The organism is Photobacterium carnosum (genome assembly GCF_021236965.1).
GTDB classification, from domain to species: Bacteria; Pseudomonadota; Gammaproteobacteria; order Enterobacterales; family Vibrionaceae; genus Photobacterium; species Photobacterium carnosum.
In genome coordinates, this window is record NZ_WMDN01000004.1 from 1 (window position 1) to 230,686 (window position 230,686).

Here is a 230,686-nt window from a genome sequence, read left to right on the forward strand (position 1 = left end):
GATGCTTGATGTGGTTGATCGATTAATCGTTATGGAACATGGTCATATCGTTGCTGACGGCCCTAAAGAACAAGTATTACAAACATTACGTAACGGTAATATTAATCAATCTCCAACAAATAAATAAAATAGTACACGTAACTATTTTAATTAATAATAGTTGTAATATATGGCCAGTTTGTCCACCATAACAAACTGGTTACTTAAACTATTTAGGATTCTCGTGGAAAAAGTTGCGATTTTTGTCGATGTCCAAAACATCTATTATACTGTTAAAGAAAAGTATCATTGTAACTTCGATTACAATGCTTTTTGGGCAGAAGTATCACAAGGGCGAGAAATTGTTGCCGCTTATGCTTATGCCATTCATAAGGGTGATGAAAAACAACGACAGTTTCAAAATATACTGCGTGGCATTGGCTTTGAGGTAAAATTAAAGCCGTTCATTCAACGTAGTGATGGTTCAGCAAAAGGTGACTGGGATGTGGGCATTACTATTGATGTACTAGAACACGCTGCCGATGCCGATCGTATTATTTTATTATCAGGTGATGGTGATTTTGATTTACTGGTCGAGAAAGTACAAACCAAATATAATACTGTTGTTGAAGTCTATGGCGTTCCAGGTTTAACAGCGACCTCTTTAATTAATACTGCACAACATTATCGAGAAATTGAAAACACCTTACTCCTTGGACGTTAGGATTATTCAAAAAAAAGGCCAACATTATATGTTGGCCTTTTTTTTATCAGAATTATTTCACATGCGGAGCATGAACAAGATCTGAATGGCTATAAATGTTCATTAATTCACTTACGGCTTGACGCACCATTTTGACAGGGACAATAATGAAATAAATAGAAGCTAAGATCACCATTGTAGGATCTGCATAAACAGCCAAATGTGCATATTGAGTCATCATCAATACTTTTGCGACTACAAAACCCATTAATACAGCAGCACTGATAACAGTATCCATTACCCACTGTTTTGCTTCGGCGTCAGCTAATGCTGATGAAATATTTTCACTTTTGACTTTGATATAACGGTATGTGCCATAACAACCCACAACACTAATCATACCAAAGGCTAAAGCCACACCCGCATTGATATCTCGACCACCAGCTAAAATAGCTTCAATAGCTGAATAAAATGACCATATACACATTAAAGCAATCACTGAGCCTTTAATCGTAATAACAGCAGGAGCTATCATCGCGACTTGCGAACTATCTTTGTTTATTTCAGGTTTATGAAGATAATGCGCAGCACCCAGAGACAACATGGTTAACGCCAAGCTTACTAAAGAATATGCACCATCAAAAATAATCACTAAAGAACCAACCAGTGACCCAAGTACAATCCCTAAAATAGCAAAAGTAAACGATGACACAGAAGACAACAGGAGTAAACCGCGCTCTTGTTGCATTGAACTAGACATATAGGCCTCAATCGACAGATTTTTCGTCGTTTTTTTGTTAAGTTATGAAACTAATGAGATGATACAATCACTTCTATTAATACTATAATCACTGAGCGTCAATTTTATCGTCGCTGAAAAGTGCAATTACACACCCACATACCGCCATATTTAACCCACCGGTGTCGTCAATGAAAATAGTTCAAATTGAAATGTTTCTATCAACAATAAAAACAGGCTCAATTGCCGAAGCTGCTCGTCGTCATGGGAAAAGTCGTACAACTGTTAGTGCATCGTTAAGTGCACTAGAAGACACCTTAGGCGTTGAGCTTCTAAACCGCAGTGGTAATCGCATTACACCAACAGTGATTGGTGAAGCAACAGTCAATGATTTTGAACGCATCATCTTAATTGCACGAGATATTCACACTCGCTGTGAGCAATATAATATTGGTGTTGAGGCAAGTATTCGCATTGCTCGCGATGATTCATTACCAGAATCATTATGGCGTCAATTATTACGTCAGATCCGCATTCAATTCCCACAAACAAGTGTCTCGATTTATAGTGCTCCAACACAAGAACTAGAAGAAATGGTGGCAAAGAATCTTGTCGATGTCGCTTATGGTTTATTACCTAATGCTCATATTTTCTCACGATTACAGCAAACAGACTTAGGACAAATGCGTATGATGTCTGTTGCTCATAAAAATCACCCGCTGAGTCAACTGAGAAAAGTAAATGATGCCGATCTTGAACGCTATACTGAGATTGCTGTCGCTTACTTTGATGAAGAAAGCTTACGTATCGTGACACCTAAAGCCGGGAAATATATCGCTTTATCTTTTTATGAACACTTACGCGATGCCGTACTTGATCAAACAGGCTGGTCATCATTACCCGCGATACTTATTAAACAGCACTTACGAGAAGGGACACTTAAGGTTATTAAATATAATCGAGCCATGAATTGGCAATCATATGGTGAGGTTGTTGAAAATGAAGCTCGACGCGGTACCGTTGTAAAATGGCTATCTGAACAATTAGAAACCTATTTATTCGATGAAAGCGATTAATTCTCAATATTCACATTTACAACATCATAATTAATTACACAAATATAGCATCAACATAAATTTATAAAATAATCGCATTTTAAGAGCATTATCTAAAATAATGATAAATATACCTGACAAATAGCCATCTATTGCTAGACTTATTCTCACCTATAAATAAATATTCATATAATATCGTATATCCATGAGAATAAATTATTCTTTAGCAAAATAATTTATAGTAAATTTTCAATTACAAGCTAGATTGCACAGCGTTTTTAATTCACTATGTGCGTCACAAATTAAGATCGTCTAATGCTAGCTTCAATAATGGTACATACAACTATTACGAAAACGATCTGACATAATATGTAATAACATAACAGTATTATTAGTAACGAGCTTGATATGAACAGTGAGCCGTTACAAGAGTAAAAAAGAAAGTTATATCAATTAATTGTTTATATTTTCTAACGTACCCTTAATCGTAATTTAAAAGGAAATAAGCTTTATGATGAGAAAATTAGTTGCTGAATTTATCGGCACCGGTTGGTTAGTTTTAGGCGGTTGTGGTAGTGCTGTATTAGCGGCGGCATACCCTGATTTAGGTATCGGATTTTTAGGTGTTGCTCTGGCATTTGGTTTAACTGTGGTAACCATGGCATACGCAATTGGTCATATCTCAGGTTGTCACTTAAACCCAGCCGTTACTGTTGGTCTATGGACTGGCGGTCGTTTCCCGACAGGTGACGTTATTCCTTACATTGCAGCACAAGTACTTGGTGGTATTGCTGGTGCTGGTGTGCTTTATATCATTGCAAGCGGTCAGGCTGGTTTTGATCTTGCAAATGGCTTTGCTTCTAACGGTTACGGTGCCCATTCTCCTGGTCATTACTCTTTGTTGTCTGCATTCGTTACCGAAGTTGTAATGTCATTCATGTTCTTATTCGTAATTTTAGGTGCAACACATAAGCTTGCTTCTCCACAAATGGCAGGTCTTGCGATTGGTCTAGCACTAACACTGATTCACTTAATCAGTATTCCTGTAACTAATACATCAGTTAACCCTGCTCGTAGTACTGGTCCTGCATTATTCGTTGGCGACTGGGCAACATCACAATTATGGATGTTCTGGGTTGCACCTCTGATTGGTGCTGCTATTGCTGGTGTTGTATACCGCTGGTTATGCCCTGACAATGAATACCGTTCAGTAAGCTAAGTTTACTAAGCCAATATTGAATATAAAAAAGCGAGCTTAATCATTAAGTTCGCTTTTTTTATGGCTTATAATTTATACGGTACTCATCAGCTTCACATTTAGAGACCAACCAACTGTAACAACGCCTGTACTGGATGTTTAAATTGAATATGTTCCAATCGTTTAACTTGGCTACGACATGAATAGCCAGTTGCCATACAGCGAGTGGAGTCATACTGATCAATCTTCTCTTTCCAGCTTAAATTAAACACGCTCTTTGACGCTTCTAATTTATCGCTTTCATGACCGAATGTACCCGCCATTCCACAGCAACCAACAGGCACAGATTCCATAACACCGCCAAAATGCGTAAAAATGGCTCCCCATTGCTTTTCAGCATTAGGTAATTTGGTTTTTTCCGTACAATGGGCAAACAGATACCATGGCTTATCATTTTGCAATGGTCTTTGCGGTAATTGATGTAATAATGGTAATAGCCATTCATGAGCAGTTAAAACCATAAATTTACCTCGGCGTTGTTGTAACACTTCAGTATATTCATCGCGATAACACAATACTAAAGCAGGATCGACACCCACCATCGGTATATTCAATACTGCTAATTGATTTAAAAAATCAGCCGTTGATGTTGCTGTTTTCGCAAATGCTTTTAAGAATCCTTTTACATGTTGTGCTTTTCCATTAGGTTTAAATGGCAGCAAAATCGGCTTTTTACCTAGTTTCTCAATTAAATGGATAAAATCACGTACAACTTGCGCATCATAAAAACTAGTGAAAGGGTCTTGAACCACTAAAACGTAATTCTCCCGCTCGTGATCTGATAGTGCTTGTAACCATAACATGTCAAAACATAACGCATGATGGCCATCCAAACTTTCAGATAACGTTGGTACCGACAGTAATGGCATATCAACATAACCAATAGTCTTTAAGGTTAACTTTTTCGACCATTGTGGTCTGATTACACTGTTTACGATGACTGGTGCTTTCACCATTAACGGTAAAATATTTTCAACATACGCCACCAAATAATCTTTTACTGGGCGTTGATAACGGCTGTAATAAATATTCATAAATCGTGAACGAAAACTGGGTACATCAACCTTAATCGGACATTGACTAGCACATGCTTTACACGCTAAGCAACCATTCATCGCGTCCATGACCTCATGTGAAAAATCATAGCGATGACGATTAGAACCATAAGTATTTTTTAAGCGATCTATGATCTGTTTGATTGTTGGAGATGTGGTTAATAATTGCTGTTCTAACTCATCAGCATTGATCCCCTGCTCTGCTAATTGTCTTAGCCATTCACGTACTAACCCTGCTCGTCCTTTAGGTGAATGACGTCGATCAGCTGAAATCTTCATTGAGGGGCACATAGGCGAGCTGGTGTCATAGTTAAAACACAAACCATTACCGTTACATTCTATGGCTTGTTTAAAGCTGTCTCTCGTGGTTACAGCAATTTGTCGATCATAAAAACCCCGCTTTACACTATCAACTTTAACTAATTCACTATCATTACCAAGTGGTGTACAAATTTTACCAGGGTTCATACGGTTATGGGGATCAAACGCCGCTTTAATTCGACGTAGCTCTGTGAATAATTCTTCACCAAAAAAAGCAGGACCATATTCAGAACGAAATCCCTTACCATGTTCGCCCCACATTAAACCGCCATATTTAGCGACTAATGTAACCACTTGATCAGACACTTCTTTCATTAACAATTCTTGGTGGGGATCGCACATATCCAACGCAGGACGCACATGTAAGACACCCGCATCAACATGTCCAAACATGCCATACTGAAGAGATTTTTCATCCAATAACTGTCTGAATTCAGCGATAAAATCTGCTAAATGTTCAGGTGGTACACAGGTATCTTCAGCAAATGCTATTGGCTTTTTCGCCCCTTTAACAGCCCCTAATAACCCCACTGCTTTTTTACGCATGGTATACATTTTTTGGATACTGGCTAAATCATCACAAACTTGATAACCAATAATACCCGCTTGTTGATCTGCTATTAATTGGTCAAGTTGTTGGCACAATGCTGCAACGTGTTGTTGGTTCTCTGTGAGATCATTACTGGCATACTCCACCATGTTAATACCTAACATGATTTTTCCCTGTACATCAATTAATAGATCTTCAACCGTATTCCAAACAATGTCTTCTTTGGCTAGATTTAATACTTTTGAATCAATGGTTTCAACCGATAATGCATGGGCAGCCACCATCATCGGTGCATTGCGTAATGCAGAATCAAAACTATCGTATTTAATATTGACTAACGTGCGAGACTTTGGAATTGGCGTAATATTTAACTTAGCTTCTGCGATAAAGGCTAAAGATCCTTCAGATCCACATAATAAGCGTGCAATATCAAACTGTTGAAGTTGTTCATCATAAACATGTTTCAAATCATAACCAGTAAGAAACCGATTAAGTTTTGGGAATTTATCAACTATTTGTTGGCGTTTATTCCGACAAATTTGAGCGGTTGTTTTGATGGCATTATTAACAAACGCAGTATCATCCAATGCCATAATTTGATCGTTATTTAGCGGTTCAGTATTAAGTACCGAACCATCAACGCATACCGCAGTCAGTGCTAAAACATGATCAGATGTTTTGCCGTATTTTAATGAACCCTGACCAGAAGCATCGGTGTTAATCATGCCTCCAATCGTGGCGCGATTACTGGTTGAAAGATCAGGCGAGAAAAAATAGCCATAGGGACGTAAAGCATCATTCAGTTGATCTTTAATGACACCACTTTGAACACGTACCCAACCTTCAGCAATATTAATCTCTAAGATTTGATTTAAATAGCGGGAAAGATCAACCACAATTCCAGATGTTAAGGATTGACCGTTTGTTCCCGTACCACCACCACGAGGAGAAAATATAACGCTCTGATAATCATCATGACAACCTATTTTCCCAATAAGAATAAGATCATCAATATTACGAGGTAATACCACCGCTTGGGGTAACTGTTGGTAGATACTATTATCAGTTGCAACCGCTAATCGACTAGCATAACTCTGTTCAATATCACCTTGAAATCCAGCTTCAGATAGTGCGGTTAAATATGATAGTACGACATGATCAATACTACTTTGATAGGTTAATGCAGGTAACATATTTTTTACTCTCCCTTTTCCAGTGATTACGCAATCATGCGCAGCCATTTCCAATAGCACTGGATTTACTATTTATTATTAATCACTTTAACAATACGTTGAAAGTGTATATTTTCACTTTACTCTACCTAGAAACTAAACAAAACAAAACAAAACAAAACAAAACAAAACAAAACAAAACAATTTATAAGTTCATCACCTATAATACCAGCCAGTAAAGCTATTATATTAATAACAGTAACAAAGCCTCAATTTATGGTAAAAATGTTGTTTATATTGCAAGTAAATAAAATAAAGCCCTTAAAAAGAGCTTTATTTTTAATAGAACAAAAATACAAAGATGACTAAATACCGCCCATCAGGGTATATTTCATTTCAGTATATTCTTCTAGGCCTTGATGAGCACCTTCTCGACCTAATCCTGATTCTTTAACGCCACCAAATGGTGCAAGTTCAGTTGAAATAAGGCCTTCATTCACGCCTACCATGCCATATTCAAGTGCTTCACTCACATTAAATGCGCGCGATAATGATTGCGTATAAATATAAGCGGCCAAGCCTGAATCAGTATTATTAGCACGATCAATAACGTCTTGATCATCATTAAAACTAAAAATAGCGGCTAATGGGCCAAAGGTTTCTTCAGTCGCAACTAACATGTCATCTCGAACATCACGAATAATCGTTGGCTGAACAAAACAGTCACTCGAAAGTTGTTGGCTACCTAACACTAAGTGAGCACCTTTTAACATCGCATCATGAATATGACGTTCAACTTTTTCAACCGCAGCTCGATTAATTAAAGGCCCGATAGTCACACCGTCATCTAATCCATTACCGACGTTCAGTAATACCACTTGTTGACATAATCGATCAATGAATTGTTCATAAATACTACTATGTACATAAATGCGATTAGCACAGACACATGTTTGGCCTGCATTACGAAATTTAGCAATCATCACACCGTCAATGGCACGATCAATATCAGCGTCATCAAAAATAATAAAGGGTGCATTACCGCCTAATTCTAATGATACTTTTTTTACACTGGCAGCCGCTTGCGCCATTAACAATTTACCAATCGCTGTAGAGCCTGTGAAAGAAATCTTTTTAACTTTTTTATTACCCGTAAGTTCAGCGCCAATTTTAACCGCATCACCCGTTACAACACTGAATAAGCCATCAGGAATGCCGGCTTCTTGCGCTAATGCCGCCAATGCCAATGCGGTAAAGGGAGTATCAGGTGCGGGTTTTAATACCACAGCACAACCCGCAGCGAATGCAGGACCACATTTACGGGTGATCATTGCCGCAGGGAAATTCCATGGCGTAATAGCCGCCACAACACCAACAGGTTGGCGTGAAACTAAAATTCTTGCGTCAACTTTATGGCTTGGAATTATTTCCCCATTCATCCGCTTAGCTTCTTCGGCATACCATTCAACAAAGCTTGCAGCATAGACTATTTCGCCTTTAGCTTCATTAAGTGGCTTACCTTGCTCTAAGGTCAAAATAGTGGCTAACTCAACCGTATTATCAATAATCAATTCATACCATTTACGCAATACGGCCGCTTTATATTTTGCGGTTGTTTTTGACCACTTCCGATACGCTTTATCTGCACTGTCTATCGCAATTCGTGTCTCTTCAGCCCCCATCAAAGGTACATTTCCAATGACTTCAGCTGTTGCAGGATTAGTCACAACGGTGTGTTTTCCTGAATATGCGTTGACCCACTCACCATTTATAAACGCTTGTTGTTTAAACAAACCACCTAAAGATAATGTCATTACGATACCTTGCTTTATTTTATCGATGAATTAGTAACAAAAAAAGTGCTCATTAACACTCTTCATTAAAATAAATAACCAATTGATTACGTTATTATATTACAACCTTACTAATATAACAGCTTAGGTAGGCATTCAGAGACACCCAGAGCTTAGAAATAAAATCACAAAAATAGCATTATTCATCAGCAAATAATTATTATCACGACTACGCTTTAGCTAATATAGATATTAAAAATAAACGTCGTGTTACTGCCATTTAAAGTGGATATAAATATCTTATGCCAAAAAATAGACAGCTTACTCATATTCGTCATGGTATAAAAAAAGGCATTACTACTTCTTTCATCCATGAGAAACATTTTCCAACCACGAATCCATTTGTTTTATGGGAACACTTTACATCGAAAACACCCACTAACCACGGTCTTAACTTTCATGGCCATTCAGGTGTAGAAGCGATTAGCTATCCTCTTACAGGGACTATTTCACATTATGACTCAACACCACAACATCATATAATTAACAGTGGTGATGTTCATATAATGACAAGCGGTCAAGGAATCATTCATAAATCTACCACGTTGCCACAGCAATCAATAAGTGAATCGTTCCAATTATGGATGGCTCTACCGGCTACAAATAATAATGAAATGTGTCAACCTAAGAGCCAACTATTCAATAAGGATAACTTTCCATTAGTTGAAACAAATAATTCAACTACCAAAGTATTAGTGGGTCATTATCATCAATATTCTAGCCCCGTAAAAAGTCATTGTGAGCTAATTTTACTTGATATTATTATGGCCTCTTATAGCACCTGGTATTTTGCACCACCTAAACAACACCTATCAGGTTTTATTTACTTAAAGTCAGGTGTCGCTTATAGTGCTAATAATAAATTAACACCATTTCAAATGGGATTGTTTGAATCATCTTCATCACCAATAATAATCACGACAACGAATCAAAGCTCACGATTTTTCATTGCTGTTGCTATTCCATTAAAGCAACCATTAATAACAAATCAACATTCAGTCCACTCGTGTAAAAATAATATCAATAAAAGCCAAACGACAATAAATAAACTATTATCTAATGTTAACCAATTAAATTGTTAATATTAACTTTACTATAAACTTCTAAATATAAAACAAATTATCAATTAAATCCCATTTAAAATAATATTATATCGATATCAATTTATAACTTTAAGAATAGAATACTATTTATCTAATTAAAATGCCGTATATAGGTATACGACATTAATAATCAATTGATAATTATGGACGGGTTGCTACTTGGAATGTACCATTTGATTGGAACCAAATAGTTTGCTTTTGCTTACGACCAAGTAATAATGGACCATCATCAAAAAACAAAAAATTCTTCCAATTACGTTTAAATACACCCCATTTAGTTTCAATAATATTATATTTTTCATAACAGAAAAAAATAGTAGTATTATCTTCCCACTTTACATCAGCCAGTAGCTCTGCTGGTAACTCAGGTTCATCACTGTCCCAAGCTTTCTGCCAATCTATTGAGTCTGACCAAATTTTTTTATCAAAAGCCCAGTCGCCTTTCTCAAAATGATCAGCATCAGAACTTTGGTTACTCACATGTTCACACCACAATTGCGCTGAACGAGCTTGAGTAAATGGTTTTATTTGTACTAAATCAGCTTCCGATACAGGCATTGATGCATGAGTAAAAATCCACTTACGTACGTAACTATCAAATTCGATATAATTCATTTGTCAGCCTAAAAAGATAAAGACGACGCAATGTACATCAGTGTTGATATTTGTTCCAGTCTCTCACCAATAATTTTTATATTTCAGGGTTTATTGATATAAAAAGGCACAACAAAAAATTGCACCCAATCACACTGTTTAGTTTACTTATTTTGATCCCACAAATTACTGACCCAACCACCAATATGATCATCATAATGATTATCTGAAAAAGTAGGCGATGTTTTTATAGGTCGATCATGATGATATTCAAGCAGCTCAGATATATGCCTCACCATCGGATCATCGGTAGACTGCATTTGCCGTTTTTGGGCAACTTCCTTAATAATCTGTAATCGATATGACGAGCTCATTTTTTTCATTGCTAACTCCTCTAAGTGAAATACACAAATAACAACCAAATAAAAATAGGCCTCTCCACGGATTACGTCAAATCACTAATTTTAAATTGTTATATATTCACATTACACTCTGAAATAAATTTTACCTATAAAACAATAAGTTAAATTAATTTACGTGTATGTGTAAAATATAGCCTTCTTGTGAAGTATTTAACCAATTGATTATAATAAACTTTAAAAAAATATTTTTTCTGCTATTTTTTATAGTATTCATACTGCAATCTCAATATTGCACCATAATTAGCAACGTTAGTTTTATGCCGTATCTGTTAGACGATTAAACCGCTATAATTAATACCGTTATTTGTAATTATTCTAGGAGTGTTTGTGCGTTTATTACCTGTTATTACTTTTTCTCTAGTCAGTTTTTTCAGTACTGCTATTAATGCTAACGCAGATACATTAGTACCGTCTTCTCTCGTAAACAATATTTCTACTCAACTAAATAAAGCATCTACAAAAATAAAGACGATTCCCACCGAGTTATTACCAAGTAAAAATAACCAATGCAATAAAACTTTGAACTACAAGATTTTTTTTGAAGGACATGATATTGGTAATTATCAGCGTAATATAGTTTGGAATGGTACTCAGGCAAATATTTATACTAACAGTACCGTTAATGTATTAATCACTAAAGCAAAATTAAACCAGCATTCAACACTTCATTGGTCACCACAACGTCAAAGTTTCGTGACAGATTCTTTTGAGCGTAATATAAAAGGCTTAATGACAGGTAAAGTCTCTGCCACTTTTACTGATAATGGTGCAAAATCAACAGTAATTGAAGATGGTAAATCACGTCAATTCAGTGAAACCTTATTACCTATACTTGATGGTGATGCAATCGCGGCACAAATGCGATTAGATATAATGCAAGGTAAGAAAAATTTTGATTTTATTTTGCAAAATAGTGATGACATTAGTCATTATTATTTTAAAGTTATCGGAGAAGAAACAATTGCTACCAATTTTGGTGATCTAAAAGCAATTCGCATTGATCAAATAAAGAAAAGTGATCGCCAACTTTCATTATGGTTTGCACCTTCAATTGACTATCAACTAGTACGTGCAACCTACAAACGTAAATTACTCGATTTAAAAACGGTATTAATCAGTAAAAAAATTAACTGCCCGACTAACTCAGTATTCATTAAATAACCATCATCGCAATCAACTGAACAGCCATTATATAGATGGCTGTTTAATTATAGATTACTTCGCTACTGCTTTACTGCCAATAATCTTATATGCAGGCGTACCTCTGACTAACATTTCACGAGCAAATACAGTCTGGCATTCAGGGCAAATACATGCTTGTAGAGTAAAGTCTTTACTTATCCTCTCCTTAAAGCACTTCACTAATGCACCCTTTCCACCTTTACGATATTTAAATAGTACTGTTTTACAACGGCGACACAACACATCAACCGTTGTAACTGGGCCTTTTTTATTAGGTTTAGCCATTAAAATCTTTCTTCTTATGATAAGAGATACAATCAGATTCTTACTTATTTAACTAACGTCGATATAGATACAATACCGTTATTTCTCACCTAGTGTAGTATTAAATAGCTAATAAAGTGAATATCACACACAAAAGGATACCAATGAAAATAATTTTAATTCTTATAAGTACTGTATTTTTATTATCAGCATGCACACCAACAGTTGGGAGTGAAAAATGGTGCCAACAACTAAAAGAAAAAGCCAAAGGAGAATGGAGTGCGAATGAAGCGGTTGAATTTACTCAAAATTGTATTATTCGATTAAGTGATGACAAAAAATAAGGCTAAGCCTTCATTTTACATAATCTTAAATGAACTATTAATAAAGATAATAAACAGCAGACGAAAAAAAAGCTCATCTAATGATGAGCTTTTTTAATCGATGGTGCCCCGGGCCGGACTTGAACCGGCACAGCGCGAACGCCGAGGGATTTTAAATCCCTTGTGTCTACCAATTCCACCACCAGGGCACGCAAATCAATGCGATGGGTAAGACACCATCTTTAGATATCGCTATTTAGCCATATCTTTTAATTCTGTTATAACAACTTCCTTTACTTATATAAAAGAAGAGATGGTGCCCCGGGCCGGACTTGAACCGGCACAGCGCGAACGCCGAGGGATTTTAAATCCCTTGTGTCTACCAATTCCACCACCAGGGAACGCAATTTAATGCGATGGGTAAGACACCATCTATAAATATCGCTATTTAGCCATATTTTTTAATTTGGAGCGACACACGAGGTTCGAACTCGTGACCTCAACCTTGGCAAGGTTGCGCTCTACCAGCTGAGCTAGTGTCGCAAGAGGAAGTATGGAGGCGCGTCCCGGAGTCGAACCGAGGTACGCGGATTTGCAATCCGATGCATAGCCACTCTGCCAACGCGCCATATTTCCTAACCGATAAGACGTTGTTGTCTCGCGGTATGGGGTGCATTCTACGGATTACTGAGAATGAGTCAACTGCATTTTGTAACTTTTTGATTGTTTGGTTATTTTATGTGCAAAACAATCAATTACGATCATATGATAGTCAATTACACCCTACTCTACATCATGTCACGCATTGAATCAGAAGGAATAATTGCATCTAAAGATGTTGTCACTCTATGACTCAGTGTTTGCGCTAAGACTAATGATTGTGAAATCGTTTGTTGATTAATTCGAGCAGCAAGATAACCAGCAACAAAGGCATTATCCACTATCTGATCACCATACTGCACTGCCAATTTGATAGTTGCTACTCGTAATAAAGCATCAGAACGAATAACCAAACTACACACGGTACATTCTGTACTGCTAGCTTGCTTAAAAACAACCTCACGACATCCCCATTGAATATAACGCTGGGTTAAATAGCGTGCGCTTCCCCAAATTCTCATTTCATCATTCAAATCAATAAAGGCGATATCAACATAAGGAAATATTTTTCCATACCAATATTGAGCTTGCCTCGTTGACCAAAGATCAGCGCGAAAACTGTTATCTAAATAAACCTTTCCTCCTTTTTCCTTATGTATCTCAAGTAAACTCAATAACACTGTTTTATCATCATCTGTTAATGCCGCAATACTGCTACCACTAATATAAATTGCATCATAGTCATTATTAGTCACAGCATGATGTAATAAGGCTGGACCATAAGAGAAATAATACCGCATTGCATTATCTTTATTCCAATAATGATAATGACGTTGACCATAGTTATCAGTTTCGATAAAGCATAAATTAGGAAATTTAGTTGCTAAACATTTTACTAAACTGGTATCAATATTTTCTCGTTGCCAACATTGCAGCATTTGCATTGATATTTTTTCAATACCAATACATGTTGCATAGCTAACATGTATTGCACGCGAACCACCTAGCCGTGCTAGATATAAAGCACGATTAACAACATTACCTCCATATGTTTGATGTCGAGGTGAATGGTTAAGCTCAACTAATGCTTCTCCAAAAAAAACAATCTTCATATCTTTCCTCGCTAGAGATAACGATAAACAATAATACACCGCTTAAAATTGACTCATTAAAGCCTAATACATTCTGTTTTATCATTATCTTTACAATACTCTAGATTTGACTTTTTTTTAGATGATAATAGGGTTTATCCAGTAATAATAAAATACCTCTGGCTCTTGAGCGTTTAACACTATTTCCTGCTATTCATTGAAGTGTATATTCCTGTTCTAATTAGATTCACATCAATATTATTATTATCAGTTATCTCTGTAATCATTAAACTAACAATATATGATTTCCATACAGGCATAGGTTACAATTCTAATAGTGATAGACCATTTTTTAACAACATAAGATCTATTGCTCTTTAATTATTATCTGCGGAGCCTTGCTCCTATTTTTTATTGATGTGGACTGAGATATGGAAGCAGAACAAACAGAAATTCTTAATTTTATTAGCCAATACTCACCGTTCGATTTACTGCCAGAAGAACAACTGAACGAATTAGCTATCGAAATTGAAGTGGCCTATCACCGTGCAGACAGCATGATTTTAAACCTAGGTGATAGCATTAATGATTTATTTCTTATTCGTAGTGGGGCTGTTGAGGTTTATCGTCGCAAAGGAGAACTATATAACCGTTTAGATGAAGGTGATATTTTTGGGCAAATGGGATTATTAATGAATAATCGAGTCAGAATGCCCGCAAAAGCCTTAGAAGACACCCTACTCTATTGCATACCAGGTAACCTATTTACCAAACTCTGTGATGACTATGATAGTTTTGCTGACTTTGTTGAAGTTGATGATGGTTCTCGTCTACGCCACGCTGTCTCTCGTCAAAATGATGAAAATGATTTAACCACTTCTAAAGTGCGTACATTACTAACTCGCGATGCAGTAATCCTTGATCAAAATGCAACCATTCAAGTTGCCGCTCAAACGATGGCTGATGAAGGTATTTCAGCGCTACTTATCTGCGATGAAAACATCACTGACGATGATGATGATAATGACTTAATTGTCGGTATTATCACTGATCGAGATCTATGTACACGAGTATTAGCGCTTGGCGTATCAACCGCAGAATCAGTCTCGACGGTGATGTCAGCCGAGCCGATCACACTCGATCATAATGCCTATGTGTTTGAAGCAATGCTTACCATGCTGCGCTCTAATATTCATCACTTACCCGTCATGCGAAATAAACATCCCGTTGGCATTATTAGTGTTTCTGATATTGTGCGCTATGAATCTCAAAACAGTTTATTACTCGTCAGTAGTATCTACCAGCAACAATCCGTAGAAGAATTAGCGGCATTATCAACACAAGTTAAAGACTGTTTTGTGCGCATGGTTAATGAAGATGCTAATTCACATATGATTGGTAGTGCGATGGCTGAAATTGGTCGAAGCTTTAAACAACGCCTGCTTGAACTCGCAGAAGAAAAATATGGCCTACCGCCGGTACCATATTGTTTTCTTGCGCTCGGCTCAATGGCTCGTGATGAACAACTAATCGTCACCGACCAAGATAATGCGATCATTCTTGATAATCATTTCAATTATGACAAGCATAACGCCTACTTTGAAAAACTGGCTAAATTTGTCTGTGATGGATTAGCTGAATGCGGCTATACCTATTGTACGGGCGATATTATGGCAACCAATCCAGAATGGCGCAAAACCCGTCAACAATGGGAAAATTGTTTTGCCGATTGGATTGATAATCCTAAACCCATTGCATTACTTAACAGTTCAATATTCTTTGATCTTGGTGGTGTATGGGGTAAAACTAAATGGGCTAAACAACTTAATGGCTTTATCGTCCGCCGAGCACGAAATAGCCCTCGCTTCTTAGCGTGTCTAGCCCGTAATGCTTTAAACCGCACTCCTCCATTAGGATTTTTCAAAGATTTTGTAATGGAAAAAGATGGTCGACATAATAACTCAATCAATCTTAAACGCCGTGGTACAGCGCCGTTAGCCGATTTAATTCGCGTACATTCCCTTGCTGTTGGTTCACGATCACAAAACTCTCTTGAACGCCTTGATGATATTATCGATAGCGGCATTCTACCTCCGGGTCGAGCACAAGACTTACGTGACGCGATGGAATACATCTCTTTAGTCCGTATTCGTCACCAAGCATTAGATATTGAAGCAGAAATCGAGCCTGATAACAGTATTGAACCTGAAAATATGTCTGATTTTGAACGTCGAAATCTCAAAGATGCATTCCAAATATTAAGTAAAGCGCAAAACTTTGTAAAATTTCGTTATCAATCAGCAAGATAATAAAAAGAGCAGTTAATGTTTCATTACGGATCAAAACAATCTGCTTCTGCACACTTTACGCGTAACATGCCAGTTCCTGACTGGCATTTACGGTTTAAAATATTGGCGCAAGAAGCACAAGATAGCCGCATAAAATCTTATTATCAGACGGGTATTATCGCTGAAGACACACCATTAAGTGAAGTGCCGTTTGTGGCACTCGATTTTGAAACGACAGGACTCAATTCAGAAACTGATGATATTGTTAGTATTGGATTAGTACCCTTTGATATTCATCGTATTTATTGTCGAGAATCACAACATTGGGTAGTAAAACCTAAGGTAAAATTAGAAGAAGATTCTGTCGTTATTCACGGCATTACGCACTCTGACGTGCAACAAGCACCTGATTTACGTCGTATTCTTGAAGCGGTATTAGATGCACTAGCGGGAAAAGTTGTCGTTGTACATTACAAAAATATTGAGCGACAATTTATGGATCGCGCCTTAAAAATTCGCTTAGGAGAAGGAATTCAATTCCCCGTCGTTGATACATTAGCCATTGAAGCAACCATTCAACAGCAACTAGTTAACGGCCTGTGGAATAGATTAAAAGGTAAACGTCCAGATTCAGTACGACTGGGAAAATGCCGTTCTCGTTATGGTCTACCAGCCTACCAACCGCACCATGCATTAACTGATTCTTTAGCAACAGCAGAATTACTTCAAGCACAAATCGCCTATCACTTTAGTCCTGAAACACCCATTGGCTACCTTTGGGAATAAAACGATTGTTACAGAAAACGACTCCCATAAAAAAGCAGCCACTCAGATCTTATTCTGGCGGCTGCTTTTTATGACGTTAGCGTTATTTTAAGTACTTAACTACTGGGTTATTTATCACGCTCGGTTCTAAAGCCCATTAATAAACTGACGCACATTAATAATAAAATAAACGTAAACGGTAACGCTGTAGAAATTGTACCCGCTTGTAATGCTTCAATGGCTTGCGTACCACCAACCCATAACAATGCAATCGCAATAACACCTTCAACGGCAGCCCAGAAAATACGCTGCGCAACAGGGTTATCAACTTTACCTCCAGCTGTAATACTATCGATAACCAATGAGCCCGAATCTGATGATGTAACAAAGAACACCAAAATAAGAATCACCGAAATAAACGATAAAATAGTACCAAAGGGTAACGCATCATACATTTGGAACATTGCTAACGGCACTTGGGTGATACCTTTCGTGCCTAATGTACCAATATGATCCATTATTTGATGAATAGCCTGTCCACCAAAGACTGACATCCAAACAATCGTTACTGCTGTTGGAATAAGTAATACTGCAATTAAGAACTCACGAACAGTACGACCTTTTGAGATACGCGCAATAAATGAACCTACAAATGGTGACCATGAAATCCACCATGCCCAATACACAACAGTCCAAGCATGCATCCATTTTTCATCAGCACGATCATATGGATTACTTAACGGAATAAAGTTTTCAATATATCCCATTACTGTCTTTGGAATAGTATCAATAGAAACAGAAAAACCGACAAGAGCTACAAAAATCAATAAGACAACGGCAACTATCATATTAATATTACTCAGTAACTTAACACCAGAATCGATGCCTTTTGCTACAGAATAAATAGCGACACAAGTCACAACAATGATAATACCAATCTGTAATCCTAAGCCGCCATGAGTACCAAATACATGGTTAATACCACTCGCTGCTTGTTGTGCACCTAAGCCTAATGAGGTCGCTAAACCAAACAATGTTGCTAAAACAGCTAGAATATCAATAATATGTCCAGCCCAACCCCATGTCCGATCACCAAGAATGGGATAAAATACAGAGCGAATAGAAAGGGGTAATCCTTTATTATAAGCAAAATATGCCATTGATAATGCAACAACACCATAGATAGCCCAAGGGTGTAAACCCCAGTGGTACATCGTTGCACCCATCGCGACTTGAAAAGCTTCTGGTGTTCCTGGTGTGACATTTAATGGTGTAGAACCACCCCAACCAGTGAAATAAGCGGCAGGTTCAGCTACACTCCAAAACATTAAGCCAATGCCCATACCCGCAGCAAATAGCATTGAAAGCCATGATAATGTTGTGTGCTCAGCTTCTGCATCTTTACCACCTAGACGAATGCGTCCATACGGTGAAACAATCAAGGCTAAACAAAAGAAAACAAAGAAATTACCGGCCCAAATAAATAAAGAAGCAAATTGATTAACAATCGCACTCTTTACACTATCTAAAGCGGCTTTTGCTGTTGCTGGATCAGTAACTAAAATTGCAATTAAAAAAATGACTATCAATCCAGCACTCACACCAAAAACGGCGTTATGCACATCGAACCCCCACTTTTGGACGTTATCTTGCCCAATAGTGTAATCCGTATTATTTATACTATATTTATCGTGTTTACTCATTTATTACATCCTGTTAGATATCGCCTCAACTATAATATTTAGTCATGTAAATAAAAATTAAAGCGCCATTATATAACCATTAGTAGATAAGAACTGTCAATAGAGCAATAAAGCAACCAAATGAATTGATTTGATTAATTTTAAGCCCAAAGCAGACGTTGCTATTAATTGCTTTTTATCACAATAACTATTTTTTATTTGTACTCTAACTATCTATTGCTACAACTTTAGTTCATTTGAAATTTTTAACTACTTTTTATATGTAACAATACCAAATTACATTTATTTTTATTATTTTTAATCAATAGATTAGACGTAATATTCACCCTAAATAGTAGAAGCACTCATTAGTATAAATAAACAAAAAATATTGGTATTAACTTACCGCATTATAAAAATGAATAAGCCATTATCAACTCATCGCTTTTAGTATGAATAATAAAGCTTCTTGAAAAAATAATACTGTTTAAAAGTTAATTATAATTAATTAGTAAGTTTGCAAAAATTAACCAGTATCGATTATTTTTTAATCAAAAACGACAATAAAAACAAGTAATGGTAAATTATCAAGCAAACTCAAGAGAGATAGAAGTACAACCTTTTATACAACCTATTCCTGGTTGCTCACTTTGTTCTGGTGTAATCAATACCAAAGGTTGTCCACATTTCTCACAAGCAACCACTTTCCCTTGCATCACTTTTTTACTGCATGTTGATTGCTAAATGATTGTTTAGCTTGTTTATTTAATTGCGAAAAATCCAATTTCATCATTTATCTCTTAGGTATTTATAAAAAGGGGGAATTCCCCCTTCATTAGTTATATTAGATCAATTCTATAACTCAAAATCATCAAAGCTAGTATTACCAACTTGACGTTCAAGAAATGCAACTAAATCATCATGACCGCCAATATAGTGACCATCTAAAATAATCTGTGGTACTGTTCGTACATTAACATTTGCACTATGTTGAATAAAATCCACCATAACCATTTTTGTTAATTGTTGTCCGAGTACTAATGTCACATATTCAGTACCTTGCTGATCCAGCAATGCTTTTGCTTTTACACAATACGGACAATTAGGCTGAGTGATTATCACATTTTTATATTCACTTAATTGTTCAATTGTCAAACCTTGATCGCTATTCATAATCTAATGTATCTTCAGTATCAAAAATGACATTAACGATAAAACAATCTACGTTGTGAGTAAAACCCATAAACAACACAATCAAAAAAATAATCAAAAAAGCACAAATATCACTCAGTTATGACAATTTAACAACACGCTGATGCGAAACTTACAAATAGTATAAATTAGACAAACAAGTTAACACTTTTTACTTACGCACATATTGAATAATCAGTAAAAATAGATGATATTAATCAAACAATAAAATAAGTTATAGCTCGTATAACATTTTATATCACTGCCAAGCATTTTATAAATACACACCTTCATTATTTATATACGGACGTATTGATAATCATAAGAATCAAAAAGGAGAACACTGGTGGATACTTCAGCTGTCACACATCAAACATACAATAAAGGTGAACTTACGCAGCTACTGGATATTGCCCGTGATGCGATTCGAGGTCATTTTTCAGAAAAAGCAATTTCAACGTCTGCACCTAAAATAGAGCACTATAATCGTAAAATGTTGCAACCTGCAGCATGCTTTGTAACATTAGAAGTTAACGGTCAACTACAAGGTTGTATCGGTTCTACGATTGCAACTAAACCTTTAATATTAGAAATGCATAACAAAGCGATTGGTAGTGCTTATGAAGATCGCCGTTTTATGCCACTTGCAGAAGATCAACTTGATGATTTAAGTATTGAAGTCGAAGTGCTATCACCGTTGGTTATACAACCCTTTAGTACTGAAGCTGAATTATTTGAGTATTTATCTCATAGTAAGCAAGGGGTGTTGTTAACGGATCGACACGTACAAACAGTTGTATTACCAAGCGCTTGGCGTCGAGGGTTATCAACGCTTCAATTTATACAACTACTCAAACAAAAAGCTGGTTGGTCAACTAATTATTGGTCTGACTCTATGGTCATTAAAACGTTTACTACCTGCGCACTTAAAGAAAATTTCAATACTATCCGCGGTAAATATTTTTAATTAACAATCTAAAAACATCATCAATATAAAATGACTGAGATATTTAGTCATTTTATCATATTTATAACATCTAACCTCTAAAGTATGACATAATTTACAAAAATTCTACGTTACCAATAAAATACATAACAGATTTTATTATTACTTTATTGAGGTTTTATGAGTAAATTTATCTATCCATTTTTAGCTGGCATTCTATTACTGGCAACATTAAGTGGTTGTAATAGCACACCTAAAGAAACATCAAACCATTGGGTTAAACTAGCCACTAAAACTGCTAATTTTCAAACAGATACTGATACTGTCACAATCAACTCATTATTTAATTCCGCACACTATAACCATCTTAAATTAACGTGCATACAAGGCACTGTACAAATAGATGCTATTAAAATCAATTATGCTGATGGTCATGTGCAACAACTGTCAACATTAGGTTTACTAACTAAAAATAGTTCTACACGCGCAATGACACTTGATCGCGCTCAAAATAAAATAAAATCAATTGAATTGACATATAACAGTATTGGTAATGCAACATTGAATTTAGCGGGTGTGACTAAAAAAGCCAAGCTTGAAATTTGGGCAAAAAAGACCGCAGATACCAATAATTAATACAATTTAAAAGAGGGACAATCGTTATTGTTCCTCTTTTATTATAATAATTACTCGGTAAGTTTGATATCAACCCAAACTAATCGATGATCAGATCCTGCTAGTGGTTTTTCTCGCCCTTTATCATCAAGCATTAATTGTCTTAATAGGTGAGCTTTTTCAGGCCAAAATACGCCACTCTTTACAACATTTAAATTAGCCGATGGCAACACATAATCTAAACGCATTCCACCTAAATGAGTCCATTCATTATTACACCCTTTACGTCGTTGCCACGGACGATATTCACTCCCCCCTATACTTTTAGGCGTTAATGCCCCATGACTTACCTGTTGGTGAACCCGAGGGTGATTAAGTAAATCTTTAATCGGAGTTTTTAAGCCATCACCATCGGTAACATCAGCATTAAGATCGCCCAGCACAACAAAAGATTGATCGAGAGCTAGCCCACCAGCAATACCCGCATCGTCCTCTAAATACGCAGCATTATCGAGAATATCGCAAATAAGTTGAATTTCATCATGATTACGTTTTGCATTGCGACGTTCAGGACCATCAAATACAGGTGGTGTTGGATGGCAACACACGAGGTTTATCACTTTAAAACCACACTGGATAGGTATAATGAGATGATTTTTAGACGATAATCGTAATATATTTACCGCTTCAGGACTGTAAAAATCATGAGGGATCAATGTATTTGGCATCGTGTTCCACAGCAGATGTTGCCATGAACGGACATTATTATCTTGAATAGGGTATTTAGATAATAAAACAAAACCAAAATTACCGTGAAAATGACCAAATCCCATTCCATCAGCTGGCAATGAAATCATGCCATCCTGATTGAGATCAACCCCTGTCAATAAACCCGTATTAGTGGCTGGGCACAAGCGATATGGATACTCGATAGGATCTTGTCCATATTGAGAAATCGCTAAATAATTATCACAGAAAGAGGCTAACGCACCATCATCACCCCCATCCCCGAGATGATCGAACTCACACAGCAATATCACATCAGCTGCGGCATGTTGAATAATGGCTGCAAGACGTTTTAAACGCGTAATATTAGGATTTGTTGCTAATGCTAATATTTTGCCCGGTTCACTGTCTGACATCGAAATATTAAACATCGCCACACGCAGTGATTGATTACGACTAGACGTAGATTTCACTTAAATTCTCATATACATATGCTTTTATACCAAACATTGTAATCGTCATTAACTATACCGCCAATAATAAACATCAGATTTATAAATAGATAATACTACTGATTATTCATTAATGTATTCAGTGCTAGCCGAATTTGTTTGGCATCATAACTCGCACGATGTTTAACGGGTCCTTGCCGTTCAAGGGCTAATTGAAAATATTCACGGTCAAGACCATTATGTTGTTTTAGCCAACAACAGATCTCCATTAGCATAAATGAAGGTCGCATATGAGCCGCATGATATAACCGACCTAACCAAAACAAATCCCATTCACTATCACAAAATACCCGTTCATATTGCCCTAAAACTGCATTAAGATGCTGACAAACATCGACAACTTGCTTACCATCTTGCTTTAATTCATCCCGTGTAATGCCATGAATATGTGATTCAGAAAAAGTGTCCCAATACAGCCACTCATCACTGGCTGATAACGGATTAATGAGTAAGCTATGATCCACACCACTTGGTAGTGAGTAACCCACTTCTATTGGATAAGAAAATTCTGAGAGTCCTGATGCTTCAAAATCTAACGTCGCCCACATTACACACTCCCTGTTAGGAAATATTATATTAATTGTTATATTTATGACTGTCATAGACTTATTAATAACAATAAACTCAATATAGATTAAATGTAGACTGTCACATTATTATTACCAAAAAACATGATTACTGTTTTTCATTCAACAACTGAAAATTAAGTTTATTTAAATAAATCCCTTATATATCAATAAATATACACGGTAGATAGGTGTTCACTTTTGTTAGGTATATAATAGCAAAAGAATCAATATCAACGGGTCTCATAATGATTACATCACCTACACCCATACTCGGTTTCGCGGGTTTTAGTGGTTCAGGAAAGACAACACTTCTTGAACAACTTATTCCCCTACTCAAACAACACAATTTACGAATCGGACTTCTAAAGCACAGTCATCATGATATTGATCCTGATACTCCAGGAAAAGATAGCTATCGCTTACGTCATGCGGGTTGTAGCCAAACCTTATTAGCCACTAAATCTCGGCATATGTTGTTCTTTGAGTATCCACAACAAGAACGCCAAGATCCTGAATTAAATCATTGTCTAAGTCAGCTTAATCATGAACTACTCGACTTAGTCTTAATTGAAGGGTTTCGTGACCAACCATTTCCAAAAATAGAAATTCACCGTCCAAGCTACGGCAAACCATTGCTTTATCCAACCGACAATACAATTATGGCATTTGCTAGTGATCAGCCAGCACCTGAAAACTGTTCATTACCACAGCTAGATTTAAATAACCCTCAAGATATTTGTCAATTTATTATTAAATGGTTAGCATAATTACGCATATTTGATGCCATATAAATACCGCTGTTTAGTGTTCTCTAAACGGCGGTACTTTAAATAACCTTATTATTCATAAGACACCATAATTTAATTTTTTCAATCATTCCAATAACTGATTTTTTATAATTTATTGGAATCCAATTGTATTACATTTTGAAAACGTTAAAATGCACACTTGTTTTTAACTATCACTGAGGTGATTTGATTTAATTATGCTCATTAAAACAACAGCTATGGTTGTGCTATTATTGACATCTGGTTCTCTATTTGCCGCACCCTCTATATCGCCAACCACAGCAACATTTGAGCAATTAGCTCAACAGCAAGCACACAACACACCACTACAAATTATTGATTGCCGTAATAGTAATCTTTATAACGGTTGGCCTGAGCCTCAACAGCAGTATGGCGGCCATATTGCTGGTGCAGTTAACATTGATGCTAGTTGGTTAAAAACGTTAGATACTTCAGGTTTTCAAACGCTATTACGCGATAAACATCTTAAACCTACCCTACCTACTTATTTATATTGCTCGGCAGATAAAGCTCAGCAATTAACGTCGGCATTACAAGCTCAAGGTTATCAGTCGCTAACAACGATTAATCAATCCCTTAGTCATTACCATGGTCAACTTAGCGCTTTACCCAATTTTCAACAATTAGTGCCCGCATCATGGCTACATGATCTTATTGACGGCAAGCACCCTCGCTACGCACCAAAGCATGGTTATAAACTGGTTGAAGTTGAATGGGGTCCACCGACAAAATATTTACTTGATCATATTCCTGGTTCTTTATACGTTAATACCAATACCATCGAATCAAAACCATGGTGGAACAAAGTCAGTAATACAGCATTAACGAAAGTAATTGCAGATCTTGGTATTCGTTATGACACCACAGTTATACTTTATGCTCGTAACAATATGTCAGCAGCGCGTTTTGCTAACTTCTTAATGTATGCTGGCGTTAAAGACGTACGTTTATTAAATGGTGGCTGGACAGCATGGATTAATGCTGGTTACCCCACAGAAAACTTACCTAATTACAATAAAAAACCGGTCGCGTTTGGAAAGACCATCCCAGTAAACCCTCAATATATAATCGATACCACACAAGTAAAATCATTATTGAAAAAACCGGCGAGTCAACAATCTGTCGTGAGTATTCGTACTTGGCCTGAATATATCGGTAAAACTAGCGGCTATGATTACATTAAGCCAAAAGGACGCATTGAAGGTGCTAAGTGGGGTCACGCAGGCTCAGATTCTTACCACATGCAAGATTTTCTTAACCCAGATCAAACCATGAAAAGTGGTAATGAAATTGCAGCACAATGGGCAAAATGGAATATTAAACCGCGTCAAGATGTGACATTTTTCTGTGGTACAGGTTGGCGAGCATCAGAAGCATTCTTCTTCGCACATGTTCTCGGCTGGAAAAATATCAGTGTTTACGATGGTGGTTGGTACCAATGGAGTGCCAATAAAAACAATCCTACGGCTGATGGAACAATAATCCCAGCCAACGTACACTAACAACACCAATGGCAGCAAGCTATCACGATGGTCATTCACGATAGCAGCTGCCATTTTTAGATTCTGTTATGGCACACCATGACCTTTTGCGGCTACCCATACGCGATAAAACTGCTCACGTGATAATGAAAAACCAAGGGCTTCAACAGCCGATCTTACCCGTTCAATATTCCCCGAACCTATAATCGCTAACGGCTTTGATGGTAGACACCTAATCCACGCATAAATCACTTGATCAATGCTATCTGCACCAATTTCAGCTGCGATCTCAATTAAGGTTTCACGCACGCGAATATGTTGCTCAGAGCTGCCAGTAAAAATCTCGCCCCCTGCCAAACATGACCACGCCATTGGATGAATGCGCTTCATTTGTAATTGATCAAGCGTACCGTCGTGTGCCACTTCAAAATTAAGCGGATTAATTTCAACTTGATTAGTAACCAGAGGCTGATCAAGACGAGATTGCAATAAATCAAATTGCGCTGGCGCAAAATTCGACACACCAAAATGATTAACCTTTCCTTGTTGTTTTAACTCAGCAAAGGCAGAAGCAACCTCATCAGCATCCATCAATACATCTGGGCGATGAATCAATAACAGATCAATATTATCAACCTGTAAGTTTGCCAATGAATTATTTACTGAATCAACAATATGCTGCTTACTGGTATCATAATGATTAATGCGACGTTGAGGGTATTTAGCATTGCACAGATTAATATCACACTTCGTCACTACCTGCAGCTGTTGACGTAAACTTGGTTTTAACGCTAATGCTTCACCAAATAACGCCTCACATTGATAGCCACCATAAATATCAGCGTGATCAACCGTGGTGATCCCTAATTCAAGATGCTGCTCTATAAACGTTAATCGTTGTTGCGCAGTCATGCCCCATTCAGCTAAACGCCAATAGCCTTGCACTAATTCTGAAAAGTGTAATTGTTGTGCAACCATTGTGACTTGACTAACCATTGAACCATCCTTTGTCGAATAATACTAATAGCACCATCCTAAGATCCTCAAATCATTGCCGCAAACGAATTAATTAAAAACAAAGTATGCAGACTAAAAACTATGACTTAGATAGCAACTTATCAATAAACTTCTTGCCAACTAACGCTTTACACAAATAGCCGAGCGTACAGGTTGAAGCTTAATCGCATCCATTACCCGTTGAGGATTAGCACTATAAGCTGTATGCAATGACTTAACGGATAACTGATGCTTTAGGTATTCTGCGTAATCATTAAATTTATACTGCTTATATGCTGTTGGGTACTTCTTGCTACAACTGTCATACCACGCGACATAACGCTGAAAAAATAATGTTGCTTGTGCTGGCGTCATTTTACTCATGGTTAACGCCATATCTTTGGTCAATTGAAAATGCTGATAATCAATCGGAGAATTCCAAAAACCACCCCAATATTGAAAACCATTACGAGCAAATATATCTATAACGGCTTCAGCCATGCCTCGACTATTTGGTTTACCAAACCGATATTGAGCACGATTAGCATAATGAGTACCTTGAGCAGGGCTAAATTTAACATTGCCATTACCACTAAACGTCACAAATGGATTTTGAAGTGGATTAAGGTCTATCGCGGCCCCATAAGCATGTAATGATAAGCTACCTGTTCCAGCAACCGGACGATAATTAAAGGCTGACGTATTATTTGCAGTCATCGAACGGGTATCATCACCACCATACACTTCTATAGGGACGGCGTTATGAATAGGAAAACCCTGCTTAAATAAAGCATCAAAAATATTCCCCACATACGGTGCGACAGCATCCATCACCACCACTTGACCATTGGAATGTGCTTTACCTGCAAAATCACGATAATGAAACGTAACTTTTTTCAAGCGTTGACATGGCACAGGGGCTGTCGCAGACACAACCCCCGCCTTAGTCATTACTTGGCACTCGTGAGTAGATAGCACACTAATTTGAGCAGCATTAGCAGCCACTGCCATCGTGCATGCAGAAAGCAAAAATAACGAAACATACAGATTACGAGAAGTAGTTATCATCCTAATACGACCGATCTCAAAAAATAGTGATAAAAAAGACGTGCAATAGCACGCCTCAATAATTTAGCTCATCAATCAAAAGCTGATTGGTTTACGTCCTGTTGCTGTATCTGCTTTCTTCTCTGTTTTTTCTGCTTCTTTTTTAGTTACAGAACGATTTTTACTAGTTGCTGGTGCGGCTTTATTTTTCTTTGCCTTTACTGGTGGTGCTTTTTTATCTTTTTTTGGCGCTTTAACTACAGGCGCCACTTTGATTGGTTGTTGATCTCGTGGTATGACTTCTTGTACGGGTTGATCACAAATAACTACAAAATATTCACCATTAAACTCAATTACATCACCATCATAGATTTTACAACGCTTACGTAATTCAACTTCACCATTTACAGCAACATAACCATCAGAAATGGCATATTTAGCTTCGCCGCCACCACTGACTAAATTAGCAATTTTAAGCACTTTATACAGTTCAATCGGCTGGACAGAAACTTCAACTTCCAGTGCTTCTACTTCTATTTCTTCTGACATTTTGTACACTCAAATAACAAAACAGGACTTACTTGAATTCTACCTCACTAATAAACAGAAAGTGAAACAAATGACACATTCCAGCTGACTTACTATTTTTTAAGCGCAAACAAACTAAAAAATCGTTTTTGTCTATTATTATAGGCCATTCATATCAAGACTAATTCATCATTTGACTCTCAAAAAATCACTAAAATATCCTTAAATCAGCTTACAATAATAATCAACCTCGACTGGTCTTGGTTTTTATCACTGTTATTTGCTCAGATCTTCGTCAACAGTTAGAACTCCAAGAGCAAAAAGCAAGTTAATACCTATTTTTATTACATATGGCTATGTTCTGATTAGCACAACTAGTGCTATAATCCGCGACCTCACATGTGACAGTAATTGTTGATAGAGAAAAACAATGACAGATTTATCTAAATACAGAAACATTGGTATTTTCGCGCACGTTGATGCGGGTAAAACCACTACTACAGAGCGTATCCTTAAGCTAACTGGCCAAATCCACAAGATTGGTGAAGTTCATGATGGCGAGTCAACAACTGACTTCATGGAACAAGAAGCTGAGCGCGGAATAACTATCCAGTCAGCAGCAGTAAGCTGTTTCTGGAAAGATCACCGTTTTAACGTTATCGATACTCCTGGACACGTTGACTTCACAGTTGAAGTTTACCGTTCTCTTAAAGTACTTGATGGTGGCATCGGTGTATTCTGTGGTTCTGGTGGTGTTGAACCACAATCAGAAACTAACTGGCGTTATGCGAACGAATCAGAAGTTGCTCGTATTATCTTCGTTAACAAACTAGACCGTATGGGCGCAGATTTCTTCCGCGTTACAGATCAAGTTAAGAAGGTACTAGGCGCGACTCCACTAATCATGACACTTCCAATCGGTCGTGAAGATGATTTCGTTGGTGTTGTTGACGTTCTATCTCGTCAAGCATTCGTATGGGATGACACTGGTCTTCCAGAAAACTTCGAAATTCTACCTGTTCCTGAAGATATGGTTGATGACGTTGAAGCTTACCGTGAAGAAATGATCGAAACTGCTCTTGAGCAAGACGACGATCTTCTAGAAGCTTACATGGATGGTGTTGAACCTTCTATTGAAGAAATCAAGCGTTGTATCCGTGCTGGTACACGTACTTGTACTTTCTTCCCAACGTACTGTGGTTCAGCATTCAAAAACAAGGGTATGCAACTTATTCTTGATGCTGTTGTTGACTACCTACCTTGTCCAACAGAAGTAGATCCACAGCCGTTAACTGACCCAGAAACTGGTGAAGCAAATGGCGAATTTGCTATTGTATCTGTTGACGAGCCACTAAAAGCACTTGCATTCAAAATCATGGATGACCGCTTTGGCGCACTAACATTCGTTCGTATTTACTCAGGTAAGCTAAACAAGGGTGACACCATCCTTAACTCAGCTACAGGTAAAACTGAGCGTGTTGGCCGTATGGTTGAAATGCAAGCAAACGATCGTAACGAACTTACTTCAGCTCACGCTGGCGATATCATCGCTATCGTTGGTATGAAAAACGTTCAAACAGGTCACACTCTTTGTGATGTTAAGCACGAGTGTACACTTGAGCCAATGATCTTCCCAACTCCAGTAATCTCTATTGCTGTAACGCCTAAAGATAAAGGCGGTTCTGAGAAAATGGGTCTTGCAATCGGTAAAATGGTTGCAGAAGATCCATCTTTCCAAGTTGAAACTGACGAAGAAACTGGCGAAACAATCCTTAAAGGTATGGGTGAACTTCACCTAGACATTAAGGTTGATATCCTTAAGCGTACATACGGCGTAGACCTAATTGTTGGTCAACCTCAAGTTGCTTACCGTGAAACAATCACGAAAGCAGTTGAAGATAGCTACACGCATAAGAAACAATCTGGTGGTTCTGGTCAGTTCGGTAAGATCGACTACATCATGAAACCAGGTGAAGTAGGTTCAGGCTTTACGTTCAAATCATCAGTAATTGGTGGTAACGTTCCTAAAGAATTCTGGCCTGCAATCGAGAAAGGCTTCAAGGGCATGATGAACACTGGTGTTCTAGCTGGTTTCCCTGTTCTTGACGTTGAAATCGAGCTTCTTGATGGTGGCTTCCACGCAGTCGATTCATCTGCAGTAGCATTTGAAATCGCAGCGAAAGGCGCATTCCGTCAATCTATGCCGAAAGCTGGTGCGCAACTTCTTGAGCCAATCATGAACGTTGACGTATTTACTCCAGAAGATCACGTTGGTGATGTTATCGGTGACCTTAACCGTCGTCGTGGCATGATCAAAGACCAAATCGCTGGTATCACTGGTTCTCGTATTAAAGCTGACGTACCACTTTCAGAAATGTTTGGTTACATCGGTACTCTACGTACTATGACATCAGGCCGTGGTCAGTTCTCTATGGAGTTCTCACACTACGCACCTTGTCCTGCTAGCGTTTCTGAAAAAGTTATCGCTGAGCAGAAAGAACGTAACGCTAAGAAGTAATTTTTAAATTACCCTAAGTGATACATTAACCCCGAGGACTTTGTTCTCGGGGTTATTTTTTATCCAGACTTTTCATCTCATATTCTCGTATCACTCATAAAACAACAGCCTTACCGCCATATGACATCATCGTAAATCCTCTCTTTCCTCTCTAATCACGCCCCTTCTTCATTATGGCCATATCATTCATCGTTAAAACGCTTAGGTGAAATTACTACTCAAACGTAAACTAATGCTTTATCAATGGCTTTGTTTATCACTTCTCGGGCGCTATATATTAAACATAGGATTATCGAATGCCCGCCTTTACTGATTATCTACTCGATCCTCATTGTCTATTTATGACGCTCGATCTACACCCATAAAAAAAGAACGCCGAAGCGTTCTTTTTTGTTAATGCTGTTATTAACAACATTAATCATCAAGGAAAATCGTTGCTAAAGCCGTCACTGACGCATCAAACACTTGCTGTAATGGTTCAACAGATAATCCCTCAATAGAGCCCTCTTGAGCTGATTTTTCAAAGGTTAAACATAACTGATGTAATTGCATTAATCCCATCGTTCCAGCCGCACCTTTAAGGGTATGGGCTTGTTTAGCGACTTCTTTTAAATCATTATCGGTAATTGCCTGATGTAATATCACTAATGTCTTACTTGCAGAGTCACCAAATAATCCAATTAATTGTTTCACTTGTGCTGCACCCAATACTTGCAAATCACTGCCTAAAACAGATTCTTTCACTAATGGAAATAGCGCATCAGTCTCAACAAGTTGCGGTTTATCTTCACCCGCACCTTTTTCAATAACCACTCGCTTATCTCCTTTTAGAATACTGTTCATCGTATCAATTAATTGTTGCTCAACCAAAGGCTTAGGTAAGAAGCCCGCAAAACCTGCATTTAAATAGATTTCAACTTCTTCTCTAAATACATGAGCAGAAAAAGCGACCATCGGTGTCGGTTCTTGCCATGCTTGCTTCTTGGTTTTATCAATGCGGCGTAACTGATGCAATAAGGTAATACCATCGGTATCAGGTAAATTGATATCAAGTAATGCTAAATCAAACTGTTCTTTACGATAAAACGCTTCTGCTTGTGCGCCATCTTCAGCAATAACTACACTGTGACCTAGTCGTTTAAGAAACCCTTCTGCAACCATACTGTTTACGGGGTTATCTTCAACCAATAGAATATGTGCTGCAGGAACAAGTACTTGATCAACATCAGTATTCAAGATTACTTGGCCACGCTCTAATGGTAATGAATACCAGAAACAACTACCTGTACCAACAATCGAATCAACTCCGATTTCACCATCCATCGCCGCTACGATATGTTTACTAATGGCTAAACCAAGCCCTGTCCCTTCAATCGCTTTACGGCCCGCTTCTGCTTGTTGAAATGCATTAAATAATAGCCCTTGTTCATGACTATCAAGACCAATGCCAGTATCTTGAACTGAAAATAATATTTCATCCGGCATATCAGGATGCAATTGAACATTGATTGTCACTTTACCTTTATCGGTAAATTTAATCGCATTACCCACTAAATTGACTAACACTTGTCGAATACGACTTTCGTCACCAAACCAAATTGCATCAACATCAGGTTCAACAACATACTCAAAGCCAATTCGTTTCGCCATTGCTCGACCTTGAAGCATATTAAACACATCGACAACCATACGTTTTAATGCAAAATCACTCGGTCTTATATCAAGATGTCCTGCTTCAATTTTAGAATAATCCAGAATATCATTAAGAATATCTAATAATGTTTCACCACTACGATTAATAACATCTAAATAGCGCTTTTGCTGGATGCTTAACACTGTATCAGCGAGTAATGATGCGGTGCCTAATACACCATTCATCGGTGTTCTAATTTCATGACTCATGGTCGCTAAGAATGCTGATTTAGCACGGTTCGCCTTTTCAGCTTCATCACGTGCTTTATAATGGTTGTACACTTCTTCGTTTAAGCGACTATTGATACGCTCTAACTCACCGGTTCGTTTGGCAACCAACCGCTCTAAACTTGCTTTGTGTTGCTGTAATTCTTGACGAATTTTAGCTTCAGCTTGGGCTAACCGATAACGTTCATTGGCCGTATCACGCGCAACTAAAATAGCCCGCCCCATTTGTGCTAATTCATCATCACCATCAACATCTAATTGAATACATAAATCACCACGAGCTAGTGATAACAAAGCACGACTATAGCGGTTAATACGACAAATAACGCGAATATATACAATACGCCACATGATTAGAACTAAGGCCAACAAACCAATGCCTGAAATTACAATTAATGTATTACGTGCAACGGTCAACGTCTGATCAACTTGTTTAACCGCTTGTTGTGTATTAGTATTTGCCGCTGCAATAATATTATCAACCGTACTATTTAATTCCTGAAATAATACTAAATTTTGTTGATCTAATCGTTGCACATCCTGCTTGGCATAAATCAATTGCTCACTAACACTAAATAATAAATTACCGCGTTCAAGTTTAGCGGTTTGTTTCATCAATTGTTCTGAACGACTAGGATCTTCAACAGATTTAACCCGATGACTGATAATATTAACGGCATTATTGAACCGTGTTTTTAGTGCCACCAGTGATTTAATATCTATTATACGTTCAGAATCATCCAACATATTAATCACTTGTAATGATAAAAAACGCAATTCAAATAACCGTTCAGATAAATCCATGTCTACTTCGACCAGGCTATCAAGCGCGTTATAGACTGCAGGTTTATTATTTGCCGCCACTAAATCATAAATACGCGACACATTAGCAACAGCGATCGTATTAGCATTCGCCACTTGAGATTGTGACAAACTGTCAATTTGATGAGTCGCTTTCGTCATTACCGCTGTTAATTCATCTAATTGACTTTGTAAGTCTATTTGTCGACCAACAAGTAGCCCAAGCAAGGCTAAATTATCAACAATACGTTTTACATCATCTTCTAGTTTCAACATTAACGGTTGATCAAACGAATATTTCTCAAGCGCATGCAAACTACGTGTTAATGCTTCAATATGAATAGTTAATGCTCGTCCTTGTTGCATCCGTTCTGATTCAAGTTTCGATTTAGCTAAGACTTGTGCATTAAATATAATGCGTGAACTTAAATCTGATAATTTTCGCGCTTCAGCTAATGAAGGTACCGCTGAATTAATAACAGTACGCTCAGTTTTAGCGACTAAGGAAAAGCCAGCCACACCAATCATAACCGCAATAATCATTAAGCCAGCCATGGCAGAAAAGGCTAATAACAGTTTGGCTCCGATACCTTTTCGAGTAAACGTCATAAATAGTCTCTATATCAAAAATCTTGTTTAGAACAGGTAATAATCAGCATTAATATAACTTGTTCAATACTGGCTATTTAACCAAAGGCAATAAAACGGTACTATTTTGCCAGCGATATGGCTTTAGACCTAAATAATGTTGGTAATAATGCGCATTTTATTTTTTATTTTAATGATTTTCTCTGCTCAATCCGCGTTTGCGCTTGAGGTGATCTCATATCAACCCCCTTTTCAAACGGATAAAAAACCGACAAAAATTCAATATTCTTTTTTAACCTCAGTTTCTAAACCGTGGAAAGTATGTGCAGTGTACCCACATTTAAAAGATTCTTATTGGTTATCGATCAATTATGGGATGGTTGAGCAAGCAAAAAAGCTAGGTATTACATTAAAAGTGTTTGAAGCTGGCGGCTATAGCAACCTTTATAAACAACAAAGTCAACTTGTTGCTTGTCGTCATTGGGGCGCAGATGCCATCATTCTAGGCACCGTCGATGCGCATGCTTATAACGGTAAATTATCCACATTAATTGGTAATATTCCTGTGTTTTTAATGACCAATGATATCGACTTTACTGATCCTGACATTCGTCAACATGTAAAAGCAAAAGTTGGCGTCGATTGGTATGAAATGGGTAAAGCTGCAGGTACTTACCTTGCAAAACGCCACCCAAAAGGCTCAGGAAAAGTCCGTATTGCGTGGCTACCTGGCCCGCAATTACGTGGCGGTACCAAACCGGTAACCAAAGGTTTTAAAGCTGCTATTGCCAATAGTGATGTCGAAATTATAACGACGCTATGGGGTGACAACAGTAAAGAGCTCCAACGTAACCTATTGCAGCAATTATTTACTGATTATAAAGACATTGATTATATCGTTGGCGGAGCAGTAGCCGCTGAAGTCGCCATCAGTGAATTACGTACCAATCACATTACCAATATCAAAATAGTATCAACCTATTTAAGTCATGGGGTTTACCGAGGCTTACGTCGTCATAAAATATTATTTGCTCCAACTGATAAAATGGCAGAGCAAGCTCGACTTTCAGTAGATCAAACAGTTCGTTATCTTGAGAAAAAAACAGTGGCGCTTGATATTTCACCATTAATTGTTGACTTAACACCGCAATATTTACCTGCGGCAGTTATTCGTGATTCATTATCACCCGCAGAATTTAGGCCATCATTCTACGTTAATAATCATCACATCAGTCGATAGCCTTAAGATGAGGTAACCTTATAAATATGAATATCAATAATTTATGGGCTATCACAAAATTTTAGCCTAATATGGAATACACTACTGACTAGTAATAATTACTATAGACATTATCACCTAGCTTCATCAAGATTAACTTGATATCAAAAGGAATATCATGATTACCACAACACGTAAAATGGCCGCTAAAAAACACATCGCTTTAGTTGCTCATGATAATTGCAAAACGTCTTTACTTCGCTGGGTGAAAGAGCACCAAGATAAATTAGCTAATCACGAACTTTATGCAACAGGGACAACTGGACATTTACTTACAAAAAAAACAGGTTTACCTATTACTTGTTTAATCAGTGGCCCTATGGGTGGTGATCAACAATTAGGCGCATTAATTTCAGAAAGCAAAATTGACATGATGATTTTCTTTTGGGATCCGCTCAATGCTGTACCGCATGATCCTGATGTAAAGGCATTATTACGTATATCCGCAGTATGGAATATTCCGGTAGCCACTAACCGTGCTAGTGCTAACTTTATTATTACATCACCATTACTTGATAAAGAAATTGATATTGAAATTCCAGACTATGATGCTTATCTCAAACAGCGTCTAGATTAAGTTTTCATCTACTTTCATATTTCTATAAAAAGCCTTCGTTAATAGCGAAGGCTTTTTATTATCATTATTTAAACAATAAAAAACCCTGTATTAATTATTGCAAGAACAGCAAGCAATCATAATAACAGGGCTTCAATAGACCAATAATACTTATTTAGTCCGTTTAATTTTATTATTAACTGGGTATTTATCTTCAATTAATTCATTAATAAACGGTGATGTTTTATCTGGATCTGCACAGACCCACACATGTTTTTTAGCACGTGTTAACGCAACATAAAACAAACGGCGCTCTTCTGCGTCATTATAGGTTTCAGTACGCAACTGCATAATAGCGGCTAAACCCGTTTCACGATCCGGTGATGGGAAAAGACCTTTATTTACATCAACAATAAATACATAGTCAGCCTCACGCCCTTTACTTGAATGACACGTCATGTATTCCAAGTTAAGTTGCGGCCACTGATTCTTCCAGGTTTCAAATCTATCAGGTTTTTGCTTATTATTACGTCCAAGAATAAGTACTTTTGTGGCCTTATTCTCGTAATGCTTACTCAATCGAATTAACTCTTGCGGTAATAAATCTGTCGCCAATAAAGTAACCGCCTTTTTACTCTGCTTTGTAAAACTGGTGAGTTGCTTCTTAATCTGACACGGATTTTGTTGAATAAAGACATTCGCCACTTCACCAATCATACTATTAAAACGATATGTAGTTGAAAGTTGAGTAATACATGAATGACTAAAACGATTTTCGAAATCAGTAGTTAAGTTAACATCTGCACCTGCAAAGTGATAAATAGCCTGCCAATCATCGCCAACAGCAAATAACGTTGGTATTGAATGTCCTACCACTTCTTGATGACATAATGCTTCAATTAATGCTAAGCGTTGCGGTGAAATATCTTGATATTCGTCCACCATAATATAACGCCACGGCGAAATAAATTTGTTCGTTTTAACATATTCAGTAGCCACTTCAATCATACTATTGAAGTCAATCTGCTTTTTCACTTTTAGATGCTGTAAATAAGCCTGATAACATGGCCACAACAACGCTAATTCACTTTTCATCCTTGGGCGCATTGCTGGATTATCATTATTTATAATGGCGTCAGTTAGCGTTTCTTTATTCATCCCTGATTGGCCTAATAATTGAATATTACGCCACACCCAAGTTTGTAACTGTTCATTTTCCGCTTGTTGTTCTATTGAATTTTCTTTGCTAAAGCCAGGTACTCGCCACTGTGTAAGGTGACGCTGCCACTTAGTTGCTGAGGTTGAGTTATTCCATTGTTCAATCAGCATTCGCGCTAGCCACGCACTACGGGCGCGTGGATCTAAGGTAATAGAAGCAACATTGGGTTTATCAAGTTCAACATCACGAATAATTTGCGATCCCAAACTGTGGAACGTCGCTACTTTAACGCGATCACTGACTTTTTCTTTCAGTCTATCCGCCATCTCATCCGCAGCTTTACGCCCAAACGATAACATTAGAATATCTTCAGGCACCGCCGCTTGGCTCGCAATTAAGTAACCTGCACGTGCGATTAATACACTGGTTTTTCCCGTGCCCGCCCCGGCAAGAACTAAATTATAATCTTGATTAATTAAGGTCGCTAAGCGCTGTGATTCATTTAACGGTGATTTCTCAAAGCTATCAAACCATGAACCCCATTTTTGGGTTTGTTGTGTTAACCACTGTTGGTTATGTTCTTCAACCCACGCTTTATGCTCACCAAGCCAAGGTGATATTTTTTCAAAACTACGTGGTCTAAATGTTGCGGCAAGCCCTGGGGTTAAATCTGAATTAGTTAAACCATCATTAAGAAACTGATGTAATTCATAATGTTCAGAAGAACGTAAATAACCCGCTTTATTAGAAAAAAGTTCGATACGTTGCAACATTTCTGGCAACATTGCATCTAATTTGTCAACGCGGCTTTGTGCCCAATCTTGATAACTACGAATTAAAAATGCCGCGAATGATTTACATTCGTACCACGGTAAACCATGAACTGTCCAACAGTATTGTTGGTTTGAAGACGTCAGTTCAAGCGCACCCCATAATACACCGCGATGGATTTCAATCGAACCATCCCAGTCATCAAAAGAGATAACGTCAGAAGAAGTCTGACTATCTAATACCAAGCTATTACCGTCTAAAGCGATACTATAATAATCACCTTGAACGAGCCATTGTGCTAGTCGACTGGCACTTAATTGCATTGTGATTCCACCAATTGTTCCATGCTTTAATTAGGCTGTAACACTCATTACTGGCTGATAATCTTACATCAACCTCAATTGAATCATTACTTGTCACCCGTCTATCGGGATAATGTTACTTAGAGTATCAATAACTATCGTGTAGCCATAGTATTGAAGTGTCTATTTGACTAAATATTATTCTAGGTACTAAAAATTTATTTTTTTACTCGCAATAACAATATTTCTGTTATCTTTAGTTGCGATTTTATAGCGTAGATAATTCTACCGTTTTCTCCCGTCCTTATTATCAGAAGATTGTTAATATCTATGCAAACTAAAGAGTTACATATAAAACTCCGCCAATATTGGGTCAATGACCGAATTAACTATTCTATTCGAGTATTGATAGCTTTAGTCGGTGTAGTATTACCCTGTTGGTATCTCGGTGCCAACCATGCAGTAACACCATTAGTACTCGGAATTATTGCAGCAGCACTGGCTGAATCTGATGATAATTTAACTGGCCGCATTAAAGGCTTGACGATTACCCTTGTTTGTTTTTTGATTGCCTCTCTTTCTATTGAAGTCTTATTTGACTATCCCCTTTTGTTTGCAATCGGATTATTTTGTTCGACCTTCGGTTTTATTATGCTTGGTGCGATGGGTCCTCGTTATGCCAACATTGCTTTTGCTTCATTATTACTCGCGGTTTACACCATGTTGGGCGCAAATAGTAGTACTGAGCTTTGGTATCAACCAATGTTACTTTTAGCTGGTGCCTGTTGGTATGGGATCTTATCACTGCTATGGCATATTTTATGGCCAAATCAACCAGTACAACAAGGACTGGCTAATGTATTCACTGAATTTGGTTATTATCTCGATAATAAGAGCAAATTATTTGAACCGATTGTTGATCTCACGTCACACCCATTACGGATTCAAGCTGCTAAACAAAATGCTAAAGTGGTTAATGCCTTAAATGCTGTAAAAATGACCTTACTGCACCGTGCTGGTCGCGGTCAAAGTGATAAGTTTCTTAAGATTTATTTTATGGCACAAGATATTCATGAGCGTGCAAGTTCATCCCATTACCGTTACCGTGAACTAGCCGCTGCTTTTCAACGTAGTGATGTATTATTTCGCTTCCAACGTTTGTTGCATGTACAAGCAATAGCCTGTCACGGTATCTCTGAAGCATTAAAACAAGGTAAGGCTTATCATCATGGCCATGATTCAATCAATGCCTTAGATGAATTGCAACAATCGCTAAATCACCTCAAACAGCAAAATAACTCACAATGGCGTTCACTTCTCAATCAACTGGATTATTTATTCAATAATTTAGCAACAGTAGAACGTCAATTACAAAATATTAATAACCCTGATGCAGAGCATGTTACACAACAAACTGATATTGAATTAGTTGATACTGAAGCGCACAGCATAAAAGAAATGTGGAAACGTATTAGCTGTCAGCTTAATACTGACTCAATGTTATTTCGTCATGCGATTCGTTTAGGCATCGCATTAATTGTCGGTTATGGCTTTATTCAGGCGCTGGATCTGCAACGCGGGTATTGGATCTTATTAACTACCCTTTTTGTGTGCCAGCCGAACTATAGTGCAACCCGTCAAAAGTTAGTACAACGCGTTATTGGCACATTAGGTGGCTTACTTGCTGGCATACCATTACTGTATTTATTCCCTGGCCAAGAAGGCCAATTAGTACTGATGGTTATTATGGGTGTGCTGTTCTTTGCCTTTAGAGCCGTTAAATATGACTGGGCAACCGCTTTTATTACGTTATTAGTGCTGTTTTGTTTTAACCAATTAGGGGAAGGGTTTGCGGTTATTTTACCGCGTTTAGGTGATACATTACTTGGCTGCCTATTAGCCGTATTAGCCGTCAGTTTCATCTTACCCGATTGGGAATCTAAACGATTACATAAAGTGATGGCTGAAGCCACGTTGGCAAATAAAGATTACTTAGCGCAAATCATTGCTCAATATCGTATCGGTAAACGCGATAATATGAATTATCGTATTGCGCGTCGTGAAGCCCACAATAAAGACGCACAACTCAGTACCGCTATCAATAACATGTTGGCAGAGCCGGATAAATATCAAATAGATACCGATAAAAGCTTCCGTTTTTTAACATTAAATCATGCCATGTTGAGCTATATCTCGGCACTCGGTGCGCATCGTACTCAACTGCAAGATAATCAAACCCATCAATTAGTATCAGAGGCTCATCGTATTATTCATAATCATTTAGAGTGTATCTCATCGCAACTAAATGGTTCTATTATTGAAACCTCACCCTCATTAAACCTCAATTTAGAACAGCGTTTAGGACAATGGCGAGATGAAGATTGCACCTCAACGCGAATGGTATTACAACAACTCCATTTGATTCATTGCATGTTACCTGAACTTCATGCGTTGGGTGATAACCTTTCACCTCAAACACATGCGATTGCTGTCGCTAAGTAAAAGCAAACTAAAAACCATCACGCACAAAAAAGCCTGCGCTAAACGCAGGCTTTTTTATTACTCAATAGTAGAGTTTATTATCTCAATATTTATTGAGCTGCTTGAGGTGCTGCTACTTGTGCATCTTTCGCATTGTTTTGAAGATACTTAAGTAACGTACGCTCTTCATCTTTATTTAGCATGTAGTATTGTTGCATCGCTTTTAGACCCTGAACCCAACCATTTGCTGTTAAGTGTTTTGGATCTGGAATAGCGTGACATTGACTACATGTTGCATCAAGAATTTCTTTACCATAAGCCCAAATAGGCTTCATGCTCGCTAGCATATTACGCTGAGTGATCCATGCTGATACTTGTTCTTGCTGCCATGTCTGACCATCTTCAGCTTTTACTGTATTTAGAATAGTTGCTGACTTTTGTAGATCTGCATTTAGAGAGACAGTTTGAATTTGCTTCGCCATGTCTTGTACTAACATACCAGTTGTTGAGCCTTGTTGCTGCCAACCTGTAATTTGTACTTTGATCATGTCGCCACTTGTACCTAGCACTTCAACTTTTGATGCTGGGTATAATTGACCTTGTGCATCACCTGATGCTGAGTCAGTGGTATACAATTTTTTAGATGCTAACGTATAAAGCGTTTTAGTCGCAGGTGCTTCACCAGCATTAATCGTTAATTGCTTGAACGTTGCTTGGAAGTCGTTATTGATATGAGGCAACTGGTGCGCAATACCTTTATGACATTCAATACAGTTCATATTTTTTGCTGCTGCAGTTGTCATTGCCGCTGCTGCTGCAGGAGATTGCTTAGCGTGATCCATTGCAGTGTATGAGTGACAACTCTTACAGGTTGCTGAATTTGTTTCAGCCATCATACGCCATACATTTTGAGCCATACGTAAACGGTTTGCTTCAAACTTAGCTGGAGTATCAATATCTTTACTGATAAATTCACTGTAAATATCGCCTACACCGCCCAGTTTCGCTTTCATAAAGGCAATAGGATCATTTTCAGGAATGTGACAGTCACGACATTCAGCACGTACACCGTATGCGTTTTTATAGTGGATACTAGTCTTATATTCGTTGTAGTTTTCTTTCATTGAGTGACATGAAGTACAAAACTCGGTAGTCGAACTAAACTTTATCGATTCGTGGAAGGTAAACACACCTGCCAATGTGATAATCACACAGACAACTGCAATCGCTAATACTGAATAACGACTACTTGGCTTTACTAAAAAACGCCATAGTTTCTTCATGGATGGTCCAAAATGAATTAAACGTCAAAACAACGTTAAAAAAAGAGTTGCGCACAAACTAACATTTGAATGTGAACAGGGCAACGCCATTGATTCATATAAATAAATATTCTAAACATAACTAAAAATATAATTGTGTTACAATTTGTAAGAATCCTTATTTGCTTAGAGCTCTAATTATAATCAATATGTAAATAATGTTTTACTTTAAATGTAATAATGTCGACTTTATAAAATAAAAAATAAATTAAAAAAGTAAAATCAAATAGTTACACTCCACAAATACCGTCATTCGTACGGTAAATACACTTTAAAATTAGTAGTATCGAGAATAGTTATCAATCACTTTTTAGTTGCCGTGCTAAGTATTTTTCTATTTATATAGAACATTAAACATTACAGATTGTAGTGCTTTTTTGTGGTAACTTATTTTTCATTTAGCGAACTAATATATTTTATATCCGTGTAGCCTATCAAGAAATAAGTCAAATAATAGATCACTATACCGACAAATATTATAATAGTTATTATGCTATTAAAATGCCTATTCATTCGGTTTGTCTTCGGAATATAAACATGACCCTATCTCGTCGTAACTTTTTAAAAGGTTCAGTAGCAACGGCTATCGCTGCTAACGGACTCACCCTTTTTCCTGCTGGAAAAGTATTTGCTTCAGATACAATTACCATTCCATCAGCTACTCACTATGGTCCGTTTAAAGCAGTCGTTAAAGGCGGCACATTAATTGGTGTTCAACCGATTAATGATGTCGACCCGTTCCCAACAGAAATGTTAACTAAAGGTGTATTGAGTCGTACTTATAGCGATACACGTATCAAATACCCAATGGTACGTAAGTCACTATTAGAAGATCCATTGGGCGATCACAACCCGCATCTTCGTGGTAAAGAACCTTTTGTTCGCGTTGATTGGGATACAGCAATCGCATTAACAGCATTCTGTATTGCTCGTACTGTTGAAAAACACGGTAACGAAGCAGTATTTAGTTCATCATACGGTGGTTGGTCACATTGTGGTGTTAACCGCCCTCAAACACTACAAGGTCGTTTCTTCAACCTTATTGGTGGCCAAAGTATCTGTGCTGGTGACTATTCAGCTGGAGCTTCTGAAGTTATCCTTCCACACGTTATTGGTGATATGGAAGTATACTCACCACAAACTGCGTGGGAAATTGTAGAGAAAAACACTGAAGTTGTTCTTCTAATCGGTTGTGACCCATGGAAAACCAACCGTGTAGAATTCCGTGTTGCTGATCACTCTATGCAAAAACACTGGGAAGCGTTTAAGGAAAAAGGGATTAAATTTGTCTCTATAAATCCTCAACAAACCCAAACAGATAAAGCTGTTGGTAGTGAAATGATCAATATCCGTCCTAATACGGATACAGCCCTATTTACTGCAATGTCTTACCATCTGTACAAAACAGGCCAACACGATAAAGCTTACATCGATAAATACACTGTTGGTTTTGATAAGTACCTTGCTTACTTAATCGGTGATGAAGATGGTGTTGCAAAAACACCTGAATGGGCTGAAGAAATCACAGGTTTACCTGCGGCTAAAATTAAAGAGCTCGCTGAACTTTGTGTGACTAAACGTACCCAAATCGCTGCAGGTTGGGCACTACAACGTGCTGACCACGGTGAGATGATTCACTGGTCTATCATCAACTTTGCTGCAATCGCAGGTAAAATTGGTAAGCCAGGTGAAGGTGCAGGCTTTAGCTGGCACTATGGTAATGGCGGTATGCCTGCTTCTGGTAAGCGTATGCCTATCGGTTTATCACAAGGTCGTAACCCTATCACTAAGACATGTCCTGTGGTTATGGTTTCAGATATGCTGAAAAACCCAGGTAAAGCTTACACTCGTGATGGTTCAAACCTTACACTACCAAAAGCAAAACTTATCTATAACGCAGGTAATAACTTACTGTCTCACCAACAAGACACTAACGAATTAATCAAAGCGCTTAACGATAATATCGATACCATTATCTGTCACGAACCTTGGTGGTGTGCTACGGCGAAATATTCTGATATCGTTTTGCCAACAACAACCACACTTGAGCGTGACGATATTTCATCAGGCGGTACTTACAGCAACAATAAAATCTACGCGATGCGTCAGGTTATTGAGCCTGTAGGTGAAAGCTTAGATGATTACGAAATCTTCTCACGCCTTGCTTTCATGTTTAACGTACATAAAGAATTTACCGAAGGTAAAACTATGTACCAACATGTTAAAGCCTCTTATGAAGCATCTGATGCAACGGATGATTTCAAAACATTCTGGCAAAATGGTATCGCTCACGTATCAACACCTGCGGCAGCAAATAGCTTTGTACGTCATGGTGATTTCTACGCTGATCCAATTAAGAACCCACTGCATACACCAAGTGGTAAAATCGAATTATATAGCTCAACTATTGCTGGATTTAAAGCAAATAGTTGTCCACCAATGCCACAATGGATCCCACCATTTGAATGGCTAGGTAATGCGAAGAAAGGTCAAGTACACGTACTAAGCCCACACCCATGGATGCGTTTGCACTCACAAATGGCAAATGCCGATGTGAATAGCTACGAGTCTGTTGATGGTCGTCAAATCGTACTCATCAATAAAAAAGACGCTGAAGAACGTGGCGTAAAAGATGGCGATGTTGTTGAAGTTTATAATGACCGTGGTGTACTACTAGCGGGTGCTCGTATCACTGCTGAAGCAATGCCGGGTGTTATTTACATCCACGAAGGCGCATGGCTACAACTTGATAGCAAAGGCCGTTGTAACTCAGGCTCAATCAACATGCTAACAAGCAGTCAACCAACCAGTGGTTTAGCACAAGCAACCAGTGCTAACACCTGTTTGGCTTACTTCAAGAAATGTACTGATGCCGAAACGCCAAACCAAGCATACACGCCTGCTAAAGTTGTGAAATCAGACTTTAAAGTGGATATCTGGTCATTACAATTAGGTAAGCGCTTAAAAGCCGTTGCCGCAGAAAGTGGTCCTGAGCAATCACCTGGTGAGAAGTTATTCTACGGTAGCTGTACCCTTTGTCACGCAGCACCACACCCAAGTGACTTCACTTACAAGCAGTGGAAAGGTATTACAAACAGTATGTTCCCACGTGCAGGTCTAAACGAAAAAGATCGCAACCTTGTACTTGATTTCCTACAAAAGAACGCTAAAAAAAGCTAATAACTGACGGTTATTATTCTCAACGCAAATACATTAAAAGGCTCTTATGAGCCTTTTTTTTTAAGTATTAAAAACCGTAACTTCCATTAAAACTGTGATTTATTTTAAATATTTACCGTTTAATTAGGCGTTTCTATTCTGCCATTTACTATTTATCTTTTAGTTAAAACTAACCAACCTATTAACCGTACGCGACAGTGTGGCACTGATCTCAGCGACAGAAGATAAAAACAATGCGTATTTTCCCCTATTGGTTTTGTCACTACTCCACTGAAACGTAAATTAAAAATTGGTGTGGTGCGTAATATTCCAAACGGTTCTGAGAGGCTAAGATCTTAACGATCGATAAAAACGCAGCCATTTTAAACCATATTATTTACACAAGATTGATAAAATAAGCTGCGTTTTCTTTATTGAAGAAAATCGATACTAAGCTATCGATTTATGGGTGTTCTAATAGCATTACCATCGCTTGATGGGGAATATTAGCTTCCATAAATTCATCACCGTATAGCGTGAAACCTAGCTTACGGTAAAAATCGACAGCATGAGTTTGCGCGCCAAGATCAACCTTTGGATAACCTTGTTGTTTAGCATATTCCACTAAAGCTCGTACTACTTTTACACCCAATCCTTGTCCACGAGCAGCCTGCATAATCGCAATACGACCAATGTGTCCATTTGCTAAAATACGCCCGGTCCCTAATGGCTGTTCACCATCAACCACCAGCACATGCACCGCTTGTGTATCTAAACCATCAAACTCAATTTCAGGATCAATGTGTTGCTCTTGAATAAATACCTGCTCACGTACTAAACGAATACTCTCTTTATTTGCTTCATCAAAAGCAACAATGTTTACGTTTACCATGAAATATCCTATTTATCTAAATTACAGACCTTTTTTATATTGTTGGCAAATAGTGCCAACGATAGTTTGCTCTAATATTTGTCGAGCGTTGATATCACCATGGATATAGGTATCAAACAAAGAAACAACCGTTGCTTTATCAGCATTCACTGCAGTTTCCGTTTTAATATCACGTAAATCAATCATAAAGCCCGTAAACTTATTCTGAATCTCAGCCACAATATCAAGATTTAAGAAGTTCTTCGGGTTATATAATGCATTATGATCACCGCGCTGTTTATCAACCACAAATGACGCTTCAGTAAGATTAATGATCGATGCTGACTTATCACATTTACGTAAGCATTTATCATCAAAACGCTTTTTCTTACAGCCTACTGTTTGATGGAATAAGCATTGACGGCTCATTAGCAACATCATCGGGTGATAAATACTGTAATACAATTCAAACTCAGCAGGTGCTGCAATAGGTTTAATTTGTGAACGTTTGATCTCATTAGAAATAAACGCCCCAACGCAACCAAACTCTTGCTGTAAGCATTCAAGGCTCAAACTGTTACTGATATTCATTTGAGGGCCAGCCACCCACGCTAAACCTAACTGATGCGCCGCATAACCGACACCACTATTATTGGTTACAATACGTGATGGCTTAACGTGTTCAAGGAACGTCACTGCCGCTTGATAATTATCGCCAATTAAAATCGCAGGGAACCAAGGAATAAGCTGTGGATTTTCTTGGAACAGACTAACTAATTTTAACCCTTCCATTGCCATCGCTTCTGGCAATTGATAATACACTGCGGTATCTGGCTGACTCACAGCAATAATATCAGCAGGATTAGCAATCAAGACCGATAATCGTGGTGTCATCGTCGATAATGGCTGACGAACAGTTTTCGGTAATTCAAACGCTTCAACCAATGGTTGATCGCCATTTAACCCACATGCAATTTGATCGCGCATTTGCGTTAATTCTTTAAATGGCACCACCACATCTGCCGCTAATTGGCTTAAATTCATTGACGATAACAAGTATTCACCATTATTTAAGCTACGGAAGCGTTTTTCAAAACAATCGCTATCAAGTACCGTATTATCAGATTGACGCAATAACGAGGTTGATGCCACTTCAAACTGTTGTAGCGGTGTCGTTACTTGAAGAATAAGCGGCTGTCCAACCTGACCGATAATCGTGAGTTCTAATACTAATAAACTAATGTCTAGATCAGCAATTCGCTCTTCAACAGTTTGAATGATCGTAGTTTTGTCATCATATAGCTTTTGCTTAACCGCTTGAATTTCAGTCTCAGATTTAGCATCAGCAATCTGTGCAAAGTGATCGACAGAGTTATCGCGTGGATTATCGATAAACATCGCTTTATTAATATCACCCATTAAGTATGAGTTAGAGAAATCGCGATTAAAGACAGTGTATAACTCACGTGTATCCGCCAATAATGGCTTTTGATTACAATAATTGTCTAATTGACGGCTCCAATTATCCACCACGGTATAAACGTAATGTGATTTTTTGATGCGTCCTTCCACCTTCAATGAATACACCCCAGCATCCGCTAAGGCTTCTAAATTTGAAAACGCAGAATTGTCTTTCATATTTAATGGATAATCTTTACCAACCGCCGTCGTTTGATATTGATCTCGACAAGGTTGGCTACAACGACCACGGTTACCTGAGTTACCATTTTTAGCCGAACTGATATAACACAACCCAGAAAAACCAATGCAGTATGAGCCGTGAACAAACACTTCCATTAACACATTATGTTGATGTCCAAACTGTGCTAACTGTTTTATCTCTTTGATATTAAGTTCACGCGATAAATTTACACGGCTCGCATTAAGCTGCCCCATAAATAAAATTTGGCCTTCATTATGGCTATTAACTTGGGTTGAAGCATGGACATCAAGTGTTGGAAAATGTTGCTTAATTAAGTGAAATAGCCCTAAATCTTGTAAGATAACACCATCAATTTTAGTGTTAACTAATTTATTCAATAACCGAATAACAGCAGGAATTTCACTTTCAAGGATCATGATATTAAGCGTAAGAAAAATCTTACAATCACGTTGGTGTGCAACACGAACAATGCCATTTAAATCTTCAAAGGTAATATTCGTTGCACGATTACGGGCATTAAAATTATCTAATCCACAATAAATAGCATCCGCACCCGCAACGATAGCCGCTTTAATCGACTCTATATCACCGCCCGGCGCTAACAACTCAAAGTTACTTCTCATCGCGTTATTACCCATTTATAACCGTGCCTTTCAAAAAACGTATCAATTTTGTGAACGGCTATTCTACTCATGAGGGCGATTAAGTCCAATTTTGGAAAATAAATCACATCTTACTGTCGGTTTTAATCACTTTTTATTCGTAAACAATTTTTACAAATATTCCTTATTTAAATAAATATCGATACTATGCATATATTCAAATCTTTTACTGATTAATCGAAACAATAAGGATAAAAATAATAATGACAACTCAACAGCCACAACTAACCGAAACACAAAAATCAGCTATCGACGAAATGGTTATTAACCGTGTCAATGCAATGAACAATGATGCAGTACTGTGTGAAGCAATTGATGATAAAGTACACAATATGGAAGAGCATCTAAAAGCTTACTTTCATGAGCGTTTTCATTTCCATAGCAAGAAAGCATAATAAAAGTCAGTCAAAATAGACCAACAAAACCAATTATTCACTGATCACATCAACAGTATTTTTTATTGTTAGTGATCAGTCCTTCCCTAACTTAACGCCCAAATAAAACCATTAATATTAACAAATTAATAACGTAAAACGGACGATTAACATACATAATCAAGTCAAAGCAGTAAAAAACACTTTCTATTGATTGTAACTCATGGAATGGAACTATTTATTGTGTAAAATATAGACTTCTACACTATAACGTTGTTTTTACCATGATTGATTTAAATGTATTACCGCTTTACCTCACCGCTGTAATTGCTCTACTACTCATTCCTGGACCTGACATGTTACTTATTGCCAGTTCAAGCTTAACTTACGGTCGCAAAGTCGGTATTTATGCAAGTTTAGGTAATGCAACCTCTGGTATTTTATTAACCATTCTAGCGGCTCTTGGGGTATCAGCACTTATCGCAATGAACCCAATCGCATTGCATGTTTTACGTTTAGTTGGCGGCGCGTATTTATTAAAAATGGGCTGGGATTGTATGCGCAGTCACCCAGATGACGCGCCTCAAGAATTAGAACAATCCAATAAAATGGCATCAACGTTATACCGTCGTGCTGTCTTTACTAATCTACTTAATCCTAAAGCACTCATTTTCTTTGTGCTGTTCTTACCACAATTTGTTTCAACCCATGTTGCAACATCCTCTGGCGAACAGATGCTAATTCTTGGGTTATTACTAAATGTATTAGGGTTATTATTTAACTTATTTTTAGTCACAACGATTGGTATTTTTGGAAAATCGTTATTGAAGAATGAAAAATTCCGTAATAACCAACATAAATTTATGGGTTTAATCTTCTTCGTACTGGCTATTTGGCTATTAGCTTCACAATTACCAACACCACCAAGTATGTAAATTATTATTGATAACTATGTTTTCAACAAAAAAAATGCCATGAATAACGATGGCATTTTAGAAAATCTCAATATTTAGATAAAAAAAACGCTTAAAAATAGACTATTAGACAAAATAACTGAATAAGTAATATTTCCGATTAATGTGTGCATTATTAGTTTATAAATTTTGACTTGAATTTTGCACTAAAAAACCGCATATACTTACCTTAGATGTGTTGCGCACACTTACTTTTACATTTCTTTTATTTAATGCGCATCACCATATTACGCCCTGTATGTTGGGCGCATTAAGGATTACTATGATTACTCACGTTGGCATTATTGATCAGGATCCTGTCCGTCTGATCACTCCATTATTAGATGAAGCAGTACCTGCTGATAAAATGATCTTTATTGGTACAGAAAAACAACAACAACAATATGATCGACTCGCTTCTATTTTAACTTCACGTAATATTATTGTTGAATTTTTTATTATTCCCGACATTATCAATGTCACTCAAATTAGACAATGTTTGAACCAACTTGCTGAACAATTAAAACACGACAGCCGAGATGTGTGGTTTAATGCTAGCTGTGGTTTACGTCACCGTTTATTATCTGCTTATGAAGTCTTCCGCTCTTTCCATTGGCCTATCTACGTTATTGAGCCATTCAGTGATGAAATGTGCTGGTTTTTCCCTAATGACCGTGAACAACAACAAGTTCAAGATCGTATTCAAATCTCTGATTATTTAACTATTTTTGGTGCACGTTGTGAATTATCTGACAATCCAATGCCAGAATCTCTGAACGACCAATTATGGGAATTAGGCCAACGCTGGGCAAGTTCTGCATTAGAATTAGGCCCAGGTTTAGCAACACTTAATTATCTAGCAACAACCTGTCGTAAAGAACAGGTATTAAATGTTGAGTTAAGTGAAAAGCAACAGGGCTATAAAGAACTTGGCACGCTCCTAACTGATTTAGAAGAAACAGGCCTTGCAACATACCACGATGGTATTTTGACATTTAAACATGAAGAGGCGCGTCGTTTTGCTAACGGTGAATGGTTAGAAAGCCTAGTTCACAGTACGGTTCGTGCAATTCAAAACGAATTACCGACAATTCAAGATCACTCATTGGGCGTGCAGGTTTACCGTAAAATTGGTGACCGTGAAGTGCGTAATGAACTTGATGTAGCAACTATCGTTAATAATAAACTGCATATCATTGAGTGTAAGACTAAAGGTATGCGTGATGATGGCGATGATACCTTGTACAAACTAGAATCATTACGTGACTTGCTAGGTGGCCTACAAGCGCGTGCAATGCTTGTAAGTTTCCGTCCTCTACGTCATCACGATTTAGTTCGCGCACAAGATTTAGGGTTGGCAATTATTGGTCCAGATCAACTTGGTGAATTATATACTCACCTTCATGATTGGTTGAAAGGTGCAGGTGGTCAGGCACATAACCCAGCATAGTTATCTGTAAAAATAATAATGTTCATTGATCAAAAAAGGCCTTTTTCACATAAGGCCTTTTTATTGAATCAAAGATTGAGCGTCGCTTAATGCCGTTTAGCGTTACTTATCCAAGTCGATTAAAAACAACCCCTGCCGCTTGTGGTTTTTGCGTATGGTGCTGACCATCATCTAATAATAATGTCACTATCGTGTAGTTTTCTCCTACTGTTGCAATAATATCTCTTACAACAAACACATCATCTAAATAAGCAATTTTCATCTGTAATACAGGTGAAATAGGTAATGCAATGGTATCTTGACGTCCATTCGGAAATATAATTTTATAATCAATCATGTTTATAACTTCACTAAGCTCAACAAAATACTATTCTACAACAAAATAGAGCTAATGGTTAAATTCACCAATAGGTTATAGCGTATTATCACGTTGTTTTTAATTATAGCTATTTACCTTAAACGTAAAAAAGCCGACAGTAATAAAATACTATCGGCTTTTAGAATATCTAAAATAAATCAGTGCGTTATTAAAAACGACTTATTTCGTTAGCATTTGACGAGCAGCTTCAACAACAATCTTAATTGAACGAGCTTCAGTTGCTTTTAATGTTGCGTGATCAGGAATTTCTTTTTGAGTACGATTAATAATAACGCCCGCAACACAACCTGCACGTAAACCAGAACTTGCACACATAGTTAATAATGTCGCAGATTCCATTTCAAAGTTCAACACGCCCATTTCTTGCCACTCTTTCATAGAGCCTTGGAAACGACGTACTACACGGCCAGAGAATGTGTCGTAACGCTCTTGGCCTGGGTAGAAAGTATCACTAGAAGCGGTAACACCAGTATGCACAGTCGCACCAGCATCATCACATGCTTGTTTCATTGCGGTTGCTACAGTGAAATCAGCCACAGCAGGGAATTCCATTGGAGCAAAGTGTAGACTTGCACCATCAAGACGTACAGAACCCGTAGTTACAATCATATCGCCAGGGTTGATATGCGGTTGAATAGCACCGGTTGTGCCGACGCGAAGAAATGTATTAACACCTAACTGTGCTAATTCTTCCACAGCAATAGACGTTGATGGACCACCAATACCCGTAGAACAAATAACGACAGGCTTACCATCTAGCTGTGCGCGGTACACGGTGTATTCACGAGCACTTGCTAGGAATTCAGGGTTTTCCATTAGGTTGGCAATTTTTTCCACACGAGCAGGATCACCAGGAATAATCGCTAATTCAGCGCCGTTAAGATCCGCTTTATTAACACCTAAGTGGAACACTTTATTGTCAGACATAATGATACCCTCTAAATTTAATCGCTCTGATTGTAGGAACAGAGATGGATAATTATCGTTAATTTTTGTGGTTTGACAGTAAACGTAATACGCAACATAACAACAACGTCTGTCAAAATCTAATGTAAAGATAACGGAAGCTAGAACTGTTTTTAGTGAGCTAATTCACATTAACTAAAAGCAACATAATTTTTAGTTACAAATTAACTTGATGTATATCACAACAAAACGTTTACCTATCGAATCCATCACAAAAAACAAGCAACTTCATCATAACCTTTACCACTGTTATTTACGCTTAATAATAGCCATAAATAAAAAAGCAGAATGGTGTTTAACCCATTCTGCTTATCATAATTATAAAAATAAGACGATTATGTTATTAGCAAAATCATTCTTTTGGTTTAAATCGTAATAGGCGCAAAGCATTTAACGTAACCAAAGCCGTTGCACCACTATCCGCTAAGACTGCCACCCATAGCCCAGTAACGCCCAATATCGTTGTCACTAAGAAAATACCTTTAAGTCCCAGAGCAAGACCAATGTTCTGACGAATATTATTTAAAGTGGCTCGTGATAATTCAATCATTACGGGTAATTCTGACAATCGGTTATGCGTAATCGCTGCATCTGCGGTTTCTAATGCCACATCAGTACCACCACCCATCGCAATACCGATGGTCGCAGTTTTCATTGCTGGCGCATCATTAATACCATCACCAACCATCGCTACACTGTGTAGATCATTAAGCTTGCGAATTTCAGTCACTTTGTCTGCGGGTAACAAACTCGCACGATAATCTATATTAATCTCTTTCGCAATTGCAGCAGCAGCCCGTGCATTATCACCGGTTAGCATTACTGATTTAATACCTAACTGATTAAGCTTTTCTATCGCAATTAAGGCATCTTCACGTAAATTATCCCGCCATGCGACTAATCCTACAGGTTGTGCATTACGCACTGCAACCACCAGCGTTTTACCTTCATTTTCTAAATCAGTTGCTTGCTGCTGTTGCGCAGCTGTGAGCACAATATCTTGAGGTAAACGATCAGCGGCACATAATAAAAATTTATCGCCTTCAGTAATACCTTGAATACCTCGCCCGACTAGGGTTTCACGCTCTGTTGCTTCAACCACTGATAACTGCTTTTCTTGAGCACGATTAACCACCGCTTTTGCTAATGGGTGTAATGATCCCGCTTCAATCGCTGCAGCTTGACGTAATAATTTCTCGTCGTCGTTATCCCAACAAATCATGTCCGTGACAACAGGTTTACCTTCAGTCAGCGTACCTGTTTTATCAAACGCAACCACTTCAATATGACCCAATTGTTCTAACGCCGCTCCCCCTTTAATTAATGCACCACGACGTGCCGCCGCCGCCAAACCTGATGTAATCGCAGCGGGAGTAGAGATAACTAATGCGCACGGACAAGCAATCAATAATAACGCTAAGCCTTTGTAAATCCATTCATCCCAAGATTGACCAAATACTAATGGTGGAATAATAACCACCAGCGCAGCCAATAAAATCATACTTGGCGTATACCAACGGCTGAATTTATCAAGGAAACGTTCTAATGGCGCTTTCCGTAATTCAGCATCTTCGATCATATGCAAAATACGATCGATGGCATTATCACCTTGAGCTGAAATAATGGTTAAGCGCACCACTTTATCCGATGCCATACTACCTGCCATGACTTTTTCGCCAGGTGTACGTTCAACAGGTACAGACTCCCCCGTTAATGCACTTTCATCAAAACTGGCGACAACATCAAGAACTTGACCATCGGCGGGTAAACGTTCACCCGGTACAACTTCAATCACATCACCGGGTTTTAACTCAGCCGCAGATCGTTTGGTTTTTGAACCATCAGCCGAAATAACCGTTGCTTCTTCTGGTACTAAATCCATTAATGCTTTGACGCCACTACGCGCCCGAGAAGCCGCATAACCTTCTAATTGTTCACCAATAAGGAACAAGAAGATAACCATTGCCGCTTCAGCCGTTTCACCAAGGTATAAAGCACCAATAGCGGCAATCGACATCAATGTTTCAATTGAAAAAGGCGTGCCTGATTTGGTTAAAACGACAGCTTTTTTCAATATAGGGAATAAGCCAACAATGGTAGTCAGCGTAAACGCAAATAACCCAACTTCTGCAGAAACTGTTTTATTTAAGACAAAAGAGATCACCATCATCAATGCGATAACAATCACAGACAAATGCTGAATTAAGAAAGATTGGGTCGGTAGGTCAGCGGCTTTCGTTGTTGTAGAAACTAACGTAAAACCAGTTTGTTTAGATTTATTTTCTATTTCAGATTTTAGCGTTTCAGGATCAGTCTGCTGATTATCATGAATATTAACAATCAATTTTTCAGTCGCAAACATCACTTTTGCTGTATCGACAGCCGCTAATGACATGATGGATTTTTCAAGTTTAGCCGCGCAGCTAGGACAATCCATGCCTAACACTTTCCAGCTGAACGTTTTGCCATGAGCACTATTTGTTAGCGATGCTTCTAATGCTAATTCTTGTTCTTTACTCATAGTAGGACTTGAACAGCATTGGCCACTGTGAGCATGTCCGCTATGATCGTGGAGACTATGATCGTGATCATCATGATTATGCGCGTTCTTAGCATCGGAATCGTGACCATCACAATGGTTAGCGTTACTATGCTGATATTTATTTTGATGAGCCGTCTGATCACAAGCTGAAGCATGCGCACCAGTAATAGTAAAACTATTCTTGTTTGTTACGGCATAGATATCATGATGCGTTGTCGTTGAGCAACAACCACCAGCAGCGGGACCTTCAGTGTCGTTATCACCACACCCTTCAGAATCTTTATTGGTCGAGCAACACTCAGAATTTATACTCGAACAACAATCAGCCGTTGCTGCAACCACCGTTACGGTTGCTTGATTAGCAACCGTTGATTTTATTGTATGAATATGATCTTTTTTATTATTACATTGAGCACACATCATCGTTCTCCTTGGGTGCTATTCAGTTTTACTGATGATAATTATAAACCTTTGAGTTAAGACCAAGGTCAAGCAAAATAGCCACATATCACGGTACTCAAGTGATAATAATTATCAAAAAATCAGTAAATATACGTTACACCCTCAGAGTTCAATTAACGTAAACGTCGTAAAACAGTTGCATTATCAATTACATCGCCCCAGAGCGTATAATCTAGTCCCATATCAAAAATATATTCTGTCACTAATGTTCGCACACAGTTAACCAATACCTCAGTATCCCATGGTTTTTCAAAATAGCTTTCGATACGGGCTTTATTAATCGCAGCAATGGTATCTTGCTGGGTAGCTTGCCCCGTTAATAATACTTTTTTAGTATGTATAAAGCGGTTGTCGTTTGCCACTAACGTCAATAACTCAACGCCGCTTTTACCCGGCATCACATGATCGGAAATAATAACCCCAATAAATTCACCCTCTGCATCAAGTTCATCCATTAACGCTAATGCTTCATCCGCTGACTCACAATCTTCCAATAAAAAAGACGGCTCAAACTCAGCTAAATCTTTTAATACTGCACTTAACACTTCACGTTGATCATCAACACAAATAATAGTGATTTTTTCCATAATAACCGTCCTTTACGTTATTGGTAATTTGATTCTAAATGTTGTTCGTTGATGATCGCTTTTAACGACTATAGTGCCCCCATAACTATTAACAATACGTCGAACTATTGCTAATCCCAATCCTAAGCCAAACGATAATCCGCCTTTTTTCGTACTAAAATTTGGATTGAATATTTTACGACGCGTAGCTTCATCGATCATCGGTCCATTATTAGTAATAGTGACTAACAACTTATTTTTTACACTTCGCGTAATAATTTCAATTTGTGGATTGTCAGTATGTTCCATTGCATCACATGCATTCTTGATCAGGTTAACCCAAATCTGTACCAACTCAGTGATGCTAGCGGTTACAGGTGGTAAAATTACAGGTCGTAATACCACATCAACATAGCGTAAATTACTTTGTAATAATGTTAACGATTTATGTAATGTATCCGTGATATCAACATTCGGTATTCGTGCGTGATCACCACCACCAAGCTGTTTTACTGATCGTACAATACTGGCGGCATGTCGTGCTGCAAGTCGTATATCACGCAAATCACGGCCGCTATCCCAACATATTAAGGCAGCATCAATATCTTTAAGCCAATCAGCAGGAACATCACCTTCGGGTAATGCACGCGCAAGGGTTCGAGCTTGTTCTCGACTCAATGTATACTGCTGCTGTAATACTTTGCTGCGTTCACGAACTTGGGCTGAACTAATACTTTGACCATGATCGATACCATGTTGTAAAAATGGTCGCATTTGAGGCTGATTATCATCAACAAACTGGCTGATCGCGGTTTGGATATTCTCCGTTTTACTACTAATCACACCAATCGCATTATTAAGCTCATGAGCAATCCCTGCCGCTAATTGACCTAATGTGGTCATTTGTTCAGTGGCATACAATTTCTGCAACGCTTTTTCTTTTTCTAGTGCCGCTATTCCAGTAAGCATCTGCCGCATCGCTAACTCATGCACCATTACAGGCATAAATTGCTCAGCTAATGAACCATAATGCTCAGGCTCAACCGCTTGGGTCGATAAATCAATCCAAGCAATCTCACTGTCTTTTTCTGCAACAACCGTCGTAGAGGCAACAAGTGTTTGAGCAAAAAAACTGTGTACGCCAAAGAACATCCCTTCTTTGACCACAAACACCTGCGCACTTAAATCATTTTCTTTACTATTTACATAGCCTGATAACTCACCTTGTTTTACCCAATATAAGCGATCGTTATACCCATCTTGTCGCAAAACCTCCGTGCCAGCAGCAACAGCAATCATCGACTTAGGATCTTGAAAATAGGTATCAATGATCCGTCGCAGTGCTTTGGGTTGATTCATAGCATCATCCTTGATCTAACGTTAACAGCACTAAATATGATCGATAACTTGTAACCCCCAAATCATCACAAAACTTAATAACACCCCGACGACACCGACAATCGCACCTATTCGAGCCATTTGATTACTTTCAACATAACCCGTTGCATGTGCTAACGCATTAGGCGGTGTACTTATCGGTAATGACATACCTAACGATGCAGCAAAAGTCACCACCAGAATCAAGGTAACTTCACCACCTAATGGTGTTAATGACGTCATCGATGTTCCCAATGCCGCCATAATGGGCATTAATAGGTTTGCCGTTGCGGTATGTGACATAAAGTTAGCCATTAATAAACACAGTATCGCGGCACCAAGCAAGACCACATAAGGTGAGAAAATATCAAATGGAATACTATGCACTACCAATTTAGCCAAACCAGTTTTATCTAACGCTAAACCAAGCGCAATACCACCAGACACTAACCACAATACATCCCATGAAATTTTCTTAAGATCTTCCTTATTGATAATCCCCGTTATCGAGAAAATTGCCACCGGAATTAACGCCACCGTATAAGCGTTCATGCCATGCATTGAGCCCATTAGCCACAACATAATAGTGACGGCAAATGTCACATAAACCGTGATCGCTTTTGGGGTTTTTAGAAACTTACCTTGGATAGTCAATTCAATTGATTGTTGCGTTGCAGGATAAAGTTTATTAATCAACCACCACGCAAATACCAATAACACCGCGACAAAAGGCACGCCAAAGAACATCCACTCACCAAAAGTAATCAGATTTTCTCCCGTCAGATATTTCAGAGCAATCGCATTAGGTGGGGTGCCGATAGGTGTTCCAATACCGCCAATATTAGCCGCAACAGGAATAGATAACGCAAAGGCTATTTTACCGGGGTCTTTAGCACCAAATAAGGTAATAACTGGCGCTAAAATAGAGAGCATCATCGCTGTTGTTGCGGTGTTTGACATAAACATTGAAAAAACAGCGGTAATCAACATTAAACCGAACATGACATATTTAGGTTGTTTTCCAAACGGCCGTAATAACACCCGTGCTAAGTTAACATCTAAACGGTATTTCGTTGCTGCCATCGCCAAAAAGAAACCGCCAAGAAATAACATAATAATCGGACTCGCAAAGGTCGCCATTATTTCGCTATAACTCATTAAATTACCAAACTGAGGCTGCCCTTGATCAAGCCTAAATAAATACAGACTTTTATCTGACAGTAATAATAATTCCAGCACAATAATCACAACAGACGTTGCATAAATAGGAATAGGCTCCATCACCCAACATAATGCCGCTAATAGAAAAATAGCAATCACACGTTGCTGAATCACCGTTAACCCTTCAATAGGAAAAGCTGATGCCGGTAATAACAAAACAATTAATGGGATCAGAATAGGTATGATATAGCGAAGATTTTGACGCATAGAACATTATTCCCTTAAACAATAAATACGCCATCACCTTTATTTTCCTTCGATTAAAGGTGAAGTGTAATGGCTAAACTAACACGACTGATAATAAGTAATTGCACAATGACCACTACCTCATAACTACAAGCTAATAATTGTTAGTGTTATTATTGTCGCTGGCTATTGTTTTTATTTCATCGAGTTAGATCAATAAAGCGATGAAATAATTGCTATTTAGCTAAAATAACGATCATATTCCAACAAGAAAATTGTCGTTTATCTCTCAGGTAACATTGAGAAAGTGAGTAATATCACGCAAATAAGATATCACTCAATAAACACTTTTTTATTTTTCTCTTTTTTGTATCGAGCTATCATGATGATGTTCAAGATCAACCGCCAACGTTTCTTCCAAAACATCCTCAGTCCCCATATACGTCCGTGAAGAACAAAATGGAGCGACAGGTACCAATGGGGTTAATATGTCATTATTATCCAATCGTTGTTGTTCATGAGTAAGCCCCATTTTCTTAACTTGATAAATAACTAACCCAAAACCAATAATACCAAACACAACCGAACCGACAGCTTGACCAATTAATACTCCACTTGCACCTGCAATATGCCCACCAATTAACACAAAAGGAATGGTGCCAAAGGTTGCTTTACCCATATTTAAAACTGTTGACCATGTCGGTCGATTAAGATTATTAAAGGCTGCATTTGCCACAAATAATGCACCATTAAAAATAAAAGTAATTGCAATCAAACTACAAAACACACCGACAATTTCAGCCGCATCACCAGTGAGACTAAACATCGCTATCAACAAATCTTGACCAAACCAAAGTAATAACGAGACTCCAACACAATAAATTGCCGTAAATAACATAGCATCACGTAATATTTGATTAATTCTATCCCAGCGTTCACCACCAAAATTTTGACCAATAATCGGCCCAACGGCACCCGATAATGAAAAAACTAACGCAAAACAAACAGGCATAATACGTCCAATAACCGCATAACCTGCAACAAAACTCTCACCAAAATGGGCGATATTACTGGTAACAACAGCATTACCAATTGGGGTTGCGGTATTAGTTAATATTGCAGGTAATGCAATTTTAACCACTGTCGGTAATGCCAATTTAAAGCTAGTAAGATTCGGTTTGGCAACTAATTGATGCTTATAGACCACCGCATACAAGGAAAAACACATTACCGCTAATCGCGCAAACACCGATGCAATGGCCGCACCTTGCATACCCATTGATAATCCAAAAATAAACAACGGATCTAATACTGCATTAACGCCACCACCAATTAATGTCGCCACCATTGAACTTCGTGCATCACCAATTCCACGCAATGCCGCACCCGCTGACATAGAAACAGCTATCAATGGCGCACTGGGTAATAAGATCACTAAATATTGGGTTGCCGCTTTAGCAACCGCACCTTTAGCACCAATTAAATCCAGTAACAGTGGCAACTGCCATAACATCAAGCTAACGACAGTAATACTGATAATAACAGCAAAAATCATCACATTACTCGCCATCATGCGTGCTTGTTGACGATCATTTTTACCTAGCGCACGTGAGACTAGCGCCCCCGCAGCAATAGATGTACCGATAGAAAGAGAGGTGGAAAAAAAGACTAACGTTCCGGCAAAACCAATCGCAGCAGCAAGTTCTATTTGTCCTAACATGCTAATAAAAAACATGTCGAGTAAATCAACTAAAAACAGGGCCATTAAACCAATAGCCCCCGTTCCTGACATCACTACAATGTGACGCATAATAGAACCCGTTAAAAATTTAGCGTGGCTATTCTCTGCTGTATTTTCTTTGTTCACAACGTCTCCAAATCGGCATTATGACACCCTAAAACAAGGCCATAATAATCAATAAAAAAGGCGCTCTGAGCACCTTTTTTATTACTAATCTACAAATATGTTTATATATTGATCACAATGGATGTTTAAAGCAAGCCCCTATCTGATTACTAATTGCGGTTAATACATCACGGCGGGTAATCACTCCCACTAAACGACCATCATCAACAACAGGATAAATTTTAGGCTTTTGCCCCGTCATCGTTTCAGCTAATACAATAATTGTATCTTCACCAGAAACGGTCAATACATCAGTCTGCATACACTCACTAACGGTATGACTATCTTGACAGTGGTAACCCACTTTAAGCAGTTTATGGATCATGTCTTGTTCTGAGATAAAACCTACTACTTGCTTGTGTTCATTAATAACAGGTCCACCAATCTGTTTCGCCGTTAACAATTTATCTAATGCTGCGGATAACGACAGACTTTCAGTAAATGTAACTGGACGAACATTCATATAGTCTTTTACTTTTAATGATTCCATACCTTCCCCACCATGTTTTATTCTGTTGCGGATCAGATTTAATTACTTGATATCTTAATTAAGATAAATCTGCACCTATAATGTTAAGTTAAGTCTAAATATTTAAATTTACTAAATATCAATGTTCTATTTTAAACATCTTAATTAGAAAAAATCATAACATCATGATAATTAAGATATTAAAAAACAAAAAAAACGCTCACTAAAAAAGTAAGCGTTTTTGCCGAACCTACTCAAAGAAACTTATTGCAGGAATAATGCCATCATTGCTAATGGTAGTTTGGCTCCAGAAGAAAATTCCACTTGATCAGCAATGATTTTCACCTGAAGTTGATAGTTATCATCTTGTTTAGTCACAATTTTTTGATTCACTAATACCGGTAATTTCGCCGCTAATAATGGTTCTTTAGCCACTAATGCTTCAGGAATAACAATATTGATATTACCGCTTAATTGATCTGTAACTGCAGTAAGATTGGTTGATGCATGCTCTAATCCAGGCTTAATATTGAGCAGTATTTGAGCATTAACCGTTCCCTGTGGGGTCTTAACACTTAGCTGTGATAAATCAACGGTTGCACCATGAGCTATCAATAAATCTAACGCTACCATTGCTTGTTTAATTTGAGCAGGATTTTGTGCTGCTTGTAACGATTGCTCCATTGTCGCTAGTTGACTAATCGCTTTATAATTCAGGTCTTTTAGCGCCAATTTAAAGGCAATATCTTTATACTGTTGGCCATCAAGCGTGGTTAATTTTGCAACGTTAATCGTATTGGTATTAGTCACTTGCTGAGTTGCTTCTGTTGGCGTTTTCTCACCCTTTGGCTGACTTAATGCATTATTCATAGCAACATTCACACCATCAATAGCAATAAATTGGTGCTGATCAGCGGCTGTGAATTTAGCATGTTCTAAACTAAAGGTTTGATGTCCAATCCAGAAATTACCTTGCATTTGGCCTTTACCTTCACCATTGATGCCTTTTACGATCATGCTTTCTTTATCAAGGGTAGAAACGGTTAATTCAGGTAAATTATAACTAAATTGACTCTTACTATTTTCAGGATCAAATTCACCTTTAACCACCAATTTTTTGCTGATCGCAGTTACACCGTCGTCATGCGTGTAATCCATTGGATTCACCGTCATCACAAAATGGGTTGTTCCCGTAAAACCAGAATCAGTAACCATTTGCATTGGCGCAACATTTTTGCCCCAAATTTGATTAACTAGTGGTGCGCTTTTTTTATCAATCACAAATTCACTGGTTGATTTTACGCCTAAAAAGCCATTATCAATATGGTGACTAACTAACCATACAGTCGGCAATCCTTGTTCTGCAAACGCCGTTTTTAATTGATTTTTAAGCTCAATACGAGACACCGCATTTGACGATAAATAGCCTCGCTCAAAACTTTTATTGGTAATAGACATATAAGGACTATGATAATTTTCAACCGCCCTCATATAGATACTCTGTCCGATTTGACCTGTTGCTAATGGGCCACATGCAATGATCGCAACCGCGCCTGCACTGGCAAGAATTTTTTTCAACATATTGAATCCCAAAAAATAAAGTAAGTTGCAACAAATAATCTAAATCATAACATGAACCAATTCGTCACAGCAGCATAACCATAACCGTTATTTTAGTACGGTTATTTTGTCATACAAATGATTTACTATTTACAATAAAGTTGTTATCTTGATCACATAATAACCGTGTAAGTTAGTCAGATATTAAGGTTTTATACTTAATAATGACTGAATAACAGACTGTGTTTTTGGAGTGATATTATGAAAATAGCTGTGTTTAGCACCAAAGGGTATGACCAGAAATCATTTGCTCATACTAATAAACAATTCCATCAACAGCTCACTTATTTTGAATTTCAACTCAATCATCACACTGCAAAAATGGCTGAAGGTTTTGATGCTATTTGTGCTTTTGTTAATGACGACCTCAGCGAGCCTATTCTCAAGATATTGGCAGAGCAAGGGGTGAAAATTATCGCTATGCGTTGCGCAGGCTTTGATCGCGTTGATCTTGAAGCTGCCAAGGCACTCAATTTACAGGTCGTTACTGTTCCTGCTTACTCTCCAGAATCTATTGCCGAGCATACCCTCGGACTAATGTTAAGCCTTAACCGTCGAATTCACCGCGCTTATCAACGGACTCGCGATGCCAATTTCTCGTTAGAAGGCTTAACGGGTTACAATTTTCATGGTCGTACCGTTGGGGTTATTGGTACTGGTCGTATTGGTATTGCAACAATACGTATATTAAAAGGCTTAGGCATGAATATTCTTGCTTATGACCCATATCCAAACCCAATCGCACTTGAATTAGGTGTTACCTACTGCACCCTTGATGAAATTTACGCACAAGCAAATGTAATCACCCTTCATTGCCCAATGAGCAAAGAAAATTATCACATGCTTAACCGTAAAGCATTTGCAAAAATGCGTCGCGGAATGATGATCATCAATACTAGCCGTGGTGGCTTACTTGACTCAAGTGATGCAGTTGAAGCACTTAAAAGTGGTATTATTAGTGCATTAGGCGTTGATGTTTACGAAAATGAAAAAGATTTATTCTTCCAAGATAAATCTAACGACATTATTCAAGATGATGTTTTCCGTCGTTTATCGTCATGCCACAATGTACTGTTTACAGGGCACCAAGCTTTTTTAACTGAAGAAGCACTTGGCAGTATTGCTCAAACTACATTAGAAAGTATCACTAGCTTTGAAAAAGGTGAACTTTCAGGTAATGAACTCATTAAATAAACCGAATGGTTACGATAATAGTTAATGAATAATAAGAAAGGCGCATAATGCGCCTTTTTTTGATCATCATTGCATTGCTATTACGTATTAATCTCACTGATAAGCCAATCTTTAAAGGCTTTAATTTTCGGTGACATTTGCATATCTTGACGACAAACAACGTAGTAACTATGTGCCGAACTCATCGTCATATCAAAAGGAGAAACTAACCGAGCCGTAGCCAACTGTTCTGCTACAAAAGATTGTCTTGCCATTGCGACCCCCATTCCCGTTGTTGCCGCCTTAATAGCTAAATCAGCACGATCAAAAGTACAACTATTATCGGGTAATGAGACATTGAAATGTTGAGCCCAAAATTGCCACTCATCATTACTACCAGCCCTCGCCCATGGCGCAGCATCATGTAACAATAAACAATGCATCAAATTATTAGGCTGATCATACAGTTTGTTTTTTAATGCATAATCATGACTACATACGGGAAACATGGTTTCTTCAAGCAATTTATCAACGGCTAAATTGGGATAAACGCCATTTCCAAAATAAATCGCACAATCATAACTTTCAATTTGAAAATCAACTAAATCATTCCGAGTACGTAAATGAATTCGCAAATTGGGGTATTTATCAATAAAAGATGTTAAACGAGGCACTAACCATGTTTGGGCAAAAGTCGGTGGTGCTGAAACGGTAAGATCACCACTTAAATCCGTACTTTTTAAATCACGGATCTCATGAATAATATTACCAAAATTAGACGCTAAGACTTGCTTTAAACGCTGCCCTTCATCAGTCAATACTAACTTTCGATGTTGCCGAATAAATAATTGAACATCTAAAATATCTTCAAGATTCTTAATCTTATGACTCACGGCACTTTGTGTTAAACATAAAATCTCAGCAGCGCGAGTGAAACTCATTTGATCTGCGGCAATCAAAAAACAATGTAATCCAGAAAGAACAGAACCTGATAATTTAGATAATTGCATACGTTAGCCATAACAACATAATTTTTTCAAGCATAGCAAAAAAACAACTTATTCTCAGCTACATCGGCTTAATAAACTTATACAATCAATTAGCTATATGAATTAATGTATTTGTTGACGATATTCATCTAATAATTGTTGCTTACAATCTTCACTCAATAACTGCCAATGTCCACCTTGAATCGCACCAGCAAATATCCACAACAATTTATAATCTAATTCCTGACCATTATGCTCACATACACGCTTAAATACATTTACGGCACCAGCATTAAAAAAAGTATCTACATCTAATACACCGGCTTTTTTTACCATACGTTCAAGCGTTAAACGCATATTAGGTAAATCACGCAAACGGCGGTTTGATTCCGCAGCTTTAACGTTTTTATCACGACAAGAAAAGGCAATTGATTCTGTCACCAATAAGTCACATTGCAATTGATCAGTTAAAAATAATTTATTGATCTCATAATAATTAACTGTCGCCGTTTTACTTTTCTTTACATGTCTAAACCTTTCACAACCAGAGCGAATTAATTTATCATCAAGTTCATTCCCTCCGCGAATATACATTGAGTTAGGTGTTACGATGGCAAACATAGCACTATTAATAAAAATACCCGTACCACCAAACATTGATCTTTTTTCTTGTTGACCAAATTTAGATAAATAATTCAAATAATCATCTTTTATTAACGTCATCGCTCATGCTCCAGATATTATCCATAACAACTAAAAACACATCAAATATTTAACATTCTCAGTGTCAATCATTTGACAAGCTATTTTATGCTCATAGCTACAACATATGATACAACGAGCATTCGAATATGAGATTACTCGCATATTTTTAGTCGAAAATTTATGAAACAAATTAACAATTAGCCCTTTTTTATACTTACCCTCGATTAAATATATAGTGCTAACCTTAATAAGGTTTCTTGTAAGCGAATCTAAAACAACAAGGATAAACTATGAATACCATCGCATTATTACCTCATAATGAGCATTTATTGCCAGAAGGACGGCTGAAACTTGTTATTTCAAGAATCTGTGATATGCGAATGGTAACAGAAGCAATAACGAACAATCAGCCCTTTGCATTAGGGATGATTGCAAACAAGAGTTCACCAGAAACCGTTACCAGTATTCCAGCAATCGCAACAACGGCTGCTATTATCGATTTTAATGCTCTTAATAGCGGATTATTAGAGATCGTCGTTGAAGGTATCAATAAAATTTCAATCTCTACACTGACAATGGCCCATGATAAGTTACTGACTGCTACCTATCAACGTAGCCATAATTGGCCGACTATTAAAATAAATACCAATAACAAATTACTTGCCGACAAACTCAAATTGTTGTTTATATCAATACCAGAAATTAGTCAATACTATCCGCAACCTAACTACCAAAATGCCACTTGGGTTTGTCAACGTTGGCTAGAACTATTACCTATCGATATAAAACATAAACAGTCTTTAATCCATCATCAAACTGCCGATATTACAATTAGCTTCCTATTACAACTGCTACAAAATCACAACTTAATTAATAATTAAAAATAATAGCCTGATTCAATGCGCTAACCGTTAACTATGTCAAAAAAATGAGAGGTCGTACTTTGTAGATCGCGCAACAATGAGTACACTGATCACACCTCTTACCACTGTAATAATTCGATGTCACATTTATCTTTTTTTTGGTTAGAAGCTAATAACCACCACCATATTCGGGCTATTCAGTCGAATCTTTGTTATTCCATAAAAAAAGCAGCACGTCATAACAGATTAACCTTACCATCCATTCCAGATACGTTATTAACATTGAATATATTATGCAAAAACTCTGAAACAACCGTGCATGATGTTGCGAACTTATTAATCGATGATCCGGTATTAACGGCCAATATTATTCGAACCGCTAACGCTGCAATATTTAATCGCCGTAATATTGTCTGTCATGACATCCTTACCGCAGTATCGCGCTTAGGTATTATTCGAATTAGAGAGATCATTACAGCTCAAATAATTTATTCATTAAAAAATACCACGATTGAAAATATTGAATGTAACCAACTTCTTAAAAAGAGCGCATTTCATTCACGTCAATTTGCAGCAACCATGGCACTTATTTGTCAAAAAATGCATATCTATAGTAATAAGCCATTTAAGCTTGAACCAGAGAAAGCCTTATTAACTGGTCTGTTAGCGGATATTGGTTTATTTGGCTTAATTAATGAATATTCACAATTTATTAAACAAGGAAATTATCTTGATTTTAATATTGCCAAATATATTTTCCAGGATAACTGTGCATTAACCAGTAAAATTGTCCTTAGCCAATGGGGTTTTGATGCGGATTATATTGCTGTCGCGACCAACACCATAACGACTCACCATGATAGTGATATGAGTTATTTAACTATCGCTCGCATGGCACATCACCTTCTATTATTTAAAGCCAATGATGCTGCCATAAATGAACATGAGGTTGAATTAGATCTCACTGGCGCTGAAATAATGTATGAATTAACCAATCTGTCAGATCTTGAATTTGAAGAACAATTAAAGCAGATCACTCATAGCTGTGGTCTTTAATTGCATTAGTTATTTTGTTTATCTCTGTGTTCGTCTAATCCCCCCGTTAGACAATACGTTTAGACACATATATACACACTTTTTCTGATACTTTACCCAACTTCCTTCCTCTTGATATATATACTCTTTCTGCGTCCTTATGTTATATTCATCACAAATTTAATGCTTAATCTTTAATCACTTATTATGGTGTTGTTAAAACAGTATTACATTAAGATATTTAGAATGTCATTTTAAACGCAGTTTTATACATCTAAGGATAAATATGTTATCGGGGATCCTGCTTATTTTTTTACCATTGGTGCTGGGATATTTAATTCCTATAAAAAAAACCAATATTATTGAATTTATCAATACTCAAACAAGCCGTTTAGTTTTGGTCATTCTAGCCTTAATGGGATTAAGTTTAGCTGGACTCGATAACCTTAGTCAGAATTTAGGCCAAATTCTGTTATATACCTTTACCTTTTTTATCTCTATTTCGGTATGTAACCTACTCGCGCTACCATGGCTCGATCGTTTATGGCCGACACCAACATCACATGTTCACCGTAAGCTGCCCTTAGCAAAAATGATGCAGGAATCGTTAAAATTAGTCATCGTCGTTGCGCTAGGATTAATTATCGGACTGCTGTTAAACGTTGATCTATCGTGGGTAGAGCAAGCGAGTGAACACATATTATTATTACTGTTATTTTTTGTGGGCATTCAGCTTCGCAATAGCGGCATGACACTGCGACAAATCATCCTCAATAAAAAAGGCGTTATCATTGCGGTGGTCATTCTCGTGACCTCATTATTAGGTGGTGTAATTGCAGCATTATTACTTGATATTCCGATTAACAATGGCTTAGCAATGGCATCTGGTTTTGGTTGGTATTCATTAGCAGGAATATTGATTGGCGATGGTTTAGGCAGTATTTATGGTGGCGCGGCTTTTTTAAATGAGTTACTACGTGAAATGCTGGCATTAATGATGATTCCATTACTCATTAATCGCTATCCCAACACCGCAATTGGTTATGCAGGCGCGACCGCGATGGACTTTACCCTACCCGTCATTCAAAACAGTGGTGGTATTCGCTGTGTGCCAATTGCAATTGTTAGTGGTTTTATTTTGAGTATGTTAGTGCCTATTTTAATCCTCTTTTTCTTATCGCTATAAAAAATAAAAACCTCAGCCAATTAAGCTGAGGTTTTATCAAGGTATTCGTAATAAGTTATATTAGCTTTATCTAATGTAACTTATTTTTTACCAAATAAACTGGCTGCTATATTAAACAAACCAGACACACCACCAACCGCATTTAATAGCTCACCCGCAATTTCACCCGCTGGGCTTGCGTTATCAACCATACTAGGAAGCGCTTCACTTAAGCCTGTTTTGGCCTCTTGTTCTGGAATATTCAATTCATTCGCAAAATCAGATAACTGCGAGCCTGAAAAAATATTGGTAATATCATCTACCGAGATAGCATGATTTTCACCATTGCCAAGCCAGCTTTGCAATACATTCGCAAGGCCCGCACCATCGATAGATGACAATAGTTGTTCAAAATTGATACCTTGACCATTCTCATCACCCCCAAGTAAACGAGACAGTGCTGAGACAATAGATCCTTGGCTTAATCCATTGGTATTTGCTTGTGACTGGCTAAATAACTGTGCGCCAATTTCTAGTATTTTTGCAATATCCATACATATCCTCGTTTACTTTATTAATGTGGAGTGATTAATGTTTACGCTTAATTATGCTTGAGTAATACGTAGTTTTTGTCCAGCAAAAATCAAATCTGGGTCTTGAATAACTTCTTTGTTTTCTTCGAAAATTTGCTCGTACTTAGCGCCATTGCCTAGTGTTTTCTCGGCAATCTTCCACAAGCTATCACCCTCTTCAACAACGTAGTAAGTCACATTGCTTGTCTCTTCTGGCGCTGAAATGTTATCAACAACACTTGCGATGCCTTTAGTGTTACCCGCCATTAGAATTGCTTTTTCGCGAGCCGCAGCTGAATCGGCAGAGCCCGACAAGGTAGCAACGCCATCTTCAACGCTTACTTGTAAATCGCTGATACCCGGATTGTTTTCTTCAATATGCTGCGTAATTTTTACAGGTGCTTCATCTTCATTGGAAAATAATTTATGACCAATATCACGAGCAAAATCTAATAAACCCATTGTTTTCTTCCTTTATTAACTGCTTTATTTTTAATGCAGATTATTTGTATAGACCGCAAAAGAGTAATGACCCTACTGATTAAAAGATAGCGTTCAGCAGTGAAAGCTATCTTTCCAATAATGAAAACAAGGTGAAATTCAACAAATAAAAACAAACTTTCGACTTATAATCACCCTAATATTATAAATTACGATCAAAAAACACCCAAAACAAAGCAACCACAATAAACACATAAATATAAAACACTGTTTAAATAAAGCACCAATAATCGCACAAAAAAACAACAATCTTGAGTCTAGCAGCAACAATGACATTAAAAAAACACAAAAAAAAAGCCACAGCGTAATGCTGTGGCTTTCGTATTTATGGTGATAACTTAACGCAATATAGCTGTCGTGTGATTAGTACGATCATGCCAAGGTAGATGTGAGAAAGCTAAATATTGAGCCCCACAATAAAGTGGATATAATCCCAACGTTGCGACACAAAGGTAAATTTTATTAAACTCACGCTTTAAGTAACGTTGCTTCGTCAATGGCTGATCATCTGTTGCTACAATCTGCACACTTAATAAGTAACGCGATAATGACGTACCTAATAAACGATAACAGATCCATTGATAGCCCATAAAGACACCAATAAATAACAACATTACCCCCAGAAATAATAACAATAATGCAGGTAATGCCATGGCGTCGTTTAACGAAAACGTCGCGCCAGTACCATTAGAGATATAAGCAATAATACCAAGGTAGAGGTCGCGACCAACCATCGCGAACATCTGCACTATTGCCATATCAATCATAAAAGTACCAATACGTCGGTATTTTAATTTAAAGCTCATTAGCGTTCTTACTTACCCAGTTTCGCGTTAATCTGTGCTTTAAATCCAGCAGCTTGTGCACCATAGATAGCTTGAATACCTGTATTACCAATCTTCACTAAACCCTTCGCACCTAAATGCTCAGTCCAATATTGATTATCTTTTACTAAATCACCGTCTTTAACAGTAATACGTAAACGGGTAATACACGCATCAACATCAACGATATTATCTTTACCGCCAAGTGCGCTAATCATCTCATCAGCGTGAGCGTCATTCGCGCCACCCGCAGCTTTTGATGCGTGGTAATCTTTCTTACGCACAACGGCAACAGCACTACCCTTACGACCGGGTGTTTTAACGTCGAACTTCAGAATAAACCAACGGAACAAGAAGAAGTACACCGGGCCATAAATCAGACCAAGTAGCGGAATGTAGTACCAATGGTTCTCAGTACCCGTTAGACCTGGCAGCATACCAAACAAGGCGAAGTCAATGAAACCACCGCTGAATGTCATACCGACTTTAACCTGTAGCAAGTCCATGATCATAAATGATAGACCAGCAAGAGGCACGTGGATGAAGTAGTAAAGTGGCGCAGATAAGAATAGGAACGTAAACTCGATTGGCTCAGTAATACCTGTTAGGAACGCAGTTAGCGCAACAGAGAATAATAGACCACCTACCGCAGTTTTATTTTCTTTATCTGCAACAGTGTACATAGCGTAAGCTGCTGCTGGTAAACCAAACATCATGAATGGGAACTTACCCGTCATAAAGTTAGTTGCAGAGAACTGCGTGTAATCGCCATTCGCTAATGAACCAAAGAAAATGTTTTGTGTACCTTTGTAAACATGACCTGCGATTTCAGCAGTGCCACCAATTTCTGTCTGCCATAATGGAAGATAGAATACATGGTGTAGACCAACAGGGATCAGCGCACGTTCAATAATACCAAAGATGAATGATGCAATATAACCGTGACCAGACGCCGTCATTTCACCTAGCATTGCACCGATAGAACCGAATGCAGCACCGATGTATGGCCAAATAAATACTAATGCGATACCGTAAAATAATGCAGAGAATGCACTAATGATCGGAACGAAACGTGCACCACCAAAGAAACCTAAGAATTCAGGTAACTTAATATTATGGTATTTATTGTGAAGCACAACAGTAATACCACCAGCAATAAGACCACCAAATACACCCATACTCAGTGTGTTTTGAATACCAAGCACATCAGCTAATACGCCAGCATAATGGTTGCCCATTAATATCACTGTGTTGTTGGTGGTATCAACCATACCCGCAACAGTCAATGTTTTTGCAATCGCAACGTTCATTACAAGATATGCAATGGTAGCCGCCAGTGCCGCAGCACCCTTTTCTGCGCGGGCAAAACCGATAGCAATAGCCAGTGCGAACATTAATGGTAAGTTTGCGAAGACGATACCGCCAGCTGCGGTCATAACCTGTAGGAAACTATTTAAAAGTGTTCCGTCTTGCAAAATACCAATTTGGTACGCTTCAATCATACTTTGGTTCGTAAAACTACCACCAAGCCCTAGCATAATACCAGCGGCTGGCAGCAAGGCTATCGGTAGCATTACAGCTTGAGATAACTTACTGAAAAAGGCTTTCATTACCTTGTCTCCTTGAGATGACTCTACACTTGTCAATGAAATAAATATGAGACATTACTTTGTCTCTTTTTCTAAATCATATTCAAAAACAAATAAGCAAGTGATGAACACTTTCGCAGTTAGAGCCCAGCTCAAATTACCAAGGGTAATCGCGTTAGTGAACATTGTTAGCTCCTGAGTATATTAAATTGGAATAATACTAAGCATTAGCGACATACCCCCGTAGTCATTTGCTAATACTTATTCCGTACTATTTCAAGCATTAGTATAAAATGCGTCGAGTAATATAACTTGATGGCTATCAAAATTACTAATAAGCAATAAAGTATAATTCCAAACTATAATGTAGATCACAATGAAACAAACGTATCAAATCACGATATCAAAACTATAACACCATGATTTTAAATAATAAAAATACACAAAAAAAGCATTTTTTAATAAGTCACTTAATCACTAATAAGTAACCTTTGTAACCTATGTAACATGAATAATAAGCGATATTCGTTAAACTTTACTTTCCAACGTTAATTTTAAGCCCCAACATAATAATTAAAACAACCAATTTATAAATCATATCAATGTAATATTCAATTTCCATACACCCACTTTTCGATAATTTATAAATAAAAAAATCCCGCGACTTTCATCGCGGGATTTTCATAGAGAGGCGAGCTAATATACCTCTCTGTTCATTCTATAATACAAAGAGTCACTAATCGTAATTAGCGCTATTCTTTGTGCTCTGCTTTTTCTTCTGCTGTACGATAATCGAAGATGAAGATCAGTACCATTGGCACAACAAAAGCAACTGCGATTGATACTGCGTAAACCCACATTGGGTGGAACACAGGAATAGTTAATAATGACGTAAATGCAAACGCTTGAGTTTTAACACTACCGTACATAGAACCAAGAATCGCAAGTGTTACACCACCAGCTAGACAACCAGGAAGTAAACGTGAGTAAACTTTCTTAAAGCGTAAGTGGATACCGTATAGTGATGGCTCTGAAATACCACCAAATAAACCAGCGGCTAACGCACCAGAAGCGGTTTGACGCATAGTGGCATCTTTTTCACGAAGTGAAATCAACAATACACCCGCGGTTGCGCCGAAACATGCAAAGTTCCACACACCCATAGGGCCTTGAATGAAGTCATAACCTAATGTTTGAATATTCATTAACATTAGTGCGTTTAGAGGCCAGTGTAGACCCAATGGAACAAGGAATGGGTACAATAACGGGATTAGAATCGCGAACACAAACGGTGCATGCGTATTTAACCAAGCCAGACCAAGACCTAAGTAAGTACCAATCCATACACCTAGTGGACCAATCAAGAACGCTGTTAGCGGGATCATGATGATCAAAGAAAGGAATGGTACAAATACCATGTGTAGGTTGTCAGGAATGATTTTCTTTAAGAAGCGATATACAAGCGCTAATACAGCAACCATGATCAACGGAACGAATACGTTACCAGAGTAATCATTAAGCTGCATTGGTAAACCAAACACATGAGCAATGTGAGAGACAGTACCTAATGTTGTATCTTTAATAGATGTTGTTGACGCTAATGATGTTAGCTTTTGGAAATCAGGCGTCATTAATGCGCCCATGATTGCCGCACCTAACCAAGGGTCAACCTTCAGTTTTTTAGCTGCGTTATAAGCAACCATAATTGGCAAGAAGTAGAAAACTGAATGCCACATTGAATCGACAAAGATCCAACCAGCAGATTTAACACCTCTAAAATCAACAATGTGTAGAGCATCAAGAACGGCTGCCAGAGCAATAATTAATGAAGCACCTAGTAAAATACCTAAAATGGGACGGAACGAATCTGAAAGGTATTCAAAGAAACCATCAACCCAAGCAACTTTGCCACGAACACCACCTGAACGCAGTGATGCTTTTACATCATCATTTGATGTACTAGCAGCGGCTTTCGTTTCATTAACGCTTGTGCTATTACCACTATTCGCTTGGTTTTCAATTAACTGTTGCAGTGCGCTATGCATCGTCGCAACACCGCCACCAACAACAATTTGGTAGCGCTCGCCACTTTGAGGAACACAACCCATTACATCAGGAATAGCATCTAATGCAGCTTTATCTACAATTGAGTTATCGTTTAATTCAAAACGTAAACGCGTTGCACAGCACGTCAGAAACTTAATGTTAGCAGCACCACCAACCCCTTCAAGGATCTTCTCTGCTGAGGATTTATTGCCATTCGACATAATTTTTACCCTTATATCCAAACTGATATCAATGAATGTGATATTCCTTCACTGACATATACATAATAAATAATTGATTTAATTAAAATAATTAAGAGTTAGATGCAGCATTTATCTACTTTAATAAATTTAGTTTTAGCTCTTTATAAGAATAAATTGATTAAAGCATTCGTCACTAGCATAACTCAGGGGTGATATTGCTCGTTTTTGACTGATATTTCCAGAATATACTTACATAACATGCAAAATATAGAACATTGATCACACTGATCGCACTACGAGCCGTAAATTACTGATAATAAAACCAAAAAAACGTAATTATAATAAAACTTTTATTACAGAATTGATACTTAAGTAACACAATGTAACGCAAACAACACAAAATAAAGGTTCTGTCGTATAGTTGGGAACTTAATTAGTTATACCCGCTCCAAATATGTGTTTTTAATATCATGTAGAGGCACTCATTGATTTCACTAGCGACCAATCCCCTTCATATATCATTCTTCAAGCGGTACGTTATTACGTATGATACAAACATAAGCACGCGTGATATTGAAGATATTTTTACAAAGCGTGGTAGTACTATTGATTATTTCACCATCGTGGCGTACGAATGAAAAAGCAGCGCAAACTTTCTACATAAGGCTATAAACACGAATGGCCTGGCTGATAAAGTCATTATCGACAAGAGTAATGTGAAAAAAATCAAGCACTTCCTCATAATTTTGCGACAGAGGTGACTATTCTTGATATTATATTATGCATCTATTTTTAATGACTCAAAGAACATCATATGAGATACATTTCATTACCAATAGTTATAGCAGCCATACTCAATCTATCAATTTTTAATATAGCTTATGCTGATTCAATTGAATATCTGAATATACATAGAGTAGATCTTAAAGGCGATCAGAATATAAATTATCCTCAAGTCTGCATTCGAGTTAATCGTAGCGCTAATAGAATTCCTATCATGGAAAAATTTCAAGAAATAAGAAGTGAATCTCCTAATGATAACTTTGACCAATTCATGGGCAAAGTTACTAAATGGGCTGATTCTGGAATTGTTGGCCATACATGGATTAATCTTTTTTATAAAGATGATAATGGAGAAATTAAGTCTAAAGGTTATGGGTTTGGAAGTAATGGTAATCAATCTTCTAGAGAATTTAGTTTCCAAAAATGTGTCAATATACAAAACAAAACTCATCAAGAAATTGAAAATGATATTGCGCTAAAATCGTCAGATCTTTACAAAAAAAGCATTAATATTGCAAAAGATTTCTTAAACGTCGGATATGATTGGGCAGGTGGCAGATATACAATGTATACAAACTGCGCATGGTTTGGCGGAAAGTTATTTAATGCTATTGTACCTAAAAATGAACAAATTTCTTATTCTCAACCATTTGACTACAGTACAATAGTACCAAAATCATTTCCAATGAGTAAATATCGAGATTTACCTGATCCTGGATATATTGCAGAAAGTATTTCAAAAGTAATGAGTTATTCAGGATGGTATAGTAATTATAATATAGGTTATGGTGCTTTAACAAATAACACAGCCGTAACTGTCAATAGAGATGGTTTAACACTTCAACCAAGATCTTTATTAGCTTTTTACCCTCAACTTACTAACTATGTGAAATTTATTTATTCTGGCTATTTTTCTGAATCTGAAAATAAAATGTATTTATTTACAAATGGATTGGCTAATGAAAAAGAATTTATTCTAACTCCGTTTACAAGCTATCTAGCAATTAAACCTCTAGATACAAAAATAAAAATAATTGCGGCCTTTCATCATCCTTACGATGATAAAATTGGTTTGGTTATTTCAAATAAAGGTGAAATATTCACAACTAATAATTGGGAAAATACTGGAAAAACAGCATTAAAACCTTATGTGAAATATATTACGTCTGCTGCAAATTATTTTGAATCTGGAAGAATAATGATTTTATTAAGACCCGATGATAAACAAACAAGCGCCAATAAATCTGAGGGGGTTAGATTCATTATATATGATTACGATCAAGATAAAGTAATAACAGCACCAAAATTATTTGAAAAAGAACCCGGCTTTAATTTCTTAAAATTACAATAATCATTTGGTGGTTAGGAATTTCAATTCCTAACCACTTTATATTCTATCGTAAATATTTGAAAAGTGACTGGGTAAATATCAGATACAGTTAACCAAAGAGCGCATAATTGCGCCTGGAGAGCTGCACGCTTGTACTTCATCAAAACTTTACGACAGAAGCCCTTTTTCGACATAACCCGCACAAGGACGATCTTAATATTACGTCATGCCTATCACCTCTTGGTTCCATTTAAGTTAGTTTCTTTGATTAGTTTTGTTGGGGTATACCTATCAATCACTCCATCATTTGATTTTTCCCCATTATCATTTAGAGCTAAAATTTAACTTTAACTTGTAAACTATCACTCCCTTATATATCATTCGACGACACACTGACTGACCGACCAGTCAGTGCCATTAAAAGATCATTTGCATATCATTACGGATCCGCAGAATGGACAAAAAAAAACGAATAATTGAATCAGCGATAACGTTATTTGCAACTAATGGCTACGAAAACACTTCCGTTGCCGCTATTTGTGAGCACTCAAACGTATCAAAAGGCTTGGTTTTTCATCACTTTAAAAATAAGGATGGATTACTCAGAGAGGTCTTTATGCGAATGGCTGAAATTATAAATGAAGTTGGTGACTGTGTTGAAAACATTAATAAAAAACAAAACCCTAAAGATAGATTGATCAATTATCTTGAGCAAATTTTTTTATCAATGGCTTCCGCTGAGCATAAGCTTTATTACCAATTCGACTTTCAAATCTTGTGTCAACGTTCAACAAGAGCGCTTTTAAAAGATTTATTTGATGAGCGATATCAGTTGATGATGACTTCATTTGAAGAAATATTAAGTGATATCCCAGCGGCTATACCTCAGGTTGATAGTCATATGATTATTGCTGAAATAGATGGTATTGCTCTGAATTACTTGTTTGCCAACAACGATTATCCACTAATAAAAATCAAAGATCGCTTTATTCAAAAGCAACTTTTATTACTCGGTCTTTAATCACTAAATAACACTAATTGTGAAAAAAAATGAAAACACCTTACGATATTCAATTTGAAACATTTGCAGCGGCTGGCGGTCTTTATGACGAACGACATGCAAAATTATACGCAGAGTTTGCAGATAATCTAATTGCAGATGGCAGCTATTCCATCATTTATGAAGGTGTTGCTCATGCTTGTTATACGCCGATTACTATTGATGCTGCACCGCATCTAAAGTGTTACGTAGTAGCGCCATTAGCAGTACTACCTGATTATCAGCGACAAGGGTACGCAACCCGTTTAATGGAAGAGGCTGAACAACAACTAAAGCCAGACGTAGTCTTTATTATGGGCGAATTCCACCATTACGGTAAACGCTACAATACGCCTCATAAAGTAGGTTTACCTGTAAAATCATTAGCACCATTAGAAAATTGGTTCGCTCTAGCACTAACTGAAGGAGCACTAGATGGCATAGAAGAATCAACCTCTAGTATTACAGGTCCTTACGCTGAACCACGGATATGGACTCATCCTAGTGAACAAGTGTAAAAGTAATAGATGATAATGTGAGTAAGCGAATAGTTGATAAATACATTATTAACTGTTCACGAGAAGTTCTATATTCTCAAGCGACATAGAACTTCATCATTCATTTATGCCTATCTATAAGTTCGTTTTCGACTCAGTTATTGTGCTCACCAAACGATTCTGTCATAACAAATATTACTAATACGCCAAAACTAATTATCTTTAACCACCCTCGCTATTGTCACCCTACTTCTACTGTCTGTGAGTAACTATACCTAAGGCTTGCAATGATTCATTTACACGGTAACAACGGTACTTTTATGGGTTCACTTCAATAATTGCTGACTTTTACTTTCGCAAGACCTTGAACCTGACGTTTGTACCTAGTCTCATAATCATCACGCACCATATCTGTGCCTAGATCTAACATGTGTCCGATTAAAACCAAGATAATATTGTTTTGTTGAACATTTTGTTCGGTAGTTAACAGACGAAGATCAGCAAAGATAAGTATTATTATCACCTATTAGTTCAATTTAAGTTGGTTTTCTTAATCAGTTTATTATGAATGGTTTCTTAAATGCTGCAATGCGGGTTGGGCAGTAAGGTGAGCTGGTTTCATTGGGGTATACTTTAAATGACGACTTAAAGTATGTGACTAATTTTTGCTCCATTATCATTTAGGGTTACTGTTCATCACAGCTTCACAAGTCTATGTTTGACCAAATTTTTATAATGAATCAATATGTGCCTAGTTGATTAATTACCAAATTAAACCGTGTCTACTGATTTGGTGATAATTCACTATATAAATAACTCCTATATAAAAACAAAGAAACACTAACTATTAAGTGAAGGTTGACAATGTCACGTAAAAAATTCATGGAATCCTACGGCGCAACAAATCGCAATGCTCGTTATGGGTGGGCCTTTGTTAATAACGAAGACAAGGAAGTATATTTTGGTGCGTGGGATGTCAATACAGACCGAGACAGATCATTAATTTTTGCTATGGACTGGGAGTTCAATAACAAAGGACGTAGGGTTAATGCATTTGGCGAAGCTCTGGAGTATATCAAGCTGGTAGAAAATGAAGGTTATTCATTAAGAACATTCCCTATAATATGGGATGAAGATAACGACGCTTATGCAGATACAGGCAGCGCCAAGATAAAAGGGTACATAGAAGAAGTATCTGACATGTCCCTCGAGATTATTGGTGGTGATTACTATGCGGTCGGTAACCATAAAGCAAAGTACGCAAAAATGCCTTTACCCAATGTAGCGCAAGACGTTGACGACATATTCGGCACTACTACCGAAAAGACAGAGCGAGAAAGCTTAGTGCTCTCGCGTGTTGGGCAGGGACAATTTAGACAAAACGTTATCAACTCATGGGGTAATGGTGAGAGGTGTGCGTTAACCCTTACAAGTGTACGCGAGATTTTAATTGCATCTCATATAGTACCTTGGTCCAAATGTGAAAGTGATGAGCAGAGGCTTGATGGTGCAAATGGTATCCTGCTTTGTGCTCATATTGATAAACTATTTGACGCTCACTTACTAACATTTACCAAAAAAGGCTCGAAGTACATATCGCAGTTATCGCCCAAGCTTAATGCTTCGTTGTTAAAAGGCCTGGGTATTCAAAGCGGCGAAGAACTTTGCTCTGAAGAGCTAAGCGAAGTTCACCGTGATCGATTTGAAAAGTATTTAGAAGCACATAACAACGAGTTCAACTTCAAGATCTCGTAGATAAACTAATACCCGATTGTAGTGGTAGCTTAATCGCTGTCTGCTTTACTCTGCCGCGTAGCGGCTTCGTTCAACAAATGCATCAACACGATTTGCTACACTCGGCGTTGTCGGTTTGCCTTTAGCAGTAAAATTCAGCTAAGCCTGTATCGTAGCAAACGTGTCATGCAAGCGTTATAACTCAGGAGATTTATGTACAATAATATAAAACACTCAGCTCCTATGGAGCGAGAGTATGAAGGCTGGATAGTAGCTGAAATTGAATCTTATTTTGAAAACCTTGGCATTAGCTGCTCTATTTGGGCTGTCGGAGTACAGTCAGAAAAATACTGGCCCGCAGATGAGCACCTTTTGGCAAATGGCGCATTTATTGGCTTACAAATGAAGAAGGCTATGTTAGCAGGCAAAAAGAATAAACTAAAATGGGTTTTTAATCAGCCTTCACAGCAACTTGCGGACATTCTCAAGTTCGATGATATCTACTACTGCTTACCAACATTTATAAATCGAGATGTAAAAAAAGTCTGTTTGCATCATTGTATATTTTGGCGGCCTACGACGGCACAGCGGAAAACTGGTTGGTATTACAACCTCAACGCAAAAGTAAAAAGTTCATATAGACGAATGTTTATTAAAATGCGTTGGGGTTTGTTCTCTGAACTGTTAATTGAAGGGCGTGTTGGAAAGAGGTTTTCGAGTTCAAAAGAAGCGAATAAATATTTGTCCGAGGTAGTTGCTCGTGCTAAAAGTGTTGAGGACGATTCATTAAAGAACTCATACCTAATCTGGGTTGAGCTATAACAGATAAGGATAGGTGTCAGCTGCGCGACACATATCCTTATCTGTTATACCTATTTTTTCTCGACGGCTTTGGTAACTAAAACAGCTAAAGTACCCAAAGCTAAGACACCGCCAAGAAAATTAGCAAACTTCGGATTTTCTGAGCATAAACCAACTAGACTTACGCCTAAAACAGCACCAGTTGCACCGGCAACAACTTGAGTCGAAGACATTTTCAACCCTGTAGCCCATTTAGCAAAATGCTCACAGTTTCGGTCTGTTAAAGAGTATTTCCACTCGCCAATTTGAGAACGAGCGAATTCGAGTACCTCTGGCACAGGACGGTCATAAGTAACTTTAGCTGGATATGTATATTTACCCTGAGTTACTACATCCCAGCTTTCTTCCTGAACCGTGCCATTTCGCTTGGTTGCAGAAATGAGCATAGGTAGCCCCTTTTTACATAAAGAGTCTGAGACTAAAGACCAGTGCTGATAAACACCAAAGTTGCTGACAACAATATCACCAGCATTTAGATTTTGAATTGACATATGTATCCATACATTTGATTCATTGATGATATCAATATGTAGGCATACTTTTGAATTTCAAGTGGTTGCATAGGAATAATGGCAATATTAATAAGGTATACTTTTACGCAAAAGTATGCCTATTTAGAATAGTGTTATTACCTATTTAATCAATAAATGCGGACATCCGTCCCTCCATAAATGAAGGGGCTTCCACATAGTACAATGTCATTCGCAAGCGAATGATGGTTGCTATCCCTTATTTAAAAGAAAGGGATAGCGTTATTAACCTTTGATTAATCAAACCTAAATTCATGTAGCTATGCCACTTCATAGTCAAATCAGTTTTTTATAATGTGAAATTATTTGCAACAAGCCCCTTTTCTACATCCTCGAAAAATCCATTAAAAGACAAAAAACACTATCAAACTCATGATATTTATTAATGAAATGGAATATGATCGACGAAATTTATGAGTGCATACTTGCGTAAAAGTAAGAATCCTGATTAATAATCTATTAGGTAAATCAAAAGGAAATCAATTGATGTTTGGAGAGATAGAATCATTTTTATCTTTGTTTGATCGGGTAAAAAAATTCTTAAAAAGTCATGTTAATCCTAGCTCAGACTTGTCGACAAGATTAGTTCAACTCTATGAAGCTCACGGTGTACACAGAAACCAGATTCCCAAAGTGATTGGGCAAGGATTGACCCTTCATGATGTAAGTACCGATGAGCGTCTACTTGAGAAACTAACGGATAAAATCCTGTCTTCAACATGTCAACTTTTTGGTATAAACAGAGACTGGTTAGACGGTGCATCAGATGAGATTTATCCGACTTATAATTTCTACAAATGCCCAGCAAAATTTGAAGAATTTCTATCTTCGTTATTGAATAAATCTGGTAGTGATTGCCTAGATGGTGTTTTGCTATCCGTTGATAAAGTAGATCGAGGAACAGAAAGTGTCCTCATTTTACAAGAAACTATAGGTTCAATTAACGAAAAGCCTTATTACCGTTATTACCTCTGTAGTGGTTGGGTTTTATCTTATTGGAAATCAAGAGGTTATATTTCTGCATGTGTTGCAATGTGTTGGAAAAATAATGTATATGTTCATGGTATGTATTTAGATAAGCTTACTGTTGATAAATATGCTCATGGTAATCATTTATTGGATTTTGGTTACAATGGTGTGCATCAACTGAATGGGATTCGTTGGTATGCAGAAGATCTTGCGCTCGTACCAGAAACCTACTTAAAAAATATTGATCCTGAAAAAAATCAGTTTGGCTTAAATGCTGCTTTATCATTATGGTTTCAACTTTACCATCAGGGTTACCTAGATACTGGCTATACAGATAAAAGTGTCGAATTAAGTTTCAATCATGCACGTGAAAAATTAGCCTAACAAATAAGAATATATGTCGCGTAGCCGACCCATTTCGATGAATTTAGGCACCAATTTCACATAACATCTGTTATATGTCCCACAGGGAATTGTATGTGTTACAACCATTTAGAAATATCACATCAACCACCAACCCCTTTCCAGCAACAAAAAAAAGAGAAGCCGAAGCTTCTCTTTAATGTCAGACCAAAACTGTGCTTTACTGTTTTGCTAATGAAAATAGCGTAAAGAAGTTTTTGGTGGTGGCTTGTTCCACTTCCTCAACAGAAATGCCTTTTAATAGCGCAATATATTGAGCCACTTCACGGGTATAAGCAGGTTGGTTTTGCTTACCACGGTATGGAATTGGGGCTAAGAATGGTGAATCGGTTTCAACCAACAAGCGATCTAGCGGTAACTTACTCACCACATTTTTTAAGTCGCTCGCAGTATTGAACGTCACAATGCCAGAGATTGAGATATAAAAGCCTAGCTCAATCGCAGCTAATGCCATATCCAAATCTTCAGTGAAGCAATGTAATACACCACCACACTTCTCTGCGCCTTCTTCACGTAAAATACGCATAGTATCTTCACGTGCCATACGGGTATGGATAATTAACGGCTTATTTAATTCAACCGCTACACGTGCTTGCTCGCGGAACAATTTTTGCTGTAATTCTGCGGTCTCAGGCTGATAGTGATAATCAAGCCCAGTTTCACCAATCGCAACCACTTTTTCATGGCGCGCAAAGGCTTTAAACTGCTCAGAGTCATACCCTGACTCTACATCGAGTGGATGAATACCACAGGATGCAAACACGTTATCGTAAGGTGCGATCATTTCCATCATTTTAGGAAAAGCGGCTAATGTCACCCCTACAGATAGAAAATATTCAACGCCACGTTCCTTGGCCTTATTTAATACATCATCAATCCCTGTATGTAATTTATCGTAATCAAGTTTATCAAGATGACAATGTGAATCGACTAACACAGGCTTTCCTCTTGTTTATTCTTATGCTTCATTTCATAACGGTGCTGGTAAAGCATTAATGGTGAAAATTACTGACCAATAAATCCGCTTAACCATTCAACCACTAACAACTCAATATTTAGCCCTGTATGTTTAGCTAATTGACGATGTAAGTTATTAAGATTGCGCACTTGTTCTAACAATAATGCGGTTGGTATTGTGGTCGCAACAGCTTCAACGGCAGGTAGCGATTCTTGATGGACAAGATATTGCGTTGTCCCTTGTTGCCATTTTAAACAATCAACCAGAAAATAACTGAGCAATTGTAATGTCACAATACCATCAGCAGTACACATTGCCGCGACATCATAAATACCAATATGCGGCGGTTGTACAAATTCAGTAAACGCTTTAACTAAATGGCCGTAACGAATATCTAATCCACTTTCAATGAAAGACAACGTTGCTAATGGCGCACCATTATTAAGCCGTACACTTTCTAAAAAGATAGATTGTTGAAGTTGGCTTTCAACCCAACTTTTGACATTAGTTTCTTCAGGTGGATTTAAACGCCATTTATTACAACGACTGATCACTGTCGGTAATAACCGATCTAAACCTTGCGCCGTTAATATAAATTGGCAGCCCGCAGGTGGCTCTTCTAAAGTTTTTAATATCGCATTAGCACCCGCTTCACCCAAAGAATCAGCGTCTTCAATTAAAATAACCCGCTGACCATTGAGGTGTGAGGTTTCCGTTGCCCAACGGTTACACTGACGAACCGCATCGACACCAATTTGCTTGCCATCTTGTTCAGGCTTAATAACATGAAAGTCAGGATGGTTTTCAGCATCAAATAACTGGCAACTATGGCAAACACCACAAGGCTCTGTTTGTGCATTTTGACAAAGTACGGTTTTCGATAATTGTCGTGCCAACACACCTCGCCCACTACCTTTTGCCGCTAATAACAAAATAGCATGGTGTAAACGTCGTTGCTCAAGCAACTGCTGCCAGTTGTGCCACAAAGTTTGTTGCCATGGATATATCATTATTATTGTTGCTCCAACCAAGACTGTAATGCTTGGGTTAAATCGGCAGTAACGCGTTCTAAGGTTTGGCTCGCATCAATAATAATCACATTAGGTTGATTATTACATAATGCTAAAAAGCGCTCACGAGCACGTTCAAAGAAACTAATATCCATTTGTTCAATACGATCAAGCTCACCACGGCCACGAGCACGTTGTAAGCCTAATACGGGATCAATATCCATATAGATAGTCAGATCAGGACGAAAATCCCCTAGAACCATATCACGCAAGTTTTCCATCAATGCTTGATCAAAACCACGACCACCGCCTTGATAAGCCTGTGATGACATATCATGGCGATCACCAACGACCCAACGCCCTTCGGCTAAAGCAGGCTTTATTACATTATCAACTAACTGAATTCGCGCTGCATATAACAACAGCAATTCTGCCATATCCGTTAATGGCTCATCAGGATGACCTTGCTTAACTAAAGCGCGCATTTGTTCTGCCAGCGGTGTGCCGCCAGGTTCACGTGTCGATTGTGGGTTTGCAATACCATATTGAGCTAATGTTGCTATAACTTGTGCTATCGCTGTACTTTTACCAGCCCCTTCAAGGCCTTCGATGACAATAAATTTACCGATCATTTCTGTGTTCTTAATATTTTGAGATAGGCACGAACCGCGCGGTTGTGCTCGACTAACGTAGTTGAAAATTTGTGACCGCCTTTACCATCCGCGACAAAATAATAATAATCACTGTCGTCCGGATCAACCGCTGCCATAATAGAAGCTTTATTTGGCATGGCTATCGGTGTTGGCGGCAAACCACGCATGGTATAAGTGTTGTAAGCGGTTGGAGTGCGCAAATCTTTTTTAGTAATATTGCCATCATACTTATCACCCATACCGTAGATCACCGTAGGATCAGTTTGTAATGGCATATTGGCACGTAAGCGATTCATAAAGACCGATGCTACTAAACCACGCTCTCTCGCCACGGCGGTTTCTTTTTCGATGATCGATGCCATGATCAATGCTTGGTAAGGCGTTTTTAATGGGGTATCTTTAGCGCGTTGCTGCCATGCAAGATCCAGTTCTTTCATCATCGCAACATGTGCACGTTTTAAAATACTTATATCACTCGTGCCAGCGGTAAAATGATAAGTGTTTGGCAAAAAATAGCCTTCAATTTTATCATTCTCGATCCCAACCGCGGTGCTAATTTGTGCTTGAGTCATATTGTCAGTTGTATGGATCAAATGCGGATCAGCTTGCAATAATTGTCGCCATTCACTAAAACTCTCACCGTCCACCAGCGTGATCGCATATTGGTATTCTTTACCGTCGGTGATCATTGTTAATACTGAATGCAATGTTGCTTGAGGTTCAATCGCATAAGTACCCGCTTTAATATTCGTCAATGCTGGCTCTAAATACCCCACCCAGCGCAGCCATGGCGATAAGGTGACAATTTTTTCATTACTTAATTGTGTTAATAACCCACGAAAAGAGGTGCCTGATTTCACGGTAATAAATGTTTGTTGTTCAATCAGTATGGGCTTATCAAGCGCCGATTTTACTTGAAAAAAACTCCAACCTGCCACGCCAGCCATTAACAAGCCCAACAGGAAAATCACAATAATCAACTTCTTTAGCACGAATGTAACCTCTTCCATAGTGTTTTGAACATTGTACGTTCACAATATTGTGTAGTTTGTATTTGATTAACAGGTACTAACGCCATCAATGCATTAGTCATAAAAACTTCATCAGCAGCAAATACAGCCGTCAGATCAAAATCCCCCACTTGATAGTCATAATTAAGCTCATCAAGTATATCGAGGACATGTTGACGCATCACCCCTGCAACGCCTGCACGCTGTAGCGCTGGAGTATATACAGTATTGCCTTTACGCCAAAACAGATTGGCCACCGTGGTTTCAATAACTCGATTGTCACCATCAAGTGCAATCGCATCAACCCAACCTGCTTGTTCAATTTCTTGTTTTAATAACACTTGTTCAAGGCGATTTAAATGCTTCATCCCAGCAAGCATTGGGCTATTCCCCATTCGCTGCTGACATACGCCTAATGTAACCCCTTGCTGTTGCCATTGCTGGTAATGCTGTGGCCATTTAAAATGGGTAATAATTACTTGAGTATCATTACAGCCACTTGGATTATACCCTCGCCCGCCACTACCACGGCTAATTAATATTTTTATTCCACCTTTATGAGGATAGTGTAATGCTAGCGCGACTACATCAGTATATACCTGCTGCCAATTTGGTGCTGTAATCGCTAACCGTTGCAGACTCACCTTCAAACGAGCTAAATGCAATGGCCATAACTGAACACATTGTTGCTCAACTAACATTGTTGTAAAGCAACCATCGCCATACTGGGTCGCTCTATCTGTAATGGCAAGCACCTGTTGTTCGCAACCATTCACTGAGGCCATTGCGTCTTCCTTTTAACAGATAAAAAAATAGCCCGATATCGAAATATCAGGCTACTTAATCATATCAGTTTATGGCACTTATTACTCAATACGCAAATAAGCGAATTAAATTTTCTTAAACAATAGCGAACCGTTAGTGCCACCAAAACCGAATGAGTTACATAATGCGTATTCTAGATTAGCTTGACGCGCTTCACCTGGAACATAATCAAGATCACAACCTTCACCTGGGTTATCCAAGTTAATTGTTGGTGGTACAACTTGATCAATCAAACTTAGAATAGTAATGATTGATTCAACAGAGCCAGCAGCACCTAATAGGTGACCTGTCATTGATTTAGTTGATGAAACCATCACATTGTCAGCCGCAGCACCTAGTGCGCGTTTAATGCTTAATGTTTCAGCTTTATCACCAGCAGGCGTTGATGTGCCGTGGGCATTGATGTAGCCAATCTTATCAGCATTGATACCCGCATCACGAATACAAGCTTCCATCGCTAATGCACCACCAGAACCGTCTGCACTTGGTGACGTCATGTGGTAAGCATCACCACTCATACCAAAACCAACAAGCTCTGCATAAATTTTAGCGCCACGAGCTTTAGCGTGTTCGTACTCTTCTAGCACAATCACACCAGCACCATCACCTAATACAAAACCATCGCGATCTTTGTCCCATGGACGAGAAGCCGCTTGGGGATCATCATTACGTGTTGATAATGCTTTTGCAGCAGCGAAACCCGCCATGCCTAGTTCTGTTGATGCTTTTTCTGCACCACCCGCTAGCATTGCGTCAGCATCACCGTATGCAATCATACGTGCAGCATGGCCAATGTTATGAAGGCCCGTCGTACACGCTGTAGAGATAGCGATATTTGGACCACGTAGACCGTACATGATAGACATGTGGCCTGCGATCATATTAACAATTGTTGATGGTACAAAGAACGGACTAATTTTACGTGGTCCTTTGTCGATCAATGTTTGATGGCCAGCTTCAATTAAACCTAAACCACCAATACCAGAACCAATAGCAACACCAATACGTGGTGCATTTTCTTCAGTAACTTCAAAACCAGAATCTTTGAATGCTTGTACGCCAGCTGCTACGCCATACTGGATAAATAAATCCATTTTGCGAGCATCTTTTCGAGACATGTAATCTTCGCAATTGAAATCTTTGATCATTCCGGCAAATTGAGTAGCAAAGGCGCTTGCATCAAAATGTTGAATGGTACTGATACCACTGGTGCCAGACTGTAAAGCTTTCCAAGAAGATTCAACAGAATTACCAACCGGGGTAAGCATACCCATGCCAGTTACAACTACACGACGCTTAGACACGATTAATTTCTCCGGGAATTGAGGATATAACAGGAAGTGAAAAAAAACAGGCGGTCATAATGACCGCCTGGAAATATTCATTTTTATATTACTGTGCGCTGTTTACGTAGTCGATTGCAGATTGAACAGTAGTAATTTTTTCAGCTTCTTCGTCAGGGATTTCAGTATCGAATTCTTCTTCAAGAGCCATTACTAGTTCAACTGTATCTAGAGAATCAGCACCTAGATCGTCAACGAAAGATGCTTCGTTTTTAACTTCTGCTTCGTCTACGCCTAGTTGCTCAATGATGATTTTTCTTACGCGTTCTTCGATGTTGCTCATACTAATATATTTCCTTTAACAAGAATTCGCTAATGCGATTTGTTGTAGTTTATGCATTACAGCAAAAGTTGCAACACTCATAATGCTGGTCAAACCACGATTTAACCAGAAAAATAGTTCAATTTGACTTGAATCATGAAGTATTACAACAAATTTGCTTAAATCATATACATGCCGCCATTAACGTGCAATGTTTCGCCCGTTATATAAGCAGCTTCATCAGAGGCTAAAAAAGCAACAGCCGCTGCTATTTCACGCGGATCGCCTAAACGACCAGCAGGAACATTTGCTAACGTTGCAGCACGTTGATCATCATTTAGCGCTTTTGTCATATCCGTTTCAATAAAACCGGGTGCAACTGCGTTAACGGTGATTCCACGAGAAGCAACTTCGCGTGCCATCGATTTTGTAAAACCAAGCAAACCTGCTTTAGCAGCTGCATAGTTTGTTTGTCCAGCGTTACCCATAGTACCAACAACAGAGCCAATACTAATAATACGACCATGACGTTTTTTCATCATAGCACGCAACACTGCTTTAGACAGACGGAAAATCGATGTAAGGTTGGTATTCATAACATCTTGCCATTCGTCTTCTTTCATACGCATGAGTAGATTATCACGAGTAATACCGGCGTTATTAACAAGAATGTCAATATCGCCATATTGTTCTTTAATTTGCTTTAATGTGACTTCAATTGACTCTGGTGAGGTTACGTTTAATTCAAAACCTTTACCGTGATCGCCAAGATACGCACTAATAGCATCAGCACCGCTTTCAGATGTTGCCGTACCGATTACAGTTGCGCCACGCTCAGCCAAAATTTCAGCAATTGCACGACCGATACCACGACTCGCACCTGTAACTAGTGCAATTTTACCTTCCAGACTCATTGTAAATCCTCTTTCTAAGCTTAATTACTTTGCTAATGCTGCGGTTAATGATGCTACATCATTTACGGCTTGGCTGCTAAGAGCACGATCAATACGCTTGGTAAGACCAGTTAATACTTTACCCGGCCCCATTTCTAGCAATTCTTCAACGCCTTCAGATGCCATACGCTCAACTGACTCAGTCCAACGAACTGGATTGTATAATTGCTTAACAAGTGCCAATTTAATTGCAACAGGATCAATCTCAGTCGCTACGTCTGCATTATTAATGACAGGCACAGTCGGCGCACTAAATGCTAAGCCTTCTAATGCGATAGCAAGTTTATCTGCCGCAGGCTTCATTAACGCACAGTGTGAAGGAACAGAAACTGGCAATGGTAATGCACGCTTAGCTCCGGCTTCTTTACACAATACATTGGCACGCTCTACTGCTTCTTTGTTGCCCGCAATAACCACTTGACCTGGCGAGTTAAAGTTAACAGGAGAACACACTTGATCTTCAGCGGCTTGTGCACATGCTGCGGCAATCGCATCGTTATCTAAACCAATAATTGCAGACATTGCACCAACACCTGCTGGAACGGCCTGTTGCATTAGTTTACCACGAAGTTCAACTAACTTAACTGCTGCTTGGAAATCAATCACACCAGCACATACAAGTGCTGAATATTCACCCAAGCTATGTCCAGCTAAAACAACCGGTTGTTCACCACCTTGTTGTTGCCATACACGCCAAATAGCGACAGATGCTGTTAATAATGCAGGCTGTGTACGTTGAGTTTGGTTTAAATCTTCAACGGGACCATTTTGAACTAATGCCCAAAGATCATACCCTAAAGCATCAGAAGCTTCAGAAAACGTCTGCTTAACCACATCAAATTGCTCTGCTAAATCAGCAAGCATGCCAACAGTTTGAGAACCCTGTCCAGGGAAAACAATCGCGAACTTAGACATTTGAGAATCCTTATTCTTTATATACTGATCGTTCAGTAAATTAATAGGCTAATAAGACAGCGTTAACTATATGCAACCGTCTGCCTTATCGCAAAATTCTTTTAACGCGTAAACTAAACCCAATGGTGAGTCAGTTTAAAATTTCACTAGTGCAGAGCCCCATGTGAAACCACCACCAAACGCTTCTAATAATAACGTTTGACCACGTTGAATACGGCCATCACGCACTGCTTCATCTAACGCAGTCGGTACAGTTGCTGAAGAGGTGTTACCATGACGATCCAGTGTGACAACCACTTGATCCATCGACATTGATAATTTTTTCGCTGTGGCTGAAATAATACGCATATTCGCTTGATGTGGCACTAACCAATCAAGTTCAGATTTATCCATATTATTGGCAATAAGCGTATTTTTCACTAAGTTAGACAGTTGAGTAACTGCTACTTTAAATACTTCATTACCTGCCATATAAAGCCAAGTATTAGCATCAAAATCTTTATCATGCTCTGGCACAGCAAGGCTTAATAAGCCACCAAAATGACCATCAGCATATAAATGTGTTGAAATGATACCTTGTTCTTCACTTGCGCCAAGAACGACCGCACCCGCCGCATCACCAAATAAGATAATGGTTGAACGATCTTTAGGATCACAATGACGAGAAAGTGCATCAGATCCAATCACTAATACATTTTTTGCCATGCCCGTTTTGATATGCTGATCAGCGACACTTAATGCGTACACAAAACCAGTACATGCTGCAGATAGATCAAAAGCAGGACAGCCTTTAATATCTAACATACCTTGCACTTGGCAAGCAGCCGACGGGAATGAATGGCTTGCACTAGACGTTGCAACAATAATAAGATCAATATCTTCTTTATTGATACCCGCCATTTCAATCGCGTTTAAAGAAGCATGGTAACCCATCACGGCAACCGTTTCGTCAGCGGATGAAATTCGACGCTCACGAATACCAGTACGAGCAACGATCCACTCATCGCTAGTATCTATCATTTTTTCTAAATCCGCATTGGTGCGAACTTGTGTTGGCAAATAGCTGCCAGTTCCTAAAATTTTGCTATACATGAAGACTAATAATGCCTCTCTAATAAGACCTCTTCCAGACGGTCACTGATTTTCATCGGTATTTGGCGTTTAATCTCATAAACCGCTTGGCTTATGGCATTCTCCAAAGCTGTGGTATCAGCACTTCCATGGCTTTTCACTACAATACCGCGTAATCCTAACAGACTTGCGCCATTATACTGGTCGGGGTTCAATTGTTGTAAACTATTAAACAGCTCACGAAATAGCCATTTAGCAATTAGGCGCTTAAATGGGTTACGTCCAATATTGCGTTTAATACAATCAATGAATAGGTTAGCCACCCCTTCACTGGTTTTTAAACTTACATTTCCGACAAAACCATCACACACAATCACATCCGCTTTATCTGAATATAATTGATGACCTTCAATATAACCAATGTAATTAATATCAGGAGATTCAGTCAACATTTCAGCACAACGTTTCACCAGATCATTGCCTTTAATGGCTTCTTCGCCAATATTAAGTAATGCAACCCGTGGTGATGTGCCTAATGTTTGTTCAGCAACAACCGATCCCATAACAGCAAATTGAAACAAGGTATCTGCATCACAGGAAACATTTGCGCCTAGATCGAGTAACCAAGTATGGTTAGCGTGGCGATTAGGAATTTCTGAAATTAAAGCAGGACGTTCAACACCGGGAAGTTGTTTCAGTACATAACGAGATAAAGCCATTAATGCCCCCGTATTACCAGCACTAACACAAGCGTCAGCATCTCCTGCGGCAACAGCTTCTAGAGCCATACGCATTGAGGAACCTTTACTATGACGTAATGCTTGTGATGGACGAGTTTCATTAGCTATAACATTATCGCAATGTACGATAGACAATCGAGGATGATTGAGCTTATTAAGAAGTGTTAACTGGGTAGTGATAGCACTAATATCACCAAATAGAATGAGTTTGAGCTCAGGCGAATGTAACAGTGCCTGCACGGCGGCAGGCACTGTTACTTGAGGACCGAAATCCCCGCCCATTGCATCAAGTGCAACGGTAAGACCCATTAAGGTTCAACCTTACTTGTTGATAACCTTACGGCCACGGTAGAAACCGTCAGCTGTCACATGGTGACGTAGGTGAGTTTCACCTGATACTGAATCTACAGATACTGCTGCTGTAGTTAGTGCATCATGTGAACGACGCATACCACGTGCTGCACGTGATTTTTTGCTCTTTTGTACGGCCATTAACCCTACTCCTGTTAAATTTAACTTTTAAGATTTTTTAATACTGCAAACGGATTCGGACGCTCATTAGCAACGGGGATATCACCAAAAGACAAGTTATAAGTGCCGATCTTACAATCGTCATCATCATGTCTTGCAACTTGTGGTAACTCTAACATCAATTCATCTTCGATGAGTTCAATTAGATTAATCTCGCCATTTTCATCGACAATTGTCGGCTCATAGGCTTCCGGTAACTTGTCAATAGCCTCTTCGTCACGAACTGGACTATAACAGAATTCAACACTAAGTGTGTGTGGAAATTCTCCCTGACATCGCTGACAGGTCAACATCACATCTATATTTGCGTTTCCGCGAATAAAAGGAATACGACGTTGATCAAGGTCAAAAGACAAGCTGACGTTTGCATCACTTATTACGCTCTGGGTTGAGCCAGCTAAACGGGACAGAAGATCAGCTTTGATGATGCCATCATAGTCGAGTCTTTTCTGTGCAGTGCGTACTGGATCTACCTTTATCGGCAATTTTACCTTTTGCATAGGGCGCGAATACTAGCCTTATAGTCTGGTTGAGTCAAAGGAAATGTGCCCGAATTAACAGCTTTTGAAAAATTCTCATGCTGCCATGAAAATTCATTCAACATTCACTCCCTCTCCTCATTAAAAAGTTTTTATTTCTCCATCACTCAATCACTTGACGATTGCTGATAAAATGATGAAAGATCACTCAATCATTGTTCAAATGCTAACCAATAACAACTTTGTTGGAATTCAAATCAATAATTACGCTTTATAATACCATTGTGCTGTAACGATAACATCGTCTGTCTGCATTGAAATTAAAACAATCAATAAATAGGCTTACTGGCTTTGAATAACGACGATGAGTACACTCATACTACTTTTTCCTTTAGATAACTCATCATAGCTTATGAATCAACCACTTGTTCTTGCATCTACTTCGCCATTTCGTAAAAGCCTACTTGAAAAACTTCAGCTACCTTTTACGACAGCAAACCCTAATGTTAATGAAGCCAGACTTGATAATGAGTCAGCAACAACCTTAGTAAAGCGATTAGCTCAAGCAAAAGCACAAGCTTGCGCAGAATCGCATCCTCATCACCTTATTATAGGTTCAGACCAAGTATGTGTCATCGATGGTGACATTTTAGGTAAACCGCATACCGAAGCGAACGCTTGTGCTCAGCTACGCGCAGCCAGTGGTAAAGTCATCACTTTTTATACAGGCTTGTGTTTATATAATGCACAAACACAAATAGCCCAAGTAATTTGTGAACCTTTCCACGTCCATTTTAGAACCTTAACTGATAATGAAATTGCACATTACGTCACTAAAGAACAACCACTTTACTGTGCTGGTAGTTTTAAAAGTGAAGGTTTAGGCATTGCGTTATTTAATAAGTTAGAAGGACGCGATCCAAATACTTTGGTGGGATTACCGCTTATTGCCTTACGAGAAATGCTGGCCAATGAACATATCGCTGTTTTATAAGCCAAGATCTGCATTACGAAAATAAAGCATAAAAAAGGCGAGCTTAATGCTCGCCTTAATATTTTCAACAGCAATTAAAAAGTACGTAGCTTTTCCAAACAACGTTCTAATACAGGTTCCATCGGCGCACTAATATCCATAAACTCATCCGTACTTGGATGGGTGAATCTAATGTTTGCCGCATGTAAGAACAATCGTCCTAAACCCGTTTTTTTAGTATAAGCATCAAAACGTGGGTCGCCATAACGATCATCCCAAGCAATAGGGTGACCTTCATATTGACAATGCACACGAATTTGGTGAGTACGACCAGTTACTGGGCTAGCTTGTACTAACGTTGCTTGTGCGAAACGTTCAAGGACTTTAAAGCGTGTATCTGATGCCTTACCTTGAGAGTTAACACGCACAATACTATTTACTTCATTTTTTAATAGCGGTGCATTGACTCTCTTACAGTTTGCCTTCCATTCCCCCATCACTAAGGCAAAATAATATTTCTGAACCGTTTTTTCTCTAAATTGTTCTTGTAGCTTACGTAACGCTGAACGTTTCTTCGCTATCAACAAAATGCCAGAGGTATCTCGGTCAATACGGTGTACTAATTCAAGATATCGAGCATCAGGTCGTAATGCACGTAACGCCTCAATCACACCAAACTTCAAACCACTACCACCGTGAACGGCAGTGCCCGAAGGCTTATTCAAAATTAAAACATGATCATCTTCATAGATAATGCATGATTCAAGTTCAGCGACTTTATGAAGTTTAGTGCTAATCGGTGCTTGTTCCTCTTTTTCAGAAACAAAAACCGGTGGGACACGTACGAGATCACCATCTTGCAATTTATATTCAGGTTTAATACGTTTTTTGTTTACTCGCACCTCGCCTTTACGCAAAATACGGTAAATCATACTTTTTGGTACATTTTTAAGCCTAGCACGGAGAAAATTATCGATCCGTTGGCCAGCAAAATCATCAGTAATATCGATGAATTGCACTTTAGGTTTATCTTCTGTCATAAATTTGATTGTACCATGCAAATAAAGCAGATTGCCGCAAAAAAGTGAGCCTGCTATGATTGCATTCTAGAATAAGTTTTTTTGCTTATTTTACTGACAAGATGAGCATGCTCTCATCATTTCGGCTATTTTATATACAACTCAGGTGATAAACGCAGCACGTGGCGTAAGACGTTATGGTTACCGGAGTTTTTTTTAGTGCGTTAGATTACAGATTTTTTTGATGTAACAGATACAACCACACCTCGATGTGGTGATACCAGCTGTGTGTTTCAGATCTAACAATCTCTTACATAGTTGGCTAATACGTGTGGCCATAGAGCACTCCTGCATTCCAACCGTGAGGTTGCACCCGTACATCAGACTTGGAGTCAGGCACCATCAAATATTTGATGTAATTAGCGGCGCTAATACAACAACAATAATGAGTACAATATAATGAAAAGAATGTTGATTAACGCAACTCAGAAGGAAGAGTTGCGCGTCGCATTAGTTGATGGCCAAAAGCTATTTGATCTTGATATCGAAAGCCCAGGTCACGAATCTAAAAAAGCAAATATCTACAAAGGCCGTATCACACGTATCGAACCAAGCCTGGAAGCTGCGTTCGTTGATTACGGTGCAGAACGCCATGGCTTCTTACCTTTAAAAGAAGTCGCTAAAGATTACTTCCCATCAAATTATTCTTATCAAGGTCGTCCTAACATTAAGGAAGTCTTGAAAGAAGGCCAAGAAGTTATCGTCCAAGTTGATAAAGAAGAGCGGGGCAATAAAGGTGCCGCACTAACAACCTTTATCTCATTGGCTGGTAGCTACTTAGTATTAATGCCTAATAACCCTCGTGCTGGCGGTATTTCTCGTCGTATCGAAGGTGAAGAACGAACTCAACTTAAAGCGGCATTAAGTACATTAGAACTGCCTCATGGCATGGGTCTGATTGTACGTACTGCTGGTGTGGGTAAATCAGGTGAAGAGCTTGAGTGGGATTTAAACGTTCTTCTTAATCACTGGAGTGCAGTGAAAGAAGCTTCTGAATCTCAAGCAGCTCCGTTCTTGATCCACCAAGAAAGTAATGTTATTGCACGTGCTATTCGTGATTATCTACGTCGTGATATCGGTGAAATTCTTATCGATAGCCCACAAATATTTGAGCGCGCACGTGAGCATATCAAATTAATTCGCCCTGATTTCTTATCGCGTATTAAACGTTATGACGGTGAAGTACCACTATTCAGCCACTACCAAATTGAAAGCCAAATTGACTCTGCGTTCCAGCGTGAAGTTCGTTTACCTTCAGGTGGCTCAGTCGTTATCGATCCAACAGAAGCACTAACGTCAATTGATATCAACTCTGCCCGTGCAACAAAGGGTGGTGATATCGAAGAAACCGCACTACAAACTAACCTAGAAGCCGCAGATGAAATTGCACGTCAATTACGTCTTCGTGATCTTGGTGGTCTTGTGGTTATCGATTTCATTGATATGACACCTGTTCGTCACCAACGTGAAGTAGAAAACCGTTTACGTGAAGCCGTTCGTGTTGACCGCGCACGTGTACAAATTGGTCGTATCTCTCGCTTTGGTTTGCTTGAAATGTCTCGTCAACGTTTAAGCCCATCTTTAGCAGAAGCAAGCCACCACGTTTGTCCACGTTGTACAGGTACAGGTGTTGTACGTGATAATGAATCACTATCACTCTCTATCCTGCGTTTAATCGAAGAAGAAGCATTAAAAGATAACAGTTCACAAGTTGTTGCAATTGTACCTGTGCCTGTTGCTTCTTACTTACTAAACGAAAAACGTGCAGCAGTACAACACATTGAGAAATACCACAATGTGCATGTTGTTATTGTGCCAAACCCTGACATGGAAACACCACACTTTGAAGTGTTACGTATCCGTGAAGGTGAAGAGCAAGAGACGCTTTCATACCATCTTCCTAATGTTATTGATGCATTAAGAGAAGCGGAAGCAACTGAAGCTCCACAACAAGAGCGTACAACTAGAAAACGTGAAGAACCTGTTCTACACGGTTTCGCAGCGCCTAAACAACCCGCTCCTGTGACAGCTGCACCAGAAGTACCAGAAGTACAACCAACACGACAATCAACACTAAGCGCACAAACGATTATTGCTCAAGCACCAACCCTATTTAATCGTCTTTTTGCTGCAATTTCTTCATTCTTTAATAACAGTACTGAACAACAGACTGCCGTTAAACCAGATGTTGAAACACCAGTAAAAGAACAAGAAAATAACAGTAATCGTCGTAACAACAATAACCGTCGTCCTGATAATCGCCCTGATACTCGTCGTAATGACCGTCAAGGTAACCGTGATAACACTCGCCGTAATAACACCCAAGAGAGTGATCAAGACAACAACGTTGAACAACAGGATCGCAACAACGAACAGCGTCAGCAGCCTCGTCGTCGCAATGAACGTAATGAGCGCACGGACAAAAACCGTCAACCTCAAACCGAACGTCCAGTAAAACAACCACGTCAACCTCGTTCTGAAGAAGTGAAAGAGCAACCGCGTCAATCTCGTAAAGAAGAGATTCAAGCGCAAAAGCAACAGCGCCAACAATCAGAAGAAGTCGAAGTGAAAATAGCTGAAACGGTTGTTGTTGAAGTTCCCGTTGAAGCCCACGTTGAAGCGCCGGTTGAAGCTGAAGACAGAGTCGTTAAGATAAAACAACGTCGTCAACGTCGTCAGTTACAGAAAAAGATCCGCTTTACTAGCAACGTAGAAACAGCGGTTGTAGCTCAACCAATTGTTGAAACGAATGCTATCACTGCAATCACCAACCCATCACCATTAATGGAAATGGGTACAACAATTGCAAAAGAAGCACAAACAACACCAGCTCAAGATCAATCTGTGATTGATGAACAATCAGAAACAAATGAGCAGGACAACAATCAACGTCGTAATCGTCGTTCACCACGCCACCTACGCGCTAGCGGTCAACGCCGTCGCCGTATTCGTGATACCCGTGTTGAAAAGCAAGATTATGAGCAGCATGAAGATCCAAGCTGTTATAACGTTGCTGATGCTGTTGAGTTCGCGGTTGTTGAAGCAACAGATACAATTGGCGATATGGTTAATATTGTCTCTATTGTTGAGAAACCACAAGCACTGCGTCCAACCTCAGGTGTAGCTGCACCAGAAATGGCAATGGGCAAAGTATGGTCACACATTAAGCCAACAGTTGAAGCGCCTGTAGTAGATGTTATTACTGAGCAAGCTCATCAACCAACAATCGCCCAAGCATTACCTGAAGTCGTTGTATCACAACCTACTTTAGGTGGTGTTGCGATGCCAGAACTTGCAATGGGTAAAGCATTCCCATTACGTTCAGCACCAGTTGTTGAAGCACCAGTTGTTGAAACGCCAGTTGTTGAAGCACCCGTTGTTGAAGCACCCGTTGTTGAAGCGCCCGTTGTTGAAACGCCAGTTGTTGAAATGCCAGTTGTTGAAACGCCAGTTGCTGAAGCACCCGTTGTTGAAACGCCAGTTGTTGAAGCACCAGTTGTTAAAGCAGCATCAGCACCAATGACAAAAATTGTCACTGAAGCTGTTGTAGTAACAGCAACCTCTCCACGTGGTTTCCATGCGGTAGCGGCAATGACTAAAGCACCAGCACCTGTAGAAACAGCTGTAAAAGTTCACGTTGAAGCAGCACCATTACGCGAACGTGTAACAACACGCTCTGCAGGTAGCCAAACAGCAACGAGCACAGCAGCAGCACCAATGACTAAGCCATCTTTTGACTAAGTTAGTGTAAACTGCTAATAAAAAGCCATGCATCTGCATGGCTTTTTTTATCACCGCTTTTTGAGTCAGAAATAACCACAAAATTTAACATTTTCATGGTTTAACTTAATTAATATGCTATACAAGCACATCTTTAGACCTTTTAGCGTCTTAAGTTGAAGCATTGTAAATCTTTCGGTAACATTCTGTTACTCAATATATGTTAACTATCCATTCATTTTAGCGAAGAGAAGTACGCCTAATATATGCCTGAATTTCCTCAAGTCTCACAACAATCAGTCAAAAATGACATTCTATCTGGATTAACTGTAGCACTTGCTCTAGTACCAGAAGCCGTTGCTTTTGCTTTTGTCGCAGGCGTAGATCCTATGGTTGGTCTATACGCTGCATTTATTGTCGGTTTAATTACGGCCATCTTTGGCGGTCGTCCTGGCATGATCTCTGGTGCCACAGGGGCAATGGCTGTCGTTATGGTAAGCCTTGTTGCCCAACATGGTATTCAATACTTATTTGCTGCTGTGATGTTAGCGGGTGTATTCCAAATACTCGCAGGTGTCTTCCGCCTCGGTAAATTTATTCGCATGGTGCCACATCCTGTAATGATAGGTTTTGTAAACGGCCTTGCGATTGTTATTTTCTTGGCGCAATTAGGCCAATTTAAAGTGCCATCACTGACTGGTGGTCTTGAATGGATGCACGGTACTCAGCTATACATCATGCTGGGATTAGTATTATTAACCATGTCCATCATTTACTTTTTACCTAAACTCACCAAAGCGGTCCCCTCTTCGTTAGTTGCCATTTTGACCGTAACAGCATTGGTGCATATATTAGGTCTAGATTCACGTACTGTCGTCGATTTCGTCCGTACAATGAGTGGTGATGCTAATGCGACCCTTGCGGGTTCATTACCTACTTTTGCCCTACCCGATGTTGGTTTTAATCTAGCGACCCTTAAAATTATTCTGCCTTATTCTTTAATTCTTGCCGCGGTAGGTTTAATCGAATCATTACTGACACTGACTGTTATTGACGAAATGACCAATACTCGCGGCCACGGTAACCGTGAATGTGTCGGCCAAGGTCTGGCTAATATTACTTGTTCAGTTTTCGGCGCAATGGGTGGTTGTGCCATGATTGGCCAATCAATGATCAACATTAACTCTGGTGGTCGTGGCCGTTTATCGGGCATTACTGCTGCCATTGGTTTATTAGTGTTTATTTTGTTTGGATCAGCATTCATTGAGATGATCCCACTGGCTGCGCTGGTTGGTGTGATGTTTATGGTTGTTATTGGTACGTTTGAGTGGGCAAGTTTACGCATGCTACATAAAGTACCTAAACATGACTTCTTTACTATTATTCTTGTTACTTGTGTAACGGTTGCAGCGGATCTTGCTGTTGCGGTGTTTGTTGGTGTTATTTACTCGGCATTGGTATTTGCGTGGAACCATGCAAAACAAATTTATACCAGTTCTTACATTGATAACGATGGCGCAAAAGTGTACCAAATTAATGGCCCATTATTCTTTGGTTCAGCATCTCGTTTCCTTGACTTATTTGACGCACCTAATGATCCACAAACCGTGATTATTGATTTTGCCCATTCACGTGTTGCTGACCACTCAGCCATTGAAGCGATTGATACACTTGCAGAACGTTACGCAAGCCGTAACAAAACCCTGCATATTCGTCACCTTAGTCCTGAATGTCGTCGATTACTGCAAAAAGCAGGTAATCTAGTTGAAGTGAACATGCTAGAAGATCCAACCTACAAAGTTGCAACGGATGTTCTAGGCTAATCAACGTAATACGCCAAAATAAAAGCCCGTGTAGTCCTGTGACTGCACGGGCTTTCATTTATAATCATTTATACATTATGATTGTATTTATGCTAAATGTAGCAATGTTACCAAAGAGGAAATTATGGTTGATTTAACTACCAAGGACGAACGTCACCAAGCCCGTCAGCAACGTTTAAAAGAACAGGTTGACAACAAAATTAATGCCGCGCAACAAGAGCGAGGATTAGTACTGGTTATTACGGGTAACGGTAAAGGAAAATCAACCTCTGGCTTTGGAATGATCGCGCGCGCTGTCGGCCATGGTCAACAATGTGGCGTTGGTCAATTTATCAAAGGCACCTGGGATTGTGGCGAACGTAATCTGCTACAACAACATGGGGTAATATTTTCTGTCATGGCAACTGGCTTTACATGGGAAACCCAAAATAAAGCCGCAGACACACTCGCAGCTCAAGCGACATGGGCTGATTGTAAAGCAATGCTAGCGGATGATAAATTAGATGTAGTGTTGCTTGATGAGCTGACTTATATGGTAACTTACGACTATGTTGATTTAGATGAAATCATTAACGCGATCAACGCAAGACCCTCACAACAAACCGTTATTATTACAGGACGCGCAGCTCATCGTCGTTTAATTGATATTGCAGATACCGTTTCTGAAGTGCGCAATGTAAAGCATGCTTTTGAACAAGGCATCAAAGCGCGCAAAGGTATTGATTGGTAATTGTAAATAAGGTGCTACACATATAAATTCATATTGTTCAATAAACAAGCATGTAGTTAGACTCGGTGATATTTTGCTATCTGGATAAGCAATAAATCTTATACTAGCGACATGTATAAAAATAAAATAAACAGCCTCAGTGCTGGAGAAAGTATGCCATCTCATTTACCTAACTCATTTAGTAAACCGTTTCTGAAAGTTTTTCATATTTTAGAAGCGATATTATTAATAGCCATTACCTTAGCGACCGTTATTGCAATGGTGAATGAATTTATTCATGTGTTTGTTAACCGTAATATTCAGTTAACAGATATTTTATTAATGTTCATTTATCTCGAAATTCTTGCAATGGTGCAGCAATTTGTTGCTCACGGTAAGATCCCTGTCCGTTATCCGTTGTATATCGCGATTATGGCTATCGCTCGTTATATTACTCTTGGTATGAAAGAGCTTGATGGACCCTTTATTATTTGGTTATCACTCGCGGCCTTTATTTTAGCCGCTGCTACCGTTTTGATTCGAATTGGCCATCACTATTGGCCTTATGATGAACCAGAAGAGCCGGGTAAAAAGCAAGTTGACGATTAATTATCAGATTTAAAATACAGCACGCTTTAAATTTAAAAGGGCGAATCAAATAATTCGCCCTTTGCTATTTAAAATAGCCATTCACAACAAAGTAATACGAATTACTGCTTAAATAACGATTTGTGCAAGTGTATAACCAATACAACATGCTGAAATAACGCCAATTAAACCAGGCATCATAAAGCTATGGTTAAAGTACCACTTACCAATTTGAGTAGTACCTGTTACATCAAAGTTAACGGTTGCGATATCTGAAGGATAATTAGGAATAAAGAAATAACCGTATGTCGCTGGCATTAAACCAATTAATAACGCTGGGTTTAATCCCATCGCTAAACCTACAGGTAACATCATCCGTGCTGTTGCTGCTTGTGAATTCACCACAACAGAAACAGTGAATAATGCCAACGCAAATGTCCACGGGTAACCTTGCACCATTTCAGTAATGCCTGATTTAAACGATGGCATCGCGTATTGGAAATAAGTATCACTCATCCAAGCAATACCAAAAATAGCAATTGCTGCTACCATTCCTGATTTAAACACTACCCCTTCAGGCACTTTCTGCACATTAGTACGTGTCACTAATAGAATTAAGCCACCAAAACCTAACATCATCATTTGAATAATTAATGCCATTGAAATCGGTTTTGCATCACCAATAGTTCGAATTTCTGGCACCATCGCGACAATAACAATCGTTACTAACGCGACAATAAACAAGATCACTGCATGCATAGCAGAACGTGGTAATTGTTCATTCAATGACGTTTTAGTGGTATGCAAAATTTGTTCACGCCAAACTGGATCTTTCAAACGACGTTGATATTCAGGATCATCAGCTAACTCTTTACCACGGCGTAAGCTGTACAATGACAACAACAATGTACCGCCTAAGGTTGCAGGAATAGTCACCATCAAAATGGATAATAAATGGATAGAGTCAGTGATTGTTGATAATTGTGCGAGATAATAAACGACAGCTGCCGAAATAGGGCTGGCAGTGATCGCAAGTTGAGAAGCAACAGATGAAGCCGCCATTGGACGCTCTGGACGAATACCATTTTTAAGGGCAACATCACCAATAATTGGCATAATTGAATACACCGCATGACCTGTACCTAACATAAAGGTCATAATATAAGTCACTAGCGGGCCAACAATAGTAACGCGCTTAGGATTACTTCGTAAAATACGTTCTGCTATTTGCCGCATGTATTTTAAGCCACCAGCAGCCTCAAGAATGGATGCACATGTAACCACTGCAAGGATAATCAACATCACGGTAATCGGTGGTGATGTCGGTGGCATACGGAAGATAAACACTTCCACCAGCAAACCTAATCCCGAAACAACCCCTAATCCAATACCACCAAAGCGACTACCTGCATACAGCACCAACAACAGGAATAAAAATTCCAAATACAACATGACCTATCTCCTTATATATCATTGATACTTTATTAACCAAAGTACCTATTATTAGGAGTAAAATGCCTCTTATATCAATCAGGTATATTGATAAATATCATATTATGTAATAGAAATAATCACAAAATTTCACTTCTGGGAACTATCACCAATAACTACTGCGCCATAAAAACAACTTACTTACTCGTTAAATTATTAATAATCACAAAAAAAACACTACTAAGTAACATTATTCAGGCAATAGCTGATAAATAAACCATACCGATGACTTACACTCCGATACTAATAGTCATCATTATGCAATAAATCCTGTTGTATACCGCATTCTATGACGCTTATAGTGTAACAACATCGTAAAAACCAAAAAAGGATAGCGACAAAGCTATCCTTTTTAATGACTATAAAATAACCATGTCTATCTTGCTATTCTTCTTCAATAGCACCATCAACGACAACATCATAATCAGGTCGATTTTCTTTGGCTGTTGCTATCCAAGCGGCACAGAATAAGGTCAATCGTGCAAAGAAATAGAAGAAAGCCATTAAACCGATAATAGAACCAAAAGCCGCACCTGATGGTGAGCTAGCTAATTTAGGCAATAAGAATGTCATCGCAAACTTAATTGCTTCAAAACCAATTGCTGCCAATAACGTTCCTTGCATTAATGTCTTACGGTTAAAGCGGCGACGAGGCAACATCCAAAATATCCATAGGAACATCAGATAGTTCGCTAAAATAGAAATAGTTAATGCAATCGTCGTTAATACAGGTCGTAACCACGTAATACCGCCAAGGCCTAATGCATCAACAATCATAGCTTGTGCTGAACCTGCAACCGACGTTAATACCACCGTAAAAATCAATGCTGCAACCAATCCGGTTAATCCAATAAGATCTTTACAATATTGCAGTAAAATATGTTCTTTATCTTCCGGTTTACGCTCCCACACATCACGAGTTTGCGCCCGTACGGCTTCACGTAAGTTGCCCATCCAGCTAATACCAGAATAGAGTGCAATCGCCAAACCACTTAAACCGACGGTTGTACGCTGGCTAATAGCCGTTTGTACCATTTGCTTTAAAGTATTCGCTAAATTTGGATCCGTCACCCCAGCAACAATTTTATCAATAATGTTTGTCAGCAATACTTGGTTTGACGCTAAGATAAAACCTGCGGCAGCAAACAGCACCATTAAAATGGGTATTAGTGATAAAAATGAGAAATAGGTAATTGCTGCACCAAACTGGCTGCCTAAACGATCATTAAAGCGATCCGCTGCGCGAATAAAATGGTCAATTGGTGGTAGGGCTTTGATGGCATTGCCGACAAAGGTTATTACTCCCCTTATTTTAGAGAGTAACGTCGATTTTTCAGAAGGTATCGTTTTATTAGTCATAATTTTACTGCTGGTACCATAAAAATACTCAATAATATTAGTCATGGATAAAAACAAATCCAATCTAATAATAACAAGCCGCTACATACCTGCTACTTAATTGATTATCTAGTTAAAAAATAAAAGGTTTGCCGATAACAGCAAACCTCTTCTATTATACTTTACGTTAGCAATAGCACTACTTAGTAAATGTTAATTAAATAACCCTTTCAGTAGTTTATCTGCGACATTTTTAATATTGTCATCTTTTGCTTTATCGCCAAACAATTTTTCTAAGCCTCGATTAATTTCTTTCTTAGCTTTACTCTCTAGCTCTGCATTATTCTTAAATAAGTCTTTAATATTTAAGTTATATTTAGGCTGTTGCCAAGTACCAGTAACATGAATAGGAACGGCAATACCTTTGATTTTATCCAGTCCTTTACCACTAGCAACAATCTCAGAATTAATCATCAGATCAATACTTTCATTAACAAGACTGGTTTTACCTTGACCTACAATTGCAATTAACGGTGATGCTAAATGGAAGTTATCCGTTGCTGCAATGCCATGATCTAATTTTAAGGTCGCAGTTAATGCTGAAAAATCTGTTTTCTTTGCAGTATCAGTTTCAGCTTCGCCTTTTAATTTAGCTTTCGCATTGCGCAGTAAATCTGGAATATTAACCCCATACACCGAACCATCTGAAACATTAACCTTAATCGAACCTACAATATTATGGCGAATATTCGCTTCAGATAAACCATGTCCACGTAAATCTGTGGTGATATTAGCTTTACCAGCAAGTAGCTTATTATTTGCAACTGCTTTTAATAATGGTAATAGATCCACATTAGATACAGTATTTTTTAAATGGTATCTCGGTAAAGTACTATTGACATCAATGGAAGCACTGCCTGTTACCTTACCGCCATATAAATTAGCTTCAAAACGATTGATGGTCGCAATACCTTGTTTTACCGAGGTCACAACCTTAACATTCGCTATATCAGCATTATCTACCGTTAACTGCTTAATCGCTATCATACCCGCCAAATCGATATTTTTTAGCGCACTAAGATCAGGTTCTTGCGTAGAAATATCTGTCTTGGTATTAAAATTGGTATTAGCAGGCGAATTCATCGCAGCCGCCGCTTTTGCCGTATTATTATTTGTAGCAACTGATTTTGTAGGCAACCAACTATCAACATCAATATTATCGCTTGATAATGCAAAACGAATATCAGGAATTGCAGCAGCTAAATATGAACCAGAGCCTGCTACTTTTGTGCCGTTAGCATTAATAGTAACCTGACTGATTAATGCTAATTTTTGACTAATATCATATGTTGCATCAGCATCAACCACTAAATTTATTGTTGGACGAGGCAGCATTTTACCCACTAAATCATTAGTTATTTTCAGTCCTTGAACCGTAATAACATTATGATCTGGCGCTAATTTCATTTTAGCAACACCATGAGTATCAAAGTTTAGATTTGGTACTTTACCATCCACTGAAAAAGTCACATTTGACCACTGACCCAGTGTAAATTGATCAAGCCCTAATTGTGCATTTTTGATATCAAGATTGCCATCGATCATACTCATGGTAGCCGATAATGCTTTTAACTTAACATTCTTATAATTAGCCGCTAAATTAAGATCGGTACTTCCCTGCGCACTAAAGGTTAATGCATTGACATGACCTTGCACATTAAAGGTTGCTTTAGTCCATGTTTGTGGTTGAAAGCTATCAAGCGTGAAATTAACGTGATTAAGTTGTGCAACCATCTTGGTTTGATCATTACGTACATCTGCACTCGCATTAACTAACTTAATACCTGCAACTGATACTTTCCACTGTGCCTTTTGATCATGATTCGTGATCGTATTTTTTGTCGTTGTTGTTTCAGCTTCTGCTTTTTTAGCCATTAAACCATCAAGGTTAGTATGACCATTTGCTAAAGTTTGAACAAAAACATGCGCGCCATCTAAACGCATTTCACCAATATCAAGATGTTGAGACAATAACGGTAAAACTGATACTGATAAGTCTGCTTGTTTAAACTGCACTAAATTAGGCTCAGCAAACCCTTTGGGATTTCGAAATTCAGTTTCACCAACACTTAATCCTAATGTAGGGAAAAAACGCCAGTTAATATCACCATTAATAACTAAGTCTCGCCCCGTCATTTTTTTAACTTGTTCAGTCAGCAACGGCTTAAACTGATTAGGGTTAACAAAGGTAACTAGCGCGCCAATACCAATCACGACTAATAAAATCAGCCCGAGTAATATATACAGTATTTTTTTCATTATGCCCCTCGGATATGCATAGAACGTCACCATTCATAGTGGACTATGCAAAAATAATTTGTTTAAAATTAACCCTATAAATCAATGTCATTAAGACCATTGACACCAAGATTAGTTCATCATAAACATAATAGCTAAACAAAAGGCAACCCGAAGGCTGCCTTTAATAAACTTTTGACGATAACAACAATAATTAGCATCTAAAAAGATTAACGTTGCTTGTCGTCTTCATTAATACGACTTGCTACCGCACCTTGCTGATTTTTATATTTCGCATCAACACGCTTGTTATACGGTTTTTCCGCCGGACCCGACAAGGTCTCAAAACTTAGCGCACCAATAGGCATATGTGGTCGTAACGCTAATGGTAAACGACCTGAATTATAAAATTCAAGCACAATACGTCCTGACCAACCGGGATCAATACGATGCGCAGTTACATGCACCATTAAGCCTAAACGCGCTAATGATGAACGACCGTCTAACCAACCAACAATGTTATCGGGTAATGTCACTGACTCATGAGTAACCGCTAATGCAAGCTGACCCGGATGAAGAAAAAAGGCTTCTTCTTCTGCGACAATAATCTCATCACTCATTACTTTTTCAAGTTGAGTGGCGACATCTTCTTTTTTACCGGATAGATCAATAAATGGCGCACCATGATCATTAAAGACGCGGAAATTATTCCCAAGGCTTACATCAATCGTTAGGCCACTTATACAATCATCAGATGGTCGTGGTTCAATGCTGATTTTGCCTTCATCAAGGTAAGCCCTGATATCTCTATCGCAAAGTCTCATTTAATCTCTCTCCTGCATAATACACACTCTATCCTATCAGTGCTTAGCACATGAGAGTGGTATAACAAAACACATCAGTAAGACTTAATGTCGTTGATGGTTCAGCAACGGGTGACGGGGTTATAACCAACAATTATAACTATAAAAATAAGGCTGACATATTGTCAGCCTTATTTATTTTAAATCATTACGAACGTAGCAATTTAGCGATATGTGCTTTTAACACATCAATTGCGATACGGTTCTTACCACCACGAGGAACAATAATATCTGCATATTGTTTTGATGGTTCAATAAATTGCATGAACATTGGACGTACTGTTTTTTGATATTGAATCAAGACTGATTCCATTGTACGACCACGCTCAGCAACATCACGTTGTAAACGACGTAATAAACAGATATCCAATGGCGTATCCATAAAGATACTAGCATGCATAATGTCACGCAAACGAGGTTCAGTTAACAATAAAATACCTTCTAAAATGATCACTTTTTTCGGTGTCATCGTGGTGCTTTCTTGTAAACGAGTATGCTCGTTATAGCTATATTGTGGTACTTCTACTGCTTCACCTTTCATTAACTGCTCTAAATGATCACATAATAAATTATGATCTAGTGCACTTGGATGATCGTAATTAGTTTTAACACGATCCTCCATTGATAGGTGGCTTTGATCGTTATAGTAACAATCTTCCGTGATTACACCGATCTGATGATCGCCGACTTTCTCTTTTAACTCTTTATAAACTGTACTGGCAATCAGACTTTTACCGGAAGCAGAAGCGCCTGCAATACCGATAATAACGCATTGGTGTGAAGTTTCAGACATATCAGAAAGTACCTATTAGACCACGTAGCAAGGCGAATTTGGATAAATTAAACCCTCCGATTATAAGCAGTTGCTATGACAGATACCAGTAAAAATGAGGCATCTGTCATATCTGATTATAATATCAACGGGTTTTGTTTGATTAACCATTACATTGTACGAATAGTAATCTGCTCAGCAACCGTTTCACCTTGCCAATATAGTCGACTAGCAATATTGGCTGCTAACATAATGTATGCTGCCGCTTGTTCTGATTCAGGCGATGCAATAACGGTTGGTGTACCGTTATCAATATCTTGACGAATTTTGATATCTAATGGCAATTGTGCCAATAACGGTACTGCATAATCTTGTGCCATTTTAGCTGCGCCACCCGTACCAAAAATATGCTCTTGATGACCACAATGGCTACAAATGTGATAACTCATATTTTCAACAATACCGAGCACAGGTACATCAACTTTATTGAACATACTAATGCCTTTAATCGCATCAGCTAAAGCTAAGTCTTGTGGCGTTGTCACCACTATCGCGCCAGTAACTGGGATTTGCTGTGATAATGTTAATTGAATATCACCCGTACCTGGTGGCATATCAATCACAAGGTAATCCAGATCAGGCCACCATGTTTCAGTGATAATTTGCGACAATGCTTTCGATGCCATAGGACCACGCCAAATAGTGGCACTTTCTGCTGGCACTAAATAACCCACTGAGTTGGTATATAAACCATGTGCTTCTATTGGCAACATCATCTTGCCATCAGATGATTGTGGTTTTTCATCCATTGCACCCAACATCATCGGGACTGATGGACCATAAATATCCGCATCTAATAGTCCGACTTTGGCACCTTGTTGCTGTAAACCCAAAGCTAAGTTAACCGACGTTGTAGACTTACCCACACCGCCTTTAGCAGAGCTCACAACAATAATGTTTTTAACCCCGTTAAGTGGTTGTTTGTCAGCCACAGCTAACGTTGCCACTCGACAGCGAACATCAAAATTTAACGCTGAATTCACAATACCTTGTTGTTGCTGCTCTGCAATCCATAGGCGTAATTGTTGCGCTAATTCATTGGCTGCAAATGGGATTGTGATGATGATAACACCGTCAACTGATACCGAGACAAAATGCGGCACATCAGCCCATTCCACGCTCAATAGTGGATGTTCAAATTGATTTAGCCATTGGCGAATATCCCCAACGCTATCGAAATGGTTTGTTTCTATTGCCATAAATTAGCACTCCACATAAATGTCATCACTTATTAACAACATCTACGTCACAGTATTAGTATAGAAAACAACCAGTAACGTTGATGCTGCGGGGTAATATCTTCCTCTTTTTTATCATGCTACCACCAAAGTACCCTTTCTGCCCGATTTCCCCCGTCCTAAAACAGATAAATCAGTATCTGACGCTAGTCAATATGCTGTCCATCAGGTAGTATTTGCAGCTATGTTTTTTTACCCATCATGAGCGAAAGAAGTAATTATGGCTGCTAATCCAAGAAAAATTCTGGTGACCTGCGCCCTGCCGTACGCTAACGGTTCTATCCACTTAGGTCACATGCTAGAGCATGTTCAAGCGGATATTTGGGTTCGCTACCAGCGCCTTCGTGGCAACGAAGTTCATTTCATCTGTGCAGACGACGCACACGGCACTCCAATCATGCTTAAGGCACAGCAGATGGGTGTAGAACCTGAGCAAATGATTGCAGAAGTAAGCAAAGAACACCAAGCTGACTTCGCTGGTTTTGATATTAACTTTAGCAACTACCACAGCACGCATTCACCTGAAAACCGTGAACTTGCTTCTTTTGTTTACACCCAGCTAAAAGACAAAGGCTTTATTACTAGCCGTACTATTTCTCAGTTATTTGACCCTGAGAAAGAAATGTTCTTACCTGATCGCTTTGTAAAAGGCACATGCCCTAAGTGTAAAGCTGAAGATCAATACGGTGATAACTGTGATAACTGTGGTGAAACCTACAGCCCAACTGATCTGATTAATCCAAAATCAGCAGTGTCTGGCGCAACACCAATCATGAAAGATTCAGAGCATTTCTTCTTTGATTTGCCACAGTTTGAAGACATGCTAAAAGCATGGACTAAATCTGGTGCACTTCAAGATGAAACATCAAACAAGATGCAAGAGTGGTTCGAGTCTGGCCTACACCAGTGGGATATTTCTCGTGATGCACCTTACTTCGGTTTTGAAATCCCTGGCGAACCTGGCAAATACTTCTACGTATGGCTAGATGCACCAATCGGCTACATGGGTTCATTTAAGAACCTTTGTGATAAGCGCGATGATCTTGATTTTGACGAGTTCTGGAACAAAGACAGTTCAACAGAGCTTTACCACTTCATCGGTAAAGACATTGTTTACTTCCACAGCCTATTCTGGCCTGCAATGCTAGATGGCGCTGGTTTCCGTAAGCCAAATAACGTATTCGTACATGGTTACGTAACGGTAAATGGCGCGAAGATGTCGAAGTCTAAAGGTACATTTATCAAGGCGGGTACTTACTTAAACCACCTTGATCCTGAATGCCTACGCTACTACTACGCAGCAAAACTAAACAACCGTATTGATGATCTCGACCTTAACCTTGAAGATTTCACTCAACGCGTAAACAGCGATGTTGTGAACAAGATTGTTAACCTAGCATCACGTAACGCAGGCTTTATTGCTAAGCGTTTTGACGGCATGTTATCTGAGAATTTTTCAGAGCCTGAGCTTTATGCTGAATTCGTTGGCGCAGCAACACGTATTGGTGATCTTTATGAAAACCGTGAATACAGTCGCGCTATTCGTGAAATCACCGCACTGGCTGATAAAGCTAACCAGTATGTTGATGAAAAAGCACCTTGGGTTGTGGCGAAACAAGAAGGTAAAGATCAAGAGCTACAGGAAATCTGTACTGTTGGTATCAACCTGTTCCGCGTATTAATGGCTTACCTAAAACCTGTAATGCCAAAACTTACCGAGCGTACTGAAGCTTTCTTAAATGAAACGCTAACGTGGGAAAGCATCGAAACACCATTAACAAACCATGAAGTTACTAAGTTCAAGGCATTGTTTAATCGTATCGATCCTGCACATGTTGCGGCAATGGTTGAAGCATCTAAAGAAGAAGCAGCGGCTGATAAAGCGGCGATTGAAGCGGCCCAACCAAAAAGCCCATTAACAAATGAGCCAATTGAAGCTGAAATCGAGTTTGATGATTTTGCTAAAATTGATATGCGTATCGCTAAAATTGTTTCTTGTGAAGCGGTGCCAAAAGCAGACAAACTACTGAAATTCCAATTGGATATCGGTGGTGAAATGCGTCAAGTATTCTCTGGTATTAAATCAGCTTACACACCAGAAGAGCTTGTTGGTAAAATGACGGTAATGGTTGCTAACCTAAAACCGCGTAAAATGAAATTCGGCATGTCTGAAGGTATGATCCTTGCAGCGGGCCCTGGTGGTAAAGATCTATGGATCTTAGAACCTCATGAAGGTGCTCAGCCAGGTATGCGTGTAATGTAATTTACACTGCATCTTAATTCTCGATACCGATAACACTGTTATCGGTATTTTTTTATCTTTTTTTACACATCCCCCCGCTTTATAGAACACCAAACCTATCACCTTACGACCGCTTGTTAATAGGTTGTTGAATGTTGATCTAGCTCCGCTGCAAACTCTAATTTTATAAACAAATATTCATCTCTCGTTCATAATTAGCGATCTTGATCGTTTTCCCTTCTGACAATATCACTTACATTGATTGCGTTAATTTGCTTGTAATTATTCATAAAACCAGCAAAATTTAACCCTAAATAGATAGGAACAATAAAAATAACCCATTTTTTTATTTGATATGAAGGACTCATGATGACTTTAGGTATTGTAACGAACCTCGCCATATTCGTTGGCTTGATAGCATTTCTATATCATATGCAAAATAAACACTACAGTTTTACTAAACGTGTGTTTGCTGGCCTAGGTTTAGGTATTGCCTTTGGTGCTGCGCTACAAGTCTTTTATGGTGCTGGCTCTGAGGTCATCAAAACATCAATTGAATATTTTGATATTGTCGGCGTTGGTTATGTGCGTCTGCTACAAATGATCATTATTCCATTAGTGATGGTATCTATCATCTCTGCCATTCTTAAACTAAATGGTGGCACTTCATTAGGAAAAATAAGCAGTCTCACCCTTGGGGTTCTAATTGTTACCACCATGATTGCCGCTTGTGTTGGTATTCTAATGGCTAACCTGTTTGGTCTTACCGCAGAAGGGCTTACATCAGGTGCCGCTGAAATGGCGCGTGCGAAAAGCCTTGAATCAACCCTTTCTAATGTAGAAGCAATGTCGTTTGCTAAATTAGTGATTGAGTTTATTCCTGCCAACCCATTCTTAGACATGACGGGTGCGCGTCGTACTTCAACTATTGCTGTTGTTATCTTCTCTATTTTTATTGGCTTATCTGCAACGGGTATTGCCAAGAAAAAACCTGAAATCTTCGCCCAATTTGAAGGCTTTATTAAAGTCACTCAAGCGATTGTTATGCGTATGGTAACGTTAGTATTACGTCTAACCCCATTTGGCGTATTAGCACTAATGACCAAGGTTATTTCAGGCTCAAACTACACCGATATTGTAAACCTTGCCAACTTCGTTTTTGCTTCATATGCAGCCTTAATTTTAATGTTTATGATTCACTTAGCACTTGTTGCCATTGTTGGTCTTAACCCAGTACGCCATTTTAAAAAAATCATTCCAGTGCTGGCTTTTGCTTTCACATCTCGCACCAGTGCAGGTTCAATTCCAATGAACGTGCAGACCCAAGAAAAATGCCTCGGTGTTCCGTCTGGAATTGCTAACTTCTCCGCCTCTTTTGGTTCAACCATTGGTCAAAATGGTTGTGCGGGTATTTACCCTGCCATGCTTGCAGTGATGATTGCACCAACCGTAGGTATCAACCCAATGGATTTCGGCTTTCTCTGTACTTTAGTCGCAATTATTACCGTGAGTTCTTTTGGGGTGGCAGGTGTTGGTGGTGGCGCAACATTTGCAGCATTAATAGTACTATCAGCAATGGATATGCCAGTGGCACTTGCCGGTCTTTTAATTTCAATCGAGCCGCTTATTGATATGGGTCGTACTGCACTTAACGTATCAGGTTCAATCACCGCAGGTGTAATCACCAGTAAAGTAATGGGCGAAACCGACATGGCTATTTTTAATAGTGATGAAACCATTAACTTAGATGGCGAAGAATCAGCAGCTTAATCAATAGTAAACATTCGTTTTAGGGGAGGTGTATTGCCTCCCTTCTCCATTTTTTAAGGAAGAGACAATAGTATGAAAATTATCATTATTGGTGGCGAAGCCGCAGGTATGAGTGCCGCAGCAAAAGCAAAACGCATTAACCCAACCGCTGAGATTGTTGTTTATGAAGCCTCTAATGTGATCTCTTTTGGTGCCTGTGGATTACCTTATTATATTGGTGATGAATTTTCTGATGCCAATTTCATGGCGGAATTTACCCCAGCACAATTTGCAGAAAAAGGGATTCAGGTATTAACTCAACATCGCGTTGTTGATCTCGACCCACAACAGCAGCAACTAACCGTTGAACATCAAGGGGAAACACTCGTTACCCATTATGATCGCTTAATGATTGCAACGGGTGCTAAAGAAATATTACCCCCAATAGCTGGCCTTGAAAAACAAGGGGTTTATTCATTACGTCGTATGCAAGATGGTTTAGACATTAAAACCGCCCTTGCCGATCCACTATGCCAACATGTAACGATTATTGGTTCAGGTTTTATTGGCTTAGAAGTGGCTGAAGCGATGATCCATCAAGGTAAAACAGTACGCTTAATTGAACGTGCCGCCTGCTTAATTCCCGATGCGTTTGATACTGAAATCAGCCAACATCTTCAACCTGAACTTGAACACGCTGGCGTACAAATTCACCTTAAAGAATCAGTGTGTGAAATTATTGGTGATGATCGTGTTACTAGCATTAAAACCGATAAAGATATTTATGCGACTGATCTAGTGATCTGCTGTACTGGCGTTAAACCAAATACAGATTTTATTGCCGCAACAGGCATTGAACGTTTAGCCAATGGCGCAATAATCATTGATCAGCAAGGAAAAACATCAATAGATAATATTTGGGCGGCTGGCGATTGCGCTACCATTTGGCATGCACAGTTACAGCAGCCTGTTTATATCCCACTCGCAACAGGCGCTAATAAAATGGGTCGCTTAGTCGGTGAGAATATCGCAGGAAAAAATCTCAGTTATGACGGTACATTAGGCACCAGTTGTGTCAAAGTTTTAGGCTTAGAAGCCGCTCGCACCGGACTCTCAGAGCGTGAAGCTCAACAAGCTAATATTGATTACAGCACCGTGTATATCAGTGATAAATGCCACACAAATTACTGTGAAGGCCAATCACCACTTTATATTAAATTAATTTACCGTTCTGATAATAAACAATTACTTGGTGGTCAAATGATCGGTAATAAAGGGGCCGTTCACCGTGTTGATGCCCTTGCCGTTGCCATCAGTCTTGGCTCAACAACCGAACAACTAGGTATGATGGATTTTGCTTATGCGCCGCCATTTGCACGTACTTGGGATATTATGAATGTCGCGGGTAATGTGGCTAAATAATCGCTTTATCTATAAATAATAACGACACAAGCCACGTACTTTTTTTAGCATCTATAAAGAAAAAGTACGTAGTCTCCTCCCTGTAATAAACATCATCAATATCCTTCCTACATTATTCTCTTACAACTATTTATCGAAAATCCCGATCATATTCCTCGAAAAAATAACGTTTTATTACTCATTTATACATTCAAATCGCGATTTATGTTAAATATTAGTTAAAAATAGATTTTATAAACATTAAATCAGTATAAAATTTGTGACTTAACGCAGATTTTAGCAGTTAATAACAATTATTACTTCACGTTAACAGACAAATAACTGCTACTCTTCGAACGCACTCTGATAATCGATGGACAGAGAGAAATAAATATTAAGGATAAATATTAATGACCACAGAAAAGAAAAAAATGTCACTGACTGGCCGAGTTATACTCGGTATGGTTTTAGGTATTCTGACAGGATTTATGATCCGTTCCCTTTTTGCTGATGTCGCTTTTGTTAATAACTACATCGTAGATGGCCTGTTTGATGTTGGTGGCAAAATCTTTATTGCCAGCTTAAAAATGCTCGTTGTACCTCTGGTTTTTGTCTCACTGGTTTGTGGTACAAGCTCATTAAAAGATTTAGCAACACTTGGCCGCCTTGGTGGTAAAACCTTAGCGTTTTATCTCACCACTACAGCCTTAGCCATTACCCTTGCGCTGACCATGGCAAATATCTTCCAACCAGGTGCAGGGGCCGATTTAAGTGCTGCAACAACATTTGCATCTAAAGAAGCACCATCGCTAGGTAGCGTTATTGTGGGCATGTTCCCAACCAACCCAATCAGCGCAATGGCAAATGGTAATACCTTACAGATTATTGTATTTGCCGTTTTATTTGGTATCGCAATCAGTGCCGCTGGCAAACCAGGTGAACGTCTGGCAGCAGTATTTGCCGATTTAAATGAAGTGATCATGAAGCTGGTGGCATTATTAATGAATATTGCCCCATACGGTGTGTTCTTCTTAATGGCGAAATTGTTCACAGGTTTAGGCTTAGATGCGATCTTTAGCTTAATTAATTACTTCCTCGTCTTAGTCGCTGCTCTATTACTGCATGCATTGGTCACTTATAGCGTAATGCTAAAAATATTTACCGGTTTGAGCCCAATTACGTTCTTCAAGAAAATGGAAGATGCTGTAATGTTTGCGTTCTCAACCGCATCATCCAATGCAACCATTCCCGTTACAATGGAAACGGCCACTAAGCGTTTAGGTGTTAATAACAAGATTGCCTCATTTACGGTTCCCCTTGGTGCAACCATTAACATGGACGGCACCGCCATCATGCAAGGTGTGGCAACGGTATTTATTGCTCAAGCGTTTAATATTGACCTTTCGATGAATGATTACATCATGGTTATTCTAACCGCAACATTGGCATCAGTCGGTACGGCAGGTGTTCCTGGGGTTGGTCTGATTATGCTTGCAATGGTACTTAACCAAGTAGGTCTACCTGTTGAAGGTATCGCATTGATTATGGGTGTTGACCGTCTACTTGATATGGTACGTACCGCCGTTAACATCACGGGTGATAGTGTCGTAACCTGTATTGTTGCTAAATCTGAAGGTGAAATGGATATTGAACGTTTCAATGATCCACTAGCAGCGACAGAAGATGAAGTGGTTCGTTTCCATCCGAATCCTCAACCGCAAGCACCAAAATCATAACAACGAGTAAAAACTTGCGAATACCATATTCAAGGGCACGTAAAGTGCCCTTTTTTTTAGTTTGGAAAAATCATATTGATCACGCATAAAACGAAACACCTCATATAATTGTACAACGATCACATTCCATAGATTAATTCTATTCATAATCTTTTAAACAATCAGAATAGCTTTATAATTCAACTACAAAACAAAATAGAATTATTATAATGAACTATCGTCAAACTCTAATATCTACAGGAATATCTCTTGTCCTTTCTGCTCCTTCTTTTGCCTATGATTTAAGCGCCGACGAATATACTCAAGAAGATCTAACTGTTATTAAAAAAGCTGAGACATCGGCTAATGCAGAAGTTCTTTACAACGCAGCAAATATTTTAATATCAGAATCAATGATGCAAGAAAATATTGAACAGGGTATAAAATACCTTGTTCTGCTTGCAAAAAAAAATCACCCTAAAGCAACACTAACTCTAGCTGATTACTATTACGAAGATAGTCACTACAAAGAAGCACTCAAGCTTTATCACCAATTAGAACAAAAACAAGATCCTTATGTGCTTTATAGCTTAGGTGTTATGTACTTTGATGGTGAAGGTACTCAACAGGATTACAAAAGAGGCAATAAGTATTATCTTGCAGCTGCCAAATTGGGATACAACGATGCTATGTACCAATTGGCTTTTTCATACAACGACGGTCAAGGTGTCAAACAAGACTATACTAAAGCAGCCCTATGGTTCAAAAAATCAGCCGAACAAGGGGATGCCAGTGCGATGTATAATTTAGGCCTCTCTTACCTTAACGGTGAAGGTGTTAAAAAAGACTGTGCTCATGCAATTAAACTCCTCGAGCAAGCAATAAATACGGATAATCACACTCGCTCTTATGCCAAACTGGGTGACATTTATTACTATACCGACTACAAAGCTCAATGCGGATTTAACAAGACTGATTATAAGAAGTCATTAAGTTATTTCATGAAAGGTGCCATGCAAGGTAATGAATATAGTCAATATATGGTTGGGTATTCGTATCGTAATGGACATGGAACATACAGTAATTTCAGTACTGCTTTAGCTTGGTATAATATTGCAGAAAATAATGGTTACGATGCCAGTTCTGAGATAAAAGATATAAAACAACACATGTCAGCTGAAGATATTAACAAAGCAGAAAAGCTTCAAGAACAGATACTTCCATAAAGATTTACGCGGCTTTTAGTGCCTATTTTGTTGTTGTACAACATATTTAAATGGTAATCATTTAATGTAAAAGTATTTTATGTGATCCGATACGTGGCAACGTTCAGATACAACAAAGGCAGCGATAAGCGACCTTACGCCTTAGATTTAAAATAAATCTACCTCGCATACAAAAATACCGCCTCAAATTGGGCGGTATTTAACAGTTAATATACTTATGCGTACTAACAGATATGCGGTAACGTCCAAAGATAAGAAAGGCAGCCTAAGCGACTTCTTAATTATGTTAATTCATATAACTAACTTGACTACAAAGTTCAGAAACTTCTCGGCATTCTAATAGAAATGGTTCAATGTCATTATGAAACTCTGGTATCCATAAAAGTCTAAATTCATTTTGAGATGAATATTGATCACTTGGTTTTATAAATCCAATAGGACCTGGTGGATTTTGCAATCCTGTATATTCCCTTCCCTTATATTGAACTAATCCTATGCCACCCTCCCTAATTTTTTTGTGTTTATTTAAAGCAATAGAAGCTCGTTTGAAAAAAAGAGCTGGATTAGAAATCTTTACGCAATATTGCCCAAAGGTATCTGATAATTTTTCAGGAGAAAACTCTTTTGTTGTACACAATACGTATGCATCAGGTAATCGTTGAATATTAGTACACTCACTAATTGAGATATTAGAACATCCTTCACCTATGTGTACCCCGCTACGAGCTGCCATTTCGACAAAACCCCTATCAGAACTACCACCTGATATAGATCCCGAATTATATGTTTGAGTAGCCTCTCCAGAATCACCTTGCAATGGGTCTTCATATTCACGGCATGTTTCTAGAGTACTTATCCAAATATTTCCCTGACATAAAGCTTCAGCCTGCCATTTTTCAGGAAAAAACCTATATACAGGCTCATTATACCCATCGATTGATATTAATTTATTTAGGAAATCTTTCGTCAAACCTGCTTCTTTTAATTCCCTACGTTCTTTTTTTATTCTACTTTTCTTCCCCATGTATTACCTTTATAAAAATGTTTGATCAAACAATGCAATAGAATATGAAATTCAAGAAGTATAATCCGTGATTAATAATTAACTTTGTAATCTTGGTTGTATTTGATCCGACAGATACGCTGTAACGCTGTAACGCTGTAACGCTGTAACGCTGTAACGCCCAAATACAACAAAGGTCGCCATAAATAGCTTATCAGTCTGATATAACCCAAATACCCGTTAAACAGCCCCTAGAAACGATTTTAAGACCACAAATACCGATCACTCGACACCTAGTATGACGTATCTCTAAAAACGGCTGTATTTAATAGTATGCATCTAATCCGTACTACGCGATCTCAATTCATACAAAAAGTATCGATTAGGTCTTATTTTGATAAGTTTTATCCGTAAAAATCAGCTAAAACATCACGTTGTTATTTTGTTGCTCAGGTTAACAATAACGACAATACACATTTAGTGATATTTAACGGACAGAAGCCCTAAAAAGATAAAATTAACCCTACAACGCGCGGATAGTAGATTCCCTATCTCGTTCGTAACCTCACTGTAGGGAATGACGGGGTTAGTTTGGCATTCACTTAGCCCATTATTCACATCTCGGAAGTCGAGGCACGAGGCTATCCGTGATCTACTCACCGCGTGATTGAGCCCAAAAGACGCCAGTGAAAATACGCTAGAATCCCACCCAAAACACTGACTCTACAACGCGCGGGCAGTAGATTCCCTATCTCGTTCGTAACCTCACTATAGGGAATGACGGGGTTGGGGCTTGGTATTAACTGCAATAAAGGGCGAGAGAAAGGCTTGGCATTCACTTTAAGAAATGGCGAGGTATTAGTTCGTATGTTGACGATAACAATAATGACTAATTAGGATTTTAAGCATCGCAATACCGCCACTATAAGCGGTATTTAATATCAAATTTTTTTATTCAGCTAAAAATGGCATAAATGTTCGCAATAATAAAACCAATAAAACACCCAAACCTAAAATAATATATGAGTTTTGCTTAAACTGTCCTCGATAACGATCAACAATGAAAACACGAACATATAGAAAAATAACACTCACCATTAATAGTATTGGAATTTCAATTAGATGGCTCAAACTTTGATGTCCATATCCAACAGAAACCAAACAAGTCCAAACCAACAGCAATACTATTGGTAAGCAAATATCACTCCAATAAAGTGCATTCCTTCTTTTCGCATTAATCCAAGCTAAAGACGCTAAACTTACATAAACAAATAAAATCAAACCAAAAATCAATAAAATTTCAATAACCAATACCTCTTAAAAAATATATTTAATCCGCACTACTCACTTCAAGTCTCTATTTATACCCAAAGCACCAATTGCGTCGTATTTTGATAAATTGTATGCGTGAATAATAAATCACGTTTGTAATAAACCACAATACGCATTTAATAATATTTAGCACCATATACAATCAACAACAACGCATGCTTTTCATCTCGCTACCTCAAGACTCGAAACTAACCAACCGCAGGCGATCAATCTTAGTTGTTGTGCACTACTTTTAAAGCTGAACGCCGCTTGAAAATACCTTTAGGTACTTTAGTCAATAAAATACCCACAAGAAGAGGTAGCATCATGAGCAATGATTGTTGAGACAGCGCCTCACCATTGATATAGCTAGAAATCAGTAACGCCACTACAGGAAAAATCAGAAAGCATATAGACGCTTGAAAGGGGGTTGATACCTGCACCAGTTTGAAATACGCAACAATACCGCCAACACTCGCGACAAAGCCAAGGTAAACAACCGCTGACATTGAATCCCACGTGAATGCTTCAACGTTTACGTTTTCACTCACAGCTGAAACTGCAAATAAAAATAGAGAAGCGATGAAGCTCGGTAGTGCGTTGTAAGTTAGCACTTCAATGCCTTTGCAGTGCTTTTGAACTAACACATACATAATAGCGTGCATAGCAACAGCAACACCTAAGCAAACAGTACCAATAAGATAATCATCGCTGCCCATTTGCATTTCATTTGCAAGAATTAAACACAAGCTAACAACAGCTGTAATTAACCCTAATATTTGATGCTTTGCCAATCTTAAACTCAAAAACAGACCTGACATTAACATTACTGCGACGGGCATATTGGCGAAGATTATTGATGCTAAACCAGAAGATATGTATTGCTCACCAAAGATCATCAGCGTAAACGGAATCGCGAAGTACATCAGTGCGACAATAAACAACCATCGACGCTTACCTTTAGGAAATAACAATGGTTGGTTGAGGATTTTTGCCAAGACCACGAGTAAAGGGGCTGCCAGTAAAAAGCGTAGCGCGGTGGCAAAAATAGGGGGAATAGAATTCAATGCGACTTCCATAGCGAACCAAGTGGTTCCCCAAATTAAGCAAACAGAAACAAAAAGAAAGATAGTGAGTAACTTTGAATTCATAGTGATCCCTCATTAATAATAATTGTAAATCATTGCAGTGTGGCGCAATAATAATGTATTACAGTATAGAGATATTATTAGGGAAATAAATTTCATTTACATCTATAATTAAAATAATTTATAGAAAATTATTCTATTTTTAATAAATAAGTTATAAATATTTTCTACAAAAATCAAAAACAATAAAGACATTATTCTTTACAAGGTCTATTGGACGGTATTAAATATCGATGAAATTATGGGACTTATAGAAGAAAGACAGCAACATAGAAAGAATAAATAAAGGGCACATGATATGCCCTTTGTAGTGTACTTAATATAATACAACCAGCAAACGCAATGGATGAATTAGTGCGTATTACGGGTTAAATCCGCTTCTGTTAATGCCGCAGTATTGGTGTAACGACCATTATCAATACTTGGTAATGCAACCTTGCCGCTATTAACCAGTTTAGCGATACGTTGTTGATCAGCTTTAGAGGTTGATAAGCCAATAACCGACCAATCATTTTCAGTTTTACCTGTAATATGGCCTTTTTTAACATCACGAATATAACGCATGGTTAATTGACGAACTGTGCCAGCTTCAGTGCCGTAATGGGCTTTTGAATCAAACAGCACCTTAAATTTATGGCCTTCAAGTACCCCACCTTTTTTCGTTAAATGTCCCATACGGTAGCTATTCATGCCTAAATTAATAGTTTGTGCATCCGTAATCAGTTTACCGTTCATTTTAAGGTTGGTAATACGATGACCTGCCGCTTTGGTTAAATCAATTTGGTAAGTGACGCCACCGAAAATGTCGTGGGTACTGTATTTTGATGAACGACGTTTAGCATCAAAGCTGTAAGTAAGATCAGTAGGTTTAACACTATTGAAATACCCCGCTGACCATTCCATATAGGTTTTTAAATCTTTCCCTGTCATTTCATAAACCGTGTATTCACCACCTGCATATTCATAGTTAAAGTTAATATCTTTAACTTTAATATCGCCGACAGGTAACGATGGATTCATATTATCAAGGTGAACCGCAATAACATTGGCTTGCGGAGCAAAATAAAAACCGACTTCTTGGAAAAGCGACGTTAATCCAGTGTCATGCAATTGGCTATCAGGAATGCCTTTAATGGTATTTTTCGGCACCAGATCTTGACCCTCTAATTGGCCGATAACTTTATTAGCATCTTGCTGAAGCTTATGATGATAAAGCTTAAAGATAGTTTCCATCGTTGGATCTGATGGTAATTTATTCATATTGTAAGTGAAGCTATCTTTACTGATTAGAGTGTATTTACCCTGTGCATCTTTTTTGAAATTCAAATCAATGCGAGATAACGCGCGACCATATTTATACGGTTCAGTAATAATAACCCCATTGATCATCGCCTTATCTACTTTAACGTGCATATGACCCGCAACAATGGCGGCTAACTCTGGGTTGGCACGTGCAATATCACCTACGCCAGTATCGGCAATGTTATTTTCGTTATCAATACCCATATGCGCCACTAAAATGATGGCATCGGTTTTATCTTTAATTTGGGTAATAACTTTTTTAACTTCCAGACTTGGGTTACTAAAGGTCAGATCTTGCAAGCGATCACTGCCATTAGCAAAAGCCGCGATCATTGGGGTATCCATACCAATGATGCCAATTTTGACACCCTTACGTTCAACAATTTTATAAGACGGTAAAAAAGGAGAGGTTGCATTATGGAAAATATTACCGGCGAGTGGCGTACCGTTAAACGTTGTAATGGTATTTTTAAGTACCTTTAAACCAAAATCAAATTCATGATTACCTAACACATAGGCATCATACTTCAACTGATTAAAGCCTAACATCATTGGGCTAATGGGATCGTTTTTAAAAGTTTCGATATTATTGCCCTGAATCGCATCACCCGCATCGACCAATATAATTTCAGGATCTTGCTTTCTTAACTCGCCAACTTTTGTCGCTATTTGGCTTAAACTACCGGATAAATTAGGTTTATCGGTAGTGTAATCCCAAGGAATAAATCGCCCATGAAGATCTGATGTACCTAAAATTGTAATATCGACTTGTTCTGCATAAACAGATTGTGAACTGACTAAAAGGGAAAATAATACTGTTTTATAAATGTTCTTATTCATTACTTGAATTACTCATCCGTTGATTTAAACCGTATATGGCATAAGAGCATAATTATACACAATCAACATGCCAATATTCCTAGCATGTATAACAATTATGTAATTTATATTTAGGGATGAGGAAATAACAAAGGTCGCTTAACGACCTCTATTACATATTAAAATTAACGTCGTAGCTTACAACAAAATTTATTATACGTATTATCCATGCGACCAATACATTCTTGAGTGGTTATCTCATCTATACGATGTTGTGATTTATAATTATGTAACTCTCGCTCTAAAAGATGCAATGTATTTTCAACAGCTATAGCAGCATGAGGTTTATTAATAACTATGATTGCTAGTTGTTTAACTAATGTGTCGTAATGCTGATGCGGCATATAATTATCCCTAACAAAAAACTTAAAAGTTAACGAAGCAGTATTTTACATGCATATCTTATATTTAACGAGCATATCTGATAAAAAACATAATAAATATTCCAACAAAACAAAGGCCGCTTAAAATAAGCCAAAACCATCTCTATCTTTCTTCCATAAAAAAACCCAGCCTTATCGACTGGGTTTTTAAGTTACATGCTTATTACAGTATCAGTGATTAACCAATGTGCGTTGCGTTACGCATGTACTTACGAAGTACTTCAGGGATCATAATACGGCCATCTGCTTCTTGGTTATTCTCAAGAATAGCAACCATAGTACGACCAACAGCAAGACCAGAACCGTTTAGTGTGTGCAGTAGCTCAGGCTTCTTCTCGCCTTTACGACGGAAACGCGCTTGCATACGACGTGCTTGGAAATCCCACATGTTTGAACATGAAGAAATCTCACGGTAAGTTTCTTGAGCAGGAACCCACACTTCTAAGTCGTAAGTTTTGCAAGAACCAAAGCCCATATCGCCAGTACAAAGTACCACTTTACGGTAAGGTAGCTCTAGAAGTTGTAGCACTTTCTCAGCATGACCTGTTAGTTCTTCAAGTGCTGCCATTGAATCTTCAGGGCGAGTGATCTGAACTAGCTCAACTTTGTCGAACTGGTGCATACGGATAAGACCGCGAGTATCACGACCGTAAGAACCGGCTTCTGAACGGAAACATGGTGTGTGTGCAGTCATCTTGATTGGCAAATCTGCTTCATCAGTAATGGTGTCACGCATCATGTTAGTTACAGGCACTTCCGCTGTTGGAATTAATGAAAGCACACGAGGCTCTTCATCATTCACTTTTTCTGTTAGCGGTTGCGTGTGGAATAGATCTTCACCAAATTTAGGTAATTGACCTGTACCAAATAGGCTGTCAGCGTTCACTAGGTACGGTACATACATTTCTGTGTAACCGTGTTCTTCAGTGTGAAGATCTAGCATGAACTGTGCAATTGCGCGGTGTAGACGAGCAAATTGACCTTTCATTACGATGAAACGTGCGCCAGTGATTTTCACTGCACTTGCGAAATCTAAACCACCAGCCATTTCGCCAAGATCTACGTGATCTCGAACTTTAAAGTCATACGATTTTGGTTGGCCCCAACGTAAAACTTCAACGTTCTCTGACTCATCTTTACCCGTTGGTACAGAGTCATCAGCAATATTTGGTACCATTTGAGTAATAGTATCAAGTTGACCTTGAAGCTCAACTAATGCTGTTTTAGCATCATCAAGCTCAGAACCTAGGTTGCCGACTTCAGCCATAATACGTTCAGCTTCAGCGTGATCACCTTTCGCTTTTGCCTGACCAATCGACTTCGATCGCGAGTTACGCTGTGCTTGAAGCTCTTCTGTTGTTACTTGAAGAGACTTACGTTGCTCTTCTAAGTTGCGTAAAGTTTCTACATCAAGGTTAAAACCACGACGCGCGAGTTTTGCAGCTGTTTCATCCAGCTCAGTTCGAAGTAATTTAGAATCTAGCATGCTAATCCTGTGCTCTTAATAGTCTGAAATGCGCGTTATTTAGGCATTTCTTATTAAAATAGTTATAGTTGGGAGGCAATAATAACGAATTATTGCCAATCACTTAACGATACCCAAAAAGCCTTATTATTGGTAGCGCTTTAGCGGGCTTTTTGCATCTAAAGAAGCAAGATAATCCAACTTTTCTGATATTTTTATCTCTAAGCCCCGTTTTGAAGGCTGATAATAAACCCGATCACGAATTTCACGCGGCAAATACACTTCACCAGCGGCATAAGCACCCGGTTCATCATGAGCATAACGATAACCGTCACCATAACCCAATTCTTTCATCAGTTTGGTGGGTGCGTTACGCAAATGTGGCGGTACTTCAAAATCAGGGAATTCACTCGCATCTGCTTTTGCAAGATTGAACGCAACATACACTGCATTACTTTTGGCAGCACACGCTAAATAAACAATTGCTTGGGCTATCGCGCGTTCACCTTCATAAGCACCAACACGGGTATAACAATCCCATGCCGACACCGCCACTTGCATTGCACGCGGATCAGCATTACCAATATCTTCTGATGCAATGGCTAATAATCGCCGCGCAACATACAGTGGATCACAACCCGCTTGCAGCATTCGCGCAAACCAATACAACGCACCATCCGCGTTTGAACCACGAATAGATTTATGTATTGCAGAAATCATGTCGTACCAAAGGTCGCCTTTATTATCAAACCGAGCAACCTTTTCACCCGTCACTTCTGCTAATAATTCAACGGTAATTTGTTTAATACCCTGATCATCTTCTTCAGCCATATCAATCAACTGTTCAAGATAATTCAATGCCATTCGTGCATCACCACGCACAAATTCAGCCAATTGGTGTTTTACTTCACCAACAAACACAAAATTAGTTTCGCTAATACCACGTTCTTTATCTATTAGCGCTTGTTCGATCACTTCAAGAATTTCATTATCTTCAAGGGATTTTAATTTATACACCCGCGCACGGGATAACAGTGCATTGTTAAGCTCAAACGAGGGGTTTTCAGTAGTGGCACCAATAAAAGTAACAGTACCATCTTCAATGTGTGGCAAAAACGCATCTTGCTGACTTTTATTAAACCGATGGACTTCATCAACAAACAAAATAGTGCGTCTGCCTGCCATTTTATTATCACGCGCTTTATCTATCGCAGCACGAATATCTTTAATGCCAGAAGTCACGGCAGATACTCGCTCTACTTCAGCATTAGCGTAATTAGCAGCTACTTCAGCTAAGGTTGTTTTACCTGTTCCTGGTGGTCCCCACAAAATCATCGAATGCAGTTGACCGGCTTTTAAGGCTCGACGCAGTGGTTTACCTTCACCAAGAATATGTTGTTGGCCAATATATTCCTCTACCGTACGTGGCCGCATTCTTGCTGCCAAAGGTCTAAAATCTGAGGAAAAATCTAGGCTGAGATTATTCAATATAATGACTCCCCTAAGACAGAAAAAGGTGGCTCATTCGCCACCTTTTATAATAATTTAATTCAATAACAATTAGTTACGTTGGTCATCTAACTCAACACCTTTGGGTGGCGTAAAGGTAAATAAACTGGCAGCAGGTGTCGTGCGTTTAAAATCGCTCAAGACATACTGACTGCGTTGTCCATCAGTTTCAACCACAGAAAAATTACGTACATCACCCGCTTTTGATACCGTGACCACGAATTTATCCATTGATGAGGTTTTGTCTTTTGGCGTTAAAGTAAAGGTATCCACTAATTGGGCAACATTATACTTCGACCAATCACTTGCACTATTACGCGTTAATAATACAAATGGCGTTTGCTCTGTGGCGTCTTTAAGCCACATTGCTGTTACTTGCTCAACAAACGGGCTGTAATACCATACCGTTTTACCGTCTGAAACTAATAGGCTTTCATCGGGTGTTTTTGTTTTCCAACGAAATAAATTTGGGCGCTTAATCGATAAATCGCCAGTACCATTCACTAAAACTTCACCATCAGGGCTGGTGACTTTTTGAGTAAAGTTAGCGCTAAATGCATTCACTTTATCAAGACGGCTACTTAGTGCTTGTTGCGGTGTTGCAGCCCATGCACTTGACGCGACCAACATTGGTGCGGCAACTAACATGCTCATTATGAGTTTCTTCATCATATTCGCTAACCTCTTTAGTATTAAACCGCTGTGACAATCACTATCACAGCGGTTTTATTTACACTTTAGTGCTTACAGCAACTGAGTGGTTATATCGTTATTTATTAATCGTGATGCTGTACTGGCGCAGGTGCTAACACTTCACGGTTAGCATTATGCCCCGGTGCACTCACAATACCATGCGCTTGTAATTGATCAACAATACGTGCAGCACGGTTATAACCAATCTTAAATCGACGTTGTACACCTGAAATAGAAGCACGACGCGTTTCTGTTACAAATGCGGCAACTTGATCAAACAACTGGTCTAAATCATCATCACCTGATGGTGCTTCACCCGGCAGTAAACCATCAGCACCTTGGTTTGAATCAACAATATTTTCTATATATTGAGGTCGACCACGCGCTTTCCAATCATTAACCACATTATGCACATCGTCATCAGATGCAAATGCACCATGAACACGAATGGTATGACTTTGACCTGACGGTAAGTACAACATATCACCCATACCAAGCAAGGTTTCAGCACCACCTTGATCAAGGATAGTTCGTGAGTCTGTTTTGGTTGATACCGTAAACGCCATTCGCGTTGGAATATTGGCTTTAATTAAGCCAGTAATAACATCAACAGATGGACGCTGGGTGGCTAATACTAAGTGAATGCCTGCCGCACGAGCCTTTTGGGCTAAGCGTGCAATCAACTCTTCTACTTTTTTACCTACAACCATCATCAAATCAGCAAATTCATCAACGATAACCACAATGCTTGGCATTTTTTCCAATAATGGTGGGTATTCGTCCATGGTGTCACCCGCCTTCCACAATGGATCATGGATTGGGTGTCCCGCTTCTGCGGCTTCTTTTAGTTTCGCGTTATAACCTGCAAGACTACGTACACCACACTTTGACAGCAACTTATAGCGGCGTTCCATTTCACCAACACACCAACGCAGTGCATTACCGGCATCTTTCATGTCAGTAACCACTTCCGTTAATAGATGTGGAATACCTTCATAAATTGATAATTCCAACATTTTCGGGTCAATCATAATAAAACGACATTCTTCTGGCGTACATTTGTAAAGTAAGCTCAAAATCATTACGTTTACACCGACAGATTTACCTGAACCTGTAGTACCGGCAACCAATAAGTGCGGCATTTTACTTAAATCAGCAACAACCGCTTCACCTGCAATATCATTACCCAACACGATAGGTAATGCACCACCCACGTTTTGGAATTTCTCACTGGCAATCACTTCCGACATAAATACCGTTTCACGACTTTTATTCGGTAGCTCTAAACCAATGTAAGGTTTACCCGGAATCACTTCAACAACGCGTACTGATGTAGTTGATAATGCACGCGCTAAATCTTTTGATAGACCCGAAATACGGCTAACTTTTACGCCAGGCGCAAGATCAAGTTCATAACGTGTAATAACAGGGCCAGGGTAGATACCTTTAACTTGAACTTTGATTTTATAATCAGCAAGTTTTGATTCAATTAAGGTAGCGATAACTTGTAACTCTTCATCTGATGCTTTTTCAACTGTTTTACGGGGTGGTTGCAACAGATCCAATGTCGGCATCGGTGAAGTAGGAACAGGTAAATCAATATCTCTTTGCATTAAGAATGGATTATCTAATCCGGCAAGGTGTGCTTGTTCTTTTTGCTTATCACGAATACGTTTTAGGAAGATTTCATCATCTGTTAACCCTTCTTCTGAAGTATCAACATCCGCTGTAGGAGCAACATGTTCTAGAGGCGCAACATAGGGCTGAGGTGCAACATACGGCGCAGCATGTTCTACTGGCGCAACATATGACTGAGGTTCAACATATGGAGCCGCTTGTTCTACTGGCGCGACATAAGGCTGAGGTTCAACATACGGCGCAGCATGTTCTACTGGCGCAACATGGGGCTGAGGTTCAACATATGGAGCCGCTTGTTCTACTGGTGCAACATAGGGCTGAGGTTCAACATATGGAGCCGCTTGTTCTACTGGTTCAACATAGGGCTGAGGTTCAACATATGGAGCCGCTTGTTCTACTGGTGCAACATAGAGCTGAGGTTCAACATATGGAGCCACTTGTTCTACTGGTGCAACATAGGGCTGAGGTTCAACATATGGAGCCGCTTGTTCTACTGGTGCAACATACGGTTGAGGTTCAACATACGGAGCCGCTTGTTCTACTGGTGCAACATAGGGCTGAGGTTCAACATATGGAGCAACTTGTTCTACTGGCGCAACATAGGGCTGAGGTTCAACATATGGAGCCACTTGTTCTACTGGTGCAACATAGGGTTGAGGTTCAACCTGATGTGTAACGGTATCCATTAATGGATCAACTGCGGCTACCGCTTCCGTTGAACGAATAATGGGTGTTGTATTCGCAGAGGTATAAACAGGATCTTTACGCTCAAAAGAAGGTTCGCCAGGCTGAGATGGATGAGTATAAGATGATAATAATGGATCATCTTGTTCATCATTAACCTCATGCAGATGCTTAGCGAAAGGCATATCTGATTCGGCCGCAATGTCAGTAGCAAACGGACGCATCATTTCATGTTTATCTGAACGTAACTTATTCAGTATCCACGTTAGGCTTGATAATGTTTTCTCGCCTAATTGATCAACAATCGTGGTCCATGAAACACCCGTAAATAAGGTAAAACCAACCGCCCATGCAAACATAAGTAGCAAAGTTGCACCTAATACATTGAGTAATGGTAACGATATATTTGCAACTACGTCACCAATTACGCCACCGGATGAAAAATACCAAATATCATCAAAGTTAAGATCTGCTAAACCACAACTACTTAAAATTAATAAAATTAACCCTAACCAGCGTGTACCGTAGACCATATAATCTAATGACAGCATTCTGGCTCGACGTAGAAAAACAAACCATCCTAATAACACTAAAACAATAGGAATAATGTAAGCCAGTGATCCAAAAATAAAGAACAGTGTATCTGCGACTAATGCGCCAAACGAGCCAGCTTTATTCTGAACAACACCTTCCCAAGCGGTCTGCGACCAAGATGGATCAGCAGGATTAAATGTGACGAGTGCTACCATCATATAAATGGCAACCAAAATACTGATGATCAAAAAACCTTCAATAATGCGTTGCCCACCTGATAAACGCATTTTGGGCAGTTTTTTACCTTTAAACTTCCTCAAGAATAACTCCGGTGTTTCTATCAAATTCGAATATTTTGCCAACATGCTGATATTTTCAGCGCCCAAAGTAAATACTTTGCTGCTAATAACAATCTTGCATCAGATACCAAGCAATATCGTCGGCAAACTCACAAATATAAAGTAAAAATCTTAATGCCATCATTCTATACTAAAAGACCACATTGTCTGTGTTCGTCGCCCTTTAAAATAAAAATTTTTTTAATCGTAAGCAATAAAAGCTAACTATCACAAACGACTCATCGCTATTTATTTTAGACGTTCAGTGATTAAATAAATTCATCATTATGTCAATTCATAGATCTGTTTGGATGATTAAGCATCAATTATTATTTTTATAACGTATATACAAATACACCCTGAATAACAGCAACGTTATTCAGGGTGTATATATTTATTAATTTCATATTGATGTAGACCCGAATATTTATCGAGTCTTAATAACCAAGTTATTGCTTTGCTTAACTTCTTCCATAACAACATAAGTACGAGTATCGTTAACACCAGGAAGACGTAGCAATGTTTCACCAAGCAATTTACGGTAAGCTGACATATCTGATACGCGTGTTTTCAACAAATAGTCAAAATCACCAGAAACTAAATGACATTCTTGAATATCTTCTAGCTCTTGTACCGCTTTATTAAACTGCTCAAAAACATCTGGCGCACCACGATTAAGTGTTATTTCAACAAACACTAATAATGATGCATCAAGAAACTGTGGATTCAATAGTGCAGTATAACCACTGATATAGCCTTGACGCTCTAAGCGGCGCACACGCTCTAAACATGGCGTTGGTGATAAGCCAACACGCTTAGAAAGCTCGACATTTGAAATTCGACCATCTTTTTGAAGTTCATTCAAAATATTACGGTCTATGCGATCCAATTCCTTGGATGGTTTCTTTTTGGTATCTACCATTTAATATTCCACCTTCTCACTTCCTTGCAAAAAAATATACTACATCTTATCTATTTTTAGAATCAAATACTCTAATAGTCAATCAATCTGTGATAAATATCAGACGATCGTGCTATTAAATAACGATATTGTGAGATTGTATTTCATTCCTTATCCCGCGATAGTTACTCTCAGCACCCAAGGATTGAACTAAATGCCACTCATCAAAAACAAATATTTAACCATTTGTACCAAAACAAAGCAGATTATCAAAGCAAATTAATCACATCAATTCAAATACATTAACATGACGTAACCAATCTGTGTTTTTATTGTCTCTCAAACTATCACTGTGATCGTTATACAACTACTATTTGAAAAATAAAAATACCTCTTATTAACTATTTTTCTCACTGGACTTTGTGCTAGATCAAAAAAACACGATCTGACTTTTCACTTTTAGAACTTCAAAAAAAACCCTTGCTACGGTATTTTTGTCGTCAATATAACAGCTATTTTTTATTAAATTTGAGACGGTATTAAACGCTTATCGCCCGAATTCAATAGGACAAGCAAATAATTGATTGTCTGACATCCTCTTCCTTTACGACTGCAATTTACCTACAATCAGTCTTCCATAATAATAATATTATTCAGCCTGGAGAAAAAATGAGTAACGTAAAACATTGTGAACTACTCATCCTTGGTTCTGGACCAGCGGGTTATACTGCTGCGGTCTATGCTGCGCGTGCAAATCTCTCACCAGTAATGATCACCGGTATGCAGCAAGGTGGTCAACTTACTACCACCACTGAAATCGAAAACTGGCCGGGTGATGCAGATGAGCTAACTGGCCCTGCACTTATGGACCGCATGAAAGCGCATGCAGAAAAATTTGATACTGAAATTATCACTGACTTTATTAGCGAAACAGATTTCAGCCAGCGCCCTTTCCGTCTCAAAGGTGAAACGGGTGAATACACCTGTGATGCATTGATTATCTCAACCGGCGCTTCTGCAAAATACATTGGTTTAGACTCTGAAGAAGCCTTTAAAGGCCGTGGCGTCTCTGCTTGTGCGACTTGTGATGGTTTCTTCTACCGTAACCAAAAAGTTGCCGTTATCGGTGGTGGTAATACCGCAGTTGAAGAAGCGTTATATCTGTCAAACATTGCCGCAGAAGTTCACCTTGTTCACCGTCGCGATAGCTTCCGTTCTGAGAAAATCTTAATCAATCGTCTGATGGACAAAGTCGCCAATGGCAACATCATTTTGCACACAGACCGCACGCTTGATGAAGTCTTAGGTGACGACATGGGTGTAACAGGTTTACGCCTTAAAGATACCCAATCAGACGCAACAGAAGAACTTGACGTGATGGGGGTATTTATTGCGATTGGCCACCAGCCAAATACAGCAATATTTAACGGTCAACTTGATATGGAAAATGGTTATATTAAAGTTCAATCAGGCATTCATGGTAATGCAACTCAAACCAGTGTTGAGGGTGTTTTTGCGGCGGGTGACGTAATGGATCATAGTTACCGTCAAGCAATTACCTCAGCAGGTACGGGCTGTATGGCTGCATTAGATGCAGAACGTTACCTCGATGCTTTAGCTGACCAAAAATAAAGTATCAAGCCTCTGTTTAGGCAGTAGCTTTTCTTCTTACAGCACTATTGATCTCAACCTATATTGCTGTAAGAGCGACTTACCATAAATACTGTAATGAAACCTTATTTATATGGATAAACAATTACAACGCGATTTGACCAAATGGTTAAAATCCCAAAGTAAACTCGCCAAACATTGGATGATGTTCAGCATTGGCTTAGGGTTTATTTCGGGATTATTGCTTATCGGGCAAGCGGCTTTATTAGCCAATATTTTGCATCAACTGATCATGGAGCATACGGATAAATACCAGCTTGTTAATCAGTTTGTGGGCCTTATTGTTATTATTGGTTTACGTGCTTTATGTAGCTGGGGGCGAGAAGTTTGTGGTTACCGTTGCGGTGAACAAATTCGACTCCACATTCGCCAACTTATTCTCAACCGCTTACAAAATCTAGGTCCGGCTTATATCAAGGGTAAACCTGCTGGCGTATGGGCAAGTTTAGTGCTTGAGCAAGTAGAAGAAATGCAAGATTTCTTTGCTCGCTACTTACCACAAATGTCACTGGCAGTATTAATTCCGGTGGTTATTTTAGTGGTAGTCTTCCCTCTTAACTGGGCAGCGGGTTTAATCTTCCTTATTACGGCACCGTTAGTCCCATTTTTTATGGCATTAGTCGGTTTAGGTGCAGCAGATGCTAACCGTCGTAACTTTAAAGCGTTACAACGTTTATCAGGCCACTTCTATGACCGTTTACAAGGTTTATCAACCCTACGATTATTTAATCGCGTTGATGTTGAAGCTGAAAATCTAGATGCGGCTTCACATGTATTACGTAAACGCACCATGGAAGTGCTGCGATTAGCCTTTTTATCGTCAGCCGTATTAGAGTTCTTCTCGGCAATTTCTGTTGCCATTGTTGCTGTCTATTTTGGCTTCGCTTTCATCGGCGAACTGAACTTTGGTAACTATGGTGTACCTCTTTCGCTATTTACAGGTTTATTTGTATTAGTGCTCGCACCTGAGTTTTATCAACCACTGCGTGATCTTGGTACTTTCTACCATGCTAAAGCGCAAGCGATTGGCGCGGCAGAATCAATTGTTGAATTTTTAAACATTGAAGCCGATGAAATGAGTAACGGTGAGACACCATTACCCACCCCTGATGCTATTCAAATAACGGTTACTGATCTTGAGGTTCTTAGCCCTGAAGGCCAAGTATTGGCTGGCCCACTAAGCTTTACCATTAATACCAGAGAACATGTGGCATTAATTGGTCCAAGCGGCGCGGGTAAAACCAGTTTACTTAATGCTCTACTTGGCTTTTTACCTTACCGTGGCAGTATTAAAATTAACGATGTTGAACTGAACGAACTTAAACATGATCAATGGCGTCAAGCGATCAGCTGGGTCGGTCAAAATCCATTATTAGTTCATGGTACAGTGCGCGACAATATTACGCTGGGTGATCCAAGTGCCAGTGATGCTGATGTCGACCAAGTTGCCCGCCAAGCTTATGCTGATGAGTTTATTCAGCGCCTTGAAAAAGGTTATGAACATCATGTAGGTGATCGCTCTGGTGGCTTATCTGTCGGTCAAGCACAGCGTATTGCCGTTGCTCGTGCAATGCTACAAAATGGCGCGTTTTGGCTCCTTGATGAACCCACTGCAAGTCTTGATGCTAACAGTGAACGCTTAGTGCTAGAAAGTTTGGCATTAGCGGTTACTGAACGCACCACATTAATGGTTAGCCATCGTCTGGATCAACTCCATGCTATGGACCGTATTCTAGTTATGGATAACGGTAAATTAGTTCAAAATGGCGCTTTTGATACCATTAGTCACCAAGGTTTATTAGCTGAAATGCTCACATCCACTGATAAGAGGGATCTCGATGCGTGATTTAATCCCTTACCTTAAACTCTACCGTAAACACTGGTTTGGTTTAACCTTAGGCATGATTTTAGGCTTATTGACATTATTGTCTGCCATCAGTCTATTAACGTTATCCGGTTGGTTTATTGCTGCCTCTGCGGTTGCAGGTCTAACTCTGGTGGGTAGCCAAACCTTTAATTACATGGTGCCAGGTGCTGGTGTCCGTGGTTTTTCTATGGTGCGTACTGCAGGACGTTGGGGAGAGCGTGTTGTAAGCCATAACGCAACCTTTAAACTACTGGCTGATTTACGGTTATTCTTTTTCCGTAAACTCACACCATTGATCCCCGGTCGTCATGCTAATTTACGTGATGCCGACTTGCTCAATCGCTTAGTTGCTGATGTTGATGCAATGGATCATGTCTATCTGCGTCTAGTTAACCCACTGATTATCGGTGTGTTAGGCATTATTATTGTTACCTGCTTTCTGGCTTGGTTTGATCCCATTATAGGCTTTACCCTTGGTGGTATTTTATTAGCATTAATGATTATTTTACCGATTGTTTTTTATCACTTAGGTAAACGCAATGGTGAAACATTAACTTATGCTAAAGCAAACTATCGCATCACGCTATTAGATTGGATCCAAGGCCACGCTGAGTTATTACTGTTTAATGCAGAAGAACGCTACCGTCAACAAGCCGAAGCAGAACAAGATAAATTACTTGATGCTCAGCGAAAAATGGCAGGGTTAACAGGTATAGCAAACGGTCTATTAATGGCAGCAACAGGTTGGACTCTGGTTATCATTCTGTGGATTGCCGCTAACGGTATTGCAGGCCATGCGCCGGATCCTTTTGTGGCAATGGTCGCTTTTACTACCATGGCAAGTTTTGAAATGATGATGCCTGTAGCTGGTGCGTTCCAGTATTTAGGTCAAACATTATCATCCGCTAAACGCCTAAATGAGATTATTGAGGCAACCCCTGACACCGTCTTTGATCCAAAGGGTTACAACGCGATAGCTAAGGGTGACATTTGCTTTAATGATATCAGTTACACCTATTATGGCAGTGATAAACCCGTCGTTAAGCATTTATCACTAGATATCAAACAAGGTGAAAAACTAGCCTTACTTGGCCGTACGGGTTGTGGTAAATCAACCTTATTACAATTGCTAACCCGTAGCTGGGATCCGCAACAAGGATCAATTTCCATTGATGGTGTACCACTGCCAACATGGAGCGAACCGGCATTACGTAACGCAATCACTGTTGTTAGCCAGCGAGTCGACCTCTTTAATGGCTCATTGCGTGAAAACTTAATATTAGCAAAACCTGATGCTACTGATGAGCAATTTGTCGAGGTGCTAGCTAAAGTCGGTTTAAGTAGTTTACTTGATGACAATGGTTTAGATACTTGGCTTGGTGATGGCGGACGCCATATTTCAGGTGGTGAACGTCGTCGTATAGGCATTGCACGCGCCCTACTTCATGACGCCCCTATTCTGTTATTAGATGAACCAACAGAAGGGCTTGATCGTCGAACTGAACAGCAAATATTGACCTTATTACTTGAGTTTGCCAAAGATAAAACAGTGTTATTTATTACGCACCGTTTAGTCGGGCTCGGTAGTATGGATCAAATTTGCTTAATGGATGAAGGTGAGATCATTGAATATGGTCAGCATCAACAACTGCTGGCACAAAATGGTCGATATGCGGAATTATGTCGCCGTATTTAAGCTCTAATTGGTAATCTACTCCAAATATAACGTCAATAATCAATCAAGATTATTGGCGTTTTTTTTATCGGTAGTTAAATGTTATATTAACTACCGTAGCTTTTTGACTTGCATATTGTTGATAATAAATGACGATTTATATACCCGAAATTGATCCTTCATCATTACAATTTCCCGATCCAAGTACCGCCCTTGCCGATCCTAATGGACTACTCGCTTTTGGAGGTGATCTTAGCCCACAACGTCTACGCCAAGCTTATCGTCACGGCATTTTCCCATGGTACTCACAGGGCGAACCTATTTTATGGTGGAGTCCAACCCCACGTGGGATCTTTATTCCACAGCAATTTACACCCAGTAAAAGCTTACGCAAATTTATGCGAAAAGTATCTTATACCATCACCATCAACCATGCCTGTCATGCGGTGATCCGTCAATGTGCTGAATCTCGTGGCCCAGAGCACACTTGGATCACTGAAGAGATGATTAACGCTTATCAAAAATTACATGATATTGGTGAGTGTCACTCAGTAGAAGTATGGCAAGATCAACAATTAGTCGGTGGTTTTTATGGAATTGCTGTGGGCAGTGTTTTTTGTGGCGAATCAATGTTCTCCCTTGCGGATAACGCCTCAAAAATTGCGTTATGGTATTTTTGTTACCATTTTTCAAACCACGGTGGCACTCTCATTGATTGCCAAATGATGAACCCCCATCTAGCCTCTTTAGGTGCGAGTGAATTAGATCGTCCGACTTTTTTAACACAATTGCATCAGCAACGAGATAGTGTATTACCCGCTGAATGCTATCACCCTCAAACTTTAGTGTTATAAACGAATTAATGATGAAAGAATTATCCTTACAACTGGGTCTTACACCTGAAGGTGACTGTAATTACTTACCACAACAACGTGATCAACTTGGGGTTGTAATGGATCAACCGTGGTTAAACCCTAATGGTTACGATTTATTAATTAGTTCAGGTTATCGCCGTAGCGGCAGTATCATTTATAAACCAATGTGTAAAAACTGTAATGCTTGTACACCATTGCGCGTTAATTGCACAGAATTCACACCATCTAAAAGCCAAAAACGCCAACAAAATCAATTAAAAAAATTACAGTGGGAATTTAAACAACAATTAGATCCTGATTGGTTTGAACTCTATGAGCGTTATATTACGGTTCGTCATGCTAGCGGCTCAATGTTTCCAGCTAATAAAGAACAATTTTTTGATTTTATTAGTGCATCATGGATGAATATTGCTTTCTTACATCTTTATCAAGATAATCAATTAATTGCAATTGCTATTACCGATGTATTTCCTGATTCACTCAGTGCGGTTTATAGCTTTTTTGAGCCAGATCATAAATTATCATTAGGCACATTATGTGTTCTACTACAAATTGAAATTTGCCACCAAACACAGCGCCAATGGCTCTATCCTGGCTATCAAATTGATCAATGCCGAGAGATGAATTACAAAATTCGCTTCTCACCACATCAAAAATTAATCAATGGTGAATGGATCTCTTCGGTATTATAAAAAAACCAAAGCGGTCAAAATAGCCGCAATAACGACTTATTTACATCACCTTTTGTTAATTAGCTGAGAAAAAATGGATTAATCGCGAACAAAAGCTGACAAAAACAGCTAGCAAGGGTAAAATTACGTCCTAAACTTTACACTCAAACAGTTTCAAGGCATTATCCAGCCCGATCAAGATGAATGGCTGGTAGCCTAAGAGGATTCAATGGCAAAAGAAGACGTAATTGAAATGGCTGGTACTGTACAAGATACACTACCAAATACTATGTTCCGTGTTGAGCTGGAAAACGGTCACGTTGTTACTGCTCACATCTCTGGTAAGATGCGTAAAAACTACATCCGTATCCTTACTGGTGACAAAGTAACAGTGGAACTGACGCCTTACGACCTAACTAAAGGCCGCATCGTCTTCCGTGCACGTTAATCTTTCTCTAAAAGATTAGTGCTGCAAATAAAACCCAGCCTATTCGCTGGGTTTTATTTTAGCGGATGATGATCACAAGTAGTCATAATATAAAAACGCCGCAGATAGTTGTTACTATCTACGGCGTTTTTGTTTATCGCTATATAACTAAAAAAGTACTTTAATGCGCCGCTTCCATTTCACTATTGAATTGGAAATCTAACTCGCCATTAATGTAATCAACACGTACTGAACCACCATTAACTAATGAACCAAACAACAATTCATTCGCAAGTGGCTTTTTAAGGTTCTCTTGAATCACACGTGCCATTGGACGTGCGCCCATCGCCTTATCATAACCTTTATCTGACATCCACTCACGTGCACGCTCAGAGACTTCCATCGATACACCACGAGCATCTAGCTGCGCTTGTAGTTCTACGATAAATTTATCGACCACTTGACCAATAATGTCTTTTTCAAGATGATTAAACCAAATGATATTATCCAGACGGTTACGGAACTCTGGTGTAAAGATACGTTTAATCTCTGCCATCGCATCATGACTATGATCTTGCTGAATAAGACCAATCGACTTACGTACTGTTTCAGTAACACCCGCATTAGTTGTCATTACAAAAATAACATTACGGAAATCAGCCTTACGACCATTATTATCAGTAAGCGTGCCGTTATCCATTATTTGTAATAATAAATTGAACACATCAGGATGCGCTTTTTCAATTTCATCCAGCAGAACAACGGAATGAGGATTTTTAATTACGGCGTCAGTTAATAAACCACCTTGGTCATAACCCACATAACCAGGAGGAGCACCGATTAAACGACTCACTGTATGACGTTCCATGTACTCCGACATATCAAAACGCAACAGTTCAATACCCATAGTACGCGCTAACTGTACCGTTACTTCTGTTTTACCGACACCCGTTGGGCCTGCAAATAAGAATGAACCAACCGGTTTATTCTCAGCACTTAATCCAGCTCGACTTAATTTGATCGCTTCAGTTAATACACTAATGGCATTATCTTGACCAAAAACCAGCATTTTTAATCTGCTCTCAAGAGTTTTTAGTACGTCACGATCACTGCTGGAGATTGATTTCTCTGGAATACGCGCCATTTTAGCAATCATGGCTTCAATATCACCAACATTGACTGTTTTCTTACGGCGGCTGGCAGGTGCTAAACGACAACGTGCACCTGCTTCATCAATAACATCAATCGCTTTATCGGGTAAATGACGTTCATTAATGTATTTAGCTGATAACTCAACCGCAGCACGAATCGCTTTATTGGTAAAACGTACTTCGTGATGCGCTTCGTATTTTGACTTCAAGCCCATCAAGATTTTAGTAGTGTCATCTAATGACGGTTCAACCACATCAATTTTTTGGAAACGACGTGATAACGCACGCTCCTTCTCAAAAATATTGCTGTATTCTTGATAGGTTGTTGAACCCATGCAACGAAGCTTACCGCTGCTCAATAGTGGCTTAAGTAAGTTTGCTGCATCAACTTGACCACCGGAGGCTGCACCTGCACCAATAATGGTATGAATTTCATCAATAAACAAAATCGCGTGTTCTTCTTTTTCAAGCTGTTTTAAAATACCTTTAAAACGTTTTTCAAAGTCACCACGGTATTTTGTACCCGCTAAAAGAGAACCAATATCAAGCGAATAAATCACACAATTTTGAATAATCTCAGGCACTTGCCCTTCAACAATACGCCATGCAAGACCTTCAGCGATAGCCGTTTTACCGACACCCGCTTCACCCACTAATAACGGATTATTTTTTCGACGACGGCAAAGTACTTGTACAGTACGTTCTAGCTCTTGATCTCGGCCAATCAGAGGATCAATACCGCCTGATTTCGCTAATAAGTTAAGGTTAATTGCAAAATTCTCAAGCTTATCTTCAGAACTACCTTGCTCGGTGCGTTGCTCTTCGGTATTACCCATCTCAGATGGATTTACGTCATCATTATCACTGCCTTTAACAGTGCCATGAGAAATAAAGTTCACTACATCAAGACGGCTAATATCACTTTTTTTGAGCAAGTATGCTGCATGTGATTCCTGCTCGCTAAAAATCGCAACCAATACATTAGCACCAGTGACTTCACTACGGCCAGAAGACTGGACATGAAACACAGCACGTTGTAACACCCGCTGAAAACTCAATGTTGGTTGGGTTTCACGACTTTCATCATCCACTGGAATTAAGGGTGTTGTTTGTTCAATAAAAGAATCTAGCTCTTTACGCAACAGATCAAGATCAGCACGACACGCTAATAACGCCTCTTGTGTGGCGACATTCTCTAACAGTGCCATCAATAAATGTTCTACCGTCATAAACTCATGACGCTTTTCCCTTGCTCGTGCAAATGCACCATTCAGGCTTGCTTCAAGTTCTTTATTTAGCATAAGGCACCTCCCCTAAAAACCACTCAATATGGCGTGCCGGAAAAAGATTATGCTTTTTCCATCGTACACAACAACGGGTGTTCATTTTCCCGTGCGTACATCATTACTTGCGCAACTTTTGTTTCTGCTACTTCGGCAGTAAAGGTGCCACAAATGGCTTTACCTTCATAATGTACCGCGAGCATTAACTGAGAAGCTTTCTCCAGATCCATGGAAAAAAATGTTTGTAACACATCAATCACAAAATCCATCGGCGTATAATCGTCATTATTTAGTACTACTTTATACATCGATGGCGGCTTAACTTGGATTTCTTCCTTATCTAACACATCAGATTCAGGATTCATCCATTCGTATAACTTACTCATAGTTTTATCTTAGTTCATTAATTCGTGAGCTGGCTATAGCCAAGTTAATAAAAGATTTTATCAAAATGTTACAAACAATACTTGACTGACTAGTTTATTTTACTACATTGTAAATTATAGTAGATGTAATCTGCATCAAAATCGCATTAGTATGCAACAAAACATTACTGAATAAGCAACTAATGTCAAATGGAACTTGAATGCAAAAAGGATGTATAGCATGGCAATAGGTACAGTGAAATGGTTCAATAACGCCAAAGGATTTGGCTTCATCTGCCCCGAAGAAGGTAAAGACGATATTTTCGCTCACTATTCAACAATTCAGATGGATGGTTACCGAACACTTAAGGCAGGTCAACAAGTGAACTACGAGGTTCAAACTGGCCCTAAAGGTTACCATGCAAGTGCTATTGTTCCCGCACAAGGCGATGAAGCCAAATAAGCGGACCCAGTATTAGATGCACATTAAAAGGTGAGATTATCTCACCTTTTATTCGTTAACTTGAAACCAAAATTTTAATGACTGATACAATATACTAATTACCCATCGACTTCGACAGCCATCTGAGGTTATTAAGTATTCGTATTCAATTTTACATTATAATATTCATCTATAGCTAAAAACGCAGTTTTTTACCCCTTGCAATAACTGCATAAAACTCGCATAAAAAAGTTCGATTATCATTCTTTTAAATGCGACTCAAAACGGCAGCATTTTTAACAAAAAACAAACATATTCATTGTAATCCTATCCTATTCCAATTTTAATCAACTGCCTATATCTAGATACTTTTGTTGTTATCTGTTTGAGAGTTAGCGCACGAGTACATAGTGTATTTGATTAATCTACCAACACATTTTTTCTGTTTACCCAACACTTTGGTATTAATAGATTAGTTGCATAATATAATAGGTATAAAAAATAATAGGTATAAAAAAGGCCCAGCAAATGCTGAGCCTTAAACGATTATCTAGCGGTATGAATAATTACATTTGTTCAATCATGTCATCAGCAAATTGTGAACACTTACGTAAATTAGCACCTTCCATTAAACGCTCAAAATCATAGGTTACGGTCTTATTACTGATCGCCGCTTCCATTGAACTAATAATCAAATCAGCCGCTTCTGTCCAACCCATATGGCGTAACATCATTTCCGCAGAAAGAATCAATGAGCCCGGATTTACTTTATCTTGACCTGCATATTTAGGTGCAGTGCCATGCGTTGCTTCAAATAAAGCCACTCCATCACCAATATTTGCACCCGGAGCAATACCAATACCACCCACTTGAGCCGCTAAAGCATCAGAGATGTAATCACCATTAAGGTTCATGGTTGCAATAACATCATATTCTTCTGGACGCAGTAAAATCTGCTGTAAGAAAGCATCAGCAATGCAATCCTTAATCACAATTTCTTTACCTGTGTTTGGATTCTTTAACGTCATCCAAGGGCCACCATCAAGTAATTCAGCACCGAATTCTTGTAGCGCAACATCGTAACCCCAATCTTTAAACGCACCTTCAGTAAATTTCATGATATTACCTTTATGTACTAAGGTTAACGAATCACGATCATTATCAAGAGTGTATTGAATAGCGGCACGAATTAAACGTTTCGTTCCCTCTTCTGATACAGGCTTAATGCCAATACCACATTGTTGTGGGAAACGAATTTTCGTCGCGCCCATTTCTTGTTGTAGGAACTGAATAACTTTATCTGCTTCAGCAGTACCTGCTTGGTATTCAACACCCGCATAAATATCTTCTGAATTTTCACGGTAGATAACCATGTCAGTTAATTCTGGACGTTTAACTGGGCTTGGTACGCCATTAAAATAACGTACAGGACGAACACAAATATAAAGATCAAGCTCTTGACGCAATGCAACGTTAAGAGATCGAATACCACCACCAACAGGGGTTGTTAATGGACCTTTAATAGCAACTTTATATTCGCGAATAAAATCAAGAGTTTCTTGTGGAAGCCATGCGTCATCACCATAAACTTGGGTTGATTTTTCACCCGTGTAGATTTCCATCCACTCAATTTTTCGGTCTCCGGCGTACGCTTTCTTAACCGCGGCATCCACAACTTTAATCATTGCTGGACTTACATCAATCCCGATACCGTCACCTTCGATGTACGGAATAATCGGGGTATTAGGAACAATCAATTTACCTTCAGCATCTACTGTTATTTTCTGACCTGCTGTTGGTACAATTACTTTACTATCCATTTTAAATCTCCTAGCGTCCATTTGTTAACGTTTTGTAAGAAGCGAGCAAATCATACTTTAAATTTTATCAATACGTCAATTGTGTAATTTTTCACGTATAATAAGTGTGTTCAAATCCTCAACTCTCACAATAACGCGTATTTATGAAGCCAAACACCACAAATCGTCAACCTCTTCGTGCCAATAATGAGCGCAGAGCGTCAAGAAAAATAAATAAACCGAAGCGTCCTCGCGGACCACAAAAAGTGATTTTATTTAACAAACCTTATAACACTTTGACCCAGTTTTCAGGTGAACCAGGTGACAGCACCTTAGCTGATTTCATCCCGGTAAAAGATGTTTATCCTGCAGGAAGATTAGATAAAGACAGCGAAGGCTTACTGGTACTAACCAATGATGGTATTTTGCAAGCACGGTTAACGCAGCCTCAATCAAAACAGGCAAAAGTCTATTGGGTACAAGTTGAAGGTGCACCAACAGCTGAAGATTTACAGCAATTACGTGATGGGGTGACATTAAAAGATGGCCCAACATTACCCGCTGGAATTGAAGTTATTGAATCACCACAAATTTGGGAACGTACGCCACCTATTCGTGAGCGTAAAAATATTCCAACCACATGGTTAGCAATTACTTTACGTGAAGGTCGTAACCGCCAAGTTCGTCGTATGACGGCGCATATTGGCTTTCCAACATTACGTTTAATTCGCTATCAAATGGCACAATGGACTGTGGCAGATTTAGCACCAGGAGAATGGAAAGAGATCACTCTTCCAGCCCCAATTCAAGCGTAATTTAGCCTTTATACTCTTCGCGCTCTATGTTTAACATCAGAGCGCATTATTCCCTTCAATATTCCTTCAATCGTGTAAAACTATTTCCCTCAACAAAAAACTACACATTTTTAGCAACATCCTCTATGATTGCACCAAATAGCAAACGTTTGCTATTTGGGTTCATCCAGCAGTTCTCTGCTAAAAAAATATTACCTTTTTTATCTATATATCCGTTTTTAAATGGCTTTTTTTAGCGCTGTTGTCTTTATTCGTACAGCCGCTATCGTTAATAACTATTTATTAAAGTGTGATTATGTTCTCGATCTGTTTCAGGGGCTGGGTTTCTGTTAGAATTATGCCCTTAACACTAAATTAGCGACAGTAGAGAAATATGTCTGATAACAGCCAAAAGAAAGTCATTGTCGGCATGTCCGGCGGCGTAGATTCATCGGTATCCGCTTACCTGCTCCTTCAACAAGGTTATCAAGTTGAAGGCTTGTTTATGAAAAACTGGGAAGAAGACGATAACGACGAATATTGCTCTGCTGCTGAAGATCTCGCTGATGCACAAGCGGTATGTGACAAACTTGGTATTACGCTGCATACCATCAATTTTGCAGCTGAATACTGGGATAACGTGTTTGAATACTTCCTTGCTGAATATAAAGCAGGCCGTACGCCAAACCCAGATATTCTGTGCAACAAAGAAATCAAATTTAAAGCCTTCCTCGAATTTGCTGATGAAGTGCTTGCAGCAGACTATATTGCAATGGGTCATTATACCCGTCGTACTTTCCCAACAGTTGAAGGTGAAAAACCTCAAATGTTGCGTGGTGTTGATAACAACAAAGATCAAAGTTACTTCTTATACACTTTAGGTTATGAGCAAATTTCACGCAGTTTATTCCCTGTAGGTGAACTTGAAAAACCTGAAGTTCGTCGTATTGCAGAAGAGCAAGGTTTGATCACCGCGAAGAAAAAAGATTCAACCGGTATTTGTTTCATTGGTGAACGTAAATTTACAGAGTTTTTAGGTAAATACCTACCTGCTCAACCCGGTAAAATTGAAGTTGCTGATGATGGTAGCGTTATCGGTGAACACCAAGGATTGATGTACCACACACTAGGTCAACGTAAAGGCTTACATATTGGTGGTCAGAAAGGTGGTAATGGCCTTGAAGACGCATGGTATGTTGTTGATAAAGATCTAGAACGTAATGTACTTATTGTTGGTCAAGGTAAAGATCATCCTCGTTTAAAATCAAACGGTTTGATTGCCTCTCAGTTACATTGGGTTGATCGTCAACCTATTCGAGAAACAATGGCATGTACGGTAAAAACACGTTACCGTCAGCAAGATCTTGCTTGTACTATTATCCCTATGGATGATGAAACCATTAAAGTAATTTTTGATGAGCCTCAAATTGCAGTAACACCAGGACAATCAGCCGTGTTCTATAACGGTGAACTCTGCCTTGGTGGCGGCATTATTGAAGAGCGAATTTAAAGGAGTTTTTGCGCGTGGCTTACTCTATTTATGATCGAACGATTGCGTTTGCAGGCATGTGCCAAGCAGTCAAATTAGTTCAAGACGTTGCCCGTAATGGCAATTGCGATTCAGCAGCATTATCCACTATGCTCAATAGCATTATGGCAACAGACCCAAGCGATACTATAGGCGTCTATGGTAGCGAAGCTGACTTACGTATCGGTTTAGAATCGATGGTACGCGATATTGATGGTTCATCATCAGGCAATGAAATAACCCGCTACCTTGTGGGTGTGATGGCGCTTGAACGAAAATTATCAGCGCGTCGCGATAGCATGGCACAACTGGGTGATCGAGTGGGTACATTGAAACGTCAAACGGTTCATTTTAACCTTCTTGATGAACAAATGCTGAGTAATATTGCCAGTATTTATTTGGATATTATCAGTCCACTAGGACCTAGAATTCAAGTATCTGGCACGCCAGCGCAATTACAATTACCTAATGTTCAGCATCGCGTTCGGGCACTGTTACTTGCTGCCGTTCGTAGTGCTGTCCTTTGGAGTCAAGTCGGTGGTAAACGCCGTCATTTATTATTTGGTCGTAAGCAAATGTTAGAGCAAGCAAAAATCTTACTCGCTCGAAATTAAACTAACGCATTGCTAACTTCAATTCAGCCTGAAAAATCAGGCTGAATATTAATTTTGTTTTAACCCTCATAAACCAGGAGAGATCAACATGGAACTGTCAGCACTGACAGCTGTTTCCCCAGTAGACGGCCGCTACGGAAGCAAAACAAGCGTATTACGCAGTATTTTTAGTGAGTTCGGTTTACTAAAATACCGTACTATCGTTGAGATCCGTTGGTTACAAAAATTATCCGCTACTGACGCTATTGTTGAAGTTCCTGCATTCAGCGCTGAAGCAAACGCATTCTTAGATCGTATTGCGACTGAGTTTAGCGAACAAGATGCGCTACGTATCAAAACGATTGAGCGTACAACTAACCATGATGTAAAAGCAGTTGAATATTACCTAAAAGAAAAAGTGGCTGAATTGCCAGAACTTCATGCTGTGAATGAATTTATTCACTTTGCTTGTACTTCAGAAGATATTAACAACCTTTCTCACGCGCTTATGCTGACTGAAGCACGTGAAAAAGTAATGCTTCCTGAAGTGCGTAACGTTATTGATGCGATTAAAGATCTTGCGCATCAATTCCGTGATATTCCAATGCTTACACGTACCCACGGTCAACCTGCTTCTCCATCAACGATGGGTAAAGAAATGGCAAACGTGGCATACCGCATGGAACGTCAATATAAGCAAATCGAAAACGTTGATATTCTTGGTAAAATCAATGGCGCGGTTGGTAACTACAACGCTCACCTATCGGCTTACCCTGATATCGATTGGCACCAATACAGTGAAGAATTTGTGACAGCGCTAGGGATCACATTTAATCCTTACACTACGCAAATCGAACCGCATGATTACATTGCAGAATTATTTGATGCGTTTGCCCGCTTCAATACTATTTTGCTTGATTTCGATCGTGATATTTGGGGTTATGTTGCTTTAGGTCACTTTAAGCAAAAAACAATTGCAGGTGAAATTGGTTCTTCTACCATGCCACACAAAGTTAACCCAATCGATTTTGAAAACTCAGAAGGTAACCTTGGCCTAGCAAATGCGATCTTTGGTCACTTAGCACAAAAGCTACCCGTTTCTCGCTGGCAGCGTGATCTAACAGACTCAACGGTTTTACGTAACTTAGGTGTTGGTTGTGGTTATGCAATTATTGCTTATACATCAACCATCAAAGGCATCAGTAAGCTTGAAATAAACCAAGCAGCACTAGAAGCTGAACTAGACCGCAACTGGGAAGTACTTGCAGAGCCAGTACAAACAGTAATGCGTCGTTACGGTATTGAAAAGCCTTATGAGAAGCTAAAAGAGCTAACTCGTGGTAAGCGTGTTAATGGTGAAGGTATGCGCACATTCATTGATGGCTTAGAACTGCCTGAACATGAAAAAGCACGCCTTAAAATGCTAACACCTGCTAACTACATTGGTGATGCAATTAAGCTAACTGATAAGCTATAAATTATCTTCGATATAGATTAGTTTAATAATTAAGGACGTTATCTCATAACGTCCTTTTTATTAACAATAGAATAATGCATTGATAAAATATTATCTAAAATGGAATAACGCATAGTTAATAACAGGTCATTATTCCTCTTTCATAATTAAAGCGCTAGACATGCTACAGTATGCTGATACGTACCCCGTAATTCAGGCTTTTGCTCTGCACAAACAGCGACAGCTTTAGGGCAACGTGTACGGAAAACACAGCCGGATGGCGGATTCATCGGTGAAGGTAACTCGCCTTCTAATAATTCAATCTGTTTATTACGTTCTAATTTCGGATCAGGAATAGGAACCGCTGACATTAATGCTTTAGTGTACGGATGCTGAGGATCGGCAAAAAGGGTTTTACAGTCTCCCATCTCAACGGTATTACCTAAATACATTACCAATACCCGATCTGATATATGTTTAACAACCGATAAGTCATGCGCAATAAAAATTAAACTTAGCCCCATTTCTTTTTGCAAAGATTTAAGCAAATTAACCACTTGCGCTTGAATCGAAACATCAAGTGCAGATACTGGCTCATCACAAATAATCATTTTAGGCTTTAAAATCAGCGCTCGTGCAATACCAATACGTTGACATTGTCCACCAGAAAATTCATGAGGATAACGGTTAATGACATTGGGTAATAATCCAACTTTTGTCATCATCGCCTGCACTTGTTGTTTCACCTCATCTTTAGATAATTGGCTGTAAAATGCTTTTAATGGCTCTGCAATAATTTCGCCAACGGTCATACGTGGGTTTAAGGATGCTAATGGATCTTGGAAAATCATTTGAATCTGTTTACGTTTTTCACGCAACGCACTGTGATTAAGTTTAGTGAGATCTTGTCCTAACCATACTACCTTCCCCTCTGTCGCCTCCACTAACCCTATGATGGCGCGCGCAAACGTTGATTTACCACATCCTGACTCACCAACAATACCTAAAGTCTCACCTTCATAAACGCACACATTAACCCCATCAACGGCTTTTAATTTTGATGGTTGGCTCCAAGGCCATGCTGATTTAGACGCAATATTAAAATGGACTTTAAGATTAGTAATATCTAATAATAATTTCTTTTCCAACTTCATTACTATGCTCCCATATCAGCAAAACAAGCACGTAATCTATCTTGTGCAAATGGCATTAATAGCGGTGATTCTTGCTTACAACGCGGTAATACACGATGACAACGCTCTTGGTATGGACAGCCAACCGGCAAACGCAATAAGTTGGGTGGATTACCAGGGATCGTTGGTAAATCTTCGCCTTCAGTATCTAAACGCGGAATCGCACGCAGTAATCCTTCGGTATATGGATGGCTCGGACGATAGAAAATATCGTTAATATCGCCATATTCCATCGTCCTTCCAGCATACATCACTAACACTTTGTCACAACTTCCCGCCACGACACCAAGATCATGGGTGATCATAATGATCGATGTATTAAAATCTGATTTAAGATCGTTTAATAACGTCATGATCTGCGCCTGTACCGTCACATCGAGTGCCGTTGTTGGTTCATCAGCAATTAACAGCTTTGGTCGGCATAATAATGCCATTGCAATCATGACACGTTGGCGCATACCACCTGAAAATTCATGAGGATACATTGCCATACGTTGACGAGCTTCTGGAATTTTAACCGCATCTAACATTCTTACTGATTCTTCAAACGCTTGAGATCTACTCATGCCTTTGTGTAATGTCAGCACTTCCATTAACTGTTCACTGACTTTCATATACGGGTTTAGTGAGGTCATTGGATCTTGGAAAATCATCGCTATTTGTTCTGCACGAATCCGATTTAATTCTTTTTCAGATAAATTTAAAATCTCTCGACCTTCAAATTTAGCGCTTCCACTAATAATGCCGTTTTTCGCTAAGATACCCATAATTGCAAATACAGTTTGGCTCTTACCTGAACCCGATTCACCAACAATGCCTAAGGTTTGACCTTGCTCTAGCGAAAAATTCAAATCATTTACCGCAGTAACATTGCCATCAGGAGTCGTGAATTCAACTCGTAAGTCTTTAATTTCTAACAAACTCATACTACTTCCTTGTTATCAACAATAAGCACCGTACATTCTCTTCGGTTATTATTTATTATCCAGTGAATGATATTGGCGATACCTATTTTATTTATTTCACTGTACTGCCCTATAACAGTGGCATTGATCAATAAAATAGGTCGCTGCTTATTTTTATCTATCTTTAGGATCTAACGCATCACGTAAACCATCACCGACATAGTTAAAACAAAATAAAGTGATCATCATAAAACCAGCTGGAAATAATAACTGCCAAATAGCTACTTCCATGGTTTGTGAGCCTTCATTTAATAATGCGCCCCAACTGGTCATTGGCTCTTGTACACCAAGCCCAAGAAAACTTAGAAATGATTCGGTCAAGATCATTGCTGGTACTAATAATGTTGAATAAACAGCGACAATACCTAACACGTTCGGCACAATATGCCGAGTAATAATCCGCCAACGACTAACACCACTGACATGTGCCGCTTCAATAAATTCTTTTCCCCGTAGAGACAAGGTTTGACCGCGAACAATACGTGCCATATCCAGCCAAGAAATAGCCCCGATAGCGATAAAGATCAGCATGATATTTCGACCAAAAAAGGTCACTAATACGATCACAAAAAACATAAATGGAATCGAATACAGAATTTCTAATATCCGCATCATCACCCGATCCGTTTTACCACCAATAAAACCAGAAGCGGCACCATAAAGTGTGCCAATTACCACCGCAACTAAAGCACCTAATAATCCCACCATCAGTGAAATTCGACCACCGACTAAAGTACGCGTATAAAGATCACGTCCAAGACTATCAGTACCAAAGAAATGTCCTTCCGCGCCTAATGATGGCACCGCATGTAACGCGTACCAATCGGTATCATCAAAGGCATATTGGCTCATCATTGGTCCAAAAATAACAGCAAGAGAAATCAGTCCTAAAATAACAAGTGACACCATTGCCGCCTTATTACGAAAGAAACGTGAGCGCGCGTCTTGCCATAAACTACGACCTTCGATTTCAAGGCTTTCTGAAAATTTCTCCAGCGCTTCAATATTATCTTTTTTTGTTAAAATCATAATTATCAGCCTCTTAATAGCGAATTTTAGGATCGATCATCGCTAGCACAATATCGACAATGGCATTGAAGATAATCGTTAACGAACCAATCAAAATCGTAATACCAAGCACTAATGAATAATCACGATTAAAGGCGGCATTAACAAACAGCTTACCGATACCGGGCAAACCAAAAATAGTTTCAATCACTACTGAGCCGGTAATAATGCCGACAAAAGCAGGTCCCATGTATGACACCACGGGTAATAAGGCTGGGCGTAACGCGTGTTTTAAAACAATATGTCGGTAACTCAATCCTTTAGCACGAGCGGTACGAATAAAGTTACTGTTTAGCGTTTCAATCATACTGCCACGAGTGATACGCGCGAAGGTTGCTACATACAATAAAGCCATGCCTAACATTGGCAGAATAACAAACTTTAACGATCCATCTTGCCAGCCACCCGCAGGTAACCACTGTAAATTAATGGCGAAGATATAAATCAACACCGGAGCGAGAATAAAGGAAGGCATCACCACCCCCGCCATCGCGGTCGACATAATGGTGTAATCAAGCCACGTGTTCTGTTTTAACGCGGCAAGAGTGCCAACGGATACCCCCATAACCAACGCAAAAATAAAAGCGAAAAAGCCTATTTTTGCCGATACGGGTAACGCTTTAGACACTAACTCATTAACCGTGAAATCTTTATATTTAAATGAAGGACCAAAATCCCCTTGAACAATGTTGCTTAAATAGGTGGTGTATTGATCAAACACAGGTTTATCTAAACCATATTTAGCTTCAATATTAGCGAGAACTTCCGGCGGTAAAGGGCGATCTGAAGTAAAAGGATTACCAGGAGCGAAGCGCATTAAAAAAAATGAGATGGTGATCAATACCAACAGTGTCGGTATCGCTTCAAAAATCCTTTTAGCAATGAATTTAATCATATTAAAGCTACCGTATTAATTGTACATGCGAGGGCTGCCTTCAGCATAAAAGGCAGCTAATGATTATACTGGCAAGATTATTTAGCGATGAAATACAGATCTTTAGAATAGACGTTGTCTTCTGCATTTTTCATAGGATAACCACCTAATTGTGGATTCACTAAACGAGCATTTACGTAGTGATAAATAGGCATAATCGGCATATCTTGCGCTAAACTTGCTTCTGCACGTTTATAATCTGCTGCACGCTCAGCCGCTGTAGGGGCAAGAATGGCATCATCAATCGCTTTGTCATAATCAACACTGGCATATTTAGGGTAATTCTGTGAGTGACCAGTACGCATAATCGCTAAGAAGGTTGAAGCTTCATTATAATCACCACACCAACCCGCACGAGAGACATCAAAGTTACCTTGGCGTTTACTGTCTAAATAACTTTTCCACTCTTGGTTTTCAAGTTGAGCTTCAACACCCAATCCTTTTTTCCACATTGATGCAATCGCAACGGCAATCTTTTTATGGTTCTCTGAAGTGTTATATAACACTTTAAATGTCAGTGGATTACTCTGGTTATACCCAGCCGCTTCTAATAATGCTTTGGCTTTTTCTAGACGTTGCTTTTGATTTAATTTAGCGTAATCCGGCATATCAACATCAAGACCGTTAGTTGCTAATGGGGTAAAGTTATACGCAGGCGTTTCACCTTTACCCACGATAAATTTCGCCAATACATCACGGTCAATGGCGTAAGATAATGCTTTACGTACATCGCCATTATCAAACGGCTTACGTGCAGTATTAAACTCATAATAATAAGAGCATAAATAAGGGGTTACTTTGACATCTTGCGGATAATCTTTGGTTAAACGCTTGAAATGTTCATTGGGCATTTCATACGTCATGTCTACTTCACCCGCAAGAAAACGATTCATGGCAGCAACTTGGTTTTCAATCGGTAAAAATGTTACTTGGTTAATAACGGTGTCTTTGTTATTCCAGTAATTATTATTACGGACTAAAACAATACGTTCGTTAACAACCCACTGATCCAATTGATAAGCACCATTGGAAACGTAATTGCCGACCTTAGTCCACTGATCACCAAATTTTTCAACGGCATTTTTATTAACCGGCTTCATTGAGGTGTGCACAAGCATTGACGCAAAATACGATAATGGCTTATCTAACGTGACTTTTAAGGTATGAGCATCAACGGCTTCAACACCTAACGTTTCAGGTGATTTTTTGCCCGCAATAATATCAGAAGCATTAGCCATCGTTGTCATATCAAGGTATGACGCATAAGGAGATGCGGTTTTAGGATCAGCAAGACGACGCCATGTATAAACAAAATCATCGGCGGTTACGGGATCACCATTTGACCATTTAGCATCATCACGTAGCTCAAAAATCCACGTTTTATTATCAGTTGTTTGCCACGATTTTGCGACACCAGCAACCAGATTACCATCGGCATCTTGATTAACTAAGCCTTCAAGTAAATCACGAATAACGTTAGATTCAGGCACGCCCGATACTTTTTGAGGATCAAGAGATTCAGGTTCAGTGCCATTTGCGCGGACTAGCTCTTGTGTGTCAGCTAATTTAACGTCAGCGGGAACTTGCGCTGCAAAAATTGAAAAAGAAGGAAGGGCAACAGCGAGACCAGCGCCAAGTAACAAAGCTTGGGTAATTTTATTCTTATACATGCATTAACTCCAATACATCAATTTATAACGTCCATGACATTTTCAGTAGGTCATATTAATTAATGACAAAATAGTTATTCTCAATCCTAGAGAACAACTATCAAACCGAAGAATTGTCTAAAACATTAACAGGAGTTATATTAATTTGCCACAAACAGACAAATGAAACACATTAAAAACCAAACATTTGCTTAACAACAGCCAGTATCAACTAGATCAATGTCACATTTCTAGTTTTTTACACCTATTATTGGTAAGGTTAAAGCTATTAATATTATCAAAAAGCGTTAATCACCCCCTTTTTGTGGTTATAATTTGTACATTAGTTATAAATCAGAATATAAAACCAATAAAATGGCTAACAACCCATCATAAAATAAACAAGAATAGAATAAATAAGGCATAAAAAAAGGCACTACCTAAATAATGCCTTTCTATAAAAATACCTTATCATTGTTACTTACTTTCACTGTCTAATTTAATTAACTGCTTGTCTTGACCCACAGCTTGCTCTTTCTGTTCAAGCAACAGCTGCTCTTGATTGCCATCATCATCATGATTATCATTAACGCCAATATCAGCCATCATCTGTTTGACTCTTTTGCAAGACATACGTTTATGCATTATTAACCACTCCATTGTTAAATGATGCCAGTAGACCTTTATGACGACTTTAACTACTTGGTCTTATCCCAGCTAAAATAATATCTTTTTTATCTCCACCTTTTAAATATGGCACATAAACCACAACCCCACCAAAAATTCACCAAACAACCACTTATTAATAACAAAACGGAATTAAAAAAATAACAGATAGATTATTTTAGTAAACAACATCATAAGCTGGTAAGGATCCTATAATTTAGCCAATAAGCTCGCTATTATTTAACCACTAAGAAATATATTCTGTATCTACGCCAATTTCTTAGTAATACCTCTGTCATTTCATACGGTGAGAATAAGAGTAAAATTATGAGACCTACAGGCTGCATTTCACGACCAAGTCCATCCCGTTTTCGCACAAGTTATGTTCCAACAACGACTGCAAATCGAGATAAGAATAAAAATAAAAAATAGTCTTTATCGTTAATACTTACCAATAAAAAAGCATAAAAAAAGGAGCTAAAATTAGCTCCTTTTTTATATAAATCAGATTATTGGAATTACCATCTATCTGCGGCAGAATTATCAGTTTCTCGCGCATCAACCCAGCGACTTTCTACTGGGGTTTGTTCTTTTTTCCAAAACGGGGCTTTGGTTTTTAAGTAATCCATAATGAATTCACAGGCTTCAAATGCCGCACCACGGTGAGCACTTGTTACACCAACAAAAACGATTTGATCACCTAACTCTAAATCACCAACACGGTGGATCACTCGTGTTTGTAATAACGACCAACGACTACGCGCTTCCACTATAATTTCTTGAAGTGCTTTTTCTGTCATTCCTGGATAGTGTTCTAATGAAAGCCCAGTAACAGCATCACCTTGGTTAAAATCACGCACTTTACCGATAAACGTGACGACTGCTCCCGCTTCATTACCTTCAGCAAGTTTAGCGTATTCATCAGCAACAGAAAAATCATCTTGTTGTACTGAAATCATATTAACCCCCAGTAACAGGTGGAAAGAAAGCAACCTCATCACCGTCTTTAATGGCTGTATCTAAGCGGCAAATAGTTTGATTAACCGCAACCAACAATTTACCTGACTCTAATGCTAGCTGCCATTTATCACCACGGCTTAGTAATGCTTGGCGTAAATCATCTGCCGTTGCAAATTCCGCAGCAACTTCAATTTTATCAACACCCACTAACTCTTTAATTTGAGCGAAAAACAATACATTAATCATGCTTCTGCCTTAAAGTGACCCGATTTACCGCCTGTTTTTTCAAGTAATCGAACTTGACTAATAACCATGTCTTTTTGAACGGCTTTACACATATCATAAATAGTCAGTGCAGCAACAGATGCTGCTGTTAAGGCTTCCATTTCAACGCCAGTCTTACCTGTTAATTTACAACGAGATTCAATGCGAACTTTATTTTCAGCGGGCATAGCTTGCAATTGAACTTCAACTTTCGTCAGCAATAATGGATGACATAATGGAATTAAATCCCATGTTTTTTTTGCCGCTTGAATACCAGCGATACGTGCCGTTGCAAACACATCACCTTTATGATGTTGGCCTGAGACAATTAATGCCAATGTTGCAGGAGCCATATGCACAAATGCTTCTGCGCGAGCTTCACGCACTGTTTCGACTTTAGCTGATACATCAACCATGTTAGCTTCGCCAGAAGCATTAATATGGGTAAACTGATTCATTTTTTATTCCCAATAAAAGCGATAATTTAAGTACAGCCGATCGTTCTATTTCGACTGTTTATTTATTATTTATAATCGTGCATCGTGTAGCCTAACCACCAATAGAAGCTAGATTTGGCGTCATTCCAGTTTTCCCTTCATCTAAGAAATGACTCACGGCTTTAGTTTGTAGACTGGCTTGAATACGTTCAATAAGTTGTGATTGCTGGCTATCATCAGCCAATAAGTCGCGCAATTCCACACCATCTTCACCAAAGAGACACAGATGTAACTTGCCTTTTGCCGAGACACGAAGACGATTACAGCTTTCACAAAAATTCTTTTCATACGGCATAATAAGGCCAATTTCACCTAGATAATCAGGATGATAGAAAACTTGTGCAGGGCCATCATTATTGTCTTTTACTTTCAATAACCACCCATTAGCAATAAGATGATTACGAATACTCACACCTGAAACATGATGTTTACTGAAAAGACTATCCATTTCACCGGTTTGCATTAACTCGATAAAACGTAATTGAATTGGGCGAGTTTTGATCCATTCTAAAAACTTCGGTAGTTCTTGAGAATTAAGATCTTTAAGTAAAACAGTGTTGATCTTTACTTGCTCAAAACCAGCATCAAACGCGGCATCAATACCTTCCATTACCTGATGAAACATATTTTCACCGGTAATTTGATAGAACATTTTAGGATCTAAACTATCAACACTAACGTTAATATGGGTTAATCCTGCTTGACGCCATTCATGAACATGCTTCGCCATGCGGTAACCATTGGTCGTAGTGGCTACCTTAGTTATGCCTGGTTGGCTCGCAACCGTACGAATAATATCGGTAAAATCACGACGTAAACTAGGCTCACCGCCTGTAATTCGCACTTTGGTTGTACCGCAATCAGCAAAAGCTGCAGTCACCCGATGAATTTCATCCAGCGTTAAAAAAGAAGGTTTCTTTTGATCTGCAGGCTGGTAGCCATCAGGTAAGCAATAGGTACATTTGAAGTTACATACATCTGTAACTGAGAGTCGTAAATAATAAAATTTACGTTGAAAACTATCTTCTAATTGTTTAGCCACGGAACACCTTTCCAAATACGGGAGGCCGATTCATTTCTAAACCAACCCTGGTGACATTATGTCACTGGCGTTAATCACTTATTGATATTGATTTTTCTTTTATGAATAAATCAAACAGCACGTAGCAACTTAGTGAAAAAAGCTCGGAGTTATGGCAGTTGTGCCCATCAGTCATTGATTAATTATTAATGTCACACAACGGCATGTCTTATTTAAAAGTATCAGAGTTTTTCGAAAATTGACAAATAACTGAAAAAAACAGGCTGACATTCTACCTTTCGAGCAGAAATACGACAATACTAGTTAGGTATTTAACATTAAAATGATGTCAATAGTGGAGGATTTATGTCCAATATAATCGAATCAGCAACATTGAATGATATTGCGCTTTATCTACAACGAGAAGAAAGCCTTGATTCAGATTCTGCTCATGCAGCAGCTCAGCAAGTATTAGGTAATTTTATTGAAATGCGCAATAAAGGATTAATAAAAGGATGGTATTTTGATGATTTTGGACATTTAGAGTTATTACCAACAGATAGTATTCAATCATGGATCGATCAAACAAAGTAAATAGCGACAAACTCTCAGGCACAATGGTTTTTATTCTGCATATAAATATGGCCAGATACTTAGAACAAGGGGTATACCATTCTTGAATTGCAATTATTTACTTTAAAATCAAAACATTACCTTGTTAACTGCCTTTTTGTGATTTCGGCACCAGACTTGCTTGCCTACAAAAGAAGACATCTAATGAGATAGTGTAATAATAACAACGCTGTATATACCATTATTATTTCAAAAACAGGTATCGGAATTGGCATATTTAGTGATCAATCCTCGCGCCAACAGTTATTATCAACACACTTACAATTTATGTTTAATAAACATTCGGATCTACATCAGTTACATCATCTGTCTTTTCGCTTGTGACTACCTTATGAGCATGATCTAAACCACCATTAAACCTTAAATAATATGATCCATGTCTCAATCAACGTTAACCAACAAATGCACTAACGCATATCCTTTGTTAAAATATACTCATAATATAATAATTAGAACAAACATTATGTCTACAAAGAGTACGGAAACAACTCGTATAGTCGCCATTGGTGGCGGACATGGACTAGGACGCGTCTTATCATCATTAGCCGATTACGGTTCACAGGTTACTGGTATTGTAACAACAACAGATAACGGTGGATCGACGGGTCGAATTCGAGCATGCCAAGGCGGTATAGCATGGGGAGATATGCGGAATTGTATTAATCAATTAATAACAGAGCCATCTATTGGTTCAATGATTTTTGAATACCGTTTTCGTGGTAATGGCGAGCTTAATGGTCATAACCTTGGCAACCTAATGCTAACTGCACTTGATAACCTTTGTATTCGTCCTCTTGACGCCATTAACCTGATTCGCGATATGCTTCAGGTTAAACCTTATATTATTCCAATGTCTGAACACCCTTCTGATTTAGCCGCCATCACATACGACGGTAAAATTATTAATGGTGAAACCAGTGTTGATGAATTAGCAGAAATACCCAAACGTTTATATTTAGAACCAGCGGTACCTGCAACTAAAGAAGCCGTGAATGCTATTATGGAAGCCGATATTATACTATTAGGCCCTGGCAGCTTTTTAACTAGTATTATGCCAGTATTACTGTTGCGTGATATAGAACAAGCATTAAAAGTCAGTACCGCTAAAATTGCTTTTATTACTAATATTGATAAAGAAAAAGGCCCGGCAGGAGAAATGAGCCTTAAAACCATGTTGCATTGGTGCGAACGCGCAATGGAGGGAAGAGTGATTGATACCATCATTACTGATGAGCATCAGCCACAACTTGCGCCTAAATACCAACAAATGGTGCTTGATTTAGCCTCTAATAATCATGAATGGCGTCATGACCGTAACAAACTAAAGCATGCGATTGATAGACTCATTGCTTCCAGCTAGTTGTTTATATTCAACTGCCATGCCTGCGACCATTTGTCTAAATTGAGGCAAATGGTCAATCATCCAATCATCTTGACCTTGTCTAACACGAGATTCACATTCTTGTGCCATTAGTGCTAAATCGTCAGCACCGAAACTTGCCGCACTACTTTTAATCGCATGGCTAATATCACCAATTTGATTTACTGATGGTTGATTTGACAGTTTTTTTAAATATTGTTCAAGCTCATCACTAAACACATTCAATAATATCACGACGGTTTCTTCACCGACTTCATCTGCCAATCTTTTTAATGTTTCTGCATTTATATTCGTTGCCATTAATCAACCTCCCGACTACCCACAGCCTCTTGCCAAGTTTGTAATTTACGATAAATGGTTGATGGGCTCACCTCTAATAATCCAGCCGCACGAGGGATATTACCATCACAAGCATCAATCGCCCATTGAATAGCACGTTTTTCGACTATCCAAAGAGGCTCAACCTTGTCTTTTTGTATATCATCGACAAATGATGAACTTACCGTTGATGTTAATGTATTTAAGTGTGGATAGCTTGTATTTTGAGCTGCAATTTCTACGCCAACAATAGCATTTATCGGAGGTGGTACCATTTCCTTCGCAACTTCTTCAGCAGTATTTAACACCACAATATTACGAATAATATTTTGCAATTCACGCACATTACCCGGCCAAGAATACGATTTAAATAATTGTAAAACTTCAGTTGAAAAACGACTAAAATCTTTTCCCTCTTCTAATGACATTAATCCCAATAATGCATGAGCAATTTCAATAACATCATCACCGCGATCACGTAAAGGAGGTAAAGTAATAGGTATAACATGGAGGCGATAATAAAGATCTTCTCGAAAACGCCCTTCTTGAACTTCTTGCCATGGATTTCTATTAGTTGCACACACAAAACGCACATCAACATGACACGTTTTAGATGAACCCACTTTTTGGTAAGTCCCCGTTTGGATAAAACGTAATAGTTTACTTTGTAAATCCAAATCCATTTCACAAAGCTCATCTAGCATTAACGTACCAGTATGGGCAATTTCTACCGCACCTTGACGTTCTGTCGATGCCCCTGTAAAAGCACCTTTGACATGACCAAATAATTCGCTTTCAATAAGATCTTTAGGAATAGCAGCACAATTTAAAGCAATAAACGGTTTATCATGCCTTGGGCTAGCCGCGTGGATTGCTTCAGCACAGACTTCTTTACCGGTTCCACTTTCACCCATGATAAAGACAGTTGCTTTACTTGATGCTGCGGATTCAATAACACGATACACAGCTTGCATCGGTAAACTGTTACCAATAAATCCTTGATATTGTGCACCATCAGATTGTTTTGCCGATGTATCTGACAATGACTTAGTTTTACCTTTAAATACGTTATTTACTGTTATTCGTAAACGATCCGCTTCACAAGGTTTAATAAGAAAATCCTGAGCGCCTTGCCGAATAGCATCAACGGCAATATCAATTGATCCGTGTGCTGTCATGATAACAACCGGAATATCACTGTGATCTTGTCGCACTAACTGTAAAACTTCCATACCCGTCATATCGGGTAAACGAAGATCTAATAAAATCAGATCTGGAATAGTCTCCTTGATAAAGCTCAGTGCTTCTTTACCCGTGCCGACAATACTCACATTGAGTCCGAGTGGATTTAAGTAAGATTTATATAAGGCAGCCACTGACGCGGTATCTTCCACCATTAATACTTGATGTTGTCGTGTAATGCTTTCCATCGCTCCTCCAAAAACGAACTCCTTACCCTAATTGTAATCAATACAATAGAAACTGGACTCCTAAATTTACATTTTTTATATTATGCCCGATCAAATTGCATAATGGTTTGCATTTTGCGAAATTATTCTTTTTATGCGTTACTGGCACGACAAATAAAAGCAACAATAAGCAATAAATAGACAAAAAAAGCCTTATAGACCCTATAAAAAAGTTGGCATGAGGTATGCAAAACGAATAATGACTCTTATCTTAGGGGTCAACCTAGCCAACTGACGTTGTTTGTGAATTCTTTCACTTAACAATGAAGCCAACCGAAACTTTTTATCGGCTGGCTTTTTTTTATCGCAAAAATATGATAAAAAATTATTATTAGCTATTGGCAATAAATTGCTGTCTTAATTGATGGATCTTGTCACGAGTATTTGCGGCTTGTTCAAATTCTAAATTCTGCGCAAAGTCATACATTTGTTTTTCTAAACGTTGAATTTCAAGCTCCAATTGTTGCGGGGTTAATACTGAATAAGTCCCTTTCGATTCTGCCACTTTGTGCAGATCAGCGGCTTTATTGCGTGATCTTGAACGCCCACTTGGTGCGCCCAACGCTAATAAATCACCAATTTTTTTATTGAGTTTCTGCGGTATTATATTGTGTTCTAAATTATAAATTATTTGCTTTTCACGTCGACGCTGTGTTTCATTTATCGCGCGCTCCATTGAACCCGTAATACGATCACCATATAAAATAGCTTTACCTTCGATATTACGTGCAGCACGCCCCATAGTTTGAATTAAAGATCTTTCTGAACGTAAAAAACCTTCTTTATCTGCATCTAAAATTGCCACTAAAGAAACTTCAGGAATATCTAATCCTTCACGTAATAAGTTAATACCGACTAACACATCAAACTTACCTAACCGTAAATCACGAATAATCTCAACTCGCTCAACAGTATCAATATCAGAATGAAGGTAACGTACTTTCACCCCATGTTCAGTAAGGTATTCAGTAAGATCTTCTGACATTCGCTTGGTTAACGTCGTAACTAATACCCGCTCTTTTTTAGCCGCTCTAATATGAATTTCAGACAATAAATCATCAATCTGAGTTGCTACGGGGCGCACTTCGACTTCAGGATCAAGTAAACCAGTAGGACGAACAACTTGTTCGGCAATATCCCCACCAGATTTTTCAATCTCATAGTTACCCGGCGTAGCAGAAACATAAATAGTTTGTGGGGCTAACGATTCAAATTCCTCAAACTTCATTGGTCGATTATCAAGTGCGGAAGGAAGTCGAAAGCCATATTCAACCAGGTTTTCTTTACGAGAACGGTCGCCACGGAACATCGCACCAATTTGAGAAACCGTAACGTGTGATTCATCAATAATTAATAAACCATCAGCAGGAAGATAATCAAACAAGGTTGGTGGTGGCTCACCCTCGGTACGACCACTAAGGTAACGTGAATAGTTTTCGATACCAGAACAAAAACCAAGTTCATTCATCATTTCAATATCAAACTGGGTTCGCTGTGAAATACGTTGTTCTTCAACTAATTTATTGTTGTCCAATAATTGTTGCTTACGCTGGGTTAGCTCAAGTTTGATACCTTCAATAGCTTCTAGAATTTTCTCTCTTGGTGTCACATAGTGGGTTTTAGGATAGATTGTAGTACGGGCTAAATCACGTTGAATAATCGCACCAGTAAGTGGATCAAATGCGGAAATAACTTCAACTTCATCATCAAACAATTCCAATCGAATCGCTTCTTTTTCAGATTCTGCTGGGAAAATATCAATCACTTCCCCTCGAACACGGAACGTACCACGTTCAAAAACAGCATCATTACGTTTATATTGAAGTTCAGCTAAACGACGTAAAATATCACGCTGATTAAGTACATCACCTCGGCGTACATGTAACATCATTTTTAAATAAGATTCAGGATCGCCTAAACCATAAATAGCAGAAACAGACGCGATAATAATAACATCACGTCGTTCCATTAATGCTTTGGTTGCGGATAATCGCATCTGTTCGATATGGGCATTAACCGATGCATCTTTTTCAATAAATGTATCAGTGGTAGGCACATAAGCTTCAGGTTGGTAGTAATCGTAATAGGAAACAAAATACTCAACCGCATTATCAGGAAAGAAATCTCTCATTTCCCCATATAATTGTGCTGCTAATGTTTTATTTGGCGCCATGATAAGAGTGGGCCGATTTGCTTGAGCGATAACATTAGCAATCGTAAACGTTTTTCCTGATCCCGTAACCCCAAGTAACGTTTGCTGTGCCAGACCAGAATCAAGTCCATCCATTAGTTGTTCAATTGCAGTAGGTTGATCACCTGCTGGAGAATAATCAGATACAAGCCTAAACAGCTTACTCATTACATATACTCGTAATAACAATACTGAGTATCATTGTGAGCACCCACCCAATAATGTCAATACTGGTTTGGTTAAGTTTGAGAAGACATCATCAATGTGTCGCGTATCACAAAATAATTCGATCAATACGAACTTATTATTTAAATACCATCCACAGCTTTTACAACAATAATTGCGTCCCGCACTATTTTGTATATCTCTATATTTCTTCATTTTTAATAATATTATTCTATTTGTTTTTTTAAATTATTCCTTATAATTATTGATTTTACGGTTAAGATCACCATTAAATATTTATCAACAGCCCTAAAAACAACGATCCATATCAACATAGTTATCCACAGAAATTGTGGACAACCACTAAAAACCCAAGTCATTAGGCACTTCTTAAAAATCAAGCATTTTCTGTAATATATAAAAAAAGCTAACCTACAGGGTTAGCCTCTTATTTTATCGTCACTGTAATACCAATAACGTTAGTAATTAAGATCCATCAAAAACTGTACATCATCACCTGGTTGGTAATAAATCGGCTCATTGCCATAGCTGAAGAATTTTAGAGGTTTTCCATTGGCTGCATGATAACTAATTTTATTATCGGTTAGAGCTAGCCATGTCCCTTCAGGAATACCAATAACAGGTTCATGTTTATTGACCTCAAGAAACTCTTGAATACGCTCATCACGAGTTTCACCCATATGACCTTCAACAGAGGCTTCTAAATAGTGAGGATTAATCTGGAAAGGTACGAAATTCAATGAAGATAGAATAGCGCCAGTAACAATCGGCATATCATTCGTAGTACGAATAGTAGGGCAACCGATATTCGTTCCCGCACTCCAGCCAATATAAGCTTTACCTTGCTTTAATACCGCTTTACGAATTGGGCCAACTAAACCTAAATCATGTAAGGTTTTATTAAGTACCCAAGTGTTACCGCCACTAACGATAATACCATCAGCTTGTTCAATCGCCGTGACTGGATCTTCAGCACGGTGCAGACCCGTTGCGATACAATCTAGACCCAATTTATCAAATGTTGCTTGAATTAAAGCCACACGATCATCATGGCTTGAACGAATAACAGCATATGGGATCACGACAAAATGCTTCGCTCCGGTACGCTTTACTTGCTCAATAATGGCATCAGCAGCAAATTCCATTACATGTGTGTTACCCGCAATTTTACCGTTACTAAGTAATAAAATATCCATTGTTTCATCCTAATAGCTTATGTTGATTCGTTATGCGTGTAATGACGAACACTACTTATATTAAACTCGGCTATATCAAACGCAGAATTGGCTAACTTTACAACCGTCACAATCACAATTTACAAAAACACTCATAAAAAACCGCTATTTTTTATAATGGTGAGCAATACATTTACTGTTAAAAAACACAAAATACACAATTAAAAACCAAAAACAATGTATTTAATTAACAACCCATAGTGAGCTATCAACTTAAAATAAGAAATTTATTGCATTAAAAACTTATATTTCAATCAACTACTCAAATTTAAGGGCATTAATAGATAAAACCCTACCCTTGAGGAGTTGTTATAGCGCTCACAAAATCAGATAATGTTGAGATCTCTTGCAATGATAATGAACTCGGTATGACTGAATACCTTTTACTCCTCATCGGGACAGTGTTGGTTAACAACTTTGTACTCGTTAAATTCTTAGGTTTATGTCCATTTATGGGCGTATCTAAGAAACTAGAAACCGCTATCGGTATGGGCTTAGCGACAACATTTGTGCTAACGCTTGCTTCTGTGTGTGCGTATCTTGTTGAAACCTACATCTTGGATCCATTAGGTATCCAATATTTGCGTACGCTTAGTTTTATACTTGTGATTGCCTTTGTGGTGCAATTTACCGAAATGGTAGTACATAAAACTAGCCCAACGCTTTACCGTTTATTAGGTATTTTTCTACCTTTAATTACCACTAACTGTGCGGTATTAGGTGTCGCTTTACTCAATACCAATGAGCACCATAACTTCATTCAATCTGTTATTTATGGCTTTGGCGCGGCAGTCGGTTTCTCATTGGTATTAGTATTGTTCGCTTCTATGCGTGAACGTATTGCAGCAGCAGATGTGCCAGCCCCCTTTAAAGGCGCCTCGATTGCAATGATCACTGCGGGCCTTATGTCTCTTGCCTTTATGGGCTTTACTGGATTGGTGAAATTGTAATGAGCGGGATCTTAATTGCTGCCATTGTAATCGCTGTATTAGCAGCAATATTTGGCATTGTTTTAGGTTTTGCTTCAGTGCGTTTTAAAGTTGAAGCCGATCCTATTGTTGAACAAATTGATGCTATTTTGCCGCAAACACAATGTGGTCAATGTGGCTTCCCTGGTTGCCGTCCTTATGCTGAAGCGATAGCGAATGGCGAAATCATTAACAAATGTCCTCCTGGTGGCCAAGCTACTATTGAAAAACTTGCCGATCTGATGGGTGTCGAAGTGCCTCAGGCTTCAGACGAAGTGACCAAGAGTATTAAAAAAGTCGCTTTTATTCATGAAGACATGTGTATTGGTTGTACCAAATGTATTCAAGCCTGCCCAGTGGATGCCATTGTCGGCGGCACTAAATCAATGCACACGGTAATAAAAGACGAATGTACAGGCTGTGACCTTTGTGTTTCTCCTTGTCCTACAGACTGTATTGAAATGATTCCAGTTAAAGAAACGCCGGATAACTGGAAATGGCAACTCAATCAAATACCCGTTGTGAATATTGCTGCGACAGCGAATGCAGAAAAGGTTAAGCCATAGTCATGCTATCAATTATTGAACAAATTAAGCAAGGTAAATTGTGGGATTTCCACGGTGGTATTCACCCTGCGGAAAACAAAGCATTATCCAGTAAGCAACCGATTAAAGCGGCAGGTATTCCTCACGAATTAGTATTACCACTAAAACAACACATAGGTTCTCGTGGTGATATTATCGTCAACATTGGCGATCACGTACTCAAAGGCCAACCACTAACGCAAGGTGATATTGCGATGTGTGTGCCTATTCACGCCCCGAGTTCTGGCACAATCACGGCGATTGAGCAACGCACAACCGCCCACCCTTCTGGCTTAACCGATCTATGCATCGTCATTGCAACCGATAATAAAGACACTTGGTGTTATGCAACGCAATATCCAGATTATCAAGATCGCAATCCAGCTGAACTGATTGAAGCTATTCGTCTTGCGGGTATTGCTGGCCTTGGCGGTGCAGGTTTTCCAACTGCGCGTAAACTTCAAGGCGGTTTAGGTAACGTTGATATTCTGATCATCAATGCTGCTGAATGTGAACCTTATATCACCGCTGATGATCGACTCATGCAAGACTATGCAGATGAAGTCATCGAAGGTGTGCGTATTTTACGCCACATTATTGCGCCAAAATTAACCTTAATTGGTATTGAAGATAATAAACCTGAAGCAATCAAAGCATTAGAAGCCTGTGTCAGTGAAGACGATAATATTATTATTCGTGTTATTCCAACCAAATACCCTTCAGGCAGCTCTAAACAACTGGTTAAGCTATTAACAGGTCGAGAAGTACCGAGCCAAGCACGTTCAACCTCAATCGGGGTTATTATGCAGAACATCGGTACTGCTTTTGCGATTAAGCGCGCCATCGTTAATGGTGAGCCTTTAATTGAGCGCGTGGTCACGTTAACAGGTGAAGCCTTTAAGCAACGGGGAAATGTATTTGCATTACTAGGGACGCCTATTGCTTATTTGCTTGAAAAATTTGGTTATCAAGCCGATAAAAAATACCCTCGCGTCATTATTGGTGGCTCATTAATGGGCTTTACATTGCCACATGCCAATGTACCGATTACCAAAATTACTAACTGTATCTTAACGCCTAAACGTAAAGAATTACCGCTACATACTTACGAAATGGCCTGTATTCGTTGTTCTGCTTGTGCCGATGTTTGCCCATCTTCATTATTACCACAACAGTTACAATGGTATGCAAAAGATAAAGACTACAGCAAATGTGAAGAATATAACTTAAGCGACTGCATTGAATGTGGCGCTTGTGCTTATGTCTGCCCAAGTGAAATTCCATTAGTACAGTATTATCGTCAAGCTAAAGCTGAGATTTGGGAACGTAAACAAGATGAAATGAGTGCTGAACGCGCTCGTCAGCGTTTTGAAGCCAAACAACAGCGCATGGAACGCGATAAAGCGGATCGTGAAAACCGATTTGCTAAAGCTGCCACTGATCGTCGCCAAAGTATGGCAGCATCTGGTGGTGATGATGCTGTAGCAGCCGCCATTGCGCGAGTAAAAGCCAAACAAGCTGCTGCGGCAACAACACCAACTATCAAACCCGCTGTTGCAGCCGCTATTGCTAAAGCAAAAGCCAAGCAAGCCGCTTCAACATCAGAAGCGAATGCTGAGCCAGATAACAGTGAAATGGCTGCCTTACGTAAGCAGCGTAAACTTCAAGCTCGCGAGCAAAAAGCAGCCAAACATGCTGAATTAATGCAACAACAGCAAGCCGACACTGATCAACCATCTGCGCAAAATACAGATAAGAAAGATGCTGTCTCTGCTGCCGTTGCGCGTGCAAAAGCCCGTAAAGCCGCTCAACAAGCACCAACGGCTATTGATGCTGAGCCCGTTGCCGCTGAGCCTGTTACCAAAGTGAACACTGACGCTGCTGTCGATCCTAAAAAAGCGGCAGTTGCTGCTGCCATTGCACGAGCGAAAGCCCGTAAAGCCGCTCAACAAGCACCCGCGGCTATTGATGCTGATCCCGTTGCCGCTGAGCCTGTTACCAAAGTGAACACTGACGCTGCTGTCGATCCTAAAAAAGCGGCAGTTGCTGCTGCCATTGCACGAGCGAAAGCCCGTAAAGCCGCTCAACAAACACCCGCGGCTATTGATGCTGATCCCGTTGCCGCTGAGCCTGTTACCAAAATGAACACTGACACTGCGGTCGATCCTAAAAAAGCCGCTGTCGCTGCTGCCGTTGCACGAGCAAAAGCCCGTAAAGCCGCTCAGCAAGCACAAGTTAGCATCGAGACTCAAGCTCCCGTTAACGATGCAACAACAGACGCTGCACCAGTTGCTGAAACAAACACTGACGTTGCAGTCGATCCTAAAAAAGCGGCTGTTGCTGCTGCCGTTGCGCGTGCAAAAGCCCGTAAAGCCGCTCAACAAGCACAAGTTAGCATCGAGACTCAAGCTCCCGTTAACGATGCAACAACAGACGCTGCACCTGCTGCCGAAGTGAACACTGACGTTGTTATCGATCCTAAAAAAGCCGCTGTCGCTGCTGCCGTTGCACGAGCGAAAGCCCGTAAAGCAGCACAACAAGCAAATAAAGCACAATCCAACATTGAGGAAGAATAATCGTGGCTTTTAATATTGCCAGCTCACCCCATGCACATAATCGTCGCAGCACAAGTACCATCATGCGTACGGTTATTTTATGTGCAGCTTTTGGTGTTATTGCTCAATGCTACTTTTTTGGGTTGGGAACACTGATCCAAATTGTTTTCGCCTCTTTGTGTGCACTTACATTTGAAGCGATTGTACTTAAATTACGTCAACGTCCATTAGCACCTTATTTACGTGATAATACCGCACTATTAACTGGGGTATTAATTGGTATTTCTATTCCCCCACTGGCACCGTGGTGGATCACCGTTATTGGCGTATTCTTTGCGATTGTTGTCGCGAAACACCTCTATGGTGGCATGGGTCAAAACCTGTTTAACCCAGCAATGGTTGCTTATGTCGTATTATTGATTTCATTCCCCGTTCAAATGACAACATGGTTACCACCCGCATCATTAAGTGCTAACCCTGTGACCTTTATGGATAGTCTGTCTGCAATCTTTACGGGTTACACACCTGATGGTTTCAGTATTCAACAGCTAAAAATGTCTGTTGATGGCTACACCATGGCAACCCCATTAGATACTCTAAAAACATCGTTAAAAACCGGACTGACAATTGCAGAAGCAATGAAAAAACCAGTTTACGGTACACTGGCAGGCATTGGTTGGGAGTGGGTTAACATTGGTTTCTTATTAGGTGGTTTATTACTACTTAAATTGCGTATTATCCAATGGCACATTCCAGTCGCAATGCTAACGTCATTACTGGTTATTAGTAGTGTTATGCATGTGCTTGATCCAAGTGTTGCCGCTTCACCGCTATTACATATGTTCTCTGGTGCAACCATGCTTGGCGCATTCTTTATCGCCACCGATCCAGTAACAGCCACAACCACCGTAAAAGGTCGACTGATCTTTGGTGCTTTTATTGGCGTAATGATCTACCTCATTCGTACTTGGGGTGGTTTCCCTGACGGGGTCGCCTTTGCAGTGCTACTCGCCAACTTATGTGTGCCAATCATCGATTACTACACTCGTCCACGCACTTATGGACACTAATAATGAGTATGCCCATGTTTAAATCCATGAAAAAAAATGGTCTAATTCTGGCTGTTTTTGCCTTACTGTCGACAGCATTAGTTTCTCTCACTCACTATTTAACGGCTGATCGTATTTTTGAACAACAGCAACAACAGTTACTGAATACGCTTAATCAAGTTATTCCTGTCGCAAGCCATGACAACCTACTTTATAAGAGTTGTACGCTAGTTAAAGATCTACGTTATATCGGCACTAAATCACCGATGCCCGCTTATATTGCAACTCAAGCGGGTAAAACAACAGGGATTGCAATTGAAGGAATTGCACCGGATGGATACAGTGGCGCAATCAAATTAATTGTTGGCCTAGATACTAAAGGAGTAATCACTGGCGTTCGTATTTTAGAGCAGCATGAAACTCCAGGACTAGGTGATAAAATTGAAACCACTGTCAGTGATTGGATCTATAGTTTCACAGGTAAGCGAGTCAATGGCGCTAACGATCCTAAATTCCACGTCCGTAAAGATGGTGGTGAATTTGATCAGTTTACTGGTGCAACCATTACTCCACGTGCTGTAGTTAAAGCGGTAAAAAATATCTCGTTGTACTGGCAAAATAATCAACAGCAGATCCTAAGCCAGCCACTAGACTGTCCGAGTGAATAATTATGACCACATCTTATAAAGAGTTGATGAAAAATGGCTTATGGTACAACAACCCAACTGTCGTGCAGTTGTTGGGTTTATGTCCATTACTCGCGGTATCATCAACAGCAACCAATGCGCTGGGATTGGGACTTGCGACGACCATGGTTTTGGTGATGTCTAACTTTACTATTTCAGTCATTAGAAAATTAGTCCCATCAGAAATTCGCATACCTGTTTTTGTAATGATCATTGCATCACTGGTAACCTGCGTTCAGTTATTAATGAATGCCTATGTTTATGGCTTATATAAATCATTAGGTATCTTTATTCCGTTGATCGTAACTAACTGTATTATTATCGGTCGAGCAGAAGCCTTTGCCTCAAAAAATAAGCCATTACCTGCGGTATTAGATGGTTTATGGATGGGTCTAGGTATGACATCAGCACTATTTTTACTGGGTGCAATGCGTGAAATTTTAAGTAAAGGCTCATTATTTGATGGTGCCAACCGCTTATTAGGTGATTGGGCGTCAGTACTGCATGTTCAAATATTTCATTTTGACAGTAGCTTTTTACTCGCAATGCTACCGCCAGGCGCATTTATTGGCGTTGGTTTCATGATCGCTCTAAAAAATATTATTGATCAATATAAAGAAAAGAAACAATCAACCCAAGAACAACAACAACCGAAAGTGGAACGTGCACGTATTACTGATGTTAAGTAAGACGGTATTTGTGACTTTTCAGTACTAAAACTGGCTTTCGAGCCAGTTTTACTGTTGCTATAAATATTCTCAAATATGCTCATTATCCCTATAGGTGCTCACCCTTAATCATGGTGATATTGGCATTATATTGCGTCAGGAAAGACTATGAATAATCAAAAACGGGTTCAAATATTAGAACGATTACAAGCTGAAAACCCACATCCACAAACTGAACTGCATTGGACGACACCGTTTGAGTTGTTAATTTCGGTATTATTGTCAGCGCAAGCAACAGATGTCAGTGTCAATAAGGCCATGGACAAACTTTACCCTATCGCTAATACACCCCAAGCTATTTTTGATCTTGGGGTTGATGGCGTAAAACAATACATAAAAACCATTGGCTTATTTAATTCTAAAGCTGAAAACGTTATCAAAACTTGTCGTTTATTACTCGATAAACATAACGGTGAAATTCCTGAAGATCGCGAAGCATTAGAAGCCTTACCCGGTGTCGGACGTAAAACAGCAAATGTCGTCCTTAACACAGCATTTGGTTGGCCAACTATTGCGGTTGATACTCATATTTTCCGTGTCTGTAATCGCACCAAGTTCGCTATTGGAAAAAATGTCGAACAAGTAGAACAAAAATTACTAAAAGTAGTCCCTGCCGCATTTAAAGTTGATGTCCACCACTGGCTTATTTTACAAGGCCGTTATACCTGTATTGCACGTAAACCCCGTTGTGGTAGCTGCATTATTGAAGACCTTTGTGAGTATAAAGATAAAGTGGAAATTTAATTGTAATGCTGCGAGTAACAAGAGTGAAAGCAGCCTTTTTAGCACGTGCAACCGATAATTTACTTACGTTTTACGCTTTACTACGTCCTAATGAAATCACCACTCGGCGGTTTTGATTACGACCAACAGGGGTTGAGTTATCCGCAATCGGTCTTCTTTTTCCATAGGCTTCGACTTGAATTCGATTTTCAGGTAAACCTAACGCCTTAAAATAGCCTTCAATTTTAGTAGCGCGCTGTTCTGATAAACGCTGACCTTCAACCGTACCGAGGGCGGAATCACTGTATGCCGCCACCAGCAATAAATCAATATCATCAGAATAGCGAACATAATCAGCGATTTGTGCCAATCGTTGCTGTGACATATTATCCAACTCATCACTGTTACTATTATAATGCAGAATTGTAAAGGCTATATCATCAAAGCTAAACGGCATTAATTTAGTCAAACACTGGCTAAAATCTTGATATGCTTTATTAAAATTCACCGCTGACAAACCGACTTCCAATTGGCGTTGTTGCTGTACTGACCACGTTTTATAACTAAAAGTAGGATTACGCCCATCTTCTAGTTCAGCTAACATTTGCCATGCGGTATTACCTTCAATATAACCATCAAATTGTTTGAAAAACTTCAAATTAATCATCGCATAAGCCGCATCACCCGGCATCCATAACGGTGGCATTGACGTGAGTTTAACGTTACGAGTAGCCCCCAGTTGGCGATTCATTTTTAATTCAAAATAGATATTCATTTTTTTACTTGAAAGAACTGAAAATTGCGCACGACCATAACTGGGAATAATATGATTAAGACGGCATTCTAATGGGGTATCAACCACTACTTGCCATTGTGATTGGCTTGGTTGAGCTAAATAATTTTTAGCTACAGCCATTGGCATTGAGAAAAACACACTCAGGATCAATCCAATTTGCAACCAAGGTGTTAATAATTTAATTGAATTCATTTTATAACCAAATTAGAAGAAAATAATACAACAGCAATTACAACAATATACTTCTATATCGGCATCCATGATGCGAGCTTTAGCTTTCTCTTCTTTTACAAAATTACTAATTCATAAAATCAAATCCAATAGTTTAACAGCAATGAAATTAAGCCGTTAATCTGCCATAATATCGGATTCTATTATTTTGACAGCAGTGCTATGAGCCAAGATAACCAATTTAACACCCTAAAAAGTCGCTTTCGCGGCTACTTTCCTGTCGTCATTGACGTTGAAACTGCAGGTTTTGATTCAAAAACAGATGCCTTATTAGAAATTTGTGCTGTCACTTTACAGATGGATGAGGATGGTTGGTTAAAACCTGCAACAACTATTCATTTCCATGTTGCACCTTTTGAAGGCGCAATTTTACACAAAGAAGCCTTAGAATTTAATGGTATTCGCGACCCGTTTAGCCCATTACGTGGTGCAGTATCAGAAGAAGTGGCACTGAAAGAAATTTATAAGCAAATCAGAAAAGAACAAAAACACACTGATTGCACTCGTGCGATCATGGTGGCGCATAACGCAACGTTTGATCATAGTTTTGTGATGGCAGCATCTGAGCGTGCAAAACTAAAACGTAACCCATTCCATCCGTTTGCGACCTTTGATACTGCCGCATTAAGTGGGTTAGCATTTGGACAAACAGTGCTTGCAAAAGCTTGCCAAACCGCAGAAATCCCATTTGATAATCGTGAAGCACACTCAGCGCTATACGATACCGAACGTACCGCTGAATTGTTTTGTAAAATAGTCAATAAGTGGAAACAATTAGGTGGGTGGCCGCTATGCACTCCCACAGAAGAGCCATCAGCAGAATAAGTATTTATCCTTCTCCTGCTCTTTATTAAGCCCATCTTAGTATGGGTTTTTTTATACTCCTGCAATAATTCCAACTCGAAAAATCAGATCCGACAATAAGCCCCGCCGTTACACAATAAATGCAAACTGAAATAGCATCATTTATAAATACAAAGGGGCAAAACACAACGATTAACGATAAAAATGTAATGATGACAACATCTTAAACTTTTATTTAATAAAACTAACCATAATAAAATCGGATTGAATACCTGCCTTTTTTTATCATATAAAACAATATGATATTTTTTATATGCCCGTTGTTAGATATAAATATCAGTATAAAATTAGTGCTCGACAAATGCTGAAAATCAAGCACACTGTGATATATGAGATCAAAGTCTCATATATCACAATTAAATCGCGTGTTGCAGTGATTATCACTGACAAACAAACGAAGTAATAATACAAACAACGGATGGAACTCACGTTTTATGAACCCTGTAATTATCGCCGTATGCATCATGCTGGTACTCGCTTTAATGCGAGTCAATGTCGTGGTTGCACTTACATTTAGTGCCATTATTGGTGGCCTCATCGGAGGGTTATCCCTTACCGATGCTGTTTCAGCCTTTGAAGGTGGTTTAGGCGGAGGTGCAACAACAGCCCTAAGCTACGCCATGTTAGGTGCTTTTGCTGTCGCTATTTCGCGTTCAGGCATTACCGATGTCCTAGCTCAAAAAGTTATTAAACACATTAGCGGCCATGAAAATATCGCGGCGGCTACTGGTGTAAAATATAGCGTTCTTATCATTTTAGTGTTACTAGCCATTTCTTCTCAGAACGTTATCCCTGTCCATATCGCTTTTATTCCAATTGTAATTCCACCATTACTGCATGTGTTTGCCAAACTTAAACTTGATCGACGCTTAATTGCCTGTGTATTAACGTTTGGTTTAGTCACACCTTATATGGTACTTCCTATTGGTTTTGGCGGTATTTTCCTAAATAATATTCTATTGAAAAATTTACACGATAATGGTTTAGATGTTGTAGCAAGCCAAGTACCCATTGCCATGATATTACCCGCTTGTGGGATGTTGTTTGGTTTATTAACCGCTATTTTTGTAAGCTACCGTAAACCACGCGAATACTCAGTAGCAAAAATTCTTGCCAGTGAACCAGAGAAAAAAGTCATTGATATGCGCCATGTTTATGTTGCTGTTGGTGCCATTTTTGCCGCATTAGGCGCACAACTTTATAGTGGTTCAATGATTATCGGCGGCTTAGTCGGTTTTATGGTGTTTACCTTTACTGGCGTCATCAAGTGGAAAGAAACCCACGATGTGTTTACTAAAGGTGTGCACATGATGGCAATGATCGGTTTTATTATGATCGCGGCAGCAGGTTTTGCGGCAGTAATGAAAGCAACGGGTGGTGTTGAAACCTTAGTTAACTCATTAGAAGGTGTTATCGGCAATAACAAACCATTGGCGGCATTATTAATGCTCGTTGTTGGTCTATTAGTCACTATGGGAATTGGTTCTTCATTTTCAACCATTCCAATTCTAGCGACTATTTACGTGCCATTATGTTTGTCTTTTGGTTTCTCACCAATGGCAACAATTGCTATCGTAGGTACAGCAGCGGCGCTGGGTGATGCTGGTTCTCCGGCTTCTGATTCAACCTTAGGTCCAACATCTGGTTTGAATGCCGATGGACAACATGACCATATTAGGGATTCTGTAGTACCAACGTTTATCCACTACAACTTGCCATTGATTGCCTTTGGCTGGATAGCGGCAATGATACTTTAGTGATCCAAGACTACGTATTAAATACAAAAAAACCGCCAACAATTTGTGGCGGTTTTTTTATCAGTGCAAAATAACACACTTAGCAAACTAACTTATTCAGCAGCTTGTGCATCACGACGTGCAGCAGACTCTTTAATTAATGTCTGTAATTCACCTTTTTGGAACATTTCCAAAATGATGTCACAACCACCAATTAGCTCACCGTCAATCCATAATTGTGGGAATGTTGGCCACTGTGCATAGATAGGTAATTCAGCACGAATGTCAGGGTTTTGAAGAATATCTACAAACGCAAATTTTTCACCGCAGTTCATTAGCGCTTGTGATGCTTGTGATGAGAAGCCACAGCTTGGTAATTTTGGAGAGCCTTTCATGTACAACAAAATAGCGTTATCTGTAATTTGTTGTTTAATTTTATCGATAGTTTCCATAACTTCCTCGTCCGATTCTAATAATCATTTGTTATAAACCCTACCATTCTACTTGGTTATCGTCACCAATAAAAATACTTTCAAATTATGTTTAGCTGCTCTTTTAAGCAATAAAGCGCAATCTTAGTTATATTGATATCTATTAAGTGGTTATTGACCTTACCAATAACGAGGTATAGGGTATTTTTTTAAGCTTAATGCTTTTAATAAACAAAAAACTTGCTAAAATAAAACGGTCAGACTCAAATAATAAGTAGGCGCCAACGTCTACTAGAAGTAATGTCGGGGGCATAAGCCCAATAACAACAATTAAAATGGAGAATTGAGCAATGGCATTTGAACTACCCGCTCTACCGTACGCAATCAACGCTCTTGAGCCACATATTTCTCAAGAAACGCTAGAATACCATTACGGTAAGCATCACAACACTTACGTTGTTAAGCTAAACGGTCTTGTAGAAGGTACTGACCTTGCTGAAAAATCTCTTGAAGAAATCGTACAGACTTCTACTGGTGGTGTTTTCAACAACGCAGCTCAAGTATGGAACCACACATTCTACTGGCATTGCCTAGCTCCAAACGGCGGCGGTGAGCCAACAGGCGAATTAGCAGATGCAATTGTTAAAGCATTTGGTTCTTTCGCAGAATTCAAAGCTAAATTCACAGATTCAGCAATTAACAACTTTGGTTCAGGCTGGACATGGTTAGTTAAAACTGAAGATGGCGCATTAGAAATCGTTAACACTTCAAACGCAGGTTGCCCTATTGCAGAAGAAGGTCTGAAAATGACACCACTTCTAACTGTCGATGTTTGGGAACACGCTTACTACATTGATTACCGCAATATGCGTCCAAGCTACATGAATGCATTCTGGGCATTGGTAAACTGGGATTTCGCTGCTAAAAACCTAGCCGCTTAATTTACAGTAGTAAAAATACTAAAAACCCGCTTATTTAAGCGGGTTTTTTTATGACTCTAATCTTTAATATTAGGCTTTAGCGGCTAACAAAATACGTAACGTACGTCGTAATGGCTCAGCGGCTCCCCAAAGTAGCTGATCGCCAACAGTAAATGCATTTAGGTACTCATCACCCATCGCTAATTTACGCAACCGTCCCACAGGCACTGATAATGTTCCTGTTACTTTCGCTGGACTCAATTCTTGAACAGTAATATCGCGTTCATTAGGGATCACTTTTACCCAATCATTATGGGATGCAATAATCGCTTCCACTTCATCAAGTGGTACATTTTTCTTAAGCTTTAATGTTAACGCTTGGCTATGGCAACGCATCGCTCCGATACGCACACACGTACCATCAATCGGAATAGGGTTGTCTTGCAAACCTAAAATCTTATTGGTCTCAACTGACGCTTTCCACTCTTCTTTGCTTTGACCATTATCACGCTTAACATCAATCCATGGAATCAATGAACCGGCCAGTGGCGCTCCAAATTCTTGAGCAGGAAAATCTTTAGCACGTAATGTTTGCGCGACTTTACGATCAATATCTAAAATCGACGTTGCAGGGTTGGCTAACTCACTAGCAACAGAATCATTAACCACACCCATTTGACGGATTAATTCGCGCATATTCTTTGCGCCAGCGCCTGATGCTGCTTGATAAGTTTGTGATGTCATCCACTCAACCAATCCTGCTTTATATAAGCCACCCACAGCCATAAGCATTAAACTAACAGTACAATTACCGCCAACATATGTATTAATGCCGCTATGAATACCTTGTTGAATCTGATCAAAGTTAACCGGATCAAGAGTGATAATTGAATCAGACTCCATACGTAACGTTGATGCCGCATCAATCCAATAGCCTTTCCAACCAGCTTGGCGTAATGCTGGATACACTTTCTCAGTATAACTACCACCTTGGCAGCTAATAATCACATCAAGTCGCTTCAAAGCCTCAAGATCAAACGCATCTTGTAATACACCGGCATCTTTTACAAAATTAGGTGCCGCTAAACCCACTTGTGATGTGGTAAAAAAGACCGGATCGATAACAGCAAAGTCACCTTCCTCAATCATACGCTGCATTAATACAGAGCCCACCATGCCACGCCAACCCACAAAACCTACAGTCATCATTTGTGATTACACTCCCTGTTGTATTGAAATTATATTGAAATTTCTTTATTCATCTATAGAGATTTACAAGATTAAAAACAAGCATAATTTTCAATTATAAATAAAAAAACACTGAAGATTAACATAACCATATTTTACCGCTTAATTATCATTTGAATTTCTTATCAGTCACATTAGGTTTTGTTATCAACAGTAAAAATACAAAAAAAAGAATAAAAACCAACCGTTAATCGTTCAAAAACAAACTTTAATGTGTATTTAAAGAGCTTACTTATGCGTTATGCAACTAAATTAGTAAAAAGTTAACATTGTCATATCTTTGAAAAAAATGCCTTTCCCTGATAATCTTCAGCACTGTGATTAAGTAGCGAGATAGTTCATAACTCTTATCATTAATAGCTTTTTATGCTTTATCTATTACTTTTTGTACTATTTTTACAGATACACTATGACTTTATAATAAATATAAAACACAACATAAGAACCATCAATTAACACTAAAAGAACAACTAAAGTCAGTGTTTTACGAAAGAGCAGTACCAAAAAGACTTAGATCACAGAAAGAAACATTATTTATCACGATGATAAATCAATTTGATAGAGTAGCGCCGATTCAAGCGCCGTCTTTTTCAATCCGATCTAAAAACCAATGATAAATAGTATTGATTGGTTGGGTTGATCCCAATTTCAACAAACTCGATAAAACAAGGTTAGAAGTATGGAAAAACAGACAATTGTGAAACTACCCTCAGTAATGCAAGTCATTATTGCCCTCGGTATTTTCCTTGCCCTTGCATTCTCTTTTACCTCAAAATTGAATTTGCCAATCCAGCTAGCGTTATACATTGGTTGGTTTGTGATTATTGCATTAGGTATTAAACTTGGACACGATTACAAATCGTTAGAAAAAGCAGCAACTAAAGGTATTGCTAACGGTTTAGGTGCAGTATTAATCTTATTAGCTGTTGGTTCATTAGTCGGCACTTGGATTGCTGGCGGTATTGTTCCCACCATCATCTATTACGGACTTGAAGCGATTCACCCTTCCATTTTCTTGCTAGCAACAATGATCATCTGTTCATTAACCGCATTAGCAACAGGCACATCTTGGGGCGCTGCGGGTACTGCGGGTATTGCGATGATGGGTATAGGTCAAGGTTTGGGTATTCCCGCACCAATGACAGCGGGTGCCGTCCTTTCTGGCTGTTATTTTGGTGATAAAATGTCACCACTATCAGATTCAGTGATCCTTGCCTCTTCAATGTCTAACGTTGAGATCATGGAACACATCAAAGGCATGTTACCTATTGCGCTTATCAGCTATATCATCACAGGTATTCTATTTACAGCAGTCGGTTTCCACTATGCTGGTAGTGTTGATATGTCACAGGTTGATTCTGTAATTGCGGCAATGGATAAGCAATTTGTTATTTCGCCATTATCTTTTATTCCCGTCATTATCGTACTGGTGCTATTAGCGTTCCGTTTACCTTCTTTCCCTGTTATTTCATTTGGTTCACTACTCGGTATTGTATGGGCCATTATGGTTCAGGGCATGGATCCTCTTAAAGCGATCAACGCCGCTTGGGCTCCGTTCTCTATTAGCTCTGGAGTTGAATTTATTGATGCGATTCTAAACCGTGGCGGTATGTCATCAATGCTGGGTTCAGTAGCGGTTATTATCTTTGGTTTAGGTTTTGGTGGCTTACTGGATAAAGTCGGCGTACTACAAACTATTGCCCGTTTATTTGAGCGTAGAGTCAACTCAGCAGGTAGCCTTGCCGTTTCTACTATTGCAACCGCTTTCTTGGGTAACGTATTTGGTTCAGCAATGTACGTATCATTAATTCTAACGCCAAAAATTTGTGCCAAGAACTATGACCGTTTAGGTTACCAACGTAAAAACTTGTCTCGTAATGCCGAGTTTGGTGGCACGCTCACCTCTGGCATGGTGCCGTGGAGTGATAATGGTATCTATATGGCGAGTATTTTAGGTGTTGCAACCTTCTCTTACGCACCATTCATGTGGCTCAGCTTTGTCTGCATTATCGTTACCATTGTGACGTCTTACATGGGTTGGTTTGTAGATCGTTGTCCACCAGCAAGTGCAGAACAACTAGCAGAAGATGACGAAGATGAACTAATGACAATAAAACGTTTAACGTCATAAGCTGTATTACATCATCTCGATTACATTAACGCACTTCTAAAGAAGTGCGTTTTTTTATTAAAACAAAGATAAAAAAACGCATTTTCCAATCTAGAACTAATAACACAACCAATTGATACCTAAAAGGTATTTATTAAAAATACGTATATATCCCCCATTCCTACTTGTCACGACATCCCCTTTATTGACTCAACTATCAGCGCCTTTATAGAGCCAGTTCACAAATATAAGATCCACATTTCATCAAACTTACTATTCAATCCAACACCTTGACCCTTATCAATATTTCAAACTCATTTTTAATGAAAATACCGCTATTACCAAATTAACCACTAAATACAACATTTGAAAACGTAGCCATCAAAATAATTATCGGTGTTTATTTGGTAAACCATTTTTTATTTTACGTTTTATAAGGATATATCGATGAATAATAATGCAATAGAAGGTCGTAAAGTTACCATTGGCAGCTACCTTGCCCTCATTTTTGCCGTCATTTTCTTTTCAGGCGCACTGCAATCAAATCAATGGTATGGCGTATTTGACTTCACAACCTTAAACGGCTCATTCGGTAATGTAGTTTATTCAGTTAACGATACAGCAGAAGGTGTAGAAGCCGCATCAACCTCATTCCGAGGCAAAGGCGGTAACGGTGCCCGTGATGGCTTTATTTTTGCGCTAACGTTAATTCCAACAGTAATGTTTGCTCTTGGTATGATCAATGTGCTTGAACATTACGGTGCACTCGATGCTGCGCGTAAGTTATTAACCCCACTACTACGTCCATTAATGGGTATTCCTGGAAATTCAGGTTTAGCATTAATTGCCTCATTACAAAGTACCGATGCGGGTGCGGCGATGACCCGTCAGTTAAATGATGAGGGCCATCTAACCAAAAGAGAAACCGACATATTCACCATGTTCCAGTTCTCAGCAGGCGCAGCTATTGTTAACTTTTTCTCATCAGGTGCGGTGTTATTTACCTTAACCACAACATCAGGTGAACCCGCTGTTACCTCTTCTATCGGTCTTGCAGTTGCGATTATGTTTATCTTTAAATTCGTCGGCGCAAATATTTTCCGGGTGTATTTAAACATCACCGAAGGCAAAGACAACAAAGACACTAAACCAACGACTGTTGCTCAGGAAAACGCATAATGACTATTACAAAAAAACCAATGATTACTGATATTTTTATTGAAGGCGCTAAAAAAGGTTGGGTAATTGCTACTACCTCAACAGTACCTAACGTATTAATGGCGTTCGTGATCATCAAAGCATTACAAATCACCGGTGCATTGGAACTGATGGGGACATTATTCTCACCTATTATGGCTATTTTTGGTCTTCCAGGTGAAGCCGCGGCAGTATTAATTGGCGCATGGATGTCAATGGGCGGTGCGGTAGGTGTGGTTATTACCTTATTTGACCAAGGTATTTTAAATGGTGAACATATTGCCATTCTTGCTCCTGCGATTTATCTAATGGGCTCACAGGTGCAATACATAGGCCGTATTATGGGTCCAATTCGTACTGAAGGTCGTTACATTCCAATCATGATTGCTATTTCAGTTCTGAATGCCTTTGCCGCTATGTTTGTGATGAACGTATTAGTGTAATGACTTAACGCACTGGAGCTGTCTTCGTTCCAGTGTGGTCCTCTCTTTGATTACCGATAAGCCACCAATGGCTTGGAGCCTTTACTATGTCTTTTTCTCTCAATAATTATCTTGAAGAACTACGCCCTCTTATTAATCTTGATTGCGGTACATTAACGGTTGATGGTATCGATGTTATTGCAACCACCATGGCACAAAAATACCTTGATTTAGGTTGGAATGTTAAACGTATTGATTGTGGTATTGCAGGTACCGGTCTTGAAGTGCGTAACAAGCCACTAGCAGATCATATTGATGTGATGCTCATTGGCCATATGGATACAGTATTCCCAATTGGCACTGCTGCTGCTCGCCCGATGACTCACGATAATGAGCGCGCTTATGGTCCTGGCGTATCTGACATGAAATCAGGCTTATTAAGTGTGGTTTATGCTTTGCGTGATCTTGATCCTACCGCGCTCGATGCTTTATCCATTTGTGTATGTATGAACCCAGATGAAGAAATCGGTTCGCTGCATTCAGAAACATGGCTAAAAAGCGTGGCCGTTAACGCTAAACATGTTTTAGTCGCAGAAGCTGCGCGTGCTGATGGCTCATTAGTTAAAGCACGTAAAGGCATGGCACGTTACCGTTTAAGTTTCCACGGTAAAGCGGCTCACGCAGGTAATGAACCTCAAAATGGTCGCAGTGCGATCACAGAAATGGCACATTGGATTTTAGCGATTAATGCTATGACTGATTTTGACTCTGGCACCACATTAAATGCAGGGGTTGTCAGTGGCGGTGCTGGCGCTAACATTGTGCCTGATTTTGCAGAAGTGGTGGTTGATGTTCGTTTCTGGGATAACGATGAATATGCGGCGGTTGATGCTCAAATTCGCACACTAACAGAAACACCGTTTATTGATGGCGTAACAATTACGGTTGAGCGAGAAGCACATAAGCCGTCAATGGTGCCAAGCCCACAAACTGAAGTGTTAATGGCGCAAGTTGAAGCAGTCGGTAAAGAATTAGGGATTGATATTACGTGGCAAGCGGTCGGTGGCGGTTCTGATGCCAACCTAACTGCAGTATTAGGTATTCCAACTCTAGATGGTTTCGGTCCAATTGGCGCGGGTTTCCACAGTGCTGATGAATGGCTAGATTTAGCGTCGATTGAACCTCGTATTCGTTTGTTACAACAAGTACTAGTGAAAATATCGCAACAATAATTGATAAAAAAACATTAAAAAAGGCTGCATTTCTGCAGCCTTTTCTCCTTTTAAGTAATACATAATGGCATTACCAAAGGAGGGACAATCTATTTTCAGTTGTTAGATCAAATCACTATTGGTTGAACGCAATAAATAGTGATTTAACTCGTTTTTGCGATAATATTGGCTTTCGCGGCTGACATTTGGACACTACGTAAATTGTCTAACTTAAAGTGTATAGCCCGAAATGGATGACGCCAAAAATAACGCGGATACGTCCAGCGTAAAATATGGATCATCTGAAGACGCTTCGCAGATTGATAGCAATGCCCAATACAATGCATACAACTTGGTTTCTGTTCACCAAGACGACAACCTGTTACTCTCTCTTCAACATACTCGATAAGACTTTCACATTCAGAGCACATTACGGCTCCACGGTGCAACGTTTTACAATATAAGCGAATCATCGCTTTCACTGTATTCAGTTCACGCTGCGAACGAACTGAATGATTGTTAATAACTATCATAGTTGTGCCATTATCCATCCATCCCCTGCAGTGCCAATGATAAAAATCAAATTTATGCAAAAATCAGAACCTAATGGGCAAAAATCATAACCACAATCGATCTAGTGGTGATTTATCACACTTTAATACATTGTTCGAATAAATTGCGAACAATGTACAAATATAAAAAGATACTCTCGATGTTCAATATCGGCGCTTTAAATAGCAAAAAACCACTGTGATATATGCAAATATTAGTGAGTGCATACTTCACAATGGCTTTATTTGTTACTAACAAGCGGCATAACAACCGTTATTAATTATCGCTATTTAAACGACGTAATAACTGATCTTTTAAATTAGGCGGCGTGCCTTTGATGGTTAATGTATCGGTTTCGGCATCATAGAAAATACGCTCACCTAATAACATACTGTCAAAGTTAAGTGTCATACCACCACCTGAACCCACAAATTTGGTCAATTTACGCATTGCAGTACGATCGGCAGGAAAACTTTCTTCTAACTCATAGCCTTGCTTAGAGGCAAAATCATAGAAGTTAGTGCCGTTATCAGAAGCAGGTAATTCACTCGATAATTCTTTGACGGTAACTTCATCACCAGCTTGCAGCTGACCATTACAATAATCATAAACTTGCTTACGATATTGTTGCTTTTCTTCTTTATCTAAGCGCGAATCTGCACAAAAATCTTCTACGGCTTGCATCAATACTTGATTTTGAACTTTTACATCTAAGCCAATTTCTGCTTGCATGAAATCAAGAAAGAAATCAGCAATTTTGCGGCCGACACGTCCTTTAATAAAAGTTAAGTAACGCGTTGATTCAGGATTAGTTTCCCATGATGACAAATCAATACGAGCAACGATATCCATTTTATTAATATCAAGATAATCAGTCGCACTGATGCCTAATTGATCAGTTACTTTCATGCTATGGCTCGTCGGTAACATGCCAATAAACAAATAATCAGTTGCCAATGACTGATATTCAGCCATGACTAACGTACCCGCTTCAGCAAATGGATATTTAACTAATTCAGCCTGTAAACGTTGTACTGCTTGATTAGAAAATGTTAGGAAATCTAACTCACCTTGACGAAATTGTTTCAACCAATGGGCAAACTCACTATCTGCTGCAAAATGAGCAAAGCCTTTTGTGCCTTTACTGCTATAAATTCGATGTAATTCAGCAACAAGATCTTCAGTCGCAGAATCATTATCAAGCGTTTGATTTCTAAGATGAATTTCTAGCTCATCTTGGCCGTTTTTTACTAATTGATGTAGAATGACGTTCGAAAGTGTAAGACTCATAATGGAAAAGGTTTTCAGGAAAACTGAACTCTAGGTTATCATAAGTCGTTATCCTAAACATTAAACAAGATTTCCTATGCCAATTACTTCAAAATATAGCACTAAAAAAGTTGAACAAATCATTGATGACGTGTTCGATGTTCTAGACAAACATAAAACATCACCAGAATTAGCCTTAATGGTTGTGGGTGATATTGCTACTAATATTATCAATGCTAATGTACCTGTTGCACAACGTGCTGTTCTTGCACAAAAATTTGCAAAAGCACTACAGGCCTCAATTAAAAAAGATTAAGTTTAACGTTGTATAGTTAAACATGGCATTGAAGACTGAGAAGAATTGACATTTATGGTCGCCAGCACATACAAAGACAAAGTTTCCCTGCTAATTAGTTGGGGACACTGGTTTAGCTTTTTTAATATCATCGCGGCCATGTTATTGGGTACGCGTTATATTATTTATTCAGAATGGCCGACAACAACGATCGGGCAACTGTATCTAGGATTAAGCTGGATCGGACATTTCGGTTTCCTTGTCTTTGGTATTTACATACTGATCCTTTTTCCTGCCAGTTTTCTGATCCCCTCACAACGCTTAATGCGAGTGTTTGCGGTATTAGTTTCAACGGTAGGATTGACGACACTGTTACTCGATACTTATGCCTATCAAAGCGTCGACTTACATTTAAGTCCGCTCGTGTGGGATTTGTTATTAAGCGGTGAAAAAACAGAGTTAAATACACGCTGGCAATATCTATTTATCGTCGTTCCAGTCATATTCCTGATCGAGATGATATTCTCAGAATGGATCTGGCGTAAACTTAGAAAGCTAACCCGTAAAAACGTCGGTGGTCCCATTGCCATCATGTTCGGTCTATGCTTTCTAAGTAGCCACATTATTTATATCTGGGCGGATGCTAACCTTTACCGTCCCGTTACGATGCAACGCTCAAATTTCCCATTGTCATACCCAATGACCGCAAAAACGTTCATGGAAAAACATGGCTTATTAGATCGCCAAGAATATGTTAAACGCCAAGCACAACAAGGCATTAATAACAGTGAAATGATGCGTTACCCCATCGATAAAATTAATTTTATCGATAAAGGTACCAAGCAAAATTTACTGATTATTATGGTCGATAGTTTACGCAGTGATATGGTCAATACCACCACAATGCCAAACCTTACGGCTTTTGCTAATAACAATATTAATTTTACTGATAACTACAGTACCAGTAATAATAATAGTGGTGTCTTTGGCTTACTGTATGGCTTACCAAGTGGCTATGCCAATAGTATTCGAGCGGAAGGTAAATCCCCTTTATTACTTGATACTTTACAAGATCGAGACTATCACTTTGGCTTATTCAGTGGTGAAGGGTTTGAACAACCTATTTATCGTGATGCTATATTCTCAAAAACTCAGCTCGCAACCATTGATAATCTTGATAATGGCAAACGTACCCCAAGTGATCGTTTAGCGTATAATGATTGGCACCATTGGATAGAAAAACAAAAAGTCGATGATCCATGGTTTAGCCTACTTGAATTAACCTCAGTTGATCAATATGAAGAAAGTAGTGATTATCAAACTAAATTTACGCCATCTTTAGGCAGTAATTTACTCCATGATAAAAAAATAAACTCTAATGTATTACTTAAAAATAGCTACCGTAATGCGGCTTATCATATTGACACCATTTTAGGTAAAGTGTTTGCACAGTTAAAAGCACAAGGCATGATGGATAATACTATCGTGGTTGTGACGTCAAATCATGGCACTGAATTTAATGAAACGGGTAATAATAGTTGGGGCTCTGACAGTAATTACAGCAAGTACCAAATAAAAGTACCGATGATCATTCACTGGCCACAACACTCGGCTCAAGTTGTGACCCATCCAACCAGTAACCTTGATTTAGTACCTACATTGATGGAATCACTGTTTAATGTGGCGTCTAACCCATCAAATTACAGTTCAGGTATTAGTCTGTTTGATAATAATAGTGATCGTCGTTGGATCTTAGCGGGTAATAGTAATGATATTGTGGTGATTCAAAAAGGGACTACCACCGTTGTCGATAAATACGGTAATTACCGCGTTTATAACGATAAGTATCAATTAATGGCTCAAGATAAACCAAAACTGTCGACACTGATGCAAGTTATGCATGAATTAAAACGTTTTTATGTACCAAATGATCTTAATAATTAACGTCAGATAATACTGAAAAAAGCAGCTTTCGAGCTGCTTTTTTTATAATTATCCTTTTTTCACCTACAGATAATCTACCTGATTATCCGCATAGCAATGTTCAAATCCATCTTGCCAGCCATTACGGTATTTTAATACTGTTGCCATTCGTTCAGGATCACGTCGAAAGCCATCAAGATATGTATTCCCTGCGACTGAACGGCTATAACAACCATCCTGATATCCATCAAGATAAGCACGCTCAAAACCAAGCTCTGCTAATTGCTGATGACGACTATTACTGCAACCATTTAATAAACTAAAACTTATCAGGCTCATCAGTAACAGATTCTTCATCTTATAATCCTTTTGTTCTCACTATAATAACGCCAATTAAAAATAATAATTTTCATAATTAGCGCTTTTTCTACCTTTTTCTACAATAGGTTAAGAATAGATAATCAAGTTGAGTTTACGGTGTAAGATTAATAAGAATAATCACTAGTAAAGATGGATTAGATCTCACTTTTTAGTGTAAAACAGAATATATCACTAACTTGTGGCATATATCCTGCTAATTTCACAGATAATAGTTAACAATAACACCATCACTCACTAACTGATTCATGGAATAAGAGTATTAATGAACGAACAGATTGCAGTTTTCTATCAAACAGTTACTAAACAATGCAGTAATGCCCATAGCCTTAGAACTATTTGTGAATTAGTCTGTCGTAATCTTATTCAAAGCTTCTCTGTTAATCACCTGCAACTTATTATTAAATACAATAATGAATGGAAATTATTATTAGAACTAAACAGTAAGGGAATCCAATATTATTTCCCGCCAGCAATAATACCAACAACAAATGAACATTATTATAAAACTGTTCATTATTATAATAATAAAACCGAAGCTTCTATTGATATATTACCTAATTATCGTTATATATTAATTCCATTAAAACATCATTCAGCCATTATTGGTCACTTAACCATTGCCGTCCCATTAGAATCAAACCTTCAACCTAAACACCTGACGATACTAGCAGCATTACTCTCTGCTGAAATCACTACAGAATTAATCAAAAAATCCACAAAAAATCACAATATTGGACGTATCAACGCCGAAAAAGCATTACTTTCTAGTAAGGAACAACAAAAATCATTACTGAGCTATCTTCAAAATATGCATGATATTTCATTCCAATTATGGCGCAACAATATAATGGAAGATATGCTATTTATTGCCGTCGAGGAAGGTAAAAAACGGCTGAATATCGATAGAATGGCTATTTTTCTATTTGATGAACAAAAACAACTGCATGGTACTTTTGGCACCGATATTAATGGTAAGACTGTTGATGAATTTTATTTCAAATCCGCAATCCCTGATCAATGGTATGCCGCTAATACATTAAACGATAAAGAATATATTGCATTTCAAGAAAACACCCCGTTGTATCATGACCTAAAACAAATAGGTTTTGGTTGGAGTGCTTATATTGCTTTATGGGATGAAGATACACCTATTGGATGGATTGCTTGCGACAATTTAATTACAGGCCAGCCCTTACGTAATTATCATCATCAGTTACTTAAACAATATGGTTTTATTATTTCGCAACATATTTTACGGCTACGGGCAGCCGATAAACTCATCAAGCTCAATCATAATTTGGAACAGCGAGTACAAAGTCGAACTAAAGCACTCAATCAAGCTAATGAACAACTCCAAAAATTATCACGGATTGATGCACTCACTAATATCGCTAATCGGCGTGTCTTTGATGAGACAGTAATGACAGAATGGTGTCGAGCTAATCGGCTTGGATTACCACTATCATTACTCATATTAGATATTGATAATTTCAAAACCTATAACGATAAACTCGGTCATGCCGCAGGCGATCAATGTTTAAAAACTATCGCATCAGCACTCTCTAAAGTAGAACGTCGAGCAGGGACATTATTTGCCCGTTATGGCGGTGAGGAATTTGTGCTGTTATTACCAGGACAAGATCAACCAGCCGCAATTAATAACGCCCAACGTTTACTTAATGCAATGCATAATCTCGCATTACCTTTTCCTAGTGAATCTAAAAAAGATAAAGCGATTATGACGGTTAGTATTGGAGTAAGCACCATTATTCCATATCAAACAATAACTTACGATGAATTTTTTAAAGACGTCGATAATGCTCTTTATCAAGCGAAAGCTGAGGGTAAAGATTGTTTTCGCGTGCTGCTACCTGAACTAATATAACGCAATGAATATTCACACAAGCAACAGCAACATTGAACCAAATAAAATCTAATTAATAATATTTAATCAGCTCTTACGCTTTGGTGTGGCTTTTGTTTTAGCCGCCGTGCCTTTTTTTGCATAGCTACGTTTCTTCGTTCGTGGTGTAAACTCAGGCGATGTTAGTGATCGTAAACTTGGTGGCACATCACTAACTTTCACCTGCTCCATTAAGGCTGTTACTTGTTGTTCTAATGCCGCCATAAACGGTTGATACGCACATTTTCTATCGGCCATATCATGCAGTTGATGCTCCCAATGCGCGGTCATATCAGGATAGGTCGATGTATCGGGTAAGGCGTAAATCAAGCCTTTCCCCGCCTCAGAAGCATGAATGGCTTTACCTTGGCGTTGTAATAACTGGCGCTTAAACAACATTTCTAAAATACCCGCTCGCGTTGCCTCAGTGCCTAAGCCATCGGTATCACGTAGTATTTTCTTCAATGACGCATCGGATACAAACCGCGCAATACCCGTCATTGCTTGTAATAACGTTGCCTCAGTAAATGCTTTTGGTGGCTCGGTCATTTTATCTTTAATCTCACCATCACGGCAGACCAATACGGTGCCTTTATCAAGTGGTGGTACTTTATCGGCTAAGTCACTGTCTTCTTTTTTATCATCACGGCCTAATAATGCTCGCCAACCTGGTGACATTAATTGACGCCCCTTAGCTATAAATAGCCCCTGAGCGATAGTGAACACCAACTTAGCATCAGCATATTCTGCAGCTGGATAAAATTGCATTAAGTACTGGCGAGCAATTAACTGGTATATTTTCGCTTCATAACCGGTTAATACTGACGATGATTTAGGGGTTGGAATAATCGCATGGTGAGCATCTACTTTTTTATCATTCCATGCTTTTGATTTTAATGTCGTATTCGCATTATCTACCGCAGAAGCTAACTGGTTATCTGTCGTCGCAATAGCACGACAAACATCATTAACTTGTTTGAAATGATCCGATGGTAAGTGACGACTATCTGAACGGGGGTAAGTGATCACTTTATGTTTTTCATACAGTGACTGACAGGTCGATAGTACATCAGCAGCACTCATACCAAATCGTTTCGCAGCATCAATTTGTAACGCTGATAACGAATATGGTAGCGGTGGCGCTGTTTTAGTTCGTTTACGTTCAGATTCCGTTACTTCTGCGGGTTGACCTTTAATCCGTGCGATTACATTTTCACACAGTTTACGGTTAAGGATCCGCCCTTCTGAATCTTGATGAGGCTCACACGATTTGCTGGGTTGCCACTTGGCATAAATCGTTTGCTCACCGTAAGCAATTAACGCCAAGACTTCATAAAATGGTTTGGCGACAAAATTAGCAATATCATCATCACGTCGAACAACCAGTCCTAAAATAGGGGTTTGCACTCGCCCAACCGATAACACACCTCGATAACCACCCTTCTGTCCAAGTAAAGTATAAGCACGAGTCATATTCATGCCATATAACCAATCGGCACGCGAACGTGCAAGGGCTGATACAGATAACGGAATAAAATCACGGTTACTGCGCATTGTTGCTAAAGCTTTTTTAACCGCTGCTGGGTTTAAATCTGAAATAAGCAGTCGTTGTGCCGCTGCTTTTTTAGTTTTGGATATTTTGACGTAATCAATCACTTCATCCACCAGCAATTGTCCTTCACGATCGGGATCGCCAGCATGTACTACAGACGTCGCTGTTTTTGCCAGTTTTTTAATAACCGCTAATTGTTGTTTAGCCGCTTGGCGGGGAATGAGTTGCCATTGCTCGGGCACAATCGGTAAGTCTTCCAAGTGCCACTTTTTATAGCGCTCGTCATAAGCATCAGGTTCAACTTGTTCTAATAAATGCCCAATACACCATGTGACAATATCGCCATTACCTACTTCAATATAGCCAGTATTATTTTTATGTGGACGAGGTAATACAGCGGCAATTGCTCGGCCTAAGCTTGGTTTTTCAGCTATATATAAGCAGCTCATGGGGATCTTTATCTGAAAGGATTAATGCTATGACTGTACCGAAAATGAATGCTAACGGCAAGATAACACTGGATATTAAACCAGTACTTATTTCAGCGGCAATGCTTTTGTGCAACTGATCTTGAAAGATCATCAATGGTTAATGTAATGATCGCTAACAAAAAAAGCCAAACGCATCATATTATATTAATAGATGTGTTTGGCTTTTTATCAAATCGGTTTATAGCAAATAAACTAGCGAGCAGCTAACCAATCTTGTACTTGGTGGTAATCACCTCTAAATACGATACGATCAGCTTTTTTGCTTAATTGGTAAGTATACATAGGATCATAATACTCTTCTAACAAGGGTGCTAACCAAGTATCATGCTCAGTTAATGACCCGTTAGATTGCATCATTTTCACTGCATGTTGTTGTGATTTAAGCATCACTTCATAACGTTCAAGGCCTAAACGCTTACGAATATTAAACATGCCTTTTTCTAAATACTCAGCAAATAAAATCCAACCTTGTTCCTCACCGTAATGAGCCACATAATCACGTTGCATTTTAATGACATAATCATCTAATAAACGCGCTAAACGCACATCGACAGGATCTTCAATAACGGCAATATCAGCGTCTTGCATCGCGCGATTGATCGATAAAGGAACAGTGGCACAACCAATGTTTTTACCTTCGTCTTCAAACACAAAATGTTCAATACCACGGTCTAATTTCTTAACCATTTGTACGGCAAGATCATTCTCAAATGCAATCTGAGTTCGCTGTGGTGTAACATAACGACCAAACGATGAACCACGGTGATGTGCCGCGCCTTCAAGATCAAGGCCATTAGCCAATACATTAACCATAATAGTCTTACCGCTACCCGTATTACCGGCAACAATTGACATTGGTTTAGCAGCAACATCTTCAATCGTATCAAGTAAATAACGACGTAATGCTTTATAGCCACCAGTAATAAACGGATAATCAATACCCGCTTCTTTTAGCCATTGCTGAGTAATTTGAGAGCGTAAACCACCACGGAAACAATAAAGGTAACCGTTTGGATTGGCTTCACAAAATGCTTTCCATTGCGCTACACGTTCTGCTTTAACATCACCATTAACTAACTTATGACCAAGCGCTATTGCCGCATCTTGACCTTTGTTTTTGTAACACGTACCAACAGCTGCACGTTCGTCATCCGTCATTAACGGACGACTATGAGCGGTTGGAAATGCACCTTGAGTAAATTCAACAGGTGCTCGCATATCCATTAATGGTGTGTCGTTCAAAAACAGATGACGGAAATCTTCGCAATTGGGACGCGACATTAGCAAACCTCAATAAAGATATCGCTATCCATAGGTACAAGTTCACCAATAGCTTCCAGCAAGATGTTATGTTTTTTAGCAATCGCTTTTACTTCAGCTTCGCTACTTGGATCAACGGCTAACAGTAAGCCACCTGATGTTTGAGGATCACATAATAGTGCTTTTTGTTGATCCGTCATTTGACCCACTTTATGGCCGTAGCTCATAAAGTTACGCTCAGTACCACCAGGAACACAACCTTGAGCGATATAATCATATACACCCGGTAATGTTGGAATTTTATCAAACCAAAGTTTTGCTTTTAGGTTGCTGCCTTCACAAATCTCAGTTAAGTGACCCATTAGACCAAAACCGGTTACATCTGTTAGTGCTTTTACGCCTTCAACATCAGCAAAGTCTGCGCCAGGTTTATTTAGCTTACACATCCAATCGCGTGCCAAACCTTTATGCTCATCAGCCAACTTAGATTGTTTTTCAGCTGTTGTTAATACGCCGATACCTAATGGTTTAGTTAAGAATAGATGACAACCTGCTTCTGCACTGTCATTACGCTTAACACGATCAGTACTAACTAATCCTGTTACAGCAAGACCGAAAATTGGCTCAGGAGCATCAATAGAGTGACCACCAGCAAGAGAAATACCTGCTTCGCGACACACTGAACGGCCACCATCAATCACTTTTTGAGCAATTTCAGGCGATAATACGTTTATTGGCCAGCCTAAAATAGCGATCGCCATGATAGGTTTACCGCCCATCGCGTAAATATCACTGATTGCGTTAGTGGCAGCAATGCGACCAAAATCAAATGGGTCATCCACGATTGGCATAAAGAAATCAGTAGTACTGATCACTGCTTGACCATTACCGATATCATAAACAGCAGCGTCATCTTTACTTTCATTACCGACCAATAAATTAGGATCAGCAAAAGGAGCTAATTGAGAACGCAGAATAGTATCAAGTACTTGGGGAGAAATTTTACAACCACATCCGGCACCGTGGCTGTATTGTGTTAGGCGAACATTTTCCATGACACGCTCCAAAATATAGAAAGAATTAGCGATTCTACTCTAGCCCTCGACAACTGTCATCTTTCCACCCCAAAAGCCGCTATTTTCTATTAAAACAAAGTACCATTAACCGCAATAACCATTAATTAGTGACAAAAAAGGCGATGCCATTCACGGTATTCCACCATAAAACAGCTCTCGCCTTCCATTTTTAATGCCTAAGTCACATCAATTACAGCTTAAATGTGAGTTAGCGTTATATCCGTTATTATAAATACTCAACGTATTGAGCAAGATCGCGCTCATGAACTTTTGCTTCACGGCAACCAATTGAACCTAGATATAAAAAGCCGACAATCATGTCTTCGCCAGTCAGCCCTAATGCTTCACGAACAACGGAATGATATGCCCAAGAGCCTGTACGCCAAAAACCAGAATACCCTTGTGCGACCGCTGCCATCTGCATCGCTTGTGCGGCACAACCCGCAGACAAGTGTTGTTCGATCACTGGTACTTTATGACCAGAGGTCACTTTACTGACAACAGTGATCACCATTGGCGCTCGAAAAGGGGCTTTTGATGCTTTTTCAATCACAAAATCATCAAGATGATCCGCTTTCGCCGCCGCAACAAGAATATTTGCCAGCTTGGTTAACCCTTCACCTTGAGAAACAATAAAACGCCACGGTGTTAAGCCACCATGATCAGGAGCACGTAATCCAGCACGAAAGATATTCTCAAGAACGTCTCCTGCTGGTGCTGGCTCAACTAATTTTGGTAATGAGCGACGATTAAGCAGAAGTGATAGCGCGTCCATAACAACCTCAAAATGAAAATAATTATTGTTTCTCATATAATAAGGCAGTTAAAGCGCAGAACACAAGCCATGGTGATTATAACTTCGCGGCTAATTCAACCCCTTGACGGATCACCCGTTTTGCATCGACTTCCCCTGCATCTTCTGCACCACCAATTACATGTACCGATACCCCTTGCCGCGTTAATTGTTGCGATAAATTATCGACAGAAGTTTGGCCGGTACAAATAACAATATTATCGACGGCTAATATCTGCGGTTGCCCATCAATAATAAGATGCAAGCCTTCATCATCAATGGCTTGATAATGCACTCCCGCCCATAATTTTACGCCACGTTTTTCTAATGTTCGACGATGGATCCACCCCGTCGTGCGCCCTGGGCCTTTACCTACTTTTCCTGGTCGACGTTGTAATAACCACACTTGGCAAGGGCTAATATAATCACTACTTGGTAGCAAGCCGCCACGATGACATAGACTTTTATCGATATCCCATTCTCGCAACCAACTATCAAGATCATGCTCAGCAGGTTCCGTTAGCATAGTGGCGACATCAACCCCAATGCCACCCGCACCAATGATAGCGACTTTTTCCCCCAGCACTCTCTGCTGACTAATCAGGGTTTGATAATCAATCACTTTAGGATGATCAATCCCCATAATGGGTGGAATATTCGGTTGCACGCCAGTGGCAATAATAACGTCATCATAATCAAGTAATTGTTCTGCTTTTGCTTCAACACCTAACCGTACTACAACGCCTGTTTGTTCTAAGCGCCGAGTAAAATAGCGGATGGTTTCTTTAAATTCTTCTTTACCGGGGATCTGCATCGCTAAATTAAATTGACCACCAACATGATCATTTTTTTCAAACAGATCGACCTTAAACCCGCGATCTGCCGCAGCAACGGCACACGCCATCCCCGCAGGACCACCACCAACCACAGCTACTTTCCGTGCTGTAGCCACCGCTGTTAATACCAATTCTGTCTCATAACAAGCTTGAGGGTTAACTAAACAACTGGCGCGTTTACCGACAAAAACATGATCCAAACAAGCCTGATTACAGCCAATACAGGTATTAATATCATCAGCGCGATTTTGCTCAGCTTTTAAGACAAATTCAGGATCAGCTAAAAATGGCCTCGCCATTGACACCATATCCGCTTGTCCCTGAGCCAAAATATCTTCGGCCACTTGCGGAGTATTAATTCGATTACAGGTCACGATCGGAATCGAAACTTGCTGTTTAATTTTTTCAGTGACCCAAGAAAATGCAGCCCGTGGTACTTGGGTCGCAATGGTAGGAATTCGCGCTTCGTGCCAGCCAATACCGGTATTTAAAATAGTGACGCCCGCCGCTTCTAATTCAAGCGCTAACTGCACCACTTCATCATACGTACTCCCTTGTTCGACTAAATCCAACATCGATAATCGAAAGATAATAATAAAATCATCACCAACACGCGCCCGTACTGCTCGAACAATTTCAATAGCAAAACGAATTCGATTATCATAACCGCCCCCCCAGTCATCGTAACGTTGATTTGATCGCCGACAAATAAACTGATTAATGAGATAGCCTTCAGAGCCCATTAACTCAACCCCGTCATAGCCAGCTTCACGCGCAAGTTCGGCACTGTGCGCAAAATCATTAATGGTATTGTTAATTTGGCGATGACTCATTTTACTGGGGGTGAATTTAGAGATAGGCGAACGAATAGCAGAGGCACTTACCGCAAACGGTGACATTGCATAGCGTCCAGCATGCAATAACTGCAACGCTATCTTCCCTCCTTGTTGATGTACAGCGGCAGTGATATGACGATGTTTGCACACATGACGATGATTACTAAATTCGGCACTTAATGGATGTAATCGACCACGAAAATTAGGCGAAAAACCGCCCGTAACAATAAGTCCGACTCCCGCCTTGGCTCTAATAGCATAAAACGTAGCAAGTTTATGAAAGCCTTCCCGTTCTTCTTCTAACCCAGTATGCATTGAGCCCATCAATACTCGATTACGCAATTGAGTAAAACCAAGATCCAATGGCATCAATAAATAAGGGTATGCTTTATCGTCCATGAACGGCTCCTAATTATTATGGTCTGACCAGTATATTAAGCTTAGATAATAACACCAATCATAGTTAACAAAAAATCAACATTTACATGATACACCTTACTATTTATAATCAATCGCATATGTTTATTTCACTATTACTAACAATTACACCGTAAAAACACTGTAATTCAATAGTGACTAGGCTACGATACCGCTATCATCATTATCAGGAATTTTCATGAAAGCCATATTCTCAAGGATTGGAAAATTCTTCCTCGCTATCGGGAAGTTAATTAACTTTACTCGCAAATTTGTCCTCAACATTTTGTTCGTTCTTATTATTGGCGCGATAATTTTTGCATTAACCGATGACGATAAGACCACCGATAATACTGAGCCATCAGCATTAGTACTCAACTTGTCAGGTCCAATAGTTGAACAAAAAAACTATGACAATCCACTTGATAGTGTGATGAGTGAAGCATTAGGCAAGCCTGATGTGCAGCAAAATGTATTGTTTGATGTTGTCGAAACTATTCGTGCAGCCGCAACAGATAAAGATATCACTGGCTTGGTGCTTAACCTGAAAGGTATGTCTGAAACCAGCCTAACTAAACTACGTTATATCGCAAAAGCCATTGAAGAATTTAAAGCAGCAGGTAAACCTGTTTATGCTTATGGTGATAATTACAGTCAAAGCCAGTACTACTTAGCCAGTTACGCAGATAAAGTATTTTTATCACCTGATGGTGGCGTAATGCTAACGGGTTATGGCACTTACACTCTGTATTATAAGAGCTTACTGGCTAAGCTAGATGTAACTACTCACGTTTTCCGTGTGGGTACTTATAAGTCATTCGTTGAACCTTATATTCGTGATGGCATGTCAGCCGCAGCCAAAGAAGCTAATACCGTATGGTTAACCCAACTATGGGGGGCATTTAGTGATGATGTTGCCAATAACCGCCATATTAAACCTCAAACATTAACACCCAATATCGATGAATTTGTGACTCAACTTGAATCAGTTAATGGTGATTTTGCTCAGTTAAGTAAAAAATTAGGTTTAGTTGATTCACTCGTCACTCGCGATCAAATGACCCAATATTTAATCGATACTTTTGGTGCTAACGACAAGCATAGCTTTAAGCAAATTAGCTATTACGATTACCTGCCACTATTGGTCGACAATCAACAACCATCACCCAATAAAGTAGCAGTTGTTATCGTAAGTGGTGCGATTGTAGACGGTCAAAGTAGCCAAGGTTCTGCTGGCGGTGACACGGTTGCTTCACTATTACGTAAAGCACGTTTTGATAAACAAGTGAAATCCGTGATCTTACGCGTTGATAGCCCAGGAGGCAGTGCGTTTGCCTCAGAGATTATTCGTAATGAAGTTGATGCACTCAAAAGAGCAGGTAAACCTGTTGTTGTATCAATGTCGAGTGTCGCTGCATCTGGCGGTTATTGGATTTCATCCAGTGCTGACGAGATCATTGCTCAGCCAACAACGATCACTGGCTCTATTGGTATCTTTGCTATCTTAACTACCTTTGAAAAAGGCTTAGAAAAACTAGGGGTCTACAGTGATGGTGTCGGCACTACGCCATTTTCTGGTGTAGGTGTCACTCGCGCTCTGCCTGATGGTGTGGCAAAAGTATTCCAACTAGGGGTTGATAATGGCTACCAACGTTTTATTGGCTTAGTCAGTAAATACCGTCATATGTCATTAGCTCAAGCAGATAAAATTGCTCAAGGCCGTGTATGGACAGGTACAGATGCACAGCAACGTGGCTTAGTTGATAAATTAGGTGACTTCGACACAGCCATTACGGCGGCAGTAGAATTAGCGAAAGTAAAAGATTATCAATTAGTATGGATGCAACAACCACTATCACCAGTACAACAATTCTTTAAAGAACTGTCTGGTCAAGTAAAAGTCCAAATCGCAACCATGATATTAGGAGATATGCCGTCTACCTTAGCGCCCGTCACTAAAGTGGCCAAAGATCTTACCTCACTCACTAATTTTAACGATCCTAATGGGCGTTACGCCTTCTGCTTAAACTGCAGCACCGTTAATTAAAGACAATTACAGTCTTCAACCCGGCTAATATTGGCCGGGTTTTTTAATGCCTTCACACGCCACCATCCACTAGTCATTAACAGTTAATTACACTGACACGGTGTAATAAATCAGCACACTCCACTACGATCATATTTTAACTCATACAATCACACTGCAAATCTAACTAATCTCGCATCTTCATGCAGTTTGCGTATAATATGCGCACTCATTCGTTCATTCTGAGCTTAAAAATGGAAAGAAAACACATTTACATCGCTTACACTGGCGGTACAATTGGTATGCAAAAGTCAGATCATGGCTATGTTCCTGTTGCTGGTTTTATGCAGAAACAATTGGCAAGCATGCCAGAATTCCATCGTTCAGAAATGCCAGAGTTCACTATCAATGAGTATGAACCACTCATCGATTCATCCGATATGACGCCGATGGACTGGCAACGAATTGCTGATGATATTAAAGTTAATTATGATAAATATGATGGCTTTGTAATTTTACATGGTACCGATACCATGGCTTACACCGCATCAGCATTATCATTTATGTTTGAAAACTTAGACAAGCCTGTGATTGTTACCGGTTCACAAATTCCACTGATTGAGTTACGTTCTGATGGTCAAAGTAACCTATTAAATGCACTTCACATTGCGGCTAATTATCCAATCAATGAAGTGACCGTATTTTTCAATAATCAATTAATTCGTGGTAATCGTAGTACTAAAGCGCATGCCGATGGTTTTGGTGCTTTTATTTCACCAAATTTACCACCGCTATTAGAAGCGGGAATTAATATTACGGTTAATAACATAACCCAAATCGATAAAAAACCAGACGGTGCATTTAAAGTTCACACCATTACCCCACAACCTATCGGGGTTATTACTATGTACCCTGGTATTTCACCTGAAGTGATCCGTAATACGTTACGTCAGCCCGTCAATGCAATGATACTACTGACATTTGGCGTGGGTAATGCTCCACAAAATAAAGAATTATTGGAACAATTAAAGGCAGCGACAGATCGCGGTGTTATTGTTATGAACCTTACCCAATGTCTATCAGGCAAAGTGAACATGGGCGGTTACGCAACAGGTTGTGCTCTTGCAGAAGCTGGCGTATTAAGCGGTTATGACATGACACCTGAAGCGGCATTGGCTAAATTACATTATTTATTAAGCCAAGATCTTACCATGGAAGCGGTTCGCAGCCTGATGCAACAAGATCTACGTGGTGAATTAACCCATTAATCGATAATTAGCCATTTAATTACCGACAACATAAAAAGAGCCACCATGGCTCTTTTTATGATCTCACTGGATCCATGATCTCATTAATATGATAATTACAACTGATCATGATCAAAGCGAGCAATATTATTTTCATTCGCTGCATTATCTGTATCACGGATCATCGCTGTGATATCAACAGCAAAGTCCCGTTTCAATTCTGCTTTTGATTTAAATTTAATCTCACCGCCAGCAGCTACCGTCATATGTTCCGCATCAATATTATGCCGTGACTGATATAGCATTACTGCTTGCTGTGCACTGTCTCGCAATGGTGGTGTTAATACCGAACCATCAAGCCATTTACCTGTTTCAACTGCGGTTAAAATACGTTGATAAATCTCTGGCGTCATTACTGCTAATAGTTGGTTAATGTCCATATTCCTATCCTTATTTTCCATAATTACATCACACCATATTTTTTAGTTCTATCTCAAAAAACGAATTCATTTTTTATAAAACTATCACGCTAAATTAATTTACGACTACCTTGTCATTTACAAACAAAATAATACTGCTAAATTTAACTATCACTTTTTTATGAGTTTATCTTTTGAGCGTTGTTTTATTCTTCTCGCGTACGATGTCATTTCGTCACTTACTCAGTATTAAAGCGATAATATTATTACCGCTACTACTCAGTGGGTGTTTTGACCATTACCGAACCACAGACAGTTTATGTAACGACAACCCCAACTTATGCCAACCATTAAACCTGAATGATGGTCAATGTCGAATCCAACGCACAAATCTCATCTGGCAACGCTATGACACCTTACAAACACCAACCGATGAATATAAATTTAAAGAATTAAAAGCGACCAAAGAATATCAATACTGCCTTGAGTATGCAGCGCGTATTGAACCCACAAAATTAAAACAACGTAAAACTAAACGCATACAAGCGTTATATCATAGCTATGAAAGTATTGAACGACTCAATCAAGAGTTACAGTCATCTCAAGATCCGCATATTATTTACTATCGTTGGAATCAGGGAGATCAAATAGCTAAACAACAATTTATTGCGCTTGAAGGCGATGAAAAACTTGAACACCCTGAATTACAGTTAGCGCTTGCTCGTTATTATGTAAATAAAGACAAACATAAAACATTAGATTTATTACACCATAGCCTTAGTCTTTACAAAGCAAAAGATAATATTAATATCAGTATATTACGTTCTCTTTCAACCTTATATTACCAACAGCACAATATGGCGGCGGCTTATGTATGGACCAATATTAGCACCCATTATCAACCCAATCATACGCCTCAAAAAATAACGCTTCATAATCTGTTTAAGTTAACCGAAGACGATCGAAAAAAATTAGATCGCGTAACACTCAACATCATTGCAACGTTGAATAACGGCCAATACCATCGTACGGACATCATGACTCAATAGTCATAACAACACGCCATCGAATAATGATATCAGCGCTATTGTCTTAAACAGTCACAGGTTCACAGTAAAAGATTAATTGTCGGCAGAAAAAAGCAGTGAAATAGAATTAACACAAAATCGCTCACCTGTTGATGGTGGGCCATCAGGGAAAATATGCCCTAAATGACTATCACATTGTGAGCAGCGTATTTCAGTACGCACCATGCCATGACTATTATCATTTAAATAACGGATAGACTCTTTGGTAATAGGTGCATCAAAACTTGGCCAACCACAACCTGAATCATATTTATGAGCAGAAGCAAATAAAAACTGCCCACAACAGGTACAAGAATAAATACCCGTTTCATGGTTATGTAGCAAAGTACCACTAAATGGCGCTTCAGTAACTTGTTCACGACACACTTGATAAGCATCAATAGATAACTTATCTCGCCAATATGCATTATCTTTTTTATTCATTCTTCGTGGCCTTTTATAGTGTTTTAAGTAAACCAAATAAATATATTTGCAATTTAGGGGCTCTGTACCACATACTTCTTGTGCAAAAAGTCACATAAACTCGAAAACAGTTTTTACTTTTTGTAAATATGATTAAAAGTTAACAATTACTGTGACGTTAATTTAAACAATATTTGTACAAATTACCGTCGTTGTAGTGGGAATGTAAAAATATACGAACTTTTTTTTGACCTCAAGCAATTTAAACGATTTTTTTGCTTGCAGCCTTACAAAGGTTTCTGTAATTTTACCACCAGTTATATTTCATTAGAAATTAAGTTGTGGAGCAAACTGTAATGACAATTAAAGTAGGTATTAACGGTTTTGGCCGTATCGGTCGTTTTGTTTTCCGTGCAGCGCAAGAGCGCACTGACATCGAAGTTGTTGGTATCAACGACCTAATCGACGTTGAATACATGGCATACATGCTTAAGTACGACTCAACTCACGGCCGTTTCAACGGTACTGTTGAAGTTGAAGGCGGTAACTTAATCGTTAATGGTAAAACTGTACGTGTAACTGCTGAGCGTAACCCTGAAGATCTTAAATGGGATGCTATCAACGTTGACGTAGTTGCTGAAGCTACTGGCCTGTTCCTAACAGACGAGACTGCACGTAAGCACATCACAGCTGGCGCTAAGAAAGTTGTTCTAACTGGCCCATCTAAAGATGCAACTCCTATGTTCGTAATGGGTGTTAACGATTCAACTTACGCTGGTCAAGATATCGTTTCTAACGCTTCTTGTACTACTAACTGTCTAGCGCCTATCGCTAAAGTTCTTAACGACAACTTCGGTATCGTTTCTGGTCTTATGACAACAGTTCACGCAACTACAGCAACTCAAAAAACTGTAGATGGTCCTTCAGCTAAAGACTGGCGTGGCGGTCGTGGTGCTTCTCAGAACATCATCCCATCATCAACTGGTGCTGCTAAAGCAGTAGGCGTTGTTCTTCCAGAAATCAACGGCAAACTAACTGGTATGGCTTTCCGCGTACCAACTGCTAACGTTTCTGTAGTTGACCTAACAGTTAACCTAGAAAAAGGCGCATCTTACGCAGCTATCTGTGCTGCAATGAAAGAAGCTTCTGAAGGTTCTCTTAAAGGCGTTCTTGGTTACACTGAAGATTCAGTTGTTTCTACTGACTTCAACGGCGACACTCGCACTTCAATCTTTGATGCTGCAGCTGGTATCGCACTTAACGATAACTTCGTTAAAGTTGTATCTTGGTACGACAACGAAATCGGCTACTCAAACAAAGTTCTAGACCTAATCGCTCACATCTCTAAGTAATGTAAGCAATTAGCTGACTTTCTTTGAAAGCAGATAATAATAGGCGACGCTTAAGGGTGTCGCCTTTTTTACATCTAAAATATATCGATCAACTAATTAACGCTGTATTCATGCGATCAAGATGATTTAGTATCTTATAAAACAACCTATATATACGTATTTAAGCTATCACACATGAAAGATAGCGATCAAATACGTTACAAAAATAACAAATAAATCTTAATATTCTTTGATATTTTAAAACGAAAAATAAGTTTTCATTGTTTATAGTTTTGCACTGAATATCACCAAAAACATAAACAATGGGCGCTTTCGCCACCTAACATTAAGGAAAAGAAGATGAATTTACATCAACTTTCGATAATTAATGCATTATCTGATGCTGTTACTGTCTGTGAATACCAAGGTATTAAAATTATCCGCATTATTCACCCAATGGTAGAAGCAGGTATTTCTCTTCATGGTGGTCATCTACTTTGGTTTAAACCTACAGGTGAAAAAGACGTAATTTGGTTAAGTGAAAATGCTGAATTTGATCTAACCAAAGCAGTTCGAGGTGGTATCCCTGTTTGTTGGCCATGGTTTGGTAAAGCAGCAACCCCTTCACATGGCTTTGCACGTACCAGTGAATGGTCGTTATCTCAGCATCGTGAAAATGATAGCGGTGTTATTGTTACTTTAACCCTTAAAGATAACCAACAAACACATGAAATTTGGCCGCATAAATTCCATAACCAAATGACATTTGAAATGAATGCCGAACTTAATGTGAGTTTGACATCAACCAATACAGATACTCAGCCTTGGTCATATGGTGGAGCATTACACACTTACTTTAATATCGCAGATATCAATAATATTTCAGTCACAGGCATGGGCGCTGAATATTTAGATAGCACCCAAGCAGGGAAAGCGTGCCAAGGTAATGATGTATTAACCTTCAATGCAGAAACTGATCGTGTTTATACTCATCCTCAACCAACGATTATGATTGCTGATAAAAATAATCAACGTACTATTTCAGTGACCAATAACGGTGATAATGCGGCAGTTATTTGGAATCCTTGGCAAGAATTATCAATAAGCATGGCTGACATGGCAAACAATAGCTTTGAAACTATGGTGTGTGTTGAATCAACTATTCATACTCCAACCATTGAATTACAGCCTGGACAAACACATACACTATCCACCCGCATTGCAGTTAACCACTAATTAATAACAATTGTTCGTTATACATCATTAGCAAGCACTTAATCTTGCTAATGATTTCATGCCAGCATCGTACCTGTTGATTCAATCAATACCCACCCGTTACCATCGGGATCATTAAAAGTTGCAAACCGCCCTTCCATCATGGTAATAATTTCAGATAATGCAACCCCACGACGACTGAGTTCTTGATGGGTTGATTGAATATCATGAGTTTGAACGACTAATCCTTGTACCCCTCCCGCTTCCATTCCAGCAAATGGCTTTACTAAACTGATCGTTGTTTCTGCACCTTTTGGTACAAGCTGCACCCACCGAGTTTGTTGACCTTCTGCATGATCCCTAATCACTTCAAAACCTAATACATCACGATAAAATTGCAGTGCTTGATTTTGATCCATGACAGGGATTGACACCGTATCTACACGACAAATAGACATAACATCTCGCTCCATATTCTTTTAAACAACAATATCAACTATCACATATAGAGGTTAAATCAGCCGTTGCTATTTTGTGTAAAAAATACGTTCACTACCTTAAATTCTTACAATTTGTCATTAACTCTTAAGATTAAGACAGAATAAATGACAATTTCAGTATAAAAACCACAATAAAACTGCATTTACCTATCAATCAAAATATTTACTTCAAAAAAGTTCTATTTAATAGCGATAAAAACCACGATGAATACTATTTTTAGCACTAACATCTAATTGATTAAATTGTTACTTATAACGATAAAAAACAACATACTTACAATAACTTTGCAACAATTTAGCTTGCGAAACCCTATTAATTAAAGGATAGTAGTTAACGTAGGTTATTTAATCAGCAATTTAATCCTATTTACTTTTGAAGAAATTTATTTACCAACCCGTAATTCTGCAATACAAAGTGACAAGTTCAGACTAGGCTTAAATAAGTGAGCAATGCAAAAACATTATGTTTTTCATTAATTACTCTTAAATATAAGAACGATTCAGGGGGCATACTATGAGTATTTTTGACCACTATCGTCAGCGCTACGAAGAAGCTAAAGACGAAGAGCTTTCATTACAAGAATTCCTTGATATCTGTAAAGACGATCGTAGTTCTTACGTCAACGCAGCAGAGCGTCTTCTAATGGCTATTGGCGAGCCAGAAATGATAGATACCGCACAAGATCCACATCTTAGTCGCTTATTTTCAAACCGCGTAATATCACGTTATGACACATTTAAAGATTTTTATGGCATGGAAGAAGCCATTGAACAAATTGTGTCTTACCTTAAACATGCGGCTCAAGGGCTTGAAGAACGTAAACAAATTCTCTATTTATTAGGTCCTGTTGGTGGTGGTAAATCATCATTAGCCGAAAAACTTAAAAGTTTAATGCAAAAAGTGCCTATTTATATTCTTACCGCCAATGGTGAACGTAGTCCTGTCAATGACCATCCTTTCTGTTTATTTGATAAACAAGAAGATGGCAGATTACTTAAAGATGAATATGGCATTCCTGATCGTTACCTTAATAGCATTATGTCGCCATGGGCAGCCAAACGATTACATGAATTCGGTGGTGATATTACCCAATTTAAAGTAATTAAAATTCGCCCATCGATTATTGATCAAGTTGGTATCGCAAAAACGGAACCTGGTGATGAAAATAACCAAGACATTTCATCATTAGTTGGTAAAGTTGATATTCGTCAGCTTGAACATTTTTCTCAAGATGACCCTGATGCGTACAGTTATTCCGGTGCCTTATGTAAAGCAAACCAAGGCTTAATGGAGTTTGTCGAGATGTTTAAAGCACCGTTAAAAGTGCTACATCCATTACTAACGGCAACCCAAGAAGGTAACTATAACGGTACTGAAGGGCTATCAGCATTACCTTTTGATGGCATGATTTTGGCGCACTCAAATGAATCCGAGTGGCAAACATTCCGCAACAATAAAACTAACGAGGCCTTCTTAGATCGGGTCTACATCGTTAAAGTACCTTATTGTTTACGGGTTTCAGAAGAAATGCGGATTTACGAGAAACTATTACAAAACAGTGAGCTATCATCAGCACCATGCTCTCCAAGTACTCTCGAAATTTTAGCGCGTTTCACAGTATTATCACGTCTTAAAGAGCCAGAAAATTCAAGCGTCTATTCAAAGATGCGTGTTTATGATGGAGAAACCCTTAAAGACACCGATCCAAAAGCAAAATCGTATCAAGAGTACCGTGATTATGCGGGTGTTGATGAAGGCATGAATGGACTATCAACCCGTTTCGCCTTTAAGATCCTCTCTCGTGTATTTAACTTTGATCATGCAGAAGTTGCCGCAAACCCTGTTCATCTATTCTATGTTCTTGAACAACAGATTGAACGTGAACAATTCCCACAAGATATTGCTGAAAAATATCTTGAACATCTTAAAGGCTTCTTAACGCCAAAATATGTTGAATTTATTGGTAAAGAAATTCAAACAGCCTATCTTGAATCTTATTCAGAATACGGCCAAAACATCTTTGACCGTTATGTCAGTTATGCTGATTTTTGGATTCAAGATCAAGAGTTCCGCGATCCTGATACAGGCCAATTATTTGATCGTTCTGCACTTAATAGTGAACTGGAAAAAATTGAGAAGCCAGCCGGAATCAGTAATCCAAAAGATTTCCGAAATGAAATCGTAAATTTTGTCCTTCGAGCTCGAGCGAACAATGCAGGCAAAAATCCGAATTGGACTAGCTACGAAAAACTACGCACTGTGATTGAGAAAAAAATGTTCTCAAATACAGAAGAACTGTTACCGGTTATTTCCTTTAATGCAAAAACCTCAACTGATGAGCAGAAAAAGCATGATGATTTTGTCGCTCGAATGATGGAAAAAGGCTATACCCGTAAACAAGTTCGTTTATTGTCTGAATGGTACTTACGCGTGCGTAAGTCGTCGTAACCAACTGACAACGAGGGGGGAGCTATGGCACATTTTATTGATCGAAGGCTCAACGGTAAAAATAAGAGCACCGTCAATCGCCAACGTTTTTTACGTCGTCATAAGCAGCGTATTAAAGAGTCTATTGCTGATGCGGTAAATAAGCGTTCGATTACTGATGTCGATAGTGGTGAGGATATAACCATCCCCTCTCGCGACATTAGCGAACCAATATTTCATCAAGGGAAAGGGGGACAACGAGAAGTTGTCCACCCAGGTAATGACCAATTTAGTCCAGGCGATCGCATTGAACGTCCACCAGGTGGTGGTGGTCAAGGTGGTGCAGGAGACGGTCAAGCAAGCCCTGATGGTGACGGTCAAGATGATTTTGTATTCCAAATTTCAAAAGATGAATATCTTGATTTATTATTTGAAGACTTAGAATTGCCTAATCTACAAAAAAATGCGATTAACCAGCTTGTTGAATGGAAAACATTTAGAGCAGGTTATAAATCACAAGGCGTACCTTCAAATATCGCGATTGTAAAATCATTGCAAAATTCACTTGCAAGACGAACGGCAATGACCGCAGGTAAACGTCGAAAAGTGCGTGAACTTGAACAAGCGCTTGAGTTACTGTTTACAACTGAGCCCGCTCAACCATTTGAAGAAGAGCGGATTAAACAAGAAATTACTGTATTACGGAAAAAAATTAACAGTACTCCGTTTATTGATACATTTGACTTACGTTATAAGAACTATGAGCGCCGACCACAACCATCAAGCCAAGCCGTAATGTTTTGTTTAATGGATGTATCAGGCTCCATGGACCAAGCAACCAAAGATATCGCTAAGCGGTTTTATATACTGTTGTATTTATTTTTAAATCGTACTTACAAAAATGTTGAAGTGGTATTTATTCGTCATCACACCCAAGCAAAAGAAGTTGATGAGCATGAATTTTTCTACTCACAAGAAACCGGTGGAACAATAGTTTCAAGTGCATTAAAAATGATGTATGACATCGCTAAACAGCGATATCGCCCTGAGGAATGGAACATTTATGCTGCGCAAGCATCAGACGGTGATAATTGGGCTGATGACTCCCCTGGCTGTCGTGAGTTGCTTGATAAACACATATTACCAATGACACGGTATTACTCATATATTGAAATCACGCGTCGGGCACATCAAACGTTGTGGCGAGAGTATGAGGCTTTACATAACAGTCATGAAAATTTTGCAATGCAAAATATAAAAACGGTTGATGATATTTTCCCTGTCTTTAGGGAATTATTTAAAAAACAAGTTAGTTAAATTCATACCATTCTATCGAACTGAATATAATCGGCACACCAATAAACAAGTGCCGATTATAACTACTTATCAGTTAAAGATTGGATAAACATGGGGAGATTGAGTGATGGCAATAATGACAACAACAAAACCACTCAGTGATGGACCAGATTGGACTTTTGATTTGCTTGAACAATATCACGTTGAAATCAAACGTGTTGCTGCACACTACCGTCTTGATACTTACCCAAATCAAATTGAAGTAATCACTGCAGAACAAATGATGGATGCCTATTCTAGTATAGGTATGCCGATCAATTATCACCATTGGTCATTTGGTAAGCGTTTTATTGAAACAGAGCGTGGCTACAAACACGGTCAAATGGGATTGGCTTATGAAATTGTTATTAACTCCGATCCTTGTATTGCTTATCTAATGGAAGAAAATACCATAACCATGCAGGCCTTAGTGATGGCGCATGCGTGTTATGGACACAACTCATTCTTTAAAGGTAATTACCTGTTTAAAACATGGACTGATGCCAGTTCTATCATTGATTATCTTTTATTTGCTCGTAAATACATTACTGAATGTGAAGAAAAATATGGCGTTGATGACGTAGAGAAACTACTCGATTCTTGCCATGCTTTAATGAATTATGGCGTCGATCGCTATAAACGACCTCAAAAAATATCTTTAGTCGAAGAAACTGCACGTCAAAAAGCCCGTGAAGATTACCTTCAATCTCAAGTTAATTCGCTATGGCGCACCATTCCACAACACCAAACTAAAGAAACCGTTATTGAGGAGGAACGCTTTCCCGCTGATCCTCAAGAAAACATCCTTTATTTCTTTGAAAAACACGCCCCACTACTTGAACCATGGCAACGAGAATTAGTTCGAATTGTACGTAAAGTTAGCCAATATTTTTACCCACAAAAGCAAACGCAAGTCATGAACGAAGGCTGGGCAACATTTTGGCACTATTCCATTTTGAATCATCTTTATGATGATGGTTTAGTCACTGACAGATTCATTATGGAGTTTTTACATAGCCACACTAATGTTATTGCACAACCCGAATATAATAGTCCCTATTACAGTGGCATTAACCCTTATGCGCTCGGCTTTGCAATGTTCCAAGATATTCGCCGTATTTGTGAAAACCCTACCGATGAAGATAAATATTGGTTCCCTGATATTGCTGGTTCAAATTGGCTAGATACCTTACATTTTGCGATGGAAAATTTTAAAGATGAGAGCTTTATTAGTCAGTTTTTATCACCAAAATTAATGCGTGATTTCAAATTGTTTGCGGTTAATGATGATGACCATCATAACTATGTCGAAGTCAGTGCGATACATAACGAAGAAGGCTATCGCGCTATTAGAGACAAATTATCATCGCAATATAATCTCAGCAATAATGAACCTAATTTACAAATATGGAATGTTGCTCTGCGTGGTGATCGCTCACTCACTTTACGTTATATTCCACACAATCGTATTCCTCTAGCCGACAGTCATACTGAAGTTATTAAACACTTACACCGTTTATGGGGATTTAAAGTAACGCTAGAAGAAGAGTTGCCTGATGGCCGAGGCAAAATCATTGCTACTTGCCCTGCCAACACCCAATATAATACAGAGATATAACAACGATAAATAACAAACATCTAAAATAAAACGGGGAATCAGCATTACACTGACTCCCCGTTTTAATTATGAATAATAGCTGCAAATATTACTGTTCTTCTTCGTATAAATATTTAGAAATTTTAACGCGATGGGTATACCAAATTGCGCCAGTTTCTCGGCCATATTTTTTAATACGTTCAGCCACTAACTCTGCTTGATGATTATCACAACACCCTTTTAAGTCACTATAAAAATCAAGCGCTAATTGACATGCTTCAGGATTCATAAAGTAATAACCGCCTACACGGGTATAAATTTTACGTAATCCATTAATTGTCAGCACATAAAGCGTATTTCCTGATTTTCCCGCCATTCCTTGAAATAAACGGTAATCATAATAATTAAAAGCGCGTGCACGACAAATTTCCTCACATAATTGAGGATTATTTTTACCGTATTTATCAACGATTTTTTTTACTTCTTGCAGTAAATCTAATCGATCATCACTATTTTCAATAAACTCAGCAAAGCTCTCAGCAGCTAATAATCGTTGACATGATTCAATAACATGTTGAATTAATTCGCTTGAGTTTTCTGGATTGCCTTTGACAGCATAGCGCATAAAAACACTACTGATATCCGTACGAGCAGCCAATAAATCAGCCAATACTCGTTGGACATCCTGTCCATCTAATGTAATTAACGTATCTAAAATGCTTAAACCTGAGGTATCCATGTAATTATTCACACGGGTTGGCTTTCCATGTTTAATCGTGAGCCAGCCATCTCGAGATAAACGCTGTAAGACTTCACGTAACGTCGTTCGAGTTACGCCAATTAGTTCTGAAAGTTCACGTTCCGCAGGAAGAATCGAGCCCTGAGGAAAGTGATTATTCCAGATACTTTCAATAATGTATTTCTCAGCAAACGTCGCTGGGCTATCAGCCTTAATAACCATCTAAGTTCAATCCAATTCGCTTCTTGCTTATATTATTTATTAACACTCATCATACCACTAGTTGTTCAATAGCTGAAATCTAGTACACCGGCCTAATCTTAAGTAGATAGATATGTACGAAAATAAACCACCTACGCTTCTAAAGATTATATTAGTTACATTATTTTATTAGCTAGCGATATTTTGCCCTTAATATTCTGTATATTGTACCCCTAATGTCTTAGGTATCACCCTCAGTTTGTAATGAAAATGTCATGATAATTTTACATACTTATGTCTGTGATTGACTAATCCAATTCAATCGGTCAAGTTATCATGAACAAACTGGGAGCAAATGGACGCTGCTGCCTGCTTTAAGTTAAATATCATCATCCATTTTTTATGGTGTTTATCTTAAAGAACTCATCACTTCTAAAAATTTTTAGCATGATGCTATTAATTATTAGCTGATTAGTGCTTGCGGGCGACATCCGTATCATTTCATACCTTTAAATTCGTACTAATAATAAGAGATTCAAACATGGCTATATCGCTAGGGAATGCCTTTATAAAAAACTTTTTAGGTAAGGCACCTGACTGGTACAAGATTGCAATTATTTCTTTCCTTATCATTAACCCTCTGGTTTTCTTTCTCATAAATCCTTTTGCCGCTGGTTGGTTACTGGTTGTAGAATTTATATTCACCCTTGCAATGGCACTAAAATGTTACCCACTTCAACCAGGGGGATTGCTTGCTATTGAAGCGGTTGCTATTGGAATGACCAGTGCGGAACAAGTAAAACACGAGCTTGTGGCTAATATCGAAGTATTATTACTGTTGGTATTTATGGTTGCTGGCATCTACTTCATGAAGCAACTATTACTATTTATATTTACCAAAATATTAATAGGTATTAAATCTAAAATACTGCTTTCTCTTGCTTTTTGTCTCATGGCAGCTTTTCTGTCAGCGTTCCTTGATGCCCTTACCGTTATTGCCGTTGTTATTAGTGTGACAGTTGGCTTTTATAGCATTTATCATAAAGTGGCGTCAGGACAAGATCCTATGGTAAATCACGACCATACCGATGATGATCATGTTCAAGAACTAAGCCGCGATGATCTAGAAAACTACAGAGCATTTTTGCGCAGCTTATTAATGCATGCCGGTGTCGGTACAGCATTAGGCGGTGTAATGACGATGGTGGGTGAACCACAAAACTTAATTATTGCCGATCAAGCAGGCTGGCAATTTGGTGAGTTTATTATTCGCATGTCTCCGATTTCGATTCCTGTTTTAATTTGTGGCCTCTGTACTTGTGTATTAATTGAGAAATTTAAAATCTGTGGTTACGGTGCGAAATTGCCTGACAATGTTCGTACAATTTTAGTTGATTTAGATAACGAAGAGCGCAAACGTCGTACTAATATTGATTATGCTAAATTTATCGTTCAAGGCATTATTGCAGTATGGCTGATTGTCGGTTTGGCAATGCACTTAGCTGCTGTTGGATTGATTGGTTTAACGGTTATTATTTTTGCAACCGCATTTACAGGTATAACTGAAGAGCATGCATTAGGAAAAGCATTTGAAGAAGCTTTACCTTTTACCGCATTACTCGCTGTGTTTTTCTCAATCGTTGCCGTCATCATTGATCAACACTTATTTACGCCCATTATCAGTTGGGTATTAACACTTGAGGGTAATTCTCAATTAACCATGTTCTATATTGCTAATGGTTTATTGTCGATGGTATCGGATAATGTTTTTGTCGGCACGGTATACATTAATGAAGTTAAAACCGCATTACTCAATGGTGTTATCGATCGTAATCAATTTGATATGTTAGCTGTCGCTATTAATACGGGTACTAACTTACCTTCTGTTGCAACGCCTAATGGTCAAGCGGCCTTCTTATTTGTATTAACGTCTGCGCTTGCTCCTCTTATACGCCTATCTTACGGACGTATGGTGTACATGGCTTTACCCTATACTATCGTTTTAACCTTTGTTGGCTTAGCCGGAATTGAATTGTTATTGGTACCAATGACCGATTGGTTCTATAGCATAGGCTGGTTAACTCAAGGCGCAGTAGACGCAGCAACATTAGTTCCTGCCATTGGCCATTAAAATAATATAACCGACTTAATGGCGATTTACTTATCTTCAGAGCTATGTTTGAATAACGCTCAGTAATAAGTGCCCTATATTTTCAAGGCCCTGATGTTCGGGGCTTTGTTTTATCCAAAAAGTCATTAGAGAACCAATAATGCAAGTGCTTAATTCTTTTTCAAAAACACGTTTAGCTTGGTTGCTACTGCTACTATCCATTATTTTCTTTGAAAGTTCAGCGCTCTTTTTCGAACATGTCATGAAGCTAGCACCCTGTGTGATGTGTGTTTATGAACGTGTTGCGATGATGGGAATAGGTATTGCTGCGCTAATTGGCTTACTCGCCCCTAGAAATGGCGTATTACGTTGGTTAGGGTTAGCCGGCTGGGGATTTAGTGCTTACCGTGGCGTAGAACTAGCCTATCAACATGTTGGTTTTCAATTTAATTCTTCACCCTTTGCAACCTGTGATTTATTCGTTCAATTTCCTTCATGGGCTCCTCTTAATCATTGGATTCCGTGGATGTTTGAGGCCTATGGTGATTGTGCCAAAGTAGTATGGACCTTCCTTGATCTCTCAATGCCACAATGGTTAGTGATCATTTTTGCTGCCAACCTTGTTGTATGGGCAGTTATGGTTATCGCACAATTTTTGGGTAATAAGCGTTAAGCTACCGTATCCGAACAAAAAGCAGAATATAAAAAAGCGAAGCTCGATGCTTCGCTTTTTTGATCTAACAATTACAGCGTTTTACCACAGCATTGTTTAAATTTCTTACCACTTTCACACAGACAAGGGTCATTACGTCCAATACCTTTAAATGGGTTAATGGCCTGCGCACCAGAACCAATCTGCAATTGATCTGCCGCCATCATTACTTCAGTTAGCATTAATGGTAATTGTGTATATAACTCACTGACCGCAGGCATTCCGGTCACACCCGCTTGTTCCATTTGTGCTAATGTTCCCGCTTCATCAACCTGCAGCATTAATGTGGTTAGTAATGCAGATAACATTCGCATAGTGCCATCAGAGACGGTTTGCTGTTGCCAATTAGGCTCAATAAATACCCATACGGCTAAAAAGCCTTGCGAAAATTCACGTAACGCACTTTGATTACTGCCATCTTGTTGCCAAACCAAACTTTCCGGTAATTGGTATTCACCCGCTTTAACCATGCGATATTGCATATCAAAGTGACTAAGAATCGGCTTTTTGTCAGTATCATCAACCATGACGACCACTGAATCATCACCTCCGCCATTGATTAAGACGGGTAACCACACTTCGGGCTCCATTGGCTTTGGATTAGCATTCGCTGCAAATAAAGCGCCTTCAATAAAAGCCGCTGACATACCTTGCCAATGTGATGATAACGTCATTAATGTATTCATTCGATGTCCTACTCATTAATTCTTTTCATTCGTTTTAGCTGTATTATACGTCGAATCTGAATAACAACAGCCATAACAACACCATTAATCACCGTAAATAGCTAAAATTTGACAAAGTTAAAAGCAAATTAAATAAAAATACGTTATTTATAGCCCCCGATTTATATCTGATGGATTCACTTATGTCACCCCATTCACTGAATGCGATTATTGCCGGAGCCAGCGGCTTAGTCGGTACTGAGCTATTACATCAATTACTCGATCACCCTCGTTTTAATCATATCTACGCCTTGGCGCGTCGCCCATTATCTTTTCATAGTAAGAAATTACATCAAATTATAGACAGCCAATTACGTGTTATTGCTTGGGAAAACGATCAACCCGTACCTGAATATGGTTTTATCTGTTTAGGCACAACTAAAAAAAAGGCGGGCACCAATCAAGCTCTTGAAGCAATTGATGTTAATTTAGTTAAAAATGTTGCCATTAGCATGAAAAATTTAGGTGTAAAACATCTTTTTGTGATATCAAGTTTAGGCGCATATAAACATTCACCCTCTCATTATTTGCGCTGTAAAGGTAAAATGGAGCAAGCATTAACAGCATTAGCATTTGAACATTGTGTGTTTGTTCGCCCAGGTCCACTCAAAGGTGAACGCAATAATCCCCGTAAAGATGAACTCGCCCTTCAACGTATTTTTGAAACTATCCATCCAATAATGGTTGGTCCACTGAAACACTTCACACCCATTCCAGCAGAAGATGTTGCTACCAGCATGGTCAAACTAGCAATGGCATGTGATAAACAGCACTTACAACCTATCACTATTATTTCTGGTCATCATCTACACGCTATGTGAAAACAAAGATGACAAATTAGTCGACTCGCACTAGACTCTTGCCCCTTAGCGTATTTACCGAATAGAGCAAACACCCCTATGCGAGTTATTTTAGGCCCGATGGAAGGCGTATTAGATCATCTAATGCGTGAGATGCTAACCGAGATTAATGACTATGATCTTTGCGTAACTGAATTTATACGTATCATTGATAGCCTACAACCAAATAGTGTTTTCTATCGTTTATGTCCTGAATTACATCAAGGCGGTAAAACACGCTCTGGTACACCAGTTCGCGTTCAACTATTAGGTCAAGATCCACAATGGATGGCTGAAAATGCCCATCGTGCCTGTAACCTCGGTTCTGCGGGTATAGATATTAATTTTGGCTGCCCTGCCAAAGCGGTAAATAAAAGCCGTGGTGGTGCGGTATTACTAAAAGAACCAGAATTAATATATCAAATCGTTAAAGCAACCCGTGCAGCGGTTAATCCAATCAAACCTGTAACCGCCAAGGTACGTTTAGGTTGGGATGATCCTCAACAATGTTTTGAAATTGCAGATGCTATTGCACAGGCAGGCGCTGATGAAATAGTGATTCATGCGCGCACAAAAGATGATGGCTATAAAGCAGATACCATCAAGTGGGATTATATTCGCCAACTTCGTCAACATGTTACATTACCGATTATTGCTAATGGTGAAGTCTGGAGCAATGCTGATGGTCAAGCGTGTTTAGCCGCAACCAATACCGATGCTTTAATGGTTTGCCGTGGCGCACTCAACTTACCTAACTTAGGTAATGTGGTTAAATATAATCAAGCGCCAATGACCTGGGAGCAAGTATTAGTCCTACTATTAACCTACTCTCAATTTGAAATTAAAGGCGATAAAGGCTTATATTATCCTAATCGTGTAAAACAATGGTTTGCTTACTTACGCCACCAATACCCACAAGCAAAAGTATTATTTACTGATATTCGTTGTCTTAATAAAGCGACACCAATTATTGAACGATTAGAACTTGCGCAACAGCAATTATCGTTAACAGTGTAAAAATCCATATTTAATCAGCGGCTCCCTCATAATAATAAAGGATCGATAATGCGTTGGAAGAATTCTCGCCAAAGCTCAAACATTGAAGATAGACGTGGCGATAGCCCTGCTCAAGCTGGTGTGCCAGCGGCAGGTTTATTGCGTCTAGTCCCTTTACTGATGCGCAGTAAAATAGGCCGAATCATATTAGTCATCGGTGGCTTATTTTTAGCTTTTCAATATTTCACTGGTGGCGGTAGTTCCCTTGGTTTACAACAATCTCATACTGCTAAAAAAGCCGCTGTACAATCTAACGATGAAAATAAGCAATTTGTTGCTGCAATTCTTGGTACAACAGAAAGTGTCTGGAACAAGCAACTATCGGGGAAATATCAGCCACCGACGTTAGTTCTGTATAACAATGTCACTCATACAGGTTGTGGTACAGGATCAGCACAAACAGGCCCATTTTATTGCCCTGCAGATCAAAAAATATATCTTGATCTTGGCTTTATTAATGAATTAAAAAAATTAGGTGCCCCTGGTGATTTTGCCTTTGCTTATGTGATTGCACATGAGGTTGGTCACCATGTTCAGAAATTACTTGGCACAAGTGACAAAGTCCATCAACTACAACAGCGAAGCGATAAAGTCACCGCCAATAAGCTCAGTGTAAAATTAGAGCTTCAAGCCGACTGCTACGCCGGTGTTTGGGGTCACTATGTAAATCAACAAGGTATGCTTGATGCAGGTGATATTGAAGAAGGGATCAATGCTGCCAGTGCCGTTGGCGATGATCGTTTGCAAAGATCAGCAGGACAAGCTGTACAGCCAGATACATTTACCCATGGCAGTTCACAACAGCGTATTTCATGGTTTAAAAAAGGTTTTAAATCAGGAGATCCAAAAGTCTGTAATACTTTTGCTCAATAATATTAAGCAACAATAGACAGGCAGTGATCTAAATAATAACGGGTTCAGACCATCATGAGCCCGTTTATCCCCCCTCTTTTTATAGACCACTTCATTACAACCTCAGTAATAATCACCATCTATTACAAGCATCTATAATTTCGTATAATAACGACAAATGAACAATATTCGCGTTATTTCTATAGGGAAAATAGAATGTTCAAAAAAAGTCTTCTCGTCTTACTGTACTCGGTTAGCACTTATGCTCATGCTGGATTTGATATCGTCACATTAGGCAGTAAAGGGGGAATTCAAGACGGTAATTTAACGGCATTTCTGCTCAAAGATAGTGATGAACAAAATTATATAGCGCTTGATGCGGGTACAATTATTAATGGTCTTATTGTGGCTGATCAACAACAGGCTTTTAAAGATCTCAATGTACCGCCACACTCGCCTTACACCAAAATTGGATATCTATTACGAGAGAAAATTAAAGGTTATTTTATTAGTCATGCTCATCTTGATCACCTCGCAGGAATGATCATTGCCTCACCCGATGATAGCCACAAAAATATCTATGGTTTAGCCTCGGTTAATGACACGATCACTGAAACCTATTTTAACTGGAAAGCATGGCCTAATTTTGGCAATCGCGGTCAAGGTTATCAATTAGGAAAATATAATTATACTGATTTATCGTCTCAAGATTGGTTACCAATTAAAAACACCAATTTACAAGTCAAAGCATTACCATTAAGTCATGCAGGTGTTGAATCATCAGCATTTATTATTAAAAATAATCAAAAACAAATCGTAGCTTATCTTGGTGATACAGGGGCTGATCGCATTGAAAAAAGTGATCTCTTAAATAGCTTATGGTCAACACTGACCCCTTATATTAAGAATAAACAATTAAAAGGGATCATGATTGAAACGTCTTTCTCCAATGACGTGGCTGAACGTTCTTTATATGGTCATTTAACCCCAAAGCTACTGCTAGAAGAACTAACCCAATTAGAAAACAAAGTCGGAGACAAAGGCGCTCTGACGGGACTGCCTATTGTGATCACACATATTAAATACAACTTACTTAAACAAAGTGATCCACAAACGATGATTCAACAACAATTAAATGCAGATAATAATATCGCTGTAATATTTCACTTCCCGGCTCAAGGCGACCATTTTCAATTATAACCTTACACCAGATATAAAAAGGCCCCCGTAACAGTCAGTGACGGGGGCATTTTTTATGACATCAACGGATTATTAGCCGCTTATTCACTAATACGATTAGGATGATTTAAGATGTGGTCTTCCCAATCAATCACATCAATTTCATACACGATTTTATCACGTACAGATTCATCTGCAGCATGCATTGCCTCTTTCGAGCCTGTAATCAAAGGATGCCACTCAGGTAATGGTTTACCTTCTGCTAATAACCGATACGCACATGTTTCAGGTAACCATACAAATTCTTCAATACGCTCACGGGTTAATTTAAGACACTCTTCACCTGACTCAAACCGATTAGCATAATCTTTACATGAACATGTTTTATTATCGAGCAAACTACAAGCGACATTAGTGTAGTAAATATCATCGGTATCATCATCAATTAACTTATGTAGACAACACTTGCCACAGCCATCACAAAGTGATTCCCACTCTTGATCTGTCATTGTCGTTAAGTCTTTCTGTTGCCAAAAATGGGTCATGATACTTATACCAGTATTGTTATTTGTGCCGTTAAATACGCCACAATAATGAATGAGCTTATCAAAAAAGAAAGCAGGCACTTTTTATAGCGATCAATACGGTAAACTGCAAATTAAAAATACCTATTAATCGTCAATATCCATAGAAATAATAGTTATTATCATTTAGCGTAGGCATAAATAACTAATCAGTAAATAATCACTACGGATAAAATCACTAAGTTATTTGGCTTTTAAGATTAACAATGGTAATTTGCGCAGCCGATTTGCAAAGCAGAAAGAGAGAAATATGATGGAATGTCGTTTAGGTTGTGGAGCCTGCTGTATTGCACCTAGTATATCATCTTCAATTCCAGGCATGCTTGATGGAAAACCTGCGGGAAAGCGTTGTGTGCAGCTAAATGAAAATAATTTATGTCAATTATTTGGTAAATCTGAACGCCCTGCGGTATGCCATAATTTTAAAGCTTGCTCTGATATTTGTGGTAATACCAACGAACAAGCCTTTATAATTATTACCGAACTTGAGCAAATAACTGGATGATTATTGCTACTTATTTACTAAAGAATAACGTTATTCTTTAGCTGCGCCAGTCAGAATATGTAATGCACTTTTGGCTTTTTCTACCACTTGACGGCCAGAATATGTCAAATATCCTCCATCCTCTTCAGTTACTAATCCTTTAGCATACAGACGTTGCGCTGCAGAGATAACAGCAGGACTTGCATCACTATGTACTTTAATACCTTCCATATTGCTATGCATAGGGAATTTTACTAGCAGATTCATTTCATCAACGATATCGGGAGTGTACAGCATAGTCACCTCTATAATATGGAAAATCCCAGTGGGATAAATAATCTATTATTAATATTAGCGTTTGTTGGTAAGAAAACTAGGTGCAGAGATCAATATCTGAAGATCTTTCTCTCTCAAAATGAGATCCACATCAAAAAATTGAATATCTATAAGTCATTCAGTTTCATTTTTGTATAAAAAACAACCTAAGTTATTGAGAGATATAAAAAAGCCGCGGTGCAAAATCATCATAATATATGAAACATCTTGCTCTTAGCGGCTTTTTGGTGGCTATTCTTTGCTACTGTGCTTGAATACCAACAATTAACCATGGCGCATTAGGTTTACGTAAATCACGCTCTAAATGCCATACATCATTAATGTCTTCTTCTACACCTTCAACACTATCTTTATAACGACCACTAAACTTAATGCTTAATTGTGCCATATTTGCGTCATGATCAGCGCGCACAAGTTCAGCATCAACATACATTACTTCTGTGTGTTGTTCTTCAGACAGTTTTGCACGCTCGGCAGTTAAATCCACTAATAAAGCTGGAGACACGTACTCACGAATTTTTTCTAATTCGTTATGGTTCCATGCGCCTTGAATAATACGATAATGATCACGAGAACCATTTAAGAATGTATTCATATTAAAGTTTGGCGGCAAATTAAACGGCACATCGCTATCTGTTGATTCAAAACCAGATGACTGTTGTTGCTGTGCTGCGCCTTGACGGAACTGTTGCTGCTGACGTTGCTGTTGTTGAGGCTGACGAGGAGAATTACCCGCATAAGACTCACGGTGCCCCATCGGAGTACCTTTATTAGCGCGCATTGCTTTAAATAACTTAAACAATACAAAAGCGATGATACCAATGATAAGAATATCCATAAATTGGATACCATCAAATGCACCACCAAAGAAAGCAGCTAACAAACCACCAGCAAGAAGACCACCTAACAAACCACCCATTAGGCCTTTTTTCGCTGATGACGCTGCGGTTGGATTTTGTTTACGGATAGTATCAGTCTGTTGTGGTTGTTGCTTACGAACCGGAGCGGTTTTAAAGCTTTTACCAAATGACTTACCACCACCGAATCTTTTTGCTTCTGCATGTGATGCTGTAAACGACACCGCCACAATAAGAGCAAATACGGTAAAAAAGCGTTTCATAATAATCGGTATACCTTCGTCATTAACTCTAAGCATCGTAGCTATTCGCCACAAAATGTCAATTTAATCACTCATTAAAATTGTTACTAAGGTTTAACATCAACGGTGTTTATTTAAAACAACACATTAAACACATAACAATCAGACAACTAACACTAGTAATATAGACATTATTTTACGTGATTTTTTATATAATTAAACATAAAGATATTTACTGTGCATATTTATGCGTAATAAATTGAACTAATACAACCTAAAAGGTGAAAATCCCAATATCATTTCATATATTATCCGCAGTAAAGGTTTATTATTATATACTGTTTTTTATAGCATCAATGAAAGTTAACACTCTCTATTCAACGAGGTTACTTTCATTACTTATTATGATTTTTCTCAATGGAGATATCTATGCAAGAGAACAATACACATAGTAAATTTGTGGGTTATCTATTGTGGATTTTTGGTTTTACAGGCGCTCACCGTTTTTATTATGGCAAACCAGTAACCGGCACTATTTGGTTTTTAACACTCGGTTTATGCGGAATCGGTTGGTTAATCGATTTCTTTTTAATCCCATCAATGAACCGTGAATCTGATTTACGTTTTGCCAGTGGTGAAATTGATTACAATATTGCGTGGCTACTACTGACATTCCTCGGTGTATTTGGTGTCCACCGTATGTATATGGGGAAATGGTTAACAGGTATTCTTTATTTATGTACGTTTGGTTTCTTCCTTATCGGTATTCTTATCGATTTTTGGACGCTTAATGATCAAGTATCACTAGAAAACACAGAGAAACGAAACGCTTAGCATTTAAATTTGGTGATTTGTATTACGGCATTATATGCTTCTGCCACTTAAGGCAGTGGTAATACCTTAATACTTACATTATGGGAAAATTATATTTCCCATAATGGCTCAGGGATGGCAATTATTAGAATAATTAAAAAAGCAGTCTATCACTAGACTAATTACGACAATTGCAAACAGACTTAAAGAGTATAATTCCATGGCAAGAAGAAATGATCATACCCGCGAAGAATTGGTAAATATGACACTTGAGCAAGTAAAAAACTTTCTCAATGAGCATCCACACCATGAATTAAGCTTACGTAAAGTCGCAGGGATGATTGGCTATGTTCCAAGTACTTTAGTCAATGTCTTTGGTAACTATAATCTGCTACTCCTTCATGCCGTAGCTCAAACACTTGACGAATTATTCCAACAAGCTGAGCTTTGTGTCCGTGATTCAACCACGTCACAACAAGCACTTCGTAATCTGGCTTTCTGTTATCTTGATTTTGCTACCGCACATCCTTACCGTTGGCAGTTAATTTTCCAACATACAATGAATGGCGAAGATCTACCTGAATGGCAAACTGATCGTATTGATAATATGACGGGTATGCTTGAAGCATTAATTGGTCAAATTAATGATGAAATGACAGATAAAGAAGTACTTGAAGCAAGCCGTGTTATTTGGGCTGGCGTACACGGTATTACCTTATTAACTGTAGACGATAAATTATTCACCTCAACCCCTGTTGATGGTAAAGCATTGATCAATAATCTATTAGATACCTACCTTAATTCATGGCATAAATAATTTAACGAGAACAGCAGAATGTCCCCTAAGCCTCAGTCAAGTCTGTTAACTAAACGACGGTTTTTGCCTTATTTCCTTACACAGGCTTTAGGGGCATTTAACGATAATGTTTATAAAAATATTTTGCTTATTTTTATTGCATACGCATCAATACATACACTTCCACTTAATGCCGATCTATTAATTAATTTGGCTGCAGGGTTATTTATTCTGCCCTTTTTTTTATTCTCAGCGTCTGCCGGTATTCTCGCTGATATTTATGATAAGGCCAAAATAATACGCATAGTCAAACTTGCTGAAGTCATTATTATGTGTGGTGCTGCCATCGCCTTTATTTACCAAAGTTATCTATCATTATTATTTTTATTGTTTTTAATGGGTACTCAATCTGCTTTCTTTGGCCCCGCTAAATATGCCTTATTGCCACAACACCTTAAAAAAAATGAATTAATATCAGGTAATGCGCTAGTTGAAACTGGCACTTTTCTTGCTATTTTACTGGGTACTATTATTGCGGGGATAATAGCTAATAGTGACAATAGCCGTTATATTGCGGCTGCTAGTGTGATTCTGTTTGCTATTTTAGGTTATATAACCTCATTAGCTATTCCTGCTGCGCCACCAAGTCAGCCTCATATTAAATTTCATTGGCGTCCATGGCAGCAAACACGCCACACCATGAAAATAGCCCAGCAAGATAAAATAATATTTCAGTGTATTATCGGTATTAGTTGGTTTTGGTTCCTTGGCGCGTGTTACTTAACTCAGTTTCCGAATTTTGCTAAATCCAACTTAGGTGGCCAAGCTTCCTCGGTGTCTTTCTTATTAACCTTATTTTCTATCGGCATCGCTATTGGTTCAATGTTATGTGATCGCTTATCACACCACCGCATCGACCCCGGTATCGTCCCTATTGGCTGTTTTGGTATCAGTTTGTTTGGTTTCGGGCTCTACGCCATGACCCCCACAGTGATTCCTGTCAGTGACTCAATATTAACGTTCGTCGCACAACCTTCACTGTGGCCAGTTTTTATCTCTCTATTATTGCTTGGGGTCGCTGGCGGTATTTTTATTGTGCCGTTATATACCTTAATGCAACAACGCGCCCAAGAAGATCAACGTGCTCAAATTATTGCGGCTAATAATATTTGGAATGCGGTCTTTATGGTCATTAGTGCCATTGTTGCCATTATTTGTTTATCACTATTACAGCTGTCTATTCCTCAGTTCTTCTTATTATTGTCAGGATTAAATGGGCTCGTTTTGGTGTATATCTATTTTCAAGCCCCCGATTTCTTCTGGCGCTTCGTGGTATGGGTCGTCACTCACACCATGTACCGCGTCCAGCATCACAATCTTAACAACCTTCCTCAACAAGGAGGCACATTGTTAGTTTGTAACCATGTTAGTTATATGGATGCCCTACTGTTGGCTGGCGCTTGCCCTCGTCCAATTCGCTTTCTAATGGATAAAAAAATTTACAACCTGCCAATCGTTAATGCTTTTTGTCGAGCTTGCAAAGCCATTCCTGTAGATGTAAATGATCGTAAATCAATCCGTACTGCATTTGCTCAAGTGGCTACCGATCTAAAAAATGGCGATATTGTGTGTGTATTTCCGGAAGGGCATCTGACACAAGATGGCGAAATAGCGCCCTTTATGCGAGGCATTGATTTGATCATTAAGCGTTCAAGTGTTGAAGTGATCCCCGTTGCTTTACAAGGTTTGTGGGGCAGCTATTTTAGCCGAGAAGGGGGGCATGCTTTACTTAAATGGCCGAAACGGTTTTGGTCAAAAGTGACTATTGTTGTCGGTGATTGCGTGCATTCAGATACCACCAATAGCCAATTATTACGCCAACAAGTGATGGCATTACGGGGTGATAAACGTTAATCATAACGTAAATAAGTAGTGACTGAACGCCCCCAAAATTAACCCTCCATAGTAAAAAGGCGAAGCTATTATGCTTCGCCTTTTAGTCAATATGCGGTTACTTTTAGACTTGTGATGCTAACCACTGTGCCAAATCTGAACGGGAAACCTTTACATTTTGGGTAAAGCATTCAGGTAATGAAAAATAGCGAATCGGCCGCTTATGTGGCGCGACATTTTGTGACATATAAGTCACTAATTGATCAACTAAATAACTGTCTAGCGGTTGTGCGGTGGTTACTATCGCCACCGGTCGAGCACCAAAGTCATGATCATCTATTGGTAAGACAATAACCTGGTTAACCGCAGCGTGTTGTAATAATACTTGTTCAATGTCTTCGGGTTGCACATTTTCGCCACCGGAAATAAACATATTATCAGCACGACCACGAATAAATAATTCATCATCATGCCACTCGCCTAAATCTTTGGTCGCAAACCAATCATCATCGTCATCATCACAGCCCAATAACGAAAAAATCGTATTATTACGGTAATACCCTAAACATAATACTTTACCACGCACCCAAATTTCACCATCACGTAAAATAAGCTCACGATTTGGTAAAACTGTCCCCACACCCGTACTACTATTAGCGCGTTTAACCGTTATGGTTGATGCCATTTCTGTCATCCCATAACCACTCCAACATTCAATTCCCGCTTGTTCCGCCGCGGTGGTTAAACTGACCGGAATTGTAGCCCCGCCTAATAACACTTGTTGTAACTGGTGCTGATGTGCGTATTCAGAATCAAGGAAGCGTTGCAATTGCGTTGGCACCAATGAAGCATGACTCACCCATTGTAAGGCTTGTTGCTGTAATGCGGGTTCCACCAAAACGATACGTGCGCCACGGTATAACCACCGCCAAACAATCGCTAATCCTGAAATATGAAATAACGGCAGCGACAATAACCAACTATCATCAGCGGTAAAGGTCATTTGCTTTAATAACCCACTCGCGCTAGCTAAATGTGATTGTGGATGATGAACAACCGCCTTAGGTAAACCTGTCGATCCTGATGTTAGCGTGAGTGAAACCGGACGGTGCTCTTGCCACATCACAGGAATAATACGTTCAGACGTTACAGCCGGATTTAAAGAAAGCGTATGCCCCGGCAATTGTTCTGCCACAGATATATCTGGACACCAAATGTGATTATTTCCCAATGCCGTTAACTGTTCAATTAACGCCTTAGAGGGCAACTTAGGATTAAGGCCAACATAACGGGCACCAACACGAATAATGGCTAATAACAGCCACAACACGTCGATACTGTTTGGCGCAACCACCGCAACTAATTGATCACGCTTGACCCCTTGAGCCACAAGTCGCTGTGCATAAGTTTCAATATTGGCGGTAACTTCAATCCAATTCCACGTAACAGCCCCTGCGTTTGCATCACCTAATGCAATCGCAATCTCTGTTGGTCGTTGCTCAGCCCAATATTGCCAAGGCCACATTTGAAATGCTGTTTTTATTTGTGCCATACCATGTCTAATTCAGATAAAGGGATCACTGGCAGTTCACAGCCTGGCCATGATTGTATTAATTGAGCTTGAAATAACTGCATTGTGTCTAACCCAGGGATCACATTAGGCGTTTGCCACTGTGCTAAACGTGCCAACTGGTTTAAGCCTAAACTTGATTCAATGCTAGAGCTAATCACGGCAGTCAATCCAACGGCATGTGCTTGCCCGATCAATGAAATACAGCGTTCAAGTGAACCAATTAAAGTCGGTTTAATAATAATCGCCGCAACACCTGGCTCTGCTTTTACTTCAAACCCAGCATCACGTACGGTCTCATCCCAAGCAATATTAATTCCAGTTTGTTGTGCAAACGCTAAACTGTCACTCGGTAAACGGCAAGGCTCTTCTAAAAAGGCAATCCCACTGCGATGTTCAGGCTTAACATACTTAGCAAATTGTTGTGCTTTTAGCGGTGTCCATTGGCGATTAGCATCAAGTCGTAATTGCATATCCGGAATCGCTTCAAGTAGCATATTCGCCACAATGCCATCACGCACGGCTTCATACATGCCCACTTTAATTTTAGCCACTTTATCACCAGGCATCTGATTAAACCGTTCAACTAAATCATCAGGATCACCACAACATAATGGTGCCACTAAATAATTACCCGTAATCGGAAGTTCTGCGGCTAACTCAGCCATCGCACAACTAATACCAAAAGCAACCGATGGCAAAGCTGACTCAAGATCAAGTGCTTCACCTGCAACCCATTGTGAGAGTAGCTGTTGTGCTTGCTCGCCCGCTTCTGTGGCAGTTTCAACACTAAATTCAGGTAATGGCGCAATTTCACCATAAGCTAATTGTTGATCTTGGCATAACTCAACCACCCAACCTTCACGTGTAATCAAACGTTGGTCTCGTAAAATAACCCCAGAATCCATTGGAAGTTGGTATTGAAATAACTTAGCGCTGCGCATTACATTTCCTTATATGGTGCTAAAGCTGAATTTAACGAATACTCTAGCCAGAAAACAGAGTCTCTTATTACTTTATAACGTTATGATTAATCAAGAAAGGCTAATAATGCCGTCGTAAAAGCAATAGGTTGTTCAATATGGATATTATGACCCGCATTATCAATAACCGTTACCGCTAAGCCACAAGCCAACGCTAAGTCTCGAAACTTAGTATCATGCTCGCCGCACAGATAATGTATGGGTAGTGAAAGCTGTTGTAATTGAGGTAATAATTGTGGCTGTTTAGCCAGTGACGTTGCGAGCATCATTTTTGCAATTCCAGAGCCTAAATTATCACTCCGTTTAGCCACTAAATCCTGTCGTTGATCTACCGTCAGTGATGCAAAAACAGGTTGTTGATACCAATCTTGTAATACATCGACCAATGGCTGTTGTGCAAATCGTGCCGCCCAACGTTGATCGTGCTGATAACGCGGTTCTCGTTCAGCATCAGGTAATCCAAAATGCCCACCTTCAAGCAACACGTTAATTAATCGGGGTCCATTCGAGGATACAGATGAATTTGCCGCCAATGCACACGCATGATACATCGCTAAACGTGCGCCCATCGAATAACCGATAAGCACATAATCATTAACGCCACGGTGGGCTAATGTTGCAGTCAGTGCTTGATGAATCATCTCAAAGCCACCATCTGGCGCTTCGGTTGTCATTTCAGCATCAACAAACGCACTCAGCCCATGACCGGATAAATCGATAGTTATGCATTGCTGAGTCGCAGCAAGCTGATTAATCACATAACGCCAATCACGACCATTACCCAATAATCCATGTAAAAACACCAATGTCGGTTGATTGATATCGGCTTTAGTTCCAAAGGTTTCAGAATAAAGTAGCATGCTCAACCTCAGCAAAGAGTGTCTTTAACATTGATCCGGCTTCACCCGCAGGGGTTTTAATTTCAACTAAAGTTGTGCCAGCTTGTAATTGTCCTTCACGGATCGCCGTTTCAGCCGCGGTCAATGATGTTGGCGCACAATAATGTAAACCAAACATCGCCGCCGCATGGCTAAACTCAAACCCATGTGGCATACGATAAAAATCATCTTTTTGCTGATCAGGCACAGGTAACATATCAAAAATACCACCACCATCATTATTGGTGACAATAATAACAATTGGATATTGCTGTTGATTTAATAATGCCAATGAATTGAGATCATAAAGTAGTGAAGTATCGCCGATCAAACACACTAAAGGTGCTTTACGTGCTCGCTGTACACCTGCTGTGGTCGCAATTAAACCATCAATGCCCGATGCACCACGATTAGCAAATGTCGCAGTTAAAGGTAATTTAGCGCACATATCCAATAATCGAACAATCATGCTATTACCCAAAAACAATTCTGTTTGAGGTGTGATCCACTGCATGACTTGTGCCGCCAAACCCAATTCAGAAAAACGATTACCATGAGCTGCAACGATATCAAAATAACGCTGCGATGCTTCAACTAATGGCAGTGCCCATTGTGAATGTACGGACTCAGTGGTTAATGCTATTGCTGCTTGCGCCCACGCTTCAACATTCGCTTGAATACGTTGGCTACGGCGATGATTAGGATCTAATCGCCCAGCAAGAGGATCAATCAGTAAAAAAGACTGCCACGTTTGGCTGCCAATTAACTGTAATAGCCGTTTTGAAACGATACGGCCACCAAATTGCAGTAATACTTGTGCTTGTTGTAGGTGATGTTGGCAGGCGGCGTTTTGTAACCACCCATCAAATCCAGCGTAATCACTACTACCACCCGCTTGTGGATCCACCAGCAATGGCCAGCCTAGCGCAGAGGCTAATTGTTGCACTGCTTTAAGCTCATTCGCAACCAGTCGACCTGCAACAATCACCCCTTTTTGAGCACACAATGTTTGCCACTGAGTCGGATCAATTGTCGCAGTTGTTGACGACAGCAAAGCTTGATGCTGACAATACGAAGTATGATCCTGCTGCCATTGTGCAACAGGCGTAAGATAATCACTGAAATCAACATCATCGCCATACAGCGGCTCAGGATAATGACAATTAAAATGTACCGAACCACCACGCAATTGTTGCTGTTGCATTACATCATCAACAGCACACAACAACCAATTAGGGTCAATATCCAAACTTGGACTAGGTACATCTAAAAAATGGCTCACATGATCAGAAAAGATCCCATGCTGACGAATCGCTTGATTAGCGCCACATTGAATTAATTCAGCTGGGCGGTCAGAGGTTAACAACACCAATTTCTCACCCG

At 38.9% G+C, this 230,686-nt stretch carries 195 protein-coding genes, 3 tRNA genes and 1 riboswitch (1 of these 199 cut by a window edge); of the genes, 88 read left to right on the top strand and 110 right to left on the bottom strand.

Annotation, left to right across the window (positions count from 1 at the left end; all coding sequences use genetic code 11):
- The first annotated feature begins 223 nt into the window (after nucleotides 1-223).
- Nucleotides 224-703 carry a LabA-like NYN domain-containing protein gene (locus GLP24_RS05200; RefSeq protein WP_101769084.1) on the top strand — a complete coding sequence of 160 codons (480 nt, stop codon included), beginning with the start codon at nucleotides 224-226 and terminating at the stop codon, nucleotides 701-703.
- Between the two features lie 52 nt (nucleotides 704-755).
- On the opposite strand, the gene GLP24_RS05205 is transcribed toward GLP24_RS05200, so the two are convergent.
- Nucleotides 756-1,442, bottom strand: a complete 687-nt coding sequence (locus GLP24_RS05205) for a cation transporter (RefSeq protein WP_101769083.1) — start codon at nucleotides 1,440-1,442, stop codon at nucleotides 756-758.
- A 170-nt stretch (nucleotides 1,443-1,612) separates the two neighbouring features.
- Between GLP24_RS05205 and GLP24_RS05210 the strand changes: the two genes are divergently transcribed.
- Together GLP24_RS05210 and aqpZ are read left to right on the top strand one after the other, a co-directional pair.
- Nucleotides 1,613-2,497 carry a LysR family transcriptional regulator gene (locus GLP24_RS05210; RefSeq protein ID WP_101769082.1) on the top strand — a complete coding sequence of 295 codons (885 nt, stop codon included), beginning with the start codon at nucleotides 1,613-1,615 and terminating at the stop codon, nucleotides 2,495-2,497.
- Nucleotides 2,498-2,990: 493 nt separating this feature from the next.
- On the top strand, nucleotides 2,991-3,695 hold the full coding sequence (gene aqpZ, locus GLP24_RS05215) for an aquaporin Z (RefSeq protein ID WP_221944150.1): 705 nt from the start codon (nucleotides 2,991-2,993) through the stop codon (nucleotides 3,693-3,695).
- Nucleotides 3,696-3,793: 98 nt separating this feature from the next.
- Here the strand turns inward: aqpZ and ydiJ are convergent, their stop codons facing one another.
- Both ydiJ and GLP24_RS05225 read right to left on the bottom strand, forming a co-directional pair.
- A complete protein-coding gene (ydiJ, locus tag GLP24_RS05220) occupies nucleotides 3,794-6,853 on the bottom strand; it encodes a D-2-hydroxyglutarate dehydrogenase YdiJ (RefSeq protein WP_232615642.1) in 3,060 nt (1,019 codons plus the stop codon).
- A 344-nt stretch (nucleotides 6,854-7,197) separates the two neighbouring features.
- On the bottom strand, nucleotides 7,198-8,646 hold the full coding sequence (locus GLP24_RS05225; RefSeq protein WP_232615643.1) for an NAD-dependent succinate-semialdehyde dehydrogenase: 1,449 nt from the start codon (nucleotides 8,644-8,646) through the stop codon (nucleotides 7,198-7,200).
- 281 nt (nucleotides 8,647-8,927) lie between these two features.
- On the opposite strand from GLP24_RS05225, the gene GLP24_RS05230 reads away from it, so the two are divergent.
- Nucleotides 8,928-9,767, top strand: coding sequence for a pirin family protein (locus tag GLP24_RS05230; protein WP_232615644.1), 840 nt, complete (start codon nucleotides 8,928-8,930; stop codon nucleotides 9,765-9,767).
- Between the two features lie 162 nt (nucleotides 9,768-9,929).
- Here the strand turns inward: GLP24_RS05230 and GLP24_RS05235 are convergent, their stop codons facing one another.
- Together GLP24_RS05235 and GLP24_RS05240 are read right to left on the bottom strand one after the other, a co-directional pair.
- Nucleotides 9,930-10,403, bottom strand: coding sequence for a DUF2947 domain-containing protein (locus tag GLP24_RS05235; RefSeq protein ID WP_101769077.1), 474 nt, complete (start codon nucleotides 10,401-10,403; stop codon nucleotides 9,930-9,932).
- Nucleotides 10,404-10,546: 143 nt separating this feature from the next.
- Nucleotides 10,547-10,765 carry a hypothetical protein gene (locus GLP24_RS05240; protein WP_101769076.1) on the bottom strand — a complete coding sequence of 73 codons (219 nt, stop codon included), beginning with the start codon at nucleotides 10,763-10,765 and terminating at the stop codon, nucleotides 10,547-10,549.
- Nucleotides 10,766-11,131: 366 nt separating this feature from the next.
- On the opposite strand from GLP24_RS05240, the gene GLP24_RS05245 reads away from it, so the two are divergent.
- Nucleotides 11,132-11,965: a DUF3108 domain-containing protein gene (locus GLP24_RS05245; RefSeq protein ID WP_101769075.1), complete on the top strand. Its 834-nt coding sequence runs from the start codon at nucleotides 11,132-11,134 to the stop codon at nucleotides 11,963-11,965.
- Between the two features lie 54 nt (nucleotides 11,966-12,019).
- Here GLP24_RS05245 and GLP24_RS05250 read toward each other — a convergent pair whose 3' ends face one another.
- The gene (locus GLP24_RS05250; protein ID WP_101769074.1) at nucleotides 12,020-12,271 is read right to left on the bottom strand and encodes a hypothetical protein; all 252 of its coding nucleotides are present in this window, start codon (nucleotides 12,269-12,271) and stop codon (nucleotides 12,020-12,022) included.
- 143 nt (nucleotides 12,272-12,414) lie between these two features.
- Here GLP24_RS05250 and GLP24_RS05255 point away from each other — a divergent pair, with 143 nt between their 5' ends.
- Nucleotides 12,415-12,594 carry a DUF3012 domain-containing protein gene (locus GLP24_RS05255; RefSeq protein WP_152653140.1) on the top strand — a complete coding sequence of 60 codons (180 nt, stop codon included), beginning with the start codon at nucleotides 12,415-12,417 and terminating at the stop codon, nucleotides 12,592-12,594.
- A gap of 101 nt (nucleotides 12,595-12,695) precedes the next feature.
- Here GLP24_RS05255 and GLP24_RS05260 read toward each other — a convergent pair.
- The 4 genes from GLP24_RS05260 to GLP24_RS05275 form a co-directional block, all read right to left on the bottom strand.
- Nucleotides 12,696-12,782: transfer RNA gene (locus GLP24_RS05260), tRNA-Leu, on the bottom strand.
- A 258-nt stretch (nucleotides 12,783-13,040) separates the two neighbouring features.
- Nucleotides 13,041-13,116, bottom strand: a tRNA-Gly gene (locus GLP24_RS05265).
- Between the two features lie 11 nt (nucleotides 13,117-13,127).
- Nucleotides 13,128-13,201: transfer RNA gene (locus tag GLP24_RS05270), tRNA-Cys, on the bottom strand.
- 160 nt (nucleotides 13,202-13,361) lie between these two features.
- Nucleotides 13,362-14,285 carry a PfkB family carbohydrate kinase gene (locus GLP24_RS05275; protein ID WP_232599905.1) on the bottom strand — a complete coding sequence of 308 codons (924 nt, stop codon included), beginning with the start codon at nucleotides 14,283-14,285 and terminating at the stop codon, nucleotides 13,362-13,364.
- Between the two features lie 410 nt (nucleotides 14,286-14,695).
- On the opposite strand from GLP24_RS05275, the gene GLP24_RS05280 reads away from it, so the two are divergent.
- Nucleotides 14,696-16,573 carry a DUF294 nucleotidyltransferase-like domain-containing protein gene (locus GLP24_RS05280; protein WP_232584078.1) on the top strand — a complete coding sequence of 626 codons (1,878 nt, stop codon included), beginning with the start codon at nucleotides 14,696-14,698 and terminating at the stop codon, nucleotides 16,571-16,573.
- Nucleotides 16,574-16,588: 15 nt separating this feature from the next.
- Complete coding sequence (locus GLP24_RS05285) at nucleotides 16,589-17,338, top strand: 3'-5' exonuclease (protein ID WP_232575249.1); 750 nt, start codon at nucleotides 16,589-16,591, stop codon at nucleotides 17,336-17,338.
- 107 nt (nucleotides 17,339-17,445) lie between these two features.
- Here GLP24_RS05285 and GLP24_RS05290 read toward each other — a convergent pair whose 3' ends face one another.
- From GLP24_RS05290 to GLP24_RS05295, 3 genes are all read right to left on the bottom strand, one after another.
- A complete protein-coding gene (locus GLP24_RS05290) occupies nucleotides 17,446-19,020 on the bottom strand; it encodes a BCCT family transporter (RefSeq protein WP_101769069.1) in 1,575 nt (524 codons plus the stop codon).
- Between the two features lie 566 nt (nucleotides 19,021-19,586).
- The gene (locus tag GLP24_RS19840; protein WP_269154964.1) at nucleotides 19,587-19,718 is read right to left on the bottom strand and encodes a hypothetical protein; all 132 of its coding nucleotides are present in this window, start codon (nucleotides 19,716-19,718) and stop codon (nucleotides 19,587-19,589) included.
- Between the two features lie 136 nt (nucleotides 19,719-19,854).
- Nucleotides 19,855-20,172: a glutaredoxin domain-containing protein gene (locus tag GLP24_RS05295; protein ID WP_101769067.1), complete on the bottom strand. Its 318-nt coding sequence runs from the start codon at nucleotides 20,170-20,172 to the stop codon at nucleotides 19,855-19,857.
- A 364-nt stretch (nucleotides 20,173-20,536) separates the two neighbouring features.
- Between GLP24_RS05295 and amrA the strand changes: the two genes are divergently transcribed.
- Both amrA and GLP24_RS05305 read left to right on the top strand, forming a co-directional pair.
- Nucleotides 20,537-21,157, top strand: a complete 621-nt coding sequence (amrA, locus tag GLP24_RS05300; protein WP_101769066.1) for an AmmeMemoRadiSam system protein A — start codon at nucleotides 20,537-20,539, stop codon at nucleotides 21,155-21,157.
- 159 nt (nucleotides 21,158-21,316) lie between these two features.
- Complete coding sequence (locus GLP24_RS05305) at nucleotides 21,317-21,772, top strand: hypothetical protein (protein WP_101769065.1); 456 nt, start codon at nucleotides 21,317-21,319, stop codon at nucleotides 21,770-21,772.
- A gap of 50 nt (nucleotides 21,773-21,822) precedes the next feature.
- Here the strand turns inward: GLP24_RS05305 and GLP24_RS05310 are convergent, their stop codons facing one another.
- Together GLP24_RS05310 and GLP24_RS05315 are read right to left on the bottom strand one after the other, a co-directional pair.
- Nucleotides 21,823-22,950: an endonuclease/exonuclease/phosphatase family protein gene (locus tag GLP24_RS05310; RefSeq protein ID WP_331254161.1), complete on the bottom strand. Its 1,128-nt coding sequence runs from the start codon at nucleotides 22,948-22,950 to the stop codon at nucleotides 21,823-21,825.
- 95 nt (nucleotides 22,951-23,045) lie between these two features.
- The gene (locus GLP24_RS05315; protein WP_232615645.1) at nucleotides 23,046-23,537 is read right to left on the bottom strand and encodes a hypothetical protein; all 492 of its coding nucleotides are present in this window, start codon (nucleotides 23,535-23,537) and stop codon (nucleotides 23,046-23,048) included.
- Between the two features lie 266 nt (nucleotides 23,538-23,803).
- Between GLP24_RS05315 and mobB the strand changes: the two genes are divergently transcribed.
- Nucleotides 23,804-24,325: a molybdopterin-guanine dinucleotide biosynthesis protein B gene (mobB, locus tag GLP24_RS05320; RefSeq protein WP_101769064.1), complete on the top strand. Its 522-nt coding sequence runs from the start codon at nucleotides 23,804-23,806 to the stop codon at nucleotides 24,323-24,325.
- Between the two features lie 218 nt (nucleotides 24,326-24,543).
- The gene (locus GLP24_RS05325; RefSeq protein ID WP_101769063.1) at nucleotides 24,544-25,869 is read left to right on the top strand and encodes a rhodanese-like domain-containing protein; all 1,326 of its coding nucleotides are present in this window, start codon (nucleotides 24,544-24,546) and stop codon (nucleotides 25,867-25,869) included.
- Nucleotides 25,870-25,935: 66 nt separating this feature from the next.
- Here GLP24_RS05325 and GLP24_RS05330 read toward each other — a convergent pair whose 3' ends face one another.
- The 3 genes from GLP24_RS05330 to GLP24_RS05340 form a co-directional block, all read right to left on the bottom strand.
- Nucleotides 25,936-26,844: an aldo/keto reductase gene (locus tag GLP24_RS05330; RefSeq protein ID WP_232615646.1), complete on the bottom strand. Its 909-nt coding sequence runs from the start codon at nucleotides 26,842-26,844 to the stop codon at nucleotides 25,936-25,938.
- Nucleotides 26,845-26,985: 141 nt separating this feature from the next.
- Entirely contained in the window at nucleotides 26,986-27,855 is an 870-nt protein-coding gene (locus tag GLP24_RS05335) for a M15 family metallopeptidase (protein ID WP_232615739.1), read from the bottom strand.
- A 132-nt stretch (nucleotides 27,856-27,987) separates the two neighbouring features.
- Nucleotides 27,988-28,440, bottom strand: coding sequence for an RNA-binding S4 domain-containing protein (locus GLP24_RS05340; RefSeq protein ID WP_101769060.1), 453 nt, complete (start codon nucleotides 28,438-28,440; stop codon nucleotides 27,988-27,990).
- 409 nt (nucleotides 28,441-28,849) lie between these two features.
- Between GLP24_RS05340 and fusA the strand changes: the two genes are divergently transcribed.
- Nucleotides 28,850-30,937 (top strand): elongation factor G, encoded by a 2,088-nt coding sequence (gene fusA, locus GLP24_RS05345; RefSeq protein ID WP_101769059.1) that lies wholly within the window; start codon nucleotides 28,850-28,852, stop codon nucleotides 30,935-30,937.
- Nucleotides 30,938-31,351: 414 nt separating this feature from the next.
- Here the strand turns inward: fusA and torS are convergent, their stop codons facing one another.
- The gene (gene torS, locus GLP24_RS05350; RefSeq protein ID WP_232615647.1) at nucleotides 31,352-34,267 is read right to left on the bottom strand and encodes a TMAO reductase system sensor histidine kinase/response regulator TorS; all 2,916 of its coding nucleotides are present in this window, start codon (nucleotides 34,265-34,267) and stop codon (nucleotides 31,352-31,354) included.
- Nucleotides 34,268-34,415: 148 nt separating this feature from the next.
- On the opposite strand from torS, the gene torT reads away from it, so the two are divergent.
- Nucleotides 34,416-35,486, top strand: coding sequence for a TMAO reductase system periplasmic protein TorT (gene torT / locus GLP24_RS05355; RefSeq protein WP_152653130.1), 1,071 nt, complete (start codon nucleotides 34,416-34,418; stop codon nucleotides 35,484-35,486).
- Nucleotides 35,487-35,643: 157 nt separating this feature from the next.
- Nucleotides 35,644-36,102, top strand: a complete 459-nt coding sequence (locus GLP24_RS05360) for a methylglyoxal synthase (protein ID WP_101769056.1) — start codon at nucleotides 35,644-35,646, stop codon at nucleotides 36,100-36,102.
- A gap of 150 nt (nucleotides 36,103-36,252) precedes the next feature.
- Here GLP24_RS05360 and helD read toward each other — a convergent pair whose 3' ends face one another.
- Nucleotides 36,253-38,334 (bottom strand): DNA helicase IV, encoded by a 2,082-nt coding sequence (helD, locus tag GLP24_RS05365; protein ID WP_232615648.1) that lies wholly within the window; start codon nucleotides 38,332-38,334, stop codon nucleotides 36,253-36,255.
- 309 nt (nucleotides 38,335-38,643) lie between these two features.
- Here helD and yccS point away from each other — a divergent pair, with 309 nt between their 5' ends.
- Nucleotides 38,644-40,815, top strand: coding sequence for a YccS family putative transporter (yccS, locus tag GLP24_RS05370; RefSeq protein WP_232615649.1), 2,172 nt, complete (start codon nucleotides 38,644-38,646; stop codon nucleotides 40,813-40,815).
- A gap of 89 nt (nucleotides 40,816-40,904) precedes the next feature.
- Here yccS and torC read toward each other — a convergent pair whose 3' ends face one another.
- On the bottom strand, nucleotides 40,905-42,077 hold the full coding sequence (gene torC, locus GLP24_RS05375; RefSeq protein WP_101769053.1) for a pentaheme c-type cytochrome TorC: 1,173 nt from the start codon (nucleotides 42,075-42,077) through the stop codon (nucleotides 40,905-40,907).
- Between the two features lie 576 nt (nucleotides 42,078-42,653).
- Between torC and GLP24_RS05380 the strand changes: the two genes are divergently transcribed.
- The gene (locus tag GLP24_RS05380) at nucleotides 42,654-45,296 is read left to right on the top strand and encodes a molybdopterin-dependent oxidoreductase (protein WP_101769052.1); all 2,643 of its coding nucleotides are present in this window, start codon (nucleotides 42,654-42,656) and stop codon (nucleotides 45,294-45,296) included.
- Nucleotides 45,297-45,738: 442 nt separating this feature from the next.
- On the opposite strand, the gene GLP24_RS05385 is transcribed toward GLP24_RS05380, so the two are convergent.
- Nucleotides 45,739-46,167: a GNAT family N-acetyltransferase gene (locus GLP24_RS05385; protein ID WP_232614061.1), complete on the bottom strand. Its 429-nt coding sequence runs from the start codon at nucleotides 46,165-46,167 to the stop codon at nucleotides 45,739-45,741.
- 21 nt (nucleotides 46,168-46,188) lie between these two features.
- Complete coding sequence (locus GLP24_RS05390) at nucleotides 46,189-48,447, bottom strand: peptidase U32 family protein (protein WP_232615650.1); 2,259 nt, start codon at nucleotides 48,445-48,447, stop codon at nucleotides 46,189-46,191.
- A 227-nt stretch (nucleotides 48,448-48,674) separates the two neighbouring features.
- Here GLP24_RS05390 and GLP24_RS05395 point away from each other — a divergent pair, with 227 nt between their 5' ends.
- The 3 genes from GLP24_RS05395 to GLP24_RS05405 all read left to right on the top strand — a co-directional run bounded on the left by GLP24_RS05395 (nucleotide 48,675) and on the right by GLP24_RS05405 (nucleotide 51,248).
- Entirely contained in the window at nucleotides 48,675-48,866 is a 192-nt protein-coding gene (locus GLP24_RS05395) for a hypothetical protein (protein ID WP_101769050.1), read from the top strand.
- A 263-nt stretch (nucleotides 48,867-49,129) separates the two neighbouring features.
- Nucleotides 49,130-49,780 carry a LysE family translocator gene (locus GLP24_RS05400; RefSeq protein WP_221944100.1) on the top strand — a complete coding sequence of 217 codons (651 nt, stop codon included), beginning with the start codon at nucleotides 49,130-49,132 and terminating at the stop codon, nucleotides 49,778-49,780.
- A 301-nt stretch (nucleotides 49,781-50,081) separates the two neighbouring features.
- Nucleotides 50,082-51,248 carry a Card1-like endonuclease domain-containing protein gene (locus GLP24_RS05405; RefSeq protein WP_232604092.1) on the top strand — a complete coding sequence of 389 codons (1,167 nt, stop codon included), beginning with the start codon at nucleotides 50,082-50,084 and terminating at the stop codon, nucleotides 51,246-51,248.
- A 106-nt stretch (nucleotides 51,249-51,354) separates the two neighbouring features.
- On the opposite strand, the gene GLP24_RS05410 is transcribed toward GLP24_RS05405, so the two are convergent.
- The 9 genes from GLP24_RS05410 to GLP24_RS05450 form a co-directional block, all read right to left on the bottom strand.
- Nucleotides 51,355-51,585 (bottom strand): hypothetical protein, encoded by a 231-nt coding sequence (locus tag GLP24_RS05410; RefSeq protein ID WP_101769047.1) that lies wholly within the window; start codon nucleotides 51,583-51,585, stop codon nucleotides 51,355-51,357.
- Nucleotides 51,586-51,786: 201 nt separating this feature from the next.
- Nucleotides 51,787-52,554 (bottom strand): uridine phosphorylase, encoded by a 768-nt coding sequence (gene udp / locus GLP24_RS05415; protein ID WP_045036667.1) that lies wholly within the window; start codon nucleotides 52,552-52,554, stop codon nucleotides 51,787-51,789.
- Nucleotides 52,555-52,945: 391 nt separating this feature from the next.
- Nucleotides 52,946-55,555 carry a zinc/cadmium/mercury/lead-transporting ATPase gene (locus GLP24_RS05420; protein WP_232615740.1) on the bottom strand — a complete coding sequence of 870 codons (2,610 nt, stop codon included), beginning with the start codon at nucleotides 55,553-55,555 and terminating at the stop codon, nucleotides 52,946-52,948.
- 155 nt (nucleotides 55,556-55,710) lie between these two features.
- Entirely contained in the window at nucleotides 55,711-56,184 is a 474-nt protein-coding gene (locus GLP24_RS05425; RefSeq protein ID WP_045036669.1) for a response regulator, read from the bottom strand.
- Between the two features lie 12 nt (nucleotides 56,185-56,196).
- Nucleotides 56,197-57,522 (bottom strand): ATP-binding protein, encoded by a 1,326-nt coding sequence (locus tag GLP24_RS05430; RefSeq protein ID WP_232615651.1) that lies wholly within the window; start codon nucleotides 57,520-57,522, stop codon nucleotides 56,197-56,199.
- Between the two features lie 30 nt (nucleotides 57,523-57,552).
- Entirely contained in the window at nucleotides 57,553-58,968 is a 1,416-nt protein-coding gene (locus GLP24_RS05435; protein WP_101769043.1) for an SLC13 family permease, read from the bottom strand.
- Between the two features lie 331 nt (nucleotides 58,969-59,299).
- Complete coding sequence (locus GLP24_RS05440; protein WP_373322848.1) at nucleotides 59,300-60,739, bottom strand: MATE family efflux transporter; 1,440 nt, start codon at nucleotides 60,737-60,739, stop codon at nucleotides 59,300-59,302.
- Nucleotides 60,740-60,926: 187 nt separating this feature from the next.
- Entirely contained in the window at nucleotides 60,927-61,343 is a 417-nt protein-coding gene (locus GLP24_RS05445; protein WP_101769042.1) for a CBS domain-containing protein, read from the bottom strand.
- Nucleotides 61,344-61,586: 243 nt separating this feature from the next.
- Nucleotides 61,587-62,903, bottom strand: coding sequence for a DUF945 family protein (locus tag GLP24_RS05450; RefSeq protein ID WP_232615652.1), 1,317 nt, complete (start codon nucleotides 62,901-62,903; stop codon nucleotides 61,587-61,589).
- Nucleotides 62,904-63,143: 240 nt separating this feature from the next.
- Between GLP24_RS05450 and GLP24_RS05455 the strand changes: the two genes are divergently transcribed.
- Nucleotides 63,144-64,136: a 2-hydroxyacid dehydrogenase gene (locus tag GLP24_RS05455; RefSeq protein WP_152653117.1), complete on the top strand. Its 993-nt coding sequence runs from the start codon at nucleotides 63,144-63,146 to the stop codon at nucleotides 64,134-64,136.
- Between the two features lie 80 nt (nucleotides 64,137-64,216).
- On the opposite strand, the gene dsdC is transcribed toward GLP24_RS05455, so the two are convergent.
- Together dsdC and GLP24_RS05465 are read right to left on the bottom strand one after the other, a co-directional pair.
- Nucleotides 64,217-65,125 (bottom strand): DNA-binding transcriptional regulator DsdC, encoded by a 909-nt coding sequence (gene dsdC, locus GLP24_RS05460; protein WP_101769039.1) that lies wholly within the window; start codon nucleotides 65,123-65,125, stop codon nucleotides 64,217-64,219.
- 102 nt (nucleotides 65,126-65,227) lie between these two features.
- Nucleotides 65,228-65,827: a TfoX/Sxy family DNA transformation protein gene (locus GLP24_RS05465; protein ID WP_101769038.1), complete on the bottom strand. Its 600-nt coding sequence runs from the start codon at nucleotides 65,825-65,827 to the stop codon at nucleotides 65,228-65,230.
- A 272-nt stretch (nucleotides 65,828-66,099) separates the two neighbouring features.
- Here GLP24_RS05465 and GLP24_RS05470 point away from each other — a divergent pair, with 272 nt between their 5' ends.
- The 3 genes from GLP24_RS05470 (at nucleotide 66,100) to GLP24_RS05480 (ending at nucleotide 68,893) form a co-directional block, all read left to right on the top strand.
- Complete coding sequence (locus tag GLP24_RS05470) at nucleotides 66,100-66,690, top strand: LON peptidase substrate-binding domain-containing protein (RefSeq protein ID WP_232615653.1); 591 nt, start codon at nucleotides 66,100-66,102, stop codon at nucleotides 66,688-66,690.
- A 120-nt stretch (nucleotides 66,691-66,810) separates the two neighbouring features.
- Nucleotides 66,811-67,728, top strand: a complete 918-nt coding sequence (locus tag GLP24_RS05475) for an HDOD domain-containing protein (protein ID WP_101769036.1) — start codon at nucleotides 66,811-66,813, stop codon at nucleotides 67,726-67,728.
- Between the two features lie 265 nt (nucleotides 67,729-67,993).
- Nucleotides 67,994-68,893 carry a lysine exporter LysO family protein gene (locus GLP24_RS05480; RefSeq protein WP_101769035.1) on the top strand — a complete coding sequence of 300 codons (900 nt, stop codon included), beginning with the start codon at nucleotides 67,994-67,996 and terminating at the stop codon, nucleotides 68,891-68,893.
- An 80-nt stretch (nucleotides 68,894-68,973) separates the two neighbouring features.
- Here the strand turns inward: GLP24_RS05480 and GLP24_RS05485 are convergent, their stop codons facing one another.
- The 5 genes from GLP24_RS05485 to GLP24_RS05505 form a co-directional block, all read right to left on the bottom strand.
- A complete protein-coding gene (locus GLP24_RS05485) occupies nucleotides 68,974-69,426 on the bottom strand; it encodes a YidB family protein (RefSeq protein WP_101769034.1) in 453 nt (150 codons plus the stop codon).
- 51 nt (nucleotides 69,427-69,477) lie between these two features.
- Nucleotides 69,478-69,906 carry a peptidoglycan-binding protein LysM gene (lysM, locus tag GLP24_RS05490; protein WP_101769033.1) on the bottom strand — a complete coding sequence of 143 codons (429 nt, stop codon included), beginning with the start codon at nucleotides 69,904-69,906 and terminating at the stop codon, nucleotides 69,478-69,480.
- A gap of 377 nt (nucleotides 69,907-70,283) precedes the next feature.
- Complete coding sequence (locus tag GLP24_RS05495; protein ID WP_101769032.1) at nucleotides 70,284-70,751, bottom strand: RDD family protein; 468 nt, start codon at nucleotides 70,749-70,751, stop codon at nucleotides 70,284-70,286.
- Between the two features lie 8 nt (nucleotides 70,752-70,759).
- Entirely contained in the window at nucleotides 70,760-72,379 is a 1,620-nt protein-coding gene (locus GLP24_RS05500) for a PTS transporter subunit EIIC (protein ID WP_101769031.1), read from the bottom strand.
- Nucleotides 72,380-73,110: 731 nt separating this feature from the next.
- Nucleotides 73,111-74,625: a PTS transporter subunit EIIC gene (locus GLP24_RS05505; protein WP_101769030.1), complete on the bottom strand. Its 1,515-nt coding sequence runs from the start codon at nucleotides 74,623-74,625 to the stop codon at nucleotides 73,111-73,113.
- 796 nt (nucleotides 74,626-75,421) lie between these two features.
- On the opposite strand from GLP24_RS05505, the gene GLP24_RS05510 reads away from it, so the two are divergent.
- The 5 genes from GLP24_RS05510 to GLP24_RS05530 all read left to right on the top strand — a co-directional run bounded on the left by GLP24_RS05510 (nucleotide 75,422) and on the right by GLP24_RS05530 (nucleotide 80,812).
- Nucleotides 75,422-76,741 carry a hypothetical protein gene (locus GLP24_RS05510; protein WP_232615654.1) on the top strand — a complete coding sequence of 440 codons (1,320 nt, stop codon included), beginning with the start codon at nucleotides 75,422-75,424 and terminating at the stop codon, nucleotides 76,739-76,741.
- A gap of 433 nt (nucleotides 76,742-77,174) precedes the next feature.
- Nucleotides 77,175-77,741, top strand: coding sequence for a TetR/AcrR family transcriptional regulator (locus tag GLP24_RS05515; protein WP_221944114.1), 567 nt, complete (start codon nucleotides 77,175-77,177; stop codon nucleotides 77,739-77,741).
- Nucleotides 77,742-77,770: 29 nt separating this feature from the next.
- Entirely contained in the window at nucleotides 77,771-78,277 is a 507-nt protein-coding gene (locus GLP24_RS05520) for a GNAT family N-acetyltransferase (RefSeq protein ID WP_045040710.1), read from the top strand.
- Between the two features lie 843 nt (nucleotides 78,278-79,120).
- Nucleotides 79,121-80,011 carry an HNH endonuclease gene (locus GLP24_RS05525; protein WP_232615655.1) on the top strand — a complete coding sequence of 297 codons (891 nt, stop codon included), beginning with the start codon at nucleotides 79,121-79,123 and terminating at the stop codon, nucleotides 80,009-80,011.
- A 192-nt stretch (nucleotides 80,012-80,203) separates the two neighbouring features.
- On the top strand, nucleotides 80,204-80,812 hold the full coding sequence (locus tag GLP24_RS05530; protein ID WP_232615656.1) for a hypothetical protein: 609 nt from the start codon (nucleotides 80,204-80,206) through the stop codon (nucleotides 80,810-80,812).
- A 50-nt stretch (nucleotides 80,813-80,862) separates the two neighbouring features.
- Here the strand turns inward: GLP24_RS05530 and GLP24_RS05535 are convergent, their stop codons facing one another.
- Complete coding sequence (locus GLP24_RS05535; RefSeq protein WP_232615657.1) at nucleotides 80,863-81,342, bottom strand: lecithin retinol acyltransferase family protein; 480 nt, start codon at nucleotides 81,340-81,342, stop codon at nucleotides 80,863-80,865.
- Nucleotides 81,343-81,867: 525 nt separating this feature from the next.
- On the opposite strand from GLP24_RS05535, the gene GLP24_RS05540 reads away from it, so the two are divergent.
- A complete protein-coding gene (locus tag GLP24_RS05540; RefSeq protein ID WP_232615658.1) occupies nucleotides 81,868-82,734 on the top strand; it encodes a hypothetical protein in 867 nt (288 codons plus the stop codon).
- Nucleotides 82,735-82,933: 199 nt separating this feature from the next.
- On the opposite strand, the gene GLP24_RS05545 is transcribed toward GLP24_RS05540, so the two are convergent.
- From GLP24_RS05545 to yceD, 13 genes are all read right to left on the bottom strand, one after another.
- Entirely contained in the window at nucleotides 82,934-83,710 is a 777-nt protein-coding gene (locus GLP24_RS05545) for a TatD family hydrolase (RefSeq protein WP_101769026.1), read from the bottom strand.
- A gap of 68 nt (nucleotides 83,711-83,778) precedes the next feature.
- The gene (gene holB, locus GLP24_RS05550; RefSeq protein ID WP_232615659.1) at nucleotides 83,779-84,741 is read right to left on the bottom strand and encodes a DNA polymerase III subunit delta'; all 963 of its coding nucleotides are present in this window, start codon (nucleotides 84,739-84,741) and stop codon (nucleotides 83,779-83,781) included.
- 2 nt (nucleotides 84,742-84,743) lie between these two features.
- The gene (gene tmk / locus GLP24_RS05555) at nucleotides 84,744-85,373 is read right to left on the bottom strand and encodes a dTMP kinase (protein WP_232599890.1); all 630 of its coding nucleotides are present in this window, start codon (nucleotides 85,371-85,373) and stop codon (nucleotides 84,744-84,746) included.
- On the bottom strand, nucleotides 85,370-86,386 hold the full coding sequence (mltG, locus tag GLP24_RS05560; RefSeq protein WP_232604105.1) for an endolytic transglycosylase MltG: 1,017 nt from the start codon (nucleotides 86,384-86,386) through the stop codon (nucleotides 85,370-85,372). Before mltG ends, tmk begins: the two co-directional genes overlap by 4 nt.
- Nucleotides 86,380-87,189, bottom strand: a complete 810-nt coding sequence (gene pabC / locus GLP24_RS05565; protein WP_232615660.1) for an aminodeoxychorismate lyase — start codon at nucleotides 87,187-87,189, stop codon at nucleotides 86,380-86,382. Before pabC ends, mltG begins: the two co-directional genes overlap by 7 nt.
- 105 nt (nucleotides 87,190-87,294) lie before the next feature.
- Nucleotides 87,295-88,533: a beta-ketoacyl-ACP synthase II gene (fabF, locus tag GLP24_RS05570; RefSeq protein ID WP_101769021.1), complete on the bottom strand. Its 1,239-nt coding sequence runs from the start codon at nucleotides 88,531-88,533 to the stop codon at nucleotides 87,295-87,297.
- Between the two features lie 88 nt (nucleotides 88,534-88,621).
- Entirely contained in the window at nucleotides 88,622-88,855 is a 234-nt protein-coding gene (gene acpP / locus GLP24_RS05575; RefSeq protein ID WP_101769020.1) for an acyl carrier protein, read from the bottom strand.
- 158 nt (nucleotides 88,856-89,013) lie between these two features.
- A complete protein-coding gene (gene fabG / locus GLP24_RS05580) occupies nucleotides 89,014-89,748 on the bottom strand; it encodes a 3-oxoacyl-ACP reductase FabG (RefSeq protein WP_101769019.1) in 735 nt (244 codons plus the stop codon).
- 24 nt (nucleotides 89,749-89,772) lie between these two features.
- Nucleotides 89,773-90,702 carry an ACP S-malonyltransferase gene (gene fabD, locus GLP24_RS05585; protein ID WP_232615661.1) on the bottom strand — a complete coding sequence of 310 codons (930 nt, stop codon included), beginning with the start codon at nucleotides 90,700-90,702 and terminating at the stop codon, nucleotides 89,773-89,775.
- A gap of 135 nt (nucleotides 90,703-90,837) precedes the next feature.
- Nucleotides 90,838-91,794, bottom strand: coding sequence for a beta-ketoacyl-ACP synthase III (locus tag GLP24_RS05590; protein ID WP_101769017.1), 957 nt, complete (start codon nucleotides 91,792-91,794; stop codon nucleotides 90,838-90,840).
- A gap of 5 nt (nucleotides 91,795-91,799) precedes the next feature.
- Complete coding sequence (gene plsX / locus GLP24_RS05595; RefSeq protein WP_101769016.1) at nucleotides 91,800-92,822, bottom strand: phosphate acyltransferase PlsX; 1,023 nt, start codon at nucleotides 92,820-92,822, stop codon at nucleotides 91,800-91,802.
- A 12-nt stretch (nucleotides 92,823-92,834) separates the two neighbouring features.
- Nucleotides 92,835-93,005 (bottom strand): 50S ribosomal protein L32, encoded by a 171-nt coding sequence (rpmF, locus tag GLP24_RS05600; RefSeq protein WP_101769015.1) that lies wholly within the window; start codon nucleotides 93,003-93,005, stop codon nucleotides 92,835-92,837.
- A gap of 20 nt (nucleotides 93,006-93,025) precedes the next feature.
- Entirely contained in the window at nucleotides 93,026-93,544 is a 519-nt protein-coding gene (gene yceD / locus GLP24_RS05605) for a 23S rRNA accumulation protein YceD (protein ID WP_101769014.1), read from the bottom strand.
- Nucleotides 93,545-93,935: 391 nt separating this feature from the next.
- On the opposite strand from yceD, the gene GLP24_RS05610 reads away from it, so the two are divergent.
- Entirely contained in the window at nucleotides 93,936-94,517 is a 582-nt protein-coding gene (locus tag GLP24_RS05610) for a Maf family protein (protein WP_152653107.1), read from the top strand.
- 74 nt (nucleotides 94,518-94,591) lie between these two features.
- On the opposite strand, the gene rluC is transcribed toward GLP24_RS05610, so the two are convergent.
- The gene (rluC, locus tag GLP24_RS05615) at nucleotides 94,592-95,536 is read right to left on the bottom strand and encodes a 23S rRNA pseudouridine(955/2504/2580) synthase RluC (protein WP_101769012.1); all 945 of its coding nucleotides are present in this window, start codon (nucleotides 95,534-95,536) and stop codon (nucleotides 94,592-94,594) included.
- Nucleotides 95,537-95,974: 438 nt separating this feature from the next.
- Between rluC and rne the strand changes: the two genes are divergently transcribed.
- The 4 genes from rne to GLP24_RS05635 all read left to right on the top strand — a co-directional run bounded on the left by rne (nucleotide 95,975) and on the right by GLP24_RS05635 (nucleotide 102,436).
- Nucleotides 95,975-99,316 carry a ribonuclease E gene (rne, locus tag GLP24_RS05620; protein ID WP_232615662.1) on the top strand — a complete coding sequence of 1,114 codons (3,342 nt, stop codon included), beginning with the start codon at nucleotides 95,975-95,977 and terminating at the stop codon, nucleotides 99,314-99,316.
- Nucleotides 99,317-99,561: 245 nt separating this feature from the next.
- On the top strand, nucleotides 99,562-101,118 hold the full coding sequence (locus GLP24_RS05625) for a SulP family inorganic anion transporter (RefSeq protein WP_232615663.1): 1,557 nt from the start codon (nucleotides 99,562-99,564) through the stop codon (nucleotides 101,116-101,118).
- A gap of 124 nt (nucleotides 101,119-101,242) precedes the next feature.
- Nucleotides 101,243-101,848: a cob(I)yrinic acid a,c-diamide adenosyltransferase gene (gene cobO / locus GLP24_RS05630; protein ID WP_152653105.1), complete on the top strand. Its 606-nt coding sequence runs from the start codon at nucleotides 101,243-101,245 to the stop codon at nucleotides 101,846-101,848.
- A gap of 153 nt (nucleotides 101,849-102,001) precedes the next feature.
- Nucleotides 102,002-102,436, top strand: a complete 435-nt coding sequence (locus tag GLP24_RS05635; RefSeq protein ID WP_152653104.1) for a phosphate-starvation-inducible protein PsiE — start codon at nucleotides 102,002-102,004, stop codon at nucleotides 102,434-102,436.
- A gap of 108 nt (nucleotides 102,437-102,544) precedes the next feature.
- On the opposite strand, the gene GLP24_RS05640 is transcribed toward GLP24_RS05635, so the two are convergent.
- The 6 genes from GLP24_RS05640 to apbC all read right to left on the bottom strand — a co-directional run bounded on the left by GLP24_RS05640 (nucleotide 102,545) and on the right by apbC (nucleotide 110,436).
- Nucleotides 102,545-103,867, bottom strand: coding sequence for an anaerobic C4-dicarboxylate transporter (locus GLP24_RS05640; RefSeq protein WP_232615664.1), 1,323 nt, complete (start codon nucleotides 103,865-103,867; stop codon nucleotides 102,545-102,547).
- Between the two features lie 423 nt (nucleotides 103,868-104,290).
- Nucleotides 104,291-105,265 (bottom strand): inner membrane protein YhjD, encoded by a 975-nt coding sequence (gene yhjD / locus GLP24_RS05645; protein ID WP_101769085.1) that lies wholly within the window; start codon nucleotides 105,263-105,265, stop codon nucleotides 104,291-104,293.
- Nucleotides 105,266-105,457: 192 nt separating this feature from the next.
- A complete protein-coding gene (locus GLP24_RS05650; protein WP_101769005.1) occupies nucleotides 105,458-107,563 on the bottom strand; it encodes an AsmA family protein in 2,106 nt (701 codons plus the stop codon).
- A 209-nt stretch (nucleotides 107,564-107,772) separates the two neighbouring features.
- Nucleotides 107,773-108,366: a dCTP deaminase gene (gene dcd, locus GLP24_RS05655; protein WP_101769004.1), complete on the bottom strand. Its 594-nt coding sequence runs from the start codon at nucleotides 108,364-108,366 to the stop codon at nucleotides 107,773-107,775.
- A 187-nt stretch (nucleotides 108,367-108,553) separates the two neighbouring features.
- Nucleotides 108,554-109,198, bottom strand: coding sequence for a uridine kinase (gene udk, locus GLP24_RS05660; RefSeq protein ID WP_101769002.1), 645 nt, complete (start codon nucleotides 109,196-109,198; stop codon nucleotides 108,554-108,556).
- Nucleotides 109,199-109,347: 149 nt separating this feature from the next.
- On the bottom strand, nucleotides 109,348-110,436 hold the full coding sequence (gene apbC / locus GLP24_RS05665; RefSeq protein WP_232615665.1) for an iron-sulfur cluster carrier protein ApbC: 1,089 nt from the start codon (nucleotides 110,434-110,436) through the stop codon (nucleotides 109,348-109,350).
- Nucleotides 110,437-110,695: 259 nt separating this feature from the next.
- On the opposite strand from apbC, the gene metG reads away from it, so the two are divergent.
- The 5 genes from metG to GLP24_RS05690 all read left to right on the top strand — a co-directional run bounded on the left by metG (nucleotide 110,696) and on the right by GLP24_RS05690 (nucleotide 118,808).
- A complete protein-coding gene (gene metG, locus GLP24_RS05670) occupies nucleotides 110,696-112,738 on the top strand; it encodes a methionine--tRNA ligase (RefSeq protein ID WP_232615666.1) in 2,043 nt (680 codons plus the stop codon).
- Between the two features lie 348 nt (nucleotides 112,739-113,086).
- Nucleotides 113,087-114,487, top strand: coding sequence for an L-cystine transporter (locus tag GLP24_RS05675; RefSeq protein ID WP_232615667.1), 1,401 nt, complete (start codon nucleotides 113,087-113,089; stop codon nucleotides 114,485-114,487).
- Nucleotides 114,488-114,559: 72 nt separating this feature from the next.
- Nucleotides 114,560-115,888: a CoA-disulfide reductase gene (locus GLP24_RS05680; protein WP_232615668.1), complete on the top strand. Its 1,329-nt coding sequence runs from the start codon at nucleotides 114,560-114,562 to the stop codon at nucleotides 115,886-115,888.
- A 389-nt stretch (nucleotides 115,889-116,277) separates the two neighbouring features.
- Nucleotides 116,278-117,603: a dicarboxylate/amino acid:cation symporter gene (locus tag GLP24_RS05685; protein WP_232615669.1), complete on the top strand. Its 1,326-nt coding sequence runs from the start codon at nucleotides 116,278-116,280 to the stop codon at nucleotides 117,601-117,603.
- Between the two features lie 209 nt (nucleotides 117,604-117,812).
- The gene (locus GLP24_RS05690; RefSeq protein WP_101768995.1) at nucleotides 117,813-118,808 is read left to right on the top strand and encodes a tetratricopeptide repeat protein; all 996 of its coding nucleotides are present in this window, start codon (nucleotides 117,813-117,815) and stop codon (nucleotides 118,806-118,808) included.
- Nucleotides 118,809-119,094: 286 nt separating this feature from the next.
- Here the strand turns inward: GLP24_RS05690 and GLP24_RS05695 are convergent, their stop codons facing one another.
- The 10 genes from GLP24_RS05695 to lrp all read right to left on the bottom strand — a co-directional run bounded on the left by GLP24_RS05695 (nucleotide 119,095) and on the right by lrp (nucleotide 132,617).
- Nucleotides 119,095-119,832, bottom strand: coding sequence for a hypothetical protein (locus GLP24_RS05695; protein ID WP_232615670.1), 738 nt, complete (start codon nucleotides 119,830-119,832; stop codon nucleotides 119,095-119,097).
- A gap of 930 nt (nucleotides 119,833-120,762) precedes the next feature.
- Nucleotides 120,763-121,122: a hypothetical protein gene (locus tag GLP24_RS05700; RefSeq protein WP_152653097.1), complete on the bottom strand. Its 360-nt coding sequence runs from the start codon at nucleotides 121,120-121,122 to the stop codon at nucleotides 120,763-120,765.
- Between the two features lie 233 nt (nucleotides 121,123-121,355).
- Nucleotides 121,356-122,273: a DMT family transporter gene (locus GLP24_RS05705; RefSeq protein ID WP_045031295.1), complete on the bottom strand. Its 918-nt coding sequence runs from the start codon at nucleotides 122,271-122,273 to the stop codon at nucleotides 121,356-121,358.
- Between the two features lie 348 nt (nucleotides 122,274-122,621).
- Complete coding sequence (locus GLP24_RS05710) at nucleotides 122,622-124,412, bottom strand: bifunctional metallophosphatase/5'-nucleotidase (RefSeq protein WP_232615671.1); 1,791 nt, start codon at nucleotides 124,410-124,412, stop codon at nucleotides 122,622-122,624.
- A gap of 164 nt (nucleotides 124,413-124,576) precedes the next feature.
- Nucleotides 124,577-124,795, bottom strand: coding sequence for a hypothetical protein (locus GLP24_RS05715; RefSeq protein ID WP_101768684.1), 219 nt, complete (start codon nucleotides 124,793-124,795; stop codon nucleotides 124,577-124,579).
- 217 nt (nucleotides 124,796-125,012) lie between these two features.
- Nucleotides 125,013-126,320, bottom strand: a complete 1,308-nt coding sequence (gene serS / locus GLP24_RS05720) for a serine--tRNA ligase (RefSeq protein ID WP_101768683.1) — start codon at nucleotides 126,318-126,320, stop codon at nucleotides 125,013-125,015.
- 126 nt (nucleotides 126,321-126,446) lie between these two features.
- On the bottom strand, nucleotides 126,447-127,787 hold the full coding sequence (locus GLP24_RS05725) for a replication-associated recombination protein A (protein ID WP_232615672.1): 1,341 nt from the start codon (nucleotides 127,785-127,787) through the stop codon (nucleotides 126,447-126,449).
- 72 nt (nucleotides 127,788-127,859) lie between these two features.
- On the bottom strand, nucleotides 127,860-128,480 hold the full coding sequence (lolA, locus tag GLP24_RS05730) for an outer membrane lipoprotein chaperone LolA (protein ID WP_232575192.1): 621 nt from the start codon (nucleotides 128,478-128,480) through the stop codon (nucleotides 127,860-127,862).
- 104 nt (nucleotides 128,481-128,584) lie between these two features.
- The gene (locus tag GLP24_RS05735; protein WP_407951493.1) at nucleotides 128,585-131,644 is read right to left on the bottom strand and encodes a DNA translocase FtsK 4TM domain-containing protein; all 3,060 of its coding nucleotides are present in this window, start codon (nucleotides 131,642-131,644) and stop codon (nucleotides 128,585-128,587) included.
- A 478-nt stretch (nucleotides 131,645-132,122) separates the two neighbouring features.
- Complete coding sequence (lrp, locus tag GLP24_RS05740) at nucleotides 132,123-132,617, bottom strand: leucine-responsive transcriptional regulator Lrp (RefSeq protein WP_101768679.1); 495 nt, start codon at nucleotides 132,615-132,617, stop codon at nucleotides 132,123-132,125.
- 648 nt (nucleotides 132,618-133,265) lie between these two features.
- Here lrp and trxB point away from each other — a divergent pair.
- From trxB to infA, 6 genes are all read left to right on the top strand, one after another.
- Nucleotides 133,266-134,228: a thioredoxin-disulfide reductase gene (gene trxB, locus GLP24_RS05745; RefSeq protein ID WP_152653095.1), complete on the top strand. Its 963-nt coding sequence runs from the start codon at nucleotides 133,266-133,268 to the stop codon at nucleotides 134,226-134,228.
- A 112-nt stretch (nucleotides 134,229-134,340) separates the two neighbouring features.
- The gene (gene cydD / locus GLP24_RS05750; protein ID WP_221943875.1) at nucleotides 134,341-136,113 is read left to right on the top strand and encodes a heme ABC transporter permease/ATP-binding protein CydD; all 1,773 of its coding nucleotides are present in this window, start codon (nucleotides 134,341-134,343) and stop codon (nucleotides 136,111-136,113) included.
- Nucleotides 136,106-137,830: a heme ABC transporter ATP-binding protein/permease CydC gene (gene cydC / locus GLP24_RS05755; protein ID WP_101768676.1), complete on the top strand. Its 1,725-nt coding sequence runs from the start codon at nucleotides 136,106-136,108 to the stop codon at nucleotides 137,828-137,830. Before cydD ends, cydC begins: the two co-directional genes overlap by 8 nt.
- 128 nt (nucleotides 137,831-137,958) lie before the next feature.
- Nucleotides 137,959-138,663 carry a leucyl/phenylalanyl-tRNA--protein transferase gene (gene aat, locus GLP24_RS05760; RefSeq protein WP_232615674.1) on the top strand — a complete coding sequence of 235 codons (705 nt, stop codon included), beginning with the start codon at nucleotides 137,959-137,961 and terminating at the stop codon, nucleotides 138,661-138,663.
- Nucleotides 138,664-138,674: 11 nt separating this feature from the next.
- Nucleotides 138,675-139,376 (top strand): arginyltransferase, encoded by a 702-nt coding sequence (locus GLP24_RS05765; RefSeq protein ID WP_232601612.1) that lies wholly within the window; start codon nucleotides 138,675-138,677, stop codon nucleotides 139,374-139,376.
- A gap of 208 nt (nucleotides 139,377-139,584) precedes the next feature.
- The gene (gene infA, locus GLP24_RS05770) at nucleotides 139,585-139,803 is read left to right on the top strand and encodes a translation initiation factor IF-1 (protein WP_045035821.1); all 219 of its coding nucleotides are present in this window, start codon (nucleotides 139,585-139,587) and stop codon (nucleotides 139,801-139,803) included.
- Nucleotides 139,804-139,963: 160 nt separating this feature from the next.
- Here infA and clpA read toward each other — a convergent pair whose 3' ends face one another.
- Nucleotides 139,964-142,234: an ATP-dependent Clp protease ATP-binding subunit ClpA gene (clpA, locus tag GLP24_RS05775; RefSeq protein ID WP_232615675.1), complete on the bottom strand. Its 2,271-nt coding sequence runs from the start codon at nucleotides 142,232-142,234 to the stop codon at nucleotides 139,964-139,966.
- Between the two features lie 47 nt (nucleotides 142,235-142,281).
- Nucleotides 142,282-142,602: an ATP-dependent Clp protease adapter ClpS gene (clpS, locus tag GLP24_RS05780; RefSeq protein WP_080157900.1), complete on the bottom strand. Its 321-nt coding sequence runs from the start codon at nucleotides 142,600-142,602 to the stop codon at nucleotides 142,282-142,284.
- Nucleotides 142,603-142,822: 220 nt separating this feature from the next.
- On the opposite strand from clpS, the gene cspD reads away from it, so the two are divergent.
- Nucleotides 142,823-143,044: a cold shock domain-containing protein CspD gene (gene cspD, locus GLP24_RS05785; protein ID WP_101768672.1), complete on the top strand. Its 222-nt coding sequence runs from the start codon at nucleotides 142,823-142,825 to the stop codon at nucleotides 143,042-143,044.
- A gap of 545 nt (nucleotides 143,045-143,589) precedes the next feature.
- On the opposite strand, the gene icd is transcribed toward cspD, so the two are convergent.
- Nucleotides 143,590-144,843 carry an NADP-dependent isocitrate dehydrogenase gene (gene icd, locus GLP24_RS05790; protein ID WP_101768671.1) on the bottom strand — a complete coding sequence of 418 codons (1,254 nt, stop codon included), beginning with the start codon at nucleotides 144,841-144,843 and terminating at the stop codon, nucleotides 143,590-143,592.
- Between the two features lie 143 nt (nucleotides 144,844-144,986).
- On the opposite strand from icd, the gene GLP24_RS05795 reads away from it, so the two are divergent.
- The 4 genes from GLP24_RS05795 to purB all read left to right on the top strand — a co-directional run bounded on the left by GLP24_RS05795 (nucleotide 144,987) and on the right by purB (nucleotide 149,214).
- The gene (locus GLP24_RS05795) at nucleotides 144,987-145,637 is read left to right on the top strand and encodes a pseudouridine synthase (RefSeq protein ID WP_101768670.1); all 651 of its coding nucleotides are present in this window, start codon (nucleotides 144,987-144,989) and stop codon (nucleotides 145,635-145,637) included.
- Between the two features lie 373 nt (nucleotides 145,638-146,010).
- Complete coding sequence (gene mnmA, locus GLP24_RS05800; protein WP_101768669.1) at nucleotides 146,011-147,126, top strand: tRNA 2-thiouridine(34) synthase MnmA; 1,116 nt, start codon at nucleotides 146,011-146,013, stop codon at nucleotides 147,124-147,126.
- 14 nt (nucleotides 147,127-147,140) lie between these two features.
- Nucleotides 147,141-147,758 carry a high frequency lysogenization protein HflD gene (gene hflD / locus GLP24_RS05805; protein WP_101768668.1) on the top strand — a complete coding sequence of 206 codons (618 nt, stop codon included), beginning with the start codon at nucleotides 147,141-147,143 and terminating at the stop codon, nucleotides 147,756-147,758.
- A gap of 88 nt (nucleotides 147,759-147,846) precedes the next feature.
- On the top strand, nucleotides 147,847-149,214 hold the full coding sequence (purB, locus tag GLP24_RS05810; protein WP_101768667.1) for an adenylosuccinate lyase: 1,368 nt from the start codon (nucleotides 147,847-147,849) through the stop codon (nucleotides 149,212-149,214).
- Between the two features lie 146 nt (nucleotides 149,215-149,360).
- Here purB and oppF read toward each other — a convergent pair whose 3' ends face one another.
- From oppF to moaA, 10 genes are all read right to left on the bottom strand, one after another.
- Entirely contained in the window at nucleotides 149,361-150,347 is a 987-nt protein-coding gene (gene oppF, locus GLP24_RS05815; protein ID WP_101768666.1) for a murein tripeptide/oligopeptide ABC transporter ATP binding protein OppF, read from the bottom strand.
- Between the two features lie 2 nt (nucleotides 150,348-150,349).
- Nucleotides 150,350-151,312 carry an ABC transporter ATP-binding protein gene (gene oppD, locus GLP24_RS05820; protein WP_152653090.1) on the bottom strand — a complete coding sequence of 321 codons (963 nt, stop codon included), beginning with the start codon at nucleotides 151,310-151,312 and terminating at the stop codon, nucleotides 150,350-150,352.
- A gap of 153 nt (nucleotides 151,313-151,465) precedes the next feature.
- Nucleotides 151,466-152,377 (bottom strand): oligopeptide ABC transporter permease OppC, encoded by a 912-nt coding sequence (oppC, locus tag GLP24_RS05825; protein WP_101768693.1) that lies wholly within the window; start codon nucleotides 152,375-152,377, stop codon nucleotides 151,466-151,468.
- A 16-nt stretch (nucleotides 152,378-152,393) separates the two neighbouring features.
- On the bottom strand, nucleotides 152,394-153,314 hold the full coding sequence (oppB, locus tag GLP24_RS05830; protein WP_101768665.1) for an oligopeptide ABC transporter permease OppB: 921 nt from the start codon (nucleotides 153,312-153,314) through the stop codon (nucleotides 152,394-152,396).
- A gap of 77 nt (nucleotides 153,315-153,391) precedes the next feature.
- Nucleotides 153,392-155,023 (bottom strand): ABC transporter substrate-binding protein, encoded by a 1,632-nt coding sequence (locus GLP24_RS05835; RefSeq protein ID WP_232615676.1) that lies wholly within the window; start codon nucleotides 155,021-155,023, stop codon nucleotides 153,392-153,394.
- A 456-nt stretch (nucleotides 155,024-155,479) separates the two neighbouring features.
- The gene (locus GLP24_RS05840; RefSeq protein WP_232578485.1) at nucleotides 155,480-155,647 is read right to left on the bottom strand and encodes a hypothetical protein; all 168 of its coding nucleotides are present in this window, start codon (nucleotides 155,645-155,647) and stop codon (nucleotides 155,480-155,482) included.
- 539 nt (nucleotides 155,648-156,186) lie between these two features.
- Nucleotides 156,187-156,627, bottom strand: coding sequence for a molybdopterin synthase catalytic subunit MoaE (moaE, locus tag GLP24_RS05845; protein ID WP_101768662.1), 441 nt, complete (start codon nucleotides 156,625-156,627; stop codon nucleotides 156,187-156,189).
- A 1-nt stretch (nucleotide 156,628) separates the two neighbouring features.
- The gene (gene moaD, locus GLP24_RS05850; protein WP_080173503.1) at nucleotides 156,629-156,874 is read right to left on the bottom strand and encodes a molybdopterin synthase sulfur carrier subunit; all 246 of its coding nucleotides are present in this window, start codon (nucleotides 156,872-156,874) and stop codon (nucleotides 156,629-156,631) included.
- Nucleotides 156,871-157,350 (bottom strand): cyclic pyranopterin monophosphate synthase MoaC, encoded by a 480-nt coding sequence (gene moaC / locus GLP24_RS05855; protein WP_101768661.1) that lies wholly within the window; start codon nucleotides 157,348-157,350, stop codon nucleotides 156,871-156,873. Before moaC ends, moaD begins: the two co-directional genes overlap by 4 nt.
- Before the next feature lie 91 nt (nucleotides 157,351-157,441).
- Nucleotides 157,442-158,431: a GTP 3',8-cyclase MoaA gene (moaA, locus tag GLP24_RS05860; RefSeq protein WP_101768660.1), complete on the bottom strand. Its 990-nt coding sequence runs from the start codon at nucleotides 158,429-158,431 to the stop codon at nucleotides 157,442-157,444.
- Nucleotides 158,420-158,592: riboswitch (molybdenum cofactor riboswitch) on the bottom strand. Its footprint overlaps the gene before it by 12 nt.
- 184 nt (nucleotides 158,593-158,776) lie before the next feature.
- Between moaA and GLP24_RS05865 the strand changes: the two genes are divergently transcribed.
- Nucleotides 158,777-159,004 (top strand): hypothetical protein, encoded by a 228-nt coding sequence (locus tag GLP24_RS05865; RefSeq protein ID WP_101768659.1) that lies wholly within the window; start codon nucleotides 158,777-158,779, stop codon nucleotides 159,002-159,004.
- A gap of 502 nt (nucleotides 159,005-159,506) precedes the next feature.
- A complete protein-coding gene (yvcK, locus tag GLP24_RS05870) occupies nucleotides 159,507-160,403 on the top strand; it encodes a uridine diphosphate-N-acetylglucosamine-binding protein YvcK (protein WP_101768658.1) in 897 nt (298 codons plus the stop codon).
- Here the strand turns inward: yvcK and GLP24_RS05875 are convergent.
- The 4 genes from GLP24_RS05875 to pepE all read right to left on the bottom strand — a co-directional run bounded on the left by GLP24_RS05875 (nucleotide 160,365) and on the right by pepE (nucleotide 165,784).
- Entirely contained in the window at nucleotides 160,365-160,724 is a 360-nt protein-coding gene (locus GLP24_RS05875) for an Hpt domain-containing protein (RefSeq protein WP_101768657.1), read from the bottom strand. The genes yvcK and GLP24_RS05875 overlap by 39 nt on opposite strands.
- A complete protein-coding gene (luxO, locus tag GLP24_RS05880) occupies nucleotides 160,724-162,172 on the bottom strand; it encodes a quorum-sensing sigma-54 dependent transcriptional regulator LuxO (protein WP_232615677.1) in 1,449 nt (482 codons plus the stop codon). The genes GLP24_RS05875 and luxO overlap by 1 nt, the downstream gene beginning before the upstream one ends.
- Nucleotides 162,173-162,542: 370 nt before the next feature.
- Nucleotides 162,543-164,570 carry an excinuclease ABC subunit UvrB gene (uvrB, locus tag GLP24_RS05885; protein WP_101768655.1) on the bottom strand — a complete coding sequence of 676 codons (2,028 nt, stop codon included), beginning with the start codon at nucleotides 164,568-164,570 and terminating at the stop codon, nucleotides 162,543-162,545.
- A gap of 476 nt (nucleotides 164,571-165,046) precedes the next feature.
- Nucleotides 165,047-165,784 (bottom strand): dipeptidase PepE, encoded by a 738-nt coding sequence (gene pepE, locus GLP24_RS05890; RefSeq protein ID WP_101768654.1) that lies wholly within the window; start codon nucleotides 165,782-165,784, stop codon nucleotides 165,047-165,049.
- Nucleotides 165,785-166,191: 407 nt separating this feature from the next.
- Here pepE and rsxA point away from each other — a divergent pair, with 407 nt between their 5' ends.
- From rsxA to nth, 7 genes are all read left to right on the top strand, one after another.
- Nucleotides 166,192-166,773, top strand: a complete 582-nt coding sequence (gene rsxA, locus GLP24_RS05895) for an electron transport complex subunit RsxA (protein WP_045040333.1) — start codon at nucleotides 166,192-166,194, stop codon at nucleotides 166,771-166,773.
- Nucleotides 166,773-167,357, top strand: a complete 585-nt coding sequence (gene rsxB / locus GLP24_RS05900; protein WP_232583582.1) for an electron transport complex subunit RsxB — start codon at nucleotides 166,773-166,775, stop codon at nucleotides 167,355-167,357. Before rsxA ends, rsxB begins: the two co-directional genes overlap by 1 nt.
- A 2-nt stretch (nucleotides 167,358-167,359) precedes the next feature.
- On the top strand, nucleotides 167,360-169,951 hold the full coding sequence (rsxC, locus tag GLP24_RS05905; protein ID WP_232615678.1) for an electron transport complex subunit RsxC: 2,592 nt from the start codon (nucleotides 167,360-167,362) through the stop codon (nucleotides 169,949-169,951).
- 2 nt (nucleotides 169,952-169,953) lie between these two features.
- Nucleotides 169,954-171,000, top strand: coding sequence for an electron transport complex subunit RsxD (gene rsxD, locus GLP24_RS05910; protein ID WP_045040334.1), 1,047 nt, complete (start codon nucleotides 169,954-169,956; stop codon nucleotides 170,998-171,000).
- A gap of 14 nt (nucleotides 171,001-171,014) precedes the next feature.
- Nucleotides 171,015-171,647, top strand: a complete 633-nt coding sequence (gene rsxG, locus GLP24_RS05915; RefSeq protein WP_101768692.1) for an electron transport complex subunit RsxG — start codon at nucleotides 171,015-171,017, stop codon at nucleotides 171,645-171,647.
- A 2-nt stretch (nucleotides 171,648-171,649) separates the two neighbouring features.
- Entirely contained in the window at nucleotides 171,650-172,354 is a 705-nt protein-coding gene (locus tag GLP24_RS05920) for an electron transport complex subunit E (protein ID WP_221943896.1), read from the top strand.
- Nucleotides 172,355-172,501: 147 nt separating this feature from the next.
- Nucleotides 172,502-173,137: an endonuclease III gene (gene nth, locus GLP24_RS05925; RefSeq protein ID WP_045035791.1), complete on the top strand. Its 636-nt coding sequence runs from the start codon at nucleotides 172,502-172,504 to the stop codon at nucleotides 173,135-173,137.
- 70 nt (nucleotides 173,138-173,207) lie between these two features.
- Here nth and motY read toward each other — a convergent pair whose 3' ends face one another.
- The gene (gene motY / locus GLP24_RS05930) at nucleotides 173,208-174,104 is read right to left on the bottom strand and encodes a flagellar protein MotY (protein ID WP_232615679.1); all 897 of its coding nucleotides are present in this window, start codon (nucleotides 174,102-174,104) and stop codon (nucleotides 173,208-173,210) included.
- 201 nt (nucleotides 174,105-174,305) lie between these two features.
- On the opposite strand from motY, the gene rnt reads away from it, so the two are divergent.
- Together rnt and GLP24_RS05940 are read left to right on the top strand one after the other, a co-directional pair.
- Entirely contained in the window at nucleotides 174,306-174,968 is a 663-nt protein-coding gene (gene rnt / locus GLP24_RS05935) for a ribonuclease T (RefSeq protein ID WP_101768648.1), read from the top strand.
- 473 nt (nucleotides 174,969-175,441) lie between these two features.
- A complete protein-coding gene (locus GLP24_RS05940; protein WP_101768647.1) occupies nucleotides 175,442-176,764 on the top strand; it encodes a Na+/H+ antiporter family protein in 1,323 nt (440 codons plus the stop codon).
- Nucleotides 176,765-176,856: 92 nt separating this feature from the next.
- Here the strand turns inward: GLP24_RS05940 and grxD are convergent, their stop codons facing one another.
- A complete protein-coding gene (gene grxD, locus GLP24_RS05945; protein WP_101768646.1) occupies nucleotides 176,857-177,195 on the bottom strand; it encodes a Grx4 family monothiol glutaredoxin in 339 nt (112 codons plus the stop codon).
- Between the two features lie 329 nt (nucleotides 177,196-177,524).
- Between grxD and sodB the strand changes: the two genes are divergently transcribed.
- A complete protein-coding gene (gene sodB / locus GLP24_RS05950; RefSeq protein ID WP_152653081.1) occupies nucleotides 177,525-178,115 on the top strand; it encodes a superoxide dismutase [Fe] in 591 nt (196 codons plus the stop codon).
- 69 nt (nucleotides 178,116-178,184) lie between these two features.
- Here the strand turns inward: sodB and asd are convergent, their stop codons facing one another.
- Nucleotides 178,185-179,303 carry an aspartate-semialdehyde dehydrogenase gene (asd, locus tag GLP24_RS05955; protein ID WP_167388542.1) on the bottom strand — a complete coding sequence of 373 codons (1,119 nt, stop codon included), beginning with the start codon at nucleotides 179,301-179,303 and terminating at the stop codon, nucleotides 178,185-178,187.
- Between the two features lie 718 nt (nucleotides 179,304-180,021).
- Between asd and nhaC the strand changes: the two genes are divergently transcribed.
- From nhaC to GLP24_RS05975, 4 genes are all read left to right on the top strand, one after another.
- Complete coding sequence (gene nhaC, locus GLP24_RS05960) at nucleotides 180,022-181,473, top strand: Na+/H+ antiporter NhaC (protein WP_101768644.1); 1,452 nt, start codon at nucleotides 180,022-180,024, stop codon at nucleotides 181,471-181,473.
- A 426-nt stretch (nucleotides 181,474-181,899) separates the two neighbouring features.
- Entirely contained in the window at nucleotides 181,900-182,631 is a 732-nt protein-coding gene (locus tag GLP24_RS05965; RefSeq protein ID WP_101768643.1) for a nucleoside recognition domain-containing protein, read from the top strand.
- Entirely contained in the window at nucleotides 182,631-183,092 is a 462-nt protein-coding gene (locus GLP24_RS05970) for a YjiG family protein (RefSeq protein WP_101768642.1), read from the top strand. The genes GLP24_RS05965 and GLP24_RS05970 overlap by 1 nt, the downstream gene beginning before the upstream one ends.
- A gap of 86 nt (nucleotides 183,093-183,178) precedes the next feature.
- Nucleotides 183,179-184,303, top strand: coding sequence for a M20 family metallopeptidase (locus GLP24_RS05975; RefSeq protein ID WP_232615680.1), 1,125 nt, complete (start codon nucleotides 183,179-183,181; stop codon nucleotides 184,301-184,303).
- 143 nt (nucleotides 184,304-184,446) lie between these two features.
- Here GLP24_RS05975 and GLP24_RS05980 read toward each other — a convergent pair whose 3' ends face one another.
- Nucleotides 184,447-184,815 carry a nitrous oxide-stimulated promoter family protein gene (locus GLP24_RS05980; protein WP_101768690.1) on the bottom strand — a complete coding sequence of 123 codons (369 nt, stop codon included), beginning with the start codon at nucleotides 184,813-184,815 and terminating at the stop codon, nucleotides 184,447-184,449.
- Between the two features lie 295 nt (nucleotides 184,816-185,110).
- A complete protein-coding gene (gene yejK / locus GLP24_RS05985; protein WP_152653079.1) occupies nucleotides 185,111-186,124 on the bottom strand; it encodes a nucleoid-associated protein YejK in 1,014 nt (337 codons plus the stop codon).
- Between the two features lie 76 nt (nucleotides 186,125-186,200).
- Between yejK and GLP24_RS05990 the strand changes: the two genes are divergently transcribed.
- Together GLP24_RS05990 and GLP24_RS05995 are read left to right on the top strand one after the other, a co-directional pair.
- A complete protein-coding gene (locus tag GLP24_RS05990; protein WP_101768639.1) occupies nucleotides 186,201-186,419 on the top strand; it encodes a YejL family protein in 219 nt (72 codons plus the stop codon).
- A 54-nt stretch (nucleotides 186,420-186,473) separates the two neighbouring features.
- Nucleotides 186,474-188,342, top strand: a complete 1,869-nt coding sequence (locus GLP24_RS05995) for a DUF3413 domain-containing protein (RefSeq protein ID WP_101768638.1) — start codon at nucleotides 186,474-186,476, stop codon at nucleotides 188,340-188,342.
- A 63-nt stretch (nucleotides 188,343-188,405) separates the two neighbouring features.
- Here the strand turns inward: GLP24_RS05995 and GLP24_RS06000 are convergent, their stop codons facing one another.
- The gene (locus GLP24_RS06000; protein ID WP_101768637.1) at nucleotides 188,406-188,678 is read right to left on the bottom strand and encodes a hypothetical protein; all 273 of its coding nucleotides are present in this window, start codon (nucleotides 188,676-188,678) and stop codon (nucleotides 188,406-188,408) included.
- A 286-nt stretch (nucleotides 188,679-188,964) separates the two neighbouring features.
- Here GLP24_RS06000 and GLP24_RS06005 point away from each other — a divergent pair, with 286 nt between their 5' ends.
- Entirely contained in the window at nucleotides 188,965-190,587 is a 1,623-nt protein-coding gene (locus GLP24_RS06005) for a GGDEF domain-containing protein (RefSeq protein ID WP_232615681.1), read from the top strand.
- 66 nt (nucleotides 190,588-190,653) lie between these two features.
- Here GLP24_RS06005 and GLP24_RS06010 read toward each other — a convergent pair whose 3' ends face one another.
- From GLP24_RS06010 to GLP24_RS06030, 5 genes are all read right to left on the bottom strand, one after another.
- On the bottom strand, nucleotides 190,654-192,606 hold the full coding sequence (locus GLP24_RS06010; protein WP_232615682.1) for a DNA topoisomerase III: 1,953 nt from the start codon (nucleotides 192,604-192,606) through the stop codon (nucleotides 190,654-190,656).
- A gap of 234 nt (nucleotides 192,607-192,840) precedes the next feature.
- Complete coding sequence (mnmH, locus tag GLP24_RS06015; RefSeq protein WP_232615683.1) at nucleotides 192,841-193,929, bottom strand: tRNA 2-selenouridine(34) synthase MnmH; 1,089 nt, start codon at nucleotides 193,927-193,929, stop codon at nucleotides 192,841-192,843.
- The gene (selD, locus tag GLP24_RS06020) at nucleotides 193,929-194,963 is read right to left on the bottom strand and encodes a selenide, water dikinase SelD (RefSeq protein ID WP_101768633.1); all 1,035 of its coding nucleotides are present in this window, start codon (nucleotides 194,961-194,963) and stop codon (nucleotides 193,929-193,931) included. Before selD ends, mnmH begins: the two co-directional genes overlap by 1 nt.
- 247 nt (nucleotides 194,964-195,210) lie before the next feature.
- Complete coding sequence (locus tag GLP24_RS06025) at nucleotides 195,211-195,759, bottom strand: NAD(P)H nitroreductase (RefSeq protein WP_101768632.1); 549 nt, start codon at nucleotides 195,757-195,759, stop codon at nucleotides 195,211-195,213.
- A 76-nt stretch (nucleotides 195,760-195,835) separates the two neighbouring features.
- Nucleotides 195,836-197,848 (bottom strand): oxidoreductase, encoded by a 2,013-nt coding sequence (locus tag GLP24_RS06030; RefSeq protein WP_232615684.1) that lies wholly within the window; start codon nucleotides 197,846-197,848, stop codon nucleotides 195,836-195,838.
- Nucleotides 197,849-198,065: 217 nt separating this feature from the next.
- Between GLP24_RS06030 and sppA the strand changes: the two genes are divergently transcribed.
- Both sppA and ansA read left to right on the top strand, forming a co-directional pair.
- Nucleotides 198,066-199,913 carry a signal peptide peptidase SppA gene (sppA, locus tag GLP24_RS06035; protein WP_232576618.1) on the top strand — a complete coding sequence of 616 codons (1,848 nt, stop codon included), beginning with the start codon at nucleotides 198,066-198,068 and terminating at the stop codon, nucleotides 199,911-199,913.
- A gap of 233 nt (nucleotides 199,914-200,146) precedes the next feature.
- The gene (ansA, locus tag GLP24_RS06040; protein ID WP_101768629.1) at nucleotides 200,147-201,160 is read left to right on the top strand and encodes an asparaginase; all 1,014 of its coding nucleotides are present in this window, start codon (nucleotides 200,147-200,149) and stop codon (nucleotides 201,158-201,160) included.
- Nucleotides 201,161-201,255: 95 nt separating this feature from the next.
- On the opposite strand, the gene GLP24_RS06045 is transcribed toward ansA, so the two are convergent.
- Nucleotides 201,256-201,579, bottom strand: coding sequence for a YeaC family protein (locus tag GLP24_RS06045; RefSeq protein WP_221943918.1), 324 nt, complete (start codon nucleotides 201,577-201,579; stop codon nucleotides 201,256-201,258).
- Nucleotides 201,580-201,752: 173 nt separating this feature from the next.
- On the opposite strand from GLP24_RS06045, the gene GLP24_RS06050 reads away from it, so the two are divergent.
- Nucleotides 201,753-202,607 carry a DUF2989 domain-containing protein gene (locus GLP24_RS06050; protein ID WP_232615685.1) on the top strand — a complete coding sequence of 285 codons (855 nt, stop codon included), beginning with the start codon at nucleotides 201,753-201,755 and terminating at the stop codon, nucleotides 202,605-202,607.
- Nucleotides 202,608-202,679: 72 nt separating this feature from the next.
- Here GLP24_RS06050 and msrB read toward each other — a convergent pair whose 3' ends face one another.
- On the bottom strand, nucleotides 202,680-203,069 hold the full coding sequence (gene msrB, locus GLP24_RS06055; protein ID WP_101768626.1) for a peptide-methionine (R)-S-oxide reductase MsrB: 390 nt from the start codon (nucleotides 203,067-203,069) through the stop codon (nucleotides 202,680-202,682).
- A 335-nt stretch (nucleotides 203,070-203,404) separates the two neighbouring features.
- On the opposite strand from msrB, the gene gap reads away from it, so the two are divergent.
- Complete coding sequence (gene gap, locus GLP24_RS06060) at nucleotides 203,405-204,400, top strand: type I glyceraldehyde-3-phosphate dehydrogenase (RefSeq protein ID WP_101768625.1); 996 nt, start codon at nucleotides 203,405-203,407, stop codon at nucleotides 204,398-204,400.
- Between the two features lie 339 nt (nucleotides 204,401-204,739).
- Nucleotides 204,740-205,615: a D-hexose-6-phosphate mutarotase gene (locus GLP24_RS06065; protein ID WP_232615686.1), complete on the top strand. Its 876-nt coding sequence runs from the start codon at nucleotides 204,740-204,742 to the stop codon at nucleotides 205,613-205,615.
- A 56-nt stretch (nucleotides 205,616-205,671) separates the two neighbouring features.
- Here the strand turns inward: GLP24_RS06065 and GLP24_RS06070 are convergent, their stop codons facing one another.
- The gene (locus GLP24_RS06070) at nucleotides 205,672-206,052 is read right to left on the bottom strand and encodes a VOC family protein (protein WP_152653070.1); all 381 of its coding nucleotides are present in this window, start codon (nucleotides 206,050-206,052) and stop codon (nucleotides 205,672-205,674) included.
- A gap of 556 nt (nucleotides 206,053-206,608) precedes the next feature.
- On the opposite strand from GLP24_RS06070, the gene GLP24_RS06075 reads away from it, so the two are divergent.
- The 3 genes from GLP24_RS06075 (at nucleotide 206,609) to GLP24_RS06085 (ending at nucleotide 211,475) form a co-directional block, all read left to right on the top strand.
- A complete protein-coding gene (locus GLP24_RS06075; RefSeq protein WP_101768622.1) occupies nucleotides 206,609-208,543 on the top strand; it encodes a PrkA family serine protein kinase in 1,935 nt (644 codons plus the stop codon).
- Nucleotides 208,544-208,567: 24 nt separating this feature from the next.
- Entirely contained in the window at nucleotides 208,568-209,839 is a 1,272-nt protein-coding gene (locus GLP24_RS06080) for a YeaH/YhbH family protein (protein WP_152653069.1), read from the top strand.
- A gap of 106 nt (nucleotides 209,840-209,945) precedes the next feature.
- Nucleotides 209,946-211,475 carry a SpoVR family protein gene (locus GLP24_RS06085; protein ID WP_232615687.1) on the top strand — a complete coding sequence of 510 codons (1,530 nt, stop codon included), beginning with the start codon at nucleotides 209,946-209,948 and terminating at the stop codon, nucleotides 211,473-211,475.
- A gap of 88 nt (nucleotides 211,476-211,563) precedes the next feature.
- Here the strand turns inward: GLP24_RS06085 and fadR are convergent, their stop codons facing one another.
- Nucleotides 211,564-212,415, bottom strand: a complete 852-nt coding sequence (gene fadR, locus GLP24_RS06090) for a fatty acid metabolism transcriptional regulator FadR (RefSeq protein ID WP_232598645.1) — start codon at nucleotides 212,413-212,415, stop codon at nucleotides 211,564-211,566.
- A gap of 520 nt (nucleotides 212,416-212,935) precedes the next feature.
- Between fadR and nhaB the strand changes: the two genes are divergently transcribed.
- Together nhaB and dsbB are read left to right on the top strand one after the other, a co-directional pair.
- A complete protein-coding gene (gene nhaB, locus GLP24_RS06095; RefSeq protein ID WP_152653067.1) occupies nucleotides 212,936-214,525 on the top strand; it encodes a Na(+)/H(+) antiporter NhaB in 1,590 nt (529 codons plus the stop codon).
- 139 nt (nucleotides 214,526-214,664) lie between these two features.
- Nucleotides 214,665-215,177 carry a disulfide bond formation protein DsbB gene (dsbB, locus tag GLP24_RS06100; RefSeq protein ID WP_232612635.1) on the top strand — a complete coding sequence of 171 codons (513 nt, stop codon included), beginning with the start codon at nucleotides 214,665-214,667 and terminating at the stop codon, nucleotides 215,175-215,177.
- 71 nt (nucleotides 215,178-215,248) lie between these two features.
- On the opposite strand, the gene GLP24_RS06105 is transcribed toward dsbB, so the two are convergent.
- Nucleotides 215,249-215,902: a YecA family protein gene (locus GLP24_RS06105; protein ID WP_232602602.1), complete on the bottom strand. Its 654-nt coding sequence runs from the start codon at nucleotides 215,900-215,902 to the stop codon at nucleotides 215,249-215,251.
- Nucleotides 215,903-216,084: 182 nt separating this feature from the next.
- Here GLP24_RS06105 and GLP24_RS06110 point away from each other — a divergent pair, with 182 nt between their 5' ends.
- The 4 genes from GLP24_RS06110 (at nucleotide 216,085) to GLP24_RS06125 (ending at nucleotide 219,888) form a co-directional block, all read left to right on the top strand.
- The gene (locus GLP24_RS06110; RefSeq protein ID WP_101768615.1) at nucleotides 216,085-216,762 is read left to right on the top strand and encodes an NAD(P)H-binding protein; all 678 of its coding nucleotides are present in this window, start codon (nucleotides 216,085-216,087) and stop codon (nucleotides 216,760-216,762) included.
- A 78-nt stretch (nucleotides 216,763-216,840) separates the two neighbouring features.
- Nucleotides 216,841-217,797, top strand: a complete 957-nt coding sequence (dusC, locus tag GLP24_RS06115; protein ID WP_101768614.1) for a tRNA dihydrouridine(16) synthase DusC — start codon at nucleotides 216,841-216,843, stop codon at nucleotides 217,795-217,797.
- A 48-nt stretch (nucleotides 217,798-217,845) separates the two neighbouring features.
- On the top strand, nucleotides 217,846-218,709 hold the full coding sequence (gene ypfJ / locus GLP24_RS06120) for a KPN_02809 family neutral zinc metallopeptidase (protein WP_232575114.1): 864 nt from the start codon (nucleotides 217,846-217,848) through the stop codon (nucleotides 218,707-218,709).
- Nucleotides 218,710-218,904: 195 nt separating this feature from the next.
- On the top strand, nucleotides 218,905-219,888 hold the full coding sequence (locus GLP24_RS06125; RefSeq protein ID WP_232615688.1) for an MBL fold metallo-hydrolase: 984 nt from the start codon (nucleotides 218,905-218,907) through the stop codon (nucleotides 219,886-219,888).
- Between the two features lie 80 nt (nucleotides 219,889-219,968).
- Here GLP24_RS06125 and GLP24_RS06130 read toward each other — a convergent pair whose 3' ends face one another.
- Nucleotides 219,969-220,412 carry a YcgN family cysteine cluster protein gene (locus GLP24_RS06130; RefSeq protein ID WP_101768612.1) on the bottom strand — a complete coding sequence of 148 codons (444 nt, stop codon included), beginning with the start codon at nucleotides 220,410-220,412 and terminating at the stop codon, nucleotides 219,969-219,971.
- A gap of 292 nt (nucleotides 220,413-220,704) precedes the next feature.
- Here GLP24_RS06130 and GLP24_RS06135 point away from each other — a divergent pair, with 292 nt between their 5' ends.
- The gene (locus tag GLP24_RS06135) at nucleotides 220,705-220,956 is read left to right on the top strand and encodes a YkgJ family cysteine cluster protein (RefSeq protein WP_152653153.1); all 252 of its coding nucleotides are present in this window, start codon (nucleotides 220,705-220,707) and stop codon (nucleotides 220,954-220,956) included.
- Between the two features lie 30 nt (nucleotides 220,957-220,986).
- Here GLP24_RS06135 and GLP24_RS06140 read toward each other — a convergent pair whose 3' ends face one another.
- Nucleotides 220,987-221,232: a TIGR02647 family protein gene (locus GLP24_RS06140; RefSeq protein WP_101768611.1), complete on the bottom strand. Its 246-nt coding sequence runs from the start codon at nucleotides 221,230-221,232 to the stop codon at nucleotides 220,987-220,989.
- Between the two features lie 280 nt (nucleotides 221,233-221,512).
- The gene (locus GLP24_RS06145; RefSeq protein WP_101768688.1) at nucleotides 221,513-222,391 is read right to left on the bottom strand and encodes a Tim44 domain-containing protein; all 879 of its coding nucleotides are present in this window, start codon (nucleotides 222,389-222,391) and stop codon (nucleotides 221,513-221,515) included.
- 408 nt (nucleotides 222,392-222,799) lie between these two features.
- Here GLP24_RS06145 and GLP24_RS06150 point away from each other — a divergent pair, with 408 nt between their 5' ends.
- The 3 genes from GLP24_RS06150 to GLP24_RS06160 all read left to right on the top strand — a co-directional run bounded on the left by GLP24_RS06150 (nucleotide 222,800) and on the right by GLP24_RS06160 (nucleotide 225,893).
- On the top strand, nucleotides 222,800-223,204 hold the full coding sequence (locus tag GLP24_RS06150) for an NINE protein (RefSeq protein WP_101768610.1): 405 nt from the start codon (nucleotides 222,800-222,802) through the stop codon (nucleotides 223,202-223,204).
- 199 nt (nucleotides 223,205-223,403) lie between these two features.
- Nucleotides 223,404-224,000 carry a TetR/AcrR family transcriptional regulator gene (locus GLP24_RS06155; protein ID WP_101768609.1) on the top strand — a complete coding sequence of 199 codons (597 nt, stop codon included), beginning with the start codon at nucleotides 223,404-223,406 and terminating at the stop codon, nucleotides 223,998-224,000.
- Between the two features lie 18 nt (nucleotides 224,001-224,018).
- Entirely contained in the window at nucleotides 224,019-225,893 is a 1,875-nt protein-coding gene (locus GLP24_RS06160; RefSeq protein ID WP_232615689.1) for an MFS transporter, read from the top strand.
- Nucleotides 225,894-225,996: 103 nt separating this feature from the next.
- Here GLP24_RS06160 and menE read toward each other — a convergent pair whose 3' ends face one another.
- The 4 genes from menE to menD form a co-directional block, all read right to left on the bottom strand.
- On the bottom strand, nucleotides 225,997-227,424 hold the full coding sequence (gene menE / locus GLP24_RS06165) for an o-succinylbenzoate--CoA ligase (protein ID WP_232615690.1): 1,428 nt from the start codon (nucleotides 227,422-227,424) through the stop codon (nucleotides 225,997-225,999).
- On the bottom strand, nucleotides 227,412-228,386 hold the full coding sequence (gene menC / locus GLP24_RS06170; protein WP_232615691.1) for an o-succinylbenzoate synthase: 975 nt from the start codon (nucleotides 228,384-228,386) through the stop codon (nucleotides 227,412-227,414). Before menC ends, menE begins: the two co-directional genes overlap by 13 nt.
- Nucleotides 228,387-228,472: 86 nt before the next feature.
- Complete coding sequence (gene menH, locus GLP24_RS06175) at nucleotides 228,473-229,285, bottom strand: 2-succinyl-6-hydroxy-2,4-cyclohexadiene-1-carboxylate synthase (RefSeq protein ID WP_232615692.1); 813 nt, start codon at nucleotides 229,283-229,285, stop codon at nucleotides 228,473-228,475.
- Nucleotides 229,269-230,686: the 3' portion of a 2-succinyl-5-enolpyruvyl-6-hydroxy-3-cyclohexene-1-carboxylic-acid synthase gene (menD, locus tag GLP24_RS06180; protein WP_232615693.1), read on the bottom strand. The gene runs 316 nt beyond the window's last position; only the last 1,418 of its 1,734 coding nucleotides appear in the window; its start codon lies off the right edge, out of view — the gene reads right to left on this strand; the stop codon is at nucleotides 229,269-229,271. The genes menH and menD overlap by 17 nt, the downstream gene beginning before the upstream one ends.

Bases quoted from the DNA above. Each gene is read 5' to 3' on its own strand.
- GLP24_RS05205 (WP_101769083.1), bottom strand. From the start codon at position 1,442: ATGTCTAGTTCAATGCAACAAGAGCGCGGTTTACTCCTGTTGTCTTCT.
- GLP24_RS05210 (WP_101769082.1), top strand. From the start codon at position 1,613: ATGAAAATAGTTCAAATTGAAATGTTTCTATCAACAATAAAAACAGGC.
- aqpZ (WP_221944150.1), top strand. From the start codon at position 2,991: ATGAGAAAATTAGTTGCTGAATTTATCGGCACCGGTTGGTTAGTTTTA.
- ydiJ (WP_232615642.1), bottom strand. From the start codon at position 6,853: ATGTTACCTGCATTAACCTATCAAAGTAGTATTGATCATGTCGTACTA.
- GLP24_RS05225 (WP_232615643.1), bottom strand. From the start codon at position 8,646: ATGACATTATCTTTAGGTGGTTTGTTTAAACAACAAGCGTTTATAAAT.
- GLP24_RS05230 (WP_232615644.1), top strand. From the start codon at position 8,928: ATGCCAAAAAATAGACAGCTTACTCATATTCGTCATGGTATAAAAAAA.
- GLP24_RS05235 (WP_101769077.1), bottom strand. From the start codon at position 10,403: ATGAATTATATCGAATTTGATAGTTACGTACGTAAGTGGATTTTTACT.
- GLP24_RS05240 (WP_101769076.1), bottom strand. From the start codon at position 10,765: ATGAAAAAAATGAGCTCGTCATATCGATTACAGATTATTAAGGAAGTT.
- GLP24_RS05250 (WP_101769074.1), bottom strand. From the start codon at position 12,271: ATGGCTAAACCTAATAAAAAAGGCCCAGTTACAACGGTTGATGTGTTG.
- GLP24_RS05255 (WP_152653140.1), top strand. From the start codon at position 12,415: ATGAAAATAATTTTAATTCTTATAAGTACTGTATTTTTATTATCAGCA.
- GLP24_RS05275 (WP_232599905.1), bottom strand. From the start codon at position 14,285: ATGAAGATTGTTTTTTTTGGAGAAGCATTAGTTGAGCTTAACCATTCA.
- GLP24_RS05280 (WP_232584078.1), top strand. From the start codon at position 14,696: ATGGAAGCAGAACAAACAGAAATTCTTAATTTTATTAGCCAATACTCA.
- GLP24_RS05285 (WP_232575249.1), top strand. From the start codon at position 16,589: ATGTTTCATTACGGATCAAAACAATCTGCTTCTGCACACTTTACGCGT.
- GLP24_RS05290 (WP_101769069.1), bottom strand. From the start codon at position 19,020: ATGAGTAAACACGATAAATATAGTATAAATAATACGGATTACACTATT.
- GLP24_RS05295 (WP_101769067.1), bottom strand. From the start codon at position 20,172: ATGAATAGCGATCAAGGTTTGACAATTGAACAATTAAGTGAATATAAA.
- GLP24_RS05305 (WP_101769065.1), top strand. From the start codon at position 21,317: ATGAGTAAATTTATCTATCCATTTTTAGCTGGCATTCTATTACTGGCA.
- GLP24_RS05315 (WP_232615645.1), bottom strand. From the start codon at position 23,537: ATGTGGGCGACGTTAGATTTTGAAGCATCAGGACTCTCAGAATTTTCT.
- mobB (WP_101769064.1), top strand. From the start codon at position 23,804: ATGATTACATCACCTACACCCATACTCGGTTTCGCGGGTTTTAGTGGT.
- GLP24_RS05325 (WP_101769063.1), top strand. From the start codon at position 24,544: ATGCTCATTAAAACAACAGCTATGGTTGTGCTATTATTGACATCTGGT.
- GLP24_RS05330 (WP_232615646.1), bottom strand. From the start codon at position 26,844: ATGGTTAGTCAAGTCACAATGGTTGCACAACAATTACACTTTTCAGAA.
- GLP24_RS05335 (WP_232615739.1), bottom strand. From the start codon at position 27,855: ATGGCAGTGGCTGCTAATGCTGCTCAAATTAGTGTGCTATCTACTCAC.
- GLP24_RS05340 (WP_101769060.1), bottom strand. From the start codon at position 28,440: ATGTCAGAAGAAATAGAAGTAGAAGCACTGGAAGTTGAAGTTTCTGTC.
- fusA (WP_101769059.1), top strand. From the start codon at position 28,850: ATGACAGATTTATCTAAATACAGAAACATTGGTATTTTCGCGCACGTT.
- torS (WP_232615647.1), bottom strand. From the start codon at position 34,267: ATGACGTTTACTCGAAAAGGTATCGGAGCCAAACTGTTATTAGCCTTT.
- torT (WP_152653130.1), top strand. From the start codon at position 34,416: ATGCGCATTTTATTTTTTATTTTAATGATTTTCTCTGCTCAATCCGCG.
- GLP24_RS05360 (WP_101769056.1), top strand. From the start codon at position 35,644: ATGATTACCACAACACGTAAAATGGCCGCTAAAAAACACATCGCTTTA.
- helD (WP_232615648.1), bottom strand. From the start codon at position 38,334: ATGCAATTAAGTGCCAGTCGACTAGCACAATGGCTCGTTCAAGGTGAT.
- yccS (WP_232615649.1), top strand. From the start codon at position 38,644: ATGCAAACTAAAGAGTTACATATAAAACTCCGCCAATATTGGGTCAAT.
- torC (WP_101769053.1), bottom strand. From the start codon at position 42,077: ATGAAGAAACTATGGCGTTTTTTAGTAAAGCCAAGTAGTCGTTATTCA.
- GLP24_RS05380 (WP_101769052.1), top strand. From the start codon at position 42,654: ATGACCCTATCTCGTCGTAACTTTTTAAAAGGTTCAGTAGCAACGGCT.
- GLP24_RS05385 (WP_232614061.1), bottom strand. From the start codon at position 46,167: ATGGTAAACGTAAACATTGTTGCTTTTGATGAAGCAAATAAAGAGAGT.
- GLP24_RS05390 (WP_232615650.1), bottom strand. From the start codon at position 48,447: ATGGGTAATAACGCGATGAGAAGTAACTTTGAGTTGTTAGCGCCGGGC.
- GLP24_RS05395 (WP_101769050.1), top strand. From the start codon at position 48,675: ATGACAACTCAACAGCCACAACTAACCGAAACACAAAAATCAGCTATC.
- GLP24_RS05400 (WP_221944100.1), top strand. From the start codon at position 49,130: ATGATTGATTTAAATGTATTACCGCTTTACCTCACCGCTGTAATTGCT.
- GLP24_RS05405 (WP_232604092.1), top strand. From the start codon at position 50,082: ATGATTACTCACGTTGGCATTATTGATCAGGATCCTGTCCGTCTGATC.
- GLP24_RS05410 (WP_101769047.1), bottom strand. From the start codon at position 51,585: ATGATTGATTATAAAATTATATTTCCGAATGGACGTCAAGATACCATT.
- udp (WP_045036667.1), bottom strand. From the start codon at position 52,554: ATGTCTGACAATAAAGTGTTCCACTTAGGTGTTAATAAAGCGGATCTT.
- GLP24_RS05420 (WP_232615740.1), bottom strand. From the start codon at position 55,555: ATGTGTGCTCAATGTAATAATAAAAAAGATCATATTCATACAATAAAA.
- GLP24_RS05425 (WP_045036669.1), bottom strand. From the start codon at position 56,184: ATGGAAAAAATCACTATTATTTGTGTTGATGATCAACGTGAAGTGTTA.
- GLP24_RS05430 (WP_232615651.1), bottom strand. From the start codon at position 57,522: ATGAATCAACCCAAAGCACTGCGACGGATCATTGATACCTATTTTCAA.
- GLP24_RS05435 (WP_101769043.1), bottom strand. From the start codon at position 58,968: ATGCGTCAAAATCTTCGCTATATCATACCTATTCTGATCCCATTAATT.
- GLP24_RS05440 (WP_373322848.1), bottom strand. From the start codon at position 60,739: ATGTCAGGAACGGGGGCTATTGGTTTAATGGCCCTGTTTTTAGTTGAT.
- GLP24_RS05445 (WP_101769042.1), bottom strand. From the start codon at position 61,343: ATGGAATCATTAAAAGTAAAAGACTATATGAATGTTCGTCCAGTTACA.
- GLP24_RS05450 (WP_232615652.1), bottom strand. From the start codon at position 62,903: ATGTTGAAAAAAATTCTTGCCAGTGCAGGCGCGGTTGCGATCATTGCA.
- GLP24_RS05455 (WP_152653117.1), top strand. From the start codon at position 63,144: ATGAAAATAGCTGTGTTTAGCACCAAAGGGTATGACCAGAAATCATTT.
- dsdC (WP_101769039.1), bottom strand. From the start codon at position 65,125: ATGCAATTATCTAAATTATCAGGTTCTGTTCTTTCTGGATTACATTGT.
- GLP24_RS05465 (WP_101769038.1), bottom strand. From the start codon at position 65,827: ATGACGTTAATAAAAGATGATTATTTGAATTATTTATCTAAATTTGGT.
- GLP24_RS05470 (WP_232615653.1), top strand. From the start codon at position 66,100: ATGAATACCATCGCATTATTACCTCATAATGAGCATTTATTGCCAGAA.
- GLP24_RS05475 (WP_101769036.1), top strand. From the start codon at position 66,811: ATGTCACATTTATCTTTTTTTTGGTTAGAAGCTAATAACCACCACCAT.
- GLP24_RS05480 (WP_101769035.1), top strand. From the start codon at position 67,994: ATGTTATCGGGGATCCTGCTTATTTTTTTACCATTGGTGCTGGGATAT.
- GLP24_RS05485 (WP_101769034.1), bottom strand. From the start codon at position 69,426: ATGGATATTGCAAAAATACTAGAAATTGGCGCACAGTTATTTAGCCAG.
- lysM (WP_101769033.1), bottom strand. From the start codon at position 69,906: ATGGGTTTATTAGATTTTGCTCGTGATATTGGTCATAAATTATTTTCC.
- GLP24_RS05495 (WP_101769032.1), bottom strand. From the start codon at position 70,751: ATGAGCTTTAAATTAAAATACCGACGTATTGGTACTTTTATGATTGAT.
- GLP24_RS05500 (WP_101769031.1), bottom strand. From the start codon at position 72,379: ATGAAAGCCTTTTTCAGTAAGTTATCTCAAGCTGTAATGCTACCGATA.
- GLP24_RS05505 (WP_101769030.1), bottom strand. From the start codon at position 74,625: ATGTCGAATGGCAATAAATCCTCAGCAGAGAAGATCCTTGAAGGGGTT.
- GLP24_RS05510 (WP_232615654.1), top strand. From the start codon at position 75,422: ATGAGATACATTTCATTACCAATAGTTATAGCAGCCATACTCAATCTA.
- GLP24_RS05515 (WP_221944114.1), top strand. From the start codon at position 77,175: ATGGACAAAAAAAAACGAATAATTGAATCAGCGATAACGTTATTTGCA.
- GLP24_RS05520 (WP_045040710.1), top strand. From the start codon at position 77,771: ATGAAAACACCTTACGATATTCAATTTGAAACATTTGCAGCGGCTGGC.
- GLP24_RS05525 (WP_232615655.1), top strand. From the start codon at position 79,121: ATGTCACGTAAAAAATTCATGGAATCCTACGGCGCAACAAATCGCAAT.
- GLP24_RS05530 (WP_232615656.1), top strand. From the start codon at position 80,204: ATGTACAATAATATAAAACACTCAGCTCCTATGGAGCGAGAGTATGAA.
- GLP24_RS05535 (WP_232615657.1), bottom strand. From the start codon at position 81,342: ATGTCAATTCAAAATCTAAATGCTGGTGATATTGTTGTCAGCAACTTT.
- GLP24_RS05540 (WP_232615658.1), top strand. From the start codon at position 81,868: ATGTTTGGAGAGATAGAATCATTTTTATCTTTGTTTGATCGGGTAAAA.
- holB (WP_232615659.1), bottom strand. From the start codon at position 84,741: ATGATATATCCATGGCAACAAACTTTGTGGCACAACTGGCAGCAGTTG.
- tmk (WP_232599890.1), bottom strand. From the start codon at position 85,373: ATGATCGGTAAATTTATTGTCATCGAAGGCCTTGAAGGGGCTGGTAAA.
- pabC (WP_232615660.1), bottom strand. From the start codon at position 87,189: ATGGCCTCAGTGAATGGTTGCGAACAACAGGTGCTTGCCATTACAGAT.
- acpP (WP_101769020.1), bottom strand. From the start codon at position 88,855: ATGAGCAACATCGAAGAACGCGTAAGAAAAATCATCATTGAGCAACTA.
- fabG (WP_101769019.1), bottom strand. From the start codon at position 89,748: ATGAGTCTGGAAGGTAAAATTGCACTAGTTACAGGTGCGAGTCGTGGT.
- fabD (WP_232615661.1), bottom strand. From the start codon at position 90,702: ATGTCTAAGTTCGCGATTGTTTTCCCTGGACAGGGTTCTCAAACTGTT.
- GLP24_RS05590 (WP_101769017.1), bottom strand. From the start codon at position 91,794: ATGTATAGCAAAATTTTAGGAACTGGCAGCTATTTGCCAACACAAGTT.
- plsX (WP_101769016.1), bottom strand. From the start codon at position 92,822: ATGGGTCTTACCGTTGCACTTGATGCAATGGGCGGGGATTTCGGTCCT.
- rpmF (WP_101769015.1), bottom strand. From the start codon at position 93,005: ATGGCCGTACAAAAGAGCAAAAAATCACGTGCAGCACGTGGTATGCGT.
- yceD (WP_101769014.1), bottom strand. From the start codon at position 93,544: ATGCAAAAGGTAAAATTGCCGATAAAGGTAGATCCAGTACGCACTGCA.
- GLP24_RS05610 (WP_152653107.1), top strand. From the start codon at position 93,936: ATGAATCAACCACTTGTTCTTGCATCTACTTCGCCATTTCGTAAAAGC.
- rluC (WP_101769012.1), bottom strand. From the start codon at position 95,536: ATGACAGAAGATAAACCTAAAGTGCAATTCATCGATATTACTGATGAT.
- rne (WP_232615662.1), top strand. From the start codon at position 95,975: ATGAAAAGAATGTTGATTAACGCAACTCAGAAGGAAGAGTTGCGCGTC.
- GLP24_RS05625 (WP_232615663.1), top strand. From the start codon at position 99,562: ATGCCTGAATTTCCTCAAGTCTCACAACAATCAGTCAAAAATGACATT.
- cobO (WP_152653105.1), top strand. From the start codon at position 101,243: ATGGTTGATTTAACTACCAAGGACGAACGTCACCAAGCCCGTCAGCAA.
- GLP24_RS05635 (WP_152653104.1), top strand. From the start codon at position 102,002: ATGCCATCTCATTTACCTAACTCATTTAGTAAACCGTTTCTGAAAGTT.
- GLP24_RS05640 (WP_232615664.1), bottom strand. From the start codon at position 103,867: ATGTTGTATTTGGAATTTTTATTCCTGTTGTTGGTGCTGTATGCAGGT.
- yhjD (WP_101769085.1), bottom strand. From the start codon at position 105,265: ATGACTAATAAAACGATACCTTCTGAAAAATCGACGTTACTCTCTAAA.
- GLP24_RS05650 (WP_101769005.1), bottom strand. From the start codon at position 107,563: ATGAAAAAAATACTGTATATATTACTCGGGCTGATTTTATTAGTCGTG.
- dcd (WP_101769004.1), bottom strand. From the start codon at position 108,366: ATGAGACTTTGCGATAGAGATATCAGGGCTTACCTTGATGAAGGCAAA.
- udk (WP_101769002.1), bottom strand. From the start codon at position 109,198: ATGTCTGAAACTTCACACCAATGCGTTATTATCGGTATTGCAGGCGCT.
- apbC (WP_232615665.1), bottom strand. From the start codon at position 110,436: ATGGCAATAGAAACAAACCATTTCGATAGCGTTGGGGATATTCGCCAA.
- metG (WP_232615666.1), top strand. From the start codon at position 110,696: ATGGCTGCTAATCCAAGAAAAATTCTGGTGACCTGCGCCCTGCCGTAC.
- GLP24_RS05675 (WP_232615667.1), top strand. From the start codon at position 113,087: ATGACTTTAGGTATTGTAACGAACCTCGCCATATTCGTTGGCTTGATA.
- GLP24_RS05680 (WP_232615668.1), top strand. From the start codon at position 114,560: ATGAAAATTATCATTATTGGTGGCGAAGCCGCAGGTATGAGTGCCGCA.
- GLP24_RS05685 (WP_232615669.1), top strand. From the start codon at position 116,278: ATGACCACAGAAAAGAAAAAAATGTCACTGACTGGCCGAGTTATACTC.
- GLP24_RS05690 (WP_101768995.1), top strand. From the start codon at position 117,813: ATGAACTATCGTCAAACTCTAATATCTACAGGAATATCTCTTGTCCTT.
- GLP24_RS05695 (WP_232615670.1), bottom strand. From the start codon at position 119,832: ATGGGGAAGAAAAGTAGAATAAAAAAAGAACGTAGGGAATTAAAAGAA.
- GLP24_RS05705 (WP_045031295.1), bottom strand. From the start codon at position 122,273: ATGAATTCAAAGTTACTCACTATCTTTCTTTTTGTTTCTGTTTGCTTA.
- GLP24_RS05710 (WP_232615671.1), bottom strand. From the start codon at position 124,412: ATGAATAAGAACATTTATAAAACAGTATTATTTTCCCTTTTAGTCAGT.
- GLP24_RS05715 (WP_101768684.1), bottom strand. From the start codon at position 124,795: ATGCCGCATCAGCATTACGACACATTAGTTAAACAACTAGCAATCATA.
- serS (WP_101768683.1), bottom strand. From the start codon at position 126,320: ATGCTAGATTCTAAATTACTTCGAACTGAGCTGGATGAAACAGCTGCA.
- lolA (WP_232575192.1), bottom strand. From the start codon at position 128,480: ATGATGAAGAAACTCATAATGAGCATGTTAGTTGCCGCACCAATGTTG.
- GLP24_RS05735 (WP_407951493.1), bottom strand. From the start codon at position 131,644: ATGCGTTTATCAGGTGGGCAACGCATTATTGAAGGTTTTTTGATCATC.
- lrp (WP_101768679.1), bottom strand. From the start codon at position 132,617: ATGGTAGATACCAAAAAGAAACCATCCAAGGAATTGGATCGCATAGAC.
- trxB (WP_152653095.1), top strand. From the start codon at position 133,266: ATGAGTAACGTAAAACATTGTGAACTACTCATCCTTGGTTCTGGACCA.
- cydD (WP_221943875.1), top strand. From the start codon at position 134,341: ATGGATAAACAATTACAACGCGATTTGACCAAATGGTTAAAATCCCAA.
- cydC (WP_101768676.1), top strand. From the start codon at position 136,106: ATGCGTGATTTAATCCCTTACCTTAAACTCTACCGTAAACACTGGTTT.
- aat (WP_232615674.1), top strand. From the start codon at position 137,959: ATGACGATTTATATACCCGAAATTGATCCTTCATCATTACAATTTCCC.
- GLP24_RS05765 (WP_232601612.1), top strand. From the start codon at position 138,675: ATGAAAGAATTATCCTTACAACTGGGTCTTACACCTGAAGGTGACTGT.
- infA (WP_045035821.1), top strand. From the start codon at position 139,585: ATGGCAAAAGAAGACGTAATTGAAATGGCTGGTACTGTACAAGATACA.
- clpA (WP_232615675.1), bottom strand. From the start codon at position 142,234: ATGCTAAATAAAGAACTTGAAGCAAGCCTGAATGGTGCATTTGCACGA.
- clpS (WP_080157900.1), bottom strand. From the start codon at position 142,602: ATGAGTAAGTTATACGAATGGATGAATCCTGAATCTGATGTGTTAGAT.
- cspD (WP_101768672.1), top strand. From the start codon at position 142,823: ATGGCAATAGGTACAGTGAAATGGTTCAATAACGCCAAAGGATTTGGC.
- icd (WP_101768671.1), bottom strand. From the start codon at position 144,843: ATGGATAGTAAAGTAATTGTACCAACAGCAGGTCAGAAAATAACAGTA.
- GLP24_RS05795 (WP_101768670.1), top strand. From the start codon at position 144,987: ATGAAGCCAAACACCACAAATCGTCAACCTCTTCGTGCCAATAATGAG.
- mnmA (WP_101768669.1), top strand. From the start codon at position 146,011: ATGTCTGATAACAGCCAAAAGAAAGTCATTGTCGGCATGTCCGGCGGC.
- purB (WP_101768667.1), top strand. From the start codon at position 147,847: ATGGAACTGTCAGCACTGACAGCTGTTTCCCCAGTAGACGGCCGCTAC.
- oppF (WP_101768666.1), bottom strand. From the start codon at position 150,347: ATGAAGTTGGAAAAGAAATTATTATTAGATATTACTAATCTTAAAGTC.
- oppD (WP_152653090.1), bottom strand. From the start codon at position 151,312: ATGAGTTTGTTAGAAATTAAAGACTTACGAGTTGAATTCACGACTCCT.
- oppB (WP_101768665.1), bottom strand. From the start codon at position 153,314: ATGATTAAATTCATTGCTAAAAGGATTTTTGAAGCGATACCGACACTG.
- GLP24_RS05835 (WP_232615676.1), bottom strand. From the start codon at position 155,023: ATGTATAAGAATAAAATTACCCAAGCTTTGTTACTTGGCGCTGGTCTC.
- GLP24_RS05840 (WP_232578485.1), bottom strand. From the start codon at position 155,647: ATGCATAAACGTATGTCTTGCAAAAGAGTCAAACAGATGATGGCTGAT.
- moaE (WP_101768662.1), bottom strand. From the start codon at position 156,627: ATGATTTCAGTACAACAAGATGATTTTTCTGTTGCTGATGAATACGCT.
- moaD (WP_080173503.1), bottom strand. From the start codon at position 156,874: ATGATTAATGTATTGTTTTTCGCTCAAATTAAAGAGTTAGTGGGTGTT.
- moaC (WP_101768661.1), bottom strand. From the start codon at position 157,350: ATGAATCAGTTTACCCATATTAATGCTTCTGGCGAAGCTAACATGGTT.
- GLP24_RS05865 (WP_101768659.1), top strand. From the start codon at position 158,777: ATGTCCAATATAATCGAATCAGCAACATTGAATGATATTGCGCTTTAT.
- yvcK (WP_101768658.1), top strand. From the start codon at position 159,507: ATGTCTACAAAGAGTACGGAAACAACTCGTATAGTCGCCATTGGTGGC.
- GLP24_RS05875 (WP_101768657.1), bottom strand. From the start codon at position 160,724: ATGGCAACGAATATAAATGCAGAAACATTAAAAAGATTGGCAGATGAA.
- luxO (WP_232615677.1), bottom strand. From the start codon at position 162,172: ATGGAAAGCATTACACGACAACATCAAGTATTAATGGTGGAAGATACC.
- uvrB (WP_101768655.1), bottom strand. From the start codon at position 164,570: ATGAGTAAGCTGTTTAGGCTTGTATCTGATTATTCTCCAGCAGGTGAT.
- pepE (WP_101768654.1), bottom strand. From the start codon at position 165,784: ATGGATATTTTATTACTTAGTAACGGTAAAATTGCGGGTAACACACAT.
- rsxA (WP_045040333.1), top strand. From the start codon at position 166,192: ATGACTGAATACCTTTTACTCCTCATCGGGACAGTGTTGGTTAACAAC.
- rsxB (WP_232583582.1), top strand. From the start codon at position 166,773: ATGAGCGGGATCTTAATTGCTGCCATTGTAATCGCTGTATTAGCAGCA.
- rsxC (WP_232615678.1), top strand. From the start codon at position 167,360: ATGCTATCAATTATTGAACAAATTAAGCAAGGTAAATTGTGGGATTTC.
- rsxG (WP_101768692.1), top strand. From the start codon at position 171,015: ATGTTTAAATCCATGAAAAAAAATGGTCTAATTCTGGCTGTTTTTGCC.
- GLP24_RS05920 (WP_221943896.1), top strand. From the start codon at position 171,650: ATGACCACATCTTATAAAGAGTTGATGAAAAATGGCTTATGGTACAAC.
- nth (WP_045035791.1), top strand. From the start codon at position 172,502: ATGAATAATCAAAAACGGGTTCAAATATTAGAACGATTACAAGCTGAA.
- motY (WP_232615679.1), bottom strand. From the start codon at position 174,104: ATGAATTCAATTAAATTATTAACACCTTGGTTGCAAATTGGATTGATC.
- rnt (WP_101768648.1), top strand. From the start codon at position 174,306: ATGAGCCAAGATAACCAATTTAACACCCTAAAAAGTCGCTTTCGCGGC.
- GLP24_RS05940 (WP_101768647.1), top strand. From the start codon at position 175,442: ATGAACCCTGTAATTATCGCCGTATGCATCATGCTGGTACTCGCTTTA.
- grxD (WP_101768646.1), bottom strand. From the start codon at position 177,195: ATGGAAACTATCGATAAAATTAAACAACAAATTACAGATAACGCTATT.
- sodB (WP_152653081.1), top strand. From the start codon at position 177,525: ATGGCATTTGAACTACCCGCTCTACCGTACGCAATCAACGCTCTTGAG.
- asd (WP_167388542.1), bottom strand. From the start codon at position 179,303: ATGATGACTGTAGGTTTTGTGGGTTGGCGTGGCATGGTGGGCTCTGTA.
- nhaC (WP_101768644.1), top strand. From the start codon at position 180,022: ATGGAAAAACAGACAATTGTGAAACTACCCTCAGTAATGCAAGTCATT.
- GLP24_RS05965 (WP_101768643.1), top strand. From the start codon at position 181,900: ATGAATAATAATGCAATAGAAGGTCGTAAAGTTACCATTGGCAGCTAC.
- GLP24_RS05970 (WP_101768642.1), top strand. From the start codon at position 182,631: ATGACTATTACAAAAAAACCAATGATTACTGATATTTTTATTGAAGGC.
- GLP24_RS05975 (WP_232615680.1), top strand. From the start codon at position 183,179: ATGTCTTTTTCTCTCAATAATTATCTTGAAGAACTACGCCCTCTTATT.
- GLP24_RS05980 (WP_101768690.1), bottom strand. From the start codon at position 184,815: ATGATAGTTATTAACAATCATTCAGTTCGTTCGCAGCGTGAACTGAAT.
- yejK (WP_152653079.1), bottom strand. From the start codon at position 186,124: ATGAGTCTTACACTTTCGAACGTCATTCTACATCAATTAGTAAAAAAC.
- GLP24_RS05990 (WP_101768639.1), top strand. From the start codon at position 186,201: ATGCCAATTACTTCAAAATATAGCACTAAAAAAGTTGAACAAATCATT.
- GLP24_RS05995 (WP_101768638.1), top strand. From the start codon at position 186,474: ATGGTCGCCAGCACATACAAAGACAAAGTTTCCCTGCTAATTAGTTGG.
- GLP24_RS06000 (WP_101768637.1), bottom strand. From the start codon at position 188,678: ATGAAGAATCTGTTACTGATGAGCCTGATAAGTTTTAGTTTATTAAAT.
- GLP24_RS06005 (WP_232615681.1), top strand. From the start codon at position 188,965: ATGAACGAACAGATTGCAGTTTTCTATCAAACAGTTACTAAACAATGC.
- GLP24_RS06010 (WP_232615682.1), bottom strand. From the start codon at position 192,606: ATGAGCTGCTTATATATAGCTGAAAAACCAAGCTTAGGCCGAGCAATT.
- mnmH (WP_232615683.1), bottom strand. From the start codon at position 193,929: ATGTCGCGTCCCAATTGCGAAGATTTCCGTCATCTGTTTTTGAACGAC.
- selD (WP_101768633.1), bottom strand. From the start codon at position 194,963: ATGGAAAATGTTCGCCTAACACAATACAGCCACGGTGCCGGATGTGGT.
- GLP24_RS06025 (WP_101768632.1), bottom strand. From the start codon at position 195,759: ATGGACGCGCTATCACTTCTGCTTAATCGTCGCTCATTACCAAAATTA.
- GLP24_RS06030 (WP_232615684.1), bottom strand. From the start codon at position 197,848: ATGGACGATAAAGCATACCCTTATTTATTGATGCCATTGGATCTTGGT.
- sppA (WP_232576618.1), top strand. From the start codon at position 198,066: ATGAAAGCCATATTCTCAAGGATTGGAAAATTCTTCCTCGCTATCGGG.
- ansA (WP_101768629.1), top strand. From the start codon at position 200,147: ATGGAAAGAAAACACATTTACATCGCTTACACTGGCGGTACAATTGGT.
- GLP24_RS06045 (WP_221943918.1), bottom strand. From the start codon at position 201,579: ATGGACATTAACCAACTATTAGCAGTAATGACGCCAGAGATTTATCAA.
- msrB (WP_101768626.1), bottom strand. From the start codon at position 203,069: ATGAATAAAAAAGATAATGCATATTGGCGAGATAAGTTATCTATTGAT.
- gap (WP_101768625.1), top strand. From the start codon at position 203,405: ATGACAATTAAAGTAGGTATTAACGGTTTTGGCCGTATCGGTCGTTTT.
- GLP24_RS06065 (WP_232615686.1), top strand. From the start codon at position 204,740: ATGAATTTACATCAACTTTCGATAATTAATGCATTATCTGATGCTGTT.
- GLP24_RS06070 (WP_152653070.1), bottom strand. From the start codon at position 206,052: ATGTCTATTTGTCGTGTAGATACGGTGTCAATCCCTGTCATGGATCAA.
- GLP24_RS06075 (WP_101768622.1), top strand. From the start codon at position 206,609: ATGAGTATTTTTGACCACTATCGTCAGCGCTACGAAGAAGCTAAAGAC.
- GLP24_RS06080 (WP_152653069.1), top strand. From the start codon at position 208,568: ATGGCACATTTTATTGATCGAAGGCTCAACGGTAAAAATAAGAGCACC.
- GLP24_RS06085 (WP_232615687.1), top strand. From the start codon at position 209,946: ATGGCAATAATGACAACAACAAAACCACTCAGTGATGGACCAGATTGG.
- fadR (WP_232598645.1), bottom strand. From the start codon at position 212,415: ATGGTTATTAAGGCTGATAGCCCAGCGACGTTTGCTGAGAAATACATT.
- nhaB (WP_152653067.1), top strand. From the start codon at position 212,936: ATGGCTATATCGCTAGGGAATGCCTTTATAAAAAACTTTTTAGGTAAG.
- dsbB (WP_232612635.1), top strand. From the start codon at position 214,665: ATGCAAGTGCTTAATTCTTTTTCAAAAACACGTTTAGCTTGGTTGCTA.
- GLP24_RS06105 (WP_232602602.1), bottom strand. From the start codon at position 215,902: ATGAATACATTAATGACGTTATCATCACATTGGCAAGGTATGTCAGCG.
- GLP24_RS06110 (WP_101768615.1), top strand. From the start codon at position 216,085: ATGTCACCCCATTCACTGAATGCGATTATTGCCGGAGCCAGCGGCTTA.
- dusC (WP_101768614.1), top strand. From the start codon at position 216,841: ATGCGAGTTATTTTAGGCCCGATGGAAGGCGTATTAGATCATCTAATG.
- ypfJ (WP_232575114.1), top strand. From the start codon at position 217,846: ATGCGTTGGAAGAATTCTCGCCAAAGCTCAAACATTGAAGATAGACGT.
- GLP24_RS06125 (WP_232615688.1), top strand. From the start codon at position 218,905: ATGTTCAAAAAAAGTCTTCTCGTCTTACTGTACTCGGTTAGCACTTAT.
- GLP24_RS06130 (WP_101768612.1), bottom strand. From the start codon at position 220,412: ATGACCCATTTTTGGCAACAGAAAGACTTAACGACAATGACAGATCAA.
- GLP24_RS06135 (WP_152653153.1), top strand. From the start codon at position 220,705: ATGGAATGTCGTTTAGGTTGTGGAGCCTGCTGTATTGCACCTAGTATA.
- GLP24_RS06140 (WP_101768611.1), bottom strand. From the start codon at position 221,232: ATGCTGTACACTCCCGATATCGTTGATGAAATGAATCTGCTAGTAAAA.
- GLP24_RS06145 (WP_101768688.1), bottom strand. From the start codon at position 222,391: ATGAAACGCTTTTTTACCGTATTTGCTCTTATTGTGGCGGTGTCGTTT.
- GLP24_RS06150 (WP_101768610.1), top strand. From the start codon at position 222,800: ATGCAAGAGAACAATACACATAGTAAATTTGTGGGTTATCTATTGTGG.
- GLP24_RS06155 (WP_101768609.1), top strand. From the start codon at position 223,404: ATGGCAAGAAGAAATGATCATACCCGCGAAGAATTGGTAAATATGACA.
- GLP24_RS06160 (WP_232615689.1), top strand. From the start codon at position 224,019: ATGTCCCCTAAGCCTCAGTCAAGTCTGTTAACTAAACGACGGTTTTTG.
- menE (WP_232615690.1), bottom strand. From the start codon at position 227,424: ATGGCACAAATAAAAACAGCATTTCAAATGTGGCCTTGGCAATATTGG.
- menC (WP_232615691.1), bottom strand. From the start codon at position 228,386: ATGCGCAGCGCTAAGTTATTTCAATACCAACTTCCAATGGATTCTGGG.
- menH (WP_232615692.1), bottom strand. From the start codon at position 229,285: ATGCTACTTTATTCTGAAACCTTTGGAACTAAAGCCGATATCAATCAA.